This is a genomic window from Haloferax marisrubri (assembly GCF_001469875.2).
GTDB lineage: Archaea > Halobacteriota > Halobacteria > Halobacteriales > Haloferacaceae > Haloferax > Haloferax marisrubri.
In genome coordinates this window covers 1-216,684 of the sequence record NZ_LOPW02000004.1, presented here as the reverse complement: position 1 = coordinate 216,684, position 216,684 = coordinate 1, and the positions used below count along the sequence as shown (strand labels likewise).

General features: G+C 67.2%; 244 protein-coding genes and 5 tRNA genes (1 of these 249 only partly in view). 151 read left to right on the top strand and 98 right to left on the bottom strand.

Features of this window, described 5'->3' with window-relative positions:
• Both AUR65_RS03325 and AUR65_RS03320 read right to left on the bottom strand, forming a co-directional pair.
• Window positions 1-236, bottom strand: partial view of an alpha/beta hydrolase gene (locus AUR65_RS03325; protein ID WP_058568366.1) — the start only. It extends 577 nt beyond the left edge of the window; 236 of the gene's 813 nt are visible here — the first part of the coding sequence; the start codon lies at window positions 234-236; the stop codon falls past the left edge of the window.
• A 72-nt stretch (window positions 237-308) separates the two neighbouring features.
• Complete coding sequence (locus AUR65_RS03320) at window positions 309-1,295, bottom strand: tyrosine--tRNA ligase (protein ID WP_058568365.1); 987 nt, start codon at window positions 1,293-1,295, stop codon at window positions 309-311.
• A gap of 162 nt (window positions 1,296-1,457) precedes the next feature.
• Here AUR65_RS03320 and AUR65_RS03315 point away from each other — a divergent pair, with 162 nt between their 5' ends.
• On the top strand, window positions 1,458-1,766 hold the full coding sequence (locus AUR65_RS03315; protein WP_058568364.1) for a PLDc N-terminal domain-containing protein: 309 nt from the start codon (window positions 1,458-1,460) through the stop codon (window positions 1,764-1,766).
• Between the two features lie 15 nt (window positions 1,767-1,781).
• On the opposite strand, the gene AUR65_RS03310 is transcribed toward AUR65_RS03315, so the two are convergent.
• Complete coding sequence (locus tag AUR65_RS03310) at window positions 1,782-3,782, bottom strand: DUF460 domain-containing protein (protein ID WP_058568418.1); 2,001 nt, start codon at window positions 3,780-3,782, stop codon at window positions 1,782-1,784.
• Window positions 3,783-3,957: 175 nt separating this feature from the next.
• Between AUR65_RS03310 and AUR65_RS03305 the strand changes: the two genes are divergently transcribed.
• Both AUR65_RS03305 and AUR65_RS03300 read left to right on the top strand, forming a co-directional pair.
• Window positions 3,958-4,947 carry a prohibitin family protein gene (locus AUR65_RS03305; protein WP_058568363.1) on the top strand — a complete coding sequence of 330 codons (990 nt, stop codon included), beginning with the start codon at window positions 3,958-3,960 and terminating at the stop codon, window positions 4,945-4,947.
• Window positions 4,948-4,955: 8 nt separating this feature from the next.
• A complete protein-coding gene (locus AUR65_RS03300; protein WP_058568362.1) occupies window positions 4,956-5,300 on the top strand; it encodes a hypothetical protein in 345 nt (114 codons plus the stop codon).
• A gap of 30 nt (window positions 5,301-5,330) precedes the next feature.
• Here the strand turns inward: AUR65_RS03300 and rnz are convergent, their stop codons facing one another.
• Window positions 5,331-6,278: a ribonuclease Z gene (rnz, locus tag AUR65_RS03295; protein WP_199180560.1), complete on the bottom strand. Its 948-nt coding sequence runs from the start codon at window positions 6,276-6,278 to the stop codon at window positions 5,331-5,333.
• Window positions 6,279-6,414: 136 nt separating this feature from the next.
• Between rnz and AUR65_RS03290 the strand changes: the two genes are divergently transcribed.
• The 3 genes from AUR65_RS03290 (at window position 6,415) to AUR65_RS03280 (ending at window position 8,555) form a co-directional block, all read left to right on the top strand.
• A complete protein-coding gene (locus tag AUR65_RS03290; protein WP_058568360.1) occupies window positions 6,415-7,440 on the top strand; it encodes an AAA family ATPase in 1,026 nt (341 codons plus the stop codon).
• Window positions 7,441-8,043 carry a protein sorting system archaetidylserine decarboxylase gene (locus AUR65_RS03285; protein WP_058568359.1) on the top strand — a complete coding sequence of 201 codons (603 nt, stop codon included), beginning with the start codon at window positions 7,441-7,443 and terminating at the stop codon, window positions 8,041-8,043. It abuts the gene before it with no gap.
• Window positions 8,044-8,108: 65 nt separating this feature from the next.
• Window positions 8,109-8,555, top strand: coding sequence for a hypothetical protein (locus AUR65_RS03280; protein ID WP_058568358.1), 447 nt, complete (start codon window positions 8,109-8,111; stop codon window positions 8,553-8,555).
• An 18-nt stretch (window positions 8,556-8,573) separates the two neighbouring features.
• Here the strand turns inward: AUR65_RS03280 and AUR65_RS03275 are convergent, their stop codons facing one another.
• Together AUR65_RS03275 and AUR65_RS03270 are read right to left on the bottom strand one after the other, a co-directional pair.
• Window positions 8,574-8,783 (bottom strand): hypothetical protein, encoded by a 210-nt coding sequence (locus AUR65_RS03275; protein ID WP_058568357.1) that lies wholly within the window; start codon window positions 8,781-8,783, stop codon window positions 8,574-8,576.
• A gap of 89 nt (window positions 8,784-8,872) precedes the next feature.
• Complete coding sequence (locus tag AUR65_RS03270) at window positions 8,873-9,829, bottom strand: methyltransferase domain-containing protein (RefSeq protein WP_084816527.1); 957 nt, start codon at window positions 9,827-9,829, stop codon at window positions 8,873-8,875.
• 189 nt (window positions 9,830-10,018) lie between these two features.
• On the opposite strand from AUR65_RS03270, the gene AUR65_RS03265 reads away from it, so the two are divergent.
• The 4 genes from AUR65_RS03265 (at window position 10,019) to AUR65_RS03250 (ending at window position 12,406) form a co-directional block, all read left to right on the top strand.
• A complete protein-coding gene (locus AUR65_RS03265; RefSeq protein WP_058568355.1) occupies window positions 10,019-10,330 on the top strand; it encodes a DUF5658 family protein in 312 nt (103 codons plus the stop codon).
• A gap of 58 nt (window positions 10,331-10,388) precedes the next feature.
• Window positions 10,389-10,958, top strand: a complete 570-nt coding sequence (locus tag AUR65_RS03260) for a TATA-box-binding protein (protein ID WP_058568354.1) — start codon at window positions 10,389-10,391, stop codon at window positions 10,956-10,958.
• A gap of 80 nt (window positions 10,959-11,038) precedes the next feature.
• Window positions 11,039-11,416 (top strand): DUF7473 family protein, encoded by a 378-nt coding sequence (locus tag AUR65_RS03255; RefSeq protein WP_058568353.1) that lies wholly within the window; start codon window positions 11,039-11,041, stop codon window positions 11,414-11,416.
• Window positions 11,417-11,437: 21 nt separating this feature from the next.
• On the top strand, window positions 11,438-12,406 hold the full coding sequence (locus tag AUR65_RS03250; RefSeq protein WP_058568352.1) for a CPBP family intramembrane glutamic endopeptidase: 969 nt from the start codon (window positions 11,438-11,440) through the stop codon (window positions 12,404-12,406).
• A 29-nt stretch (window positions 12,407-12,435) separates the two neighbouring features.
• Here AUR65_RS03250 and hisG read toward each other — a convergent pair whose 3' ends face one another.
• A complete protein-coding gene (gene hisG / locus AUR65_RS03245; protein WP_058568351.1) occupies window positions 12,436-13,281 on the bottom strand; it encodes an ATP phosphoribosyltransferase in 846 nt (281 codons plus the stop codon).
• A gap of 77 nt (window positions 13,282-13,358) precedes the next feature.
• On the opposite strand from hisG, the gene AUR65_RS03240 reads away from it, so the two are divergent.
• Window positions 13,359-14,459, top strand: a complete 1,101-nt coding sequence (locus AUR65_RS03240; protein ID WP_058568350.1) for a M48 family metalloprotease — start codon at window positions 13,359-13,361, stop codon at window positions 14,457-14,459.
• A gap of 21 nt (window positions 14,460-14,480) precedes the next feature.
• Here the strand turns inward: AUR65_RS03240 and AUR65_RS03235 are convergent, their stop codons facing one another.
• Window positions 14,481-14,993 (bottom strand): winged helix-turn-helix transcriptional regulator, encoded by a 513-nt coding sequence (locus AUR65_RS03235; RefSeq protein WP_004045277.1) that lies wholly within the window; start codon window positions 14,991-14,993, stop codon window positions 14,481-14,483.
• A complete protein-coding gene (locus AUR65_RS03230) occupies window positions 14,990-15,334 on the bottom strand; it encodes a DUF7471 family protein (RefSeq protein WP_058568349.1) in 345 nt (114 codons plus the stop codon). The genes AUR65_RS03235 and AUR65_RS03230 overlap by 4 nt, the downstream gene beginning before the upstream one ends.
• A gap of 163 nt (window positions 15,335-15,497) precedes the next feature.
• On the opposite strand from AUR65_RS03230, the gene AUR65_RS03225 reads away from it, so the two are divergent.
• Entirely contained in the window at window positions 15,498-16,790 is a 1,293-nt protein-coding gene (locus AUR65_RS03225; RefSeq protein ID WP_058568348.1) for an amidohydrolase, read from the top strand.
• Window positions 16,791-16,875: 85 nt separating this feature from the next.
• Here the strand turns inward: AUR65_RS03225 and AUR65_RS03220 are convergent, their stop codons facing one another.
• Entirely contained in the window at window positions 16,876-17,187 is a 312-nt protein-coding gene (locus AUR65_RS03220) for a helix-turn-helix domain-containing protein (RefSeq protein WP_004045280.1), read from the bottom strand.
• A gap of 98 nt (window positions 17,188-17,285) precedes the next feature.
• Here AUR65_RS03220 and AUR65_RS03215 point away from each other — a divergent pair, with 98 nt between their 5' ends.
• Window positions 17,286-18,572: an adenosylhomocysteinase gene (locus AUR65_RS03215; protein ID WP_058568347.1), complete on the top strand. Its 1,287-nt coding sequence runs from the start codon at window positions 17,286-17,288 to the stop codon at window positions 18,570-18,572.
• A 41-nt stretch (window positions 18,573-18,613) separates the two neighbouring features.
• Here AUR65_RS03215 and AUR65_RS03210 read toward each other — a convergent pair whose 3' ends face one another.
• Complete coding sequence (locus tag AUR65_RS03210) at window positions 18,614-19,297, bottom strand: hypothetical protein (RefSeq protein ID WP_058568346.1); 684 nt, start codon at window positions 19,295-19,297, stop codon at window positions 18,614-18,616.
• An 87-nt stretch (window positions 19,298-19,384) separates the two neighbouring features.
• Here AUR65_RS03210 and hjc point away from each other — a divergent pair, with 87 nt between their 5' ends.
• Window positions 19,385-19,807 carry a Holliday junction resolvase Hjc gene (gene hjc, locus AUR65_RS03205; protein WP_007275553.1) on the top strand — a complete coding sequence of 141 codons (423 nt, stop codon included), beginning with the start codon at window positions 19,385-19,387 and terminating at the stop codon, window positions 19,805-19,807.
• 36 nt (window positions 19,808-19,843) lie between these two features.
• Here hjc and AUR65_RS03200 read toward each other — a convergent pair whose 3' ends face one another.
• Window positions 19,844-20,491, bottom strand: a complete 648-nt coding sequence (locus AUR65_RS03200) for an SWIM zinc finger family protein (protein ID WP_058568417.1) — start codon at window positions 20,489-20,491, stop codon at window positions 19,844-19,846.
• Window positions 20,492-20,710: 219 nt separating this feature from the next.
• Between AUR65_RS03200 and AUR65_RS03195 the strand changes: the two genes are divergently transcribed.
• Complete coding sequence (locus tag AUR65_RS03195) at window positions 20,711-20,914, top strand: DUF7472 family protein (RefSeq protein WP_004973872.1); 204 nt, start codon at window positions 20,711-20,713, stop codon at window positions 20,912-20,914.
• 122 nt (window positions 20,915-21,036) lie between these two features.
• Here the strand turns inward: AUR65_RS03195 and AUR65_RS03190 are convergent, their stop codons facing one another.
• The gene (locus AUR65_RS03190; protein ID WP_058568416.1) at window positions 21,037-22,137 is read right to left on the bottom strand and encodes a DNA primase; all 1,101 of its coding nucleotides are present in this window, start codon (window positions 22,135-22,137) and stop codon (window positions 21,037-21,039) included.
• 144 nt (window positions 22,138-22,281) lie between these two features.
• On the opposite strand from AUR65_RS03190, the gene AUR65_RS03185 reads away from it, so the two are divergent.
• From AUR65_RS03185 to AUR65_RS03175, 3 genes are all read left to right on the top strand, one after another.
• Complete coding sequence (locus tag AUR65_RS03185) at window positions 22,282-22,875, top strand: DUF7474 family protein (RefSeq protein ID WP_058568345.1); 594 nt, start codon at window positions 22,282-22,284, stop codon at window positions 22,873-22,875.
• Window positions 22,876-22,970: 95 nt separating this feature from the next.
• Window positions 22,971-24,335, top strand: a complete 1,365-nt coding sequence (locus AUR65_RS03180; RefSeq protein ID WP_058568344.1) for an MFS transporter — start codon at window positions 22,971-22,973, stop codon at window positions 24,333-24,335.
• A 113-nt stretch (window positions 24,336-24,448) separates the two neighbouring features.
• Window positions 24,449-26,209, top strand: a complete 1,761-nt coding sequence (locus AUR65_RS03175; protein ID WP_058568343.1) for a histidine kinase N-terminal 7TM domain-containing protein — start codon at window positions 24,449-24,451, stop codon at window positions 26,207-26,209.
• Between the two features lie 65 nt (window positions 26,210-26,274).
• Here the strand turns inward: AUR65_RS03175 and AUR65_RS03170 are convergent, their stop codons facing one another.
• On the bottom strand, window positions 26,275-27,018 hold the full coding sequence (locus tag AUR65_RS03170; RefSeq protein ID WP_058568342.1) for a DNA polymerase sliding clamp: 744 nt from the start codon (window positions 27,016-27,018) through the stop codon (window positions 26,275-26,277).
• 273 nt (window positions 27,019-27,291) lie between these two features.
• Between AUR65_RS03170 and AUR65_RS03165 the strand changes: the two genes are divergently transcribed.
• The 3 genes from AUR65_RS03165 (at window position 27,292) to AUR65_RS03155 (ending at window position 29,145) form a co-directional block, all read left to right on the top strand.
• Window positions 27,292-27,741 (top strand): arsenate-mycothiol transferase ArsC, encoded by a 450-nt coding sequence (locus AUR65_RS03165; protein WP_058568341.1) that lies wholly within the window; start codon window positions 27,292-27,294, stop codon window positions 27,739-27,741.
• Between the two features lie 109 nt (window positions 27,742-27,850).
• Window positions 27,851-28,624, top strand: coding sequence for a 23S rRNA (uridine(2552)-2'-O)-methyltransferase (locus tag AUR65_RS03160; protein ID WP_058568340.1), 774 nt, complete (start codon window positions 27,851-27,853; stop codon window positions 28,622-28,624).
• 119 nt (window positions 28,625-28,743) lie between these two features.
• Window positions 28,744-29,145 (top strand): DUF7475 family protein, encoded by a 402-nt coding sequence (locus AUR65_RS03155; RefSeq protein ID WP_058568339.1) that lies wholly within the window; start codon window positions 28,744-28,746, stop codon window positions 29,143-29,145.
• Between the two features lie 32 nt (window positions 29,146-29,177).
• Here AUR65_RS03155 and AUR65_RS19855 read toward each other — a convergent pair whose 3' ends face one another.
• From AUR65_RS19855 to AUR65_RS03140, 4 genes are all read right to left on the bottom strand, one after another.
• Window positions 29,178-29,354, bottom strand: coding sequence for a hypothetical protein (locus AUR65_RS19855; protein WP_199180555.1), 177 nt, complete (start codon window positions 29,352-29,354; stop codon window positions 29,178-29,180).
• Between the two features lie 56 nt (window positions 29,355-29,410).
• A complete protein-coding gene (locus AUR65_RS03150) occupies window positions 29,411-30,127 on the bottom strand; it encodes a queuosine precursor transporter (protein ID WP_058568338.1) in 717 nt (238 codons plus the stop codon).
• Complete coding sequence (locus tag AUR65_RS03145; RefSeq protein WP_004045298.1) at window positions 30,120-30,296, bottom strand: ribbon-helix-helix domain-containing protein; 177 nt, start codon at window positions 30,294-30,296, stop codon at window positions 30,120-30,122. The genes AUR65_RS03150 and AUR65_RS03145 overlap by 8 nt, the downstream gene beginning before the upstream one ends.
• A gap of 109 nt (window positions 30,297-30,405) precedes the next feature.
• Entirely contained in the window at window positions 30,406-32,562 is a 2,157-nt protein-coding gene (locus AUR65_RS03140) for a twin-arginine translocase subunit TatC (RefSeq protein WP_058568337.1), read from the bottom strand.
• Between the two features lie 130 nt (window positions 32,563-32,692).
• Between AUR65_RS03140 and tatC the strand changes: the two genes are divergently transcribed.
• Both tatC and AUR65_RS03130 read left to right on the top strand, forming a co-directional pair.
• A complete protein-coding gene (gene tatC / locus AUR65_RS03135) occupies window positions 32,693-34,042 on the top strand; it encodes a twin-arginine translocase subunit TatC (RefSeq protein WP_058568336.1) in 1,350 nt (449 codons plus the stop codon).
• A gap of 111 nt (window positions 34,043-34,153) precedes the next feature.
• On the top strand, window positions 34,154-34,474 hold the full coding sequence (locus AUR65_RS03130; RefSeq protein ID WP_058568335.1) for a hypothetical protein: 321 nt from the start codon (window positions 34,154-34,156) through the stop codon (window positions 34,472-34,474).
• Between the two features lie 30 nt (window positions 34,475-34,504).
• Here AUR65_RS03130 and AUR65_RS03125 read toward each other — a convergent pair whose 3' ends face one another.
• Entirely contained in the window at window positions 34,505-34,984 is a 480-nt protein-coding gene (locus AUR65_RS03125) for an SRPBCC domain-containing protein (RefSeq protein ID WP_058568334.1), read from the bottom strand.
• 74 nt (window positions 34,985-35,058) lie between these two features.
• Here AUR65_RS03125 and AUR65_RS03120 point away from each other — a divergent pair, with 74 nt between their 5' ends.
• Window positions 35,059-35,697 carry a histidine phosphatase family protein gene (locus tag AUR65_RS03120; RefSeq protein WP_058568333.1) on the top strand — a complete coding sequence of 213 codons (639 nt, stop codon included), beginning with the start codon at window positions 35,059-35,061 and terminating at the stop codon, window positions 35,695-35,697.
• 44 nt (window positions 35,698-35,741) lie between these two features.
• Here the strand turns inward: AUR65_RS03120 and larE are convergent, their stop codons facing one another.
• Window positions 35,742-36,632 carry an ATP-dependent sacrificial sulfur transferase LarE gene (larE, locus tag AUR65_RS03115; protein ID WP_058568332.1) on the bottom strand — a complete coding sequence of 297 codons (891 nt, stop codon included), beginning with the start codon at window positions 36,630-36,632 and terminating at the stop codon, window positions 35,742-35,744.
• Between the two features lie 177 nt (window positions 36,633-36,809).
• Here larE and AUR65_RS03110 point away from each other — a divergent pair, with 177 nt between their 5' ends.
• Window positions 36,810-38,804, top strand: coding sequence for a MutS-related protein (locus AUR65_RS03110; RefSeq protein WP_058568331.1), 1,995 nt, complete (start codon window positions 36,810-36,812; stop codon window positions 38,802-38,804).
• Window positions 38,805-38,858: 54 nt separating this feature from the next.
• Window positions 38,859-39,128 carry a hypothetical protein gene (locus AUR65_RS03105; RefSeq protein WP_058568330.1) on the top strand — a complete coding sequence of 90 codons (270 nt, stop codon included), beginning with the start codon at window positions 38,859-38,861 and terminating at the stop codon, window positions 39,126-39,128.
• Here AUR65_RS03105 and AUR65_RS03100 read toward each other — a convergent pair.
• Window positions 39,122-39,529, bottom strand: coding sequence for a hypothetical protein (locus tag AUR65_RS03100; protein ID WP_058568329.1), 408 nt, complete (start codon window positions 39,527-39,529; stop codon window positions 39,122-39,124). The genes AUR65_RS03105 and AUR65_RS03100 overlap by 7 nt on opposite strands.
• 156 nt (window positions 39,530-39,685) lie before the next feature.
• On the opposite strand from AUR65_RS03100, the gene AUR65_RS03095 reads away from it, so the two are divergent.
• Together AUR65_RS03095 and rpiA are read left to right on the top strand one after the other, a co-directional pair.
• On the top strand, window positions 39,686-40,810 hold the full coding sequence (locus tag AUR65_RS03095) for an ORC1-type DNA replication protein (RefSeq protein WP_004973842.1): 1,125 nt from the start codon (window positions 39,686-39,688) through the stop codon (window positions 40,808-40,810).
• A gap of 50 nt (window positions 40,811-40,860) precedes the next feature.
• Window positions 40,861-41,553 carry a ribose-5-phosphate isomerase RpiA gene (rpiA, locus tag AUR65_RS03090; RefSeq protein ID WP_058568328.1) on the top strand — a complete coding sequence of 231 codons (693 nt, stop codon included), beginning with the start codon at window positions 40,861-40,863 and terminating at the stop codon, window positions 41,551-41,553.
• Window positions 41,554-41,681: 128 nt separating this feature from the next.
• Here rpiA and AUR65_RS03085 read toward each other — a convergent pair whose 3' ends face one another.
• Entirely contained in the window at window positions 41,682-41,849 is a 168-nt protein-coding gene (locus AUR65_RS03085) for a DUF1931 family protein (protein ID WP_004045310.1), read from the bottom strand.
• Window positions 41,850-42,033: 184 nt separating this feature from the next.
• Between AUR65_RS03085 and larB the strand changes: the two genes are divergently transcribed.
• The 4 genes from larB to AUR65_RS03070 all read left to right on the top strand — a co-directional run bounded on the left by larB (window position 42,034) and on the right by AUR65_RS03070 (window position 44,899).
• Window positions 42,034-42,795 (top strand): nickel pincer cofactor biosynthesis protein LarB, encoded by a 762-nt coding sequence (gene larB / locus AUR65_RS03080; RefSeq protein ID WP_058568327.1) that lies wholly within the window; start codon window positions 42,034-42,036, stop codon window positions 42,793-42,795.
• Between the two features lie 124 nt (window positions 42,796-42,919).
• Window positions 42,920-43,069: a DUF7563 family protein gene (locus AUR65_RS20575; RefSeq protein WP_187367346.1), complete on the top strand. Its 150-nt coding sequence runs from the start codon at window positions 42,920-42,922 to the stop codon at window positions 43,067-43,069.
• A gap of 94 nt (window positions 43,070-43,163) precedes the next feature.
• Window positions 43,164-43,403, top strand: coding sequence for a GIY-YIG nuclease family protein (locus AUR65_RS03075; protein WP_004973837.1), 240 nt, complete (start codon window positions 43,164-43,166; stop codon window positions 43,401-43,403).
• A gap of 122 nt (window positions 43,404-43,525) precedes the next feature.
• Complete coding sequence (locus AUR65_RS03070) at window positions 43,526-44,899, top strand: phosphoglucomutase/phosphomannomutase family protein (protein WP_058568326.1); 1,374 nt, start codon at window positions 43,526-43,528, stop codon at window positions 44,897-44,899.
• Between the two features lie 11 nt (window positions 44,900-44,910).
• Here the strand turns inward: AUR65_RS03070 and AUR65_RS03065 are convergent, their stop codons facing one another.
• The 3 genes from AUR65_RS03065 to samp2 form a co-directional block, all read right to left on the bottom strand.
• Window positions 44,911-45,291, bottom strand: a complete 381-nt coding sequence (locus tag AUR65_RS03065; protein WP_058568325.1) for a DUF7344 domain-containing protein — start codon at window positions 45,289-45,291, stop codon at window positions 44,911-44,913.
• Window positions 45,292-45,369: 78 nt separating this feature from the next.
• Window positions 45,370-45,840 (bottom strand): GNAT family N-acetyltransferase, encoded by a 471-nt coding sequence (locus tag AUR65_RS03060; RefSeq protein ID WP_058568324.1) that lies wholly within the window; start codon window positions 45,838-45,840, stop codon window positions 45,370-45,372.
• An 8-nt stretch (window positions 45,841-45,848) separates the two neighbouring features.
• On the bottom strand, window positions 45,849-46,049 hold the full coding sequence (gene samp2, locus AUR65_RS03055) for a ubiquitin-like small modifier protein SAMP2 (RefSeq protein ID WP_004973827.1): 201 nt from the start codon (window positions 46,047-46,049) through the stop codon (window positions 45,849-45,851).
• Window positions 46,050-46,199: 150 nt separating this feature from the next.
• Here samp2 and AUR65_RS03050 point away from each other — a divergent pair, with 150 nt between their 5' ends.
• Window positions 46,200-47,183, top strand: a complete 984-nt coding sequence (locus AUR65_RS03050) for a replication factor C small subunit (protein ID WP_058568323.1) — start codon at window positions 46,200-46,202, stop codon at window positions 47,181-47,183.
• A gap of 60 nt (window positions 47,184-47,243) precedes the next feature.
• Here the strand turns inward: AUR65_RS03050 and AUR65_RS03045 are convergent, their stop codons facing one another.
• Window positions 47,244-49,493: a GAF domain-containing protein gene (locus tag AUR65_RS03045; RefSeq protein ID WP_199180554.1), complete on the bottom strand. Its 2,250-nt coding sequence runs from the start codon at window positions 49,491-49,493 to the stop codon at window positions 47,244-47,246.
• A 147-nt stretch (window positions 49,494-49,640) separates the two neighbouring features.
• Window positions 49,641-50,126: a TspO/MBR family protein gene (locus AUR65_RS03040; protein ID WP_058568321.1), complete on the bottom strand. Its 486-nt coding sequence runs from the start codon at window positions 50,124-50,126 to the stop codon at window positions 49,641-49,643.
• Between the two features lie 122 nt (window positions 50,127-50,248).
• Between AUR65_RS03040 and alaS the strand changes: the two genes are divergently transcribed.
• The 10 genes from alaS to AUR65_RS02990 all read left to right on the top strand — a co-directional run bounded on the left by alaS (window position 50,249) and on the right by AUR65_RS02990 (window position 59,903).
• Entirely contained in the window at window positions 50,249-53,017 is a 2,769-nt protein-coding gene (alaS, locus tag AUR65_RS03035; RefSeq protein WP_058568320.1) for an alanine--tRNA ligase, read from the top strand.
• A gap of 102 nt (window positions 53,018-53,119) precedes the next feature.
• Entirely contained in the window at window positions 53,120-53,896 is a 777-nt protein-coding gene (locus AUR65_RS03030) for an alpha/beta fold hydrolase (RefSeq protein WP_058568319.1), read from the top strand.
• A gap of 114 nt (window positions 53,897-54,010) precedes the next feature.
• Window positions 54,011-54,724, top strand: coding sequence for a type 1 glutamine amidotransferase (locus tag AUR65_RS03025; protein WP_058568318.1), 714 nt, complete (start codon window positions 54,011-54,013; stop codon window positions 54,722-54,724).
• Between the two features lie 153 nt (window positions 54,725-54,877).
• Complete coding sequence (locus AUR65_RS03020; protein WP_058568317.1) at window positions 54,878-56,041, top strand: acyl-CoA dehydrogenase family protein; 1,164 nt, start codon at window positions 54,878-54,880, stop codon at window positions 56,039-56,041.
• 108 nt (window positions 56,042-56,149) lie between these two features.
• On the top strand, window positions 56,150-56,440 hold the full coding sequence (locus AUR65_RS03015; RefSeq protein WP_058568316.1) for a DUF7853 family protein: 291 nt from the start codon (window positions 56,150-56,152) through the stop codon (window positions 56,438-56,440).
• A gap of 158 nt (window positions 56,441-56,598) precedes the next feature.
• Window positions 56,599-57,300: a DUF7827 domain-containing protein gene (locus tag AUR65_RS03010; protein ID WP_058568315.1), complete on the top strand. Its 702-nt coding sequence runs from the start codon at window positions 56,599-56,601 to the stop codon at window positions 57,298-57,300.
• A 141-nt stretch (window positions 57,301-57,441) separates the two neighbouring features.
• Window positions 57,442-57,765 (top strand): 4Fe-4S dicluster domain-containing protein, encoded by a 324-nt coding sequence (locus tag AUR65_RS03005; protein ID WP_058568314.1) that lies wholly within the window; start codon window positions 57,442-57,444, stop codon window positions 57,763-57,765.
• Between the two features lie 44 nt (window positions 57,766-57,809).
• Entirely contained in the window at window positions 57,810-58,184 is a 375-nt protein-coding gene (locus AUR65_RS03000; RefSeq protein ID WP_058568313.1) for a VOC family protein, read from the top strand.
• A 119-nt stretch (window positions 58,185-58,303) separates the two neighbouring features.
• Window positions 58,304-58,756: a ferritin-like domain-containing protein gene (locus AUR65_RS02995; protein WP_004045327.1), complete on the top strand. Its 453-nt coding sequence runs from the start codon at window positions 58,304-58,306 to the stop codon at window positions 58,754-58,756.
• 184 nt (window positions 58,757-58,940) lie between these two features.
• Entirely contained in the window at window positions 58,941-59,903 is a 963-nt protein-coding gene (locus AUR65_RS02990; protein ID WP_058568312.1) for an L-lactate dehydrogenase, read from the top strand.
• 58 nt (window positions 59,904-59,961) lie between these two features.
• Here the strand turns inward: AUR65_RS02990 and AUR65_RS02985 are convergent, their stop codons facing one another.
• The 4 genes from AUR65_RS02985 to AUR65_RS02970 all read right to left on the bottom strand — a co-directional run bounded on the left by AUR65_RS02985 (window position 59,962) and on the right by AUR65_RS02970 (window position 64,139).
• A complete protein-coding gene (locus tag AUR65_RS02985) occupies window positions 59,962-62,079 on the bottom strand; it encodes a (Fe-S)-binding protein (RefSeq protein WP_058568311.1) in 2,118 nt (705 codons plus the stop codon).
• Window positions 62,080-62,160: 81 nt separating this feature from the next.
• Window positions 62,161-62,865 (bottom strand): energy-coupling factor transporter transmembrane component T family protein, encoded by a 705-nt coding sequence (locus AUR65_RS02980; protein ID WP_058568310.1) that lies wholly within the window; start codon window positions 62,863-62,865, stop codon window positions 62,161-62,163.
• Window positions 62,859-63,560 carry an energy-coupling factor ABC transporter ATP-binding protein gene (locus AUR65_RS02975; protein WP_058568309.1) on the bottom strand — a complete coding sequence of 234 codons (702 nt, stop codon included), beginning with the start codon at window positions 63,558-63,560 and terminating at the stop codon, window positions 62,859-62,861. Before AUR65_RS02975 ends, AUR65_RS02980 begins: the two co-directional genes overlap by 7 nt.
• Window positions 63,561-64,139, bottom strand: a complete 579-nt coding sequence (locus AUR65_RS02970; RefSeq protein WP_058568308.1) for a biotin transporter BioY — start codon at window positions 64,137-64,139, stop codon at window positions 63,561-63,563.
• Window positions 64,140-64,299: 160 nt separating this feature from the next.
• On the opposite strand from AUR65_RS02970, the gene AUR65_RS02965 reads away from it, so the two are divergent.
• The 8 genes from AUR65_RS02965 (at window position 64,300) to AUR65_RS02930 (ending at window position 73,235) form a co-directional block, all read left to right on the top strand.
• Window positions 64,300-64,905, top strand: a complete 606-nt coding sequence (locus AUR65_RS02965) for a hypothetical protein (protein WP_058568307.1) — start codon at window positions 64,300-64,302, stop codon at window positions 64,903-64,905.
• A gap of 121 nt (window positions 64,906-65,026) precedes the next feature.
• Complete coding sequence (locus tag AUR65_RS02960; RefSeq protein ID WP_058568306.1) at window positions 65,027-68,548, top strand: LAGLIDADG family homing endonuclease; 3,522 nt, start codon at window positions 65,027-65,029, stop codon at window positions 68,546-68,548.
• 139 nt (window positions 68,549-68,687) lie between these two features.
• The gene (locus tag AUR65_RS02955; RefSeq protein ID WP_084816526.1) at window positions 68,688-69,797 is read left to right on the top strand and encodes a hypothetical protein; all 1,110 of its coding nucleotides are present in this window, start codon (window positions 68,688-68,690) and stop codon (window positions 69,795-69,797) included.
• A 90-nt stretch (window positions 69,798-69,887) separates the two neighbouring features.
• A complete protein-coding gene (locus tag AUR65_RS02950; RefSeq protein WP_058568305.1) occupies window positions 69,888-70,190 on the top strand; it encodes a DUF7854 family protein in 303 nt (100 codons plus the stop codon).
• A 137-nt stretch (window positions 70,191-70,327) separates the two neighbouring features.
• Entirely contained in the window at window positions 70,328-70,666 is a 339-nt protein-coding gene (locus AUR65_RS02945) for a DUF7855 family protein (protein ID WP_058568304.1), read from the top strand.
• Window positions 70,663-71,637, top strand: coding sequence for a DUF7856 family protein (locus tag AUR65_RS02940; RefSeq protein ID WP_058568303.1), 975 nt, complete (start codon window positions 70,663-70,665; stop codon window positions 71,635-71,637). Before AUR65_RS02945 ends, AUR65_RS02940 begins: the two co-directional genes overlap by 4 nt.
• Window positions 71,638-71,667: 30 nt before the next feature.
• On the top strand, window positions 71,668-72,576 hold the full coding sequence (locus tag AUR65_RS02935; RefSeq protein ID WP_058568302.1) for a DUF7857 domain-containing protein: 909 nt from the start codon (window positions 71,668-71,670) through the stop codon (window positions 72,574-72,576).
• The gene (locus tag AUR65_RS02930; protein ID WP_058568301.1) at window positions 72,573-73,235 is read left to right on the top strand and encodes a P-loop NTPase; all 663 of its coding nucleotides are present in this window, start codon (window positions 72,573-72,575) and stop codon (window positions 73,233-73,235) included. The genes AUR65_RS02935 and AUR65_RS02930 overlap by 4 nt, the downstream gene beginning before the upstream one ends.
• Before the next feature lie 114 nt (window positions 73,236-73,349).
• Here the strand turns inward: AUR65_RS02930 and AUR65_RS02925 are convergent, their stop codons facing one another.
• Entirely contained in the window at window positions 73,350-74,216 is an 867-nt protein-coding gene (locus AUR65_RS02925; protein ID WP_058568300.1) for a transcription initiation factor IIB, read from the bottom strand.
• 162 nt (window positions 74,217-74,378) lie between these two features.
• Here AUR65_RS02925 and AUR65_RS02920 point away from each other — a divergent pair, with 162 nt between their 5' ends.
• Complete coding sequence (locus AUR65_RS02920; protein WP_058568299.1) at window positions 74,379-74,900, top strand: DUF7858 family protein; 522 nt, start codon at window positions 74,379-74,381, stop codon at window positions 74,898-74,900.
• A 102-nt stretch (window positions 74,901-75,002) separates the two neighbouring features.
• Here AUR65_RS02920 and AUR65_RS02915 read toward each other — a convergent pair whose 3' ends face one another.
• The 3 genes from AUR65_RS02915 to AUR65_RS02905 all read right to left on the bottom strand — a co-directional run bounded on the left by AUR65_RS02915 (window position 75,003) and on the right by AUR65_RS02905 (window position 77,177).
• The gene (locus AUR65_RS02915; protein ID WP_058568298.1) at window positions 75,003-75,746 is read right to left on the bottom strand and encodes a P-loop NTPase family protein; all 744 of its coding nucleotides are present in this window, start codon (window positions 75,744-75,746) and stop codon (window positions 75,003-75,005) included.
• Window positions 75,747-75,859: 113 nt separating this feature from the next.
• A complete protein-coding gene (locus tag AUR65_RS02910; protein ID WP_058568297.1) occupies window positions 75,860-76,672 on the bottom strand; it encodes a DUF7847 domain-containing protein in 813 nt (270 codons plus the stop codon).
• Between the two features lie 88 nt (window positions 76,673-76,760).
• Complete coding sequence (locus tag AUR65_RS02905; protein ID WP_058568296.1) at window positions 76,761-77,177, bottom strand: HIT family protein; 417 nt, start codon at window positions 77,175-77,177, stop codon at window positions 76,761-76,763.
• 330 nt (window positions 77,178-77,507) lie between these two features.
• Between AUR65_RS02905 and AUR65_RS02900 the strand changes: the two genes are divergently transcribed.
• Window positions 77,508-77,747 (top strand): helix-turn-helix domain-containing protein, encoded by a 240-nt coding sequence (locus AUR65_RS02900; RefSeq protein WP_058568295.1) that lies wholly within the window; start codon window positions 77,508-77,510, stop codon window positions 77,745-77,747.
• A 174-nt stretch (window positions 77,748-77,921) separates the two neighbouring features.
• Here the strand turns inward: AUR65_RS02900 and AUR65_RS02895 are convergent, their stop codons facing one another.
• The 5 genes from AUR65_RS02895 to AUR65_RS02875 all read right to left on the bottom strand — a co-directional run bounded on the left by AUR65_RS02895 (window position 77,922) and on the right by AUR65_RS02875 (window position 81,023).
• The gene (locus AUR65_RS02895) at window positions 77,922-78,557 is read right to left on the bottom strand and encodes a uracil-DNA glycosylase (protein WP_058568294.1); all 636 of its coding nucleotides are present in this window, start codon (window positions 78,555-78,557) and stop codon (window positions 77,922-77,924) included.
• The gene (locus AUR65_RS02890) at window positions 78,558-78,788 is read right to left on the bottom strand and encodes a DUF7860 family protein (RefSeq protein ID WP_058568293.1); all 231 of its coding nucleotides are present in this window, start codon (window positions 78,786-78,788) and stop codon (window positions 78,558-78,560) included.
• 54 nt (window positions 78,789-78,842) lie between these two features.
• Window positions 78,843-79,694, bottom strand: a complete 852-nt coding sequence (locus AUR65_RS02885; RefSeq protein ID WP_058568292.1) for a ribose-phosphate diphosphokinase — start codon at window positions 79,692-79,694, stop codon at window positions 78,843-78,845.
• Window positions 79,695-79,754: 60 nt separating this feature from the next.
• Window positions 79,755-80,582 carry an HVO_0234 family beta-propeller protein gene (locus tag AUR65_RS02880; RefSeq protein WP_058568291.1) on the bottom strand — a complete coding sequence of 276 codons (828 nt, stop codon included), beginning with the start codon at window positions 80,580-80,582 and terminating at the stop codon, window positions 79,755-79,757.
• A gap of 96 nt (window positions 80,583-80,678) precedes the next feature.
• Window positions 80,679-81,023 (bottom strand): SWIM zinc finger family protein, encoded by a 345-nt coding sequence (locus AUR65_RS02875; protein ID WP_058568414.1) that lies wholly within the window; start codon window positions 81,021-81,023, stop codon window positions 80,679-80,681.
• Window positions 81,024-81,180: 157 nt separating this feature from the next.
• Here AUR65_RS02875 and AUR65_RS02870 point away from each other — a divergent pair, with 157 nt between their 5' ends.
• The 3 genes from AUR65_RS02870 to AUR65_RS02860 all read left to right on the top strand — a co-directional run bounded on the left by AUR65_RS02870 (window position 81,181) and on the right by AUR65_RS02860 (window position 84,715).
• The gene (locus tag AUR65_RS02870) at window positions 81,181-82,311 is read left to right on the top strand and encodes a tRNA (guanine(26)-N(2))-dimethyltransferase (RefSeq protein ID WP_058568290.1); all 1,131 of its coding nucleotides are present in this window, start codon (window positions 81,181-81,183) and stop codon (window positions 82,309-82,311) included.
• A 112-nt stretch (window positions 82,312-82,423) separates the two neighbouring features.
• A complete protein-coding gene (locus tag AUR65_RS02865) occupies window positions 82,424-83,761 on the top strand; it encodes a YihY/virulence factor BrkB family protein (protein ID WP_058568289.1) in 1,338 nt (445 codons plus the stop codon).
• 3 nt (window positions 83,762-83,764) lie between these two features.
• Complete coding sequence (locus tag AUR65_RS02860; RefSeq protein ID WP_058568288.1) at window positions 83,765-84,715, top strand: phosphatase PAP2 family protein; 951 nt, start codon at window positions 83,765-83,767, stop codon at window positions 84,713-84,715.
• 85 nt (window positions 84,716-84,800) lie between these two features.
• Here AUR65_RS02860 and AUR65_RS02855 read toward each other — a convergent pair whose 3' ends face one another.
• Window positions 84,801-84,995, bottom strand: a complete 195-nt coding sequence (locus AUR65_RS02855; RefSeq protein WP_058568287.1) for a hypothetical protein — start codon at window positions 84,993-84,995, stop codon at window positions 84,801-84,803.
• Between the two features lie 175 nt (window positions 84,996-85,170).
• The gene (glnA, locus tag AUR65_RS02850; RefSeq protein ID WP_058568286.1) at window positions 85,171-86,541 is read right to left on the bottom strand and encodes a type I glutamate--ammonia ligase; all 1,371 of its coding nucleotides are present in this window, start codon (window positions 86,539-86,541) and stop codon (window positions 85,171-85,173) included.
• Window positions 86,542-86,667: 126 nt separating this feature from the next.
• Here glnA and lrp point away from each other — a divergent pair, with 126 nt between their 5' ends.
• Complete coding sequence (gene lrp, locus AUR65_RS02845; protein WP_004973746.1) at window positions 86,668-87,126, top strand: HTH-type transcriptional regulator Lrp; 459 nt, start codon at window positions 86,668-86,670, stop codon at window positions 87,124-87,126.
• 5 nt (window positions 87,127-87,131) lie between these two features.
• Here the strand turns inward: lrp and AUR65_RS19850 are convergent, their stop codons facing one another.
• Together AUR65_RS19850 and AUR65_RS02840 are read right to left on the bottom strand one after the other, a co-directional pair.
• On the bottom strand, window positions 87,132-87,284 hold the full coding sequence (locus tag AUR65_RS19850) for a hypothetical protein (RefSeq protein ID WP_004045356.1): 153 nt from the start codon (window positions 87,282-87,284) through the stop codon (window positions 87,132-87,134).
• A 283-nt stretch (window positions 87,285-87,567) separates the two neighbouring features.
• Window positions 87,568-88,650 carry an aminopeptidase gene (locus tag AUR65_RS02840; RefSeq protein WP_058568285.1) on the bottom strand — a complete coding sequence of 361 codons (1,083 nt, stop codon included), beginning with the start codon at window positions 88,648-88,650 and terminating at the stop codon, window positions 87,568-87,570.
• Between the two features lie 116 nt (window positions 88,651-88,766).
• Here AUR65_RS02840 and AUR65_RS02835 point away from each other — a divergent pair, with 116 nt between their 5' ends.
• Window positions 88,767-89,792, top strand: coding sequence for a threonine aldolase family protein (locus AUR65_RS02835; RefSeq protein WP_058568284.1), 1,026 nt, complete (start codon window positions 88,767-88,769; stop codon window positions 89,790-89,792).
• A gap of 40 nt (window positions 89,793-89,832) precedes the next feature.
• Here AUR65_RS02835 and AUR65_RS02830 read toward each other — a convergent pair whose 3' ends face one another.
• Window positions 89,833-90,777, bottom strand: a complete 945-nt coding sequence (locus AUR65_RS02830; protein ID WP_058568283.1) for a cation diffusion facilitator family transporter — start codon at window positions 90,775-90,777, stop codon at window positions 89,833-89,835.
• 132 nt (window positions 90,778-90,909) lie between these two features.
• On the opposite strand from AUR65_RS02830, the gene AUR65_RS02825 reads away from it, so the two are divergent.
• The gene (locus AUR65_RS02825; RefSeq protein ID WP_058568282.1) at window positions 90,910-91,428 is read left to right on the top strand and encodes a metallophosphoesterase; all 519 of its coding nucleotides are present in this window, start codon (window positions 90,910-90,912) and stop codon (window positions 91,426-91,428) included.
• 206 nt (window positions 91,429-91,634) lie between these two features.
• Here AUR65_RS02825 and AUR65_RS02820 read toward each other — a convergent pair whose 3' ends face one another.
• The gene (locus AUR65_RS02820) at window positions 91,635-92,597 is read right to left on the bottom strand and encodes an ArsR/SmtB family transcription factor (RefSeq protein ID WP_058568281.1); all 963 of its coding nucleotides are present in this window, start codon (window positions 92,595-92,597) and stop codon (window positions 91,635-91,637) included.
• A gap of 96 nt (window positions 92,598-92,693) precedes the next feature.
• Between AUR65_RS02820 and AUR65_RS19845 the strand changes: the two genes are divergently transcribed.
• The 3 genes from AUR65_RS19845 to AUR65_RS02805 are packed head-to-tail and all read left to right on the top strand — an operon-like array spanning window position 92,694 to window position 94,375.
• Window positions 92,694-92,861, top strand: coding sequence for a DUF7859 family protein (locus AUR65_RS19845; RefSeq protein ID WP_006600765.1), 168 nt, complete (start codon window positions 92,694-92,696; stop codon window positions 92,859-92,861).
• A gap of 42 nt (window positions 92,862-92,903) precedes the next feature.
• Window positions 92,904-94,103 (top strand): inorganic phosphate transporter, encoded by a 1,200-nt coding sequence (locus AUR65_RS02810; RefSeq protein WP_058568279.1) that lies wholly within the window; start codon window positions 92,904-92,906, stop codon window positions 94,101-94,103.
• Complete coding sequence (locus tag AUR65_RS02805; protein WP_058568278.1) at window positions 94,100-94,375, top strand: hypothetical protein; 276 nt, start codon at window positions 94,100-94,102, stop codon at window positions 94,373-94,375. The genes AUR65_RS02810 and AUR65_RS02805 overlap by 4 nt, the downstream gene beginning before the upstream one ends.
• Window positions 94,376-94,472: 97 nt before the next feature.
• Here AUR65_RS02805 and AUR65_RS02800 read toward each other — a convergent pair whose 3' ends face one another.
• On the bottom strand, window positions 94,473-95,882 hold the full coding sequence (locus AUR65_RS02800) for a hemolysin family protein (RefSeq protein WP_058568277.1): 1,410 nt from the start codon (window positions 95,880-95,882) through the stop codon (window positions 94,473-94,475).
• Between the two features lie 237 nt (window positions 95,883-96,119).
• Between AUR65_RS02800 and AUR65_RS02795 the strand changes: the two genes are divergently transcribed.
• The 3 genes from AUR65_RS02795 to AUR65_RS02785 all read left to right on the top strand — a co-directional run bounded on the left by AUR65_RS02795 (window position 96,120) and on the right by AUR65_RS02785 (window position 97,598).
• Entirely contained in the window at window positions 96,120-96,383 is a 264-nt protein-coding gene (locus AUR65_RS02795; protein WP_004968989.1) for a glutaredoxin family protein, read from the top strand.
• Window positions 96,383-96,889, top strand: a complete 507-nt coding sequence (locus AUR65_RS02790) for a redoxin domain-containing protein (protein ID WP_058568276.1) — start codon at window positions 96,383-96,385, stop codon at window positions 96,887-96,889. Before AUR65_RS02795 ends, AUR65_RS02790 begins: the two co-directional genes overlap by 1 nt.
• A 106-nt stretch (window positions 96,890-96,995) precedes the next feature.
• Window positions 96,996-97,598 (top strand): L-threonylcarbamoyladenylate synthase, encoded by a 603-nt coding sequence (locus AUR65_RS02785; RefSeq protein ID WP_058568275.1) that lies wholly within the window; start codon window positions 96,996-96,998, stop codon window positions 97,596-97,598.
• 50 nt (window positions 97,599-97,648) lie between these two features.
• Here AUR65_RS02785 and AUR65_RS02780 read toward each other — a convergent pair whose 3' ends face one another.
• Complete coding sequence (locus tag AUR65_RS02780; protein WP_058568274.1) at window positions 97,649-98,338, bottom strand: CRISPR-associated protein Cas4; 690 nt, start codon at window positions 98,336-98,338, stop codon at window positions 97,649-97,651.
• A gap of 144 nt (window positions 98,339-98,482) precedes the next feature.
• Here AUR65_RS02780 and AUR65_RS02775 point away from each other — a divergent pair, with 144 nt between their 5' ends.
• The 5 genes from AUR65_RS02775 (at window position 98,483) to AUR65_RS02755 (ending at window position 104,200) form a co-directional block, all read left to right on the top strand.
• Entirely contained in the window at window positions 98,483-100,093 is a 1,611-nt protein-coding gene (locus AUR65_RS02775; RefSeq protein ID WP_058568273.1) for a spermidine synthase, read from the top strand.
• 2 nt (window positions 100,094-100,095) lie between these two features.
• Window positions 100,096-100,380 (top strand): DUF7861 family protein, encoded by a 285-nt coding sequence (locus AUR65_RS02770; RefSeq protein ID WP_058568272.1) that lies wholly within the window; start codon window positions 100,096-100,098, stop codon window positions 100,378-100,380.
• Window positions 100,381-100,518: 138 nt separating this feature from the next.
• Window positions 100,519-102,378: a DNA cytosine methyltransferase gene (gene dcm, locus AUR65_RS02765; RefSeq protein ID WP_058568271.1), complete on the top strand. Its 1,860-nt coding sequence runs from the start codon at window positions 100,519-100,521 to the stop codon at window positions 102,376-102,378.
• Window positions 102,379-102,540: 162 nt separating this feature from the next.
• Entirely contained in the window at window positions 102,541-103,515 is a 975-nt protein-coding gene (locus AUR65_RS02760; RefSeq protein WP_058568270.1) for a hypothetical protein, read from the top strand.
• Window positions 103,516-103,672: 157 nt separating this feature from the next.
• Window positions 103,673-104,200: a hypothetical protein gene (locus AUR65_RS02755; protein ID WP_058568269.1), complete on the top strand. Its 528-nt coding sequence runs from the start codon at window positions 103,673-103,675 to the stop codon at window positions 104,198-104,200.
• A gap of 27 nt (window positions 104,201-104,227) precedes the next feature.
• Here the strand turns inward: AUR65_RS02755 and AUR65_RS02750 are convergent, their stop codons facing one another.
• The 5 genes from AUR65_RS02750 to AUR65_RS02730 form a co-directional block, all read right to left on the bottom strand.
• Entirely contained in the window at window positions 104,228-104,419 is a 192-nt protein-coding gene (locus AUR65_RS02750; RefSeq protein WP_058568268.1) for a hypothetical protein, read from the bottom strand.
• A gap of 130 nt (window positions 104,420-104,549) precedes the next feature.
• A tRNA-Pro gene (locus AUR65_RS02745) sits at window positions 104,550-104,622 on the bottom strand.
• A 49-nt stretch (window positions 104,623-104,671) separates the two neighbouring features.
• A complete protein-coding gene (locus AUR65_RS02740) occupies window positions 104,672-106,420 on the bottom strand; it encodes an SLC13 family permease (RefSeq protein ID WP_394337333.1) in 1,749 nt (582 codons plus the stop codon).
• A 182-nt stretch (window positions 106,421-106,602) separates the two neighbouring features.
• Window positions 106,603-108,657, bottom strand: coding sequence for a DEAD/DEAH box helicase (locus AUR65_RS02735; RefSeq protein ID WP_058568266.1), 2,055 nt, complete (start codon window positions 108,655-108,657; stop codon window positions 106,603-106,605).
• 117 nt (window positions 108,658-108,774) lie between these two features.
• Complete coding sequence (locus tag AUR65_RS02730; RefSeq protein WP_058568265.1) at window positions 108,775-109,164, bottom strand: cupin domain-containing protein; 390 nt, start codon at window positions 109,162-109,164, stop codon at window positions 108,775-108,777.
• A gap of 87 nt (window positions 109,165-109,251) precedes the next feature.
• Here AUR65_RS02730 and AUR65_RS02725 point away from each other — a divergent pair, with 87 nt between their 5' ends.
• The gene (locus tag AUR65_RS02725; RefSeq protein WP_058568264.1) at window positions 109,252-110,424 is read left to right on the top strand and encodes a M50 family metallopeptidase; all 1,173 of its coding nucleotides are present in this window, start codon (window positions 109,252-109,254) and stop codon (window positions 110,422-110,424) included.
• A 63-nt stretch (window positions 110,425-110,487) separates the two neighbouring features.
• On the opposite strand, the gene AUR65_RS02720 is transcribed toward AUR65_RS02725, so the two are convergent.
• Window positions 110,488-111,306, bottom strand: a complete 819-nt coding sequence (locus tag AUR65_RS02720; protein ID WP_058568263.1) for a competence/damage-inducible protein A — start codon at window positions 111,304-111,306, stop codon at window positions 110,488-110,490.
• 546 nt (window positions 111,307-111,852) lie between these two features.
• Window positions 111,853-111,925, bottom strand: a tRNA-His gene (locus AUR65_RS02715).
• A gap of 150 nt (window positions 111,926-112,075) precedes the next feature.
• Here AUR65_RS02715 and AUR65_RS02710 point away from each other — a divergent pair.
• On the top strand, window positions 112,076-112,537 hold the full coding sequence (locus AUR65_RS02710) for a DUF5814 domain-containing protein (protein ID WP_058568262.1): 462 nt from the start codon (window positions 112,076-112,078) through the stop codon (window positions 112,535-112,537).
• A 39-nt stretch (window positions 112,538-112,576) separates the two neighbouring features.
• Here the strand turns inward: AUR65_RS02710 and AUR65_RS02705 are convergent, their stop codons facing one another.
• From AUR65_RS02705 to AUR65_RS02695, 3 genes are all read right to left on the bottom strand, one after another.
• Window positions 112,577-112,990, bottom strand: coding sequence for a ribbon-helix-helix protein, CopG family (locus AUR65_RS02705; RefSeq protein ID WP_058568261.1), 414 nt, complete (start codon window positions 112,988-112,990; stop codon window positions 112,577-112,579).
• Window positions 112,991-113,180: 190 nt separating this feature from the next.
• The gene (locus AUR65_RS02700; protein WP_004973682.1) at window positions 113,181-113,771 is read right to left on the bottom strand and encodes an RPA family protein; all 591 of its coding nucleotides are present in this window, start codon (window positions 113,769-113,771) and stop codon (window positions 113,181-113,183) included.
• Window positions 113,772-114,707, bottom strand: a complete 936-nt coding sequence (locus AUR65_RS02695; protein WP_058568260.1) for a replication factor A — start codon at window positions 114,705-114,707, stop codon at window positions 113,772-113,774.
• 170 nt (window positions 114,708-114,877) lie between these two features.
• Between AUR65_RS02695 and AUR65_RS02690 the strand changes: the two genes are divergently transcribed.
• A complete protein-coding gene (locus tag AUR65_RS02690; RefSeq protein WP_058568259.1) occupies window positions 114,878-115,159 on the top strand; it encodes a DUF7091 family protein in 282 nt (93 codons plus the stop codon).
• A 103-nt stretch (window positions 115,160-115,262) separates the two neighbouring features.
• Window positions 115,263-116,267, top strand: coding sequence for a mannose-1-phosphate guanylyltransferase (locus AUR65_RS02685; protein ID WP_058568258.1), 1,005 nt, complete (start codon window positions 115,263-115,265; stop codon window positions 116,265-116,267).
• A gap of 6 nt (window positions 116,268-116,273) precedes the next feature.
• On the opposite strand, the gene AUR65_RS02680 is transcribed toward AUR65_RS02685, so the two are convergent.
• From AUR65_RS02680 to AUR65_RS02670, 3 genes are all read right to left on the bottom strand, one after another.
• Window positions 116,274-117,059 carry an SDR family oxidoreductase gene (locus AUR65_RS02680; RefSeq protein ID WP_058568257.1) on the bottom strand — a complete coding sequence of 262 codons (786 nt, stop codon included), beginning with the start codon at window positions 117,057-117,059 and terminating at the stop codon, window positions 116,274-116,276.
• A gap of 120 nt (window positions 117,060-117,179) precedes the next feature.
• On the bottom strand, window positions 117,180-117,674 hold the full coding sequence (locus AUR65_RS02675) for a Tfx family DNA-binding protein (protein WP_058568256.1): 495 nt from the start codon (window positions 117,672-117,674) through the stop codon (window positions 117,180-117,182).
• Between the two features lie 76 nt (window positions 117,675-117,750).
• On the bottom strand, window positions 117,751-118,221 hold the full coding sequence (locus AUR65_RS02670) for a TRAM domain-containing protein (RefSeq protein WP_058568255.1): 471 nt from the start codon (window positions 118,219-118,221) through the stop codon (window positions 117,751-117,753).
• A gap of 90 nt (window positions 118,222-118,311) precedes the next feature.
• Here AUR65_RS02670 and AUR65_RS02665 point away from each other — a divergent pair, with 90 nt between their 5' ends.
• Complete coding sequence (locus tag AUR65_RS02665; protein WP_058568254.1) at window positions 118,312-118,998, top strand: hypothetical protein; 687 nt, start codon at window positions 118,312-118,314, stop codon at window positions 118,996-118,998.
• 155 nt (window positions 118,999-119,153) lie between these two features.
• Here the strand turns inward: AUR65_RS02665 and AUR65_RS02660 are convergent, their stop codons facing one another.
• The gene (locus AUR65_RS02660) at window positions 119,154-120,149 is read right to left on the bottom strand and encodes a radical SAM protein (protein WP_058568253.1); all 996 of its coding nucleotides are present in this window, start codon (window positions 120,147-120,149) and stop codon (window positions 119,154-119,156) included.
• A 108-nt stretch (window positions 120,150-120,257) separates the two neighbouring features.
• On the opposite strand from AUR65_RS02660, the gene AUR65_RS02655 reads away from it, so the two are divergent.
• Both AUR65_RS02655 and AUR65_RS02650 read left to right on the top strand, forming a co-directional pair.
• Entirely contained in the window at window positions 120,258-122,186 is a 1,929-nt protein-coding gene (locus AUR65_RS02655) for a PAS domain S-box protein (protein ID WP_058568252.1), read from the top strand.
• Between the two features lie 128 nt (window positions 122,187-122,314).
• Window positions 122,315-123,448, top strand: coding sequence for a DUF373 family protein (locus AUR65_RS02650; protein ID WP_058568251.1), 1,134 nt, complete (start codon window positions 122,315-122,317; stop codon window positions 123,446-123,448).
• A 78-nt stretch (window positions 123,449-123,526) separates the two neighbouring features.
• On the opposite strand, the gene AUR65_RS02645 is transcribed toward AUR65_RS02650, so the two are convergent.
• From AUR65_RS02645 to AUR65_RS02630, 4 genes are all read right to left on the bottom strand, one after another.
• A complete protein-coding gene (locus AUR65_RS02645) occupies window positions 123,527-124,369 on the bottom strand; it encodes a polyprenyl synthetase family protein (RefSeq protein WP_058568250.1) in 843 nt (280 codons plus the stop codon).
• Between the two features lie 150 nt (window positions 124,370-124,519).
• The gene (locus AUR65_RS02640) at window positions 124,520-125,473 is read right to left on the bottom strand and encodes an electron transfer flavoprotein subunit alpha/FixB family protein (RefSeq protein WP_058568249.1); all 954 of its coding nucleotides are present in this window, start codon (window positions 125,471-125,473) and stop codon (window positions 124,520-124,522) included.
• Window positions 125,470-126,267 (bottom strand): electron transfer flavoprotein subunit beta/FixA family protein, encoded by a 798-nt coding sequence (locus AUR65_RS02635; RefSeq protein ID WP_058568248.1) that lies wholly within the window; start codon window positions 126,265-126,267, stop codon window positions 125,470-125,472. The genes AUR65_RS02640 and AUR65_RS02635 overlap by 4 nt, the downstream gene beginning before the upstream one ends.
• A 69-nt stretch (window positions 126,268-126,336) precedes the next feature.
• The gene (locus AUR65_RS02630) at window positions 126,337-127,494 is read right to left on the bottom strand and encodes a helix-turn-helix transcriptional regulator (protein WP_058568247.1); all 1,158 of its coding nucleotides are present in this window, start codon (window positions 127,492-127,494) and stop codon (window positions 126,337-126,339) included.
• A gap of 145 nt (window positions 127,495-127,639) precedes the next feature.
• On the opposite strand from AUR65_RS02630, the gene AUR65_RS02625 reads away from it, so the two are divergent.
• On the top strand, window positions 127,640-129,004 hold the full coding sequence (locus tag AUR65_RS02625; RefSeq protein WP_058568246.1) for a DUF7094 domain-containing protein: 1,365 nt from the start codon (window positions 127,640-127,642) through the stop codon (window positions 129,002-129,004).
• 39 nt (window positions 129,005-129,043) lie between these two features.
• Window positions 129,044-129,526, top strand: a complete 483-nt coding sequence (locus AUR65_RS02620; RefSeq protein WP_058568245.1) for a type IV pilin — start codon at window positions 129,044-129,046, stop codon at window positions 129,524-129,526.
• Between the two features lie 69 nt (window positions 129,527-129,595).
• On the opposite strand, the gene AUR65_RS02615 is transcribed toward AUR65_RS02620, so the two are convergent.
• Window positions 129,596-130,219, bottom strand: a complete 624-nt coding sequence (locus AUR65_RS02615) for a methyltransferase domain-containing protein (RefSeq protein WP_004973651.1) — start codon at window positions 130,217-130,219, stop codon at window positions 129,596-129,598.
• A 155-nt stretch (window positions 130,220-130,374) separates the two neighbouring features.
• Between AUR65_RS02615 and ahaH the strand changes: the two genes are divergently transcribed.
• The 11 genes from ahaH to AUR65_RS02560 all read left to right on the top strand — a co-directional run bounded on the left by ahaH (window position 130,375) and on the right by AUR65_RS02560 (window position 141,946).
• On the top strand, window positions 130,375-130,707 hold the full coding sequence (gene ahaH / locus AUR65_RS02610; RefSeq protein WP_058568244.1) for an ATP synthase archaeal subunit H: 333 nt from the start codon (window positions 130,375-130,377) through the stop codon (window positions 130,705-130,707).
• Window positions 130,694-132,904, top strand: a complete 2,211-nt coding sequence (locus AUR65_RS02605; RefSeq protein WP_058568243.1) for a V-type ATP synthase subunit I — start codon at window positions 130,694-130,696, stop codon at window positions 132,902-132,904. The genes ahaH and AUR65_RS02605 overlap by 14 nt, the downstream gene beginning before the upstream one ends.
• A 174-nt stretch (window positions 132,905-133,078) precedes the next feature.
• Entirely contained in the window at window positions 133,079-133,336 is a 258-nt protein-coding gene (locus AUR65_RS02600; RefSeq protein ID WP_007275011.1) for a F0F1 ATP synthase subunit C, read from the top strand.
• Window positions 133,337-133,357: 21 nt separating this feature from the next.
• Window positions 133,358-133,942: a V-type ATP synthase subunit E gene (locus AUR65_RS02595; protein WP_058568242.1), complete on the top strand. Its 585-nt coding sequence runs from the start codon at window positions 133,358-133,360 to the stop codon at window positions 133,940-133,942.
• Window positions 133,939-134,985, top strand: coding sequence for a V-type ATP synthase subunit C (locus tag AUR65_RS02590; RefSeq protein ID WP_058568241.1), 1,047 nt, complete (start codon window positions 133,939-133,941; stop codon window positions 134,983-134,985). Before AUR65_RS02595 ends, AUR65_RS02590 begins: the two co-directional genes overlap by 4 nt.
• Window positions 134,982-135,302, top strand: coding sequence for a V-type ATP synthase subunit F (locus tag AUR65_RS02585; protein WP_004044608.1), 321 nt, complete (start codon window positions 134,982-134,984; stop codon window positions 135,300-135,302). Before AUR65_RS02590 ends, AUR65_RS02585 begins: the two co-directional genes overlap by 4 nt.
• Window positions 135,303-135,308: 6 nt before the next feature.
• Complete coding sequence (locus AUR65_RS02580) at window positions 135,309-137,069, top strand: ATP synthase subunit A (RefSeq protein WP_058568240.1); 1,761 nt, start codon at window positions 135,309-135,311, stop codon at window positions 137,067-137,069.
• Between the two features lie 4 nt (window positions 137,070-137,073).
• Window positions 137,074-138,480: an ATP synthase subunit B gene (locus tag AUR65_RS02575; protein ID WP_042663443.1), complete on the top strand. Its 1,407-nt coding sequence runs from the start codon at window positions 137,074-137,076 to the stop codon at window positions 138,478-138,480.
• A 129-nt stretch (window positions 138,481-138,609) separates the two neighbouring features.
• Window positions 138,610-140,586, top strand: a complete 1,977-nt coding sequence (locus AUR65_RS02570; RefSeq protein ID WP_058568239.1) for a bacterio-opsin activator domain-containing protein — start codon at window positions 138,610-138,612, stop codon at window positions 140,584-140,586.
• Between the two features lie 199 nt (window positions 140,587-140,785).
• Window positions 140,786-141,475 carry a V-type ATP synthase subunit D gene (locus tag AUR65_RS02565; RefSeq protein ID WP_004969029.1) on the top strand — a complete coding sequence of 230 codons (690 nt, stop codon included), beginning with the start codon at window positions 140,786-140,788 and terminating at the stop codon, window positions 141,473-141,475.
• Window positions 141,476-141,562: 87 nt separating this feature from the next.
• On the top strand, window positions 141,563-141,946 hold the full coding sequence (locus AUR65_RS02560; RefSeq protein WP_058568238.1) for a DUF6276 family protein: 384 nt from the start codon (window positions 141,563-141,565) through the stop codon (window positions 141,944-141,946).
• Between the two features lie 124 nt (window positions 141,947-142,070).
• Here AUR65_RS02560 and prf1 read toward each other — a convergent pair whose 3' ends face one another.
• Window positions 142,071-143,315 (bottom strand): peptide chain release factor aRF-1, encoded by a 1,245-nt coding sequence (prf1, locus tag AUR65_RS02555; RefSeq protein WP_058568237.1) that lies wholly within the window; start codon window positions 143,313-143,315, stop codon window positions 142,071-142,073.
• A gap of 154 nt (window positions 143,316-143,469) precedes the next feature.
• On the opposite strand from prf1, the gene minD reads away from it, so the two are divergent.
• Together minD and AUR65_RS19840 are read left to right on the top strand one after the other, a co-directional pair.
• Entirely contained in the window at window positions 143,470-145,350 is a 1,881-nt protein-coding gene (gene minD / locus AUR65_RS02550; protein ID WP_058568236.1) for a cell division ATPase MinD, read from the top strand.
• Window positions 145,351-145,389: 39 nt separating this feature from the next.
• Window positions 145,390-145,527 (top strand): hypothetical protein, encoded by a 138-nt coding sequence (locus AUR65_RS19840; RefSeq protein WP_199180553.1) that lies wholly within the window; start codon window positions 145,390-145,392, stop codon window positions 145,525-145,527.
• 45 nt (window positions 145,528-145,572) lie between these two features.
• Here the strand turns inward: AUR65_RS19840 and argS are convergent, their stop codons facing one another.
• Window positions 145,573-147,336: an arginine--tRNA ligase gene (gene argS / locus AUR65_RS02545; RefSeq protein ID WP_058568235.1), complete on the bottom strand. Its 1,764-nt coding sequence runs from the start codon at window positions 147,334-147,336 to the stop codon at window positions 145,573-145,575.
• Window positions 147,337-147,549: 213 nt separating this feature from the next.
• Here argS and AUR65_RS19835 point away from each other — a divergent pair, with 213 nt between their 5' ends.
• From AUR65_RS19835 to ribB, 3 genes are all read left to right on the top strand, one after another.
• Entirely contained in the window at window positions 147,550-147,702 is a 153-nt protein-coding gene (locus tag AUR65_RS19835) for a DUF7563 family protein (protein WP_198526076.1), read from the top strand.
• A 441-nt stretch (window positions 147,703-148,143) separates the two neighbouring features.
• Complete coding sequence (locus AUR65_RS02540) at window positions 148,144-148,884, top strand: DUF120 domain-containing protein (protein ID WP_199180552.1); 741 nt, start codon at window positions 148,144-148,146, stop codon at window positions 148,882-148,884.
• On the top strand, window positions 148,881-149,570 hold the full coding sequence (gene ribB, locus AUR65_RS02535; RefSeq protein WP_058568234.1) for a 3,4-dihydroxy-2-butanone-4-phosphate synthase: 690 nt from the start codon (window positions 148,881-148,883) through the stop codon (window positions 149,568-149,570). The genes AUR65_RS02540 and ribB overlap by 4 nt, the downstream gene beginning before the upstream one ends.
• Before the next feature lie 31 nt (window positions 149,571-149,601).
• Here the strand turns inward: ribB and AUR65_RS02530 are convergent, their stop codons facing one another.
• A complete protein-coding gene (locus tag AUR65_RS02530) occupies window positions 149,602-150,492 on the bottom strand; it encodes an NAD-dependent epimerase/dehydratase family protein (RefSeq protein ID WP_058568233.1) in 891 nt (296 codons plus the stop codon).
• A gap of 90 nt (window positions 150,493-150,582) precedes the next feature.
• Between AUR65_RS02530 and AUR65_RS02525 the strand changes: the two genes are divergently transcribed.
• Window positions 150,583-151,521 (top strand): branched-chain amino acid transaminase, encoded by a 939-nt coding sequence (locus AUR65_RS02525; RefSeq protein WP_058568232.1) that lies wholly within the window; start codon window positions 150,583-150,585, stop codon window positions 151,519-151,521.
• 93 nt (window positions 151,522-151,614) lie between these two features.
• Here AUR65_RS02525 and AUR65_RS02520 read toward each other — a convergent pair whose 3' ends face one another.
• Together AUR65_RS02520 and AUR65_RS02515 are read right to left on the bottom strand one after the other, a co-directional pair.
• The gene (locus AUR65_RS02520) at window positions 151,615-152,259 is read right to left on the bottom strand and encodes a DUF502 domain-containing protein (protein WP_058568231.1); all 645 of its coding nucleotides are present in this window, start codon (window positions 152,257-152,259) and stop codon (window positions 151,615-151,617) included.
• Between the two features lie 81 nt (window positions 152,260-152,340).
• Complete coding sequence (locus tag AUR65_RS02515; protein ID WP_058568230.1) at window positions 152,341-153,180, bottom strand: proline dehydrogenase family protein; 840 nt, start codon at window positions 153,178-153,180, stop codon at window positions 152,341-152,343.
• A 126-nt stretch (window positions 153,181-153,306) separates the two neighbouring features.
• Between AUR65_RS02515 and AUR65_RS02510 the strand changes: the two genes are divergently transcribed.
• Window positions 153,307-153,849, top strand: a complete 543-nt coding sequence (locus AUR65_RS02510) for a CDP-2,3-bis-(O-geranylgeranyl)-sn-glycerol synthase (protein ID WP_058568229.1) — start codon at window positions 153,307-153,309, stop codon at window positions 153,847-153,849.
• 147 nt (window positions 153,850-153,996) lie between these two features.
• Here AUR65_RS02510 and AUR65_RS20145 read toward each other — a convergent pair whose 3' ends face one another.
• Window positions 153,997-154,380, bottom strand: coding sequence for a hypothetical protein (locus tag AUR65_RS20145; protein WP_158250819.1), 384 nt, complete (start codon window positions 154,378-154,380; stop codon window positions 153,997-153,999).
• Between the two features lie 51 nt (window positions 154,381-154,431).
• Between AUR65_RS20145 and pyrE the strand changes: the two genes are divergently transcribed.
• From pyrE to AUR65_RS02485, 5 genes are all read left to right on the top strand, one after another.
• Complete coding sequence (gene pyrE / locus AUR65_RS02505) at window positions 154,432-154,962, top strand: orotate phosphoribosyltransferase (RefSeq protein ID WP_058568228.1); 531 nt, start codon at window positions 154,432-154,434, stop codon at window positions 154,960-154,962.
• 74 nt (window positions 154,963-155,036) lie between these two features.
• Entirely contained in the window at window positions 155,037-155,750 is a 714-nt protein-coding gene (locus tag AUR65_RS02500; protein WP_058568227.1) for a phosphoribosyltransferase family protein, read from the top strand.
• Between the two features lie 186 nt (window positions 155,751-155,936).
• Window positions 155,937-157,349, top strand: a complete 1,413-nt coding sequence (locus AUR65_RS02495; RefSeq protein ID WP_058568226.1) for an NCS2 family permease — start codon at window positions 155,937-155,939, stop codon at window positions 157,347-157,349.
• Between the two features lie 93 nt (window positions 157,350-157,442).
• A complete protein-coding gene (locus AUR65_RS02490; RefSeq protein WP_058568225.1) occupies window positions 157,443-158,831 on the top strand; it encodes an aryl-sulfate sulfotransferase in 1,389 nt (462 codons plus the stop codon).
• 88 nt (window positions 158,832-158,919) lie between these two features.
• Window positions 158,920-159,174 (top strand): glutathione S-transferase N-terminal domain-containing protein, encoded by a 255-nt coding sequence (locus AUR65_RS02485; protein WP_058568224.1) that lies wholly within the window; start codon window positions 158,920-158,922, stop codon window positions 159,172-159,174.
• Window positions 159,175-159,223: 49 nt separating this feature from the next.
• On the opposite strand, the gene AUR65_RS02480 is transcribed toward AUR65_RS02485, so the two are convergent.
• Both AUR65_RS02480 and AUR65_RS02475 read right to left on the bottom strand, forming a co-directional pair.
• On the bottom strand, window positions 159,224-159,607 hold the full coding sequence (locus AUR65_RS02480; RefSeq protein ID WP_058568223.1) for an MmcQ/YjbR family DNA-binding protein: 384 nt from the start codon (window positions 159,605-159,607) through the stop codon (window positions 159,224-159,226).
• Between the two features lie 71 nt (window positions 159,608-159,678).
• A complete protein-coding gene (locus tag AUR65_RS02475; protein ID WP_058568222.1) occupies window positions 159,679-160,653 on the bottom strand; it encodes a transcriptional regulator in 975 nt (324 codons plus the stop codon).
• 142 nt (window positions 160,654-160,795) lie between these two features.
• Between AUR65_RS02475 and AUR65_RS02470 the strand changes: the two genes are divergently transcribed.
• Window positions 160,796-162,064, top strand: a complete 1,269-nt coding sequence (locus AUR65_RS02470) for a tRNA(Ile)(2)-agmatinylcytidine synthase (RefSeq protein ID WP_058568221.1) — start codon at window positions 160,796-160,798, stop codon at window positions 162,062-162,064.
• 45 nt (window positions 162,065-162,109) lie between these two features.
• On the opposite strand, the gene AUR65_RS02465 is transcribed toward AUR65_RS02470, so the two are convergent.
• Window positions 162,110-162,553 (bottom strand): DUF7382 domain-containing protein, encoded by a 444-nt coding sequence (locus AUR65_RS02465; protein WP_058568220.1) that lies wholly within the window; start codon window positions 162,551-162,553, stop codon window positions 162,110-162,112.
• Window positions 162,554-162,628: 75 nt separating this feature from the next.
• Between AUR65_RS02465 and AUR65_RS02460 the strand changes: the two genes are divergently transcribed.
• From AUR65_RS02460 to AUR65_RS02450, 3 genes are read left to right on the top strand one after another with little or no spacing between them, the layout of a single operon-like run.
• Window positions 162,629-163,678 carry an ATP-binding protein gene (locus tag AUR65_RS02460; RefSeq protein WP_058568219.1) on the top strand — a complete coding sequence of 350 codons (1,050 nt, stop codon included), beginning with the start codon at window positions 162,629-162,631 and terminating at the stop codon, window positions 163,676-163,678.
• A 20-nt stretch (window positions 163,679-163,698) separates the two neighbouring features.
• Window positions 163,699-164,034 carry a CrcB family protein gene (locus AUR65_RS02455; protein ID WP_058568218.1) on the top strand — a complete coding sequence of 112 codons (336 nt, stop codon included), beginning with the start codon at window positions 163,699-163,701 and terminating at the stop codon, window positions 164,032-164,034.
• Complete coding sequence (locus tag AUR65_RS02450; protein WP_058568217.1) at window positions 164,031-164,387, top strand: fluoride efflux transporter FluC; 357 nt, start codon at window positions 164,031-164,033, stop codon at window positions 164,385-164,387. The genes AUR65_RS02455 and AUR65_RS02450 overlap by 4 nt, the downstream gene beginning before the upstream one ends.
• Window positions 164,388-164,405: 18 nt before the next feature.
• Here the strand turns inward: AUR65_RS02450 and AUR65_RS02445 are convergent, their stop codons facing one another.
• From AUR65_RS02445 to AUR65_RS02435, 3 genes are all read right to left on the bottom strand, one after another.
• Window positions 164,406-165,194: an SDR family NAD(P)-dependent oxidoreductase gene (locus tag AUR65_RS02445; RefSeq protein WP_084816525.1), complete on the bottom strand. Its 789-nt coding sequence runs from the start codon at window positions 165,192-165,194 to the stop codon at window positions 164,406-164,408.
• Window positions 165,195-165,693: 499 nt separating this feature from the next.
• A tRNA-Asp gene (locus AUR65_RS02440) sits at window positions 165,694-165,766 on the bottom strand.
• 29 nt (window positions 165,767-165,795) lie between these two features.
• A tRNA-Asp gene (locus AUR65_RS02435) sits at window positions 165,796-165,868 on the bottom strand.
• A gap of 267 nt (window positions 165,869-166,135) precedes the next feature.
• On the opposite strand from AUR65_RS02435, the gene AUR65_RS02430 reads away from it, so the two are divergent.
• The 9 genes from AUR65_RS02430 (at window position 166,136) to AUR65_RS02390 (ending at window position 176,587) form a co-directional block, all read left to right on the top strand.
• Window positions 166,136-166,363, top strand: coding sequence for a DNA-directed RNA polymerase subunit H (locus AUR65_RS02430; protein ID WP_004044577.1), 228 nt, complete (start codon window positions 166,136-166,138; stop codon window positions 166,361-166,363).
• Window positions 166,360-167,925 (top strand): DNA-directed RNA polymerase subunit B'', encoded by a 1,566-nt coding sequence (locus AUR65_RS02425; RefSeq protein WP_004969057.1) that lies wholly within the window; start codon window positions 166,360-166,362, stop codon window positions 167,923-167,925. The genes AUR65_RS02430 and AUR65_RS02425 overlap by 4 nt, the downstream gene beginning before the upstream one ends.
• Before the next feature lies 1 nt (window position 167,926).
• Window positions 167,927-169,756, top strand: coding sequence for a DNA-directed RNA polymerase subunit B (gene rpoB / locus AUR65_RS02420; RefSeq protein WP_058568216.1), 1,830 nt, complete (start codon window positions 167,927-167,929; stop codon window positions 169,754-169,756).
• 12 nt (window positions 169,757-169,768) lie between these two features.
• Window positions 169,769-172,693 (top strand): DNA-directed RNA polymerase subunit A', encoded by a 2,925-nt coding sequence (locus tag AUR65_RS02415; protein WP_058568215.1) that lies wholly within the window; start codon window positions 169,769-169,771, stop codon window positions 172,691-172,693.
• Window positions 172,686-173,945, top strand: coding sequence for a DNA-directed RNA polymerase subunit A'' (rpoA2, locus tag AUR65_RS02410; RefSeq protein WP_058568214.1), 1,260 nt, complete (start codon window positions 172,686-172,688; stop codon window positions 173,943-173,945). Before AUR65_RS02415 ends, rpoA2 begins: the two co-directional genes overlap by 8 nt.
• A gap of 2 nt (window positions 173,946-173,947) precedes the next feature.
• Entirely contained in the window at window positions 173,948-174,367 is a 420-nt protein-coding gene (locus AUR65_RS02405) for a NusA-like transcription termination signal-binding factor (RefSeq protein ID WP_058568213.1), read from the top strand.
• Window positions 174,368-174,421: 54 nt separating this feature from the next.
• Window positions 174,422-175,315 (top strand): mechanosensitive ion channel family protein, encoded by an 894-nt coding sequence (locus AUR65_RS02400; RefSeq protein WP_058568212.1) that lies wholly within the window; start codon window positions 174,422-174,424, stop codon window positions 175,313-175,315.
• A 226-nt stretch (window positions 175,316-175,541) separates the two neighbouring features.
• On the top strand, window positions 175,542-175,970 hold the full coding sequence (locus tag AUR65_RS02395; protein ID WP_004044570.1) for a 30S ribosomal protein S12: 429 nt from the start codon (window positions 175,542-175,544) through the stop codon (window positions 175,968-175,970).
• Between the two features lie 2 nt (window positions 175,971-175,972).
• A complete protein-coding gene (locus tag AUR65_RS02390; RefSeq protein WP_004044569.1) occupies window positions 175,973-176,587 on the top strand; it encodes a 30S ribosomal protein S7 in 615 nt (204 codons plus the stop codon).
• A 99-nt stretch (window positions 176,588-176,686) separates the two neighbouring features.
• On the opposite strand, the gene AUR65_RS02385 is transcribed toward AUR65_RS02390, so the two are convergent.
• Window positions 176,687-177,442 (bottom strand): DUF5781 family protein, encoded by a 756-nt coding sequence (locus tag AUR65_RS02385; protein WP_058568211.1) that lies wholly within the window; start codon window positions 177,440-177,442, stop codon window positions 176,687-176,689.
• Between the two features lie 190 nt (window positions 177,443-177,632).
• On the opposite strand from AUR65_RS02385, the gene AUR65_RS02380 reads away from it, so the two are divergent.
• From AUR65_RS02380 to AUR65_RS19445, 9 genes are all read left to right on the top strand, one after another.
• Window positions 177,633-179,816 carry an elongation factor EF-2 gene (locus tag AUR65_RS02380; RefSeq protein WP_058568210.1) on the top strand — a complete coding sequence of 728 codons (2,184 nt, stop codon included), beginning with the start codon at window positions 177,633-177,635 and terminating at the stop codon, window positions 179,814-179,816.
• A gap of 364 nt (window positions 179,817-180,180) precedes the next feature.
• Window positions 180,181-180,750 (top strand): hypothetical protein, encoded by a 570-nt coding sequence (locus AUR65_RS02375; protein WP_058568209.1) that lies wholly within the window; start codon window positions 180,181-180,183, stop codon window positions 180,748-180,750.
• Entirely contained in the window at window positions 180,747-181,700 is a 954-nt protein-coding gene (locus AUR65_RS02370) for a homoserine dehydrogenase (protein ID WP_058568208.1), read from the top strand. The genes AUR65_RS02375 and AUR65_RS02370 overlap by 4 nt, the downstream gene beginning before the upstream one ends.
• A 191-nt stretch (window positions 181,701-181,891) precedes the next feature.
• Window positions 181,892-183,157 carry a translation elongation factor EF-1 subunit alpha gene (gene tuf, locus AUR65_RS02365; protein WP_058568207.1) on the top strand — a complete coding sequence of 422 codons (1,266 nt, stop codon included), beginning with the start codon at window positions 181,892-181,894 and terminating at the stop codon, window positions 183,155-183,157.
• A gap of 2 nt (window positions 183,158-183,159) precedes the next feature.
• The gene (rpsJ, locus tag AUR65_RS02360; protein ID WP_004044563.1) at window positions 183,160-183,468 is read left to right on the top strand and encodes a 30S ribosomal protein S10; all 309 of its coding nucleotides are present in this window, start codon (window positions 183,160-183,162) and stop codon (window positions 183,466-183,468) included.
• A gap of 234 nt (window positions 183,469-183,702) precedes the next feature.
• A tRNA-Ala gene (locus tag AUR65_RS02355) sits at window positions 183,703-183,774 on the top strand.
• Between the two features lie 277 nt (window positions 183,775-184,051).
• Entirely contained in the window at window positions 184,052-184,654 is a 603-nt protein-coding gene (locus tag AUR65_RS02350) for a hypothetical protein (protein ID WP_058568206.1), read from the top strand.
• 184 nt (window positions 184,655-184,838) lie between these two features.
• Window positions 184,839-185,249: a helix-turn-helix domain-containing protein gene (locus AUR65_RS02345; protein ID WP_233194311.1), complete on the top strand. Its 411-nt coding sequence runs from the start codon at window positions 184,839-184,841 to the stop codon at window positions 185,247-185,249.
• A 91-nt stretch (window positions 185,250-185,340) separates the two neighbouring features.
• Complete coding sequence (locus tag AUR65_RS19445) at window positions 185,341-185,748, top strand: hypothetical protein (protein WP_146047382.1); 408 nt, start codon at window positions 185,341-185,343, stop codon at window positions 185,746-185,748.
• 105 nt (window positions 185,749-185,853) lie between these two features.
• Here AUR65_RS19445 and AUR65_RS19665 read toward each other — a convergent pair whose 3' ends face one another.
• From AUR65_RS19665 to AUR65_RS02300, 10 genes are all read right to left on the bottom strand, one after another.
• Window positions 185,854-185,994, bottom strand: a complete 141-nt coding sequence (locus AUR65_RS19665; RefSeq protein ID WP_158250818.1) for a hypothetical protein — start codon at window positions 185,992-185,994, stop codon at window positions 185,854-185,856.
• Window positions 185,984-186,247 carry a hypothetical protein gene (locus AUR65_RS02340; RefSeq protein WP_058568205.1) on the bottom strand — a complete coding sequence of 88 codons (264 nt, stop codon included), beginning with the start codon at window positions 186,245-186,247 and terminating at the stop codon, window positions 185,984-185,986. Before AUR65_RS02340 ends, AUR65_RS19665 begins: the two co-directional genes overlap by 11 nt.
• Window positions 186,240-186,635 carry a hypothetical protein gene (locus tag AUR65_RS02335; protein WP_233194310.1) on the bottom strand — a complete coding sequence of 132 codons (396 nt, stop codon included), beginning with the start codon at window positions 186,633-186,635 and terminating at the stop codon, window positions 186,240-186,242. The genes AUR65_RS02340 and AUR65_RS02335 overlap by 8 nt, the downstream gene beginning before the upstream one ends.
• Window positions 186,628-186,972 (bottom strand): hypothetical protein, encoded by a 345-nt coding sequence (locus tag AUR65_RS02330; protein WP_058568204.1) that lies wholly within the window; start codon window positions 186,970-186,972, stop codon window positions 186,628-186,630. Before AUR65_RS02330 ends, AUR65_RS02335 begins: the two co-directional genes overlap by 8 nt.
• Window positions 186,972-187,160 carry a hypothetical protein gene (locus tag AUR65_RS02325; protein WP_058568203.1) on the bottom strand — a complete coding sequence of 63 codons (189 nt, stop codon included), beginning with the start codon at window positions 187,158-187,160 and terminating at the stop codon, window positions 186,972-186,974. Before AUR65_RS02325 ends, AUR65_RS02330 begins: the two co-directional genes overlap by 1 nt.
• Window positions 187,157-187,777, bottom strand: a complete 621-nt coding sequence (locus tag AUR65_RS02320) for a hypothetical protein (protein WP_058568202.1) — start codon at window positions 187,775-187,777, stop codon at window positions 187,157-187,159. The genes AUR65_RS02325 and AUR65_RS02320 overlap by 4 nt, the downstream gene beginning before the upstream one ends.
• Before the next feature lie 157 nt (window positions 187,778-187,934).
• Window positions 187,935-188,426, bottom strand: coding sequence for a hypothetical protein (locus AUR65_RS02315; protein ID WP_058568201.1), 492 nt, complete (start codon window positions 188,424-188,426; stop codon window positions 187,935-187,937).
• Window positions 188,427-188,870, bottom strand: a complete 444-nt coding sequence (locus AUR65_RS02310; RefSeq protein WP_058568200.1) for a hypothetical protein — start codon at window positions 188,868-188,870, stop codon at window positions 188,427-188,429.
• Between the two features lie 10 nt (window positions 188,871-188,880).
• Window positions 188,881-189,387 carry a hypothetical protein gene (locus tag AUR65_RS02305; protein WP_058568199.1) on the bottom strand — a complete coding sequence of 169 codons (507 nt, stop codon included), beginning with the start codon at window positions 189,385-189,387 and terminating at the stop codon, window positions 188,881-188,883.
• A 3-nt stretch (window positions 189,388-189,390) separates the two neighbouring features.
• A complete protein-coding gene (locus AUR65_RS02300; protein WP_004044551.1) occupies window positions 189,391-189,588 on the bottom strand; it encodes a hypothetical protein in 198 nt (65 codons plus the stop codon).
• A 129-nt stretch (window positions 189,589-189,717) separates the two neighbouring features.
• On the opposite strand from AUR65_RS02300, the gene AUR65_RS02295 reads away from it, so the two are divergent.
• From AUR65_RS02295 to AUR65_RS02265, 8 genes are all read left to right on the top strand, one after another.
• Entirely contained in the window at window positions 189,718-189,900 is a 183-nt protein-coding gene (locus AUR65_RS02295) for a hypothetical protein (protein ID WP_004044550.1), read from the top strand.
• Window positions 189,897-190,358: a hypothetical protein gene (locus AUR65_RS02290; protein WP_233194309.1), complete on the top strand. Its 462-nt coding sequence runs from the start codon at window positions 189,897-189,899 to the stop codon at window positions 190,356-190,358. Before AUR65_RS02295 ends, AUR65_RS02290 begins: the two co-directional genes overlap by 4 nt.
• Window positions 190,351-190,803: a hypothetical protein gene (locus AUR65_RS02285; protein ID WP_058568197.1), complete on the top strand. Its 453-nt coding sequence runs from the start codon at window positions 190,351-190,353 to the stop codon at window positions 190,801-190,803. Before AUR65_RS02290 ends, AUR65_RS02285 begins: the two co-directional genes overlap by 8 nt.
• A 2-nt stretch (window positions 190,804-190,805) precedes the next feature.
• Entirely contained in the window at window positions 190,806-191,420 is a 615-nt protein-coding gene (locus AUR65_RS02280; protein ID WP_058568196.1) for an ATP-binding protein, read from the top strand.
• Window positions 191,417-191,653 carry a hypothetical protein gene (locus AUR65_RS02275; protein ID WP_058568195.1) on the top strand — a complete coding sequence of 79 codons (237 nt, stop codon included), beginning with the start codon at window positions 191,417-191,419 and terminating at the stop codon, window positions 191,651-191,653. The genes AUR65_RS02280 and AUR65_RS02275 overlap by 4 nt, the downstream gene beginning before the upstream one ends.
• Complete coding sequence (locus AUR65_RS19660) at window positions 191,650-191,793, top strand: hypothetical protein (protein WP_158250817.1); 144 nt, start codon at window positions 191,650-191,652, stop codon at window positions 191,791-191,793. The genes AUR65_RS02275 and AUR65_RS19660 overlap by 4 nt, the downstream gene beginning before the upstream one ends.
• A gap of 73 nt (window positions 191,794-191,866) precedes the next feature.
• Window positions 191,867-192,334: a hypothetical protein gene (locus AUR65_RS02270; protein WP_146047381.1), complete on the top strand. Its 468-nt coding sequence runs from the start codon at window positions 191,867-191,869 to the stop codon at window positions 192,332-192,334.
• A 110-nt stretch (window positions 192,335-192,444) separates the two neighbouring features.
• The gene (locus tag AUR65_RS02265; protein WP_058568193.1) at window positions 192,445-193,029 is read left to right on the top strand and encodes a tyrosine-type recombinase/integrase; all 585 of its coding nucleotides are present in this window, start codon (window positions 192,445-192,447) and stop codon (window positions 193,027-193,029) included.
• Here AUR65_RS02265 and AUR65_RS02260 read toward each other — a convergent pair whose 3' ends face one another.
• Together AUR65_RS02260 and AUR65_RS02255 are read right to left on the bottom strand one after the other, a co-directional pair.
• The gene (locus AUR65_RS02260; RefSeq protein WP_058568192.1) at window positions 193,030-193,536 is read right to left on the bottom strand and encodes a hypothetical protein; all 507 of its coding nucleotides are present in this window, start codon (window positions 193,534-193,536) and stop codon (window positions 193,030-193,032) included.
• A gap of 363 nt (window positions 193,537-193,899) precedes the next feature.
• On the bottom strand, window positions 193,900-194,115 hold the full coding sequence (locus AUR65_RS02255; protein ID WP_058568191.1) for a ribbon-helix-helix domain-containing protein: 216 nt from the start codon (window positions 194,113-194,115) through the stop codon (window positions 193,900-193,902).
• Between the two features lie 110 nt (window positions 194,116-194,225).
• Between AUR65_RS02255 and AUR65_RS02250 the strand changes: the two genes are divergently transcribed.
• The 6 genes from AUR65_RS02250 (at window position 194,226) to AUR65_RS02225 (ending at window position 197,067) form a co-directional block, all read left to right on the top strand.
• Window positions 194,226-194,411 (top strand): ribbon-helix-helix domain-containing protein, encoded by a 186-nt coding sequence (locus AUR65_RS02250; protein ID WP_058568190.1) that lies wholly within the window; start codon window positions 194,226-194,228, stop codon window positions 194,409-194,411.
• A gap of 106 nt (window positions 194,412-194,517) precedes the next feature.
• The gene (locus AUR65_RS02245) at window positions 194,518-194,751 is read left to right on the top strand and encodes a DUF7389 domain-containing protein (RefSeq protein WP_004044541.1); all 234 of its coding nucleotides are present in this window, start codon (window positions 194,518-194,520) and stop codon (window positions 194,749-194,751) included.
• Window positions 194,748-195,749 (top strand): tyrosine-type recombinase/integrase, encoded by a 1,002-nt coding sequence (locus AUR65_RS02240; RefSeq protein ID WP_058568189.1) that lies wholly within the window; start codon window positions 194,748-194,750, stop codon window positions 195,747-195,749. The genes AUR65_RS02245 and AUR65_RS02240 overlap by 4 nt, the downstream gene beginning before the upstream one ends.
• Window positions 195,750-196,074: 325 nt before the next feature.
• Window positions 196,075-196,275: a hypothetical protein gene (locus tag AUR65_RS02235; RefSeq protein ID WP_058568188.1), complete on the top strand. Its 201-nt coding sequence runs from the start codon at window positions 196,075-196,077 to the stop codon at window positions 196,273-196,275.
• Window positions 196,276-196,370: 95 nt separating this feature from the next.
• A complete protein-coding gene (locus AUR65_RS02230; RefSeq protein ID WP_058568187.1) occupies window positions 196,371-196,745 on the top strand; it encodes a hypothetical protein in 375 nt (124 codons plus the stop codon).
• 82 nt (window positions 196,746-196,827) lie between these two features.
• Window positions 196,828-197,067, top strand: coding sequence for a DUF7385 family protein (locus tag AUR65_RS02225; protein WP_004065334.1), 240 nt, complete (start codon window positions 196,828-196,830; stop codon window positions 197,065-197,067).
• Window positions 197,068-197,247: 180 nt separating this feature from the next.
• Here the strand turns inward: AUR65_RS02225 and AUR65_RS02220 are convergent, their stop codons facing one another.
• Together AUR65_RS02220 and AUR65_RS02215 are read right to left on the bottom strand one after the other, a co-directional pair.
• Window positions 197,248-198,567 (bottom strand): RNB domain-containing ribonuclease, encoded by a 1,320-nt coding sequence (locus tag AUR65_RS02220; protein WP_042661929.1) that lies wholly within the window; start codon window positions 198,565-198,567, stop codon window positions 197,248-197,250.
• A 120-nt stretch (window positions 198,568-198,687) separates the two neighbouring features.
• Window positions 198,688-198,990, bottom strand: coding sequence for a DUF7562 family protein (locus AUR65_RS02215; protein WP_004969072.1), 303 nt, complete (start codon window positions 198,988-198,990; stop codon window positions 198,688-198,690).
• Between the two features lie 169 nt (window positions 198,991-199,159).
• Here AUR65_RS02215 and AUR65_RS02210 point away from each other — a divergent pair, with 169 nt between their 5' ends.
• A complete protein-coding gene (locus AUR65_RS02210; RefSeq protein ID WP_004969073.1) occupies window positions 199,160-199,639 on the top strand; it encodes an RNA-binding protein in 480 nt (159 codons plus the stop codon).
• Between the two features lie 42 nt (window positions 199,640-199,681).
• On the opposite strand, the gene AUR65_RS02205 is transcribed toward AUR65_RS02210, so the two are convergent.
• Window positions 199,682-200,362 (bottom strand): DUF1028 domain-containing protein, encoded by a 681-nt coding sequence (locus AUR65_RS02205; RefSeq protein WP_058568186.1) that lies wholly within the window; start codon window positions 200,360-200,362, stop codon window positions 199,682-199,684.
• A 219-nt stretch (window positions 200,363-200,581) separates the two neighbouring features.
• Between AUR65_RS02205 and AUR65_RS02200 the strand changes: the two genes are divergently transcribed.
• The 3 genes from AUR65_RS02200 (at window position 200,582) to AUR65_RS02190 (ending at window position 204,557) form a co-directional block, all read left to right on the top strand.
• A complete protein-coding gene (locus AUR65_RS02200; protein WP_004969075.1) occupies window positions 200,582-200,938 on the top strand; it encodes a cell division protein SepF in 357 nt (118 codons plus the stop codon).
• Between the two features lie 120 nt (window positions 200,939-201,058).
• Window positions 201,059-204,007, top strand: coding sequence for an excinuclease ABC subunit UvrA (gene uvrA / locus AUR65_RS02195; RefSeq protein WP_058568185.1), 2,949 nt, complete (start codon window positions 201,059-201,061; stop codon window positions 204,005-204,007).
• Window positions 204,008-204,134: 127 nt separating this feature from the next.
• Window positions 204,135-204,557 carry a hypothetical protein gene (locus AUR65_RS02190; protein ID WP_084816524.1) on the top strand — a complete coding sequence of 141 codons (423 nt, stop codon included), beginning with the start codon at window positions 204,135-204,137 and terminating at the stop codon, window positions 204,555-204,557.
• 19 nt (window positions 204,558-204,576) lie between these two features.
• Here AUR65_RS02190 and AUR65_RS02185 read toward each other — a convergent pair whose 3' ends face one another.
• Window positions 204,577-206,529 carry a COG1361 S-layer family protein gene (locus tag AUR65_RS02185; RefSeq protein ID WP_058568183.1) on the bottom strand — a complete coding sequence of 651 codons (1,953 nt, stop codon included), beginning with the start codon at window positions 206,527-206,529 and terminating at the stop codon, window positions 204,577-204,579.
• A 133-nt stretch (window positions 206,530-206,662) separates the two neighbouring features.
• On the opposite strand from AUR65_RS02185, the gene AUR65_RS02180 reads away from it, so the two are divergent.
• The 4 genes from AUR65_RS02180 to AUR65_RS02165 all read left to right on the top strand — a co-directional run bounded on the left by AUR65_RS02180 (window position 206,663) and on the right by AUR65_RS02165 (window position 210,750).
• Window positions 206,663-207,679 carry an ABC transporter ATP-binding protein gene (locus AUR65_RS02180; protein ID WP_058568182.1) on the top strand — a complete coding sequence of 339 codons (1,017 nt, stop codon included), beginning with the start codon at window positions 206,663-206,665 and terminating at the stop codon, window positions 207,677-207,679.
• Window positions 207,672-208,475 carry an ABC transporter permease subunit gene (locus tag AUR65_RS02175; protein ID WP_058568181.1) on the top strand — a complete coding sequence of 268 codons (804 nt, stop codon included), beginning with the start codon at window positions 207,672-207,674 and terminating at the stop codon, window positions 208,473-208,475. The genes AUR65_RS02180 and AUR65_RS02175 overlap by 8 nt, the downstream gene beginning before the upstream one ends.
• Before the next feature lie 109 nt (window positions 208,476-208,584).
• Entirely contained in the window at window positions 208,585-209,592 is a 1,008-nt protein-coding gene (locus AUR65_RS02170; protein ID WP_058568180.1) for a beta propeller repeat protein, read from the top strand.
• A 75-nt stretch (window positions 209,593-209,667) separates the two neighbouring features.
• Window positions 209,668-210,750: a geranylgeranyl reductase family protein gene (locus AUR65_RS02165; RefSeq protein ID WP_058568179.1), complete on the top strand. Its 1,083-nt coding sequence runs from the start codon at window positions 209,668-209,670 to the stop codon at window positions 210,748-210,750.
• A 22-nt stretch (window positions 210,751-210,772) separates the two neighbouring features.
• On the opposite strand, the gene ygfZ is transcribed toward AUR65_RS02165, so the two are convergent.
• Window positions 210,773-211,870: a CAF17-like 4Fe-4S cluster assembly/insertion protein YgfZ gene (ygfZ, locus tag AUR65_RS02160; RefSeq protein ID WP_058568178.1), complete on the bottom strand. Its 1,098-nt coding sequence runs from the start codon at window positions 211,868-211,870 to the stop codon at window positions 210,773-210,775.
• Window positions 211,871-212,010: 140 nt separating this feature from the next.
• Window positions 212,011-212,310, bottom strand: coding sequence for a DUF6432 family protein (locus AUR65_RS02155; RefSeq protein WP_004044525.1), 300 nt, complete (start codon window positions 212,308-212,310; stop codon window positions 212,011-212,013).
• Window positions 212,311-212,414: 104 nt separating this feature from the next.
• On the opposite strand from AUR65_RS02155, the gene AUR65_RS02150 reads away from it, so the two are divergent.
• From AUR65_RS02150 to AUR65_RS02130, 5 genes are all read left to right on the top strand, one after another.
• Entirely contained in the window at window positions 212,415-213,443 is a 1,029-nt protein-coding gene (locus AUR65_RS02150; RefSeq protein ID WP_058568177.1) for a DUF7093 family protein, read from the top strand.
• 70 nt (window positions 213,444-213,513) lie between these two features.
• Window positions 213,514-213,894 (top strand): DUF5611 family protein, encoded by a 381-nt coding sequence (locus AUR65_RS02145; RefSeq protein WP_004969086.1) that lies wholly within the window; start codon window positions 213,514-213,516, stop codon window positions 213,892-213,894.
• 192 nt (window positions 213,895-214,086) lie between these two features.
• Complete coding sequence (locus tag AUR65_RS02140; RefSeq protein WP_050458558.1) at window positions 214,087-214,545, top strand: universal stress protein; 459 nt, start codon at window positions 214,087-214,089, stop codon at window positions 214,543-214,545.
• 89 nt (window positions 214,546-214,634) lie between these two features.
• Entirely contained in the window at window positions 214,635-215,312 is a 678-nt protein-coding gene (locus AUR65_RS02135) for a TIGR00266 family protein (protein WP_050458559.1), read from the top strand.
• Between the two features lie 84 nt (window positions 215,313-215,396).
• Window positions 215,397-216,365, top strand: coding sequence for an ROK family protein (locus AUR65_RS02130; RefSeq protein WP_058568176.1), 969 nt, complete (start codon window positions 215,397-215,399; stop codon window positions 216,363-216,365).
• Window positions 216,366-216,684 lie beyond the last annotated feature (319 nt).

Here is a 216,684-nt window from a genome sequence, read left to right as displayed (position 1 = left end):
AATCCCTCCTCGACGGCGTCGAGCGCCCAGCGGGCGAACTGGCCGGTCGAACCGGTCTCCCACGCACCGCCGTAGACGAAGACGACGAGGGGGCGGGCCACTTCGCTCGTCCCGGCCGAGTCGCCCGTCCCGGTCGGCGGGGAGTCGGGGCAGTACACGTCAGCGGTCAGCGTGCGCTCCTCGCGGTCGGCGATAGTGCGGCTTCGATGAACGAGAACGTCGGAAGAGCGGGGCATACCGACTCGTCGGTTCGGCGGGCCCCTATTGGTTTGGGCGGCGGCGAGCGACGGGTCGATGCAGCGCGGCCGTTACTCCGCTATCTTCGCGCGACCCGGTGCGATGAGTTCGTCGAGGTAGTCCGCGAGCGCGCCCTTCGCGTCGGCCGGGTGGAGTTCGCCGGATTCGAGGTCGGCCTCCAGCGTCTCGTAGTCGTCGTAGTCGAGGTTCCCGCCGTACTGTTCGGGGCGCTCGACGACGACCCGCTCGAAGCGCGGGAAGACGTGGTACTCGAAGATTTGGAGGACGGGGTTCTCGCGCTCGTCGCCCTCCTCGGTCGGGTCGGGGTCGGCCGTCGGCGGGCAGAACGCGCCGTTGACCTTGTCTTCAATGTCCTCGGTGGTGTCCTCCATCGAGATGGTGACGCCCTCGGAGGAGGACATCTTGCCGATGCCCGTCCCGAGGTCCGCGATGAGCGGCGTGTGCATGCAGGTCGGCGACTCCTCGCCGATGCTCGGGAGCGTGTCGCGGGCGAGCATGTGGACCTTGCGCTGTTCCATCCCGCCGATGGCGAGGTCCACGTCGAGGTAGACGATGTCGAGCGCCTGCATAATCGGGTAGACCGCCTGCGCGACGGTGACGCCGTCGCCGCTCTTGATTTCGGCCATGGCGCGCTCGGCGCGCGAGAGCGTCGTCTCCAGTTCGAGCGCGTGCAGGTCGAGGACGTAGCTCTCGTCGAGCTGGTACTCCGAGCCGAGGATGAACTCCGTCTGGCTCTCGTCGAGACCGTAGGCGATGAACTGCGCTTTCATCCGCTCGGCCGTCTCGCGAATCTCCTCGAAGGTGCCCTTGCCGTTGAGGTAGGCGTGTACGTCGGCCAGAAGCACGACTACCTCGAAGCCCGCCTCTTGGAGGTCGATGAGCTTGTTGGCGGTGAGCATGTGACCGATGTGGAGGACGCCGGAGGGCTCGTAGCCCACGTACGCTCGCTTGCCCTCGGGGTCGTCGGCCAGCGCGCGCACTTCGTCCTCCGTGACCACTTCGGAGGCGTTCCGAGTGATCAGGTCGTATGCGTCCATACGTGTCCGGTGTCGGGGACGTGGCATATGACTTCTGATAGGGATTATCGTGAACCGCCTCGGGGTCAAGCCCCGAGGCACTCGCCGTGCCTATCTGTAGACGCTTGCGTCCCACCGCGCGCGGGCGAAACGGACAACACGCACCGGTCCTAACTCCGGGTGATGTCCGACTCAGGAAACACGACGCGTGCGCCAGTTATCATCTTCGCCGCGCTCATCCTCGTCGTCTTCGGCCTGCTCGCGGTCATGTGGGCGTCGGTCCGCGGCGGCGACCTCCTCCCGTACATCCTCGGCTTCGCCGTCTACTTCCTCGGGGCCCACGTCTACCTCCCCTATCGAGTCCACAAGGACGCGACGTTCAAGGGCCGAAACGCGACGTTCTGGGCCGTCCTCGCCTTCTTCCTGCCGCTCGTCGGCGCGGCGCTGTACTTCGTTGCGGTCGTCGTCGTCGGCCACGACGCGACCGACTGAAAACCCGACTCGACGCTATCCGCGCCGGTTCTCGGCGCGGTGTTCGGAGATAATCTGGTCCACCATCTCCTTTTGCTGTTCCTTCTGTCGCTCCTCGGCGCGGTCCTCCCAGTCGCCGATGGCGGCTTCGACTTCGGACTCCTTCGCCACGGCGAGTTCGTCTATCTCCTGAATCGTCACGCCGTCGGCGGGCGCGACCGGAATCTCGGCTTCGAACAGCACCTCGTCGGCGACTTCCGAGAGGTTGCCCGATCGGAGGACGACCCGCGGGTCGAACTCGGCGAGTCGTTCGGCGGTCGTCCGCCCGGCCCCGCTGGCGTCGCGGAGGTAGACCACGTCGCCCGCGGCGATACCGTACTCCTCGACGGTGTGGTCGAGCGCGCCGTTGGTGAACTGCTCGACGATTTTGACGGGCACGAGACTCCCGTCGGTGTTCACGTCCGCGAAGTTCGAGTGGTCGAGCTTCCACAGCGACTTCAGTTGGTCGAGCTTGTCTGCGAGTTCCGCCTTGTCGGATTCGAGCGATTCGACTTTCCGCTCTAACCGGCCGTTCTCGCGTTCCAGCCGGGTGACCTCGCGGCGCTCGCGGGCCTCGCGGCGCTCCTCGCGGCGGGCGTCGGACAGTTCCTCTTTGTACTCCTCGATGGTCTCGTCTTTCTCCTCGATGGTCGATTTCAGGTCTTCGACGTGCGATTCGAGGCGCTCGACCCGCGACCGCAACTCCCGAATCTCGCGTTCTTCGGGCGTGAGTTCGGGCTCCTCGTGGGGTTCCTCGTCGGGGTCGTCGCCGCCGTCGTCGGGGTCGTCGTCCATCTCGCGGAGGACGGCCTCGACCGACTCCTCGCTGGCGAGGACGCGGGCGATGACCTCCTCTCTGTCCACGTCGGCGGGCACCTTCCGGGAGATGCGCTCGAACTGGTCTTCGTGGGCGTCGAAGGCGAACAGCGCCGCGGCGAGAGCGTCGCGCTCGTGGTCGTTGTCGTAGTCGATGTCGCGGGTCCGGTGGAGCTTCTCGTCCACGGGGATGTCGCTCGGCGGGGCCCACCCGGCGGCGTCGAAGCTCCGGCGGAACTTCTCGACCGTCTCGGGCATCGGCTGGACGTCGGCGGCGACGAGACTGGGTCGCCCGCGCTCGATGAGCCACTCGATGACCGCGGCGGTGTCGGCGGTGCGCGTCGAGTGCACGTCGAGGACGCGCCCGTCGAGGCCGACGACGGCGACGGCGGTGGTCGTGCCGGGGTCGATGCCGACGATGACGCGGTCGCGGCGCTTCACGAGCGGTTCGAACTCGATGCCGTCGCGGCGCTCGCGCTCGATTTCGACGCGGGTGTCGCCCGAGCGATGGGTGGACACGGGGATGTCCTCGGGCCGCGCTTCGACGGTAAACAGCGCCTGCGAGTAGCCGCCGTACTTCTCGGTCACGTCCCGCTCGTAGTCGAGGTTGGCCTCCTTCAGCGCGGATTCGACCTCGCGGGACTGCTGTTTGACCGACCCGTGGATGCGGCGCGTGTAGCGGTCCTGACTCCACCCGCCCTTGCCGGTCGAGCGGCCGCGAGAGACCTTCACGGTCGTCGTGTTCTCGAAGGCGGCGACCTTGTAGCCGACGTTGGCGAGGGCGAGCCGGGCCGCGGCCTCGGCCTCCTTCATCGGGTCTTTGCCGTAGGGGACGCCGTGACGCGAGGCGACCCGCGAGAGCGGTTCCGGCCGCTCCGCACCGGTCACTTGCACCAACTGCGTCCCGTGGGGGAGCCACCGCAGGAAGCGGACTAAATCGTCCTTGTCGGTCGCCAACTCGTACATGTTGTCCGTGGCGACGACGCGCGGTTCGTCGCGCTCGATGAGTCGGCGTAACTTTCGGAAGGAGACCACGTCTCGTTCGATTCGGACCTCGTCTGACTCGGTGTCTCGGGTGTCCAACACGACCAGCGCGTACGACGGCGAATCGCCGCGGATATCGCCGCTCTGGATGTCGACGCCGAAGACGACCGAGTCGAGCGCACTCGTCCGGTCGTTCACGACGGCGACTAGGGTCGCGCCGGATATATACTCCACGCCGGTCGCGGGTGCCGACTCGGTCGGGTGTCGCGTTTGCGCGACTCGGTCGCCGAGTCGGTGCTCGCCGGCGACAGTCGCCGCCACGACCCACGTTTGACACGAAACAAACAAGTCTCGGCTATTTGAAATCAGAGTGATGAGTTCTGATATCCCCGACCCGCCGTCGGTGACCTCCCGGTCGCTGACGCGCATCGCCCTCATCGGTGTCGTCGCCCTCCTCCTTATCGCCGCCCCCATCGCCGGGCTCCTCGCGTGGGAACCCGTCGAAGAGGGGAACGTCAAGGTCGTCAAGAAGTGGGGCGCGACCACCGGCACCGTCTTCGAACCCGGCGCGCACTTCGTCAATCCCGTCTCGCAGTCGACCTCGTCGCTGTCTGTGCGACCGCAGTCGTACACGATGTCGTCGTCGACGAGCGAAGGCGACAGGCGCGGCGACGACGCAATCACCGTCCTGACCGAAGACGGCCTCCGGACGGACATCGACGTGACCGTCCGCTACCGCATCGACGCCGCGCAGGCGGTCGAGTTCTACCGCAACTACCGGACGCTCGACACCGCCGAAGAGCGCCTGATTCGCCCGTCGATTCGCTCCGTGCTCCGGACCGAGGCCGGTCGGCTCCCCGTCACCGTCATCTACACCGGCGAGGGCCAGACCCAGTTGAAGGCCGCCGCCGAGCGTGAACTCGCCGAGGAGTTCGCCGACGACGGCCTCATCCTCGAAGCGGTGCAGGTCCGCAACGTCGAACTCCCCGCCGAGTACGCGCAGGCGGTCGAACAGAAGGAAATCACCGAACAGCGCCGCCAGCAGAAGCAGGACGAACTCGCCGTCGAGGAGCTGGAGGCCGAGCGCAAGCGCATCGAGGCACAGGGGCAGGCCGACGCCAACCGCATCATCGCCGAGTCGCTGTCCGACGAGGTGCTGGCCCAGAAGTACATCGAGAAACTCGACGAGACGGACACCGTCTACATCCCGGTCGGCGACGGCGGCTACCCGCAGTTCGTCCGGTCGCTCGATAGCGACAGTTCGTCCTCGTCGAGTTCGTCCGCCGGTTCGTCGTCGGACACTACCTCGGCGTCGTCGAGGTCGTCGTCCTCGTCCGGCTCCGAAAACGAGACGAGCAACTGACGCCGTCGATGCGTCTCCTCCGTGAACTGGCCGTCGCGGTCGTGTTACTCGTCATCGTCGGCGTCCTCGCGCGCTCCGGCGTCGGCCGGTTCGTCCTGCCGGTCGTCGGCCTCGCGGTCGCCGCGGCGCTCGTGGTGCTCCTCTCAAAACAGCCGGCGTACGCACGGACGACCGTCGGTCCGCGGACGAGAATCATCGAGTCGGCCGTCGAATCGGCCGACGCCGTCTGCGTCGAGTGCGGGTCGCCCGCGACGACGCGCCGGCGCTACGTCAGCGAGTGGGTCGTCCTCGGGGTCCCCGTCGTCCTTCTCGATGACGGTGAAAACCCGGTCTGCGACGACCACTGCGACTGAATCTCTTTTTTCGCGCGTTTCGCCGTCCGGCTACTCGCCGGTCTCGGCCCCGCCGCCGTCGCTGTCGGCGTACGGGACCTCCAGTTTCTGGCCGTCTTCGGCGACGAACGCCTCGCCGTCGTAGACCTCGCGGGCCTGTTCGAGAAGCGGGCTCGGGTCGGCGGCGTACCGGGCGGAGATGTGCGTCAGCGCGAACCGCCGAACGTCGGCGTCGCGGGCGATTCGGGCGGCCTCGCGGGCGGTCGAGTGCGCGGTCTGTTTCGCTCGCTCCGCCTCCTCGTCGGTGAACGTCGCGTCGTGGACGAGCAGGTCGGCGTCGCGGGCGACCTCGACGGTCGATTCGAGCGGGCGGGTGTCGCCGGTGTAGACGACGGTTCGCCCGGGTCGGGGGTCGCCGACGACCTGCTCGGAGCGCACGACGGTTCCGTCGTCGAGTTCCACGTCCTCGCCGGCGTGGAGGCGGCCGAACGCCGGGCCGACGGGGACGCCGAGTTCCTCGGCTTTCTCGCGGTCGAACCGGCCGGGGCGGTCGTCCTCGACGAGGGCGTAGCCGACCGAGGCGGTCCGGTGTTCGGTGTCGAACGCGCGGACCTCGTAGTCGTCGGCGCGGTAGGCGACGTTCCCGGGGCGGACCTCGTGGACGGAGACGTGGAAGCCGGGCTGGTAGCCGCCCGCGTGGACGAGCTTTTCGAGGTGACGCTTGCTCCCCGGCGGGCCGTGGATGGCCAGCGAGGCGTCGCGGTCGTTGAAGTCGAGCGTCTGAATCAGGCCGGGGATGCCGAGGATGTGGTCGCCGTGGAGGTGGGTGACGAACAGGTGGCTGACGCCGAACCCGGTCCCGTAGCGCATCATCTGGCGTTGGGTGCCCTCCCCGCAATCGAACAACAGGCGCTCGCCGTCGCGGTTCACGAGGAACGCGCTCGGCGCACGCGCCGTGGTGGGGACGGCCCCGCCGGTCCCGAGGAAGGTCGCGCGCATGGACATGCACCACAATGATAGCGGCGGGACTAAACGTGCGTCGAATCAGTCGCGGCCGCTCGCCGCCCCAGACGGTGCGGCCGCCCGACGCCCCGGACCGACCGATTCTTACCCGACCGTCTGCTACCGGAGTCCAATGGACGCGCCGCTGTGGACCGAGACGCACGCGCCGGGGCTCGAAGACCTCCCACAGCCGGAGGTCCGCGAACGCCTCCGACGCGCCGTGGACGAACCGATGAACCTCGTCGTGCAGGGGCCGCCGGGCGTCGGCAAGACCGCCGCCGTCCGGGCGCTGGCTCACGAGGCGCACGCGGACCCCGAAAACGACCTCATCGAACTCAACGTCGCGGACTTCTTCAACCGGACGAAAAAGCAGATTCGCGCCGACCCGCGGTTCGAGCAGTTCCTCGACGGCCGCAGTCGCATGGCGAAACGCGACATGATAAACCGCGTGCTCAAGGAGTCGGCCAGCTACGCCCCGATGTCCGGCGAGTACAAGACCATCGTCCTCGACAACGCCGAATCCATCCGCGAGGACTTCCAGCAGGCGCTTCGCCGCGTGATGGAACAGCACCACCGGACCACGCAGTTCGTCATCACCACGCGCCAGCCCTCGAAGCTCATCCCGCCGATTCGCTCGCGGTGCTTCCCGGTTCCCATGCCCGCGCCCGACGACGACACCCTCGAAGCCCTCCTCGCCGACATCCTCGACGCCGAGGGCGTCGACTACGACGACGGCGGCCTCCAGTTCCTCACCGACGCCTCCAACGGGAACGTCCGCAAGGCCATCCTTTCGGCCCAGCGGACGGCCACCGAGGCCGACGAAGTCACCATGTCCACGGTCCACGCCGCCCTCGGCGACGTGGGCTTCGACGACGAACTGAAGACGCTCCTCATCAACGCCCGCGAGGGCGACATCAAGGACGCCCGTAAGACCCTCACGACGCTCCTCGACGACGAGGGCTACGAGGGCCAGGAACTCCTCCGCGATATCCTCCGCGTCGCCGACTCGACCCCCGAGCGCTTCGCCGACGGCGAACTCGCCCGCCTTCACGAACTCGCGGGGCAGGTCGACCTCGACATCTCGACGGGCATCGACGACCGCCTGCACATCACCCACCTCCTCACGAGTTGGGGAGCCGAAGTCCGCGGCGAGGCATAGATGCAGTTCGCACCCGGCTACCGCCGATTCGCGCTCCCCGCCTTCGTCGGCGCGGCGGTCGCGGCGTTCGTCTTCCCGCCCCTCGGGGCCGTGCTCCTCGCCGCGGGCGCGTTCGTCCTCTGGTTCTTCCGGGACCCCGAGCGCTCGCCGCCCGACGAACCGGGGGTCGTCTCCCCCGCCGACGGGCACGTCTCCGTGATTCGCGTCGAGGACGGCCGCGTCCGCGTGGGCGTGTTCATGAACGTCACCGACGTGCACGTCAACCGCGCGCCGGTCTCCGGCGCGGTCCGAACCGTCACCCACCGCCCCGGCGCGCACAAACCGGCGTTCTCGAAGGACTCAGACCGCAACGAGCGCGTCGATATCGAACTCGACACCGACGAGGGCGACCACGAGGTGTCGCTCATCGCCGGCGCGTTCGCCCGCCGGATTCACTCGTACGTCGCGCCCGGCGACGAACTCGTTCGCGGGCAGAAACTCGGCCACATCGACTTCGGCTCCCGGGCCGACGTGCTGTTACCCCCGGAATACGGCTCCGAGGACGTTGTCGTCGAGAAGGGCGAGTCGGTGCGGGCGGGCGAGACGGTTCTGGCGCGGCGATAGGCCGGACAAGCGGCCCGGGCTCCCGCCGACACAAGACATTTGTTCTGACTGCGAAACTACATTTCATGCAGCGCAGACGGGTCCTCGCGTCGCTCGGTTCGCTCGCCCTCCTCTCCGGGTGTCTCGGTAGCCCTTCCGCATCCTCGTCTGAGACGACGACCGAGACGACAACCGCTCCCGACCCCAACACCACCGAATCCGGACAGACCGCGACCACCACGGACGAGTGTGGCTGGCCGCAGTTCTGCGAGGGGTCAGAGATGGTCGAAGTCACGGTCAGCGGCGGCTTCTCCGGCGAGGTCGTGTTGAAACCCGCGTGCCGCGAGAGTGATATCGAACTCTCGCCGGGCGAGACGGAGACGCTCACCCGGCAGGTCGACGCCGAGACCTGCGCCGTGGAACTCCTCGTCGACGGCGAGGTGGCCTACGACGAGCGGATTCAGGACTACGAGTTCGTGACGTTGCGCGTCGGCTCGGATGGCGAGGTCACCGTCGAAGGAGTCGAGTTGTAGCGGTCTCGTCCACCCCGACTACCGGAGCGTCTCGACGGCGAGCATCGCAACCGAGGCGACGAGCGAGAGGACCGCCACCACGAGACCGAACAGGTAGTACGGGTTCGACCCGGCCGGGTACGACAGGAGCGAAAACAGCAGAAACGACGACCCCATCGCGACGATGACCATCGCTCGTGGGTCGGGGTCGTACGCCTCCGCGAGAACCTTTCGAACCGTGCGCGACATGCCCTCGCTTCGACGCGCTGGAGGATAGTCCTATCGGGCGACTGAATGGTCGTTGTTGACTGCGACGACTCGTCGGCCGGCGATTCCGACTACCGATGCAGCAGATGCACGTACCGCACCAGCGACCGATGGACTCGGCGCTCGAACACCCGTTCGACCTCCCAACCGGCGTCCTCGGCCTCCTCTGTCCACGACCGGTCGGCGACCATCACGCACTCCGGGGCGACCCGGCGGACCTCTGCCAGCGCGCCGCCGACGAGGTCCGAAAGCGAGTGCCGGGCGATTTTCGACTGCCGGCCGTAGGGGGCGTCGAACACCGCGCCGTCCATCGAGTCGTCGCCGAGGGGGAGCGCGGTGGCGTCGCCGCGGATTACGTCGCCTGCGCCGACGTAGTGACGCAGGTTCTCCCGCGCGCCGCCGACCATCTTCGCTTGGGCGTCGACGCCGACCACGTCGGCACCGACGAGACCGGCTTCGAGGAGGACGCCGCCGGTGCCGCACATCGGGTCCAAAATTCGGGCACCGGGCTCCGCGCCGGCCATGTTGACGAAGGCGCGGGCGTCCACGGGGGCCATGCTCCCCGGCTGGAAGAACGGCCTGTCGGTCGGTTTCCGGTCGGCGAAGTCGCGGACGGCTTCGACGGCGGTCCAGCCGACGAGACAGGCGTCCTCGGAGAAGTAGACCCGAAGCTCGTGGTCGGGGTCGTCTAAATCGACGCCGAAGCCGCGCTCGACGAGCGCCGACCCGAGTTCGCGCTCGGCGTCGGTCGTGCTGACACCCGTGAGCCCTCGCACGTCGCGGGCGCGGACGGCGACGGTTCCCTCGCGGTCGAGGTTCGCGGCCGCGACGACGGCGCGGGCGGCCTCGATGTCGGGGTCGCAGCGCCCGACCAGTTCGACGACGCGACGGGTGTAAGCGAGTCGCCTCGCGCGCTCCGGGTCGACGCCGCGGGCGGTGGCGAGGCCGGGAGCGACGACCGTCACGCCCGTCGCGGCCGACTCGGCCTCGCGGGCGGCGAAGGCGTCTTCCTCGCCGGCGAGTTCCAATCCGTACACGCTCGGACCTGACGGGCCGCGGAAATGAGGGTATCGGTCGTCGTCGCTCCCGGGGGTGCTGGTCGGTCCGCTCCGGTCTAGTCTGGCCCGGTCCAACCCACTCGGCTCCGACCGTGACCCCGCCGAACGTGACAATCCGGCGACGGCGAGACTTATAGTGGCCGCTCCGAATCCACCCGCATGGCCTCTCTCGACGCCATCCTCTGGGGCTCGGCGGCGCTCGCCTACGGACTCGGCGACTACGTCACGACCGTCCTCGGGGTCAGGATGGCCGGCGTGCAGGAAGGAAACCCCATCGTGCGACTCGTCTCCGGCGGCGACCCCGGCCCCGGCTCGTTCGCGGTGTTGAAACTCGTCTCAGTCGCCCTGTTCTTCGCCGCCTACTGGATGCTCAGGCCGGCGTCCGCTCGGCTCGCAGTTCCAATTTCTCTGACATTACTCGGCGCGGTCGTCACCGCCCGGAACGTCCGGATTATCCGCCGTCGCGCGTAAGCTGTCAACCCCTTGCACCAATCTTTTTAACCCTTAAATACGTGACTTAAATCGTTGTATGACCGACCCCAAGGACACAATCAACATCGAAAACGTCGTCGCCTCCACGGGAATCGGCCAAGAGCTCGACCTCCAGAGCGTGGCGATGGACCTCGAGGGCGCCGACTACGACCCCGAACAGTTCCCGGGACTCGTCTACCGCACCCAGGACCCGAAATCCGCGGCACTCATCTTTCGGTCCGGGAAGATCGTCTGCACCGGCGCGAAGTCGACCGACGACGTACACGAGAGCCTCGAAATCGTCTTCGAGAAGCTTCGAGAGCTTCAGATTCCGGTCGACGACGACCCCGAAATTACCGTTCAGAACATCGTCACGAGCGCGGACCTCGGCGAGAATCTGAACCTCAACGCTATCGCCATCGGGCTCGGTCTCGAGAACATCGAGTACGAACCGGAGCAGTTCCCCGGTCTCGTCTACCGCCTCGACGAACCGAGCGTCGTCGCGCTCCTCTTCGGGTCGGGTAAGCTCGTCATCACGGGCGGCAAACAGCCGAAAGACGCCGAGGCGGCGGTCGACGTCATCATCTCGCGCCTCTCCGAACTGGGTCTCCTGAACGGGTCGTTCTAACGCCGTCGAGTCCCCGACCGCGCCGCGTAACCGGGACTCGAATCGGCCGAACCTAAGTCAGTCGCGTCCCTCGGGCCGGTATGGACGCGCTCACTTTGCAGACGGCCGCCGGTGCGCCGGTCACGGCCGTCGCCGGAACGTTCGCGCTGTTCGCGCTGTTCCTTTCTCTCACCGCCCACATCGCCGCGCGGAACGTCCTCGGCGACGTGGAACTCAAGAAGGCGTTCGCCGTCGGTCCGGTGCCCGCGGCTATCGCCGTCGTGTTCACCACCTTCGGCTGGAACTCCTTCGTCGCGCTCGCGCTCGCACTCGGCCTCGACTTCGGCTTCGTCAAGTACCTCTACGGCCGGTCGAACCGCCTGTCGGCGTACGTGGTGACAATCCACTTCGTCGTCTCGGTGCTCCTCGGCACCGTCCTGTTCGGCCTCGCCGTCATCCTGACGACAGCACCCTTCTGAGGTCGCGCTCGCCGTACCTTCTTGACCGAGGCCGCTGAACCCACCGTCGTGTCTCCCCGTCGCCTCCTCTGGAACGACATGGAACGCCGGCCCCGCGCTCCCGTTCGACTGCTCGCGACGCCCGTCGTCTTCGTGGTCGTCTCGCTCGTGGTCGCCGTCTCGCTCTCGGCCGCCCTCGGCGGTCTCGCCGAATCCAGTCGCCTCGCCGCACTCGTCGTCTCCCTCGTCTCAGTCGGGGCGAGCGGCCTCGCCGCACTCGTCGTCGCGCGGTACATCGACCGGCGGACTATCGCGGACCTCGGCCTCCGGTTCGACCGCGAGTGGGCGGTCGACCTCGGGTTCGGACTCGCGCTCGGAACGGGGCTGATGACCGTCGTCTTCGTCGTCGGCGTCGTCGCCGACTGGATTGCGGTCTCCCCCGCCCCGCTCGGCGTCGACCGACTGCTCGGCGTCGGCTCGCTCCTGGCGTTCTTCGTCGTCGTCGGCATCGCGGAGGAGCTCCTGCTCCGGGGAATCGTCCTCACCGACGTCGCCGAGGGACTTCGCTGGCGGTTCGGGCCGGACGCGGCGGTCGCCGGCGGCCTCGCCGTCTCGTCGGCGGTGTTCGGCGTCGCCCACTACGCCAACCCGAACGCGGGCCTGACGAGCACGGTCAGCATCACGCTCGCGGGCGTCATGCTCGGCCTCGGCTACGCGCTCACCGGCGACCTCGCCATCCCGACGGGAATCCACATCTCGTGGAACTTCGTGCAGGGCGGCGTCTTCGGCTTCGCGGTCAGCGGTCTCGACTTCGGCACGTCGCTCGTCGAGACGACGGAACGGGGGCCGGACCTCGTCACCGGCGGCGCGTTCGGCCCCGAGGCCGGTCTGCTCGGTCTCGGCGCGATAGTGCTCGGCGCGGTCTGCATCGCGGCCTACGTCCGGGCGCGTCGCGGCGACCTCGGGTTCGACCCGTCGGTCACGGTGCCGGACCTGCGCTGGAAGAAATAACACGCACGACGGGCACGCTGCCGCGCCGCTTACTCGACTAACCGCTCGATTTCGGTGACGAGAATGCCGCTCGCGCCGACGTTCTTCAGGTCGCTGACGACCTCGAACACGTCGCGCTCGTTCACGACGGCGTGGACGGCGACCGTCGAGTCGCCGGCGACGTCCATCACGGTCGGCCCGCCGAGGCCGGGGATGACCTCTTTCACCTCGTCGAGTTTCTCGCGCGGCGCGTTCATCATCAGGTAGCGCTTGCCCTCCGCGGAGCGGACGGATTCGAGCGCCATGAGCAACTGCTGGACCTTCGGGTCGTCGACCACGTCGGGTCGGGCGAACAGTCGGACCGACGACGACAGCACCTCGTCGACGACCGCGAGGCGGTTCACCCGCAGGGTCGTCCCGGTCGAGGTGATGTCGATGATGGCGTCGGCCATCTCGACGTGGGGCGTCAGTTCGGTCGCGCCCGTGACCTCGACGACTTCGGCGTCGATGCCCTCCTCTTCGAAGTAGGTCCGCGCGATGTGCGGGAACTCGGTGGCGACGACCTTGCCCGACACGTCCTCGACGGTCTCGATGTCGCCGTCTTCGGGCGCGGCGAGGACGAGCCGACACTTGCCGTACTCCAAATCGAGCAGGTCTTCGAGTTCGTGGCCCGACTCGCGGACCTGGTCGAGGCCCGTGATGCCGACCTCGGCGGCCCCGTCGCGGACGTACTCGGGGATGTCGGCGGCGCGGGCGAACAGCACGGTCACGTCGGGGTCGACGGTCCCGGCGTAGAGTTTGCGTTCGGCACCGTTGTCGAGGTGCAGTCCCGCACGCTCCAGGAGTTCTATCGTCGGTTCGTGCAGGCGGCCCTTGTTGGGCACGGCGATTCGCATACCTCTCCGTCACGTCCCGGAGGTAATTGACTTTCGCAAGCCGGAACGGTTTTTGACACATCTACGAAGTGTCATCTATGGCCCCCGTCACGTTCGCCGGCGCGCTCGTCGGCGTCTCCCTCCTCGGTGCCGGCTGGTCCCGGCTCAGCGCCGGCCGTCTCGAACGCCGAGACGCGTCGGTCCAGCGGTTCAGACAGCGAGTGCGAAGCAACTGGCTCTACGCCGCCATCCTGTTCGTCGGCATCGTCTGGTGGACGAACGCGGACCGGGCGCTCCTCGCGGCCGTCGGTCTCCCGACCGACTGGCCGTGGGCGGCTCTCGGCTGGGCGCTCATCGGCGTCGGTGCCGCGGTCGTGGCGACCGTCTCGTACATGGGCGCGTTCCCGGTGGCGAGGCGCGTGCGAGACGCCGATATGGGCGCGGGAGCGGCGGCCGCGAAGATGTTCCGCTATCAACTCTTCATCGCGGCGCTCGTCTTCTGCGTGGTGACCGTGTTACAAGTCGAATTCCGGGTCTTGGAGACCAGCGGCCTGCTCACCCTGCTCGCGTTCGCAGCCGCCGCATACGTCTTTTCGGCACCGCTCGTGGGCGTCTCGCAGACGACGACGGTCCCCGACGACGCGACGCGCGAGCGCCTCGACCGCCTGTGCGACCGCGCCGGTCTCTCGGTCGCTCGGGTTCGCCTCCTCGACGGCGGCGGTCACCGCTCGGACCACCTCGTCCGCGGCCCAATCGGTCGAAAAACGCTCTTTCTCACCGACTCGCTGCTCGACCGCTACGACGACGAGACGGTCTCGGCGCTCCTCGCGGTCGACGCCGGGCGAGTCGCTCGGTTCGTCTACGGGCTTCGGCTGTTCACCGTGACCGCGGTCGGCGCGTTCGTCTTCTGGGGCGTCGCGTGGCCGCCGTTCGGGTTCGCGCTGTCGTTCTTGACCTTCGCCGGAGTCGGCGTGGTACTGCTCGTGACTGGCGAGTACGCGAGCAAGCGGCTCATCTATCGGGCCGACGAGGCGGCGGCAGAACGGGTCGGACGCGCGGCCGTCGCCGACGCGCTCGACGCGACCGCCGACGAGGTCGACACCGGCCGCGCGGGGTCGCGTCTCTCGTTCGAGCCGTCGCTGGCGTCGCGCATCGAACGGCTCCGAGACGGCTCCGGGGCGGGCGAAACGGACGCGTAGGACTGCTCCGCGGACCCGCGACTAGCCTTCGACGAGGTGGTCGAGCAGGCGGTCGAACCGGTCGACGAACCGCTCGGGGAGTGACGGCGACACGTCGTCTAACAGTCGGGTCGTCCGCTCGGGGTGGGTGAGGACGAGCGTCACGCGGTTGTGCAGGTCGCGTTCCTTGCGGACCACGTCGCGCTCGACGAGGTGGTCGAGGTGCCACTCCAGCGTGCTGCGGGCGACGCCGATGTCGTCGGCCACGTCGTCGGGGCGGGCGTCGCCGTGTTCGAGGAGGTGGCCGAGGATGTCGCGGGCGGTCTCCCGGCGGACGAGCGCGAGCGCGCCGCGCTCCCACGCGTCGAACTCCGGGGGGAAGTAGTGCGTCCGCCCGTAGAACTCGGATCGGCGGACCGTCTCGTCGGAGAGCAGTCTGCGGACGTGGTGTTGTACCTGGCCGGGGGCGAGGTCGAGCGCGCGAACGAGCTCGTTGAAATGGACTCCCGGGTTGTGCTTGATGTGGTCGGCGACGCGGGTTCGTGTCTCACTCATGGGTCGTTGACCCCCGCCTCGCGCTCGATGCTCCGGGCGTAGTAGATGGCCGCGAGGACGAGGCCGGCCATCACGAGGTCCAAGAGGTGTTCGACGACGTGGTGGTCGAACTCGGAGAGGACGCCGCCGAGCGTCAGCGCCGCGACGGCCGCCCGCGACGCGAACGCCAAGAGCGCCAGCGCGACGAGCAGGTGCGACCGCGTCCGCCGCCGGAGGAAGACGGCGACGCCGAGCGCGGCCAGCGTGACCGACGAGACGCCCGCGAGGACGACGACCGCGGTCATCCACGGACTGCCTTGGACGTGCCCCGGAACGAGCGCGAGGTTCGACGGGGGCTCCATATCCCCCCATACTGGGGGTCCGACCCTAAGAGGGCGTGCTCGTTCTCGATTTTCGGGAATCGGACTACCGCCGGTATTCGGCCCGCTCAGCGCCGAAACGGGCGGTCGTCCCTCGCGGCCGCGAGACGGTGGATTCACCACCCCGCCGACCCGAACGAGCGACATGAACACGCTCCGAATCGCCGGCGGACAGGTACTCCGCCCCGACGCGACGGTCGAGGACGCGGACGTACTCGTGGACCGAGACGAGGGGACCATCCTCGACATCGGCGCGGACCTCGACGCCGAGGCCGACGAGACGCTCGACGCCGAGGGCTGTCTCGTCACGCCCGGACTGGTGAACGCCCACTGTCACGTGGCGATGACGCTCCTGCGCGGCTACGCCGACGACAAGCCGCTCGACGCGTGGCTCCGCGAGGACATCTGGCCCGCGGAGGGCGCGCTCACGCCCGAGGACGTGCGGGTCGGCGCGGAACTCGGCCTCGTGGAGATGATTAAGTCGGGGACCACCGCGTTCGCGGACATGTACTTCCACGTCCCCGAGGTCGCCGACGCGGTCGCGGAGGCCGGCCTCCGCGCCCGCCTCGGCCACGGCGTCGTCACGCTCGGGAAAGACGACGAGGACGCGCGGGCCGACATCGACGAGAGCCTCGACGTGGCCCGCGAGTTCGACGGCGCGGCCGACGGTCGGATTCGGACCGCCGCGATGCCGCACTCGCTGACGACGGTCGCGGAGGAGTACCTCCGCGAGTTCGTCGCCGACGCCCACGACGAGGGCATCCCGGTCCACTACCACGCCAACGAGACGACGGACGAGGTCGACCCCATCGTCGACGAGCGCGGCGAGCGCCCGCTGTCGTACGCGAAGGACCTCGGCATGCTCACCGACGACGACTTCCTCGCCCACGGCGTCCACGTCGACGACGCGGAAATCGACCTGCTCGCCGAGGCGGGCACCGGCGTCGTCCACTGCCCGGCGTCGAACATGAAACTCGCCTCCGGCATGGCTCCCGTCCAGAAACTGCTCGACGCGGGCGTCACGGTCGGCCTCGGCACCGACGGCGCGGCCTCGAACAACGACCTCGACATGTTCGACGAGATGCGCGACGCCGCGATGCTCGGCAAACTCGCCGCGGACGACGCCAGCGCCGTCGCCGCCCCCGACGTGGTGCGGATGGCGACCGCCGGCTCCGCCGACGCCATCGACCTCCCCGGCGGCGCGCTCGAAGTCGGCGGCGCGGCCGACCTCGCCGTCGTCGACCTCGACGCGCCGCACCTCACGCCCGCGAACGACCTCGTGAGCCACCTCGCGTACGCCGCCCGCGGCTCCGACGTTCGCCACACCGTCTGCGACGGGCGGGTGCTGATGCGGGACCGCGAGGTGCTGACGCTCGACGAGGACGCCGTGATGGCCCGCGCCCGCGAGGCGGTCGCGTCGCTCCGCGAGCGCGTCTGAATCGCCGTCTTCGACCCCGCCGCCTCCGACTCGCCGCGTTCGCCGCCACTACTGCCGCCGCTGCTGCCGCCACTTTCCGACCTCGCTACCCGGCCAGCTCGATGCGCAGTCCATCGTCGGTCACGCTGACCTCCATGCGCTCGAACGTCCGGTGGTACTGCGCGACGTGTCGCCCGTCGCTGTGGTCGACCATGATGGACTTCTCGAACAGCGACGCCTCGTGGAGCCGCTTGACCTCCCGGTAGGCCGTCGACAGCGGCACGTCGGCCCGGCAGCTCAGCTCCTTGACCGTCAGCGGCTCGTCGGCGACGCGGAGGAGGTCCGGAACCGCGGGGGCGCTCATCAGGGCGAACAACTCCTGCTCGGCGAGCGTCTTGCCGTTATCTATGACGAGCATCGGCCCTCGGCGGTACAATCTCTCCGTTGACACTTGTAGATTCGGGGGCGGCGACCGCCTTCGGTAGGGTTTTCGGACCCCTCTCCGAACCCACGGGTATGAGCGAACACTACGCTCCCGTCTCCGAGCACCTCGACGACGTCGAGGCCGCCCGGACGGAGGGACGACGCAAGATGGACTGGGCGCTCCAGCACATGCCCATCCTGCAGGAGCTCCGCGAGCAGTTCGCGGCCGAGAAGCCGCTCGACGGCGAGGTCGTCGGCATGGCGATGCACGTCGAGGCGAAGACGGCGAACCTCGTCGAACTGCTGGCGCTCGGCGGCGCGGAAGTCGCCATCACCGGCTGTAACCCGCTTTCGACCCACGACGACGTGTCGGCGGCGCTCGACGCCAACGACGACATCACCTCCTACGCCGTCCGCGGCGTCGACGACGAGGACTACTACGCGGCCATCGACGCCGTCATCGCCCACGAGCCGACCGTCACGGTCGACGACGGCATGGACATGGTGTTCACCATCCACGAGGAGTACCCGGAACTCATCGACACCATCGTCGGCGGGGCCGAAGAGACCACGACCGGCGTCCACCGCCTCCGCGCGATGGACGAAGACGGCGAACTGAACTACCCCGTCTTCGCCGTCAACGACACGCCGATGAAGCGCCTGTTCGACAACGTCCACGGCACGGGCGAGTCGTCGCTGGCCACTATCGCCATGACGACGAACCTCTCCTACGCCGGCAAGAACGTCGTCGTCGGCGGCTACGGCTACTGCGGCAAGGGCGTCGCCAAGAAGGCCGCCGGCCAGAACGCCGACGTCATCGTCACCGAGGTCGACCCCCGCCGCGCGCTCGAAGCCCACATGGAGGGCTACGACGTGATGCCGATGGAGGAGGCCGCGAAGGTCGGCGACGTGTTCATCACGACCACCGGCAACCGCGACGTCATCACCCGCGAGGACTTCGAGAACATGAAAGACGGCGTCTTGCTGGCCAACGCCGGCCACTTCGACATCGAAATCGACCTCGACGCGCTGTCGGACCTCGCCGTCGACGAGTACGAGGCCCGCGACGGCGTCGACGCCTACGAACTCGAAGACGGCCGCCGCCTGAACGTCCTCGCCGAGGGCCGCCTCGTCAACCTCGCGTCGCCCATCGCGCTCGGCCACCCGGTCGAGGTCATGGACCAGTCGTTCGGCGTGCAGGCCGTCGTCGTCCGCGAACTCGTCGAGAACGGCGACGACTACGACGCCGGCGTCCACGACGTGCCCGACGAACTGGACCGCGAGGTCGCCGAAATCAAACTCGAAGCCGAGGGCATCGAGTTCGACTCGATGACCGACGAACAGCGCGAGTACATGGGTAGCTGGGCCCACGGGACGTAAGCCGACCCGCGCTCTCTCTCGTTTCTCACAGCCGCCGCGCGTCAGCGACCGCGTTCGGTCCACTCGCCCGCTCGCCAGACGCACGCGACGCCGCCTATCCACGCCGCGAGTCGCATCACCTCGATGGCCGAGTCGGACGGCGCTTTCCACCCCCAACCGGTTGGGACGCGCTCGCTTTCGACCGGTTCGACGACGTAGTACCGACCCTCGAACGCGACGTAGTACGTCTCCGGTTCGTACAGTTCCGACTCGGTCACGGTGCTGCTGCCGTTTCGGACGGCCGCGCGGACGTACTGCGGTGACTCGTCGAGGCTCTCCGAGAGGTCGCGCTTGACCGTCTCGGTCGAAACCGGGCGGAGCGAGAGCGTGAGGGTGCGCCCGTCGAGGGTCGCGTTCGGTTCGAAGTAGCGGCCGTCGGTTCTGACGTAGTCGAACGACCAGAACTCGGGGTCGACGTCGCGCTCCGGGTCTAACTCGAGTTCGACCGGGTCGCCGCGGGCCATGTCGATGATGCCGGCGCACTCCGCCGACTGGAGGGGGTTCCAGCCGCACGATTTGACCCGGTAGAACGCGTCCGAAGTGTGCGGGAGGTAGTCAATCGCCGACGCCTCGTAGGTGTACGTCCGCTCGTAGGAGACGTCGTCGGGATAGAGGAAAAGTGGGTTCGCGAGGAGGGCGACCCCGAGAACGAGGAGGACGACGGCGCGCCAGTTCTCGCGGTTCATACGAGCAGTATCCGTCAGCCGATGGATAGCTCTGGTGGCGCGCTCCCGGTCGCCCCATTTATCACCGCCCGCGGCCGACTCCAGACCATGTCTTCGAACAGAAAGGGAGACCGACGCGAGCGCGAACTCGTCAACGCTCTCGACGAGGCCGGGTTCGCGGTCATGCGCGCGCCCGCCTCCGGGAGCGCGACGACGCGCGAACTCCCCGACGTGCTCGCGGGCAACGGCGAGGTGTTCTACGCTATCGAGGCGAAGTCCTCCAGCGGTCGCCCCATCTACCTGAGTGGCGAGGAGGTCGAAGCGCTCGTCTACTTCTCGCGGAACTTCGGCGCGAAGGCCCGCATCGCCGTCCGATTCGACCGCGAGGACTGGTACTTCTTCCACCCCGGCGACCTCTACGTGACCGACGGCGGGAACTACCGCGTGAAAAAGGAGACGGCGCTGGCGGAGGGCGAGGACTTCGAGTCGTTCACCGGCGGCCCGACCCAGACCAAACTCGGCGGCGACTGAGGCCGCGACGCGAGTTCCTTAATCCTCCGCGTTCGCTCACGCCCGAGCGAGTCGCTCGCCGAGCGTGCGAGCGCCGACGAACCCGCGCTCGACGCGGCTGAGCCGCGAAGCGGGGAACCGGTAGGCGTGCAGTTCGCCGAGGTCGGCGAGGCCGGCGTTCACCGGCAGCGAGTCCAGATACACGGCCTCGAAGGCCGGTTCGTGGTCACCGTAGTCGCGGTTGCTCTCGTACTCCGAGACGAGGCGTCCCGTCTCGGTCGGCGTCTCGTCGGCGCGGGTGCCGAGCGCCCGCGTGACGACGAGGAGGCTCCCGCTCTCGCGGTCGTGGACGAGGTCGCCGGCGCGGTGTTCGTGGTCGGGACAGAGCTGTGGCCCCGTCGCGTCCATCGGGACGAACGTCTCGTCGCCGCAGACGGCGCAGGTGGCGCTCCGGCGGCCCGGCGGCGGGACCTCGCCGCGGGTGATTTCGATGGCGACCCGGCGGAGGTGCTTACAGCGGGCGTGCCGGATGGCGTTGTCGGGGCAGGTGCAGGTGCGAGCCTCCACGTCGACGACGTAGGTGCCGCCGTCGGTTTCGACGACGTAGCGACCGTCGCGGAGCGGCCGGACGGCCATCGGTTCGACGCGGGCGCGGCGGGCGCGACCGGCCAGTCCGTCGGACGGGAGCGTCGTCTTGCGGCGCACCGGGCGGCGAGTCGACGCGGGTGTGTGTGCGATGTGCGTCATGGTGGTGCGGGATTCCGACCTTACCGGCGGCTGTTCGTGGTCGGTTTCCGTCACCTGAGAGTAGGTTCTCGAACGACCTAAACCCTCGTTTCGCGTGGAAAATCGGGCGTGTGAGTGGCTCTCGTCGGGCATCCGCCCATCGAAGACCTTTTAGAACGGCCGCGGATACGTCGTCGCATGGCTATCGAAGCGGAGATGCGGCGGAAGATTGCCGTCTCCATCGTCGCGGTCGGGGTGTTTATCGCCCTCATCGTCGGCATCGGTGCGACCTACAACCAGAGTGGACTCATCTCCACCGGCGGGTTCGCACTCGTCGGCGCTATCACGGCGTTCGTCCTCGTGATGGCTGGTATCGGCGTTTGGCTGTCGCGTTCTTCCTAATCCGGTCGGTCGGTTTCGGCGACTCGGTCGCCGTCACGCGGACGCTCGACGCGTAGCGGCGGCGCTCGACGGTCGGCTGACGGCCCGTAGACGGCTCGCAGAAACGTTCTTCGTGCCTCTCGTTAGTCGGCGACTTCGTCCGCGGCGGTCGCGTCCGCGTCGTTCGTCGCCGTCTCGAAGTACTTCATCGGGTGCTTGATGGTGTCACAGCGGTCGTCGCGGTTCACACAGAGGTCGTACGCCTGCATCGTCTCGCAGGTCGGCGGCGCGTACTGCGACCCGCTGGAGTCTGCGAGGACCGTCGCCCGCTTCTGCAACTCCTCGGCGTTCGCGTCGCCGACGACGCCCCCGACCGCCTCGGGTTCGAGGCCGACGCCGACGAGGAACGCCGCGAGCGCGAACGCCGCCTCGTTCGGGAGGGTCTCGCCGTCCTGCGCCCGCGCCAACAGTGCCTCGACGCAGGGCGGGAAGTGGTCGGGGTCCACCGAGTCGACGTAGACGACGTTGACCGCGCCGCGGTCCGAAAGCAGGTTCCGCAGGCGCTCGACGTGGGGTTTGAGCGCGTCGGCGAGTCGGTCGCCGGCGTCGCTCCCGCGGACGGCGAAGGGAAGCCCCTCGGCGACCCGGCGGCGGACCGCCTCGCGGAGCAGTTCCGAGAGCTCCTCGCGGGTGACGCGGACCGCGCCGTCGGCCAGCGAGCGGTTGACGAGCCGCCAGTCCGCGCCCCAGTCGGTGTCGGAGTAGGTGAGGTACGGTCCCACGTCGACCCAGTAGTGGTCGGGCGCGCGGCGGCTGTTCCGGTTCCGGTTCGATTCGGCCCGCACCGCGCCGTCGAGGTCGAACTCGCGGAGGAAGTCGTCGAGGTTCGCGCGGGCCTCGCCGTGGACGTCGTCGTCGCCGGCGTCGAAGTCGGCGAGCATGCGCTCGTAGGCCGTGTCGGCCTCGGCGCGGGCGTACTTGTCCACCGCCGCGGGCGTCTCGACGAGCGAGACGATGATGCGCGAGATGGGGTACGAGAGCAGTTCCGTCTGGGTGTCCCACCCGTAGGCCTCGTCGGGGTCGGGTTCGACCGTGCCCTCCATGAGGGCGCGTTCGACGCGCTCGACGCCACGCTCGACGGCCGGGGCGTCCTCGGCGACGAGCGTCGCAATGGCGACGTCGGCCGATTCGACCGCCTCTCTGGCCGCGGCGAAGAACGGGTATCGGGCGTGGAGCGGGCGCATCCGCATACCGCCACGTTCCGGGTGCCCACCGATAAACGCGACGGATTCGGCGGTGGTGCACGGGTCGCGTGAGCCCGTCACAGCCCCCGTCGCGACGACGGCGCATCACACAACCTATTACCGACCACTTCCTCAGGCTCTCACGTGCCGCACTTCGACTACCCGTGTCCGGACTGCCGCGCCACGACCAGTCTCCACGACGCCGACTGCCGCTTCGAGGGGACCCCGTGGGTCGAAGTCGAGCGCGCCTACGTCGATATCGTCTCCGTCCTCGCCGGCGGGCCGTGCGACGAGGAGACGCTCCGCCGCGAAGCGCCGGGCGAGTGGGGACCGCTCCAGCAGGCCGCGCTCCGCCGGCTCAAGCGCGACGAGCGGGTGTCGGAAGCGAACTCGGGCGTCCTCCGACTCCTCACCGCCGAGGAGTTCAGAGAGGAGGTCTCGGAGCCGACCCGGGAGCCGATGCGGACGCTCAACCAGTACGGGAGCGTCCCCGGCTGTCACGACAACGCCGTCTTCGCCATGATAGCGTGGTACGAGATGGTCGGCCTGTCGTGGCCCGAGACGCGCGAGAACGTCGTCAACTGGCTCCGCGACACCGGCGCGTGGGACCGCGGCGGGTTCGAGGAGGCGACGCCCGCCGAACTCGTCGAGAAGAAGCGCCACGTCTACGACGCGGGCTACGGCTGGAAGGAAAAGGCCGTCTCGGCCAAGCGCGTCATCGACCGCTACCGTTCCTGAGCGCCGACCCGGTTTACGCTTCGACCCGACGTTCCCTTCGATTCTCCCGCTAACTCGGCGCAACCGTTAGGCGCTTCTCGAACCTGTGTAGTGTCGTGAGTGCCCCCGAGTCCGCCGTCTCTTCCGACGCCGAGGTCCCCGAGGAGTCGCGGGGAACGCGACGCGCCCTCGCGGTCGTCATCGCCGTCGTCTTCATCGACCTCCTCGGGTTCGGGGTCGTCATCCCCATCCTACCGTTCTACGTCCGGAGCTTCGGCGTCAGCGACGTGTACATCGGTCTCTTGGCGGCGTCGTACTCGCTCATGCAGTTCCTCTTCGCGCCCGTCCTCGGTCGCATCTCCGACCAGCGTGGCCGTCGGCCGGTCATCATGCTGTCGCTCGTCGGGAGCGTCCTCGCGTGGACCGTCTTCGGCGTCGCCGGCGAAATCGACCTGCTGTTCGGCACGACGCTCGCGGTGGCGACGCTGTTCGCCTCGCGGATGCTCGCGGGCGCGATGGGCGGCAACATCGCCACGGCGCAGGCGTACATCGCCGACATCACGCCGCCGGCGCGCCGGGCCGGGGCGCTCGGCCTCGTCGGCGCGTCGTTCAGTCTCGGGTTCATCTTCGGCCCGGCAATCGGCGGGCTGATGGCGTCCGACCCGGTGGTCGCGCTCGCCCGCGACCTGCTCCCGTCGTTCGTGCCCGCGACGCGCTTTTCCCTGCCGAGTTTCACCGCGGCGGCGTTGAGCCTCGTGAGCCTCGGCTTCGCGTTCGTCTTCCTGCGCGAACCCGAGCGGACTCGCGCGCCGGCCGGCACGCCCGCGACGACGCTCGTCTCGCAGTTCCGCACCGCCCTCGCCGACGACGACCTCCGGGGACTCGTCGTCTCCTTTTTCGTCGTCTCGGTCGCCTTCTCGGGGATTCAGGTCATGTTCATCCCCTTCGCGGCCGACGTGTACGGCTACGGCGAGACGGAGACGGCGCTGTTTCTGACCTACATCGGCCTGCTCGGCACGCTGAATCAGGGGGTCGTCGTCGGCCGACTCGCCCGGCGGTACTCGGAGGCGAAACTGGCTGTCGTCGGCGCGGTCGGACTTCTGCTCTCGCTCGCGTTGCTCCCCTTTTCGCCCGACATCGGGGCGGTGCTTCCCGCGGTCGGCGGGCCGCCGTGGCTCACCCGCGAACTCGTGGCACTCCTCCTCGTCGGGGCGCTGCTGTCGTTCGGCAACGGGATGTTGAACGTCTCGCTGTCGACGCTCGTCTCCACGTCGGCGTCGGCCGACCAGCAGGGCAACGCCTTCGGCGTCACGCAGGGCGCGGGGAGCCTCGGCCGGACGCTCGGCCCGCCGTCGATGGCGGCGCTGTACGTCCTCGCGTACTGGTCGCCGTTCGTCGTCGGGGCCGCGCTCATCGTGCCCGTGGTCTACGTCCTCGCGTCCGTGGCGCGCCGGCCGCGGGCGGAAGCGGACGCGCCCTGAGTGCCCTGCGTGTCGCGGCCGCGACACGTCGCCCGCGACCGGGACGCGGAACCCCGCCTTCGAATTTCGCCGCGGCCCGCAAGTGTTACGACCGCCGAGTCTGAGGTCTACCCGTGCCTTCGGTCGTCGCCGTCTCGCCGTTGGTCGTCCTCTGCCTCGTCGCGGCGCTCGTCTCCGTCTCCATCGCGGTCGTCGCCTGGCGCGAGGGCACCGAACCCGGCTCGAAAGCGCTGTCGGTCCTCCTGTTTTCGGCGGCGCTGTGGGCCGGTTCCTACGGCGTCGCGCTCACGGTGTTCGACCCCGCGCTCCGGTTTTGGTTCCAAATCCCCATCGACGTCGCGCAGGCCGTCATCGCGCCCACGTGGTTCGCGTTCTCGCTTTCGTACACCGGGCGCGGCGAACTCCTCTCGCGGCGGCTCATCGCCGGACTCCTCGTGTTCCCGGCTATCACCGTCGTCGCGCTGGCGACGAACCCCAGCCACGGCTTGCTGTGGACGAACTACCACATCGACCCGGTGTTCGGCGCGGCCACGGTGCGGTTCGACCCGAACCTGTGGTACTACCTCCACGCGGTGTACGGCTACGTCATCATCGGCACCGGGCTCGTCCTCGTCATCGAGATGCTGGTCGAGCGGCTCTCGCACTACCGCGAGCAGGCGGTGACGCTCGCCATCGGCTCGACCGCACCGACGGTCGCCCACATCGCCCACACCTTCGGCGTCGGCCCGCTTCAGATGGTGAACTTCACGCCAATCGCGCTCGCCGTGACGGGCGCGACGTTCGGCCACGCGCTCTATCGATTCCAGCTGTTCGGTCTCTCGCCGGCGACGGGGCGACTCGGCCGCCGCGCCGCCATCGACGACGTGGCCGTCGGCGTTCTCGTCGTCGACCGCGAGCACCGCGTCGTCGACGCCAACGAGACCGCCTCGTCGCTCCTCGACATCGACCCGACCGCGGCGTTCGACCCGCTGTCGTCGGTACTTCCGGGCGTCGACCTCGACGAGGACCGACAGTTCGTGGACGTGACGGTCGACCGCCGCCGCCGGACCTACGAGGTGACGCTCTCGCCGGTCACGGACCAGCACGGCCGTCGCCTCGGCCGGACCGTCACCGTCTCCGACGTGACGGGACGCGTCCGCCGCCGCCAGCGCCTCGAAGTCCTCAACCGCGTCCTCCGGCACAACCTCCGGAACGACATGACGGTCGTCATCGGCTACGCCGACATGCTCGCAGACCGGCTTCCGCCGGACCAGCGCGGCCCGACGGACACGATACGCACCCGGTCGAACAAGCTCCTCTCGCTCGGCGAGAAGGCCCGGTCCGTCGAGCGCGTCATGGCCGGTATCGACGGCGGCAGGCGCTTCGACGTCGCCGCGACCGTCCGCGACTGCGTCGCCGAGGTCAGCGCGGAGTTCGACGCCGGGTCGGTCGAGGTGGACGCCCCCGAGTCGCTGTCCGTCTCCGGGAGCGAGTCGGCGGCGAAGCTCCTCGTCCGCGAACTCGTCGAGAACGCGCTCGAACACGGCGGCGACGACCCGACGGTCGCCGTGTCGGTCCGCGCGGTCGACGCCGACCTCGTCGTCGTCGTCGAAGACGACGGGCCGGGCGTCCCCGACTACGAGCGCTCCGTGGTCGAGACCGGGGGCGAGTCGCCGCTCCAACACGGGAGCGGCCTCGGCCTCTGGGCGGTCCGGTGGACGGTCGACGCGCTCGGCGGCCACCTCAACTTCGACGTGCGAGGCGAGCGGGACGAGGTCGGTGGGAGTGACGCGACCGCCGACTCAGCGGCCTCCGAGACCGGCACGACGGCGACGGTTCGACTGCCGTACTGGTGTCGGGAGGAGTCGTCGGACGACGCCGTCGCTGGCGAGTGAGAATCGAGAGAAGCGAGTGGGACGGCTCGGTGGTCGGTGAACGACGCGGTGGCCGAAACGTCCGCTCAGTCGCTCTGGATGCGCGGGGCGAGCATGTACGTGATGGTGCCCATCCCTTCTGCGATCTGGTAGTGAAGCTTGACCGGGAACTCCTCGCCGAGTTCGACGGTGACTTCGGCGTCGGTCGGAATCGCCTTGTTCATGTCCTTCAGGTAGTCGAGCGAGAACAGCGAGTCGGCCGCGCCGGGCGCGATGCTGATGAGGTCGGTCGGGGGAAGCGACAGGTCCACGTCGTCGGTGTCGCCTTCGGCTTCGATGTGGAACGTCTCTTCGGCGGCGTCGACGCGGAGGCGGATGTGGTCGGAGACCATGTCGGCCGCCTTGATACCGCGGTCGAGGTGCGTGCCTTCGAGGACGATGTCAGCGGCGAGGTCGAGGTCCGGGATGTCGGGTTCCTGGCGAATCGAGTCGGGGTCGATGAGCGCGAGCGTGTACGACAGCCCGTCGATGCGGATGTTGAGCTTGCGCGTCTCCTCGTCGAGCGTGAGGTGGATGAGGTCGCCCGAGCCCGCCATACCGGCGACCTCTTCGAGGCGCGAGAGGTTGACGCCGATGACGCCGCCGTCGGCTTCGTAGGACTCGAACGCCGCCGCGTCGAGCGTGAGGTCCACCATGCCGACGTTCGCGGGGTCGACGGCGCGGATGGAGAGACTCTCCTCGTTGAGTCGAATCTTACACTCGTCGACGAGGACGCTCACGGAGTCGAGCGCGTCCCGGAGCGTCGCGGCGCTCACGATGGCCTTGAACATATGTGCCGTCGTACGACAGCGGTCTTAAAAATACTCCTGATTTGGACTCACCGCAATATGATGTTCGCACGCTCTCCCGCGTGCGCGCTCCCGCGAGCACCCCACCGCTCCCGTCGGCTCCCCATGCGTGTTGTTGTCACTATCTTCGTACATAGCTAATCCACCGATTTCGGGCGTTTCGGGCTTCAAAGCACTCAAATAGCTGATTGTGTAACTCCTGGTCATGGGAAACGACGAGACGAAGCCAGCCGCCCGCCGACGAGGTGCCGAGAGATGAGCGACGCCGCCGACGCCGACGCGACTCCGACCCGCGTCGCCTTCGTCTGCGTCCAGAACGCCGGCCGGAGCCAGATGGCGACGGCCTTCGCCCGCCGGGAGCGCGACGAGCGCGGCGTCGGCGACCGAATCGAGGTCGTCACCGGCGGCACCGACCCCGCCGACCACGTCCACGACGAGGTCGTCGAGGTCATGGGTGAGGAGGGGTTCGACCTCGCCGACGAGACGCCCCGCGCAATCGGCCAAGACGAGATTATGGGCGTGGACATCGTCGTCACGATGGGGTGTTCGGCCGAGGGTATCTGCCCGATGACGTGGCGGGGCGACGCCCGCGACTGGGACCTCGACGACCCAGACGGACAGGACCTCGATGCGGTTCGGTCGATTCGCGACGACATCGAGGGACGGGTCTCGGCGCTGTTCGACGAACTCGTCGGCGACGACTGAGTTCGGCCGTCTTGACGCCCGTGGCTCCCGTGACGTGGCACGGTTCCGCACGATTCACGGCGCAAGCCGAAGCCGGTATACGGCCTGATACGCTACTGATGCCAAGACCATGGCGCGCAAGGACCACTACTACAACAAGGCCAAACAGGAGGGCTACCGCGCCCGCTCGGCCTACAAGCTGAAACAACTCGACGGGGACGCGGGCCTGTTCGGCCCCGGCAACACCGTCGTCGACCTCGGTGCCGCCCCCGGCGGGTGGCTGCAGGTCGCCTCCGAGGCGGTCGGCGACCACGGCAAGGTCGTCGGCGTCGACCTCCAGCGAATCCGCGGTATCGACCGCGACAACGTCCAGACGATTCGCGGCGACATGACCGAAGACGAGACGAAAGAAGAGCTAACGGCCGTCATCGGCGAGCGCGGGGCCGACGCCGTCGTCTCCGACATGGCGCCGAACATGACCGGCGAGTACTCGCTGGACCACGCCCGCTCTGTCTACCTCGCCCGACAGGCGTTCGAGGTCGCACAGGAACTGTTGGCGACCGGCGGCGACTTCGCCGTGAAGGTGTTCGACGGCCCGGACGTCGCGGACCTCCGCGCCGACATGGAACGGGAGTTCCAGTACGTCCGGTCGATGCGCCCCGACGCCTCGCGCGACAGCTCCTCCGAGCAGTACCTCGTCGGGAAGCACTTCCTCACCGCGCCGGTTCGGAAGGGCGACGAACTCGACGTGGAAATCGTCGACGTCGGAAGCGAGGGCGACGGCATCGCCAAGGTCGAGGACTTCACGCTGTTCGTCTCCGGTACTGAGGCGGGCGACACCCCGACGGTCCGCGTCACCGACGTGAAACCGCGGTTCGCCTTCGCCGAGCCAATCGACGACTGAGCGCGCCGGGTTCCCGCAGTTTCGACTCCCGCGTCACCGTGCCTCGTTCTCCGCGGAATTTGTGCCTAACTTCGGGCAAGCATTATTATCAGTTGACACGATGTTGTTGCTGAGTCCCCATGTCAGCAGACACCACGACCGCCGAGTCGCGACCGTTGTTCACCGGCCTTCCCTCGGGAATCGCTCCGTACGTCGCCATCGTCGGGGCGCTGGCCTCGACGTACGTCCACCTGTCGATGGCCCCGATGTTGCTCCAGTTCGACCAGACGCAGGCGATACTGTTCGTCCTCGCGGGCGTCGGTTTCCTCGCGGGCATCGCCGTCTACCTGAGCAGGTTCTGGCGGCGCGAGTTCTACCTCGTCGCCATCGCGTTCGCGCTCGCTCAAATCGTGGCGTGGGTCGTCATGAGCGGGCGGGTCAGCGAGATGGCGATGCTCTCGAAGGGCGGCGAGGCCGTCTTCGCCGTCGCGGCGGCGTACCTCTACCTGAACGACTCGTCGGACGCCGACGCGGTCGTCTGAGCCGCGTTGCCCGTCCGACCCGCCGTCTGTTCTCAGTCGTACACCACGAGGTCGAGTCGAAGCCCCGTCCGACACCCCTTCCACCCGCCGCGGCAGGCCCCGGTGGCGAGGATGTCGCCGAACGACGTGTAGGTCCCGCAGTTGGGACAGCGAACCCCCATCTCCATCGCGTCTCGCTCAGTGAGCCTGTGGCGGTGCTCGTCAGCCATACATCGTGTGGTATGCTACCAAAAGAGATAAGCCGTCCGTCGGTCCGGGCGGCGTTTCAGTCCGCGACCCAGCCGTCGGTCGAGGACTCGTCGTCGCGCAGGAGCGCGACGACCCCGTAGACGAACGGGGTGTCCACGACTGCGATGAGGAGTTTCAGGAGGTACTGGCCGATGGCGAGGCCGACGAGGACGTTCCACGGGAGCACGTCTCCGATGCCGAGGACCGTCGGCGCGACGTAGAACGCGACGCCGACGAAGATGACCGTGTCGATGGCCTGACTCGTCGCCGTCGAGACGATGTTGCGGAGCCAGAGGAACGAGCCGTCCGTCATGTCGCGGATGCCGTGGAAGACGATGACGTCCCAGTTCTGACTCACGAGGTACGCCAGCAGGCTCCCGGCGACGATGTTCGTCCCCGACGAGAGCACCGTGGCGAACTGCGCGGCGAACTCGGGGTTCGCGGCCGGCGCGGCGATGGTACTCCAGACGAGGCCGAGGAGGACGAAGTTCATGGCGAAGCCGACGTTCACCATAATCTGCGCCGCCCGGCGGCCGTACAGTTCGGAGTAGCAGTCGGACGCGAAGAAGGTGAGCGCGTACGCCAGCGCCGCCCCCGGCATGAGGATGGCCGCACCGACGAACGGGAGTTCGCCTATCGCGGCCGGCAGGGGAATCGACAGGAGCTTCGACGCCGTCAACTGCGCCGTCGTCAGCGCGGTGACGAACAGGCCGACGAGGGCGACCTGCCCGACGGCCGACCGCCCCTCACTCATCTTCGACGAGGCGGTTGTGTCGGTCGTCTATCTCGTCGAGGATGTCGAGCGTCTTCCGGATGGACGCCCGAACCGCATCGCTCCGGTTCACGAACTTCTTGTCGTCGCCGACGTGCTCGTCTAAGTCAGCGAGCAGTTCGTCGGGAATCTCGACGCTTATCTTGGCCATACCCTGCGATTCTCATGAGAATACTTAACGCCTTTTCAACGGTCTCAGCGGCGATATTTGGCGCGTCTTCCCGTCGGCGAGCCGTCTCTCGGTCGCGGGCGACCCGCGCTCACTCCGCCGCGCCGCGGGCGGGCGAGAGGTCGCGCCGGCCGCCGACCGTCAGCACGAACAGGATGCCGAGACCGACGCCGTAGGCGGCCATCAGGGGGAGCGTCACCATGAACATCGTCGTGATGCTCGCGGGGGTGAACACCGCCGAGATGGCGAGGATGAACACCGTGACCTCGCGCCAGCGCTTCCGCATCATCCGGTAGCTGATGCCGGCGGTGTTGAGAAGCACCATCAGGATGGGGATGTCGGCGAGGAGGCCGATACCCGCGGTGGTGAAGAAGATGAGCCAGAAGAAGTTGGTGATGCGGTAGGAGATTATCATGTTCGCCGCGATGGCGTCCTCGACGAGGAACGTGATGACCGTCGGCGCGACGTAGCTGTAGCCGAGCGCGAAGCCGCCGAGGAGACCGCCGGCGAGCGCGCCGGTCCACAGGAAGACGGTCCGGCGGCGCTTGCGGATGATGTTGCGCTCGCGGAGCGCGGGCCACGCGAAGTACGCGACGAGCGGAAGCGTCGCCAGCACGGCCAGAATCGTCGAGAACTTCACCTCGAAGATGAGCGCTTCCATCGGGTGAAGCGCGACGACGTTGAGCACTTCTTCGGGCGTCACCGCGGCGGGGAGTCGTCCGAGGAAGTCCTCGTACACGTCCCTGATGCCGCCCGTGTAGAGCCAGCCGAACGTCGACGCGAGGACGAGCATGAACCAGCCGACGACCCAGAACGCCCGCGAGGTGACGGAATCGACGATGAACGCGATGTCGGTGTAGTAGCCGCCGACGTCGTCCTCGTCGGTCTCGCCCCCGGTCAGTTCGGAGAAGAACGCGCCGCCCGCGCGGGTCGTCCGGTCTTCGAGTTCGCCCGGCTCGTCTTCGGCGTCGGCCGCCTCGGCCTCGCGGTCCGCTTCGGCCTCGTCGAACCGGTCGATGAGGGCCTGCGCTTTGGCCTTGTCGCCGTCGTCGATTGCGGCGGACGCGAGGCTCATAATCTCGTCTTCGTCGCGGTTGGCGAAGACCTCGGGCGGCGCGGCGCGGACGCCCCCCACGTCGAGCGCGGAAAGGTCGAGCTTCGAGGGGTCGCCGACGCCGATTTCGGTCCGTTCGAGCCGCTGGATGTCGCGGTAGACGAGGTAGGCGAGCCCGAGCGCGAGACCGACGACACCGCCGGCGACGACGAACGCGCCCAACACGAGTCCCGTGCCGGGGTCGAGGAACACGTAGTCGCTTCCGACCGCCGCGAGTCCGTCGTTGACGAGGTCGACGCCGCCGTACTCGTAGAAGGCGTAGACGAGGAGGCCGCCGACGACGGCGACGCCAGCGAGGAGGTTCCAGTGGTGAGTCGCCGTCGCCTTGATGTCCATCTTCTCGCTGCCGCGTTTGGCCGTGACGACCACGCGGGCGAGATAGAGGCTGAAGGCGTACAGCGTGATGACGGGCACCGCCCACATGATTTGGGTGAACGGGTCCGGCGGGGTGAACAGCGCGCCGAACGCGAAGATGCCGACGACGGCGTGGCGCCACTTGTCGCGGAACAGTTCGTAGGGGACGATTTCGGCGTAGGAGAGCGCGGTCATCGCGAGCGGAAGTTGGCTCGCGAGACCGAACGAGAGCGTGAGCAGGAAGATGAACTGCGCCCACTTCACGATGGAGTAACTCGGCGTGAAGCCGGCCGACAGCGCGTTCTGCGCGAGGAACGCGAACGTGAACGGGAAGAAGACGAAGTAGCCGTAGGCGACGCCCGCGGCGAACAGCACGACCATCGTCAGTCCGATGAGCGCGAGTTTCCACGGCGCGACGGGCGATTTCGGCCACGCGCCCCGGGCTTTCAGCGCGTCCCGCGAGACGTAGATGAACGGCGGGAGCGCGAAGAGAATCCCCACGACGAGACCGATTTTCGCCTGCAAGAGGATGACGTCGAACGGCGTCTGCGCGATGATGCTGACGTCGCCGGCGATGCTGGCGTCCATCTGTGCCTTGGTCACGCCCCGGAAGAACTCCCAGACGTAGAGTCGGAGCGCGTAGAACGTACCGAGGAACCCGACGAGGAAGACGATAAAGACCTTCTGGAGGTCTTTTTGCGCCGCTCGGAGCATCGCACCGGCGGTCTCGCGGCCTGCCGCGATGGTCTGTTGGGTGTCCTCGTCGAGGGCGCTGGACATACGTACGTGGCGAAAGCAGTCTGGCGGTTATCAATCTTTTTCACCGCGGGCGTGATTTCGGCCACTTCGGCGCGCCTCCTCGGCGCGATGCGAAAAGACCTATAACTGGCCGGAAGCGTAGGACACCTGAATGGCGGACGAGGAGCGCGACACAGGGCTCTCTGCGGTCGACGACGAGACGGACGCCTCGGACGACGCCGACCAGCGCTCGTCCGACGAGTCTGACGACGACGGGGCTTCGTCGTCCGACGGTCCGGTTTACGGTCGAGTCACTCCGCGAGACGAGACCGTTACCGACGGGTCTGCCGACGACGCTTCTGACGACGCTCCCGACGAGACGGGCGACGACAGCGACGACGCCGATACCGACGCGGCTCCCGACGACGCGGACGATTCGGATTCGGATTCCGACGACGATGCCGACAACTCCGACGACGAACCGCGCCTCATCGCCGACGACGAACACACGTCGCACGTTCCCGAGGGGACGTACGACGATTCGAGCGACGAGTCGGCCGACGACGCCGGACCGGACGCGGCGGCCGACGGCGCGAGCCCGGCGCTGACCGGCGAGGACGAGGTGGGCGGCGTGGCCCCGTCGTCCGTCTCCGTCGAGGACGCCGACTTCGACGACCCCGAGTTCGAGGGCGACGACTTCGACGACGAGGACGTCGGCGGACTCGTCGGCGAGGCACCCGAGAGCGACCAGGAGATGCCGCTGACCGCGCACATCGAGGAGATGATTCGCCGGTTGGCGGTCGTCCTCGGCGTCGCCGGCGCGATTACGCTCGTGCTCTTCCCCGGCGCGGACATCCTCAACGCGCTCGTGGACACGCAGGCCGCCTTCGGTATCCACATCCCGAGCGCGACCGACGTCATCAACTTCCTCTGGAACTCCCACATCCCCGGCGCGGACACCATCGTGGACCGCCGGCCGCGGCTCTACGGTCCGCTCGAACTCATCCTCACCAAACTGAAGGTCGCCGGTCTCGCCGGCACCGTCATCGGTCTTCCCGTGTTCGTCTACGAGACGTACCTGTTCATGCGCCCCGGCCTCTACCCGAAAGAGCGCAAGTACTACCTCGCGGCCGTGCCGACGAGCCTTATCCTCGCGCTCGTCGGCGTCCTCTTTGCGCACTTCGTGGTGCTCCCGGCCATCTTCGCGTACTTCACCTCCTACACCGAGGGGACCGCCGTCGTCGCGTTCGGCCTCAAAGAGACGTTCAACCTCATCCTCATCCTGATGGGCTACATGGCGGTCGTCTTCCAGATTCCGCTGTTCGTGGAACTGGCCATCATGATGAACCTCGTCACCCGGCAGTGGCTCGAAGACCGCCGCCTGCTGTTCTGGGGCGCGTTCCTCGGCCTCGCGTTCCTCGTCAGCCCCGACCCGACCGGGATGGCCCCCATCATCATCGGCGCGACGATGATTGTCCTGTTCGAGGGGACGCTCGCGGCCTTACGCTGGACCGGGAACTGACCGGATTCTCGCTTTTTCTCGTTTCTCCCTCGGCCGGGTCCCTCTCCCTCGTTTCCGCCGAGCGCGGACCGTTCAGAAGATCTATTTCAGAATAGTTAGAATATCTACACGATGGCCGACATCGTCGCCCTGTCGGTGGTCGCCCTCCCGCTCTGGTTCGCCGTGAGCGTCTGGGCCGGCATCGACGCGACCAGACACAGTTCGCACAACGCCTTCCTCTGGGGCCTCTCGGTGTTCGTCGGCGGGATTCTCGGATTGGCGCTGTACCTCAACCTCGGGCGCGACGAACCCGGAGTGAGTCGCCGCGCGGGTCAGTCGCGGTCGCCGAACGGCATTCCTTCGGCTCGTACCGAGACCGTCTCCTGTCCGAACTGCCACTCGCTGGAGGAAGCCGACCGGGACACCTGCCGTTTCTGCGGCGAGTCGCTGTAGCACGCCGAATCTCTCAGAGACCGCGAGGAATCACGCCGCGTCCGACGACTCCGCCGCCTCCCGCTTCTCGGCCGCGACCGCTCCCTCGACGCGCGTTTTCAGCCCCTCGTTCATGGCGACGAACCCCGCCCGGGTCTGCTCGCCGACGAACCGCAACAGGAGTCCGGCGAGGACGCCCGAGAACGTCTCGGCGTGCTCGAATCGGGTTCGTTCGCCGTCGAGCGGTTCGAGGCGGAACCGGTGTTCGCCGTCGAACAGCCCCGGGAAGACGAGGTGGCCGAGCCAGCGCAGTTCGCGGTGCTTCTCGCAGTGGACTACGTCGGGTTCGAACTCCGACTCGCGGCCGCCCGGCGGTCGCAGGTGGACGGTGAGCGTCGCGCCCTCGTTCGGTCGCCCGGCGATTCGCATGAAGGGATTCCACTCGGGATACCGGTCGAAATCGACGAGGGTCTCCCACACCCGCTCGGGCGGGGCGTCTATCTCGATGCTCGTGACGAGTTCGTGTGCCATACCTAACAGTTGGCGCGCTGAGACCGTGAATCTCGCGCGGAACGTTCATTGCCGGTGGGGAATGAGACGGACGTATGGCAACCCTCCTTCTCGCCAGACACGGCGAGACGACGTGGAACCGCGCCGGGCGCGTACAGGGGTGGGCCCCTGTGTCGCTCACCGAGCGCGGCCGCGAGCAGGCCGACGCCCTCGCACGCCACGTCGCGGACACGTACGAGATCGACCGCCTCGTCTCCTCTGACATCGAACGCGCCCAAGAAACCGCCCGTCCCGTCGCCCGTGAACTCGGCCTCGAACCGGTCCTCGACTCGGCGTGGCGCGAGCGCGACGTGGGCTCGCTGCAGGGACTGGAGTTCGACGAACTCACCGACCGGTATCCGCAGTACGCCCTCTCGGCGGTCGGCGCGCCCGCCGCCCGCGAGCGCCCCCCGAGCGGCGAGAGCCTCGTCGAGGTCCGCCGCCGCGTCCTCAACGCCCACGAGGGGCTGGCCGACTCGCTCGACGCCGACGAGACGGTGCTCGTCGTCAGCCACGGCGCGCCGATTCGGCTGTCGCTCGGCGAGGTGAAAGGTCTCGACATCGTCGAGACGATGCTGTCGCAACCGCTCGACAACGGCGGGCTGTGCGAGTTCGAAGTCGAACTGAGCGACGACGGCGACGAACCGTTACTCCACGTCGTCGCCGAGAACGAGACGCGATTTCTGACGACGTAGGCCGTTCTGCGGTCTGGTCCGAGTTTCTAACTGCGGTCTCTCAGTCACTTCCGCATCGGGTAGTCCTGCGCGAACACGTCGTCCACGAGGAGGTCGTCGTCGCCCGCGTCGGCGTCCGCCTCGGCCGCGGGGCTGACGCTCCCGGTCCGGTAGCCGTGGAGGTCGAGCGTGACGTGGTCGAAGCCGGCGTCCTTCAGGTGGTCGCGGGCGGCGCGGACGAAGTCTGGGTCGAGGGCGCGGTCGAGTTCCTCCGGCGCGACCTCGATGCGAGCGAGGCCGTCGTGGTCGCGGACGCGGAACTGCTCGAAGCCCCACGTCCGGAGAATCGTCTCCGCGCGTTCGACCCGCGAGAGCCGTTCCTCGGTGACTTCGAGGCCGGTCGGAATCCGCGAGGAGAGACAGGCCATGGAGGGCTTGTCGGCGACCGACAGGTCGTAGTCGTCGGCGATGGCGCGGACCTCCTCTTTCGTGATGTCGTGGGCGAGAAGCGGCGACAGCACCTCCAACTCCTCGACGGCGCGGAGGCCGGGGCGGTGGCCCTCGCCGGGGTCCGAGGCGTTGGTCCCGTCGCAGACGGCCTCGATGCCGCGGTTACGGGCTGCCTCGTACATCCGGCCGAGGCGCATCGTCCGACAGTGGTAACACCGGTCGTCGTCGTTGGCGACGAAGTCGGGGTTGTCCAACTCGGAGAACTCGACGGTCAGGTGTTCGATGCCGATCTCCTCGGCGACGCGCTTCGCGTCGTCTAACTCGGCGTCCGGGAGAGTCTCGCTTTTCGCGGTGCAGGCGACCGCGTTCTCGCCGAGCGCCTCGTAGGCGAGTGCGGCGACCACGCTGGAGTCCACGCCGCCCGAAAAGGCGATGAGGACGCTCTCGCGCTCCGCGAGCGCCTCACGTACTGCGTCGGCCTTCGCCGCGACGTCTCGCTCGCTCATGGACTCCCTTCCCGGCCGACGGTCAAAAGCCCCTCGCCCCCGGCGCGAACGACCGCGAAGGGCGCACGCGCCGCAAAACCGGCCGCGACAGACGCTCCCGCGTCGGCGCGACCCGCCCGTCGTCCCGGAGTCACCACCCCGCGACTTTTTGTCCTATGCCGCGATAGGTCCGGCCGAATGGACTTCGAGACCATCCCGGGCGTCGGCGAGAAGACCGCCGCCGCGCTCGCGGAACTCGACGACGCCGAGCGAGCGCTCACCGACGGCGACGTGGCGGCGCTCGCGCGGGCACCGGGGCTCACGGAGGGCAGGGCGGCGGCCATCGCCCGCGGGGCGATTCGCCGCGACCACGACGACCCCGGCGGCTTCCTCGCCACCGACCGCGCCTCGGAAATCTACCGCGACGCGCTGGGTCTCCTGCAGGCGCGGACGGTCACGACGTACGCCGAGAAGCGACTGGAGACGCTGTTTCCCACCGGGTCGGCCTCGCGCATCGAGGAGGTCCGGGCGTTCGCCGCGGACGCAACGGACCTCGACCCCGACCCGGACGTACTCGCGGCGCTGTCGGGCGTCGAACCCCTCGCGGACCCGAAGCCGCGTCGCGTCCGCGAGCGCTGTATCGCCACCGCCGACGCGGAGCGCTACGCCGCCGCCAAGGAGGCGTTTCCCGAACTCTCCATCGAGGTCGTCGAGGACGGCCGCGACATCGCCGAACTCGCGCGGTCGTACTCGACGGTGGTCGTCCTCGACGAGTCGTTCGCCGGCATCGACGTGGACGGTGACGTGCGCGTCCTCCCCGACGCCGCCGAGCGGACCGACGAGGTCGTCCCCGAGCGACTGCTCGCCTTCTTCGCCGCGAACCGCGAGGCCTTGGAGGCGGCCGCCGCGGTCCACGAAGCGGCCGAACTCGACCCGCCGTGTGACCTCGCCGCCCTCCGCGACGCCCTCTCTCGGCTGGCCGACGACGGGACCGTCCTCGGCGACGACGAACTCGAACGCCTCTCGAACGCGGTGGACGACCTCGACACCGCCGTCTCGACCGCCGAATCGGTCGCCAACGACCGCCTCCGCGACGTGATTCGCGAGCGCGACGTGACCATCGAGGGGACCGACTTCCTGTCGCTCGTCGAGCAGGGCGCGCGCGTCGATTCCCTGCTGTCGCGCGAACTCGAAGACGAGTTCGACGAGGCGCTTTCGGTCGCCCGCGACCACCTCGTGGAGTCGCTGTCACTCCGCCCCGGCGAGGCCGACCTGACGGAGCGCGTCTTCCCAGAGGACCCGTCGTTCCCGCTCGGTCACGACGAGGAGGCGGTCGGCCGCCTCCGAACCGAACTGAAGGCCGCCCGCGACCGCCGCGCCGCGAAGTTGAAAGCCGGTCTCGCCGCCGACCTCGGCGACCTGCGCGACCCCGTGGAGACGCTGGTCCGCGACGCGCTCGAACTCGACGTGCGCCTCGCCGTCTCTCGGTTCGCCCGCGACTTCGACTGCGTCTTCCCCGAGTTCACCGGCGCGGCCGGAGACGACGGTGCCGGCTCGTTCGCCATCGAGGCCGGCCGCTCGCCCCTCCTCGACGTGGACTTCGCGGACGTCGACCCCGTGGACTACGAGGTATCGGGCGTCACGCTCCTCTCGGGGGTCAACAGCGGGGGCAAGACCTCGACGCTCGACCTCGTGGGCCTCGTCGTCGTCCTCGCGCACATGGGGCTTCCCGTCCCCGCCGAGTCGGTTCGCCTCTCGCGGTTTTCCGAACTCCACTACTACGCCAAGTCGCAGGGCACTCTCGACGCCGGGGCCTTCGAGAGCACGCTCCGCGACTTCGCCGCGCTCACCGACGGCGCGGCCGACCGCCTCGTCCTCGTGGACGAACTGGAGAGCATCACCGAACCCGGCGCGTCGGCCAAAATCATCGCCGGCATCCTCGAAGAACTCGCCGAACAGGGCGCGGCGGCCGTGTTCGTCTCCCACCTCGCCGGCGGCATCCGCGAGGCGGCGGACGTGTCGGTCGCGGTCGACGGCATCGAGGCCGTCGGACTGGAAGACGGCGAACTCGTCGTCAACCGCTCGCCCGTGAAGGACCACCTCGCGCGGTCGACCCCGGAACTCATCGTGGAGAAACTGGCCGGCGAGAACGAGACCAGTTTCTACGGGCGACTGCTGGAGAAGTTCGACTGACGCCCTCGCCCGCGGCGACACACGATTTATTTAGCCTCTCCGACAACTTCGCCCGTGCCCTCCGACTCGCTCTCCCCCGAGGAACGACAGCAGTACGACCTCGTCTACCACGCCACGAAGAACGCCATCTGGGACGTGCTCGGGACCGCGGTGTACCTGGTGTTTCTGGTGTTCGGTGGGCTCCTCGTGCTGTCCGTCTTCGTGCTTCCGGCGCTGGCCGCGCTCTCGCGGACCGGCGGGACGCCGGTCGCCCTCGGTATCGGCGCGGTCGGACTGATTTTGATTGTCGCCATCGGCTACCGAATCGTTCGGCTCCTTCAGTAGGTGACGTATCGGCTCGCGACTTCCCACCGGACCGTGACGACGACGCCGACCGCGCCGAACAGTACGGCAACGAGCGAGCCGACCGTTGTCGGAGCGGTATAGTCGGTGCTCGCGTCGAACTCGAACGCGTGGTAGTTCCCGTCGCGCTCGACGAGTTCCGGGAGGTTTCCGGGGTCGTCTTCGAACCGAAGGACCTCGCCGGCGAGGGCGCGGTCAACGGCCCGTTGCTCCGACTGCGAGAGTTCGCTGTACAGCGGGGGAACCGTCTCCGGCGTTTCCGACAGTTGCTGCTCGTAGCGATAGCTGTAGTCCTCGTCGGCGGCGAAGCCGAACCCGAGCACGCCGCCCCCGACGAGTGCGAGCGAGACGAGCAGCGTGGCGAGCTGTGTGCGAGTTGCCATGACTCCGCATTTATTGTTGGGAAATTAACTATTGTGGCTCGGCTCCCGGAGGTTGGCGGTCGAGCGCGTCCGGGACGTGTCGAGACAACGCGTCCGCCCCCCGTCGGACGCCGCCGCGGTAAACGATTAAGTCCCCCGCGCGTGGTACTTCACTCGATGAGGGAGGACCCCGAAGAGGGGATGCTGTCGTGGGACGAGACCGTGTTCCGCGACGAACACGTCTTCGAAATCGACCACGTTCCGGAGACGTTCAACCACCGCGAGAGCCAACTGCGGAGCCTGAAGTACGCGCTTCGGCCCGCGGTCCGCGGCTCTCGCCCCCTGAACACGATGGTGCGTGGTCCGCCGGGGACGGGCAAGACCACCGCGGTCCAGAAACTGTTCGGCGAGTTGGGCACGCAGTCGGGCGTCCGGACTGTCCGGGTGAACTGCCAGGTCGATTCGACGCGATACGCGGTGTTCTCGCGCGTCTTCGAGCACATCTTCGAGTACGAACCCCCGTCGTCGGGCATCTCGTTCAAGAAACTGTTCGGCCAGATAACCGACCGCCTCGTCGAGGACGACGAGGTGCTCGTCGTCGCGCTCGACGACGTGAACTACCTGTTCTACGAGAACGAGGCCTCCGACACGCTCTACTCGCTGTTGCGCGCCCACGAGGCGCACTCCGGCGCGCGCATCGGCGTCATCATCATCTCGTCGGACCTCTCGCTCGACGTCATCGACGAACTCGACGGGCGCGTCCAGAGCGTCTTCCGGCCCGAGGAGGTGTTTTTCCCCCGCTACGACGTGGACGAAATCGTCGATATCCTCCGCGGGCGGTCGAAGCGCGGCTTCCACGAGGACGTCATCGGCGCGCCCGAACTCGACCAGGTCGCGGAGTTCACCGCCGACAGCGGCGACCTCCGGGTCGGCATCGACCTGCTCCGTCGCGCCGGTCTCCACGCCGAGATGCGCGCCTCCCGCACGGTCGACATGGAGGACGTGGAGGCGGCCTACGACAAGTCGAAGTACGTCCACCTCTCGCGGTGTCTGCAGGGGCTTTCGGACCCCGAGCGCGAACTCGTCCGGGTCGTCGCCGAGTACGACGGCGAGCGCGCCGGCGCGGTGTACGACGCGTTCAACGAGGAGACCGGCCTCGGCTACACGCGCTACTCCGAACTCGTGAACAAACTGGACCAACTGGGCGTCATCGAGGCCCGATACACCGAAATCGAGGGACGCGGCCGCACCCGCGCCATCTCGCTCGCCTACGACGCGGACGCGGTCTTAGACCGCCTCTGACGCCGCCGGTTTCGGGACCATTTTTACTCGCCGGCCGAGTCGGCTGAGCCATGAAGACTACCGGCGGAACCGACGCGCAGAAGCGCCGCGCCGCGGAGGCGGCGGTCGAAGCGGTCGAAGACGGAACCGTCGTCGGCCTCGGCACCGGCAGCACCACCGCCTTCGCCATCCGCGCCATCGGCGACCGCGTCGCCGACGGCCTCGACGTTCGGGGCGTCCCGACTTCCTTCGCGTCCCGCGAACTCGCCCGCGAGTGCGGCATCCCCGTCGCCGACCTCGACGAAGTGGACGCCATCGACCTCGCCATCGACGGGGCCGACCAGGTGGCGACGACCGACGGGGCGCTCGTCAAGGGCGGCGGCGCGGCCCACGCCCGCGAGAAAGTAGTTGACGCCTTCGCCGACCGATTTCTCGTCGTCGCCGACCCCTCGAAAACCGCAGAAACGCTCTCGAACGCCGTCCCCGTCGAGGTGCTCCCGTCGGCGCGGACGACCGTCGCGGCCGGCGTCGCCGACCTCGGGGGCGAGGCGACACTCCGCCGCGCCGAGCGCAAGGACGGCCCCGTCGTCACCGACAATGGGAACCTCGTCCTCGACTGCGAGTTCGGCGCGATTCTGAACCCCGAGTCGCTCGCGGCCGACCTCGCGTCGCTCCCCGGTGCAGTCGAACACGGCATCTTCGCCGGTCTCGCGGACGCGGTCTACGTCGGCACCGACGACGGCGTGGAAGTCACCGAATACTGAGTCGTTGGTCCGGCGCTCGAACGGACACCTTCGACCGCCTCGGCTCACGGAGAGACGACTTCCTTCGCGGGGATACAACCGGCGCTCTTCGGCCGGCGATAAAAGAACGAGAGGTCTAAAGACCGAATTTACAGGTCGCGGGGCTGGACCGTCTTACGGTCGTTCTGCTCAGCGCGGCGAGCAGCGTCTTCGAGAAGCTCCTTGACTTCCTCGTCGAGAGCGTCGTAGAAGTCCGAGGCCACGTTCTTGTCCTTGAGCGCTTCCTTGACGGCTGCCTTGACAATGAGGTCTGCCATACAGAATGTCCTACCGATTCTCCTTTAATAAACTTTCCTATATTGGACGTTAATACCGCCGGATTTGGGGGTTATGGCGCTTCTATGAGGACGGATTTACCGGGAACAATCTCCACTTATATATGCTTTGCCCCCGCGAGGGCGGAACGACGGGTATGAGTACGTCACAGGCCAACGTGCGGCCATGCGCGACATTTTGGAGGCGGTCGCGGACGGTTCGCTCTCGCCCGCCGAGGCCGAGGTACGACTCTCCGGGTACGCGACGACCGACGCCGGACGGTTCGACGCCGCCAGAGAGACGCGGCGCGGCGTCCCCGAAGCGATTCTCGCTGAGGGGAAAACGCCCGACGAGACGGCGACGCTGGCCGTCGCGGCGGTCGAAACGAGCGGTCGGGCGCTCGTCACTCGGGCCGATACCGCCCACGCGGAGGCCGTCGCCGACGCCCTCCCGGACGCCGACATCGACCGCGACGCTCGGGCGAAGACCATCGTCGCGGCCGCGCCGGACTTCGAGCGCCCCGACCTCGACGCGACCGTCGCTATCGCCACCGGCGGCACCTCCGACGCCGAGGCCGCGGGCGAGGCGGCCGCGGTCCTCCGCGAGATGGGCGTGGACGTCGAACGCATCGAGGACGTAGGGGTCGCCCACCTCGGTCGCGTGCTCGACAACCTCGACACGCTCCGCGAGGCCGACGTGGTCGTCGTCGCCGCCGGCCGCGAGGGGGCGCTGCCGACCGTCGTCGCCGGACTCGTCGACACGCCGGTAATCGGTCTGCCCGTCTCGACGGGGTACGGCCACGGCGGCGACGGCGAGGCGGCCGTTCTCGGGATGCTTCAGTCGTGTACCGTCCTCTCCGCGGTGAACGTCGATGCCGGCTACATCGCCGGCGCGCAGGCGGGACTCATCGCCCGCGCGGTCGCCGACGCCCGCGACGACGACGCCTGACCGGGCGTTAGTCTGTACCTCGTGGTCGTGCGCGATTTCGCGTGCGTACGCACACGCGCGAAGCCCTCATATGGGTGGGGTACTGTGTATCACACACCGGCTTGGTGGCTGCCGGACCGCAACAATGCCAGTCTGTGACCACTGCGGGTCACACGTCTCCGAGCGCTTCGCACGCGTGTTCGCCGACAAGGACGGTCAGGTTCTCGCCTGTCCCAACTGCTCGGCGAACGCGGGTATCGCGGAGGTCGCTCGACAGCGTGCCCGCACCGCATGACCACTGAAGCGACAAAAGACCACCACGCGAAGCCAACTCATCGTGCGCGAGGTCGGGCGTAGGGTTCATACCCGCGCCCCTGAACCATTCTCTCGTGCACTTCGTCTACGTCATCGAGTGTAGCGACGGCTCGCTGTACACCGGGTACACGACCGACGTGGAGCGACGCGTCGCCGAACACGACGCGGGCGAGGGCGCGAAGTACACCCGCGGCCGGACGCCGGTCGAACTCGTCCACGTCGAGGAGTTCGACTCGAAATCGGCCGCGATGTCGCGCGAGTACGAGATAAAACAGCTCCGTCGCCGGGAGAAACAGCGGCTCGTCGAGTCGTGAGCGAGTCGGGGTCCCGTTGGGGTTGCGCCGTAGCCAGCCGTGTCCCCGCCGGTCGCCGCGGCGCGCCCCGAACCCGTCGGCTCGTAACGTAGTTTTTTGCCCCGCCGCGGAGTGGTGCGCGTATGGACGAAATCTCATTCGGGACCGACGGGTGGCGCGCCACGCTGGACACGTTCACCGACGACCGCGTCCGCGTCGTCGGGCAGGCCGTCGCCGACTACCTCGCCGATGAAGGCTTCACCGCGCCGGTACTCGTTGGCTACGACGCCCGCGAGACCTCCCCCGGCTTCGCGGAGTCGCTCGCGGAGGTCGTCGCCGGAAACGGCTTCGACGTATTGCTCCCAGAGCGGGACTGCCCGACCCCCCTCGTCGCCTACGCCATCGCCGACCGCGGCCTCTCGGGGGCGCTCATGGTCACGGCCTCGCACAACCCGCCGGAGTACAACGGCGTGAAGTTCATCCCCTCGGACGGCGCGCCGGCGCTCCCCGACGTGACCGACGCGGTCGCCGAGCGCCTCGCCGAACCGGACCTCCTGCCCGAGTCCGAGCGCGGCACCATCGAGCGCGTGGACGTGGTCTCGCCGCACGCCGACCACGCGATGGACCTCGTCGGCGACGACCTCTCGGACCTCACGGTCGTCTACGACGCCATGCACGGCAGCGGCCGCGGCGTCACCGACGCGCTCCTCGAAGCCGCCGGCGCGGAGGTCGTTCGCCTGCGCTGTGAGCGCGACGCCGACTTCGGCGGTATCTCACCTGAGCCCTCGGCCGAGAACCTCGGCGGCCTCGCCGAGGCGATGGCCGAACACGACGCGGACCTCGGGGTCGCCAACGACGGCGACGCCGACCGCATCGGCATCGCCACGCCCGACCGCGGCGTCCTCGACGAGAACCTCTTTTTCGCCGCCGTCTACGACTACCTGCTCGAATCCGACTCCGGGCCGGCCATCCGGACCGTCTCGACCACGTTCCTCATCGACCGCATCGCCGAGGCCCACGGCGAAGAGGTGTTCGAGACCGCGGTCGGCTTCAAGTGGGTCGCCGACGGCATGCGCGAACACGACGCGCTCATGGGCGGCGAGGAGTCCGGCGGCTTCTCCGTCCGCGGGCACGTCCGCGAGAAGGACGGCGTCCTCATGGGCCTGCTCGCGGCCGCCGCGACCGCCGAGGAGGACTTCGACGCCCGCCTCGACCGCATCGAGGCCGAACACGGCGAAATCGTCGCCGACAAGATAAGCGTCGCCTGCCCCGATTCCGAGAAGGCGCGCGTCATCGACGAGTTGGAGGACGTGCTCCCCGAGACGGTCGCCGGCCGCGACATCGCCAAGGTCGTCACGCTCGACGGCTTCAAACTCCTCTTAGAAGACGGCTCGTGGCTCCTCGTCCGTCCCTCGGGGACGGAGCCGAAGATGCGCGTCTACGCGGAAGCCGGGAGCGAAGACGCGGTCTCGGCGCTCCTCGAAGCAGGCCACGAACTCGTCGAACCGCTCGTCTGAGCGGGCCGATATCAGGGCTCTCGCGGCTCTTCTTCGTCGCCGACCGGTCTGACGACCCCGCGGTACGACGGCGTGAAAAGCGGGAGCGTCTCCGCGTGCTCGGTCAGCGAGACGCCCTCTCCCGCGGCCTCGACGAGGTCCGCGGCCTGAAGCTTCGGCAGGTGGACGTGGACGATACCGACCTCGGCCTGCTCGACGACCTGCAGGTCCACCTCGTCGGGCGGGAGGTCGGTTGTCCGCACTGCGAGAGCGACCGCGAGGTCCCAGACCGACGCCGGCTCCGTCCGGTCGTGGAGATACTCCAACACGTAGCGGCGCGACGGGTCGGAGAGCGCGTCGAAAACGCGGTCCCAGTCGGTCAAGATACGGTCGCTCCGGTCTCGCTTTGCCATGGGCTTGACTCCCTAGCGCTTGACGACCAGCGGCTAAATCTGTGTCGGTTGGTAACATCCAACAATCACGGGAGGCCGCTACTCGTCCCGCAGGACGCCGCGAAATCGGTCGTCGCCCGCGCCGGTGTCTGCGACTGCTCCCGCGCCCTCATTCCTACTCCCACTCCGGTTCCGCTCCTCGATGTCGAATCCGAGCGACTCGTAGAACGGTCGGACGCCCCCGTCGAAGTCGGCGACGAGTCGCCCCCGACGGTCGAGCGCCGCCCGGACGAGCGCGGTTCCGACGCCCCGCCCGCGGCGACTCGGGGAGGCGGCCACGGCGTCGATGTAGTCGCCGTCGAGCACCAGCGCGCCGACGACCCGGCCGGACGCCTCGGCGACGAGGCAGTCGCCGGCGGCCAGTCGGTCGCGGACCTCGCCCGCGTCGGCTTCGAGCAGTCCGGCGTCGAGGACGCGCATCACGGCTACCAGTTCGTCGGGGTCGCCCTCGCGGACTGTGGTGGCGTCGCCGGCTCCGTCGGCCTCACGGTCGCTCTCGGCGTCTTCCATCCCGGCGATTACCCGCCCTTGATGAGGCGGAGCACCTTCACGCGGTCGACTTCGACGGGCTGGTCTTCGGGGACGGGGCGGCCGTCGACGAGGACGGTCACCTCGTGGGGGCTGAGGTCCACCGCCCGCACGAGGTCCGCGTAGGTCCCGCCGTCGCCGACGGCGACCTCGCTGGTCTCCTCGCCGACGACCTCGACGGTCACGTTCATGGTCGCTCGTGGGTCGGGCGCGGGTTTCAGTCCGTCGGCTTCGGCCGCCCCGACGGCCCCGCGACCCGGCGTTCGGCCCGCCGACGGGTCGGTGTCACGCCGGCTCTCCGTCTCGGACGGTTTATGTGCGGGGCGGCCAGTAGAACGGATATGAGCGAGGCCGCGGAGTCGGGCGACGCCCCGGCGGGTCGTGAAATCTGGATCGAGAAGTATCGACCGCAGACCTTCGACGACGTCTACGGACAGGACGACATCGTCGAGCGCCTGCGGAGCTACATCGAGCGCGACGACCTGCCGCACCTCCTGTTCGCGGGGCCGGCGGGCGTCGGCAAGACCACCTCCGCGACCGCCATCGCCCGCGCCATCTACGGCGACGACTGGCGCGGCAACTTCCTCGAACTCAACGCCTCCGACGAGCGCGGCATCGACGTGGTCCGCGACCGCATCAAGAACTTCGCGCGCTCGTCGTTCGGCGGCCACGACTACCGCGTCATCTTCCTCGACGAGGCCGACTCGCTGACGAACGACGCGCAGTCGGCGCTCCGCCGGACGATGGAGCAGTTCTCCGACAACACGCGCTTCATTCTCTCGTGTAACTACTCCTCGAAGATTATCGACCCCATCCAGTCGCGCTGCGCGGTGTTCCGCTTCTCCCCGCTCGGCGACGACGCCGTCGCGGAACAGGTCCGCGACATCGCCGCGGCCGAGGATATCGAGGTCACCGAGGACGGCCTCGACGCGCTGGTCTACGCCGCCGGCGGCGACATGCGCCGCGCCATCAACTCCCTGCAGGCCGCCGCGACGACCGGCGAAGTCGTCGACGAGGAGGCCGTCTACATGATTACCTCGACGGCCCGCCCCGAGGACATCGAGGAGATGGTCCGGGCCGCCATCGACGGCGAGTTCACGGCCGCGCGAAAGCAGTTAGAGACGCTCATCGTCGACACCGGCATGGCCGGCGGCGACATCATCGACCAACTTCACCGCTCCGTCTGGGAGTTCGACCTCGGCGAGCGCGAGGCCGTCCGCCTCATGGAGCGCATCGGCGAGGCCGACTACCGCATCTCCGAGGGCGCGAACGAGCAGGTCCAACTCGAAGCGCTCCTCGCGTCGCTCGCGCTCTCGCAGAACTGAACTGAACCGAGTCGAATCGGCCGCGCTGTCCCGGTTTCCGGCCTCTCTACTCACCTTCTCTTACGCCCGGAACTCGAAGCGCGCGCCGCCCGCCGTCCCCGAAGTCACGATGGCCGACCAGCCGTGGGCCTCGGCGATGGACTCGACGATTGCGAGGCCGTAGCCGATGCCGTCGTCGCCGGTCGTCTCGCCGGGTTCGAACACCTCGTCGCGGCGCTCGGCGTCGATGCCGGGGCCGTCGTCTTCGACGTAGAAGCCGCCGTCGACGCCGCCGACCTCGACGCACACGTCGGGTCCGGCGTGTTCGACCGCGTTCCGAAACAGGTTGGCGAGCAGTTCGGCGAGGCGGTCCTCGTCGGCGTCGACGACGACCGACTGGCAGGTGGCTAACTCGGCGTCGGCGGTGTCGGTGGTCGCCCACGCCTGCCGGGCGACCGCCGGGAGGTCGACCCGTTCGGTCTCGTCGACCAGTTGACCGCGGCGGGCGAGCGACAGCAGGTCGTCGATGAGTTCCTCCATCTGTTCGAGCGCCCGCTCGGCGGTGTCGAACCGCGTCTCGTCGCCGGTCTCGCGGGCGAGGTCGAGGTTCCCGCGGGCGACCGAAAGTGGGTTGCGAAGGTCGTGGCTCACGATGTTCGCGAACTCCTCCAACCGCTCGTTCTGTCGCTCTAACTCGCTTTCGCGGGTCTTCCGCTCCGTGATGTCGGTGTAGATGGCGTAGCCCGACCCGCGCTCCTCGCCGGGCGACAGCGGGACGACGTTCAGGATGAACTCGCGGACGCCGCCTTCGGTCCGGCGGCGGACCTCTCCGCGGTAGCTCTCGCCGGCGGCGACGAGGAGTTCGGGGATGGTCTCGTCGGCACCCGGTTCGGGCACCGGGTTCGGGTCGGGTTCCGGCGGGACGATTCGCCCGAGGAGGTCGCTTCCGACCACGTCGTCGGCGTCGTAGCCGAAGGCCGACTGGAACGCCCGGTTCACGTCGCGCACCGTGAGCGCGCCGGCTTCCACGTCGTAGGCGACGGCGGCGTCGGAGACGTGTTCGAACAGCGCCGTCGAGCGGTCGCGCTCCTCCCTGAGCCGCGACTCGGCGCGGATGCGCTCGGCCGTGACCGCGACGTGCGCCATGAGGAGTTCGGTCAGTTCGGCGTCTCGCTCGCCGAACGCGCCGGGGGTGAAGGTGGTCGCCTGAAAGACGCCGAGGTCCCCGATGGGGACGCTCAGGACCGCGCGGTACATCCGCTTGACCGGTCTGGCCTCGGGGTGGTCGCGCACGTCGTCGGTGATGTCGGTGTTCCCAGATAGGAACACTTCGGCCGCGATGCCGCCGTCGTCGAGGGGGACGCGCTCCGCGCCGTCGGCCGGCGCGTCCGACGAGATGGCCGCCGGAACGATGTAGCCGTCCTCGACGACGCCCACGTAGCTGATGTCGAACTCGAGGATGTCGTCGGTGATTTCGACGGTCTGTTCGAACAGTTCGTCGAGACTCGTCGCCGCGGCCAGTTCCGTGGCCCCTCGGTGGAGTCGCTCTATCTGCTCGCGGCTCTGTCGAAGGGCGGCTTCGGACTCGATGCGACTCCGCGTCTCGGAGACGTAGGACACGAGGAGTTCTGCCAGCGTGAGGTCGGTCTCGTCGTACGCGCCGACCTCGTTGGAGATGGCTTGGAACACGCCGTCGTCGCCCGCGGGGACGCTCACCGCCGAGCGATAGGCGGGGTCGTTGGGGTCGGCTTCCGGGTGGTCGCGCACGTCGTCCACGAGAAACGAGCGCTTGGCTCGGTGTGTCTCCCCGAGCAGGCCCATGTCGGTCGGTATCGGGCCCATTCCGGCCATGTCGTCGTTGTTGGCGACGACGTAGAAACTGTCGCCGTCGTGGAGGAAAAACGAGGTGTTGTCGAACTCGAGGATGTGCTCCGTGAGGCCGATAGCGCGCTCGTAGAGTTCCTCGACCGTCTCGGCCGCGATGAGGTCCGTCGTCCCCTCGTAGAGCCGTTTGAGCCGGTCCCACTCGGCGTCGTTTCGGGCTGTCGCCACCTCGCTTGCGTCCCGGTCGGCGGTCGATGCGAGCACCCAGCGGACCTGCGATTCGAGCGCGGAGCGGTCGCCGCGGCTGACGTAGGCGTCGAACCGGTCGGGTCGCTCGACGGCCTCGGGCGGCGCGTCGGTGTACAGAATCGTCGGCACGTCGTCGGGGACCGCCGCGTCGGGGTCCGTGACGACGGCGCACGCGGCGTCGGTCGGGTCGTTCTCGTCACTCGCTGACGCCACCGTGACCCCGTCGCCGAGGTCGATATCGTCGAAGTCGTCGTCCACGAAAACCGTTGGGTCCGTCGCGTGCACGGCAGTCTTCCTATCGAACGATAACGAGAACTATAATCGTTGCGGCATGTTTTCAATACCCAAGAACGCGCCGAGGTTGGCAGTACACGGCGTCGAGGCGGGAGTCGCCCGGTCGACTGCTCAGTTTAGCGACCAGAAGCCGTAGTTGAGCGCGGTGGCGAAGCACGTCCACAGGAGGTACGGGACGAGGAGGCCGGCCGCGCGCCGGTCGACGGCGGCGAACTCGCGCATCGTCGCCAGAATCGCCGCGAGGAGGACGACGATGACGGCGAGGCCGAGCGCGGGCGACTGCAGTCCGAAGAACGCCGCGGACCACGCGACGTTGACGACGAGGTGGCCGACGAAGACGGCGAGCGCCCGTTCGCGGCGGGGGTTGTCGCGCCGGGAGACGAGCCACGCGGCGACGCCCATCAGGGCGAACAGCGTCACCCAGACCGGGCCGAACACCCAGTTCGGCGGGGCGAACCACGGGCGGGTGAGCGTCGCGTACCACGACCCGATTGCGGTCACGGTGAAGACGCTCCCGAGCACGCCCGCGAGTTGCGCGAGGACGACCCACGCGAGCAGTTCGACCGCCGGCCGCCGTCGGAGCGAGGCGAGTTCCATACTCCTCGTTCGTTCGGGAGGGAAAAGAACGACGCGGCCCGTGCGGGCGAAATTGAGGGGAATCGGGCGTCTGCGTCCATTTCCCGGAACTGTTTTACCCGACGGTAGACCAGAGTTTGGCAATGAGCGAACTCGAAGCGGAGTACCGCCTCGACTACTTCGAGGAGGAGGGCTTCTACCGGAAGCAATGCCCCGTGACGGGCGTCCACTTCTGGACACGAGACCCCGACCGCGAGACCTGCGGTGAACCGCCCGCCGACGACTACACCTTCATCGACAACCCCGGCTTCGACGAGGAGTACACCCTCGAAGAGATGCGCGAGAAGTTCCTCTCTTTCTTCGAGGACCACGACCACGAGCGCATCGACCCCTACCCGGTCGCCGCGAACCGCTGGCGCGACGACGTGCTCTTGACGCAGGCATCTATCTATGACTTCCAGCCGCTCGTCACGTCCGGCGAGACGCCGCCGCCGGCCAACCCGCTGACCGTCTCTCAGCCCTGCATTCGGATGCAGGACATCGACAACGTGGGCAAGACCGGCCGCCACACGATGGCGTTCGAGATGATGGCCCACCACGCGTTCAACGCCCGCGAGGAGGCCGGCGACAAGTACGCCTACGAGGGCGAGGTCTACTGGAAGGACGAGACGGTCCGCCTCTGCGACGAGTTCTTCGAGTCGCTCGGCGCGGACATCTCCGAAATCACCTACATCGAGGACCCGTGGGTCGGCGGCGGCAACGCCGGTCCGGCTTTCGAAGTCCTCTACCGCGGTGCCGAACTCGCCACCCTCGTCTTCATGTCGATGAAGCAGGACCCGGAGGGCGACTACGAACTCAAGGACGGCAACACCTACTCGCCGATGGACACCTACATCGTCGACACCGGCTACGGACTCGAACGGTGGACGTGGGTGTCGCAGGGGACGCCGACGGTGTACGAGGCCGTCTACCCCGACATGATAGAGTTCCTGAAGGACAACGTCGGCATCGAGCACACCGACGAGGAGGAGGAACTCATCCACCGCGCGGCGAAGCTCTCTGGCCACCTCGACATCGACGAAATCGACGACCTCGCAACCGCGCGCGCCGAAGTCGCGGGCGAACTCGGCGTCGACGAGGCCGAACTCACCGCGCTGCTCCGCCCGCTCGAGGACATCTACGCCATCGCGGACCACTGCCGCACCCTCGCGTACATGTTCGGCGACGGCATCGTCCCCTCGAACGTCGGGACGGGCTACCTCGCCCGCATGGTCCTCCGGCGCACCAAGCGCCTCGTGGACAACCTCGGCGTGGACGCCCCGCTCGACGAGCTCGTGGACATGCAGGCCGAGCGCCTCGACTACCAGAACCGCGACACCATCCGCGACATCGTCCGCAGCGAGGAGCGCAAGTACAGAAAGACGCTCGAACGCGGCTCCCGCAAGGTCCAGCAGCTCGCCGACGAGTACGCCGGCAAGGACGAGCCCATCCCGCTCGACGAACTCATCGAGCTGTACGACTCCCACGGCATCCAGCCCGACATGGTGCAGGAAATCGCCGAGGAGCGCGGCGCGACCGTCGACATCCCCGACGACTTCTACTCGCTCGTCGCCGACCGTCACGAGCAGGTCGACGGCGAGGGCGAGGCCGCGGAGCGCGACGACCGTCTCGGCGACCTGCCGGCGACGGACAAGCTCTACTACGACGACCAGGAGCGCACCGAGTTCGAGGCCGTCGTCCTCGACGTGTTCGAACGCGAGGAGGGCTACGACGTGGTCCTCGACCAGACGATGTTCTACCCCGAAGGCGGCGGCCAGCCCGCCGACCACGGCTCGCTCGCCACCGACGACACGACGGTCGAGGTGACCGACGTGCAAATCGTGGGCGACGTGGTGCTCCACCGCACCGACGAGGACCCCGGTAAGGGCGAGTTCGTCCGCGGCCAACTCGACGCCGAGCGCCGCCGTCGGCTCATGCGCCACCACACGGCGACCCACGTCATCGGTCACGCCATCCGGACGGTCCTCGGTGACCACATCCGGCAGGCCGGCGCGTCGAAGGGCGTCGACCGCTCGCGGCTCGACGTGACCCACTACGAGCGCATCACCCGCGAGGAGGTCAAGCAGATAGAGCGCGTCGCCAACGAAATCGTGATGCGGAACATCCCGGTCAAACAGGAGTGGCCGGACCGCCGCGACGCCGAGAAGAAACACGGCTTCGACCTCTATCAGGGCGGCATCCCGCCGGGCGAGCAGATTCGCCTCATCCACGTCGGCACCGACGTGCAGGCCTGCGGCGGCACCCACGTCAAGCGCACCGGCGACATCGGGGCCATCAAGGTGCTGACCACGGAGCCCGTGCAGGACGGCGTCGAGCGCGTCGTCTTCGCGGCGGGCGACGCGGCCATCGAGGCCACCCAGCGCACCGAGGACGCGCTGTACGGCGCGGCCGACGTGCTCGACGTGAACCCCGCGGACGTGCCCGAGACGGCCGAGCGCTTCTTCACCGAGTGGAAGGAGCGCGGCAAGACCATCGACCGCCTGAAGACGGAACTCGCCGAGGCGCGCGCCGCGGCCGGGGCGGACGAAATCGACATCGACGGCACGCCCGCCGTCGTCCAGCACCTCGACGGCGACGCGGACGAACTCCGCGCGACCGCGAACGCGCTGGTCGAGGAGGGGAAGGTGGCCGTCCTCGGCTCCGCAGCGGGCGGGAGCGCCCAGTTCGTCGTCGGCGTCCCCGACGGCGTGGGCATCAACGCCGGGCAGGTCGTCGGCCAACTCGCCGGGAAGGTCGGCGGCGGCGGCGGCGGCCCCGCGGACTTCGCGCAGGGCGGCGGTCCCGACGTGGACGCGCTCGACGACGCGCTCGACGAGGCTCCCGACGTGCTTCGCGCGGTTCTGAACGCCTGACCCGGTCGCGCGACCGACCCGAGTTCGCGTTCGCGTTCCTTTTCGCTCGTTTCGCGTCCGCGAGACGGACGCCCTAAGTCGCTCGCCCGCCGAGCCTCCGGTATGCCCACGGCAGTCGCAGACGGGGTCGAACTGTACTACGACAGCGAGGGCGACGGCGAGACGGTCGCCTTCGTCGGCGACGCGGGCTACGGCGCGTGGCAGTGGGGCTGGCAGCACGCCGCCGTCGCCGGTCCCTACGAGAGCCTCGTGACCGACCTCCGCGGGGCCGGCCGCTCCGACGCGCCCGCGGGGCCGTACTCGGTCGAGACGCTCGTCTCCGACCTCGTGGCCGTCCTCGCGGACGCGAACGTTAGGAAGGCTCATCTCGTCGGGTTCGGCCTCGGCGGACTGGTCGCGCTGGAGGCCGCGCGGACGACGAACCGCGTTCGGAGCCTCGTCCTCGTCGGCACCGCCGCCTCGGGAGCGGAAATCGACCCCGAACCGCTCTCCGCCGCGCCCGACGACCCGGCCGCGCTCCGCGAGTCGCTCGCGCCGGCGCTCTCCGAGGAGTTCCGCGCGGAACAGCCGGACGTGGTCGAGCAACTCGTCTCGTGGCGCGGGCGCGAAGACGCCGACCCCGAGGCGTGGGCCGCACAGGCCGCCGCCGTCGCCGACTACGACGCCGGCCCGCTCTACGAGGTGACGGTCCCGACGCTCGTCCTCCACGGCGGCGACGACCCGGTCTGGCCGGTCGAAGGCGGCCGCGCGCTGGCCGAGGGACTCCCGCGCGGCGAGTTCGAGTCGTTCGCGGGCGCGCGCCACCTCGTCACCGTCGAGCGGTCGCGCCTCGTCAACGACGCGCTCGTCTCCTTCCTCGAATCGCTCGACGACGACTGAGCGGCGCTCGGGGGCGTTCTCCCCGCTGTCGCCGCCGACGCGCCCCGTCCCAGGAGCCGGCAGAGAGCGTTCCGGGCGCAACTTCTTTAGAGCCACACCGACTGTCTCTCCACGATGACTCGCCCGCGACTCGCGTTCTTGGACGCCTCCCACGGCGATTCGAGCACGTCACGAAACTTCAGGCGCGAACTCGACGCCGACCTCGTCGAGTTCGACGTCACCGACGGCCGTCTTCCCGACCACTTCGACTACGACGGCGTCGTCATTACCGGGTCGTCGTCGTCGGTCTACTGGGACGAGGCGTGGATTCGGAGCCTCGTGTCGTGGGTCGCCGACGCCGACGAGCGCGGTCTTCCCCTCTTGGGCGTCTGTTTCGGCCACCAGGTCGTCGCGGCGGCCCTCGGCGGTACCGTCGAGGACATGGGCGAGTTCGAACTCGGCTACAACGAAATCGAGCGGACCCGCCCGGACGACGGGAACGACATCCTCGCCGGCATCGGCGAGCGCTTCACCGTCTTCACCTCCCACGGCGACCGAGTGACCGAACTCCCGCCGGGCGCGGAACTCCTCGCGGAAAACGAGTTCGGCGTCCACGCGTTCCGCCGGAGCCACGCCTTCGGCGTCCAGTTCCACCCCGAGTACGACACCGACACCGCCGAGGCCATCGCGAGGCAGAAGGACTTCCTCCCCGACGAGCGGATTCGCTCGGTCATCGACGGCATCACGCCGGAGAACTACGCCGCCGCCTGCGAGGCCAAGCGCCTGTTCGACAACTTCATCACCTACGTGAACCGGACGAACGCGGGCTCGGTCGAATCGGCGGCCTGAGCGGTTCGACGGTCACGAGCCGTTTTCGAGTCGTAATCGAGCCGCTGCCGAGTCGCGTCTACCCCGCTTTCGTCTCCGACTTTTCGGGCTCCAATCCCCCGCGAATCTCGACCGAGCGAATCGCTTTTCACCGCGCCGGGCGCAGAGTCTATCATGCTCGATTATCTGGAATTGGAGGGCGACCTGACCGGCGAAGAGAAACTCGTCCGCGACGAGGCCCGCCGCTTCGTCGACGAGCAGGTCAAACCCGACATCGGCGAGCACTACGAGGCCGGGACGTTCCCGACCGAACTCATCCCGCAGATGGGCGAACTCGGTTTCTACGCGCCTAACCTCGACGGCTACGGTCTCCCCGGCCTCGGCGAGCGCGCCTACGGCCTCCTGATGCAGGAACTCGAAGCCGGCGACTCCGGCCTCCGGTCGATGGCGAGCGTGCAGGGGTCGCTCGTCATCTACCCCATCCACGCCTACGGCTCCGACGAGCAGAAGGAGCGATGGCTCCCGAAGCTCGGGTCGGGCGAGGCGGTCGGCTGTTTCGGCCTGACCGAACCGCAACACGGCTCCGACCCGTCGGGGATGGAGACCCGCGCCGAGCGCGACGCCGACGGCTACGTCCTCAACGGCTCGAAGACGTGGATTACGAACTCGCCCATCGCCGACGTGGCGGTCGTCTGGGCGCGCGACGTGTCGGCGGAGGGGTCGCCAGTTCGCGGCTTCCTCGTCGAGACCGACCGCGACGGGGTGACGACGAACAAAATCGAGGGGAAACTCTCGATGCGCGCGTCGGTCACGGGCGAAATCGGCCTCGACGACGTGCGAGTCCCCGAGGCGGACGTGCTCCCCGGCGTCGAGGGGATGAAGGGGCCGCTTTCGTGTCTCACGCAGGCGCGGTTCGGCATCGCGTGGGGCGTCGTCGGCGCGGCCCGCGACGCCTTCGAGGACGCCCGTCAGTACGCGAAGGACCGCGACCAGTTCGGCGGCCCCATCGCGCGGTTCCAACTCCAGCAGGGGAAACTCGCGGAGATGGCGACCCAAATCACGAACGCGCAGTTGATGGCCCACCGCCTCGCCGACCTCAAAGAGCGCGGCGACCTGCGACACCAGCAGGTGTCGATGGCGAAGCGGCACAACGTCCGCGTCGCCCGCGAGGTGACCCGAACCGCCCGCGAGATGCTCGGCGGCAACGGCATCACGACGGACTACTCGCCGATGCGCCACATGGAGAACATCGAGACCGTCTACACGTACGAGGGGACCGACGACATCCACACGCTCGTTCTTGGCGCTGACCTGACGGGAATCGAAGCATTCGAATAGACCTCGGGAGCGAACGCCCCGGCGGCTTTCGCTGTTGTGCGTGACGCATGACAACAGTACACATACATTTATATCTCCCCGCCCATAGGATACGATAGAGGCCCCACAATGACCACATCGGCCCAGGACCGTCCGACGGCGCTCGACCTCTCTCGCGAAGAGACGTGGGTCGTCCACGCCGCCTTGCTCGACGCCATCGAGCGGGCGGTCGATGCAGACGAAGAGCCGACACCGGCCCCCGGCCTGCTCGCGCGGGTCGAGGCCGGCGACGAAGATTTCGACAGCGCCGAACTCGACTATCTCGTAGACGCCCTCCGAACCTATCGGAAGCAGGCGCCCGCCCGGGACGACCACCACATCTCTCGCGTCCTCGAACACATCGAGGCCGCGCGGGTATAGTCGCCCGACCGACGCTCAGTTCGCTGATTTCCTTTCGATTCCGAGGCCCCGAGCGACTGGTTCGTGGCTCTCTCCCCTTCCGGACTGCGCGATATTGATTATCGTTTAACATTACGATATAGAAAATAACTTATTCGGGCTCTGAAAACTGGCGGGCGATGCGACCCTCCAATCGAAGCACACTCCTGACGACGACCTTCCTCGTCGCCGCCGTCCTCGCGGCGGCGGTGATGCCCGCGGCCGCCGCCTCGGGCCACTACGAGTTCACAGACGACGCGTACACGGCCGAACAGGGCGAAGTGGTCTCCATCACGCTCTCCGGCGCGTCGGATGCGAACAACACGTCCGCGGCGCTGGCCGGCGACAACAACACGGTCCCGCTCCGCATCGGCGGCGAGGACGTGAACTTCGCCGTCAACGCGACGGTGGTCGACGAGGACCGCGACGGCAACGTCACCCTCGAACTGAACACCTCGACGGCGGGACAGGCGAACGCCTCGTCGTACCTCGCCGCCGCCGGCAACGACTCGGTGAACGCGACGCAGACGACCGAGACCCTCCCGGCGACGCTCGACGCGGGCGACTACTCGCTCGCGCTCGGCCCGACGAACAACTCGACCGACACGGCGACGCTCTCGCTCCAGGCGGCGGAGACGACGACCGAACCGGCCGAGACGACCGAATCGACCGACACCGAGACGACCACGACGGCGGACGAGACGACTGAGACGACGACGAACGCGTCGGCCTCGGCGACGACCGAGACGACCGGTACTAGTGACACCGTCGTCCCCGGTTTCAGCGCCGTGCTCGCGGTCATCGCGCTCCTCGCGGCCGCCTTCCTCGCGGTTCGTCGCTGACGCCTCCGGTATCGGTCGGGATACCGACTCCGATTCCGACCTCGACCCGACTCCAAAACAACTCTCGACCCCGACACCGTCCCCGATTTTTGACGTCGCAGATGCGGACGTTTTAGTACGCGGTACGGCCAACGCCCGGCAATGGCTATCGACTCGAACTTCGACCAGAATCGGGAGCGAGCGGGCGAGGAAAACGGCGTCGCCGTCTGGGGGCCCGTCGAACCGCCGGAGAAACTCGGCATCCACGGCACCCACGTCGCCGTCGACTACGACATCTGTCTCGCGGACGGCGCGTGCCTCGAAAACTGCCCCGTGGACGTGTTCACGTGGGTCGACACGCCCGACCACCCGGTGAGCGAGCAGAAGGTCGAACCGACCAACGAAGACCAGTGTATCGACTGCATGCTCTGTGTCGATATCTGTCCCGTCGAGGCCATCGACGTGGACGCCTCGCGGCAGGCCTGACACGAAGACCAGACGTTATCTCTCCCCGCCGCGTCGCGTCGGCCATGGGTCTCATCCACACCGCCCTCGTCGTCTCGGACATCGACGCCACGCTCGACTTCTACGCCGACCTCGGCCTCGAACAGACCAACGAGTTCGAACTCGACGGCGTCCGGAACGTCTACGTCGGCAGCGACGACACCGACATGGAACTGCAGTTCAAGTACGACCCCACCTCGGCGGCGCGCGTCGAACCCGCCGGCATCGACCACGTCGCCGTCGAGGTCGCCGACGCCGACCGCGCCTTCGAGGACATCGTCGAGGCGCAGTCGCCCGAGGTCGTGAAGCCGCCGGTGGACATCGACCCGGTGAACGCCCGCGCGGCGTTCGTGAAGGACCCCGACGGCTACGTCGTCGAACTCGTCGCGCTCGAAGACTGAACTTCGCGCCGCCGACCCGTCTCGCACGCTGATTTTCGCCGACGCCGACGCCTCGGCCGGCCGCCCGCCTCGCCGCGGCGAACAGCTATTTGTTGCCAGAGCGTCAATACGAAGTCGCTATGTCTGAGGACGTAACCGCGCTGTTGAAGCGCGCCTATCAGGACGAGATCGAGACCGTGATGAACTACATGACGAACTCCATCGTCCTCGACGGCGTCCGGGCGGAGGAGATAAAAGAGTCCCTCCAGACTGACATTCAGGAGGAACTCACCCACGCCGAGCAGCTGGGCAACCGGCTGAAACAACTCGACGAGCAGCCGCCGGGCTCGGCGTCCTTCGAGGCGCGCCAGCACGACCTCCAGCCCCCGGAGGACAGCACGGACGTGCTCGCGGTCATCAACGGCGTCCTCACGGCCGAGGAGGACGCCATCGAGACCTACCGCGCGCTCATCGACGCCGCGGAGGAGGCCAACGACCCCGTCACCGAGGACCTCGCCGTGACCATCCTCGCCGACGAGGAGGCCCACCGGACCGAGTTCCGCGGCTTCAAGAAAGAGTACGACCGCGAATAGGCTCACCAGCCGCCGACCGACGAGCCACCGCACGCGGGGTCGACCGCTCTCCGTATTCACTATTTTCGAAAAATGTGTCATCATCGACCCGTATCTAACAAATTATAATCTGGTACAAAAGTAGTATTCCCAGTTCTCCGAAACGGAGCTCTGTTTTTATCAACCGCTCGGCCGAACGACGGGTATGAGCACTGAGCGCGGCAAAGGTACGGTCGCGGTGGTCGGCGGCGCCGGCGCAGTCGGGTCGAGCACGGCGTTCGCGCTGATGGAGAGCAGTCTCGTCGGCGAGATAATCCTCGTCGATATCGCCGAAGAGCGCGTCGAGGGCGAGGCGATGGACCTCAACCACGGCGCGTACTTCACGTCGCCGGTCCGCGTCCGGACGGGCGACTACGAGGACTGCTGGGACGCCGACGTGGTCATCGTCACCGCCGGAGCCAGCCAGAAGCCCGACGAGACGCGCCTCGACCTGATGGAGCGGAACGCCGACATCTTCGCCGACATGATTCCGCAGATTACCGAGGGGCTGAACGACGACGCCGTGATGCTCATCGTCACCAACCCCGTGGACGTGCTGTCGTACGTCACGTGGAAGGTGTCGGACCTGCCGGCCGAGCGCGTCATCGGCTCCGGCACCGTCCTCGACACGTCGCGGTTCCGCCACTCGCTCAGCCGCGAGTTCGACCTCGACCCGGCGAACGTCCACGCCTACGTCGTCGGCGAGCACGGCGACAGCGAGGTCCTCGTCTGGAGTTCGGCGAACCTCGGCGGCATCCCGTTCGAGTCGTACGCCACCAGCCACGGCGTCGACGACGTCGACGCGCTCAAAGCCCGCGTCGAAGAGGAGGTCCGCGAGGCCGCTTACGAAATCATCGAGCGCAAGGAGCGGACGAACTACGGCGTCGCGCGCTCCGTGGCCGCGACCACCGAGCGCATCCTCGGCGGCGACAACTCCATCCTCACCGTCTCGACGCTCGTCTCGGGCGAACACGGCGTCGACGACGTCTACATGAGCCTCCCGTGTACCGTCAACCAACGCGGCGTCCGCGACGTCCACGAGTTCGACCTCTCGGAGGCCGAGACGGCGGCGCTCCGGGAGTCGGCGGGCGTCATCCGCGAGTCCATCGACCGCTTGGACTTAGAATAGAATAGAATAGGATAGAACAGAACAGAACAGAACAGAACAGAACAGCCGCGCCGCCGACTCAGTCGGCCGACGCGGGCGTCGTGTCCGTCCCCGTCTCGGTCGTCGCGGCGGCCTTCGCGTCGAGCGCCTCCACGACGAGTTCGGAGATGTCCACGATGTCGATGTCTTCCTCGTAGTCGCCGGTCTTGCGGCCGTCTTCGTACATCGTCGCGCACATCGGGCAGGCGACGACGAACCGCTCGACGCCGCCGGTCGTGTCGTCGAGCGCCTCGCGCAGGCGCTCTTCGGACGGCTTCGACTCCTCTTCGTGGTCCATCCAGAGGCCGCCGCCGCCGCCGCCGCAACAGAACGACTGGTCGCGGTTGCGCGGCATCTCGGCGAGTTCGACGCCGGTCGCGCGGATGACCTCGCGGGGCGCTTCGTACTCGCCGTTGTACCGGCCGAGGTGACACGGGTCGTGGTACGTCACCGTCTGGGCGGCGAGTTCGTCGCCCGCGAGACCGAGGCGGTCGTCGCCGACGAGGCGCTCGACCAGTTGGGTGTAGTGGTACACCGGGTAGTCGAACGAGTCGTCCATCTCCGGGTACTCGTTTTTGAACGTGTTGTACGAGTGGGGGTCTGTGCAGACGATTTTGTCGAACTCGCAGTCGGCCATGGCGGCGACGTTGTCCTCGACGAGCATCTCGTAGAGACCCTCCTCGCCGACGCGGCGCACGTCGTTGCCGTCGTGCTGTTCGTCCTCGTAGAGGATGCCGTAGGAGACGCCCGCTTCCTCGAAGATACGGGCCATCGAGCGGGCGACGGCGCGATTGCGCTCGTCGTAGGAGGGGTAGTCGCCGACGTACCAGAGGAACTCGACCGACTCGTCGCGGGCGTCGGGCACCTCGAAGTCGAGGTCGTCGGTCCAGTCGGGCCGCTTGCGCTGTGGGTCGCCGAAGGCGTTGCCGTTCTGGAAGATGTTCATCATCGCCTCCTGGACCGGCTCTTGCTGTTGGCCCGTCTCGGTGAGCCGGCGGTTCATCTCGGTGAAGTGCGTCAGGTGCTCGATATCGACCGGGCAGGCGTCCATGCAGGCCATGCAGGCCATGCAGGACTCCATCGATTCGGCGTCGACGACGGAGGTGCCGCCGTCCGCGACGATGTCGATGGAGTCGCCGCCGGCGTCGACCGACTCGCGGTAGGTCTTCAGGTCGAGAATCACGTCCCGCGGGTCGAGGTTGCGGCCGGAGGCCTTCGCCGGGCAGGCGTCGGTACAGCGGCCGCACTTCGTGCAGGCGTCCATGTCGAGCATCGCCTTCCACGAGAAGTCGTCTTCGGAGACGTAGCCGATTTCGTCCGGCGGCGTGTCCGCGGGCACTTTCGGCAGGCGCGTGCCCGCCTTCTCGTCTGCGGTGACGATGTTGGCGAAGGAGGTGAGCATGTGCAGGGGCTTGGCGTAGGGGACGGCCGCGACGAACGCCAAGGCGAGGAGCGCGTGGGACCACCAGCCGAACCAGTAGAGCGTCTGCGCGAGGCCCTGGCTCATGCCTCCGGCGTCGAACACGAGGGCGACGAAGTAGCCGACGAAGCTCACCGTCTCGAACTCGGGGAACTCGGTGCCGACGATGCGGATACCTTCGAGGACGTAGCCGCCGACGCCGAGGAAAAAGAGCGTCCAGACGAACGCGGCGTCCTCGAAGCCGGTGTGTTTGCCCCACAGCCGCGGGTGTCGGACCCCGTAGCGCCGCCACAGCGCCATCCCGACGCCGACGACGAACAACAGCCCCATCAGGTCCATGACGAACGAGTACGAGAGGTAGAAGTCGCCGACGAAGAAGGAACTGCCCGTCACTCGCCGCCACACGTCGATGTCGATGGCGAGGATGGTCGTCCCGATGAGGAGCGTCAGGAAGCCCCACATGATGAACGCGTGCATCACGCCGGCGAACCGGTCGCGCTTGAACTGCTTTTCGTTGGAGAACACCACTTTCGCCGCCCGAACCGTCCGCCCCGGCAGGTCCGACAGCCGGTCGAACGGGTCCTCGCCGCCGCGCGCGTATCGCGCGAACCGCTCGTACACCCCGTAGAGGAACACGAGCGACGCGATGGCGGCGAGGCCGTAGAAGAGCGCCTCGCCGACCGGACTAATCGTCCAGAACGTCTCCCGGGTAACATCCGCCTGTGCCGCAAAGTCCATAATCAATCACCGGAGAACGGAGGGTTAAATCTTGCCACCCGAGGCGTGTCGGTCGGCGGATTACGAGCGCCCCGGGCGACCTCAGAACGCGAGGCTGGCGAGGAGCACGGCGGCGAGGACGAGTCCGGGCGCGTCGCGCCGGCCGAACCGAATCTCGGGGAGCGTCGGGTTCCACGCGAAACACCGCGCGCGGAGGGCGAGCGCGAGCGCGTCGGCCCGCGCGAACGACCGCCGGAGGCCGCCGGCGGCGACGAGTGAGAGCCGTTCGTCCAGTCGTCTTTCGCTCCCGAGGCGGGCCGCCTGCGCCTCGCGGACGCGGCGCAGGTCGCGGCGGACCAAGGGGAGAAACCGGAAGACGAGGGCGATACTGACGCCGAGCGCGACGCCGACGCGGCCCGGAACGAGCCGCTGAATCGCCGCGCGAGACTCGCGCACGGGCGTCGTCCTGACGTACGCCGCCGCGACGAAGAAGACGAGTAGCACGCGGACGCTGGCGAGCGCCGGTTCGACGGCCGCTTCGGGGTCGAACCACGGCGCGCCGAGGCGGGCAGCCTCGACCAGCGGGCCGAGCGCGAGGAACGGAATCGCGTACTTGAGGTCGCGGAGGGCCGCCACCGGCGACGCGTCGGCGGCGCGGAGACAGCCCGCGGCGACGACGCCGAGGGCGACGAGCCCGGTGGGCGTGGTATGCGCGAACCCGGCCGCCGCGAAGGCGACCTGCACCGCGAGTTTGGTCCGCGGGTCGAGTCGATGGGCGAGGCTGTCGCCCGGTTCGTAGGTCAACACGGCGGGCGAACGTCGAGGTCGGGGAGGCGGTCTGCGGCCTCGTCGGGCGCGGCGTCGAGGGCGACGTCGCCGTCGGCGAGGACGACCACGCGGTCCGCCAGTTCGGCCACGTCGCGCAGGTCGTGCGTGACGACGACGAGGCTCGTCCCCTCGGCGCGGAGGTCGCGGAGGCGCGCGAGCACGGAGCGACGGGCGGGTTCGTCGAGGCCGGTGAACGGTTCGTCCAAGACGAGGTGGTCGGGTCGCATCGCCAGCGCGCCGGCGATGGCGAGGCGTTCGACCTCGCCGCCGGAGAGGGAATCGACGCGCTCGTCTTCCCGGCCGTCGAGGTTGACCGCGGCGAGCGACTCGCGGACGCGGCGGTCGATTTCGTCGCGGTCGAGGCCGAGGTTCTCCGGGCCGAACGCCACGTCAGCGCCGACGGTCGCCGCGACCAGTTGGTCTTCGGGGTGCTGGAACACCATCGCCACCGCGGTCCGGGCGGCGACGAGGTGGTCGGTGACGGACCGGTCGTTGACGGAGACCGAGCCCTCGTCGGGGTCGAGCAGGCCGTTGAAGTGGCGAACGAGCGTGGTCTTGCCGGAGCCGTTCGCGCCCGCGACGATGACGCACTCGCCGTCGTCGATGGCGAGGTCCACGTCATCGACCGCGACCGTGTCGCCGTAGCGGTGGACGAGGCCGTCGACGCGAATCATCTACTGGGCGGCGATGGCGTCGGAGCGGACGATGCCGACCGCGGCGGCGATTTTGAACGCCTCGGCGGGGATGAACGCGGCGGAGGCCGTCCAGAAGGCGGACTCGAGGCCGACGCTCTGGACGTACGCGAAGCCGAGCGTCCCGAAGGCGTAGACGACGACGGTGCCGGCGACCATCGCGCCGACGAGTCGGGCGGTGCTTACGCGGTAGTCGCCGATGTCGACGCCGCCGTGAACGACGAGGCCGACGACGGCGGCCGCGACGGGGTACGACCAGAGGTAGCCGGCGGTCGGACCGACGAGCGGCGCAAGCCCGGCGGAGCCGCCGGCGAACACCGGCGCACCGAGGCCGCCAGCGGCGAGGTAGAGCGCGATGGAGCCGCCGCCCCAGACGGGACCGAGGAAGATGCCCGCGAGGAAGACGACGAGCACCTGCATCGTCACCGGAATCGGCGAGATGGGGTTCGGGAACGAGACGTAACTGCCCGCGCCCATGAGCGCCGCGAACAGGGCGGCGCGGGCGATGTTGCCGACGAGTTCGTCGCCGACGAGTTCGACTGACTCGTGTTCGGTTGCCATGCCCATCGCTGTCTCGTAAACCATGTTTAACTTATCGGTTTACAGAGTGTGTGTGCGGGGTCTGTCCTCGGTCTCGTCGGCCGATTCGAGTCGTCTCTCCGGTGCTCGGCGGCTCTCGGGTCAGCATCATTAAAGACGCTGGACGTGCCATTCTTCGGGTATGGACGAGAAGACCGCCGAACTCCGCGACATCTTCATCGAGGCGACCGGGTCGGACACCGTGACCGAACAGCAGTCCGAGTCGCGCGGGTCGCTCGCCGACGTGGACGACCCCGAAGCGGTCCGCGAGCGCGTCCGCGACACGGTGGTGACGATGCGCGAGCGCTACGCGTTCGACACCGAGTTCGACGACGACACGCTCGTCACGCTCGTCGTCGGCTACTTCGACGGCGACACGGACGCCGACCTCGCGGTCGAACTCGACGCGTCGCCCGAGGCGGTTCGCACCGCTCGGTTCGACCTCCACCTCGTCCGCGACGCCGACCGCGAGTTCCCGTTCGACGCCGACCGCTTCGACAACCTGCTCGTCGACGGCGCGGACGACGAGACCATCGCCGAGACGCTCGACGTGCCCGTCGAAGTCGTCGCCGAGTGCCGCCCCGTCGCCGAGGCGGACATCCGTTCGAGCCGGGCTAACTACCGCTTCCGCGACGAGTTCGCGGAGCTGTTGACCGACGACGACCTCTCGAACCGGATGGCCGAGGACGCCCGCCGCGACGGCCTCCGCGAGGCGACCGAGGACATCGAGACCGACGTGTCGCTGTAGCGGGCGGCCGCTGTGGTCCGTCGGGCCGCGCGAGTCCCGGCGCGCGACCGACCCGTCGGGACGACGGAGGGTCGGCCGAACGACGAAGGTTCTTAACCGATTGGGGACATACCCTTGTGCGATGGCGCAGGCCCCCCAGAACCGAGACCTGACGGAGCGGTTCATCGAGTTCTACCGCAACTACTATCGAGAGGAAATCGGAAAACTCGCACAGCAGTACCCGAAGGAAAAGCGGTCGCTGTACATCGATTACGACGACCTCTATCGGTTCGACGCGGAACTCGCAGACGACTATATCACGAAGCCCGGCCAGTTCCAGGAGTACGCGGAGGAGGCGCTGCGCCTGTTCGACCTCCCCGCGGACGTGAAACTCGGGCAGGCGCACGTCCGGATGCGCAACCTCCCCGAGACGGTCGACATTCGGAACATCCGGGTCAACGACGACCACATCGGGACGCTCATCTCCGTGCAGGGAATCGTCCGGAAGGCGACCGACGTGCGCCCGAAAATCACGGAGGCCGCCTTCGAGTGCCAGCGCTGCGGGACGATGAGCTACATCCCGCAGGGTGACGGCGGCTTCCAAGAGCCCCACGAGTGTCAGGGATGCGAGCGTCAGGGGCCGTTCCGCATCGACTTCGACCAGTCGAACTTCGTCGACTCCCAGAAACTGCGCGTCCAGGAGTCCCCCGAGGGCCTGCGCGGGGGCGAGACGCCGCAGAGCATCGACATCAACCTCTCGGACGACGTGACCGGTAAAGTCACCGCCGGCGACCACGTCACCGCCGTCGGCGTCCTCCACATCGAACAGCAGACCTCGGGCAACGAGAAGACGCCCGTCTTCGACTACTACATGGAGGGCATCTCGCTCACCATCGAGGACGAGGAGTTCGAGGACATGGAGATATCCGACGAGGACGTGGCCGAAATCGTCGAACTCTCGAACGACCCGGCCATCTACGAGAAGATGGTGGAGTCCGTCGCGCCCGCCATCTACGGCTACGAACAAGAGAAGATGGCCATGATTCTCCAACTGTTCTCGGGCGTCACGAAGCACCTGCCCGATGGGTCGCGGATTCGCGGCGACCTGCATATGCTGTTGATAGGGGACCCCGGTACCGGGAAGTGTGTCGACGGTGACACGCGAGTTACGCTCGCCGACGGGCGCGATGTGCCGATTCGAGAGTTGGTCGAATCGAACCTCGACGACCCGAAACCCATCGACGACGGCGTCTGGGACACCGCGGACTTCACCGTCCCGTCGCTCGGCCCCGACGGAACGCTCACGCCGCGTCAGGCGACGAAAGTCTGGAAGCGAGAGGCCCCGGACCGAATGCTCCGTATCCAGACGAACACCGGCCGCGAAATCGAGGTCACTCCCTCCCATCCGCTGTTCACCCGGAGCGACGGGCTGACGACTGCGGTCAGGGCGGACGGCCTAACCGAAGGAGAGTTCCTCGCGGCACCGCACTCGCTTCCGGCGACGGGTCGGGACGAACTCGACGTCGACTTCCGCCGGTCGAAGTCGCACAACGCGATTCGACTCGAACTCCCAGACGAGTGGGAGCCCTGGCTCGCTCGGCTCGTCGGCTACATCGTCGCTGAGGGGTACGTCGAACAGCGCGACGATGCGACCGGGTACGTCTCCGTCACGAACAACGACCGCGAAGTGCTCGACGACGTGGCAGACGCATTCGACCGTCTCGGCGTCAACTACTTCGAGCGGTCCCCGCACGAAGGAAAGTGCGCACGTGAGGTCATCTGTGGGTCCGGCGAGCTCGTTAGCTTCCTCAAAAACCTCTCCCCGACGCTCTTGGCGGGCTCGGCCGAGCAACGAATCCCGGAACAGCTCATGTCGGCGAGTGCGAACACCGGCCGAGCGTTCCTCCGCGCGCTCATCGAAGGCGAAGGTCACGTCTCGGCGAGCCAACGAGAGATAACGGTCGCCTCGATGAGTCGCGGACTCCTCGAAGACGTTCGGACGCTCCTGCTCACCGCTGGTATCCGGTCGCAACTGCGCCCACGACACAACGGGAGCTACCGGCTCCGAATCAGCGGCGACGACTTCGAGACGTACGTCGACGAAATCGGATTCGTAACCGAACGGAAATCGCTCGCAACCGCCGAATTCGTGGGAACCAACGGGAACACGAACACCGACTTGATTCCCGCCGGCGGAGAGCTTCGGGAACTCCGCGAGGCGCTCGGGCTCACGCAGGCCGAGTGTGGCCTTCCGCGGTCGACGTACCAGCACTACGAGCGAGGCGACCGTAACCCGAGCCGCGGAAGCCTCTCCCGCGTCGTCTCGGCGTTCGAAGATGCACTACAGAGCCGAGACGGCGAAGAGGCACGAGCGGTCGCTGATGGGGGTCACTCGGTTGCAGACCGCGTCTCTGAGCTCCGGTCGCTCGTTGACGGCAACGTCGCTTGGGAGCGGATTCAGTCGATAGAGCGCGTCGAACCCGCCGAAGAGTGGGTGTACGACCTCGAAGTCGAAGGGACCCACAGCTACGTTTCCAACGGGCTCGTCTCGCACAACTCCCAGATGCTGTCGTACATCCGCCACATCGCGCCCCGCTCGGTCTACACGTCCGGTAAGGGTTCGTCCTCGGCGGGTCTCACCGCCGCCGCCGTCCGCGACGACTTCGGCGACGGCCAGCAGTGGACGCTCGAAGCCGGCGCGCTCGTCCTCGCGGACAAGGGTATCGCGGCGGTCGACGAGCTGGACAAGATGCGGCCCGAAGACCGCTCCGCGATGCACGAGGGGCTCGAACAACAGCAGATTTCGGTCTCCAAGGCCGGCATCAACGCGACGCTCAAGTCGCGGTGTTCGCTCCTCGGCGCGGCGAACCCGAAGTACGGCCGCTTCGACCAGTACGAGCCGATTGGCGAGCAGATAGACCTCGAACCCGCGCTCATCTCCCGGTTCGACCTCATCTTCACGGTCACGGACGACCCCGACCCCGACGAGGACTCCAAGCTCGCGGACCACATCCTCAAGACCAACTACGCGGGCGAGCTGAACACCCAGCGGACGAACGTCGCCAACTCCGAGTTCACGGAACAGCAGGTCGACGCCGTCACCGACGAGGTCGCGCCGACCATCGACGCGGACCTGTTGCGCAAGTACATCGCCTACTCGAAGCGCACCTGCTACCCGACGATGACCGACGAGGCGAAGCAGGTCATCCGCGACTTCTACGTGGACTTCCGCGCCCGCGGTGCCGACGAGGACGCGCCCGTCCCCGTCACCGCCCGGAAGCTCGAAGCGCTCGTCCGCCTCGGCGAGGCGTCCGCCCGCGTCCGCCTCTCGGACAAGGTGACCCGCGAGGACGCAGAGCGCGTCACGGGCATCGTCGAGTCCTGCCTGCGCGACATCGGTATGGACCCCGAGACCGGGGAGTTCGACGCCGACATCGTGGAGACGGGTCGCTCGAAGACCCAGCGCGACCGCATCAAGAACCTGCTCGAACTCATCCGCACCATGCAGGAGGAGTACGAGGAGGGCGCGCCCCACGACGAGGTCCTCGAACGCGCCAACAGCGAGCTGAACATGGACGAGAAGACGGTCAACGACCAGCTTGACAAGCTCAAGATGAAAGGCGACATCTACGAGCCCCGCGGCGACGTGTACCGCGCGACCTGAGCCGTCTCCCCGATTTTCCGACTGTCACGAACGCCGTACTGTCTCGAACTCTGTACTGTCACGACGAGCGGACGTTCTCGAACGCGTGTCGTTTATTTTCACCAACAGTCCTATGTAATCTGAGAGTCATGTAGTACGTATGAATCGTCGAGCGTATCTGGCGGCCGCGGGCGCACTCTTCGTCGCGGGGTGTTCGTCGGCGGACGGCGGGGAGACGACGACCGAGGAGCCGACGACCACGACCACGACGACTGCCACGCCGACGCCGACGGACACGCCGACCCCGACTGCAACCGAGGAGCCGACGACGACCGAACCCGCGACCGAGACGACGACGGAAGAGCCGGACAGAGTGGACCGCATCCTCGGACTCGCGGCGGAGGACCTCGACGCCGCGGTCGAGGAGTTCGCGTCCGCGGCGGGCGACGACGGCGGGTTCCACGACCTGAACGCCACGACGCAGTTCTCGTTCGAGGACGACGCGGCGTCGCTGTACCTCGCGCGCGGCCACTTCAACACGCTCGACCAACTCGACAAGACCGCCGCCCAGCGAGCGCGCCTCGGTCGTCTCCGACGGGCGTTCTGGTTCCTCTGGTGGACGGGCAAGACCCACGAGAACGCCAACCAGGCGTTCTACCGCACCAACAACGCGGTGTCCAGACTGTACGGTGAGGAGTTCAACCGCATCGACACGCAGGTCCAACAGATAGCGGAGGCGCTCGAACCCGTGCGAGACACGTTCGACAGTTTAACGAAGGAGTCCGACGCCGACTCGCTCGACGAACTCACCGCCCTCGAACCGGCGGACTACGGCCGGAAAGTGGATTTCTTCGAGCGGGAAATCGGGCAGTTCGACGCCTTCGCCGACGACATCGTCTCGTTCCGCGACGCCATCCGGCGGTTGCAGGACGGGTTCGACGAGTATCTCGGCGAGAGCTACGGCGACGCCACCGGGTCGTTCTTCCGGGCGATGAGCGCGTTCGAGGACGTGAACGCGCGGGTCTCGGAACGCGACCCCGTGGCGGCCATCGACGGCCACTCCGAGGAGTTCGCCTGCCTCACCGACGCGATGGCACGAGCCAGCGAGATTCTCGACGAGGCGGCGACGGCGGGCGACAACGACATCCCCGAAAAGCAGACCAGCCTCGAAAGCGAGGCCCGCGAGGCCTTCGCGGACTGCGACCTCGTGGCGGAACACTTCACCTTCGTCGCCGACTTCTTCGAGGAGTTACCGGACGAGCGGCCGTGAGACGGGTGCGTGACTCGTGATGCCGCTCGCGGTTCTCCCGCGCGGAACCGACGAACTTAGTGGAGCGTGCGGCGACGGAACAGACGACCGATGGACCGAATCTCCGCCATCCGTAACATCGAAGACGCCATCCGCGACCTCGAATCGGGCGACGCGGACCTCGCCAGCACCGAGCGGCGCGTCGTGACCGTCCTCCGGACGTTCGCGACGGAGTTCGAAGACGACGCCGGGGACGGGACGCTCGACGCGTGGACGGCCGTCGGCGACGACCGCGCGGAGGGACTCGTCGTCCTCGCCGCCGACGAGGCCGACGCGCAGAGTCGGGTCAGAGACCTGCTCGACGAGGCGACCGGTGACGCCGACGACGTGACGTTCTCGGTCGAGCGCGTCTGAACCGGACCGCGGGGAGATACGGATACGGATTCGGGCCGACGCCACGAACCCACCGTCGTCGCCCGCCGGTGACAGTCAGCTGACGCGAGAGCGCCGCTGTCGAACGATTTTTCTCCCGACTCCGTGACCGACCGTGCGTGCTGTTGGTCGTGACCTACTCGCAGGCGGCGCGGACGACGCTTCGGAACATCTGTCGGACCCACGACGAGGTCGTGGTCCGCCGACTGGGTCGCGCCGCGCTGTTCGACGAGACGGAGTTGGCCGCCTTCCTCGCGCTTCGGCTTCGGGAGAAACACGACGAGGCCGTGCAAATCGAGCGAACCGAACCGTTCAACGAGTTCGCGGCGGTCCCCGATGCGGTCCGCGAGGCCGCGGCCGCCTACGAGGACCGCGAGTCGCCGGCGACGCCGTACAGCAAGTTCGCTTCGGGAACCGACCACCCCTCGGCCGCGGAGATGAAGCGCCGCGAGCTATGAGGCTTCGACTCCCCGACGGTTCCGTCCACGAGGGGGCGGCTATCGACCTCGCCGGCGACTCGCTCGCGGTCGGCGTGGACGAGGTCGTCGCCGCGATACGGGCGGACGAGGAGGCCGACGCGACGGGCGCGCTCCGAATCGACTGCCCGCCGCCCGGCCCCGGCCACGACCGACTCAGTAGAGTTCCCGTCTCGAAGCCGACACCGTCCCGCGGCTGGCTTCTCGCGGCAGTCGGTCGGTCCCGCGGACTTCGCTCCCCCGTCGCCGACGACCTCGACCGACTCGAAGCGAGACTCGCCGAGCACCGCGACCGTGCGGCCGAGGAGTCGGCAGGAGACGAACGCGAGCGCGCCGACACGTCCGCGGCCGCGCTCCGCGAGGCCCGTCGCCGGGTCGCCGCCGCCGGGGCAGACGAATCCAGGCTCAGAGAGCGCGTCGCGACCCTCCGCGGACGGGTGAACGCCCACCGCGACGCCGGCGACGACGAGGCGACCGCGGCGGCGCGCGACGAACTCGTGGAGGTCGCGACCGAACTCTCCGAGGTCGAAACCGAACGCGTCGCGGCCGAACAGCGACTCTCGGCGCTCGAACGGGCGGCCCGAAGCGAGCGCGACAGCCGGGAGGCGCGACTCAAACTCGAAGACGCGGTCGAGAACCGCCGCCGCGAGGCGCGGGCGCAGTTCGCGGCCGAACTCGGCGCGGAGTTCGAGGCGGCGCTTCGGGACCTCGAATCGCTCCCGGCGGCGGCCGAATCGGCCGATTCTCCGGCCGGTTCCTCGTCGGAGTCGAGTGACCTCGAAGCCGACCCCGTCGCACGCGCGCTGGCCGCCGTCCGCCTCGCCGACTTGTCCGCGCCGGTCGTCCTCTCGTGCGGTTGGTTCTCGGACGCCGAGGCCGCGGCGAACTGGCTCGGCGTGCCGGTCGTTCGGTGCCGCCCGTCAGACGGTCGGGCGGACCACACCGGGCGTTGATTTATATACGAAGTGGCGGCCAACCCCGCCATGCACTCCGATATCGACGTGACCGCGGACGACGGCGTCGCCCTCGTCTCGGTCCGGGTCGACAACGACGCGCCGGTCGCCCGACGCGTCAGGCTTCGAAACCGCCTCGACGGGCCGGTGCTCCCACCGCGTCGCGCCGGCGTCCCCGAACCCGGGTGGGACGACGACGGGTTCGAAGGCGTCGTTCCCGCGGGTTCGACGGTCGCGCTCGGCTACGCCGTTCCCCTGTCGCCGCCGACCGTCGGGGACGCCGCGACGGACCGCGAGGATTCGACCGACTGCGACGGCGTGGCCGACGACTTCGACGCCCGCCCCGAACGCGCGGTCGACATCGACGTGCTCGGCCGCGCCCACGAGGCGGCGCAGTCAGCCAATTCGACGCCCGACGACGCGGTTCGGTCGCTCGGCTCGGCGCGGCCGCCGGCCGATGCGGTCCCCGTCTCTTCCGACTCGTCGCCGACGACAGTCGAGTCGGCGATGTCCGAGCCGATTTCCGACGCGACGAGCGACGCGTCCGATGAGGTGCGCCGCGCGCCGCACCCGGAGTCGGCACGCCCGACGCCCGCCGAACGCTCCGAACCGTCCAAACCGTCCGAACAGGCGACGGACGCCGACGTGTCCGCGGCGGTCAGAAGGCGCGAGGCGAGTGGTCACGAGACAGATGAGTCACTCGAAGCAGACCCGCTCGCGGCGTTCGAGCGTCGCATCGACCTCGCCGAGCGGTTGGACGGCGCGTCGGTCGCGGACGCCGCGGCGACGCTCTCGGAGGCCGCGGTCGGCGTCGAGGCGCTCGAATCGCTCGGTTCGGACCGGGCGCGGCTTCGCCGGCTGGCGGCGCGCGCGACGGCGCTCGCGGACCGCGCGGCCGACGCCGACCCCGACGCGGACGCGCTCCGGAGGCTCGCGTGATTCTCGCGGTCGTCTCCGGGAAAGGCGGCGTCGGGAAATCGACCCTGTCGTTCGAACTCGCGGCGGAACTGGGGGCGGTCGTCGTGGACGCCGACCTCGGGATGGCGAATCTCCCGTACGCGGCCGGTCCCGACCTCCACGACGTGCTCGCGGGGCGCGCCGACCCGCTCGAAGCCGTCCGCTCGGGCGGCCCGGTCTCTATTCTCCCGTGCGGGCGGACGCTCGCCGGTGCACGCGCGGCCGACGTGCGCCTCCTCGCCGACGCGCTTCACGCGGTCGAAGCGGCCTACGGCGACGTGGTCGTGGACTGCCCCGCAGGGATGCGCGCTGACGCCGGCGTCCCGCTCACCATCGCCGACGCCTGCGTCGTGGTCGCGTCGCCGAAGGGGTACGCGCTGGCCGACGCGGTTCGGACGCGGGAACTCGCGCGCGAACTCGGGTGCGGACTCGCCGCCGTCGCGGTCAACCGCGTCGTCGACGAGGTGCCGCTCGACGCCTTCGCCGACGTGCTCGGCGCACCGGCGACGGAGATTCCTGCGGACTCCCGACTGGCCGAGGCAGTCGAGCGGTTCGACCCGGTCGTCGCGTCGTCGCCTGAGAGCCTTCCCAGTACTCGGATTCGGGAACTCGCGGACGCGGTTCGCGTCTGCGGCCGGTAGAAACGTCGTCTCGTTTTCGGTCCGTTCGCGCGACAGCAGGTCAGTTCTCGCTTCGTCGCTTCGGCTTCGTTTTCGGTCAGCGAGCCGTCGCGGCCACAGTCTGCGGTGTCTGTCTCACTCGCGGAGCGCCACGTACGTCTTGCGGAGCGTCACGGGCGTCACGTCGGCCACGTCGGCGGCCTCGGCCTGCGTGCAGTCCTCGCCGCGGTCGCGAGCCGCGGTGTAGAGACACGCGGCGGCGACGCCGCAGGGGTTCTTGCCGCCCACGAGACCCTCGTCGCGGGCGTCGGCGACGTACTCGCGCGCCCGGCGCTCGGTGTCGCTGTCGAGGCCGAGTTTGGTCGCGAACCGCGGCAGGTACTCGGTCGGGTCGGCGGGCGCGACGGGCAGGCCGAGGTCGCGGTTGAGCGCGCCGTAGGCCGCTTGGTGCTCCGATTCCGTGGCCTTCGACACGTCGCAGACTTCCTCGACGCTCCGGGAGACGCCGGCGACGCGGCAGGCGGCGTAGACGCAGGCCGCGGCGAACCCTTCGAGCGAGCGACCGCGCAGGAGGTCCTCGTTCTGAGCGGACTCGAACAGCGAGCACGCCTGGTCGCGGATGTGGTTCGGGAGCGACAGCGCGCTCGTCACGCGGCGAATCTCGGTGAAGGCGTACACCTGATTGCGCTCGCGCTTGGTCGAGATGCGGGCGCGGTTGTGCTGGCGGCGCATGCGGGCGAACTGCCGGCGCTTGCGGCCCTTGATACGCGTCGAGCGGCCGATTTCGGTCGACAGGCCGCGGTCGTGGCGCGAGCGGGTGAGCGGCGCGCCGGTGCGGGCGGGGTTGCGGTCGTCGTCGGCGAAGGAGCGCCACTCGGGGCCGTGGTCGATGCGGTACTCCGAGACGACGAGGCCGCAGTCGGTACAGACCGTCTCGCCGGCTTCGAAACCGAGGTGTCCGTCGCATTCTGGGCAACCCTGGGGGGAACGTGCTTCACTCATCACAATTGAAAATTGGTCGCGAACGGGTATTTAAACACGGGACGAAACGGGGGTAAAACGCCGATTCCGACCGATAGAGCCTACCGGTAATCGGTAGGTTACAGACTCAAATTTGATATTGATTAGGAACGCTTTTACTCGATAGGTGCGGACCACCGAGCGATGGGGCTGTCGGATATCGCCGCCGCGTTAGAGACGACGACGACTGAACAGCGTTCGCGCTGTGTCCCGACTGTCGACGACACCGGTGTTTCCCTCCGCGAGCGCTTCGAGGCGCACGCAGACGCGCTCCCCTGTGCGCCTGCGGCCGCGGAGCGGGTTGTCGAAGCACACGGGTCGGGCACGTCAGTCGGCGAGAGCGCGCGCGACGCAGGCGTCGCTCCGGTCACGGCGGCGAAAGTCTTGCACCGTTGCGGCGAAGCGGGCGTGAATCCCCTCGCACCCGAGGCGCGACGCATCGTCCGCGATTGGATCGACGGACGAGTCTCGCGCGCCGACGCGCTCGCGCTCACCAGCGCCGAGCCGTCGGAGTTCGCACTCGCGACGTACGTCGAGACGCACGACCCCATCGACCCCCTCGTCGAAGCCGTCGAGGGCGCGCTGACCGACCGCACCGACGCGGCCGTCGCGAAGCGCGACTCGCTGGCCGAGACCATGAGCTCGGTCACCGACATGCAGTTCTGACACGGGACACGCCTCCCCACTTCCCGTTTTCACGCTCCCGAGCGGCGGCGCTCGCGAGCCGTCTGTCTCGCCGCTCGAAGCCCGGTCGGCTCCCGTCGCCGTTCAGCGACGGACGTACTCACCGACCGAGGTGAGCACCCCGCCCGCGGCCGTCACCGAGTCGAGTTCGACGTCGAGGAGAACCTCCGCGACCGCGGCGACGCTCGCCGCGAGGTCGGCGTCTTCGCGGCACGCCGGGGCGTCGGCGATGTCGCTCGCCTCGGTTTCGGGAACGACCACGTCCGCGTCGCCGAGCGCGCCGAACGTGGAGACGACCGCGTCGATGTCGGCACCGATGTCGGCGGCGCGCGCGCTGAGCCGACCGACGGCGTCGGCACCGCGGTCCGTGGCGGGCGCGACGAGCGCGACCTGGTCGCAGGCCGCCGCCGCGGCGACCGTCTGGTTCGACGCGAGGAGCGGCGCGTCGACGAGGACGTGGTCGAAGTTGTCGGCGGCCTCGGCGATGCGGCCCTCGAACGCCCGCGCGGCGTCGGGCGTCATCGCCCGCGCGAGTCGCTCGAAGGGGGCCGCGGCCGGGCAGACGGCGACGCGTCCCGCCGCGTCGGTCTCGAAGTCGACCAGTCCCGATTCGAGCGGCACGTCAGCGGCGTCGGTGACGAGCGCGGTCGCGTCGGGGTCGAGCGGCCCCGAGACGTAGTCGGAGAGGCCCTGCGTGGCGAACGCCGCGTCGAGGACGGCCACGTCGCGGCCGTCGGTCGCGAGCGCCGCCGCGAGTTCGAGGGTCAGTCGGGTCGTGCCCGCACCGCCGGTGGCACCGACGAGCGCGGTGGTGGTGGGAATCGACATACCGCGACTGGTCGGGTGCTCAGATTAATAGCTTCGGTCGCCCGGAGTTGGTGTCGCCGGAGGACACTATTCAGCTCGGAGAGATGATGTGAGCGCGGCGACCGACCTCGCGGCTACGCCGACCACTCGCCGTCCGTCTCCGGCCCCGCGCCCGGCGCGGCGTCCGTGCAGGCACGGTAGAAACAGACCTTGTACGTCCGGCTGACGAGCGTGGTGACCGTCGAGCCGACGGCCACGACGGCGATATCGACCGCGGACATCGGCGCTTGGACCGCCGTCACCGCGCCGGCGAGAGTGGTCGCCCCGTCGAGGGTGACGAGCCAGACGACCGGCAGGTCGACGACCGAGGTCACGGCGGTCGCCACGACCGCGTAGCCGACGACGTGCCGGAGATTGCCGAAGACGAAGTCGACGCTGCGGCTGAGCGACCCGCCCGCGGTCTTCCCGTCGAGGACGACGGCGGTGTCGAAGAAGGTGAAGACGTAGACGATGGCCATCAGGGCGACGCCGGCCACGCCGAGCGCACCGAGTTCGACGAGCGTGAGGCTCGCGGAGCCGTTCAGCACCGCGTTGAATCGGTCGAACCCGATGTAGCCGAGGACGCCGCCGCCGACGACCATCGCGACGACGACCACGACGAGCCCGGCGAGGAGCGTCGCACCGAGCAGGCTGACGTAGTAGCGCTGTGCCGCGGTCGTCGCGCGCAGGTCGGTGTCTGAACCGGGGCGCGCGCCGTCGGCGACGGTGTAGAACGCGCCGGTGAGCGCCGGCACGGCGAGGAGTTGAAGCAGCGAGCCGACGGCACCGGTCGGCCCGGAGGCGTTGTTCAACGCGCCGATGAGCCCGAACGCGAGGGCGAACGCGACGAGCACCGGCGTCTCGGTGACGATTCGGAGGGCCGTTCGAAACGATTGGAGGACTGTCACGACAGCTGGTACTCGCGGCGGCCCTATGTGTTTTTATATCGACACGTTTAGCGAAGAAGAAGGAGAGCCGGCTGGAGCGAGACCCGATTTAGCCCGAGATGGCCGCCTCGATATCGGCCAGTTCCTCGTCGGAGAGGTCGGGTCGCTCGCCCGCGACGGCGTGGATGGGACTGCCGCCGTCGCCCTCGAACCGCGGGACGATGTGGACGTGGACGTGGTCGACTTCCTGGCCGGCGGCGGGGCCGTTGTTGATGCCGACGTTCGTCGCGTCGGCGTCGACCGCCGCTTCGACGCGCGGGACGAGGTCGTTCACGGCGGCGAAGAGGTCGGCGGCCGCGTCGGCCGGGACTTCGTCGAGTCGGGCGTGGTGCTCCTTCGGAACGACGAGCGTGTGGCCGGGCGCGAGCGGGTTGGCGTCGAGGAACGCAAGCGTGTGCTCGGTCTCGTGGACGATTCGGCCGGGGATGTCGCCGTCGACGATGGCGCAGAAGATGCAGTCGGACATACGTGGCACGTCGATTGGCGAGGAAAAGAAAGTTCGGACCGGTCCGTGCGTACCGTCTCGTCTGCTAGTTGTCTCGTCTGTCTCGCTGTTGGCACAGGTGGAACGCGTCGCCCCAACGTCTCCCCGTCGATTGGCGGGGACTCGTCTGTGTGAGACACAATTGCACGCAATCGCAACTGCAATCGACTCTCGATTGCGCAATCGCCGGCGACTGTCCAGACAAATCACTTCAGATTGCGCGCAATTCCCTCCCGAATTGCGCAATATGTCTTCCGAATTGCGCAATAATATGTGTTTATATTCAACAAGCACGCCTATAAAATTGGACACATGAGCAACACAGACTCGCAACCGCGGAAAAAGGACGGCCAGTTTACCACCCGGATGAGTCTCGAAGACGTCCTCGCCGGAATGACTGTCTACGAACCGTATACTGCTAGTGAACTCGGGGACAAACTCGGCCTGCCACGTACGACGACGAATTACTATCTCAACCAACTCCACAACCAAGGCGAGGTCCAGAAAAAGAAGTTCCACGCGACTCGGGTCGTGTGGATGAAGACACCCTGACCAGACTACCGGTCGTCTCGCAGTAAACTATCGCTCGGTAAGTCCCGACGAAGCGTTCGATTAGGATGCCGACACTTGGTTGGCCTGATGCCTCTCGACTGACGTGCCAGTCTGACTCCGAGACGAGTTGCAACGCACTCCTAGTAGACGCCAACTACTGTCTGTCCCGGAGGGCTATCGCTCGGGCAACAGCGCCGCCAACGTTTCCAGATACTCGTCTAACTCGTAGCCGAGTCGGGAGAGCCACACGTCGCGGTAGGAAGGGTGCAAAAGCGGGACCACGGTGTAGCCGAACCGCTCGCTCTCGACGGGTTCGAGGACGGTATCGAGGAACCCGTCCAGCGAGGTGTCGTCGAGCGCGAGGACGCTTTCGGTCGCGTGGCGGCCGGTCGGGACCACCACGTCGGGGTCGACGGCTTCGAGTTCGGCGACGAGGTGGTCGCGGCAGTTCGCCTTCTCGGCGGCCGTGGGCGCGCGGTTCGACCCCTCGCCGTCCGAGGGGAAGCACTTGACCGCGTTCGTGTAGAAGACGCCCGACTCGTAGCCGACGGCGGCCATCGTCTCGCGGATGCGGCGGCCCGAGTGCCGGGCCGTGTAGGACATTCCGGTCCAGTTGCCGCCCCGCCAGCGGTCGGCGTCGGGGTTGCCCGCGCCCGGCGCTTCGCCGACGACCATCACGGTCGCGTCGTCGGGGCCGACGCCCCACGAGATTCGGTTTCGGCACTCGACGAGCGCCGGACAGCGCGCGCAGTCGGGTTCGAGGACGAGCGTCTCGTCGTCGTCGGGGAACCGCGGGTCGGCGTCGGCCATCTACTCCGTGAGCGGGAGCACGATGCCGAAGATAATCGGCGAGAACAGAACCAGCGCGATGCCGATCCACTCGGCGTCGAAAAACAGCGTGCGCTCCCAACCGGGGATGGAACCGCCGCTCATGGCGAGGGCGACTTTCGCGCCGACAGCGCCGAACAGGAACAGCGCGAGCCCCAGTCCGAGGCCGGTCTTAGTCATCCGCGGGTAATCGATGTCTCCGTAGCGTCCCATGTTACTCCGAGATACGGGGACTGGGAAAACCGTTTCGAGAGACTGTGTGGTCTGTTACCGTTCGAGTTCGTCGGCGAGGGCGGGCGCGACGGACACCTCGCTCACGTCGCGTTCGATGGTGTCGGTGCCGACGACGCGCTCGATACCGGCGCGTACGAGTTTCGTGCGGGCGTTGCGAGCGAGCAGCGGGTGGACGGTCGCACAGAAGACGCGCTTCGCGCCGCCGTCGGCGAGGACCCCGACCGCCTCGCTCATGGTCGACCCGGTGGCGATGATGTCGTCGGTGATGACCACGTCGCGGCCCGCGAAATCGGCGTCGCTCGGCGTGATTTCCACGTCGGTCCCGGAGTGGCGCACCTTCTCGAAGTAGTCGGTCTCGCCCTCGCCGTAGGCGTCGCGGACGGTCTCGGCGATGTCGATGGCCCCCGAGTCGGGTGACAGAAACAGCGGGTCGTCGAGTTCCGGGAGCGGTTCGGCGAGTCGCCCGGCGGCGTCGACGATATCGACGGGCACGTCGAAGAAGTCGGCGACGGCATCCTCGTGGGGGTTGACGAGCACGACGCGGTCGGTCGTCGTGCTGACGGCGCGGGCGACCGCGCGGGCCGAAATCGGGTGGCCGGCCTCGAACGCCTTGTCCTGTCGCGCGTAGCCCATGTACGGGATGACCGTCGTGACCGCGGACGCGCCGGCCTCGCGGACGGCGTCCTGCAGTTGGAGCAGTTCGACGTAGGCGTCGTTGCTGGCGGTGCTGGCGACGATGGTGGCGGCGTCGGCGTCGAAACCGGGGACCGCGGCCAGCGTCTCGCCGTCGGGGAAGCGGTCGTACTCGACGGCCGCGAGCGACTCGCCGAGTTCGGCGGCGAGCGCGGCCGCGAGTGCCTGGGAGGATGCGCCGGGTACGAGCATACCCGTTCGTCTCTCGTGGGGGGTAAAACCGCTTTTCGTTGTGTTCAGCCCCGTCGTGTGTCAGCGAACCGCGACGCCGACCGTGTCTAACCCGAGCACCTGCGTCCGCCAGTCGCCCCCGGTCAGCCGAACGCAGAAGCTCCCCGCGTCGGTGACGGCGTAGGCGGCCCGAGCGTCGTGAGCGAGCGCGACGACCGTCTCGTCCAGCGGAATCGGTGCGTCGTCCCACGCGCCCGCTTCGTCGTCGCGCGCGACGACGCCGTCAGGCCCGACCGCGTGGGCGCGGCCGTCCGGCATCGACGCGACCGCCGAAAACGACCCGTCGAGCGCGTCCATCCAGCCGTTGCCGAGCGCGTACAGTCCCGAGTCGGTCGCGGCGAGCGGGGTCCCCGAGTCGCCGCCGAGGCGGCCCGCGGGGTCGGACACGTCGTTCACGTCGTCCAGGCCGACGTGCGAGAGACCGTCGTCGCCGACGCGGTAGACGCCGTCTTCGGCCGCGACGAGGCTCCCGTCGAGGGCGCGGACCGACTCGACCTCGCCGAGGTCGGTCCACCCGGACTCGTCGAAGCGGGCGACGCGCCCCGCATCGTCGGCGGCGACGACGCGATTGCGGTGGAAGCCGACGGCCGTCGCGGGGCCGAAGTCGAGTTCGTGGTAGTCGTCGCTCTGCACGAGTAGCACGTCCTCGTCGGTAGCGACGGCGACTTCTCCGGGCGACCCGGCGGCGTCACGCGCGGTACACCGGTGGTCGACGCGGAAGCCGCCGACGAGGTCGTCGGACACGTCGACGGTCACGACCCCGACGCCGGCGGCGACGTACGCCGTCTGCTTGCCGGACTTGTCCGCGTACACCCGCTTTTCGTCGATAGAGAGGTCGAAATCAGCCATCCGTTGGCCCGAGGTTCGCGGCGGGGTTCGGAAAGGATTGTGGTCGTTCCCGCGGCGCGGCGACGGACCGAACGGGGGCGCGGCCGAGACGTGTGATTACAGAAATTCCCGCACGTCGGAGTACCACATGTCGTGGTGGTCGAGTTCGTCGAGCGCCTCGGCCACGTCGACCGCGAGGACGTGCCAGCAGCGCTCGCCCTCGTCGGGGTCGAGGTTGTACTGGGAGTCCTTGCAGGTACAGCCGCGGTCTTCGACCACGTACTCGTCGTCGTAGCCGACGACCACGTCGAAGTCGCGGTAGCGCTTCACCCGTCGCTCGGAGACGGCCTCGATGGCCGTGACGCCCCGGTCGCCGTGGGCGTCGACGATGGCCTGCACGATTTTCGGCGAGAGCCGCCCGGTCTCCGCGAGCGCCGCTCGCCAGTCGTCGGCCGGGTCCACGCCCCCGAGTTCGTCGGTGGCGGTGAAAACGCATTCGATGCCGCAGGGTGGACCGACCGCCGCAACCGCGTCGCGCAATCGCGTCGCAATCGCGTCGTACAACCGCATCGCACAATCGCATCGCAACCGGTTTCCGCCCGCGCGGGCGACTGCGGGTATGCACGTGAGCGAGGGAGGCGTCGAAATCGAGGTTCCCGACGCCCGCGACGGGGCGTCAGCGGGGACCGGCGACGATGTCTTCTACAACCCCACACAGGAGTTGAACCGGGACATCACCGCGGCCGTCCTCCGCGCCTTCCGCGAGCGCGAACCCCGCGCCGAGAGCTACCTCGACGCGATGGCCGCCTCGGGCATCCGGGGCGTCCGCGCCGCCGCCGAGGGCTACGACGTGACCTGCGCCGACCTCGACACCGACGCCGTCGAACTCGCCCAGTCGAACCTCGACCGCGCCGGCAACGGCGGCGAGGCGGTCCACCGAAACGCCAACGCCCTCATGTACGACTCCGTCTTCGACGTGGTCGACCTCGACCCCTTCGGCACGCCGATGCCCTTCGCGGACCCCGCCTTCGCCAACACCCGCGACCTCGTCTGCGTCACCGCCACCGACACCGCCCCGCTGTGCGGCGCACACCAGAAAAGCGGCATCCGGAAGTACGGCTGTCTCCCGCAGAACACCGACTACCACCCCGAGATGGGCCTTCGGACCCTCCTCGGCGCGATGGTCCGCACCGCCGCCCGCTACGACAAGGCCGCCGTCCCGATTCTCTCGCACGCGACGCGCCACTACGCGCGGGCGTATCTCGAACTCGACGAGCGGGCGACGAAGGCCGACGAACTCCTCGAATCGACCGGCTTCGTCTACCACTGCGAGGACTGCCTCCACCGCGAGGCCGAGCACTCGCTCATCGCCCACCCGCCCGAGGCGTGCGCCAACTGCGACTCGACCCGGATTCTCGAAGCCGGCCCCATCTGGCTCGGTCCCGTCTCCGAACCGGCGTTCGCCGAGGCTGTCCGCGACGAGGTGACAGAGGACTTCGGCACCGCGAAACGCGCTCGCAAACTCCTCGACACGCTCGCGGTCGAACTCGACACGCCGACCCACTTCGACCAGCACCGCCTCTGTAAGCTCTGGGGACGCTCGGCCTCGAAGATGGAGACGTTCCTCGAAACGCTCCGCGACGCCGGCTACGACGCCACCCCCGCGCACTACCACGGCACCGCGTTCAAGACCGACGCGACGGTCGCGGAGATTCGCGAGGCGACCGCCGCGCTCGACCCTGAATCCTGAGAACGACCCCTTGGCCCGAGCGGCCCGAACCCGAGCAACCGCCCCCCGGAACCGCCTCATGCCACCGCATCGGCGGGTAGCTTCTTTGTCTCCCGTGTCGTTTCGGTGATACGTGAGCGCCAAGATTCGAACCGTCGTCCCTCTCGCGCGGGCCGTCGTCGACACGATTCGGGAGAAGGAAATCTCGTTTCTCGCGGCCAGCATCTCGTACTACGCGCTCGTCTCGCTGATTCCGCTTCTCGTCCTCGGCGTCGTCGTCGCCACCGCGGTCGGCGGCGCGGAGTTGCAGGCGCAACTCCAGACGCTCGTCGAGCAGTACCTCGTCCCGACCGGACAGGACCTCGTCGAGGAGGCCCTCACGGACCGGACCGGACAGGGAAGCGTCGGGGCGGTGAGCCTCGCGTTGACGGTCTGGGGCGCGCTGAAGCTCTTTCGCGGCCTCGATATCGCCTTCTCGCGCATCTACGGTTCGGAGGCGGGCGGCCTCCTCGACCAGCTCCGAGACGGTACCATCGCCCTCGCCAGCATCGGCGTCGGCACCATCGGCGTCGCGGTGCTGACCGCGCTCCTCGGCCTCCTCGACGTGCCGTTCCTCCAACTGCTCTCGCCGCTCCTGTTGCTGCTCACGCTCTGTGCGGCGTTCTTCCCGCTGTACTACGTCTTCCCCGACGCCGACCTCTCGCCGCGGCAGGTCGTTCCGGGAACCATCTTCGCGGCCGTCGGTTGGACCGTCCTCGGTGTCGGCTTCGGTATCTACGCGTCTGTGGCCGGCGCGTCAGTCGCGGGCGCGCTCGGGACGCTCCTGTTGCTCGTGACGTGGTTCTACTTCTCGGGGCTCATCCTGCTTTCCGGCGCGGTCGTCAACGCGGTCCTCGCGGGGGTCGGCGGCGACGCGTCGCCCGGAGAACCGCGTGACCCGCCGGGGGGACCGCCCGGAGTGGACCGGCAGGTACAACATACGGGAGGCCGACATGACGCTCGTACGGATATGAGCGACGACCGAGGTGACACCGATGGGCCGCGGACGGAGGACACCGGCGACGCGGAGACCGGCGCGTCCGTCTCCCCGCGCGGCGCTCCCGACATCGAGGAGCTGGAATCGCAGGTCGAGGAACTCCGAGCCGACCTCGACGCGTTCGAGGACGACGTGACGGACCGGACGGTCGAAAAGCCCAAGCTCGAAGCCGAGCTGAAGCGCTACGTCCGCCGCCGGATGCGCCGCGGCAAGGCCCGCGGTTGGGGTCCCTACCTCGTGCTCGGCTACGGCGTCGTCCTCACGCTCGGCGCGTTCTACTACCTCCAGTCGGACCTCATCGCGGTCGTCGCCATGCTCATCATCTTCCTGTCGACGCTCGGGCTCTACGTCCTGTTCGTCATCTTCGGCATCGGCCTGAACGCGCTCGGCCTCCCCGGCCGCGCCGTCGACGCGGTCCGCGAACGTCGAAGCTAACCGATGTACCTGCAGACCCGTGGCGTCGGTGAGACGGTGCTCGCGGACGCGCCCGACGCGCTCGTCTTCCTGTTCGGCCTCGTCACCCAACTCGGCGACCAGTGGTTTTTCTTCGTCGCGTTCACGTCGCTGTACTGGCTCTGTCGGCCTCGAATCACGGCGCGCCCGCGGCGGACCGCGGCCTCTTTCGTCGGCCTCGCGCTCGGGTCGCTGGCGCTCGTCACCGCGCTGAAAGTCGGCTTCGCCCTGCCGCGACCGCCGACCGCGGCCGTGGCCGACGCCCCTGCGTGGCCGTCGCCGCTTTCGGACCTGTTCGTCTCGTTCACGACCGACGACGGCTTCGGCTTCCCGAGCGGCCACGCCCTCGGGACGACCGTCGTCTACGGGGCCGCGGTCTCGCTTCTCGACCTGTGGGACCGTCGCCGCCGACTCGTCGCCGCGGCGGTCGTCGTCGGCACCGTCTCGCTCTCGCGGGTCGTCCTCGGCGTCCACTACGGCGTCGATATCGTCGTCGGCGTCCTCCTCGGCCTCGGCTTCCTGAAGGCGGTCTTTTCTGTCGCCGCCGCGGACGACCCCGACGCCGCCGGTCACCTCGACCCGGCGCGCCTGTTCGCCATCGCGGCCGGTCTGAGCGTTATCGCGCTCGCGGTGGTGACCATCACGGGTGTCCCCGGACACACAGAAAACGCCGCGGCGGCCCTCGGCGGGTCGGTCGGCGGTCTCGTCGGCTGGACGCGACTCGCCGACCACGAGTCGCTCTCGACGCTGTCGCCGCCGGTCGCGCTCGTCGCGTTCCTCGGTGCGGGCGGCCTCTGGGTCGGCGTCGACGTAATCGACGCCTCGGTCCCGGTGACGGTGCTCGCCACCGCGGCGGTGGTCGCGTTCATCCTCGTCGCGCCGAAGTTACAGGGCCGACTTGGGCTCGGAAACGGAGCAACCCAGCGCGCCGACTGATTGACTGACTGACTGACTGACTCGTTGGCCGTCACCGACGGCGCGACTGACACCTCTCTGTTCCGACTGCGACGATTCTGCCCGCTCACAACCCGGCGAGCTTTGCGAGTCCGACGGCGACGAAAATACCGCCGAGAAATCTGAAGGCGACGCCGCCGGTCTCGGACGACCGCGCCCCGTCCGTCACCGGGCCGAACCGCCGGGCGAACCGCATGTCCTCAGAGAAAACGAACAGGACGAGCCCGAACGCGACGAACGCGAGGTCAGAGACGAGCGACATTCGCGCGTCGCTACGGGACGGGGGCACGTAGACCCTCGGCCGCGAGTCGGTCGCGGTTCGGCTACTGCCGGAGGCGGATGACTCTCGTTTGGTCTCTGTGTGGCGCTGTCGTCGTCGCCGTTGCTCTCCGGCGAGCGAGCGCGAAAGAAAAATCGGTGTTAGGCGTGCGCGACGGTTAGAACGTCTCGAGGTACCGGTCGAGTTCCCACTGGGAGACGTCGACGAGGTAGTCCTTGAACTCGGAGCGCTTGGCTTCGACGAACTTCTCGAAGACGTGGTCGCCCAGGGCGTCCTGGATGACTTCGTCCTCTTCGAGGGCGTCGACTGCGCCGCCGAGGTCCTTCGGGAGCGTCTCGATGCCGTACTCTTCGCGCTTCTCCTCGTCGAACTCGTAGATGTTCTCGCGGACCGGGTCGGGGCAGTCGAGGTCCTTCTCGACGCCGTCGAGACCGGCGTGGATGAGCGCGGCGAACGCGAGGTACGGGTTACAGGACGGGTCGGGGAAGCGGGCCTCGATACGCGAGGCGGCCGGCGTGCGGGCGGCCGGCTTGCGGATGAGCGCCGAGCGGTTGCGGTCGGACCACGCGATGTAGACCGGCGCTTCGTAGCCGGGGACGAGGCGCTTGTAGGAGTTGACTGTCGGGTCGGCGACGGCCGTGATTGCGGGCGCGTGGTCGAGGATGCCCGCGACGAAGCTCTTGGCCGTGTCGCTCAGGTCGAACTCGTCGTCGCCGTCGTGGAACGCGTTCTCGCCGTCCTGGAACAGCGAGATGTGGGTGTGCATGCCGGAGCCGTTGATACGCGGGATGGGCTTGGGCATGAACGTCGCGTGGAGGTCGTGTTCGGCCGCGATGGCGCGGACGACGGACCGGAAGGTGGCGACGTTGTCGGCCGTCGAGAGGGCGTCGTCGTACGTGAAGTTAATCTCGTGCTGGCCCTCGGCGACCTCGTGGTGCGAGGCTTCGATGTCGAAGCCCATGCTTTCGAGACCGTAGATGATGTCGCGGCGCACGTCGGACGCGAGGTCCTTCGGGGCGAGGTCGAAGTAGCCGCCGGCGTCGTTCGTGACGGTCGTCGCGCGGCCGTCCTCGTCTTCTTCGAACAGGAAGAACTCCGGTTCGGGGGCGACGTTCACGTCATAGCCCATCTCCTCTGCGCGCTCGATGGCGCGCTTGAGGACGCCACGCGGGTCGCCGCTGAAGGGCTCGCCGGTGGACGTGTTGAACACGTCACAGATGAGGCGGCCTGCGGCGCTGTTTTCCTTCTTCCGCCACGGGAGGACGGCGAACGTCGACGGGTCGGGCTCGAGGCGCATGTCGGACTCCTGAATGCGCACGAAGCCGTCGATGGAGGAACCGTCGAAGTAGATACCCTCGGTGAACGCCTTCTCGGCCTGCGAGGCCGGGATGGAGACGTTTTTGACCGTTCCAAGAATGTCGGTGAACTGGAGTCGGAGGAAGTCGACATTCTTCTCTTCGATCTCGTCGATGACTGCCTGTGCCTCGTCGCTCAGGCCGCCGTCGGTGAGTGCGTTGTCTTCCGTCATTTTCCTGAACACGCGATTCGAACACCCGCACTATAAAGACCTTTCCGCTTAATGCAATTCCCCGCGGCTTGCCACAGAATTGGATATTCGTAAAATTCTAATGCCCCGGGACGGTGTGTAGATGTAATGACGTACGAAAACCTCGACGCGAAGCTCATCAACGCACTCCTCGGCGACGGTCGAGCGAGTCTGCGAAGCCTCGCCGAAGAACTCGACGTGTCGGTGACGACCGTCTCCAATCACCTCCGAGATCTCGAAGACGAAGGCGTCATCGAGGGCTACACACCCCGCGTCAACTACGACGCGCTCGGCTACGACGTAACCGCCGTCATTCAACTCAAAGTCGAGGGCTCTGCGCTCCCCGACATCACCGAGCGCCTCCGCGCCGAAAAGCAGATGATTTCGGTGTACGAGGTCACCGGCGACTACGACATCATCGCCATCGGCAAGTTCCGCGACACCGACGGCATGAACACGCAGATCAAGAAACTGCTCACCGACGCGGACATCCGCGAGTCCAACACCTCGGTCGTGCTCAACTCCGTCACCGAAAACGAGCAGTTCGAACTCGACCTCGACCAGTAACGCCGTCAGACGATTCGCGTTTTCACGTCTCGCATCTCCGACTTGCAGTAGGGGCACCGATACCTCGTGTCGAACCCGTCGGGTGTCGTCTTGGTGGTGGTCTCTATCTCGTGGACCGCCACGTCGCGTCCACACTCCCGGCACTGAACCGCTGGCATCGGTTCGTGTTCATCGACTATTCGAAATAAACCTACTGGGATGTGTGTATTGTTGTCACATGCCTGTCTATAGCTGGGAGGGCACCGCTTCGACTGGAGAATCTACGGTTTTCGGTCGATACGCTCCGTCCGAACCCCGCGTTTCCGTGTCGATTTCGGCGGCTGTTCGAAGGCTACTGTTTCGACTGGAAAACCCGATGACGTGGCGCGATTCCTCGATGGATAAACTGGAGACGAAATGTTGCGGGTTGTTCGCGAACGGGAGGGCGCGTCGCCGACCCGGTCAGAACCCGTCTTCGAAGACGAACGTGCCGTCCCGCTGGACGACCTCGCCGTCGACCTCGATGACCGAGTCCTCGGACATGTCGACGATCATGTCGACGTGCTCGGCGCTCTCGTTGATTTCGTTGTCCGCGCCGACCGTCTCGGGGTACGCCGAGCCGACGGCCATGTGGACGGTGTCGCCCATCTTCTCGTCGAACAGCATGTTGTAGGTGAACTGGTCGATGCTGCGGTTCATGCCGATGCCGAGTTCGCCGAGGTAGCGCGCGCCCTCGTCGGTGTCGAACACGCCGTCTAAGACCTCCTCGTTGCCCTCGGCGGAGTAGTCGACGACCTCGCCGTCCTCGAAGCGGACGCGGACGCCGGAGACCTCGCGGCCCTGCCGGTACAGCGGCAGGTCGAAGTAGACCTCGCCGTTCACGGAGTCCTTCACGGGCGCGGTGAACACTTCCCCGCCGGGGAGGTTGTGCTCGGCCGTGTCGTTGATGGCGGTGTTGCCGGCGATGCTCATCGTCACGTCGGTCTCGTCGCCCGATTTGATGCGGACCTCGTCGCCGTCGTTGAGGATGTCGACCAACTGCTGTTGGAGTTCGCCCTGCGCCTCCCAGTCGAGAGTGACGGCGTCGTAGACGAAGTTCTCGTAGGCCTCGGTGCTCATGCCCGCCAGTTGGGCGCTCCCCTTCGCGGGGTACTGGGTGAGACACCAGCGCTTCGAGAGCATCTCGCCCTGCACGGGTTTGTACGCGCGCTTGTACGCGGCGTTCGTCTCGGGCGGCACGTCGCTCTGTTCGGTGGCGTTCGTCTCGCCGCGGACGCGGATGATGACGTCCGTCTCCTCGTAGAGCGCCAGCACGTGCTCGGGCGTCTCGTAGTCGTCGTCGCCGGCGCGGAGGAACGCGCGGGTGAACCGCGGGTTCGCGTCCATCGCGACGACGTTCGCGCCGCGGTCGCCGAGCAGTTCGTGGATGGCCGTGACGAGGTCTTCGGCCACCGAGGGCGCGGAGACGACCACGTTGTCGCCGGCCTCGACGCTCGTGGAGTGGTCGACGATGGTCTGTGCGTGCTCGCGGATGCGCGGGTCCATACCGCGTCGTGTGTGTCCCCGGGGCAAACACCTTTCGAAGCGCAAATATTGCGACGCCCGACGGGAACGCCCCGCGGACCACCGTTTATTTCTCCGTCGGCGCGGTCTCTCCGCGCATGATCGACCTCCGAAGCGACACCGTCACGCTCCCGTCCGACGAGATGCGCGAGGCCGCCCGCGACGCCGCCGTCGGCGACGACGTGTACGGCGACGACCCGACCGTGAACGAACTCGAAGCGCGCGCCGCCGAACTGGTCGGCAAGGAGGCCGCGCTGTTCGTGCCGTCGGGGACGATGGGCAACCAAATCGCCGCCCGCGTTCACGCCGACCCCGGGCAGGAGGCGCTCGTGGATGCAAAGGCGCACGTCTACAAGTGGGAGGTCGGCGGCTTCGCCCAACTCTCGGGCCTGCAGGTCCGCGCGTACGACGCCGGCGAGCGCGCCGCGCCGACCCCCGAGCAGGTCCGCGACCACGCCCGCGAGGAGTCGCTTCACGTCGCCGGCACGGGCGTGCTGTGCCTCGAAAACACTCACAACGCCCGCGGCGGCGTCGCGATTCCGAAAGCCGATATCGACGCCGCGGCCGACGCCGCCAGCGACCTCGGGATTCCGGTCCACCTCGACGGCGCGCGCCTGTTCAACGCCTGCGTCGCCCTCGACGAGGACCCCGCCGCGATGGTCGAACACGTGGACACGGTGATGTTCTGTCTCTCGAAGGGACTCGGCGCGCCCGTCGGCTCGATGCTCGCCGGTCCCGAAGCGTTCATCGAGGAGGCCGTCCGCGTCAGAAAGCAGTTCGGCGGCGGTATGCGACAGGCCGGTCTCATCGCCGCGCCGGGACTCGTCGCGCTCGACAACGTCGACCGCCTCGCCGACGACCACGAGAACGCCCGCGTCCTCGCCGAGGGGCTCGACGCCGTCTCCGGCCTGTCGGTGCCGACGCCCGACACGAACATCGTCGTCGTCGATTCCGAGGGCGCTGGGCTGACGGCCGAGGAGTTCGTGAGTCTGTGCGACGACGCGGGCGTCCTCGGTGGCACGTTCGGCGAGTACCATACTCGCTTTACGACGAACCTGAACGTCTCGCGGGAGGACGTAGAGAACGCGGTCGAACTCGTCGCCGACGCGGTGGAATCGCGGTAATCGGAGAAATATTCAGTCGGCCGCTGGCGGCCCGCTCGGCTTACAGTTCGGGTTCGATATAGACGAAGTGGACCCGTTCGTCGGCCGCCTTGAGTTCGGCCTCGATTTCGCTGATGTGGTCGTCGAGTTCCTCGGTGTCGAGTTCGGGGTCGAAGCTCACATCGAGGGCGACGAGCAGTTTCTCGGGGCCGACGTAACTCGCGCGGAAGTGGTCGATGTGGACGACCCGCGGGTCGTTTTTGACGATGTTGCGGAGGGCCTGTTCTTCGTCCATGGGGACGCTCTCGCCGATGAGCAGGCGCTTGTTCTCCCACGCGAGCGCGATGGCGAAGCCCATGAGCAGTATCCCGATGAGGAGCGCCGCGCCGGCGTCGAACAGCTCGTTGCCCGTGAGTTCGGTGAGACCGATGCCGACGAGCGCGAGCATCGCGCCGACGAGGGCGACGGTGTCCTCTGTGAACGCCGTGAGCGTCGTCACGTCGCTCGTCTCCCGGAACGCCTCCACGAGACCGCTCCACTCGTACTCCTCCATCTGCCGGCGGAGTTCGGCGTTCGCCTTCAGGAAGGCGTAACTCTCGAAGGCGATTGCGCCGAGGAGGATGGCGACGTTGACCAACACGGGTTCGATTTCGAAGCCGAGCAGGAAGAGCGCCTCACCGCCCCCGCCGTGTCCGGGGTGCATCAGGGCGTCGTAGCCGTGTTTGGCCGACTCCCACCCGGCGATACCGAACAGCATCACGGAGACGAGAAACGAGTAGAAGAACTGTGATTTCCCGTAGCCGAAGGGGTGCGACTGCGTCTCGTCGCGCTTGCTGTCGCGGATGCCGATGAGGAGGAACACCTGGTTGCCGGTGTCGGAGATGGAGTGATACGTTTCGGAGAGCATGGAGGGGCTCCCGGTCGCGAGATAGCCGAGGAACTTGAGAATCGCAATCGCGCCGTTCGCGAAGAGCGCGGCGACGACGACGGACGTACTGCCTGCCATGTCGTGGGCCACTCCCCCCGCCGGGATAGAGCTACCGACGAAGAACCGGGACACCGCTCTTCGACCGAGGCGGGCCGACCGACCCACCGCGCAGTCGGTAGGTTTCAATCCCTCCGGGCCATAGCCCCGCGCATGCTCGTCGTCGTCTCAGACACCCACAGCACGGACGGTCATCGACTGACTAACCGAACTCTCGACGCGGTCCGCGAGGCCGACCTCGTCGTCCACGCGGGCGACTTCATGCGCGAGTCCGTCCTCGACGCGTTCATCGACGAGGCCGACACCTTCCTCGCGGTGTACGGCAACAACGACGGCTCCGAGATTCGCGACCGGATTCCCGCGGCGCGGAACGTCACCTACGGCGGCGTCGAGTTCGCGGTGACCCACACCCGCCGCGGCGGGAACACCGCGCTTTCGATGTTCGGCCGCGAACGCGGGGCCGACGCGGTCATCTTCGGGCACAGCCACCGGCCGGGCTTCGACGGTACCGGACCGATTCCGCTCCTCAACCCGGGGAGCCACGCCCAACCGCGGGGCAACCGCAAGGCGCACGCGGAACTGGAGGAACTGCCGGACGGCGGCCTCCGCGGGCGACTCGTCACGGTCGACGGCGAGACGTTCGAGACGTTCCGTATCACTCCCGAGCGGTAGCGTCGGAGTCCGGTGGAGGGCCGGAAGAATCAGCGGGAACAGGCCGGGGAAGCCTGTTGGGGACAGTCCGAGGCCGCGCGAGACGACGGGGTGAGGGGCAGGGGCACGGATGGCAGTCCCGTCGCCGTTGGGGGGCCACGCGCAACCTCGTACTCATCCCTACGGGTGACGGTATCAAATACGCACCGTAAGCTCAAACAGCCGTTTTAGTCACGCAGTACGCCCACCGCGACCCACGCCAGAAGCACGGTCAACCCGCCGAGGAAAAACAGCGTCCCCGGCGAGAGCGACCCGATGGTCCCGGCGAGTCCGCCCGACCCGCTCGTGAGTTGCGCCGCGGTCTCCGTGGCCGTCTGTGCGGCCGTCGTGTCCGGAACCGGCGTCGGTGTCGGCGTCGCGGTCGCGGTCTCCGTCACGGTTCGTGCGGCTTCCGTCACCGTTTGCGTCGATTCGGCCGCGGTCCGTGTCGCCTCGGCGGTCTGCGTCGTCGAGTCCGCCGTCGTGGTCGCCTCGGCGATGCTGAACCCGCCGCCGCCGTCGGTCGTCGTCGTCGCGGTTTCGGTCGCCGTCCGCGTCGCGGTCGGCGTCGTCTCGGCCGCGGTCGTGGTGGCTGAATCGCCCTGATAGGTCGCGTTGAGGTCGCCTCCCGACCCGCCGCTTTGGCCGGCTTCCGAACCGCCCGTACTACCGCCCGATGTGCTGAAACCGAACGGGAGCACCGACCCGGTTCGAGCGAGCCGGTTTACCACGGCCGCGCCGATACCGAGGACGCCGACCCCGCCGATGAGGCGCGTGAGCGCGCCCTTCAGTCCCTTCGTCTCGTCCTCGCGCCCGGCGACGACGACGAGCGCCCGGTCCGCGGGCGTGTACACCTTCATCTCGCGGCCCTTCTCGGAGTACCTCGTGTCCGCGACTTCGATGAGGCCCGCTTCCGAGAGGTTCCCGAGGTGGTACTGGACGTTCTGGAGGGACGTGTCGACCTCGGTGGCGAGGTCGGAGGGCGTCGCCGGCGACTCGTGGAGCGACGCGAGGACCGACCGGGCGGTCGACGAGGAGATGGCGCCGAGCAGGTCGTCCGCCTCGTCGCTGTCGAGGCCGACGACTCGCGGGTCTCGGTCGTCCCGGTCGTCGTCCGGGTCGCCCGGGCTGGAGGGGATGAGGTCGGCCATCGAATCGGCGTTACTCGCGTTTTCCCATGAGTGTTCGTATTCTTTCACGACGTGTCGCCGAAATTGCTATACCTCGTGCCCGCCGAACCCACCCACATGACCGACCCTTTGGTCGTAGACGGCCTCGTCGACTTTCTCGCGGGGAATCCCGTGTTCGTCGGGTTGCTCGCCGCGTTGTTACTCTTCGTCTTCTTCGGCTATCTCCTCGTCCGTCGGACGCTTCTCGGACTGAGCGAGGGATACGACGAGGCGCGCCGACGCTGACATGGACCGGACCTCAGCCGCCGACCGTCGAGGTGTGAGCCCGTGGTAGCCACCGCGACGCTCGTCACGTTCGTCGTCGCCGCCCTCGCCAGCCTGTTCATGGCGTGGGCCATCGGCGCGGGGTCGTCGGGGTCGACGCCCTTCGCGCCCGCCGTCGGAGCCAACGCCATCTCGGTGATGCGCGCGGGCTTCATCGTCGGCCTGCTCGGCTTCTCCGGGGCGTTCCTGCAGGGCGCGAACGTCACCAACGCGGTCGGGACGGAACTCATCGGCGGCGTCACGCTGACCGCGGGAGCCGCAGTCGTCGCGCTCCTCACCGCGGCGGTGCTCGTCGCGCTCGGCGTCTTCGCCGGCTATCCCATCGCCACCGCCTTCACCGTCACCGGCGCGGTCGTCGGCGTCGGCCTCGCCATGGGCGGCGACCCCGCGTGGGCGAAGTACCAACAAATCGTCTCGCTGTGGGTGCTCACCCCGTTCGTCGGCGGCGGCGCGTCGTACGCGACCGCCAGACTCCTCCGCGCCGACGGCGTCTCCGAGCAGTTGACCGTCCCCGCGCTCGCCGGCATCGTCGGCCTGCTCGTCGCCAACATGGAGTTCGCGGGGCTCGGCGGCGCGTCGGGTTCAGCCTCGATTGCTCGGGCCGCCGCGGTCGAACTGACCGGCGTCGGCGGCCTCGGCGAGACGGTCTGGTTCGTCGCCGCCTCCCTCCTCGTCGCCCTCGCCGCGGCCGCGGTGGTCGGCCGCTGGGTCACGACCGACGAGACCCGCGGCCAGCGGTGGTTTCTGCTCGTCCTCGGCGGCCTCGTCGCCTTCTCGGCCGGCGGCAGTCAGGTCGGCCTCGCCATCGGGCCGCTCGTCCCCCTCCTCGACGTGGTCGCGGTCCCGCTTCCGGCGCTCCTCGTCGGCGGCGGACTGGGCCTCCTCGCGGGGTCGTGGACCGGCGCGCCGCGCATGATTAAGGCGCTCGCGCAGGACTACTCCTCGCTCGGGCCGCGGCGCTCTATCGCGGCGATGATTCCCTCGTTCGCCATCGCCCAGACCGCCGTCGCCCTCGGCGTCCCCGTCTCGTTCAACGAGATTATCGTCAGCGCCATCATCGGCTCGGGTTACGCCGCCGGCGGGTCGGGCGTCTCCGGGCGGAAGATGCTGTACACCGTCCTCGCGTGGATCGGCTCGCTCGCCCTCGCGTTCGGACTGGGCTACGGCGTCTTTACGCTCGTGTCGAGCGTACCCGGTCTGTGAACGTTCGTGGCCTCCGCGTCGCGCTCGCCACTCTCGTCGCCGCGCTCTGGGCCGCCTTCGGCGTCTACCACGTCGCGATGGCGGTCGTGACCGGCATCTCGCTCCGCGGGTTCGCCTTCGGGACCGTCGGCCTCGGCGCGTTCGCGCTGGCGATTCGCTTCCGCGGGCGGGCGCGCCGCCTCGGCGACGGCACCGCCGACGCGAGCGGACTGGTGTTTCTGGCGCTGGCGTCGCTGGTGCTCGTGGTTCTCTCCTTTACGCTCCTCGGCTGAATCGCGGCGCACGACGGGTGGAAAACGAGTTCAGTCGGGTGTCGGGACGAATCGGGTTCGGACGTCGAGAGGAACGGGTTCGGTCGGGCCGGACCGGTCAGGTGTCGGGTTCGACTTCCGCTTCCTCGTCGTCGCCGTTCTCCTCGTCGTCGCCGTTGCCGTCGGCGGCTTCGATGCCCGCGTTGGTCCGGATGCGCGCTTTCATGATGCGCGTGTTGTCGACCTGCTCGATGCGGATGACGATGTCGTTGTAGCTGATCTCCTCGCCCTCCTCGACGAGGCGGCCGGCGCGGTTGAAGATGAAGCCGGCGAGCGTCTCGAACTCCTCGCCCTCGGGGAGTTCGATGTCGAGCATCTCGTTGACCTCGTCGATGTTGACCTCGCCGCGGACGAGGTAGGTGTTCTCGTCGACCGCCTCGAACGGCTCTTCCTCGTCGCCTTCGAGGATGTCGCCGACGATTTCCTCGACCATGTCTTCGAGGGTGATGAGCCCCTCCGTGGTCCCGAACTCGTCGATGACGACGACCATCTGCATCCGCGTGTCCTGCATCTCGGCCATGAGTTCGTCGACGTTCTTCGACTCGGGGACGTGGAGCGTCGGCGAGACGATGTCGGCGATGCCGACGCCGCGCTCGCCGTAGTACTGCTCGCGGACGAGGTTCCGGATGTTGACGATGCCGATGATGTTGTCGAGGTTGCCGTCGTACACGGGGACCCGCTCGTGGTCGGCCTGCACGCACGTCTCGATGGCCTCGTCGATGGTCGCGTCCTTCGGGACGGCGGTCATGTCGAGGCGGGGGGTCATGACCTCCTTGGCGATGGTCGAGTTAAACCGGAAGATGCGGTCGAGCATCTCGCGTTCTTCCTCCTCGATGACGCCCTCGCGCTCGCCCGTCTCGATGAGGTTCTGAATCTCGTCGCGGGTGACGTAGGTCGTTTCGATGGCGGTCTGACCGCCGGTGACCTTGTTGATGACGCGGGTCAGGTAGTCGAAGAAGACGACGAGCGGGAGCAACAGCAGCTCGGCGTACTTGAGGGGCCGCGCGATGCGGAGCGCCCAGGATTCGGTGTTTTCGACCGCGTAGGATTTCGGCGCGCTCTCGCCGAACAGCAGGACGACTGCCGTAATCCCGAACGTCGCGATTGCGACCGCCTCTCCCTGTTGGAAGCCGACGAAGACGAGCAGCCCGGTCGATATCGAGGACATCGCGATGTTCGCGATGTTGTTTCCGACCAGAATGGTCACGAGAAGCCGGTGCGGGTCGTCCTTGAGCGCTTTCACCCGCTCCGCGCCCGGCACACCGTCTTCGACCATCGAGTCGACGCGGTGTTTTGCGAGCGAGAACATTGCGATCTCTGACGAGGAGAAGAACGCCGAGAGACCGATCAGGACGATGATTCCGATTACGCCGAGGACCGTTATCGTCGTATCGTCCAGCGGAATGTTCGAGACCTGTGCGGCCGCGAGTGTCGTGGCTGGTGGTAACTGTAGCGGCGGCAAACCCATGTAACTACACAGTCTTGCGCGGGACCGGAATTAAGAGTTGCCCTCGAACCCGTCTCGGACGGCGTCTCGTCCGCCCTTACTGAGCCGGTCGACGAACCCGGAGGCCGACGATTTCGCGCGACGCCAGTCCGCCAGTTCCCCTGCTTCCTCGACCGACGCGCCCCTCGCCGAACCGATATTGCGGCGCGGATGCCCGCGAGCGAAGGGCTTAGGCGACGCTCTTCCTAACAGCCGCCCATGTCCGACGAGCAACCGGCGATTACGCTGTACCGACTGCAGGCGTGCCCGTACTGCGAGCGGGTCGTCCGCACGCTCGACGAGCAGGGTCTCGCCTACCAGTCGCGGTTCGTCGAGCCGATGCACTCCGACCGAAACGTCGTCAAGCGCGTCTCGGGTAAGCGCTCGGTTCCGGCCATCGTCGACGACAACACCGGCGTCACGATGTCCGAGTCGGCGAACATCGTCGAGTACCTCGAAAACACCTACGGGGAGGGAGCCTGATGCCCGACTTCGACGTCGTCTCCCTGCCCGACCACGACGCGCCGGCGGAGGGCGACACCGCCCCGGACTTCACTCGCCCGCTCGTCAACGCGGAGTTCTGGGAGGACGCCGCCCTCTCGGACCTCACCGACGACGGCCCCGTCCTCCTCGTGTTCCACACGATGGCGGGCGCGTTCCCCGCGACGTACGTCTGGAACGAACTCCGCGACCGCGGCGTCCCGGAGGACGTACAGACGGTCGGCGTCTCCATCTCGTCGCCCTACGAGCACAAGTCGTTCCTCGAAGAACGCGACGTGGACGCCCGCCTGTTTTCGGACCCCGCGGCCGACGTCGCGGCCGACTACGACCTCGAACACGACCTCGACGGGATGGCCGGCGTCACCGAACACCGTCCCGCCGTGTTCCTCCTCGACGAGGACCGGACGGTCCAGTACCGCTGGATCGCCGACGAGTGGCCGGACTTCCCGGACTACGAGGGCATCGCGGACGCCCTCGACGACCTGTAGGCCGCGCGCTCGATTCCCGCCGCGCCGTCCTGCGCCGCCCCGCGCGTCGGTCGCGCGGAATCGCCGTTTCGTCACGCTTTTTCGCCCGTTGCGCGTCAGTTCGCACATGAGCGACGACGACGTACAGCGTGCCGCCGCCGCCATCCGCCGCGGCGAGGCGGTCGTCTATCCGACCGAGACGGTCTACGGCATGGGCGCGGACGCGACGAACGCCGACGCGGTCGAACGCGTCTTCGACATCAAGGGCCGCGACCGAGACAAACCGCTCTCCGCCGGCTTCCCCGACGTGGACGCCGCGCTGGCGCACGTCGTCGCCGACGACCGCGAGGAGGCGTTCATGCGCCGGTTCCTCCCCGGTCCGGTGACGGTCGTCGTGGAGCGACGCGACAGCCTCCCGGACGCGCTCGTCGCCGGGAAGGACCGCGTCGGCGTCCGCGTTCCCGACCACGAACTCGCCTTGGACCTCTTCCGCGCGGCCGGGACGCCCGTCACGGCGACCAGTGCCAACCGCTCCGGCACCGGGAGCATCACCCATCCCTCACAGCTCTCCGACGAGATTCGTGACGCGGTCGCCGTCGTCCTCGACGGCGGGACGACCCCCGGCACCGAGAGCACCGTCGTCGACCCCGGTCGCGGCGTCGTCCACCGTCGCGGCGCGATGGCCGACGACATCGAGGCGTGGTTAGACGAACACGCCGCCGACGCGTAGCTCGACGGGCGCGCCGACTCGCCGACGCGGAATCACCGCGGCCGTCTCTCTCACCGACCGAGTAGCGACGACAGCGACCACGTTTTCACGCCGCAGCGCTCCCGGTAGGCGCACGACTCGCACTTCGCGGAGTCGCGGAGCCGCGACGGGACGAAATCGAGGTCGCGGGCGACGCGGAGCGCCCGCCGGTACGCCGCCTTGTTCCCGGTCGTGAGCCCCACCGTCCGGACGACGCCGACCGCCGGGTACTCGACTAGTGCCCGCGGTATCGGCGTTTCGCGCTCCCACGCGAGCGCCTTCGCCAGCGCGACGGCCCTGACGCGCTGGGGTTCCCAGACGCCGCGGTCGGGCGGTTCGCCCGGCGAGACGAGTGATGGAACCGGCGGTCGGTCGTCCTCGTCGCCGTCGGCGGGCGACCGCACGAGTTTGTGCGCGACGCCGCGGCAGTCTTTCCCCGCGAGGAGTACGTCACGGGCGACTGGGTCGGTGAGCGCGTCCCAGTCGCCGCGCTCGCGGAGTCGAGCGAGGTTCTCGCGGTACGCCGTCGGCGACACCGAAATCGGCTGGGCCGCGAGCGCGTCGTCAGCCCCGTCGAGCAGGGCGGGATACTCGAAGGCGAGCGCGCGAATCTCGCGGACCGCGGGCGGCGGCGCTCGGTCGTCGTCGCGGCGGGCGTAGTAGAGTTGTCGCGGGCAGTAGGCGGCGCGGGCGAGGTCGGACGCGGCGACGAGGGAGGACATGGGACGGGTTGGCTCCGTCATCAGATAAGAAGGTTCGCGCGAGCGGGTCGCGGAGGCGGCGGGTTCCGCACCGCGACCGCGTTCGCGTCGTCTGGTTCGCCGCCGTGCGTGAATTAATACGGCCGCGTCCCTTGGCTTACTGACATGGCATCGACGGCCTCCGGCTCGTGGCTTCGGATGACGCGGCCCGAACTCGCCGTGTTCGTCTCCGGAATCACGAGCATGGGCTTGGAGATTCTGGCCGGTCGCATGGTCGCCCCCGAGTTTGGCAGCAGCATCTACACGTGGGGGAGCATCATCGGCGTCTTCCTCGCGGCGCTGAGTCTCGGCTACCACCACGGCGGCCAGCGGGCCACGGAGGCGTCGAACAGCGCGCTCGTCCGCGTCTTCGTCGGCACGGCCGCCTACATCGCCGGCGTCATCCTCGTCGGGGATTTGTTCATCCAGTCGACCGCCGGGCTCCCCCTCCCGAGCCGGTTCGCATCGCTTCCGGCGATTACGCTCCTGTTCGGCCCGCCGACCTACTTCCTCGGCTTCATCAGCCCCTACGCGGCCGAACTCTCCGGCCGGTCCGACGTGGGCGCGGCCTCGGGCCACGTCTACGCCGTCGGAACCGTCGGCAGTATCATCGGCGCGTTCGCCACCACGTACTTCCTCATCCCCTCGCTGAGCGTCACCAACATCGGACTCGTCTTCGGCCTCATCTCGGTGGCGACCGCGCTCGCGCTCGCCCGGCCGAACATCGGCCGCGACGAGGCGGTCTGGAGCGTCGGCATCGCCGCCGTCCTCGTCCTCGCGTCGCTGACCGGCGGCGTCGGTCTCGACTCCCGCGGCACCACGGTGTACCACACGCAGACCGCCTATCAGGAGCTTCGCGTCGCCGACGCGGGCGGGACGCGGACGCTCTACCTCGACGGCCAACCCCACAGCGCGATGGACCTCGACGACCCGACGCGCCACGTCTTCGACTACACCTCGTACTTCCACGTCCCCTTCCTCCTGTCCGACGACATCGACCGGGTGCTGTTCGTCGGCGGCGGCGGATTCACCGGCCCGCGCGTGTTCTTGGAGCAGTATCCGAACGTGACCGTCGACGTGGTCGAACTCGACCCCGAGGTCGTCTCCGTCGCCGAGGAGTACTTCGGCGTCGAGGAGTCGCCCCGGCTCAACGTCCACACGATGGACGGCCGGCAGTACCTCAGGGAGACGAACCAAACGTACGACCTCATCGTCCTCGACGCCTACCGGAAGGACAAGGTCCCGTTCCAACTGACGACACAGGAGTTCATGCAGCTCACCTCGGACCGCCTCGACGAGGACGGAATCTTGTTCGCCAACGTCATCTCCGCGCCGAGCGGCCCGGCCTCGCAGTTCTACCGCGCGGAGTACAAAACGATGCGGTCGGTCTACCCGCAGGTGTATAGCTTCCCCACCGCGGGGAGCGTCGTCGTCCAGAACATCGAGGTCGTGGCGACGAAAGACGACACGCTCGTGACGGCCGAGGAGCTACAGGCGCGCAATCAGCGCCGCGACATCGGCATCGACCTCGCGGCCGAACTCACGTCCTACCGGAACGACGAACCCACCGATGACGTGCCGCTTCTCACCGACGACCGCGCCCCAGTCGACAGCCTCCTGGACCCGATGGTCGGCCAGCGCTACGTCATCCAGCGGACGAACGAGACCGAACAGAGCGAGGCCGACAGAAACGCAACCGCCCGAATCGCGGTCACCGAGGCCGAATTCGCGGCGTAGCGATGGTCCACGACAGAATCCACGCGAGGGAGCCGACTCACGACCGCGACCGCTGGACTGAGGGCGTCGTCGAGTCGGTCGCCGAACGCGACGGCCATTGGGTGGTCCGTGCCCGCCCGACCGGGGTCGACCAGACGGACGGCGAGACGGTCGAGCGCGGGGGCGACGACCCGGTCGAACTGGTCGTCACGTTCGCGGTCCGCGACCTGTTTCTCCGCCGGCTCGACATCGACGCCGGCGAATCCCCCGTCGGCTGTCGGTTCTGGTACCGGCGGAAACGACGGTAGCCCCCCGCTGTCGCCGACGGCGATGCTCACCTCTCGGCGGGGAGCGAAAGCCACAAGCGACCGCGACGACCTTCATTCGAACAATGCAACACAGCCCGGTGGCCGTCCGCCCGCGGCTCTCTCTCCGGAGGACAGCCGATGTCTGACGCGTGGGACACCGACTCCGACATCGAGGAGAACCGGCACAACTGGGCCGGTGAGCCGGAACACCGCCCGCCCCAGTCGGAGCGCGCACCCGACGACGACGCTCCGACGGTCATCGACCTGTTCTGCGGCCCCGGCGGCATCTCGCAGGGCCTCGAACAGGCGGGCTTCCGAACGGTCCTCGGCGTCGACATCCACGAGCCGTCGGTCGAGACGTTCCAGCGCAACCACCGCCACGCCCACGCGATTCTGGGCGACATCCGCCGCGTCAACAAGCGCGACGGCGACTCGCGGGACATCTTCGACGTCATCGACGACGACGATGTCGTCGAGGGGACGCTCCTCGAATCGGTCGCCGACGAGGCGCTCGGTGACGAGGGACTGTCGGTCCTGACCGGCGGCATCCCCTGTCAGGGCTTTTCCATCGCCAACCGGAAACAGCACGACGAAGACGAGCGCAACTACCTGTTCGAGGAGTTCATCAGGGCGGCGAAGATTCTCGACCCGACGTTCGTCCTCATCGAGAACGTCTCGACGATGAAGGCCGCCAAGGACGGCGAGTTCGTCGACGCAGTCGTCGAGTGTCTGGAGCGACTCGGCTACCGCGTCGACTACCGCGTGCTGAATGCCGCCGACTTCGGCGTCCCGCAGAAGCGCCAGCGGCTGTTCTTCGTCGGCGCGAAGGACGACCACCCGGTCGTCTGGCCGAAGCCGACCCACGAGGAGAACCACGTCTCCGTCTCCGAGGCGCTGTCCGACCTCCCGCCGCTCGGTCCCGGCGAGTCGGCGACCGAGTACCCCGCCGACGCCTCGCTTTCGGACTACGAGCGACTGATGCGCGAGACGGCGGTCGACGGGGAATCGAACGGGTGCCTGCCGAACCACGACGCGCCGAACCACCGGCAGACGACCGTCGACCGCGTCGAGGGGACCGAACCGGGCGAGCCGATGTACGACCGGTTCCGTCAGCGTATTCGCCTCCACCCTGACGACCCCGGGCCGACGATTATCGCCGGCGGCATCCGCCCGCAGTTCCAGTACGGCCACTACGAGCAGGGTCGGGGACTGACCGTCCGCGAGCGGGCGCGGATTCAGTCGTTCCCCGACGATTACGTCTTCGAGGGCGGAACCGTCCAAGGTCGCGTTCAGACCGGGATGGCGGTGCCACCGATACTGGGTCAGCACCTCGGCGAGGCACTCAAACGGAGCATGCGGACGAAAGCCCTCGTCGAGCGCGTCCGCGACTGGGAACCGTCCGCGTCCGGGTCGTCGACGGCCGCGGACGCGCCCCCGTGGCGCGCACCGGACGTCTCGCCCTACGAGGCGTTCGTCGGCCACCTGCTTCACCGGGGGAGCGACGCCGAGACGGTGGCCCCCGTCTATCGGGCGTTCGTCGAGCGGTATCCCGACCTGAGCGCGCTGAGTTCGGCGGGGAAGGCGGAGGTGGCGGACCTGCTTTCGCCCCTCGGCGACGCGGACGAGCGCGCCAAGGAACTCCGCGATATCACGAGCCAACTCGTGTTCTCCGGCGTCCCCGACACCGAGGCCGACCTGCTCGACCTCCCGCACGTCGACCGAGCGGTGGCGAACGCGACGCTCTGTTTCGGCTACGGCCGGCGTCGCCCGTTCGTCGACGACGCGGTCGCTCGACTGCTCGCGCGCGTGTTCGACCTCGAAGTCGGCGACGACCCGGCCGCGGACGACTACCTCTGGGACCTCGCCGAGTCGCTCCTGCCGGTCGAGGACCACACGGCGTTCACGCGCTCGCTCTTCGACTTCGCCGCGTCGGGGTGCGACGCCGACCCTGCCTGCGGCACCTGCCCGGTGTGTGAACTCACCGCGGCGCTGGACTGACCGGGCAATACTGGACTGGTAGCCCCGACTGCGTTGGTGGCGTGCCCGGTCTCAGAATCGAAACTCACGCGATATACGAGTCTCTCATCGCGAACAGCGGCCGTTCTCGGAGTCACCGGACTATCACAAACTATACCAGACTGTCGGACAACGGTATCGTAGATGGATTCGACGCTGGAAATCTTCTCCGACGAGGAAGTCGAGGCGCTCTGGTTCAAGGGGTTGGACGACCGCCTGCTCGAAGTCGACCACCGAATTATGAGCGGGTCGCTTCCGGACTACATCGAGGAACTCCTCGCGTACGACCGCCCGGACATCATCGTCGCCGTCGACGAGGAGCCGGTACTCGTCGTCGAAAAGAGCGGTGAGGTCCCGTCGGGACACAACATGGGCCAGCGGTTCGGTCGGATGGTCCGCGCGGCCGAACACGACGTGCCCTCTATCATGTTCTTCCCGTACCTGGCGATGAAACACGGCACCCACGCGGGGCTCTGCTACGCCAACGCCCGGTACTTCACGGCGATGTGGGAGGTCTCTCGCATCCACGACGCGCCGTTCTGGAGCGTCAACTGGCCCTGTGACGACGACGGCGAACTCGTCAACGACGGCACCGAGGACGAACTGCTCTCGCGGTTCGTGACGGAGTTCATCGACAACGGCTTCGAGGTCGAGGGCATGTCGGTCGCCGAGGAGGTCAAATCGGAGATGCAGTGGGGCTACGACCGGAGCGTCGACGGCCACCCGAAGTACGAGTCGCTCCCGCGGAGCGTGAAGATACGCGACACCGAGGCCGTCGTCGCCGAGTGGGAGGACGAACGCGGGTCGGTCGACCTCCCCGAGAAGTTCTTCGACCGCGACGAGACGCTGGTCTACAAGGTCGGGATGTCGCCCGAGAACTGCCGCCGCGAGGACCCCTACGCCGGGATGCAGTTCGTCTACGACTACGGCTGGTGCCGCGAGGGTCCCGACCCCTCCGAGAAGCACCGCAACCTCGTCATCAACGTCCCGAAAGTCACCCGCGAGACGTGGACCGAGAAGAACCCCAACGACCCCTCGCGGAAGAGTTCGCAGTGGTACGCCACCGCCGAGGCGTTCGCGCTCAAAGACGGCGTCATCTCCGACTTCTCCGCGCTGTAACCCCGCCGTTGTGCTCGCCCTCGGGCCCATCCGTCCGCGGCACCTGCCGCACTCGGCGCACCTGTGAACCCGCTGCCCCCGCTGAACCCGCCGAACCCGCCGCACCCGCCGCACCGAAACGGTAGACGTAAGGTGAATCTCCCGCGACTCCGACGACATGCCCGACCGACTCTCCGAGCCGGAGATTTACGTGTACAGCAAGCGGTTCCTCCGCGGTCGCGGGTGGACGCTCGTCGGCGGCGAGCCGCCCGGCGGGTCCGACGGCCTGCCGCGCATCGAGGCCAAACACCCCGACAAGGTCAAAAAGGGGAGTAAGGGCTCGAAGAAGGTCGATATCATCGCCTACCGCGACGGTCACCTGCTCCTCCTCGAACTCAAATCGCGGTTCGACGGCGACGACGTGGCCAAACTCGACGAACTCGCGGGCGACCCGCGCTGGCGGCGCTCCTTTCTCGACGCTTGCGAGGAGCGGAACGCCTTCTCGCGCGCCGGCCTCGTCGATTCGACCCTGCCAGCGCGCATCCGCTCCGGTGAGGCACTCGTCAAAGCCATCGGCGTCGGCCACGAGGCTCGGGTGCCGAGCGAGTACGCGCTGTTGACGCTCCGCTCGCCCACCGACATCGACGCGACCGTCGGCGGCGACTGCCCGCTCGACCCGACGGCGTTCGAGGCGAAGGCAGATTGAGGGTAGGGAAGGGGAGAGAAACTGCGGTTAGCTCGTCGTTTCGAGGGCTTTTTGATATACTCGTGGGCCGGCGACGGCGGCGGTTCCGAGCACCATGAGCAGGGCACCGATGCCGAGACGCTGGCCCGCGGCGACCGCGGCCGCGACCACGCCGGTCACGACCGCGAGGCCGGCGAGGAACATGACCCCGCCGAGGATATCGAGCGGCTGGATTGACATTTCAGTCGAGAGGTTTCCCGCTCGTCGCAAAAGTCTTCTCGCCGCCGTCTCGTGGTTCTCGTTTCAGGGGTTTCAACGGCTCCCGCCCGCACACGGCATGCAGTACTCACGTGTCAGGTCAGAGTCAAAATGGGACCGCCCGGATTTGAACCGGGGTCACGGGCACCCAAGGCCCGAAGTATACCAGGCTAACCCACGGTCCCGCACATACGTCTCTCCCCGTCGCGGAGTAAAGGGTTTCGTTCCGCCCCGTCAGGTCAGGGGGAAGAAGTACGCGACGCCGACGGTCGTCACCACGCCCAGAAGCAGTTGTAGCGGGCCGCCGACGCGGATGTAGTCCGTGAACTTGTAGCCGCCGGGACCGTAGACGAACAGGTTCGTCTGGTAGCCGACGGGAGTCATGAACGCCGTCGACGCCGCGAACATGACCGCGAGGACGAACGAGAACGGGTCGGCGCCGAGCGTCGTCGCGGCCTCGATGGCGACCGGAATCATGAGCACGACGCTCGCGTTGTTCGAGATGACGTTCGTCAGGAGCGCCGTCACGAAGTAGAACACCCCGAGGACGGCGATGAGAGGGAGGTAGTCGCCGGTCATCACGACCAGTTCGGCGAGGAGTTCGGCGGCCCCGGAGTTCTCCATCGCGATGCCGAGCGGGATGACGCCGGCGAGGAGGAAGATGACGTCCCACTGGACGGCGTCGTACAGTTCCGTCGGGCGGAGACACTTCGTGGCGACCATGGCGAGCGCGCCGAGGAGCGCGGCGACGACGATGGGCAGGAAGTTGAGTGCGGCGAGTGCGACGACGCCGGCGACGATGCCGACGGCGACGGGAATCTTCGACTCGCGGTAGTCGTGGCGCTCGATTTCCTGGGCCACGATGAAGTTGCGGTTGTTGTCGAGGCGCTCGATGCTCTCGACGGTCGCCTGTACGAGGAGCGTGTCGCCGACGCGGAGCGGGAGGTTGTCCATCCGGCGGCGGATGAGTTCGCCGCCACGGCGGAGCGCGAGCACGGTCGCGTCGTACCGCTGTCTGAAACTCGCCGAGGCGAGCGACTCGCCGACCAGCGCCGACCCCGGCGCGACGACGACTTCGACGAGGTTCTGGCCGCGGTCGGCGAGTTCGAGTTCGTCCTCGGTGACCGTCGCCGGCACGAGGTCGAGCCCCTCCACGTCGAGCAGTTCGACGAGCGTGTTGCGGTCGGTTCGGAGGGTAAACACGTCGCCCGGCTGAATCTCCTTCGGACCGAGCGGTTCGAGGAAGACGCTCTCGCCGCGGATGAGTTGGAGGAGGTCCACGTCGAACTCCGTCTCGACGAGCGCCCGCTGGACCTGCTGGCCGACGAGCGGGGAGTCCTCACGGACGACGACCTCGGTCAGGTACTCCGCCATCTCGAACTCCTCGGTGAGGTCGCGCCGGGGCTCGATTCGCGCCGGCGTGAGCCGCCGGCCGACGGTCATGAGGTAGACGACGCCGACGGCCATGACCACCGCGCCGAGCGCGGTGAACTCGAACATCGTAAAGGGCGCTTCGCCCGTGATGCGCGAGTAGACGTCGCTGGCGAGGATGTTGGTCGAGGTCCCAATGAGCGTCAGCATGCCGCCGAACATCGACGCGTACGACAGCGGCAAGAGGAGCTTCGAGGGCGACGTTCGCCCACGCTCGGCGAGGTCGGTCACCATCGGCAATAGGATGGCGACCGCGGCGGTGTTGTTGATGAACCCGGAGATGGGGCCGACGACGCCGACGGTCGCGCCGAGTTGCCGGAGTTCGCTGTCGCCGGTGAACGTCGATATCTTCGCGCCCAGAAGCTGGATGATACCGGTCCGCTGGACGCCCTCGCTGAGGATGAACATCGCGAGGACGGTCAGCGTCGCCGTGTTGGCGAACCCGGAGAGCGCGTCGCCGGGGTAAGAGTCGAAGAGAACGATGGGCGCGCCGAGCATCCCCGCCGAGGCGAGCGCCTCAGAGGCGGGCTGAATCGACATCAGCGAAACCATCACGCCGATGGCCGTCACGTCGACCGGGACGGGCTCGGTCGCGAAGAACGCCAACGCGACGAGGATGACGGCAAAGACGACGAGGATGGCCGGCGTTATCGCTACCACGCGGGCATCGACGCGTCGGCGGCCAAAAAGCGTGCGGGATTCGGAATGTCAGCCTCGGCCGAGCGCGTCGGTCGCTACCGACCTTCCTCGTCGAGTTCGAGGTCGGCGACGATTTCGTACGGCGACGACCCCTTTCGGATGCCGTCGAGGATGGCGAACGCCTCTCTCGGCGAGAGGAACTGCCGGGTCACGGCGAGGCCGAGCGGCGTCGGGTCGAGACCGTCGATGAAGCCCCACTCCAGGAGTTTCCCCACCGCGTGGGTCGTCGGCACCTCGCCGAGCATCCGGCTGTTGAGCGCCTTCGCCTTCTTGCCGGCGACGACGATGTTCGCCAGCGTCTCCTCGACCGCCGAGGACTGGTCGTACACCGTGCGAACCTCCTCCATCTCGCCTTTGAGGAGCTTGAACGCGACCTCGTCTTCGGTCATCTCCATCGTGTTGTGATAGCTGGCGTCGGGTTCGACGAGCAGATAGACGACGCCCTTGTCGTGGTAGTCGGGGCGGCCGGCGCGGCCGAGCATCTGGCTGAACTCCTGGACTGAGAGCCACTCGATGCCCATCGCCAGCGTGTCGAAGATGACCTGCGACGCCGGGAAGTCGACGCCGGCGGCGAGCGCGGCGGTCGTCACGACGGCCGCGAGGTCCTGATTGGCGAACTGTCGCTCCACGCGCTTTCGCTGGCCGTAGTCCAGTCCGGCGTGGTACGCCGCGGCGTTGTAGTCCATCTTCCGGGCGATTTCGTGACACCGTCGCCGGGAGTTGGTGAAGATGATGGTCTGGCCGCGGTAGCCCTTCGAGGACTTCGAGTCGAATGCCTGCCGAACGAGGCGGTTCTCGATGCGCGGCTTTTCTTGACCGTCGGCGAAGGTGACGTGGCGCTCGATGGGGACCGGGCGGTCTTCGTACTCGACGAGGTTCGCCCGGAGGTTCTGGGCGAGCCACTTCGGGTTGCCGACGGTCGCAGAGAGGTAAATCCACTGCGCGCCGCCGTAGCCCTCGCGGGATTCGGCGCGGGCCTCGCAGTAGTGTTTGAGGCGGGCTATCATCCCGTCGAGGCGGTGGCCGCGTTCCTCCTCTTTCAGGGTGTGAACCTCGTCGATGACGACCGTGCCGATGTCGCCGAGGTCTTTCCCCGTGCGGAGGGCGTGGTCGATGCCCTCGTAGGTGCCGACGATGACGTCGGCGTTCGGGTCGAAGCGGTTGCCGTCGTCGTTGATTCGGCTCGCGCCGACGCGGATAGTCACCTTGCCGAGGTGGCCGTAGCGCTCCTTGAAGTCCTCGTGCTTCTGGTTGGCGAGCGCGACCAGCGGGACGAGAAACAGCATCTTCCCGTCGTCGTTCAGCATCCGGTTGATGCCGGCGAGTTCGCCGACGAGCGTCTTCCCGGTCGCCGTCGCGCTCACGACGAGTTGGTCGTCGCCGTCGAGCAGTCCGTTGTCGATGGCGAGGCTCTGGACGGGGAGCAGGGTGTCGAAGCGCTCGGTCAGCATCGACTTCAGGTTCGGGTGGAGGTCGAGCGTGCTCGTCTCGACCAACTCCACGTCCTCCGTCGTCGCGCTGATGGTGTCGAACTTCGTCAGGTCGGGGTCTAACTCGCCCTGCAGTAAGTTCGTGATGCGGGTCAGGTCGCCCGTCTCGTAGAGCAGTTCCTCCAAGCGCTCTTGGGCCGCCTGCGTGAGCCCGCCCGCGAAGGAGAGTTCGCCCTCCAGTTCTTGGACGGCGCAGTCGCGACAGATGTGCTCGTGTTCGGCCTTGATGGCCGTATCGTCGGTGATTGGCGAGTACCGGCCGTTGACTGCACAGCGGCGGCAGGTCCGCACCGTCAGCGCCTCGAGCTGGTAGCCGTCGAGCATCTCTTTCAGCTCGTCGCGGCCGTCTTTCGGCGTCTGCTGAGAGATGCGGATGCGGGCGGCCGACCGGGCGAGTTCGACGAACTGGCTCGGGTCGCGCGGGGAGTCCTCGCCCTTCCGAGTCACCAGAAAGCGCAGGGGTCGTGGCCCCGCGTTCGTCTCTTTGAGTTCGAGCTTGCCGCGGAGCACCCGCTTTCCGTCCCGGCGGGCGACGACGAGGTAGTCGTCTCCCGTCTGGTGGAGAAAGAGCGTGTCGACGCGGGTGACCTGTTTAGACACGGTGCCTGCTACGGCGACGTGGTATTTCAGCGATTCGCCTGCGAACGCTCAGGTACGATAGCGACCCGCATACGGCTTCGTGGCTTGGTTCCGACGGTCACCGACGCCCAGCCTCGCTCAGGCGTCGGCGTCGTCGGCGAGTTCGATAGCGTCGTCGCCGTTGGGGACCGCACAGAGGAACGCCCCCTCGTCGTCGGACTCGTTTCGGTACCAGTGGACGACGCCGGCGGGAATCAAAAGCGAGTCGCCGGCTTCGACCTCGTACTCCTCGTCGCCGATGCCGACGACGTACCGGCCCGAGAGGACGTACTGCTCGTGTTCGACCTCGTTTGTGTGTTTCGGCACCGTCGCGCCGGGGTCGAGGACGAACCGCCGGATGGCGAAGTTCGGCGCGCCGTCGGCCTCGGAGACGAGGACGCCCTTCGACATTCCGTCGGCCGCGCCGACCGCCTCGTACTCGATGTCCGCGCTCCGCTTGACCACCGGCTCCGGTCGGGAATCGCTCATGTCTCCCCGTCGATTGCCCGCCCGCGTAAGCATTTCCCCGTCTCTTGGCCCTGACTGCTTAAGGCCCCTCCACGGCTACTACGGGGTATGCGAGGAATCCGCATCGGTAGCGCCTTCGGCATCCCGATAAAGTTGGACCTCACGTTCCTCATCGTTCTCCCGCTTTTCGCGTGGCTCATCGGCTCGGACGTGACGAATCTCGCGCTCGTCGTCAACGACCTCTTCGGCGCGAACATCGACGGCGCGGCCATCTCCGCGGGGTCGATGCAGTGGGTGCTCGGGAGCGCGGCCGCCATCGGCCTGTTCGCCGGCGTCCTGCTCCACGAGTTCGGCCACTCGCTGGTCGCCATGCGCTACGGCTACGAAATCGAGTCTATCACGCTTTGGCTCTTCGGCGGCGTCGCCCGGTTCAAGGAGATTCCCGAGGACTGGAAACAGGAGTTCACCATCGCCGTCGCCGGCCCGCTCGTCTCGGTCGCCATCGGCGTCGTCTCCTACGTCGGCTTCCTCTTGCTCCCCGAGTCGCAGGCTCCCGCGCAGTTCGTCCTCGGCTACCTCGCGCTGGTGAACGTCTCGCTCGCCGTGTTCAACATGCTCCCCGGCTTCCCGATGGACGGCGGGCGCGTCCTCCGGGCGCTCCTCGCGCGGAACCGCCCGCACGCGAAAGCGACGCAGATGGCCGCCGAGGTCGGCAAGGTGTTCGCGTTCCTGCTCGGCCTGTTCGGCCTCTTTTTCAACCTGTTTCTCGTCGCCCTCGCCTTCTTCATCTACATGGGCGCGTCCGGCGAGGCCCAACAGACCGTCCTCAAGGCGACGTTCCAAGACGTGGTCGTCCGCGACATCATGACCGGCCGCGAGAACCTCGACGTGGTCGACGAGAAGACCTCCGTCGCGGAGCTTCTCGAACGCATGTTCGTCGAGCGCCACACGGGCTACCCGGTTCTCAGGAACGGTGACCTCATCGGTATGGTCACCCTCGACGACGCCCGCGGCGTCAAAGAGGTCGAACGCGACGCCTTCCGCGTGGACGACATCATGAGCGACGAACTGGCGACCATCACCCCCGACGCCGACGCGATGGACGCCATCGCGCTCATGCAGGAGCGAAGCGTCGGTCGGCTCCCCGTCGTCGACGAGACGGGCGAACTGGTCGGTCTCGTCTCCCGCTCGGACCTCGTCACCGCCTTCAACATCATCCGCAGTCGCGGGTCGCTCGACGCCATGCCCCGCTCCGACGCCGGCCTCGCACAGCTCCGCTGACCGGCAGCTGACCAGCTACCGGCCGCCGGCAACCCGCCGCTCGCGGGCCGCTCGCCGGCCCGGTTACTCGCCGTCGCCCAACCGTCCGTCGTCGCGACCGATTTTATCCTCGCTTTCGCCGCCCGTCTTCTCCTCGCGCGCCGCCTCGACAGCCGCTTCGCTCTCGTAGAGGTCGACCGTCGCGTTCGCCCGGAACCACGCCATCGCTTCGTCGAGGACCGCCGGGTCGCCGCCGCTGAGTTTGATTCGCGTCGGCCCGCCGCTGTTGGGGTAGCTCCCGACGCCCACGCCGAACCGCTCGGCGACGACGCCGAGTTCGCGGGCGACGGCCCCCTCCGGCGCGTCGGCGTAACACTCTCGCGACTGCGCGTCGCCCGCGAACCGCTCGGCGATGGACTCGAACATCGGCTTCATCTCCGTGGGGATGCCCGGCAGGACGTAGACGTTCCCCGCCCGACAGCCGGGCGCGAGGCCCTCCTCGTTCGGGAGTACTTCGGCGTCGGCGGGCATCGACGCGTACCACTCCGGTTCGAGGTCGAAGTCGATGTCTGGCCGGCGTTCGAGAATCGCCGCGATGGTCGCTTCGACCTGCGTTTCGGCCTCGCCGTTGACGACGAACGCCCTGTCGAGACCGGCGGCAACGGCCTCCATGGTGATGTCGTCCGGCGTCCCGCCGAGGCCGCCGGTGACGAGGACCGCGTCGAAGGCGGCCGCCCAGTCGGCGACCGTCTCGGCGATGACCCCGTGGTCGTCGGGGACCGTCTGAATCCGCGCCACCGTCGCCCCGCCCTCGGTGAGCCGTCTGGCCAACCACGTCGCGTTCGTGTTCTCGATGTCCCCCGCGAGCAGTTCGTTGCCGACGGTGAGGATGGCGACCTGCATGGCCGGGTCGTAGGACCCCCGATAGAAAGACGTGCTCGTTTCCGGCGTTCCCATCGGGTTGTCGGCGACGGCCCCGCTATCGACGGGCCGAGACGGCTCTCGCTCGGTGGTTCGAGCGCGGAAAAGCGAGGTGGACCGACGGCGACGCTGCGGAGCGACCGGTTACCCCGTCGGAACTGTTGGGCCGACGGGTGCTTCGTTGTCCTCCGGGTCGCCGCGGTTGAGTATCGCGTCGCGGATGCGGTCGAACACCGAGTTGTCCGCGCGGAATTGGGTACTCATCCCACGTTGGATGTTAGTCCATGACATACTTGGTTCTGGTGGGAGTCTGAACCGGGCGTGTTGTCGGGCAGGTGTGAGAATTGAACGCCGTGAGGCTCCGCCTCGCGTACTCACGCTCGTTTCACTCGCGTGAACCTCGGTCGCTCTGCTCACTTCGTTCGCATCGCTCCCTGGTTCAATTCCCGCAGCCACACCTCACAGTACATTTCGAGAATGGGTTCGCGCACGCTACGCGGCGCTCACCGGTCGAAATGTAAAGAAGAGGTCCAGGTGCGAGAATTGAACCCGCGTCTCAGCCTCCACAAGGCTGAAGGATAGTCCACTACCCCAACCCGGACACGTTGCAACCCTTCCTAATCCGCTACGACTAAAATACGTTACGCTACGGTCCCGGAATGACAGTACGTAACAGAGCTCACCCGCGTCGACGACGATGCGCCGGCGAGCGGGACGCTTTTGCCGTGGTGGCCCGAAGTCGTGGGTAGCAGTGGCTATCACCGACAAGATTTCTCTCAAAAACCACCGCCAAATCGTCTCGCAACTGGATACGAACATCCCCAAGCGCGTCTTCAGCGGTGCGACCCTCGAAATCCTCTACTCCGGCGAGGGGCTCGCCAAGGTGGACGACGCCACCCGCGACCGCCTGCTCGACTTCGCGCAGGACTTCCTCGACTGCGAAAATTCGGACGACATCTACACCGGCTACCCCGAACGCCAGTTCATCGAGTATCTGCTCGAACTCCGCGCGCAGGGGCTCGGCCCCGACGCCATCGTGGACGTGATGAGCGACGACTACATGGTGTACGCCTACCCCGGCGACGTGCTCTCGTTTCTCGACGACGCGGTCCGGACGCTCGAATCGGTCGAGGCGCTCGCGGACGTGGAGGGCGACCGGGAGATGCAGGACGACGCGCGGCGGGCGAAGCAGGACCTCGTCGGTCCTCGCTGAAATCGGTGAGAGCGGACGACACAGAAGGCAGTACAGCGCTTAGCCGAGGCGGAACGACGGCTCGTCGCCCGTGTCGAGGTCCTCCAGTTGGATGACCTCTTCGACGTCGTCGTGGTCGCTTTCGACCTGCTCGCGCAGATAGTTCACGTAGCCTTTGTGCTCTTCGAGCTGCTCGCGGAGGTGTTCGGCCTCCAGTTCGAGGCGCTCGTGTTCGCGGATGAAGCTCTTTGGGACCTCCACGGTCGGGGGGAACGACTCGTCTTCGCCCTCGCGCAGCTTTTCGAGTTCGTGTTTGGGGACGACCTGCACCTGACCGTCGTGGGCAACTAACGTGTCCACGTAGTCGCGGAAGACGGCGGACAGGGAGATGTCCCGCTCCTCGGCTATCTCCCGAAGGGTCTCGAACGCGTCTTCGTTGACGCGAAACGAGATGGTCTTGTTCTTGTTGCCCATGATATTCGTCGGTCCGTGGTGAGGGCACTTAATGGTTCGTCAGACGAGGGGTCGGGGGCGTCGTGATTCGTCCGAAAAAGGGGCGTGTGACGGTGGAAATCGGCCGTCAGTCGGTGTTCGAGGGCGTTCGGTGGGTGCGGCGACCGGTTCGAACTCCACCGATGCGCCGGGTCGCGGGCGAGACGCTCGCTTACGCGCTCAGTTCGTCGGCCTGTTCGAGGCTTTCGAGCGCGGCGATGGCGGCGCGCTTGTACTCCTCGGGGTCGAGGTCGTAGTGCTCGCGGGCCATCCGCGCGTACTCGTTGCCCTCGTCGTCGAACGCCGCGATGCGGTCGAGCGTCTTGTCGGCGGTCTCGGTCACCCAGCGGTCGCGCGTGGCCGCGTCGACCTCGGTGATGGACTCGGGGCGGACGGAGACGTTGATGCTGCCGTCGTCGGTCTCGTAGGTCCGCGGCTTGCCGACGACCGCGACGTAGGCGGGCGCGTCGAGGTCGCGCAGCGCGCTGGCGGCCTCGGGCTGGTACTGGCCGGCGTAGACGAAGAACGTCCCCGTCGGGTCGACGATGCGACCGCGCCAGTACTCGTTGTCCTCGCCGACGTCTTCCTTCTCGGTCAGCGTGCCGACGAGGAAGACGCGGTTCGCGCTCTCTCCCGTCGGGAGCAGTAGGTAGACGGGCGCGCGCTCGTCGTCGGACTCTTTGAACGTGTAACCGGCGTCGTTGAACTCCTGTGCGAAGACGCGCCGGGCGACCTCTCGGGTGGGGATTTCGTTGGAACTCATTTACATCGACCTCGCTTTGATGAGCAGTTCTTCTGCGTCCGCCGGCTCGCTCAGCCGCTCGACTTCGTTGGCGAGCACGTACCGACCCAGCGTCGGGCCGGTGACGCGGTAGTAGAACCCCACGAGGTCACCGCGCATCTCCTCTTCGACGATGGTGGTGTCGAGGGCGTCCATGGCCATCTGCTTCGCTTCGTCCAGTTCGATACCGGTCAGCTCCTCCGTCATCTCGCGGTTGAAGATGACTTCGTGAACCTCGTCGCCGTCGTCGACGACGGCCTTGATGCGGAGGTCGAACTCGCCTTCGACGCTGCCGTGTTCGGAACAGCGCCCGTTCTGGAGGACGCGCGTACAGCCCTCCTCGGGACAGCGCTTGATGAGGCCGCTTCCGGACTGGATGTCCACGAGCGCGCCCTCGACGCTGGTCGAGTCGTCGCCGACTTCGATTTCTTCGTCGAGTTCGGTGATGCTCGTCGTCCGGTTGAGCTTCACGGAGAAGTTGCCCTGGTACTCGTCGGTGACGACGTTGCCGAGCGCGTACGACTTCCCCTCTTCGAGTTCGGGGAGTTCGGACGTGGTGAACGAGACGAACTTCATCCGCCCCGAGTCGTCGCCGAGCAGGCCGACCTGCGCGATGGACTCGCTCCGGGGTTCCCAGAGTTCGACGACCTTCGCGCGGACGTCGACCCACTGCTCGTCTTGGTCGATGTCGTTGAGCAGGGTCTGTTCGTTCCCGCCGGAGCCGCCGGCGAGCTCGTCGCGCTCGATGCCGGCCTCGTCGAGGTAACTGTTGACGACGCTCCGCCGCGCTTCGTCGACGGGGACGCGGTACTCGCTGACGAGGCTCTCTAATCGTTCTTCGACTTCGTCCGCGGACACGTCTAGGTGGTCCGAGAACTGGTCGGCTATCTCAGCCGCGTGGGTTCGCAAATCAGTCATGGTCTACCTCGCCTCCACCTTGGTTTCCATTGGGAGGCATACTGAGCTTGGATGCGTACTCATATAAAAAGTTGCAAACGGCATAGTGAAAGTGAACGTCAGCTCCGTGAGCGCGTCAGAACCGTCGCACCGAGCGAGGAATTGATAGCCTCGGAGACGCATTCGACAGCATGGACGACCGCCTCGAAAGCATCATCCGTAGTGCCGCTCGAAACGCCGGCAAGCGCTACGAGGAGGCCAAACGCGCCTATCGAGACGGTCGCGACTCCTCTCCGGCGCACTCGCTCCCGCGGGACGGCGAGGGCCGCGCCAAAATCGTCTGTCGCCGCCACGCCGAGCGCCGCGCCGTCGCCGTCGACGGGAAGGGCCGTCCCGCCTGCTTCGACCCCGACCACCCCGACTGCCAGGGCTGTGTCGAGGACATCCGCGAGGGGATGGTCGAGACGTGGTAGGCGAAATGGTCGGCGACGTGGAGTAGCGATATGGTTGGCGATGTGGTCGGTGACGTAGGTAGCGACGTGGTACGGTTTTGAGGCTGTAGCGCCACCGACCCGTATGGACCGCCCACTCGTCGCGCTCGTCCTCGCCGGCGGCACCGGCACCCGGCTGTACCCCGCGAGTCGGAGCGACCGGCCCAAACAGTTCCTCCCGCTCGGCGGCGACCGCTCCCTCCTCGCCGAGACCGTCGCCCGCGCCGACTTCGCCGACCACGTCGTCGTCTCGACGCGACCCGGGTTCGCGGACGACGTCGCCGACCACGCGCCCGACGCCGAGGTCGTAGTCGAACCTGCGGCCAAGGACACCGGCCCGGCGCTCGTCTACGCGACCCACCGCATCGCCGAGTCGTACGACGACCCGGTCGTCGTCGTCCTCCCGAGCGACCACCACGTCGGCGACGGCTTCGCCGAAGCGATGACCCGCGGCGCACGCGTCGCCGCCGACACCGACTCCCTCGTCGCGTTCGGCGTCGAACCGACCCGCCCGGACACCGGCTACGGCTACATCGAACCCGGCGCGGACCGCGGCGACTACCGCGACCTCGCCGCGTTCCACGAGAAGCCGGACGCCGAGACGGCCGCCCGCTACGTCGAGCAGGGCTATCTCTGGAACGCCGGGATGTTCGCGTGGACGCCCGACGCGCTGTTTTCCGCCGCGCGCGACTCGTCGCTCGCGCCCCTCCTCGACGCCCTCGACGACGGCGACACGGACGCCGGCTTCGAGGCGGTCGATGACGTCAGCATCGACTACGCGGTGATGGAGCGCGCCGCCGACGCGGCGGTCGTCCCGGTCCACTTCGAGTGGGACGACCTCGGCTCGTGGGACGCCCTCGAACGAATCATCGCCGCCGACGAGGACGGCAACGTCGCGCTCGGGGACGACCCGGTGTTCGTCGACGCCGCGGACAACGTGGTCGCCACCGACGGCGCGAACGTCTCGCTCGTCGGCGTCTCCGACCTCGCCGTCGTCGCGTGGGACGACCGCGTGCTCGTCGTCCCGAAAGAAAAGGCACAGCGGGTCCGCGACGTGGTCTCGCGGCTCAGAGAACGCGGCCAGTTTTAACGCGGCTCAGGCGCTCCGCAGTCGGCCGCCATCCACCGGCACACAGGCCCCGGTGACGAAGCTCGCGCGGTCGCTGGCGAGGAACGCGACCACGTCGCCGAGTTCGCGCGGGTCGCCGACGCGGCCCAGCGGAATCCCGTCGGACCACGAGTCGAGGCCCTCCTCGTAGGTGTCGTGGTCGCCGCGCTCGACGGCCGCCTCGACCAGTTCCTCGATGCGACTCGTCTCGTGTGCGCCCGGCAGCACCGCGTTCACCCGCACGCTCGGTGCGAGTTCGCGCGACAGCGACTTCACGAGGCCGATGACGCCGCGGCGGACCGCGTTCGAGAGGATGAGGTCGTCGATGACCTCCCTGACAGAGGTGGAGGTGATGCAGGTAATCGTACCCGCGTCGCTCGCTTCGAGGTGCGGCCGCGCCGCCCGGACGGTCCAGACGGCGCTCATGACGAGCATGTCGAACGCGCCGTACCACTCCTGTTCGGTCAGGTCGGCGAAGCCGCCCGGCGGCACGCCGCCGGCCGAGGTGACGACGTGGTCGACGCCGCCGAACTCCTCGACGGCCGCCTCGACCAGCGACTCGACGTCGCGCTTGCTCGTGATGTCGGTCTCGACGCCGAGCACGTCGCCGTCGAGGTCTCCCAGTTCCGATTCGGTCGCCGCGAGGCGCTCCGGGTCGCGCCCGCAGACGACGACGTTCGCTCCTTCGTCGGCCAGCGCCGCGGCGCTCGCGCGCCCGAGGCCGGCCGAACTCGCCGTGACGACGACCGTGTCGCCGTCGAGTCCGAGGTCCATGCGCGGGCCGACGAGCGCCGCGAGCAAAAGCGTGGGCCTCGCGGCACGACGTGGGGTGAACCGGGGGCGTCGGATACGAGGGCGGCACCGACACCGACGCCGTCCGACGCGGGCGCGGGCTCAGACCCCGTCGGCGTGCCGGCGGACCCGAACCCGGCCATCGCTCGTGACGCCGACGAAGAGCTGTTCTTTGATTTCTCGTCCCTCCACCGCGTCGCCGGCGGCGTCGGAGACGATTTTCATCAGGTCCGGCGCGGTCTGGTTCACTTTCACGCCCGCCTCGTCGCAGGCGTCGTACACCTGCTTGGGCACGTCGTAGAGGTCGCTTCCGGCGGGGACCTCGACGCGGACCGGCGCGGTGAGCGCGTCCACGAACGTCACCGTCTCGCGGGCCTTCTCGACGTTGGCGCGGGCGCTGGCTTCGATACTGGAGACGTTCGCCCGCGAGGTGCCGAGGGAGTCGGCGATAGTCGACTGGCGGACGTCCCGCTCGCGCAGCGCGAGCACCTCCGCCTGCCTCCGGGTGAGGACGCTCGTCTCCGGGTCGAACCCCGCCCTGTCGAGGAGTTGGTCTACGTCGGGGACCGTCTCGTCGTCGCGTCCGGCGTCGCTCATACCTCGGGGTAGGTCTCGGGGGTGAAAAAAGATACAGCAGGCTGACTGTCCACGGGACGCCGCCGACGACTCGGCGCTACTCGCCCCAGAAGTTGTCTCGGCTCCCGAGCGCCTCGGGGCGCTTCGGGCCGTCGCGACCGCTCTGCGTCTGCTCGGAGTCGGCTCCGGTCTTCTCGCCCGCGTCCGACTCGACGTCTTCGGCCTCGGGGTCGAGCGGCAGGCGCTCGACGATTTTCTTCGCGCGGGCGTGGCTCCCCTTCACCCGGTCGATGCGGACGACGGCGCGCGCGTCCGGCAGGAGCCCGTCCACGAAGACGATGAAGCCGTCTTCGGTCCGGCCGACTCCGGCACCGCTCTCGTGGATGTCCTCGACGGTGACGATGACCTCCTCGCCCGGCTTCACGGGCTGCTGTTTGAGCTCGTAGATGGGGCGCTCGTAGTGGTCGCACCACTCCGCGCCGCCGCGGTCGCCGTAGTACTGGCACCCCATGCCCGCGATTCGTTCTGAGAAGCTCGGGCAGTCGTCCGCGAGTGGACAGTCGGACATGCGGGGAGGTACACTAGGGGCACTCTAAACGCTTGCGGGTAGCCCGTCCGCCGCCGAAACGCTTTCCGTCGCTCGCTCGAACCCCGCGGTATGGCAGAACGCGTCCCTGAGTTCGCACTCCTCATCGGCGTCTTCCTCGGCCTGTCGGCGACCGTCTCCGCGGCGGTTCTCTCGGGGGCGCTGTTTCGCCCGCTCCTCTTCGGTGCCGTCGTCTGTTACCCCTTCGCCGCCTTCGGCGTCCTCCGGTCGGCCGACCCCTCGGAGGCGCTCCCGCCGCGGGTCGTCCTCGGCCTCGGCGCGGCAATCGGCCTGCTGACCGCGGCGACCGCCGTCCTCGAACGCGCGACGGTCGAACCGATCGACGGCCTGTTCGCCGCCGTGGTGGTGTCGCTTCCGCCCGTCGCCTACGCGGTCCGGTTCGGCGCGGACGTGAACCCGCTTTCTCCGGTCCAGTCACTCGTCTGTTGTGCGGTCGTCGGCGCGGCGTTCCTCGCGCTCGCGCCCCGACTCGGGACGGTGAGCGCGCTCCTCGGGTTCGTCCTCGGGCTGTCGGGGGCGCTCTACGCCGACGCCCGCGGGTTCCGGCCGACACATCGCCAACAGCGCGCCGGTATCGCCGCGGGCGTCCTCGTCGGCGTGTCGGTCGCGGTCATCGGCATCGCGATGCGGCTTCCGCTCGGGCCGACGACGGCCGCGGCCGTGGCGCTCGCGCTCACGCCGAGTCTGTTCGTCGCGCTCACGAGAAACCGGGCGCGTCACCACCACTTTCGGTCGTGACGCTCGCGCTCACGCTCACTCCGCAAAAATCTGGACCAAAAAGAACGTAGGACTCAGGCCAGCGGCGTCCGCTCGACGACCGTCCCAGTCCCACCTTTTTCCGGAGTTCGCTCACGCTCACTCCGCAAAAATCTGGACCAAAAAGAACGTAGAACTCAGGCCAGCGGCGTCCGCTCGACGACCGTCCCGTCGTAGGTCGGGTACTGCTCGACGATTTCGCCGTCGTCGACGTCGCCGTCTTCAATCATCTCTTCGAGGAGCCACCACGCGACCTCGACGTGGTTCGACTTGATGCTGTAGAACTCGTCGGGGACGCCGAGTTCGATGAAGCGCTCGGCGGGCGTGTAGGTCTTGCCGTAGACGAGCGTGCCGTCGTCCGTCACCTCGTCGAACGGGCGGCGGAGGTTGCGAGCCATGCGCTTCAGGCGGTTTCTGTGCTGGGCGGCGTCCTTGAACACGGAGGTACAGAAGTAGACGCGCTCGTGGTCGCCCATCTCGTCGAGGATGGCCTCCTTCGAGCCGTCGACCGCCGACATGTGGCCGTCCTGCAGTTCGTAGCCCTTCTCCTGCATCCGGCGGTAGTTGCCGTCGGACATCTCGAACTCGTTGATGTTGCAGAACTCCGCGGCCCCCTCGTCGAGGAAGTCGAGGAACTCCTGTTCCGCGCGGATGCCCGGAATCTCGAACGCCGGGGTGAGTCCCTCCTCGCGGGCGATGTAGAGGATGTCCTCCCACTCGGTGCCGTGCATGTCGCCCCAGAGTTCGAGCGGCGGATGGAAGCGAATCTCGTCGAGTCCGGCCTCGGCGAGGCGGCGCATGTTCTCGCGGCCGCCCGTGATACCGGTGTAGAGGTGGATGTGGTGGTCCTCGCCGAACTCGTCTTTGAGAAGCGAGATGTAGCGGCAGGTCTTGTCGAGCGCCTCCTGTGGCTCGCCGCCGGTGATGGACGACCCGAGTGCGTCCATGCGTTTCGCCTCCTCGATGACGTCGGCGTCGGACTCGACTTTCCGCTCGTTGGCGTACACGTCGGTGACGTTCTTGCGATTCTCGCCGAGCGGGCAGTAGAAACAATCGCGCTGGTCGCAGTACCCGTAGACGAACAGCACCATCTTCCCGCCCATGGCGCACTGTTCGCATCCCTTCGAGATCATTCGATTACGGAACTGTACTTGGCGCATCGTCAAAAGGCGTCCGACTTTGGTCGACGGACACCCCAATCTGCCGGTACGGTTATTGTTGTATGTGACTGACAGTACGGCATGTCTCTCGGACCAGTCGTCCACGCTGAGGGTCTGACTCGGGTCCTCCTCGTCGACGACGACCCCGAGACCTCCGCGGAGACGGTTTCGGCGCTCGACGGATGCGACAGCCTCGACGTCGCGGCGGTCGCCGACCCGCTCGCGGCGCTCGAAGCGCACGCCGAGTCGCCGTTCGACTGTATCGTCACCGAGTTGGAGTTCGACGGCACCGCCGGTTTCGACACGCTCCTCCGCGTCCGCGAGTCGCCGAACCCGCCGCCGGTGATTCTGTTCACTCGCCTCGACTCCGAGGACGTGGTCCGCGAGGCGTTCGCCGCCGGCGTCGCCGACGTGGTCGACAAGCGGCCGACCGACGTTCAGCTCACCGTGCTCGCCCACCGCATCTCGAACGCGGTCGTCGCGGCCCGCCAGTCGACCGAACTCGACGAACTGTACGCGTGGCTCCAGGTCATCGCCGAGCAGTCGCTCGTCGGCCTGTACGTGATACGCGACGGTCGAATCGAGTTCGTCAACGAGTACCTCTCGAATCTGCTCGGCTACGACACCGACGAGATTGTCGGTCGTCCCATCACCGACTTCATCGTCGAGGAGGACCGCGCTATCGTCGACGAGAGCCTGAGAAACAGGGACCACGGCAGCGTCGAATCGATGTCGTACACCGTCCGCGTCAGCGACCGCACCGGCGAGCTGACCACGCTGGAAATCACCGGCCAGCGGGCGGTTGTCGACGGCGAGCCGGTCGTCGTCGGCACCGCGATGGACGTCACGGCCCGGCTGGAGTCCGAACGGCTCCTCAGGCGCTCCGAGCGGCTCACCCGGCAGATAATCTCGTCGCTCCCGGACATGGTGTTCATCTCGGAGCCGACCGAGTTCGACGTCGTCTACATCAACGACCAGTTCGAGAACATCTGGAGACGGGACGTGTCGTACCTCTACGAGAACCCGCGGTCGTTCCTCGACCTCGTCCACGTCGACGACCGCGACCAACTGCGACGAGCCATCGACGAGATGTTCACCGACATCCGAGACGGTGTCGTCGACGAGCAGTACGAGTTCGAGTTCCGGTTCATCCCCGAGGGGAGCGAGAACATCCGCTGGGCGAACGCCCGCGCGGTCCCCCTCCTCGACGAGAACGGCGACGTGACGAACATCCTCGGCGTGATGTCCGACCTCACAGAACGTATCAGCCACGAGCGCGAACTCGCCCAGCAGAACGCCCGGCTCGACGCCTTCGCTCGCGTCCTCTCGCACGACATCCGCGGGCCGCTGGCGGTCGCACAGGGGCGGCTCGAACTCGCCCGTGAACTCGACGACGACAACCACCTCGACCACGTCGAGCGCGCCCACCGGCGCATCACCGACCTGGTCGAAGACGTGCTGTCTCTCGCCCGCGACGAGCGTTCCGTCCTCGACGCGGAGGAAGTTCCGCTGGCGGACGCCGCGGCCACCGCCTGGGAGATGTGCTCGTCGAACGCCGGCGACGTGTGCTGTGAAATCGGCGAGCTACCGGTGGTCGAAGCCGACGAGAGCCGGACGACGCGCCTCTTCGAGAACCTGTTTCGGAACGCGCTCCAGCACGCCCACCGTCCCCGAGGAGACGGCTCCGACGACGGCGGCGAGCCGAGGGACTCCCGAACACCGTCCGACCGCGAGGGCGACGGAGAACTCGTGATTCGGGTCGGAGCCCTCCCGTCGCACCGCGGCTTCTTCGTCGAGGACAACGGCCCCGGCATCCCGGCGTCGATTCGCGACCACATCTTCGACTCGGGATTCTCGACTAAGGACGGCGACGGAAACGGTCTCGGCCTCGGTATCGTCCGGCAGATTGTCGACTCTCACGGCTGGATTATCCGGGTCGCCGACAGCGCGTCCGGGGCGCGCTTCGAGGTGCTTTTCGACCCCGTCGGCGAAGCGGGCACGTCCGACTGACCGATGCGACTCGCGGGGGACCGATGCGACTCGCGGCGGCCGACCGCCCGCTCCGCGAGACCGACGGACTGCGCCACCGCGACCGCGCCCCCGAAAGCAGATATATCCCCGTGGCATAGGAGTCAACGATGCTCTTGGTCCTCTGTGTCGACCTCGACGACGACCTCGGCCGCAAGACGGGTCTCTCGACGCCCGTCGTCGGCCGACAGCGCGTCGAGGACGCCGCGGTGGCGCTGGCCACCGCGGACCCGGAGGACTCCGACGTGAACGTCCTCTTTCAGGGCATTCAGGTCCACGACGAACTCCTCGAATCGGAGGACGAGGAGGTCGAGGTCGCGGCGGTCACCGGGTTGGAGGGTAGCGACGTGAAGGCGAACCGAGCCATCGGCGACGAGATAGACACCGTCCTCGCGAGCCTCTCGACCGGCGAACCCGTCCACGCCATCGTCATCACCGACGGCGCGCAGGACGAGTCCGTTCTCCCGGTCATCCGCTCTCGCGTTCCCATCGACGGAGTCCGTCGCGTCGTCGTCCGGCAGGCCCAGAACCTCGAATCGATGTACTACACGATGAAGCAGGTGCTCGCCGACCCCGAGACTCGCGGGACCATCCTCGTCCCGCTGGGTATCCTGCTTCTCATCTACCCCTTCGTCACCATCGCCAGCTTCTTCGACGTGCCCGGTGCGGTCGTTCTCGGCCTCATCTCGGCGCTCCTCGGTCTGTACACGCTGTTCCGCGGGCTCGGCCTCGAATCGGCGGTCGACGAGGCGGCCAACCGCGCGCGGAACGTTCTCTACGCCGGTCGCGTCACCATCATCACCTACGTTGCCGCCGCGGCACTCCTCGTCGTCGGCGGCGTCCGCGGGGTCGAACTCCTCGAAACCGTCTCCGACAGCGTCGGCGGCGACCCCGCCGCGGGGCTCATCCTCGCGACGCTCGTCCACGGCGCAGTCGAGTGGTTCGCCGCCGCCGGCATCACGAGCAGTCTCGGACAGGTGACCGACGAGTACCTCCAAGACCGGTTCAAGTGGCGCTACCTCAACGCGCCGTTCTACGTGTTCGCCATCGCCATCGTGCTGTACGCGCTCTCCGGCTTCTTCCTCCCCGAGGGCGTCGCCGGGGTCCAGAAGTTCTACCTCCCCGGCCTCGCCGTCGCGCTCACGGTCGGCACGCTCCTCGGCGTGCTGAGCACACTCACGTTCGCGGTGGCGGAGTCGCGGTATCCGACCGGCTCGGACGGCGACGCCGAGCAACCGGCGTAATCAGTCGCCGGCGGTCGCTTCGCTCGGGGTGTTCTGTGGCGTCTTCCTCGCAGTCGGGACGACCCCGAACTCGCCTCGTCAGCTCTCGCGGACGATGACGAACTCCGCGAGGTCGCGGAGGTACTCAAGCGGCTCCGAGTCCTCGACGCCCGAGGAGTCGAGAGCCGAAAGCGCTTCGTTGGCCTGCTGGCGTGCCCGTCGATTCGCTTCCTCGGGGGTCAGGTCCGTCACCTGCACGAGCGACGGCCGTCCCATCTCGGCGTCCTGTCCAGTCGGCTTGCCGAGTTCCTCGGCGTCTGCCGTGGCGTCGAGCACGTCGTCGCGGATTTGGAAGGCGACGCCGACGCGGGCCGCGTAGTCGCCGAACGCCTCGACGACGTGGGCGTCGCCGCCGGCGGCGACCGCACCGAGTTCGGCGGCGGCGCGGAACAGCGCGCCCGTCTTGCGGTGGGCGAGCTGCATGTACTCCTCTTCGTTTGACGGGACCGCGACCAGTTCGGTCGCCTCTCCCTCGCCGAGTTCGACCATCGATTCGGCGACGATGCGGGTGGCGCGGTCGGACGACGAGAGGAGGGCGAACGCCTCGCCGAGCAGGCCGTCGGAGGCGATGATGGCCGGGCCGTAGCCGTACTCGGCCCACGCGCTCGGCGTGCCGCGGCGGATGTCGGACCGGTCGATGATGTCGTCGACGACGAGCGAGGCGTTGTGGACGAGTTCGACGCCGACCGCGAAGTCGACGGCGTCTTCGGGGGTGCCACCGACGGCCTCGCAGGCGAGGATGGTCACGGCGGGGCGGACGCGCTTGCCCCCCGCGAGAGCGACGTGGTCGAGTTGGTCGGCGAGTTCCGACGGCTCGACCGCCGAGACGACCTCCTCGAGGCGGTCGTTTACCATCGTGACCCGGCGCTCCAGGTATTCCATTGTCGGTTCGTAGGGTTGGGTAGGGAAGTACGTACCGGATTTGGAGAAACCGCGCGACTGGGGTGCGGCGGCGCTCGGAGAAACCGCGACCCGGGGACGTCGCTCACGAGTTCGCGTCCGCAAAAATCTGGACCAAAAACGGGTGGTCGCTTACTCGAACTGCTCGATGAGTTCCGGAACGACCTCGAAGAGGTCGCCGACGATACCGTAGTCGGCGATGTCGAAGATGGGCGCGTCGGGGTCGGTGTTGATGGCGACGATGTTCTCGGCACCCTTCATCCCGGCGACGTGCTGGACGGCCCCGGAGATGCCGATTGCGATGTAGAACTTCGGCGTGACGACCTTCCCGGACTGGCCGACCTGCCGGTCCTTCGGGAGCCAGCCGTTGTCGACGATGGGCCGCGACGACGACAGCGTCGCGCCGAGCGCGTCGGCGAGTTCCCGCACGAGTTCGATGTTCTCCTCTTCTTCGATGCCGCGGCCGACGGAGACGAGTACGTCGGCGTCGGCGATGTCCACGTCGCCGCTGCCGACTTCCTCGAAGCCGGTCACGCGCGAGCGCACGAGAGACTCGTTGAGGTCGAACGAGAAGGCCTCGACGGCGGGCTCGCCCGGCTCCTCGGCGGCGTCCCACTCGCCGGGACGGACGGTGACCGCGGCGCGGTCGGCGTCGACCTCGACGGTCGATTCGACCTTCGAGGCGTACATCTCGCGGGTGACGACGAGGCCGCCGTCGTTCTGGAGGCCGATGGCGTCGGTCACGAGCGGGAGGTCGAGGCGCTCTGCGACCGCGGGGGCGTAGTCGAGGCCGTTGACCGTGTTGCCCATGAGGACGTACGTGGGGTCGAGTTCCTCGGAGAGGGCCGCGACGGCCTGCACGGACACGTCGTGGTTGAACTCGTCGCCTTCGGCGACGGTGTGAATCGCGTCCACGCCGGCGAGCGAGAGTTCCTCGGCGAAGGCGTCCACGTCTCCGCCGATGACCGCGAGGTGGAGGTCGCCGCCGGTGTCGCCGACGAGGTCGGCACCGGCCGTCACGAGTTCGAACGACACGTCGCGGAGGCTTCCGCGGCGGTGCTCGACGACGGCGAGCACGTCGCTCATTGCGCGCCCACCCCCTTCTCGCGGAGGACGGTCGCAAGTTCGGCGGCCTGCTCCCCGGCGTCACCCTCGAAGTAGGTCGCGGCGGACTCGGTCTCCGGCTCGTACACGTCGGTCAGGACGAGGTCGGACTCGACCGCCGCGGCGTCGAGGCCGAGATCGGAGAGCGCGAGCGGCTTGATCTCCTTCGACTGGGCCTGCCGAATCCCGCGCAGGCTCGCGTAGCGGGGCTCGTTGATACCCGTCTGGATGGTGAGGACCGCGGGCAGGTCAACCTCGGTGAGTTCCTCCACGCCGCCTTCGAGTTCGCGGCGGACGTTCGCCACGCCGCCGTCGGCATCGAGGTCGAGCGCGTTCACGACCGCGGCCCACTCGAAGTCGATTGCCGAGGCGAGCGAGACGCCGGTCGCGCCGAAACTGTCGTCGTTCGCCTGCACGCCCGTCAGGACCAGGTCGGGGTCCTCGTCCTCGACGACCGCCGAGAGGAGGCGCGTCTTCGCGCCCACGTCGAGCAGGTCCACGCCGTCGAGCGCGTCGTCCCACACGCGGACCGCGCGGTCGACGCCCTTGGCGAGCGCCATGCGAATGGTCTCCTCGGACCGCTCGGGGCCGATGGTGACGGCGACGACCTCCACGTCGTCGTCGCTCTCCTCGGCGATTTGGACGGCTTCCTCGACCGCGTACTCGTCCCACTCGTTGAGGTCGTAGTCGAGGTACTGGTCCGCCACGCGGAGCCCGTCGAGCTCGAAGTCCTCTTCGACCTCGGCGACCTCCTTGACGGTTACGAGAACTTTCATCAACGTTCACTACCGACGGGGGAGAATAAACGTTTTCGCACCGCGGCCGTCGGCGACGCCGTCGCCCGATTACTCCTCGTCTTCGTCCTCGTCGGGGAGCGAGATGAGGTTCTCGCGGCCGAGACGCAGTTTCTCGACGCGTCCCTCGTCGGCCATCGCCGACAGCAGTTGCGAGACCTTGGCATCGGACCAGCCGGTCTCCTTGACGATGTTCGCCTGCTTCATCCGCCCGCCGCTCCGTTCCAACAGGAGTTCGACCCGCTCTTCGTCCGAGAGTAAGTCGAGGTCGATGTCGTCGTCGGAGTCCTCGTCGTCGCCGTCGTCCGGCGCTGGCTCGTCGGTCGGCTCCGGCGCGGGTTCCTGCCGCGGCTCGGAGGTCACCGACGCTCCGGTCGGTTCCGTCCCGCTCGGCCGACGCCGGGTGAACAGGACGACGCCCGCCACGAGCACCACGAGGACGACGGCACCGCCGCCGACGAGCGTCCACGGGATGGTCCCGTTCGGCCCCGTGGAGACGTAACTCACGCTCAACTGATCCGCCGACTCGAAGGTCCGCGGTCCCTCGGCGACGACGGCGTTGTTTTCGAGCGGGATGTCCGTGTCGCTGACGGCGTAGCCCGGCGGCGTCTGAATCGTGAGGTTCTGGTTCGACTGCAGGGAGGTGAACCACGTCTCGCCGTTGCCGGCCGAGAAGGCGTCACCGACGCGCAGTCCCTCGCTGGTCTGTTCCGCGAAGTCCGTCCACGTGAACGTCAACACGAGGACGCCGGTCTCGTTTTCGACGTACCCCGTCGTCGTCGCGTTCCGGACGGTCATCGACCGCCCGGTCTGGTCGGCGGCCGTCTGACTGACGCGCTGAAAGAAGGCGACGTCGGGGCCGACGTCGGTGGTCCCCTGTTCGTACTCCTGTGCGAACTCCTCGAACGCCGCGGTCTCGTTTCGCGTCTCGAGTTCGTAGCGCATCTCGATGCGCCAGTCCGCCGAGCGGTCGGCGCGTACGCGAATCGATATCTCCGTCTGCGGCGACCGTTCGAGACTCGACTGCTGGGCGACGAGCGGCGCGTGACCGAGGGCGGCGGTCGCGTCGGTAGGCGAGTCGAATCCGGAATCGCCGACTGTCGCGTCGACGCCGTGAGCGCTAACCGCAGTCATGTCTGTGGCCGCCGCCGGGACTGCGACGCCGGAGACGATGGTGAGGAGGGCAACGATGAGGGCGGCGCTCCGCATACGTAAATCCGTTTCATCGGGCGATGAAAACGCTTTCCATCGACTCAACAGCGTCATACGTCGCCGACGTGCGCTCTCGGCGCTTCCCCGCGCCGACGCCGCCAAGAGGGTCATTTTAGTACCGGCGACGTGTACCCTCACGGCGATGAAGGCCCTCCCGCTCGTCGTCGTCATGCTCCTCGTGGCGTCGCCGGTCCTCGGCGCGGTCGGTCCCGTCGACGGCTCGACCCAAGCGGCCGCGCTCGACCAGGCGGACCCCGCGCAGGTACAGTCGCCGTCCAACGGGACGATTCACGTCCTCGACATCCCGTCGTCGGAGCTGGTTCAGGCGACGGTCGAACCCCACCACGTCGACCTCGGCCCGTCTCTCGACTTCGCCGCCCTCCAGGCCGGCGGACAGATTCAGACGGGCGCGTCCATCGAGCGCATCGAGTCCGCCGCCGACGACAGCACCCGGCAACAGCTCATCCTCGACGAGATAAACAGCATCGAGCAGCGCGCGATTGCGCTCCAGAGCACGCAACGCACCGCCATCGAACAGTTCAACGCGGGCGAACTCACCGCACGCGAACTCCTCGTGAGACTCGCCCGCATCGACGCCGAGGCGCGGGGGCTCAACGAGCGTCGCGTCGCGCTCCACGAACTCGCGACGGAGACGCCGGACTTCTCGATTAACTCCGGTCGGCTCGCGGCGCTCGAACGCGAACTCGACACGTTCACCGGCCCCGTTCGGAGACACGTCGTCTCGGTCATGACCGGGCAGTCCGAGGCGGCCCGCTTTTCGGTGCGGACGAGCGAGTCCGGCGTCGTCCTCAGCGTCGTCGCCGACGGCGAGTACGTCCGCGAGTCGTTCCGCGCGGACCTGCGCGACCGCGACCAGAGCTCGGTCACCTACGAGGAGGCCCTCGACATCGTCGCGAACAACTACCCGATAATCTACTCGAGCCGCGCCGCGCAGAACGGCACCAACGTCATCAGCGCCGGCGACAGCCACCGCGTGCGAATCAACTACAACAACGGTCAGCTGACGGCCTACGTCGACGCCGGGAGCGGACAGGTGTTCAAGGAGTCCCAGTCGCGCCCGCTCGGGTCGATTTCGACCGGCACCGCGGCCACCGAAATCAAAGACGGTCTCAGGCTCACGGTCAACCGGACCTACCCCGGCGGACCGCTTCGAATCCAGCTGAACGAGACCGAGTCGGACGCGCCGGTGGACGCGAACGTCACCATCGGACTCGAAGCCAGCCAAGAGAGTACGCTCCTCGGTCACACCGGCGCTGACGGGACGCTCTGGACCGTCTCGCCGTCGTCGCCCTACACCATCACGGTCATCAGGGGCAACTCGGCGGTCGTGCTCACGACCTCGCCGACGCCGATACCCGACCTCGTGACGAACGCGACCGCGGAGAACGACACGTCCGCGATGGGAACGTCGACACCGACCGACTCGACTAGTTCCATCTCGGCGGTCGCGCAGGGCTCGCCCGCCGGCGCACCGGCAGTCGTCTGACCGGAGCTTCTTATCCGATGACGGGGCCACCCCGTCTCGATGCCTCGCCAGTTTCGCCGCGCGACCCGCGGCTCGTCCGTGCTCCTCGGGAGCGTGCTCCTCATCGGTCTCGTCGTCGTCGTCGCGGCCGCCGTCGGCGCGGCGGCGTTCGACGCGGCCGACTCCTCGCCGACGCCGACTCGGCCGACGGCCCTGTCGCTCGGGGTCTCGGGTGACACGCTGTCGCTGACTCACGAGGGCGGCGCGCCGCTCGACGTGGACTCGCTCGCGATTCGAATCTCCGTGGACGGGGAGCCGCTCGCGCACCAGCCGCCGGTCCCGTTCTTCTCGGCCAGCGGGTTCCGGCCGGGGCCGACCGGCCCGTTCAACGCCGCGGCCGACGCCCGCTGGACCGTCGGTGAGACGGCGACGCTCGAACTCGCGGGGACGAACGACCCCGACATCGAACCGGGCGCGACGGTGACCGTCCGCGTCTTCGACGGCGACACGCCGGTCGCGGCGCTCGAAGCGAAGGCGTCGTGAGTCGGCGGCGAAAACGAGCGTCCGAGTCGAACGCGCTGGTCGGGTGTGAGTCGAACGCGCCGGTTGAGTTTATTCCTCGGGTGCGCGCGCGATGGTCACGATGGCCCGCGGACTGCCGGGTTGGCGCTGGAGGATGTGGTGTTCGATGTCGACGAAGCCGGCGGCCTCGAACATCCGGTCGGCCTCCTCCTCGTCGTAGAACAGCATGATGGCGTCGGCCAGTTTCTGGAAAACGCCGGATTTCGGGTCGTCGGGGCCGACGACGAGCACCTTGCTCCCGGGCTTGACGACGCGGCGGAACTCCTCGAGCGCGGTGACCGGGTTCGGCCAGTACTCGATGGAGCCGGACGACCAGATGACGTCGAAGGAGTCGTCGGCGAAGGGGAGCCGCTCCGCGTCCCCGCGGTAGAACCGGACCTCGTCGTTCTTGCCGAACTTCTCCCACGCCTTCTGCATCTGGTGGATGCTCTGGTCGAGGCCGTGGACGTCGTCGGTGTAGCGGAGCAGTCCCTCGGTTCCGAAGCCGGTGCCACAGCCCACGTCGAGGACGCGGTCGCCCTGCTGGATGTCGAGCATCTCCAGCGCCTCGTCGCGCATCTCCTCGTTCCAGATGAACGGGTTCACCCGGTCGTACACCTTCGAGAGGTACTTGTAGAACAGGCGGGCCCGCGCTTTGTTTTCGAGGACTCCCATCGCGCCGGGATTAGGACTCACCGATGATAACGGTGCGGATTCGCCGCGCTGGTCGGCGTTCGAAGGGGGTTCGACCCCGTGTTTCGCGGGCGTCTGTCACAGACTTTCCGCAAACACCTTATACAGCGCTTGTGCAACGTTCCTGTGATACGAGTATGCCGAGACAAGAGGTTCTCGAACGAATCAAAACGGCCGAGCAGGAGGCCGACGACATCGTTGAAGAGGCCGAGGCCAAACGTGAGGAGCTCGTCGCGGAGGCGCGTCGCGAAGCCGATGAGATTCGCTCCGAGGCCGAAGAAGAGGCCGCAGAGCTCGAATCCGAGCGTCTACAGGAGGGACGCGCGGACATAGAGTCGGAGCGGGAACGCATCCTCGAAGAAGGCGAGGACGCCCGCGACGAATTGGTTGCCGAGGCGGAAGACCACATCGACGACGCGGTCGAATTCGCCATCGGCAAATTCGAGGAGGCGGTTGATGCTCAGACCTGAGCAGATGAGCAAGGTCTCGGTGACCGGTTCCAAGGGCGTCATGCCCGAGGTCATCGAGGCTGTCCACGACCTCCGACTGCTGCACGTCACCGAATACGACGGCTCGTGGCAGGAGGAGTTCGGATTCGAGACGGGGTCGCCCATCGAAGGCGCCGAGAGCGCGTCCGACAAGCTCGTCACCGTCCGCTCGCTCAAGAGCATCCTCGAGGTCGAAGACACCGACTCCGGCCGGCAGCGCATCGTCCCCGACGACGCGCTCGGCGAGCCCCTCGAAGAGATTCGAGCCGAAGTCAATGAACTGGACGACCGCCGCTCCGAGCTCGAAAACGAGCTCCGCGCGGTGGACGAAGAAATCGACGCGATGGAGCCGTTCGTCGACCTCGGACTCGACCTCGACCTGCTTTCGGGGTACGAGACCCTGCAGGTCGTCGTCGGACAGGGGAAGGTCGACCCCGTCGAGCGCGCTGTCGTCGACGCCGACGACATCAACGCCTACGAGATCTTCTCGGGCGAGCGCACGCACGCCATCTTCGGCCGGCCGGTCGACGGCGCGGACGAGATGGCGCTCGCCGACGCGCTGGTCGGTGTCGAGTTCGCCACGCTCGAAGTCCCGGACGCCTCGGGAAGCCCCGAAGAGCACATCCGCGACCTTGAACAGCAGAAGCGCGAAATCGAGTCGAAGCTCGATACCGTCGAGTCCGAGCTTCACGACATCGCCGTCGAGGAGGGCGAGTTCCTCCTCGCGGCCGAGGAGCGACTCGCAATCGACGTCCAGAAGACGGAAGCGCCGCTTTCGTTCGCGACGACGGAGAACGCCTTCGTCGCCGAGGGCTGGATTCCGACCGAGCGCTACAACACGTTCGCGAGCACGCTCAAAGACGAGGTCGGCGAGCACGTCGCCGTCGAAGAACTCGAACGCGCCGAGTTCTCGCGTGACGGGCACGACCACGCGCGCGAAGACGTCGCCGAGACCGGCGGCACGGCCGCCGCCACCGACGGCGGAACGGTCTCGATGTCCAGCGACGACCCGCCGGTCGTCCAGAAGAACAGCGGCGCAGTCAAGCCGTTCGAAATCCTCGTGCAGGCGGTCAACCGCCCGAGCTACTACGAGTTCGACCCGACCATCATCCTGTTCCTGACGTTCCCGACGTTCTTCGGGTTCATGATCGGTGACCTCGGGTACGGTGTCATCTACACCGCCATCGGCTTCTTCCTCTACTCGAAGTTCGACGACGGTGCGCTCAAGAGCATGGGTGGCGTCACCATCGCCGCGGGGCTGTTCACGACGTTGTTCGGCATCCTCTACGGCGAGATATTCGGCTTCCACCTCATCACCGAGTACTTCTGGGAAGGCGTGCTCGGGATGTCGCACCCGCCTATCGAGAAGGGACTGTCGCCGGCCACCTCTGAGTGGGCCCTCGGTTGGCTCACCGTGAGCGTCGCCGTCGGTATCTTCCACGTCAACGTGGGGTACATCCTCGACTTCTTCGAGAACTACGAACTCCACGGTGCGAAGGACGCAGTCCTCGAAAGCGGCTCGTGGATCCTCATGCTGAACGGCCTGTGGATCTGGATCTTCAGCGACGCGCTCGGTGGCGTGCCGCCGGAGTTCCTGTTCACCACGTTCGCGGCTGACGGACTCATCCCGCTCGGCTTCTCCGGCTTCTCGTTCACCGTCGGCTGGATCGGGTTCGGGATGTACATCCTCGGCGCGGTGCTCCTCGGGATGGCCGAACTGGCCGAACTCGTCGAGTTCGCCGCCCCGCTTTCGAACGTCCTGTCGTACACGCGTCTCGGCGCGGTCCTCATCGCGAAGGCGTCGATGGCGTTCGCCGTCAACCTGCTCGTCTTCGGCGTGTACGTCGACGACCACGGCGGCTGGCACTTCGGCCTCGGCGGGATGCCCGACGCCGCCGCCGTGTCGGCGCTCGGCGCGGGTGAAACGCTGAGCTACCACGGCTACGAAGTGACCGAAGTCCTGTTCGGCGGCATCTTCCACACGGGTGCCGCGGGCGTCGTGGGCGGACTGCTCGTCCTCGTCGTTGGTCACCTCGTCGTCCTCGCGCTCGGCGTCACGAGCGCCGGCCTGCAGGCCGTGCGTCTCGAGTACGTCGAGTTCTTCAACAAGTTCTTCGAGGGCGGCGGCCGCGAGTACAACCCGTTCGGGTACGACCGCGAGTTCACGACCGAAGACTAACCCTCACAATCGAATCTTTTTTGAGTTTTGTCCGCTGGGAGCGACTGCTTTTTGGAATGGCGACGATTCCGCCGTCGTAGATAGACCGCTCCAGACGTTTTGGGAACCTTTATGATACGGCTGACGCCACATGCAGACGTTCGGAGACGACAATCCGGTACTCAGGAACACACAATGATTGAAGCAATCGAACCCCTCATGACTGCACTGCAGAGTGAAGCCGCTTCCTCGCCCGCTATCACCGCCGACGCTGCGGCGGCCCTCTCCGTCGGTATCGCCGCCTTCGCCGCAGGCTACGCGGAGCGTGGCATCGGTTCCGCTGCGATGGGCGCCATCGCGGAAGACGAGGACCTCTTCGTTAACGGGCTGGTCCTTACGGTTCTCCCCGAGACCCTCGTTATCCTCGCACTGGTCGTTGTCTTCGCGGCCTAAGCACCCCCTCTCTTTCCCATTATGAGTTTGGACAACGTCGTTGAGGACATCCGAGACGAAGCCCGCGCACGCGCAGAGGACATCAGGCAGGACGGCCAGGAACAGGCAGACGAGATCGTCGCCGAGGCCGAGGCCGATGCCGAAGAGCTCCTCGAATCGCGGAAGGCGGACGTCGAGCAACAACTCGAACGAGAGCGCGAACAGGCGCTCTCCAGCGCGAAGCTCGAAGCCAAGCAGGCTCGACTCAGCGCCCGTCGTGACGTGCTCCAGCGCGTCCGCGAGCAGGTCGAAGGCGAACTCGCCGAGCTGGAAGGCGACCGTCGCGAAGAGCTCACCCGCTCGCTGCTCGACGCGGCGTCGGTCGAGTTCGAGGACGAAGACGAAGTCTCCGTCTACGGCCGCGCCGCCGACGAGGACCTGCTTTCGAGCATCCTCGAAGACTACGACGGCTACGAGTTCGCCGGCGAGCGCGACTGCCTCGGTGGCGTCGTGGTCGAGGGCTCGAACTCGCGCGTCCGGGTGAACAACACCTTCGACTCGGTCCTCGACACAGTCTGGGAGGACAACCTGAAGGAAGTGAGTGCGCGACTGTTCGACGACCAATGAGCACTACAGGCGGCTCGAATCCCGAATACGTCATCGCTCGCGTTCGAGCGCGACGTAGTGCCCTGTTCGGCGACGAGGAGTACCGCAAACTGGTCCGCATGGGACCGGCCGAAATCGCTCGGTTCATGGAGGAATCGGAGTACGAGACCGAGGTCAACGCGCTGGGCAGCCGTTTTTCCGGCGTCGACCTCATCGAGTACGCGCTGAACCAGAATCTGGCGAAGCAGTTCAACGATATCCTCGACTGGGCAGACGGCCGCCTCTACGACCTCATCGCGCGGTACCTCCGCAAGTTCGACGCGTGGAACGTGAAGACGATTATCCGCGGTATCTACTCCGGCGCATCCCGTGAGGAGGTCGAATCCGACCTCATCCGCGCCGGCGAGTTCGACGACCGACTCTTCTCGCGACTGCTCGACGCAGGCGAGATGGAAGAAGTCGTCAGTATCCTCTCCGGCACCATGTTCGGAGACGGCCTCGCGGCCGCCTACGAGGAGTACGAGGAAGTCGGTGTCCTCGTCCCGCTGGAGAACGCGGTCGACCGCGCCTTCTACGAGCAACTGCTCGAGGGCCTGGTCGTCGGCGAAGAGGCAAAGCAGTACCGCGAGTTCCTCGAAGCCGAAATCGACTTCCGAAACGCCCGCAACGCGCTCCGAATCGCACGGAGCGGCGCCGACCTCGACCCCGTCGACTACTTCATCGAGGGCGGCACGCTGTTCCGCGCGTCGGAACTCGCGTCGCTGGCGACCAGCCCGGACGAGCTGGTGTCGAAGATTCGTGACAGCCGGTACGGCGACCGCCTCTCGACGGCCCTTTCGGACCTCGAAGAGGCAGACAGCCTCATCGGCTTCGAGCGCGCCCTCGACGCGGCGCTCTTGGAGTACGCGGACACGCTCGGTTACGTGTTCCCGCTTTCTGTCACGCCAATCGTCTCGTACATCCTCGCCAAGGAGCGCGAGGTGGACAACATCCGGGCCATCGCCCGCGGCCGTGAAGCCGGGCTGGACCCCGATGCAATAGAAGAGGAGCTGGTCATCCTATGAGCCAGGAAATCGCAGTTATCGGCAGTCCGGACTTCACCACGGGCTTTCGACTTGCGGGTGTCCGCAAGTTCGAGAACGTCCCGGACGAAGCGAAGGACGACGAACTCGACGAGGCCGTGACGCGAACGCTGGAGGACGAGGACGTGGGCATCATCGTGATGCACGAAGACGACCTCGACCACCTCTCGCGTAACGCCCGGCAGTCGGTCGAGCGCAGCATCGAGCCGACGCTCGTGACGCTCGGCGGTTCCGGCGGCGCGAGTGGCCTCCGTGACCAGATCAAGAGAGCAATCGGTATCGATCTGATGGACGAATAACCAAACATGAGTCAGGCAACACAAGATTCCGTTCGCGAGGACGGTGTCATCGCAAGCGTGAGTGGTCCGGTCGTGACCGCCCGTGGCCTCGACGCCCGCATGAACGACGTCGTCTACGTCGGCGACGAAGGCCTAATGGGCGAGGTCATCGAAATCGAGGGCGACCTCACGACTATTCAGGTGTACGAAGAGACCTCCGGTGTCGGTCCCGGCGAACCCGTCGAGAGTACGGGCGAACCGCTGACCGTCGACCTCGGTCCGGGGATGATGGACGCCATCTACGACGGCGTTCAGCGTCCGCTGGACGTGCTGGAGTCGAAGATGGACTCGGCGTTCCTCGACCGCGGTGTCGACGCGCCGGGTATCGACCTCGACGAGAAGTGGGAGTTCGAACCCACCGTCTCCGAGGGCGACGAGGTCGCCCCCGGCGACGTCGTCGGGTCGGTTCCGGAGACCGTGACCATCGAACACAAGGTCATGGTCCCGCCGGACTTCGAGGGCGGCGAGGTCGTCGCCGTCGAGGAAGGCGAGTTCTCCGTCACCGAGACGGTCGTCGAACTCGACAACGGCGAGGAGATCACGATGCACCAGGAGTGGCCGGTGCGTCAGGCTCGCCCCGCCGCCGAGAAGAAGACCCCGCGCGAACCGCTCGTCTCTGGTCAGCGCATCCTCGACGGTCTGTTCCCCATCGCGAAGGGCGGAACGGCCGCGATTCCGGGTCCGTTCGGGTCCGGGAAGACGGTCACCCAGCACCAGCTCGCCAAGTGGGCTGACGCGGACATCGTCGTCTACGTCGGCTGTGGCGAGCGCGGTAACGAGATGACCGAGGTTATCGAGGACTTCCCGGAACTCGACGACCCGAAGACCGGGAACCCGCTCATGGCCCGGACGTGCCTCATCGCGAACACGTCCAACATGCCCGTGGCGGCCCGCGAGTCCTGTATCTACACCGGCATCACCATCGCGGAGTACTACCGCGACATGGGATACGACGTCGCGCTGATGGCCGACTCCACCTCCCGGTGGGCAGAGGCCATGCGCGAGATTTCCTCGCGTCTCGAAGAGATGCCCGGCGAAGAGGGGTACCCCGCGTACCTCGCCGCGCGTCTCTCCGAGTTCTACGAGCGCGCCGGCTACTTCACGACCGTCAACGGCGAGGAAGGTTCTGTCTCCGTCATCGGCGCGGTTTCGCCGCCGGGCGGCGACTTCTCCGAGCCGGTCACGCAGAACACCCTACGTATCGTGAAGACGTTCTGGGCGCTCGACGCGGACCTCGCAGAGCGCCGTCACTTCCCGGCGATTAACTGGAACGAGTCGTACTCGCTCTACCAAGAGCAGCTCGACCCGTGGTTCGTCGAGAACGTCGAGGACGACTGGGCAGATGAGCGCCAGTGGGCCGTCGACGTGCTCGACGAGGAGAACGAACTGCAGGAGATCGTTCAGCTCGTCGGTAAGGACGCCCTGCCGGAGGACCAGCAGCTGACCCTCGAAATCGCTCGCTACCTCCGCGAGGCGTACCTCCAGCAGAACGCGTTCCACCCGACGGACACGTACTGCTCCCCCGAGAAGACGTACGGTATCCTCACCGCCATCCACACGTTCAACGACGAGGCGTTCAAGGCGCTCGAAGCCGGCGTCCCCGTCGAAGAAATCCAGGCCATCGAGGCGGCTCCCCGGCTGAACCGCATCGGTGTCCAGGAGGACTGGGAGGCGTACATCGAGGACCTCAAGGCAGAGATCACCGAGCAACTCCGCGAGCTGTACTGAGACCATGAAGGAATACCAGACCATCACCGAAATCAGCGGCCCGCTGGTGTTCGCCGAGGTCGACGAGCCGATCGGTTACGACGAGATCGTCGAAATCGAGACGCCCCAAGGCGAAACCAAGCGCGGACAGGTTCTCGAATCCTCCGAGGGCCTCGTCGCGATTCAGGTGTTCGAAGGCACGACCGGTATCGACAGGAACGCGTCCGTCAGGTTCCTCGGCGAGACCCTCAAGATGCCCGTGACCGAGGATCTCCTCGGGCGCGTGCTCGACGGGTCCGGCCAGCCCATCGACGGCGGCCCCGAAATCGTCCCCGACGAGCGTCGGGACATCGTCGGCGCGGCAATCAACCCCTACTCCCGCGAGTACCCCGAGGAGTTCATCCAGACCGGCGTCTCCGCCATCGACGGAATGAACACCCTCGTCCGCGGCCAGAAGCTCCCCATCTTCTCCGCGTCGGGGCTTCCCCACAACAACCTCGCGCTCCAGATCGCCCGTCAGGCGACGGTGCCCGAGGACGAAGACAGCGGCGAAGAGTCCGAGTTCGCAGTTGTCTTCGGCGCGATGGGTATCACGCAGGAAGAGGCGAACGAGTTCATGGAGGACTTCGAGCGCACGGGCGCACTCGAGCGCTCCGTCGTCTTCACGAACCTCGCGGACGACCCCGCAGTCGAGCGGACGGTCACGCCGCGTCTCGCGCTGACGACCGCCGAGTACCTCGCGTTCGACAAGGACTACCACGTCCTCGTCATCCTGACCGACATGACCAACTACTGCGAGGCGCTCCGCGAAATCGGTGCGGCTCGTGAAGAGGTCCCCGGTCGCCGTGGCTACCCCGGTTACATGTACACCGACCTTGCACAGCTCTACGAGCGTGCGGGTCGCATCGAGGGCCGCGAAGGGTCTGTCACGCAGATTCCCATCCTCACGATGCCGGGTGACGACGACACGCACCCGATTCCGGACCTGACCGGCTACATCACCGAGGGTCAGATCTACATCGACCGCGACCTCAACTCGCAGGGCATCCGCCCGCCGATCAACCCGCTTCCGTCCCTGTCGCGTCTCATGGATGACGGTATCGGCGAGGGCCTCACCCGCGAGGACCACGCCGACGTGTCCGACCAGATGTACGCGGCGTACGCGGAGGGTGAAGACCTGCGCGACCTCGTGAACATCGTCGGTCGCGAGGCGCTGTCCGAGCGTGACAACAAGTACCTCGACTTCGCCGAGCGCTTCGAAGCCGAGTTCGTCAACCAGGGCTTCGACACGGACCGGTCCATCGAGGACACCCTCGACATCGGCTGGGACCTCCTGTCGATGCTCCCGAAGTCCGAGCTCAACCGTATCGACGAAGAGCTCATCGAGGACTACTACGAAGAAGACGCCGAGTCGGTCGAAGCGGAAGCCTAGACCGCGACGAACGCCGCGTTCGTCCCTCGGTTCGATTCTCCTCTTCTATTCGCGCCGCTCGTTCCCTGAGCCGCGCGGCCGCGCGCCGCCCGCGAGAACTTCCTTACGTCTCGCCCGCGACGACTCCACATGGACGCCACTTCGTCTCGCGCTCGCGTCCTCGCGGTCGTCGGTCCCGCCGTCGACCGGGAGCGACTGCTGGACGTACTCTCGCCGCTTTCGGTGTCGGTCGCCTCGTCGGTCGAGGCGGCGGGCCAGCGCGCCGAGGACGAACAGGTAGACTGCGTCGTGCTCGCGACCGACCGACTCGCGGACGTCGAAGCGGTCCACGGCGCGCTCTCGGTCCCGCTTGTCGCCGTCGTCCCGTCCGACGGCGACCTCTCGGCGGCGGCCGCCCGCGACGCCGGCGCGGCCGACGTGGTCCCGGTCGTCGATTCGAACCTCTTCGAGCGACTCCCCGAGCGCATCGAAAGCGTCGTCGCGTGGCGTCGCCGCGGTGCGGCGGCCGCGAGCAAGATAACGGAAGACCTGAAGGAACAGGCGATAGACGAGGCTCCGGTCGGTATCACCATCGCGGACTGCTCGTTGCCCGACCGGCCGCTCGTCTACGTCAACGAAGCGTTCGAGACGATGACCGGTTACTCGGCCGACGCGGCGCTGGGGCGGAACTGCCGGTACCTTCAGGGGCCGAACACCGACCCCGAGCGCGTCGCCGAACTCCGCCGCGCCATCGAGGCCGAGGAGGCGGCGTCGGTCGAACTGCTGAACTACCGCGCTGACGGCGAGACGTTCTGGAACCGGGTCGACGTTGCGCCGCTGAGCGGGCCGGACGGTGAGGTGACTCATTACGTCGGCTTCCAGACCGACATCACGGAGCGCGTGCGCGCCGAGGCGGCCGCCGAGCGGTACGCCGCCCGAGTCGACGAGGAGCGCGCGCGCCTCCAGACGCTCGTCGAGCACATCGAGGGGTTGTTGGAGGACGTGACGAGCGCGCTCGTCCGCGCGGAGAGCAGACAGGAACTCGAAGCCGCCGTCTGCGACCGAGTCACCGCCGCCGGCTCGTTCGACTGCGCGTGGGTCGGCCACTGCGACCTCTCGCCGGCGGTCATCGTCCCGAACGAGCGCGCGGGTACCGACACGGGATTCCTCGACGGCCTCGAAATCGACCGGTCGGACCCCGACGACCCCACGGCTCGCGCCGCGGAGACGCGGACCGTCCAGTCGGCGGACGTCGGCGACGGGAGCGTCTCCGCCGAGACGCTCGTCCCGTTCGGCTCCGTCATCGCGGTCCCGCTGGTCCACAGCGGGACGCTGTACGGCGTCCTGACGGTCTACACCGACGTCGCGGAACTCGACGACCAAGTCCGGGTGGTGTTCGGGACGCTCGGCAGGGCGGTCGGCGCGGCCATCGACGCCTTCGAGAGCCGGCGGTCCCTGCTGTCCGACGAGCGGCTCGAACTCGAACTCGAGGTGCGCGACGAGACCCTGCCGTTGGTCCGACTCGCCATCGCGGGCGACTGCGAACTCTCGTACCGCGGTTCGGCCCAACACGACGACGGGACCGTGAGTCTGTTCGTCTCGACGCGCCCCGCGACCGAGTTCGAGGAAGCCGACACCGACCTCGACGGTCTTCGGAGCGTCGACGTCCTCCCCCGCGGTGACGACGCCGAACTCTACGAACTCACCTTCGCCGACGGGTCGCTCTTCCACCTCGTCGCCGACGCGGGTGGACGGCTCGTCGACCTCGAAGTCGACCGCCTCGGCTGTCGGCTCACGGTCGTCGTCCCCGACCGCGTGGCGGGGCGGGCGCTCCTCGACGACCTGCAGGCGGCCGCGGCGAACGCCGAACTCCGCTCGGTCACGAACCGGTCGGAGCCGCCGGAAGCGCGCCGCGAGTTCGTCGCGAGCGTCAACGACGACTTCACCGACCGACAGCACTCGGCCCTCCAACTCGCGTACCTCGGCGGCTACTTCGAGTGGCCTCACGCCGTCACCGGCGAGGAACTCGCGGAGACGATGGGCGTCTCGCGGGCGACGTTCCACCAACATCTGCACGCGGCGGAGCGCAAACTCATCTCACGGTTTTTCGATAGAGACCCATACTAGTCGGGCATGTTCTGTTCTTTGACAGTTGTTCGATGTCTACCGGCCTCGGGACGCCGACATCAGCGCCCGTAGCGACCTGCGGACTGAATCTCGGCTCCGACCCACAGACGTGACATTCTCTAGCCACAACCGATTTCGGCCGGTCCGGCCGGCCAGACAGTAAAAGATTAACACCCCAGGCGAACAACCCCCGCCAACGATGGCCGAAGACGTCAAGCCGACCCGCAAGAACTTGATGGCGATCGAAGATCGCATCGAACTCTCCGAGCGGGGCCACGACACGCTCGAACAGAAGCGTGACGGGCTCATCATGGAGTTCATGGACATCCTCGACCAGGCCCAGGACGTGCGGGCCAACCTCAATCAGGATTACGAGCGCGCGCAGAACAAAATCAACATGGCCCGCGCCATGGAGGGCGACGTGGCGGTCCGCGGCGCGGCCGCCGCGCTGAAGGAGTACCCCGAAATCACGACGCAGTCGAAGAACATCATGGGCGTCGTCGTCCCTCAGATCGAGTCCTCGCGCGTGAAAAAGAGCCTCGACCAGCGTGGCTACGGGCTGCTCGGCTCCTCGGCCCGCATCGACGAGGCCGCGGACGCCTACGAGGAACTCCTCGAATCCATCATCCTCGCCGCGGAGGTCGAGACGGCGATGAAGAAGATGCTCGAAGAGATCGAGACGACGAAGCGCCGCGTCAACGCGCTCGAGTTCAAGCTCCTGCCCGAACTCTACGAGAACCAGGAGTACATCGAGCAGAAGCTCGAAGAACAGGAGCGCGAGGAGATTTTCCGCCTCAAGAAGATCAAGGCGAAGAAAGAAGAAGAAGAGAAAGAAGAGCGCGCCGCCGAGAAAGCGGCGGCCGAAGCGGAAGCGGCGACGGCCGACTGACCGGACTCACCCGTTCTCTCTCGATTCCGTTCTTCTCTCGGTCGACTCTCCGACCGTTTTTCATCGTATCGGCGCGTAGAGACCGCTATGTCCTGTCCCGACTGCGACGGCGAATTCGCCGTCTTCGCGGTGCCCGAACCGCTCGAACCACACGCGCCCGAGGCGGCGCTGACCGTCGGGTTGTGCGCCGACTGTCTCCGGCTTCATCCGACCGAGGAACCGCTCTCTGAGGGTGATTCGCGGCCGCTCGCGGACGCGCTCCCCGAGGGCGACGCGGGCGCGGCGGTCGCGCTTCTCGTCGGCATGCTCGACTCGCTCGCGCTCAACCGCGCCGGCATCGTCGACTGCGTCGAGTTCGCCGAGCAGTCGGGGACCGACGTGCATCTCACGCTCGACAGGCTCCAGCGGGCGGCGGCCGACCCGCACTTCGACGTTGCCCGTCGGCAGTCGCAGTTGGACGCGTTCCTCTGAGCGCGAGCGCCGCCGCTCGGGAGCCCGTCGGCCGGGTTCCGCTCGGAGCGCGGCGCGGCGTGTCGAGTTAGATGTCGTCGAAAACGCGGTCGAGAGACCGCAGAAACGCCGAGGAGGAGTCCGCTTAGACGCCGGTGGAGTACCGGAGGATGCCGGCGATGCCACCGAACGCGTCGTGGAGCTGTTCGCCTTTCTCGAAGTCGGTGCTGATGAACTTCGTCTCGGTGCCGCGCTGGTCGGCGAGGTCCATGAGCCACTCGATGACGTCCTCGCGCTCTTTCAGCTCGGCCTCCGAGCCGTCTTCGCACTCGTGGGTGGGCGTGTTGTGACGGTGGTCGACGAGTTCGTACTCCTCTTGCCCGTCGCAGTCGTAGACGGCGATGTCCTTCCGGAGGTCCTCGGAGATGAGGAGGCGGTCGACCGACCCCATCACGAGGTTCTTCCGGGTCGCTTCGAACCCGTAGGTGGACTCGTTGCCGCGGTGGAGCTTCTCGAAGAACTCCTCCATCTGCTTTTTGTCCTTGATGACCTCTTGGTCGGCCAGCGCGTCCTGTCCGGCGTCGACGAGGTCGTAGAGACCGGACTCGTCGGTGTAGGCCACGTCGAACTTCCCGACGACGAGGTCCTGCAGTTCGTGGTGGAGGTAGTCGCCGTCGAGGAACTCGTCTTTCGTCGGCGAGGGGCCGCCCACAAGGATGCCGTCCATATCGTGTCGCTTGGGGACGAACAGGTCGTTCGCCATGCCGGCGACCTCCTGGTAGAAGTTGTCGATGGCTTCGAGGCGGAGGCGGGCGAAACGCTGGGCGGACTGACCACCTTTGCGCTGCTTGCCGGGGACGAGCGACGAGGCGCTCTTGACAGGCTCGACGCGCTTGCCCTTGAGCCAGCCGACGTTGGCCTCGCGGCGGTCGAGGACGATGAGGCCGAACAGGCCCTTGTCCATGAGCATGTCCTCGAGCGGTCCGGTGAGGAAGTTCGAGTCGCAGTGGTACCGGAACGACTGAATCGGCTCCGGCGGGCTCTCCAGCACCTTCGTGACCATGTCCGTCTGGCCGCCGCCGGCGTCGACCGCGCCGGAGAACATCACGATGCCGTTGTCCGGCGGGAAGTTCCCGTAGTACCGGAGCCGGTCTTTGATGCTCGTCAGGGCGTCTTGGACGTTCGTGCGCGTCTGCTTCGATTTGATGTTAGACGCTTCGCTGTGCTCCGTGATGACGTGTTCAACCACGTCGGAAATCTGCTTGTCTTCGGGGATGTAGATGGTGACGAGCTGAGTTCCCGACCCTTCGAACTCTCGCAGGTCCTCGATGACCTTCTTGAATTCGTACTTTCGGCGGTCTTCGCTCGCCTCCTCGGCGTCGCTACTCATCACTCCACCTAGTCCGTCCAGCGGCTAAGTAACCTTTGACTGGGCACGTACCGCGGTATCCCGCCGCACGAGCGGCCCTACGCCCCGGCTTCGAGACGAGCGCGGTCGGAGAACATTTATGTGGCTGTCACGGGTGGACTTCGACGTTGGAATTATGGCCCGGGTGTACGCAGTTGCCAGCGCGAAAGGCGGGGTTGGAAAGACGACGACCACGGCCAACCTCGGGACGACGCTCGCGATGGCCGGTCACGACGTCGTCGTCGTCGACGGTGACCTCGGGATGCCGAACCTCGCCGGCGCGCTCGGCGTCGACCCGGACGGGGCGACGCTCCACGACGTGTTGACAGGCGAGGCGGCGGTCGAGGCGGCCGTCTACGAGGGACCGGCGGGACTCTCGGTGCTCCCCGGCTCGAACGCTCTCGAAGCGTTCGCGACGGCGAACGCCAAGGAACTCGAACCAGTCATCTCGGCGCTCGAAGCGAGCTACGACGTCGTCATCATCGACACCGGCGCGGGGCTGAGCGACGACACCTTCGTCCCGCTGAAGCTCGCCGACGAGGTCGTCTTGGTCTCGACGACCGAGCGCGAGGCGCTCGGCGACACCGAAAAGACCCGACAGCTCGGCGAGCGCATCGGTGCCGACGTGGTCGGCGTCGTCCTCACGCGCGTCAACCAGTCGAACCCGAACGCCGACGTGGTCGCCTCGCTCCTCGACGCGGGCGTCATCGCCGTGGTCCCCGAGGACCCGTCCATCCGCGAGGCGCTCAGCACGCAGGTCCCGGTCGTCGCCCGCTCGCCCGACAGCATCGCGGCCGCGGGCTACCGCGCGCTCGCCGAGGCGCTCACCGGCGAACCGGTCCCGATTCCGGACGGTGCGACCGAATCATCCGAGAGCGAAGCCGACGCGACGAACGAGGCGGACCAGACCGCCGACCCGACGGACGCCGCCGTCGCCGACTCCGACTCCGACCCCGATTTCGACGAGGACAGTAGTGACGACGCGACGGAGGTCGAAGCCGACACGCCGGAGACGGACGAACACACGTCGGTCGTCAACGTTGACGCCGCCCCCGCGGCGGCGTCCGAGTTGGACACGGAACCCGAACCGGCGTCGGAACCGGAAGCCGACCCCAGCGACGTCGCCGCCGCCGTCGCGGACGACGACGGAATCTCGGCAGACGCCGAATCGGAACCGGCATTCGAAGCCGAACCGGGGCCGGACGCTGACGCCACCGACGACGACCTCGCGTCGTCGATTCCGTTCTCCGGCGGTGCCGCCGAGGCGTCGGACGACCCCGTGGACCCCGACCCGGCCGCCGCCGAAGACGGAGACGACCCCGCAGTCGAAGCGGACGCGGTCGCCGACCCGATGGACGCCGACGCGCCCGTCGAACCCGACACCGAATCCGAGGCCGAAGACGCCGACGCGCCGGCCGACCCGCTGGCCGCCGACGCGCCCGACGACTCGGTGGTTGCCGACCCCGACTCGGTCGGCGACGAGGAACCCGACACCGACCCGCTGGCGGCGGACCTCGAAGCGGTCACCCGCGGGGCGTCGGCCGCCGACGAGGAGACGCTCGACGACGCCGACGACCCCGTCTCGGACGCCGCCGCCGGCGCGACGGGCGCGGACCCGCTGGCGGAAGACGCGGAAGACGATTCGCTCGCCGCCCCGGCTACCGAGTCGCCGCTGGAAGACTCCTCCGAGACGGTCGTCGAGGCGTCGCCTGACGACGCCGATTCGGGGTCTGACGTAGCCGAGGATTCCGAATCAGTAGACTCCGAACCGACAGACCTCGACCCCGCCGTCGAGGAGGTGGACGCGGCCGCGTCCGGCGCGGACGAACCACTCGTCGCCGAGGCCGAGCCGAGCGCTTCCGAGACTGATGCGGACGCCGACGCCGACGAGTCGCCCGAAGACGGCGGCGACGAGGAGGGTGTCTACACCACTTCGCTCGTCGAGGAGGTCGAGTCGTTCGACGACGACGAGCGCGACGAGAAGAAAAAGGGGTTCTTCAGTCGCTTCCTCGGCTAAACGGGAAGGTCTTTTACTCGCGTCTGCGGAATGCCCTCTATGGCAGACTCTGAGTCCGTTCCCTTCTGGTGGATAGTCCTGTTTCTCGTCCTCGCGCTCGGCAGCGGAGCCGCCGTCGTCTTCTCGGTCGGCGGGTCGCTCATCTCCGGGGCCGCGGCGCTCCCGCTTTTCTTCTGAACCGCTCGAAAAAAGCCGTCGCCGAAGAACTCGCTTAGCCCGCGGTCACATCGACTCGGGCGCTTCCACGCCCACGATTGAGAGCGCGTTCGCCACCGCGTTCCGCGAGGCCTCCACGAGCGCGAGGCGGGCCGCGCCGACCTCCTCGTCGGCGTCGAGCACGGGGCACTCGCGGTAGAAGGTGTTGAACACCTCGGCGAGTTCGCGGGCGAACGTCGCCACGGTGTGGGGTTCGAGGTCGTCGGCCGCGGTCTCGACGACCGCGGGGAACCGCGCGATGGTCGCCAGCAGGTCGCGCTCCGCGTCGGTCGTCAGCACGGCGGGGTCGACCTCGCTCGCGTCGAGGCCGGCGGCGGCCGCCTCGTCGGCGATGCCGCAACAGCGCGCGTGGACGTACTGGATGTACGGCGCGGACTGGGCCTCGAAGTTGAGCGCCTGGTCCCACTCGAAGGTGATGGTCTTCGTGGGCTGCTTGGAGACGATGTCGTAGCGGACCGCGCCGATGCCGACCTGCCGGGCGATGCGGTCGATGTCGGCGTCGTCGAGGTCGTCGTCGCGGGTGCGGCCTTCGAGGCGGGTCTCGACCTCGTCGCGGGCGCGGTCGATGGCCTCGTCGAGGAGGTCGTCGAGCATGACGCCCGTCCCCTTGCGGGTGGACATCGTCTCGCCGCCGGGGAGGTTGACCCACGAGTAGATGACGTTCTCCAGTTTGTCCACGTCGTTGCCGAGGATGTCGAGCGCGGCGCGGAGCTGGCCGGACTGGAGTTTGTGGTCCTCGCCGAGGACGGTCACGGCGCGGTCGTAGTTGTCGAACTTCCACTCGTGGTGGGCGAGGTCGCGCGTCGTGTACAGCGAGGTGTCGTCCGACCGGAGGAACACGAGGTTCTTCTCGAAGCCGTAGTCTTCGAGTTCGAGCTGCCACGCGTCTTCCTCGTAGACGGCGTGGTCGGTCTCCTTGAGACGCTCTGCGAGGTCGCGGGTGCTCCCGTCGAACATGAAGCGCGTCTCCTTGACGAACTCGTCGAACTCCGCGGGGAGGCGTTCGAGACACTCGCGCATGCCGCCGAGCACCTGGTCCACTACGGTCTCGACGCGGGCGTAGGTTTCCTCGTCGCCCTCCTCGATGCCCTGGAGAATCTCGGTGATTTCGGCTTCGGCCTGTTCGACGTCCTCGGGGTCGGCCTCTTCGAGGAAGGCGTTGCCCTTGCGGTAGTAGCGGACGAGGTCGTACTCGACGCGCTCCCGTGCGGGTTCGCTGTCGAGGTCATCCTCGTCGAACGTCTCGTAGGCCCACGTGAAGACGGCCATCTGGCGGCCGGCGTCGTTCACGTAGTAGTGGCGGTCGACGTCGTTGCCGGCGAAGTCGAGCAGGTTGGCGACGGCGTCGCCGATGACCGGGTTGCGGGTGCGGCCGACGTGGACCGGACCGGTCGGATTCGCGCTCGTGTGCTCGACGACGACGCTGTCGCCGGTCGCGGGCAGGCGACCGTACTCTTCGTCGGCCGCGGCGGATTCGAGGGTGTCGTCGTAGTAGGCGTCGGAGACGTGGAAGTTGACGTACGGCCCCTGCGTGTCGACCGCGGCGAGGTAGTCGTAGCCCTCGACGGAGAGTTCCTCGGCGATGTCGGCGGCGATTTTCGGCGGCGGCGCGCCGACGACCCCGGCGAGTCGGAAGGCGACGCTGGAGGCGAGCGTCGCGGGTACGTCCTCCGGCGGTTCCTCGACCCCGAGGTCGTCGGTGGGCAGGTCGAGCGACGAGAGCGCCGCAGAGAGCGCCGTCTCGACCTCCTCACGGAACTGTCTGAACATGTACGCGGATTCTCGATAGGCGGCTAAAGGCCTTTCCGAACCGCCCGAGCGACCCGCGGGTCCCGTCGGTTGAGGACCTTCGTTTCCCTCGGTTTTCGGGGTGGTCTTAGCGCCGCCCACGTCGGTACCTTACCAGTAAGGTAATAGTGGTATATCGTAAGGGGACGACATTCAAATCACGGGCGGCGACCCGCCGCTCTCACCACCCCACCCATGAGTCAATGCAACCACTGCGATGCGTTCGTGTCGAACAACTTCGTCCGCGTCTTCGGCGACGAGGACGGCAACGTCTACGCGTGTCCCAGTTGCTCGGCGAACGCGGGTATCTCACAGGTCAGCACCGAGCGGAGAGCGTCGTCTCTCTGAGGTCGCCGTTCGGTCGCCGGCCCCGACGGACCGAAACGCGCGGAATCGCACGTACGGTGTTACTCGTACGGTGTCACCCCGTCGCTCACCCCACAGCGGTCCCCCGGCGTACCCCTGCCGTCGCACGCGCCGCCGACCCGTTCCACTTTGCCCCAACTCGGCCCGACGTTCCCCGATTCGGTCCCGGTCTATCGCCCCCGACCGCGGACCGAATCCCCGGCCGTGAGACGCACCAGACCGATTTCAGCGGCTGACGCCCCGCTCGTCGAATCACGCGGTACGACCGCGCTCAACCCGGAATACCCTTCTCACCGCGGTAGACTGACCGACGGACTTACCCGTCCGTGATTGGAACTGTCGCGTATCCACGGCGGTCGCGTCCGTTCGACCGCTCCGTCACGCCATCTCATTTTTGGAACGTATCTCACTTACGATACGCTTATGGGGAGCGCGTTCGAAGCGGGAAGTATGTCAGAATCGGCAGTCGCCGCGGCGGTCGGGTACGACGAGTTGGCCACGCTCAAGCTCGTCGCGCTCGACGGCGGGCGCTCCGGCCCGGTCAAGCTCTCCTGTTCCGGCGTCGCGAATCGACTCGACGTGTCGAACCAGACGGCATCGCGCCGCCTCCAGCGCCTCGAAGAGGCCGACTTCATCGACCGCGAGGTCGTCGCCGACGGCCAGTGGATAACCATCACCGACGCGGGCGAGTCCGCGCTCAGAAAGGAGTACGCCGACTACCGGCGCATCTTCGAGACGCCCTCTATGGTCGTCCTCGACGGCGAGGTCACCGGGGGAATGGGCGAGGGCCGCCACTACATCTCGCTTTCGGGCTACATGGAGCAGTTCAAAGACCGACTCGGCTACGAGCCGTTCCCCGGCACGCTGAACGTCCGCCTCGACGACGACGCGGTCCGCGCCCGCGCCGGGATGACCGCCCTCGACGCGGTTCCCATCGACGGCTGGGAGGACGACGAGCGCACCTTCGGCCCGGCGACGTGTTACGCCGCCTCCGTCGCGGTCGGCGACGAATCCTACGAGCCGGTCCACATCATCGTCCCCGAGCGGACCCACCACGACGAGTCGCAACTGGAGATAATCGCGCCGGATAAGCTCCGCGACGAACTCGACCTCGACGACGGCGACGCGGTCACGGTCCGCGTCGAGGAGGCGGAGTACGAATGAGCCGAACTGCCGAGTCGGCCGGCGACTTCGACGCCGTCTCACGCGTTCTCGACGCCTTCCGCGCCGGCGAACCGGTGCTCATCCACGACTTCGACGACCGCGAGGGCGAGACCGACCTCGTCTACCCCGCGGGCGCGGTCGGCTCCGCCGACGTGGCCCGGATGCGCAACGACGCCGGCGGTCTCGTCTGCGTCGCCCTCCCGAACGACGTGTCCGAGTCCCTCGGCCTCCCGTTCATGGACGACGTGCTCGACCACCCGGCCGCGTCGTCTCACGACCTCGCGTACGACTCGCGGTCGTCGTTCTCTTTCACGGTGAACCACCGCGACTCCTTCACGGGCATCACCGACCGCGACCGCGCGATGACCATCTCTCGGCTCGCGCCCGTCGCCGAGGCCACCCGTGCCGGCGAGTACGACGCCGACGACTTCGGCGGCGAGTTCCGCGCGCCCGGCCACGTCCACCTGCTCCGCGGCGCGCCGGACCTGCTTTCGGACCGGCAGGGCCACACCGAACTCGGCCTCGCCTTGGCCGACGAGGCTGGTATCCCGCCCGCGGTCGTCGTCTGCGAGATGCTCGACGACGAGACCGGCGCGGCCCTCTCGAAGGACGCCGCCCGCGACTACGCCGACCGACACGGCTTCGCCTTCGTCGACGGCGACGGCCTCATCGACGAACTCGTCTGAGCGACCGAGTCGGTCGCCCCGATTTACCTTCTCACGCGCGCCCGTCGCGCCACGACCACGTCGGCTCCCACCCGAGCAGCCGCTCCGCCTTCTCGGTCGAGACGAGCGCTTCGTGGCCCGAAAGCGACCCTCTGGTCTCCGCGCCGGGGTAGACCTCGCGGGCGACTGTCGCTGACTCGACGGTCGTCGAGGTGTCGGCGGCCGCGGCCCAGAACACCTCGTGCCCCCCGAAGTCGGCTTCGAGCGCCCGGCGGACGAGCCTCGCGGCGTCCTCTCTGCCGAGGTACGAAAAGAGCGTGTTGCGCGCGGTGTGGAAGTGCCCGGCGTCCCGCAGTCCCGACAGCGAGCGGTCGGCCTCGGCGAACGTTTGTCTCGCCTCCTCCTCGCTCGGCATCCACGGGAACCGGAGGCTGGCGACCGTCTCCGGGGCGTCGTCGCGGCGGACGAACCCCGCGGCGGTCTGCTCGGCGACGTACTTCCCGAGGCCGTAGGGGTTCGAGGGCGTCGCGCGGTGGGTCTCGTCCACCGGGAGGAAGTCGATTCGAGCGGGGTCGGGTTCGAAGCTTCCGCCGATGGCGCTCATGCTGGAGGCGACGACCACGCGGTCGATGCCGAGCGCGGCGGCGACTTCGAGGACGACGTAGGTCGATTGGACGTTGCTCTCGAAGACGCGGTGGCCGGGGTCGTTCGTCGGCGTCGAGATGGTTCCGAGGTGGACGACTGCGTCGGCGTCGACATCGCTGAGCGCCGCGGTGAGGTCGCCCGGGTCGAGCGCGCTCACGCGGTAGTCGTGGTCCGCGAGCGACGACTCGCTGTGCCGCGAGAGATTCGTGACGGTGTAGCCGCTCGCGCGGAGGTGGGCGACGACGGTCGGGCCGAGGTTTCCGGTCCCGCCCGTGACCGCGACGGATTCGAGGCTCATACCCCGTCATGGCGGCCCGCGGACAAAACCGCCGGGGACGCGGTGGTCGGGTCGTCATGATTTTAGAGGGGGGCCGCCGAAGGCCACTACATGGGATTTGAAGAGATGGATGTCTCGACGATCTGGCAGAGTGGAGAGTACAAGGACTGGGAGGACGCGACGGTGCACGTCCTCACCCACGGTCTCCACTACGGGACGGGCGTCTTCGAGGGGGTTCGCGCCTACGACACCGACCGCGGCCCGGCTATCTTCCGCTGGGAGGAGCACCTCGAACGGCTCTATCAGTCCGCGAAGCCCTACGACATGGAGATTCCCTACACGCGCGAGGAACTCACCGAGGCGACGCTGGAAGTCATCCGGCGCAACGACCTCGACGGCGGCTACATCCGTCCCATCGCGTTCTACGGCTACGACTCGCTCGGCGTCAGCCCCAAGGACAACCCGACCGAGGTCGCTATCGCGGCGTGGCCGTGGGGAACCTACCTCGGCGAGGACGCCCTCGAAAACGGCGTCGACGTGATGGTCTCGTCGTGGCGCAAGCACGCCTCCAGCCAGATTCCGACGAACGCGAAGACGACCGGACTCTACGTGAACTCCATGCTCGCGGGCGAGGAAGCCCGCCGCAACGGCTACGTCGAAGCCATCGTCCTGAACAAGGAGGGCAACGTCGCCGAGGGTCCCGGCGAGAACATCTTCATGGTCCGCGACGGGAAGATTTACACCCCCGGTCTCTCCCAGAGCATCCTCGACGGCATCACCCGCGACACCGTCATCACGCTCGCCCGCGAGCGCGGCTACGAGGTCGACGACAGCGCGACCATCAGTCGCGGCGAACTCAACACGGCCGACGAGCTGTTCTTCACCGGCAGCGCCGCCGAAGTGACTCCCATCCGCAAGGTCGACAACGTCGTCATCGGCGAGGGCACCCGCGGCCCGGTCACGGAGGAACTCCAGTCCGCCTTCTTCGACCTCGTGGAGCGCCGCACCGACGACCACGAAGAGTGGTTCACCTACGTCGACGAGCAGTAACCCGAGACGCCCGCGAAAACGAGTTTTCTTTTTGTCGCGGTCCCGCCGCGAGTCGATAGCGACGCCCGCCGCTCGCCGGCGCGGGCGCGAGCCTTACTCGTCGGCGACGACTCGCCCGTCGCCGGACTCTTCGGTCACTTCGATGTCGAACTCGTCGACGTGGTCCTGCTCGGCGAACCCGGCCGAGAGAACGCGCGTGAGGGCCTCTTCGACCTTCTCGCCGGTCTCCTCGATATCTTCGGGGTCGACTTCCATCACGAACCCGGTGGTGATGTTCGGCGCGGTCGGCATGAAGATGATCTCCTTGCCGTCTTTGGTCGTCTTGCCCGTCTTGAACGCGGTCATGCGGATGCCCGGCCACGTCTCGAGACGGACCGGCTTCTGGAGGTCTTCGGTGCCAGTGAGCGCGGTTTCGACCGCGAGCTTAGAAGCGTTGTAGACGACGCGAACGAGCGGGACCTTGTTCATCGATGCGTCGAGGCCGGATTCGAGCAGGCGGCCGGCCGTCGTCCGCATCAGGTAGCCGACCGAGAGAATCAAAAGCAGGAAGATGACGATGGCGACGAAGAAGCCGAACACCTCCGAGAGGTAGGCGTACTGATCGGGGAACTCCAGGAGCGTCGCGACGTAGGGTATCCTGACGATAGCGTTGTAGAAGAGTGCGAGGATGTACAGAATGACGATGAGCGGGACGAGGACCACGAGGCCGCTGGCAAAATCGCGTCTCCACGAGGACATTGATATCGGGTACGTGAACCCGCGGGCATAAGGGGATTTCTAGTGTGGGACGAGAGACACGCGCCGCGTTCCAGCGCTCGCTCAGACGCCGACGACGGCCCGGAGCGCGAACAGGGCGTTTTCCTTGCGCTCGCGGACCCGGCGATAGAAGTACGAGAACCACTTGTCGCCGTAGGGCGCGTACTGCCACACCTCGACGCCGTCGGCGGCGAGTTCGCGCTGGGCGTCCTCGCGCACGCCCATGAGCATCTGCACCTCGTAGTCGCGGTCGTACTCCGCGCCGAGGTCCCGCGCGTAGGCTATCATCTCGGGGTCGTGGCTCCCGACGGCGATACCGCCGTCGTACTCCCGAAACAGGTACGCGAGGAGTTCCTTGTACGCCTCGTTGACCGCCGATTTCTGCTTGTGGGCGACCGCGGCGGGCTCGTCGTACGCGCCCTTGACGAGGCGAATCTTCCCCGGCACGTCGGCGAGGCGTTCGAGGTCCTCTGGCGTGCGCTTGAGGTTCGCCTGCACGCACAGCCCCATCCCGCCGTCGAACTCGCGGGCGAGTTCCTCGAAGGCGTCGAGGGTCACGTCGGTCGTCTCGTGGTCCTCCATGTCGCACCACAGGAAGACGCCGTGCTCGTCGGCCGCCTCGGCGATGCGCCGGTAGTTCTCCTCGAACACGTGGTCGCCCGCATCGAGGCCGATTTGTGAGGGTTTGACCGACACGCAGGCGTCGATGCCGGTCGAGGCGATGTCCTCGACGAGCCGGACGTAGGCCGCCGCGTCCTCGTCCGCGGGGGCGCGCTCGTCGTAGTGCTCCCCGAGGAGGTTGAGGATGACCGCCACGCCGTCGTCGTTCATCCGTCGGGCGTGGTCGAGCGCTCCCGCCGCGGACTCTCCCGCGACGAACCTGCTCGCGATGGGGGGAATCATAATAAACGATTGCGACCGTCAGCTATTGAGGGTTATCATCGATTCGGACACGAAATCGAACGACTCCGGCGACTCGCCCGGCGACGAACCGTCGGAACTTACATTCCTCGCCGCCGACGGGTCGGTATGGTCGTCTCTCTCGTCGCCACCGCCTTCTGGGCGATGTTGCCCGCGTACGTGCCGAACAACGCCGCCGTCCTCGCGGGCGGCGGTCGCCCCATCGACGGCGGGCGCACGTGGGGCGGCCGACGCGTCCTCGGGGACGGCAAGACGTGGCGCGGCACCGCCGCCGGGACGCTGGCCGGGACGCTCCTCGCCGTCGTCCTCAACGCCGTCGGGCCCGCGGTCTCGGGCGCGCTCGGCGTCTCGCTCCCGACGTTCCCCCTCGCCGCCGGGTTCGGCCTCGCGCTCGGCGCGATGCTCGGCGACATCGGCGCGTCGTTCCTCAAGCGCCGCTCGGGCCGCGAACGCGGTGCCGCCTTCCCCGGCCTCGACCAACTCGACTTCGTCGTCGGCGCGCTCGTCCTCGCGTTCGTCGCCGCGCCCGGTTGGTTCTCGGCGACGTTCACCCTGCCCGTGCTCGCGGTCGTGCTCGTGATGACGCCCGTGCTCCACGTCGTCACCAACGTCGGCGCGTACCTCCTCGGGCTGAAAAACGAGCCGTGGTGACCCACTTTTTTCTGCGTCGGGGTCGCCTCCGGCGACCCGCTCCTTGAAAAACCTGGAGGAAAAAAGGCGGCGAGACTCGGCCTTCGGCCTCGCTCGCAGTACAGTAACAGAACGATTGCTGAACCGGTTTAACCGGACCTCGCCACGTCAGTTCTCCACGAAATGTCGAATATCGTCGGCAACGTCACCTTCCTGTTTCTCAGGAACTCCTGCAAACCAGCTAAGCACCCGGTCTTCCTGTTTCTGTGTCTCCTCAATAACTACATCATCAGATACTGAAGCACGAAAGACCACGTTGTGCATCGTGGTGCGTCCGTCGTCCGCGTCCGCGGATTGAAACTCGATACAGCGGACGAACTCAACCTTCTCTAAGACGACTGAGGTATCGAGAAGTGACTCGGTTTTCTGTCGAGCCACAGCCAGCCAGTCTTTGCCGTGTTCCGCAGGTGGTCCGGATCGGAGAACGAGTTCACATATTCTCTCACAGGTTGGATGATATATCTCTCGGGTACAGCCGACTATTTGTGCCACCCACCCCGAACCAACCCGCTTAAGCGCCTCCCTGAACCCTCTCGAAACAAGATGGCGAACGCAGCACTCATCGAGGCGCTTCGAGCCGCTGACGCGGTCCAGTTCGGCGAGTTCGAACTCTCTCACGGCGGCACGTCGAGCTACTACGTGGACAAGTACCTCTTCGAGACCGATCCCCGGTGTCTGAAGCTCATCGCCGAAGCGTTCGCGGAGCGCGTCGCGGACGACGACAAGCTCGCGGGCGTCGCGCTCGGCGCGGTCCCGCTCGTGGCCGCGACCGCGGTCGAGACGAACAAGCCGTACGTCATCGCCCGGAAGAAAGCGAAGGAGTACGGGACGGCCAAGCGCATCGAGGGCGCGCTCGACGAGGGCGAGGAAGTCGTCGTCCTCGAAGACATCGCGACGACCGGCCAGAGCGCCGTCGACGCCGTGGAGGCGCTCCGCGAGGCCGGCGCGGTCGTCGACCGCGTCATCGTCGTCGTGGACCGACAGGAGGGCGCAGCGGAGCTGTTAGCCGAACACGACATCGAACTGGAGTCGCTTCTCACCGCCGAGGACCTGCTGGCTGACGCCGACGGCTAATACACGCTTGTGACTAATTCACTCGGAATCGGCAATCGAAGTATTCATTTTTGTGCAAGTGCGAAGGCGGAGGCATGAACAGAGCAGAGAAGGCCGCACTCCAGTTGCAGGCTGTCTCCGTGCTCCGGATGCTCAAAGAGACCCGGACGTACGACGAGTTGGCCGAACTCACGGGACTGCCGGCCGGCGACCTCAACCGCTACGTCAACGGGCACGTCCTGCCCGGGGTCGAACGCGCCCGCGAGGTCGTCGAGGGCGTCGGCCGCGACGCGCTCGCCGACGAACTCGAAGCCCGCGTCCGATTCGACGACGAGGGCTACGTCGACAACTCCGGCGTCGTCTTCGACCAGTCGTTCCTCGACCTCGTCGCGCCCGTCGCGGCGAACACGCTGAACCTCGAACGCCCCGACGTGATTCTGACCGCGGCGACCGACGGCATCACCCTCGGCGCGGCGATGGCGAGTTACTTCGGCGCGCGCCTCGCGTACGCGAAGAAGTCGAAAGAGACCGCCGTCGAGGATTTCATCGAGTCGCGCCAGCGCCTCGCGTCCGGCATCGAACTCACCTACTACCTCCCCGCCAGCGCCATCGACGACGGCGAGCGCGTCCTCGTCGTGGACGACCTCATCCGCTCGGGCGAGACGCAGGAACTCCTCTTGGATATCGCGCTGCAGGCCGACGCCAACATCGCCGGCGTCTTCGCGCTCATCGCCGTCGGCGACGAGGGGACGAACCGCGCCCGCGAACTCACCGACGCGCCGGTCGGCGCGCTGAGCAGTTTCGACTGACGCCTCACCACCGCGCCAATAAACGTCTCTAAACTAATTAGTTCAATTACATTTGGCGCGGAAATAGGCACTTCTGTGTCGTTAGTTCACGTCGAACGAGTCGTTTAATCCACGTTCGTGGGTAATTCTGCCCGCCCGGATGGTAATGCTTATGTGTGCAATCAGGGGTATGCTTAGTCGTGCATCATGGGGCTCTCTGAAACCCTCGCAAACTACTTCGACGTGCATAAACACGGGTCCACGGTCAGGACCGAGATTCTCGCGGGCATCACGACGTTCCTCACGATGTCGTACATCGTCGTCGTCAACCCGTCGCTTCTCACAGACCAACCGTACATCGAGGGCGTCGACGGCATCGCCATCGCTGGGTACACGCCGGGCGAGGTCCAGTCGATGCTCGCCGTCGTCACCATCCTCGCGGCCGCCATCGCGACCACGGTTATGGCGTTCTACGCCAATCGGCCCTTCGCGCAAGCGCCGGGCCTCGGCCTGAACGCCTTCTTCGCGTTCACCGTCGTCGGCGCGCTGGGCGTCCCGTGGCAGACGGCGCTCGCGGCCGTCTTCGTCGAGGGCATCATCTTCATCGCGCTCACCGCGGCCGGCGCGCGGGAAGCCATCATCAAGGTGTTCCCCGAACCGGTCAAAATGGCCGTCGGAACCGGTATCGGACTGTTCTTAGCGATTATCGGGTTACAAGCGATGGGCATCGTCGTCGACGACACCGCGACGCTCATCACGATGGGTGACCTCGCGTCGAACCCCGTCGCCATCATCTCCATCGTCGGCCTGTTCTTCACGTTCGCGCTCTACGCGGCGAACGTCCCCGGTTCCATCATCATCGGCATCGTCGGCACGTCGCTTCTCGGGTGGGGCCTCACCGTCTCGGGCGTCGTCTCGTCCGAGGCCGGTCTCGTCGCCGGTTCCTCGGCGGCCACCTACGACATCACGCCGCTGGCCGGCGCGTTCATCTCCGGCTTCGGCAACGTCGAGGCGTTCAGTTTCGCTCTCATCGTCATCACGTTCTTCTTCGTCGACTTCTTCGACACCGCCGGCACCCTCGTCGGCGTCGGTCAGGCCGGGGACTTCCTCGACGAGAACGGCGACCTCCCCGACATCGACAAGCCGCTCATGGCCGACGCGGTCGGCACCACCGCGGGCGCGATGCTCGGCACCTCGACGGTCACGACGTACATCGAGTCCGCCACCGGCGTCGAAGAGGGCGGCCGCACGGGCCTCACCGCGCTCGTCGTCGCCCTCTTGTTCCTCGGTTCGCTCGCCATCGTCCCGCTCGCGACGGCCATCCCGCAGTACGCCTCCCACATCGCGCTCGTCGTCATCGGCGTCGTGATGCTCCGCAACGTCGTCGACATCAAGTGGGACGACCTGACCTTTACCATCCCCGCCGGTATGACCATCCTCGTCATGCCCTTCACGTACTCCATCGCCTACGGCATCGCGGCGGGCATCGTCTCGTACCCGCTCGTGAAGGTCGCCGCCGGCGAGTACGACGACGTCAGCGCCGGTCAGTGGGCGCTCGCCGCCGCGTTCGTCCTCTACTTCGTCGTCCGCACCTCGGGCATGCTGCAGGCGCAGGTCTAATCCCGTTCGGACGACCCTCTCACCGCGCTGATTTTCTCACGGCCCGACGGGATTCATAAAGTATTGGGCAGTCACGGTTCTAACTCTCTCCGTATGAGTATCTCCAACGAGCGGCTCGCCCTCAGGGGAGTCGTGTTTCTCCTCATTATCGGCCTTCTCGCTCCCTCGGCGGTCTCCGCGTTGACGTACGACCCCTCCCAACAGACGAGTCTCGAACCAGGGACCGTCACCAGCCCCGCAAACGGCACGACGCTTGTGAGCGTCCAGGGATACACCTTCGACGGGAACACGAACCCCAAGAAGCCCGCGCGGGTCGTCTCGGTCGGCGAGCGCGGGACCCTCCAGTGGAAGTACAACGACTCCGTCAACGGGAGCGCGTGGTTCTTCGACGCCGACCCGCTTCCGAACGGGAACCTGCTCGTCTCGTCGCCGCGCGGGACCGACACCGTCGTGTTCGAACTCGACCCGGACACCCGCGAACGCGTCTGGGAACAGCGGTTCGACATGGAGGACACCCACGACGTGGACGCCTTCGGCGAGGACGAACTCCTCATCGCCAACATGCGCGAGTGGAACGACTCCGCCGGCGTCAGCGAGGACCGAATCGTCGTGTACAACCGAACGACCGACGAAATCACCTGGGAGTGGTACTTCAAGAACCACTTCCCCGCCGACACCGACGGCGGCTACAACGCCGACTGGAGCCACGTCAACGACGTTGACTACATCGGCGACGGTCGGCTCCTGCTGTCGCCGCGGAACTTCGACCAGGCAATCGTCGTCGACATGGAGTCGAAAGAAATCGTCGAACGGCTCGGCACCGACGACAACCACGACGTGCTCAACGAACAGCACAACCCGGACTGGCTGGTCAGCGAGAACGGCACGCCGACCATGCTCGTCGCCGACAGCGGGAACAACCGCATCGTCGAGTACGCGAAGGAAGACGGCGAGTGGGTCCGAACGTGGTCCGTCGGGTCGGACACGCTCAACTGGCCGCGCGACGCCGACCGCCTCCCCAACGGGAACACGCTCGTCGTCGACACGCTCAACCACCGCGTGATAGAAATCACGCCGACCGGCGAGGTCGTCTGGGAGTACTACGCGACGTGGGGCCCGTACGACGCAGAGCGCGTCGCCCACGGCGACGAGTCCTCTGGCCCGACGATTCGCGACCTGAACGCCAGCGGCTCCTACCGCATCACCGGGAGCGCGAACCTCACCGCGGGCGGCGACGGGAGCGTGGGCTTCGTCACGCGAGTCCAATCGACCTTCGCCGGGACACCGCTCGAAGAACCGATGAGCGGACTCTCGACGCGACTGTCGCACGTCCTGCCGTGGCTTCGCCCGGTGTGGATGACGCCGTGGGACCTGTTTTGGGCAGTGTGCGCCGTCGGCGTCGGCCTCACGGCGACCGGCGGGGAACTGTATCTGATGCGCGGGCGACTACTCGACGCGGTCCGCGGACTGTTCGAGAGATAGCCGACCCCGCGGCGCGCCTTTCGGGGTCGTGTGGTGCGGTTGCATAAGACCATGGCACTCATTAGCCGCGGCTCCATACGTCGGGTCGATGTCCGACCTCATCCTCTACGAACTGCAGGGCTGTCCGTACTGCGCGAAGGTGAAGAACAAGCTCGCCGAACTCGACCTCGAATACGAGTCGCAGATGGTTCCCAGCGCCCACGCCGAGCGCACGGAAGTCGAGGAGGTAAGCGGCCAGACCGGCGTCCCCGTCCTCGTCGACGAGGAACACGGCGTCGAGGGGATGTCCGAGAGCGACGATATCGTCGACTACCTCGAAGAGACCTACGGCTCGGCGGCGTAACTCCGTCCGCACCGTCCGGTCCGTCCCGCGGTGAGCGTCGTGCTCCCGCCTACTGTTCTCGCTTTCGACCGAGTGCCGCCTCGTAGCTCGCGCGGAGCGCGTCCGAGAGTTCCGGGACTCGACTGGGTTCGATGTCGACGGTCACCCACGACCCGACGACGCGACCGTTCGCCTCGAACGGCAGGACGCGGTGGCGCTCCGCAACCGCGGTTCTCGCCTCGGCCGGCAGCGACGTGAGCGACAGCCCCTGCGCGGAGACGACGGCGAAGAGCGTCCCGTTCGCCCGGAACGACGGACAGCCGAAAAGCACCGTCCGCTCGACTGCCGGCCACGAGGCGGCCTCGCGCCACACCGCGGCTGCGAGCGTTTCGACGGCGGCCCGCGACGCTTCGCTCACCCCGTCGTTCCCGTTCGGCCCTCGCACGTTCGACATAGCAGTCGCTACGCTGGCGACGACGATAACGATAGTACCAACCGCACGATAGCGTGCCGCGACCCCTGCGGTTAGCTCTCTGCGGGGTCGCGGGTCCGCTCGCGAATCAGGTCGCGAATCTCGTCGGGGTCGTCGATGGCGGCGAGTTCCTCACAGCTGACGATGCCGGTGCCGTCGACCGACTCGCGCTTCTGCTGTTCCTCGACGAAGTAGACGGAGCGCGTCCGCGTGATTTCGCCGAGCGAAGACATGATTTGGGCGCGCTTCTCAGCACTCCGAGTGAACGGCGAGTGACCCGTGAGGACGTTCGTCTCCTTCTTGCGCCCGGCGTCCTCGCTGACGGCCTTGAACGGTGCGCGGGCGGTCGGGTGGACGGTGAAGCCGGCGCGCGTCAACACCGACAGGACGTGTTCGTCGTCGGGGTCCACGTCGGGGTCGTCGGGCGTCGGCTCGGCGTCGCGCACGTCCTCCGCGCCCGTGAGCACGTCGACCGGGTTCGAGAACGGCCGGTCGAACAGCTCTTCGAGGTGAATCGCCACCTCGATGCTCGCGTTCATGCCGTTTTCGTACTTCGAGACGGTGCGCCGCGAGACGCCGAGTTCGGTCGCGAGCTGTCCGAGGCTCCACCCGCGTTCTTGCCGCTCTTCGGCGAGCACGTCGCCGTCGAGGCTCACGTACAGCCCGCCGGGGGCGGCGTAGATGAGCGGGGGAACCTCCTCGACGAACAGGTCCATGGCGGTGTCGGGGTTCAACACCGGCACGCCGTGGCGGAAGTAGACGACGCCGGGTTTGAGGTCCTCGTCTCGGGTCCGAAGCCCGACGACCAACGGCGTGGCGTCGAGGTACGAACCGAGGCGTCGCATCTCGGAGCCGGTGATGCCGTCGAACGCGTCGATGTTCCCCAGTATCTTGAGGAGCAACAGGTCCTCGCCCCTCCGAGCGGCGAGGTCGAAGCTCTTCGGCCGGATGGCGATGCGGTCGCTCACGACGAAGCCCGCGTCTTGGAGCATCGCGGCGACATTACCAACCAGCGCTGACCGGGACATAGGGGGCAATAAGCGATTCGGCCCATAAAGCGTTTTCCCCGATACCGCCGCCCTCGGCGTGGTATATCCGTTCTCGATGCCGCATTTATATAGTCGCGACAGACCCGAAAGGCGTTACTGCGCCCTCCGGCAATCTCCGCCGATGACCGTCATCGGCCTCGACGACACCGACTCCCGCACCCTCGGGATGTGTACGACCTATCTGGCGACGCTCGTCGCCGAGGCCGTCGAGGCCCGCGGGGGGACCGTCGAGCGACGACTCCTCGTCCGCCTGAACCCGGCGGTCGAACACAAGACCCGCGGGAACGCGGCGCTGGCGATTCACACCGACCTCCCCGCGGGCGCGGCGTTCGACCTGGCTCGCGAGGAACTCGACCGCTGGGCCGTCCTCGACGACGACCGAACCAGCCCGGGCATCGTCGTCGCGCCGGGGTCCGCCGACACGGTTTCGACCGCCGTCGCCGACTTCGCCCGCGACGCCGTCCGCGACTTCCACGACCTCGACGCCGCGGTCGACCTCGCCGAGCGCTCTGGCTTCCTGACCGAGGGTTGGCACGGCGGGCGGGGCCGCATCGGCGCGCTCGCGGCCGTCGGCGCGTGGGCCGCCTTCGACGAGTGGACCTACGAACACATCTCCTACCGCGAGTTCCACCGCTGCGGGACGCCCCGCGAGGTCGATTTCGACTCCGTCTTCGACGCCGCCGACGCGGCGTACCCCGACGCGTGGGACACCGTGGACCGCGAAGAGGGCGAGGCCGTCTGCGTGCCGAACGCCCCCGGCCCGATTCTCCACGGCATCCGCGGCGACGACGCCGACACCGTCCGCGAGGTCGCCGCCGCCATCGACTCAGAATCCGTCGACCGCTCGGCGACGTTTCTCACGAACCAGGGGACCGACGCGCACCTTCGAGACGGCGTCGTCTCGGACCTCCGCGACGGCCGCGCCTACCGCGTCGCCGGCACCGTCGCCTCCGACCCGGAGACGCGCGCCGGCGGCCACGTCTTTTTCGACCTCGAAGCCGACGGCTCGACGGTCCCCGTCGCCGCCTTCGAACCGACGAAGCGCTTCCGAAACCGGGTTCGGGCGCTCCGCGTCGGCGACGCGCTCACCGCCTGCGGCGAGGTCGGAGACGGGACGCTCAAACTGGAGAAGTTCGCGGTCCGCGACCTCGTGCGGACGGAACCCGCGACGCCCGTCTGCCCCGACTGCGGGCGGACGATGAAAAGCGCCGGGCGGAACCAGGGCTATCGGTGTCGCGACTGCGGGACCGATGCCCCCGGCAAAGTCGAGCGGGCGGTCGACCGCGACCTCGAATTCGGCTGGTACGAGGTGCCGCCCTGCGCCCGCCGACACATCGCCAAACCGCTCGTTCGCGGCGGGTTCGACGCGGCGACGCACCCCGAACGCTGAGGTTGCGACCCGCGGTTTCCGCGTTTCGGACTCCGGGAACCGCGCTCAGTCCTGAACGACGAGCACGTTCGTGTTCTCGCGGCGGTCGACGAACGAACTCCCCGCGGGCGGCTTCACGTCCACGACGAGCGTCCCGTCCTCGCGGTTCGCCCCGAGTTCGGCGTCGACGTGAACAGTCGCTGCCCCGCCGCCGCCGGTCTTTGCCGTCGCAACGCCGTCGATTTCCGCGGTACCGGATTTCACGATGACCGTCGCGCCCTCGACGGGGTCGCCCTCGTGGTCGACGACGGTGAAGTCGAGGTCCTGCGCGCCGGGGCCGACCACGTCGGGCGTCGGCTTCACGTCGAGTTCCGAGGTGGCGAGTCCCTGCACGCCGGAGAGCATGTTGAGCATGACGCTCATACTGGCGACGCCGACGACGAGAGCGACGACGAGACGGACGGGGAGCCCTTCGATGGCGCGCGTGTCTGACCGAAACGTATCGAGCATGGACCGTCTGGCCGCGGGTTCGCATATAAACCCTCGTCCCGGGGTTCAAGTCGCATCACGGGACCAACCCGTCCCATGCACACCATCGGTCGCGAGTCGGACGACGACGGCCCAGTCTGTCAGTTCGGGAACTACCGCGCCCGCGACGGGAGCGACGGGGCGGCCGTCGGACTCGACGTGAACCGTCCGCACGCGGCCGTCGTCGTCGGGAAGCGCGGAAGCGGGAAATCCCACACGCTCGGCGTCGTGGCCGAGGGGCTGGCACGCGCCGCGGGCGTCGCGCCAGTCGTCATCGACCCCATGGGCGTCTTCGATGGTCTGGAGGCGCCGCCGATAGCCGGGACGGTCCACGACTCGCCGAACGTCCGCGCCGACGCGCTCCCGCCGAGCGCGTGGCCGGACCTGCTCGGACTCGACCCGACCGCCCCCGCGGGGTCGCTCGTGTGGCGACTCGCGGCCGAGGAAGACTCGCTGTTGGCGATGCGCGGAGCGGTCGACGACGCCGACGCCGCGCCCGAGACGCGCAGAGCCGCGGCGAACCACCTCGCGCTCGCCGACTCGTGGGACGTGTTCCACCCCGACGGGCTCGACCCGCGGTCGCTCTGCGGTCCCGCACCCGACGTGCTCGACCTCTCGGGACTGGACGCGGTCCCCGCGAGCGCGGTCGTCCGCGTCGTCGCTCGCGGCCTCTACGACGCCCGCGTCGCCGACTCCGTCTCTCGCATTCCGTGGCTCCTTCTCGACGAGGCCCACGCGTTCGTCGGCGGGCTCGCGGACTCCGCGCTTCGAACGCTTCTCACGCGCGGGCGAGCCCCCGGCGTCGGCGTCGTCCTCGCGACCCAACGCCCCTCGGCGCTCCCCGAGGTCGCCGTCTCGCAGGCCGACCTCCGGGTCGTCCACCGACTCACCGCCGGCCCCGACGTGTCGGCGATGGCCGCCGCCGACCCGACGTACTTCGACGAGTCGCTTCGGTCCCGACTCCCGCGGGAACGCGGGTGCGCGCTCGTCGTCGACGACACCACGGAAACGGTCCACGACGTGCGGGTGCGTCCCCGAGAGACGCCCGACGGCGGCGCGACGCCGCGGGCGGTTCCCGAGCGTGACCGTTCCGAAACCATGGAGTAGTCTCCCCGGAGAACTGCCGTATGGACCGCTCGGAACTGGCGCTGGTCGCCCTCGGCGGCTTCGCAGGGGCGATACTGCGCTACGGCGTCTCCGTCGCGATTCCCGGCGCGGGCGGCACGCTCGCGGTGAACGTCCTCGGAAGCTTCGCCCTCGGGACGTTCATCACGTCGGTCTCCTCCCGCCGAGCGCAGTTGTTCTTCGGGACCGGGTTGCTCTCGTCGTTCACGACGTACAGCACGTTCGCCGTCCAGACCGCGTCGCTGTCGCCGATGGGCGGCGCGCTCAACGTCGGCGCGAACTACGCGCTCGGCTTCGCCGCCGCCGCGCTCGGCCTCGCGTTCGGAGGGCGGCGGTGACTCCTTCCCTTCTCTCGGCCGTCCTCGTCGGCGTCGGCGGGATGGCCGGCGCGGTCGCCCGGCACACCGTCGACCAGCGAGTCGTCGGCAAGTGGAGCACCGTCACCGTCAACGTCCTCGGAAGCGTCGCGTTGGGATTCATCGCCACCGCGCCCGTCGGCGACGCGGCCGCGGCGCTCGCCGGAACCGGGTTTTGCGGGGCCTTCACGACGTTCTCCTCGTTCGCGGTCGGCGTCGCGGAACTCGCGGACACGGGCGACTACGACACGGCGGCCCGCTACGCCTTCGGGACGCTCGTGGCGGCGTTGGTCGGCGTGGCGATTGGCGGGGCAGTCGGCGGCCTCGTCGGTTGAGTCCGGCGCTCGCGCCCGTTATCGTCCGACTGATTCGGCAGTCGCCTCGCGCCCGTCGAGGAACTGTTCGGTTCCCCGCTTGACGATGAACGGGAACCGGCGGGCGAGGTACAGCCCGATTCTGGTCGTCAAGTCAGCGGTGATGACGAGGCGGGTAGATTCGATTTTGTCGGCGAACTTCCGCCCCACGTCTTCTGGGTCGCTCATCATCGACGACGGGAGCCCGAGCCGGGCCGCCGACCGGGTGTTGGTGTACGGCGGGTGCATCACGGAACAGGAGACGTTCTCGTGTTGCAGTTCCATCCGAAGCGACCGGGTGAACGCCTCGATTGCGCCCTTCGTCGACGCGTACCCCGACAGTCCCGGCGTGCCGACGAGTCCGACGCCGGAGCTCACGTTGTGGATGTGTCCGGATTTCCGGGCCCGCATGTGCGGTAGAACGGCCCGTATCATCCGGAGGTAGCCGAAGTAGTTCACCTCGAACTCCTCGCGCGTGTCGTCGAGCGTTCGGTCGTCGAACAGGCCGAAGTTGAATATCGCCGCGTTGTTGAGGAGGATGTCGATGTGCCCCCACTCGTCGAGGATTTCAGCCACCGCCACCTCCACGTCGTCGTCGTTCGTCACGTCGCACTCGTAGACGCGGACGCGGTCGGGAGACGCCTCCTGAAGCGGCCGGAGATTGTCCACGTTGACGTCGAGCCCGGCGACTCGGTAGCCCTTCTTCAGGAGCGCCACCAGCGTGTGGTGACCGATTCCCTCGTTCGCGCCGGTCACCACGACGACTCGCTCGCCCGTTGTGCTGTTCATGATACTGTACAGACGTCACGCGAGAATATGGCGGTAGTGACGCTCCTCCGGTGATCGGCGAGTAATTCATCGAAAAGTACGCACGAGGCGGGAGTTCACCTCACGCTGTTCGGTGAACTCAGGAACTCCCGTGAGTGAACGACGTGAACGAACGGGTGTGACGGGATTTGAATCTCGGTCGCTTTGCTCACTCCGTTCGCGTCGCTCCCTGATTCAAATCCCTCTGTCTGGCGGTTACAGCACATAGGGGTCGCGACGCGACAAGACGCGTCGCTTGGCTTGTAACGTTCGGAAAAGCGCCCGAGGCGGGAGTCCCGTGAGCTGTGCCGAACGGGACTCAGGAACACCAGCTTGCTGGTGTGACGTGATTTGAACCTCAGTCGCTCTGCTCGCTGACGCTCGCATCGCTCCTTGGTTCAATCCCTTTTTGGGTATTCACGAGAATTACGGCCGCGCCGAGACGAGACTCGGCGCTCAGCGAGTAATTCATCGAAAAGTACGCCCGAGGCGGGATTTGAACCCGCGTCACGACCGTGACAGGGTCGTATGATGGGCCACTACACCACCCGGGCTTACTGAAGTGAGTTTGCGGTACGGAGAGCGCCCGAGGCGGGATTTGAACCCGCGTCACGACCGTGACAGGGTCGTATGATGGGCCACTACACCACCCGGGCCCTCCGTCTGCACTCATTCGTAGCCGAGGTTTATAGATAAGACTTACCATCTGGGTTGCCCTTGGCCCGCGGTACCGCGATTCTTGCCCCGAAGACATTTATATCGGGATACCCCATGCCAACGTGTGACGATTCGCGCATCTCCGGTGCGTGACCTCCGATAGCGTCGCCTTTCTTCGAGGCAGTTGGCAAGTGTTAAATGGGTGCGTCCCAAAATCAGCCGTAGTATCCCGTGACAGCTTCTTCCAGCACCCAGCAGCACCATACATGGTAGACGTAAGCCAACACAAACTGGTTCCGGAACACACGAAACTCGACGACGAGGCCGTCGAGGACGTGTTACAGGAGTACAACGTCGAGAAGACGAACCTCCCGAAGATCAAGCTGAAGGACCCGGCGCTCCCCGAGGACGCAGAGCCCGGCGACGTCATCAAGATCGTTCGGAACTCTCGAACGACAGACAAAGCAGTCGTATACCGACTGGTGATTGAATGAACCGACAAGCGCGACGCGAGGTCTCTCGCAAGTACTTCTCCGAAGAACGGCTCGCTGAACACCACTTCCGCTCGTTTAACGCGTTCCTCGAACGCGGCATGATGGACGTCGTCGAAGAGAAGGCGACCATCGAGACCGACATCGGCGACAAGGAGGGCGAGGAACCCGTCTACGTCGAACTCGGTGGCGTCCGCGTGGAGACGCCCCGCGTCCGCGAGGCCGACGGCTCCGAGGAACTGCTCTTCCCGCAGGAAGCGCGCCTGCGCAACATCACCTACTCCGCCCCCGTGTTCATGGAGATGTCCATCGTTCGCGGCGGCGAGGAAGAAGAGGAAGTCGTCGTCGACACCGCGGAGACGAAGGTCGGCCGGATGCCCATCATGGTCGGCTCCTCGAAGTGTAACATCGCGGAACTCTCCGACGAGGACCTCGTCGAAATCGGCGAGGACCCCGTCGACCCCGGCGGCTACTTCATCGTCAACGGCTCCGAGCGCGTGCTCATGACCTCGGAGGACCTTGCGCCGAACAAGATTCTCGCCGAGTACGACACGAAGTACGGCGACGAGATTCAGGTCGCGAAGACGTTCAGCCAGCGCCGCGGCTACCGCGCGCTCGTGCTCTGTGAGCGCAACCGCGAGGGACTCCTCGAAGTGTCGTTCCCGTCCGTCTCCGGGAGCGTCAACTTCGTCACGCTCGTCCGCGCGCTCGGTCTCGAATCGGACGAGGAAATCGTCCACCGCGTCTCCGACGACCCGGAGATTGTGAAGTTCATGCTCGAGAACCTCGAGGAGGCCGAGGTGCAGACCCAAGAGCAGGCCATCGAGGCGCTCGGAAAGCGCGTCGCCGGCGGTCAGGGTAAGAACTACCAGCTCAAGCGCGCCAACTACGTCATCGACCGCTACCTGCTCCCGCACCTCCACGAGGAGGGCGCGGAAGAAGAGGAAGTGCGCATGAACAAGGCGTACTACCTCTGTCGCATGGCCGAGGCGTGTTTCGAACTCGCGCTGCAGCGCCGCGACTCCGACGACAAGGACCACTACGCCAACAAGCGCCTGAAGGTCTCCGGCGACCTCATGAAGGACCTCTTCCGGACGGCGCTCAACAAGCTGGCACGCGACGTGAAGTACCAGCTCGAACGCGCCAACATGCGGAACCGGAACCTGACGGTCAACACCGTCGTCCGGTCCGACGTGCTCACGGAGCGGCTCGAACACCCCATCGCGACGGGCAACTGGGTCGGCGGCCGCTCCGGCGTCTCCCAGCTCGTCGACCGCACCGACTACATGGGTGTGCTGTCGCACCTTCGCCGCCTTCGCAGTCCGCTGTCGCGGTCGCAGCCGCACTTCGAGGCGCGCGACCTGCACGCGACCCAGTGGGGTCGCATCTGTCCCTCCGAGACCCCCGAGGGACCGAACTGCGGTCTGGTGAAGAACTTCGCACAGGCGATGGAGCTCTCCCAGAACGTCGAGGACGAACAGTCGCTGAAACGAGAACTCGCGTCGATGGGTGTCGAGGGTATCCCCGGCATCGACAGCGTCGACGCCACACCCGCGGACGACTAACATGGCTCAGGCACAGCGAGAAGCGAAAGTATACGTCAACGGTAGTCTCGTCGGGACCCACCCGGACCCCAACCAACTCGCGGCACAGATTCGAGAGGCGCGCCGCCGCGGCGACGTGAGCCAGATGGTGAACGTCTCCGTCAAAGAGCGCACCCGCGAAGTCATCATCAACGCCGACGCGGGCCGCGCCCGCCGTCCGCTCATCGTCGTCGAAGACGGTGAGCCGCTCCTCGACGACGACCACGTCGAGGCCCTCGACAACAACGAACTCGACTTCGACGACCTCGTCGAGCGCGGGCTCGTCGAGTTCATTGACGCCGAGGAGGAAGAGGACATCTACGTCGCGGTCGACGAGGACGAACTCAACGAGGACCACACGCACCTCGAAATCGACCCACAGCTCATCTTCGGTATCGGTGCCGGGATGATTCCGTACCCGGAACACAACGCCTCGCCCCGCATTACGATGGGTGCAGGGATGATGAAGCAGTCCCTCGGGCTCCCCGCGGCGAACTACCGCATCCGCCCGGACACCCGTCAGCACCTCATGCACTACCCGCAGCTCTCGATGGTCAAAACGCAGACCACGGAGCAGATCGGGTTCGACGAGCGACCCGCGGCCCAGAACTTCGTCGTGGCCGTCATGTCCTACGAGGGCTTCAACATCGAGGACGCGCTCGTCATGAACAAGGGCTCCGTCGAACGCGCCCTCGCCCGCTCGCACTTCTTCCGCACCTACGAGGGCGAAGAGCGCCGCTACCCCGGCGGTCAGGAAGACCGCTTCGAGATTCCGTCGCAGGACGTGCGCGGCGCGCGCGGTGAAGACGCGTACTCGCACCTCGACGAGGACGGCCTCGTCAACCCCGAGACGGTCGTCGACGAGAACTCCGTGCTGCTCGGCAAGACCTCGCCGCCGCGGTTCCTCGAGGAACCCGACGACATGGCGGGGCTCTCGCCGCAGAAGCGCCGCGAGACCTCCGTCACGATGCGCTCGGGCGAATCCGGCGTCGTGGACACGGTCACGCTCATGGAGGGCGAAGACGGCTCGAAACTCGCCAAGGTGTCCGTCCGCGACCAGCGCGTTCCGGAACTCGGCGACAAGTTCGCGTCCCGTCACGGACAGAAGGGTGTCGTGGGCCACCTGGCTCCCCAGGAGGACATGCCCTTCACCGCCGACGGCGTCGTTCCCGACCTCGTCCTCAACCCGCACGCCCTGCCGTCGCGCATGACGGTCGGCCACGTGCTGGAGATGCTCGGCGGCAAGGTCGGCGCGCTCGAAGGCCGCCGCGTCGACGGCACCGCCTTCCAGGGCGAAAACGAAGAGGAACTCCGCTCGGCGCTCGAAGAGCGCGGGTTCATGTCCTCCGGTAAGGAGGTCATGTACTCCGGCGTCACCGGCGAGAAGATCGAGGCCGAAATCTTCGTCGGCATCATCTTCTACCACAAGCTGTACCACATGGTGAGCAACAAGCTGCACGCCCGCTCGCGCGGTCCCGTGCAGGTTCTCACCCGCCAGCCGACGGAAGGTCGCGCCCGCGAGGGTGGCCTCCGTCTCGGGGAGATGGAGCGCGACACCGTCATCGGACACGGTGCCGCGATGGTGCTCCAGGAGCGCCTGCTCGACTCCTCCGACAAGGAGAAGGTCTACATCTCCGCCGACACCGGCATGGTCGCCGTCGAGGACCGCGACCAGCGCCGCATCTACGACCCGGTCACCGGCGACGAAGACAACATCCACGAGATCGAGATCAGCTACGCGTTCAAGCTGCTCCTCGACGAGATGGTCGCGCTCGGCGTCCGCCCGCGAATCGAACTGAAGGACGCGGTCTAACCACTCATGTCAATGCAGACACCCAAAGAAATCGGCAGCATCCAGTTCGGGTTGATGGACCCGGAGACGTACCGAGACATGTCCGCGACGAAGGTCATCACCGCGGACACCTACGACGACGACGGCTACCCAATCGACATGGGTCTCATGGACCCGCGGCTGGGCGTCATCGACCCCGGGCTGCAGTGCCGCACCTGCGGCCAGCACTCCGGGTCGTGTAACGGGCACTTCGGCCACATCGAACTGGCCGCGCCCGTCATCCACGTCGGCTTCACGAAGCTCATCCGCCGCCTGCTCCGCTCGACGTGTCGCGAGTGCGGTCGCCTCTCGCTCACCCAGGAGGAGGCAGACGAGTACCGCGACAAGCTCGGTCGCACGAAGGAACTCGGCGACGACTGGAGCGACGTGATGAAGTCGGCAGTCCGGCAGGCCCGCAAGGCCCACCGCTGTCCCCACTGCGGCTCGCCGCAGCACGACATCAAACACGAGAAGCCGACGACCTACTACGAGGTCCAGAACGTGCTCGCCGGGGACTACTCCGAGCGCATCGCCGAAGCGATGCAGCCCGACCCCGACGACGAGGACGACGAGGGCGTCGACCCCGTCACCCTCGCCAACGAGACCGGACTCGACGCCGAGCGCGTCAACCAGGTGCTCGCCGGCGAGTTCCGACCGGTCGGCGACGACCGCAAGGCGCTCGAAAAGGCGCTCGACCTCGACCTCACCGAAGAGGACATGAACAAGCTGATGCCCTCGGACATCCGCGACTGGTTCGAGGACATCCCGGACGAGGACCTCATCACGCTCGGCATCGACCCCGACCGGTCGCGCCCCGAGTGGATGATTCTGACCGTTCTCCCCGTCCCGCCGGTCACGGCGCGTCCCTCCATCACGCTGGACAACGGCCAGCGCTCCGAGGACGACCTGACCCACAAGCTCGTGGACATCATCCGCATCAACCAGCGGTTCATGGAGAACCGCGAGGCGGGTGCCCCGCAGCTGATTATCGAGGACCTGTGGGAACTGCTCCAGTACCACGTCACCACGTTCATCGACAACGAGATTTCGGGCACGCCGCCGGCGCGCCACCGCTCCGGCCGCCCGCTGAAGACGCTCAGCCAGCGCCTGAAGGGCAAGGAGGGTCGCTTCCGCGGCTCCCTGTCCGGGAAGCGCGTCAACTTCTCGGCGCGTACCGTCATCTCGCCGGACCCGACGCTCTCGCTCAACGAGGTCGGCGTCCCGGACCGCGTCGCGTCCGAGATGACCCAGACGATGAACGTCACCGAGCGCAACATCGACGAGGCTCGTCAGTACGTCCGTAACGGACCCGAGAGCCACCCCGGCGCGAACTACGTCCGTCGCCCGGACGGTCGTCGCCTGAAGGTGACAGAGAAGAACTGCGAGGAACTCGCAGAGAAGGTCGAACTCGGCTGGGAGGTCAACCGCCACCTCGTCGACGGCGACATCGTCATCTTCAACCGACAGCCGTCGCTGCACCGGATGTCCATCATGGCGCACGAAGTCGTCGTGATGCCGTACAAGACGTTCCGCCTGAACACCGTCGTCTGTCCGCCGTACAACGCCGACTTCGACGGCGACGAGATGAACATGCACGCCCTCCAGAACGAGGAGGCCCGTGCCGAGGCGCGCGTCCTCATGCGCGTCCAAGAGCAGATTCTCTCGCCGCGCTTCGGTGAGAACATCATCGGCGCGATTCAGGACCACATCTCGGGTACCTACCTGCTCACTCACGACAACCCCGAGTTCGTCGAGACGCAGGCGCTCGACCTGCTCCGCGCGACGCGCGTGGACACGCTCCCCGAACCCGCGGGCGAGAACGAGGACGGCCAGCCCTACTGGACCGGCCAGCAGATCTTCTCCGAACTCCTGCCGGACGACCTGAACATGGAGTTCACCTCGAAGGTCGGCGACACGGTCACCATCGAGGACGGCCAACTCACGCGGGGCACCATCGACGAGGACGCCGTCGGCGCGTTCGGCGGCGAAATCGTCGACGCCCTCGCGAAGGACTACTCGAAGACGCGCTCGCGCATCTTCATCAACGAGATTGCCTCGCTGGCGATGCGCGCCATCATGCACTTCGGGCTGTCTATCGGTATCGACGACGAGTCCATCCCGGACGAGGCGACGGCGCAGGTCGACGAGGCCATCGACGCCGCCTACGACAAGATTCAGGAACTCATCGAAATCTACGAGGCGGGCGAACTCGAATCGCTGCCGGGTCGCTCCGTCGACGAGACGCTGGAGATGAAGATCATGCAGCGCCTCGGCAAGGCGCGTGACTCCGCCGGTGAAATCGCGGAGGACCACTTCGAGGAGGACAACCCCGCGGTCGTGATGTCGAAGTCCGGCGCGCGTGCGTCCATGCTCAACCTGACCCAGATGGCCGGCTGTGTCGGTCAGCAGGCAGTTCGGGGCGAGCGCATCAACCGCGGCTACGAGGGCCGCACCCTGAGCCACTACCAGAAAGGCGACCTCTCGGCCGAGGCCCACGGCTTCGTCGAGAACTCCTACCGCGCCGGCCTCACGCCGCGTGAGTTCTTCTTCCACGCGATGGGTGGCCGCGAAGGGCTGGTCGACACGGCAGTCCGGACCTCGAAGTCCGGGTACCTGCAGCGTCGGCTCATCAACGCCCTCTCCGAGCTCGAAGCGCAGTACGACGGCTCCGTCCGCGACACGTCGGGGACCATCGTCCAGTTCGAGTTCGGCGAAGACGGCACGAGCCCGGTGAAGGTCTCGTCCGACGACGAGACGCCGATCGACGTCGAGAACATCGCCGACCGCATCCTCACCTCGGAGTTCAGCTCCGACGAGGAGAAGGAACGCTTCCTCGGCGAGCGCGCACCGCCGACCAACCTCTCCGAGCACGCCGAACCGCGTGTCGACGCCCGTGCGGGGGTCGAATCCGATGACTGAACACGACGCAACCGCCGACTACGAGTTCGTCGACGACGCCATCGTCGACGTCGTCGAGTCCAAAGAGCTGTCTCGACGCCTGAAGGACCGCATCTACCAGACCATCGAAGACCGCGAGGGCGTCTCTCTCGACCAGGCCGGCGAAATCGCGCAGGCCGTCGAGGCGCGCTACCTCGACACCCGCGTCGACCCGCTCGACCCCGTCGGGACGGTCTCGGCGCAGTCCATCGGTGAGCCGGGAACGCAGATGACGATGAACACGTTCCACTACGCGGGCGTCGCCGAAATCGACGTCACGCAGGGACTGCCGCGCCTCATCGAACTGGTGGACGCGCGGAAGACCCCCGACACGCCGATGATGACGGTGTACCTCGAAGACGAGTACGCGAACAACCGCGAACTCGCCCACCAGGTCGTCTGGAACATCGAGTCCACGAAGATTCTGGCGCTCGGTGACATCTCGACGAACGTCGCCGACATGGTCGTCCAGATCGACCTCAACGACGAGACGCTCCTCGAGCGCTGGCCGACGTACGACGACGAGGGCGTCGTCGCGAGCGAAATCGCCGAGACCATCGAGGACGCGCTCGGCATCAAGACCCGCCGCGAGGGGACGCTCATCGAGTTCGGCCCCGAGAGCCCGAGCTACCGCCGGCTCCTCCAACTCGTCGAGGAGCTTCGCGACATCGTGTTCAAGGGCATCGAGGAGGTCTCCCGCGTCGTCATCCGCAAGGAGAACAACGAGGACACCGACGAAGAGGAGTTCGTCCTCTACACCGAGGGTTCGGCGTTCGGCGACGCGCTCGCCATCGAGGGCGTCGACGCCTCCCGGACCACCTCGAACAACATCCACGAGGTGCACAAGCAACTCGGCATCGAGGCCGCCCGCGAGGCCATCATCGACGAGACGATGAACACGCTGCGCGAGCAGGGTCTCGACGACGTGAACATCCGCCACCTGATGCTCGTCGCGGACATCATGACGAACGACGGGACTATCGAGTCCATCGGTCGCCACGGCATCTCCGGGTCGAAGGACTCCGTCCTCGCCCGCGCCGCGTTCGAGGTCACGGTCAACCACCTGCTCGACGCCGCCATCCACGGCGAGGAAGACGACCTCGACGGCGTCATCGAGAACGTCATCGTCGGCAAGCCGATCGCGATCGGCACCGGCGACGTGGACCTCCGCATGGGTTCGCTCGACGTCGAAGACGCGGACGCCAACGCGGCACCCGAACCGTCTGACGACTGACGATGAAAGTTACGCTGTCGGATACGGCCCGCCGCTTCATCGCCCTCTTCGAGGAGGAGACGGAGGCGACCGCTCACGACTGCCTCGTGTTCGATGACCGGGTCGTCTTCCTCGTCGCCGCGGGCGACATGGCGACGGCCATCGGCCCCGGCGGGCGGACCGTCCAGTCGGTCGAGCGGCAACTCGGTCGCTCGGTCGAACTGGTCGAGGACGCCGACACGCCGGAGGCGTTCGTCGCGAGCGCGCTCGCGCCGGCGGCCGTCCGACACGTGACTCTCTCGCGGCAGAACGACACCGTCGCGTACGTCGAAGTCGCCGAAGCCGACCGCGGCGTCGCCATCGGCGCGAGCGGGAAGACCATCGACACCGCGCGCGAACTGGCGCGTCGTCACTACGACATCGACGACATCCAGTTGACGTAGGGCGGCGGTCGGCTCGACCACACGTTTTTGTCTCCACCGGCCCGCGAGCTACGCATGTCGCCGATACGACAGTCTGTCGGAGTCGCGGTCGGACAACTCGACCCGACGCAGTTTTCGGAGTACGAGGAACTCGCGAGCGCGACCGCGGGGTTCGCCGCCGCGGCGGTCGTGGTCTACCTCGTCGGTCGACTCCTGTTGGTGCCCGGCGTGACGAGGCTCGTCAGCGCCCGAAACCGGAACAACCCGACGCTGGAGTCGGCGACGGAGACTTACGCCCACGTCTTCGTCATCGCGCTCGCGACGCTCGCGGGCGTCGTCGGCGCGGGCTACGCGTCGGTGCTGACCGACACCGCGCTCATCGTCGCGGCGCTGACGCTCGTCGTCGGCGTCGCCGGACAGGAGGTCATCGGCGCGCTCATCAGCGGTCTCTTTCTCGTGGCCGACCCGGACTTCAACGTCGGCGACTGGATATCGTGGCCCGGCGGCGAGGGGGTCGTCGAGGCGGTCGACTTCCGGGTCACGCGCGTGCGGACGGTGAACAACGAGACCATCTCCGTGCCGAACACGGAACTCACGACGAACGCGCTCACCCGCCCGTACGGCCGAGAGCGGTACCGAATCACAGAGCGCGTCGATATCGCGTACGCCGACGACGCGGAGCTGGCGCTCCGCGAACTCGTCGAGACGGCGCGGGAGGACGACCGCGTGCTCGCCGACCCGGAGCCGACCGCGCGCATCGTCGAGTTCGCCGGGAGTTCGATCGGCCTGCAGGCGGAGTTCTGGGTCGCCTCGCCGATGGACGTGAGCCTCGTCGACGTTCGCTCGCAGTACCGGCGGCGCGTCAAGCGACGGTTCGACGAGGAGGGGCTGACGCTCGGTCCGGCGTCGGGCCGCGAAGTCAGCGGCCGCCTCGACGTGGACCTCGTCGGCGAGCGCGGCGGCGAGTGACCCGGGCAGACGGGCGCGTCACCCTCGCGTGCGTGTTGTTCGCACGGTTGGCCGAAACGACACCATCTCCGGGCGGTTTAGTCCCTCTTCGCCGCGGAGGGACCGTCGTTCGAATCGACGAAACGACCTCAGATACCTCCTTAGGGGTCGCTAATCGCTCCTGAAGCCGTCTCGCCGGATTCGAAAAGGGAGGCTTAAGTAGCTCCATCTGGAACTGTTGTTCACTATGGCGAACGGCAAATACGCCGCGCGCAAGCTCAAGCAGGACCGGCAGAAGCGCCGCTGGTCCGACTCTGAGTACGCGCGCCGTGAGCGCGGTCTCGGCAAGAAGTCCGACCCGCTCGAGGGTGCCCCGCAGGGTCGTGGCATCGTCCTCGAGAAGGTCGGTATCGAAGCAAAGCAGCCGAACTCGGCGATTCGGAAATGCGTCCGTGTTCAGCTCATCAAGAACGGAAAGCAGGTCACCGCCTTCTGTCCCGGTGACGGCGCGATTTCGTTCATCGACGAACACGACGAAGTCACCATCGCCGGTATCGGCGGCGCGAAGGGTCGCGCGATGGGTGACCTTTCGGGTGTCAACTACAAGGTCGAGAAGGTCAACGGCGTCTCGATGATCGAACTCGTCCGCGGGAACGCTGAAAAGCCGGTGCGCTAACCATGTCGGAAAGCGACGCACCCGAGCCCGAGTCCCCCGCGAGTAGTGAAGAAGCGAAAGAGAACGCGCTTCTGTTCGGCGTCTGGGACGTCTCCGAGATGGAGTACACCGACCCCAGCATGAGCCGGTACATCAAGGCGACGCCCATCGCCCACACGATGGGTCGTCACGCCTCGAAGCAGTTCCAGAAGTCCGAAATCAGCATCGTCGAGCGGCTCATCAACCGCCTGATGCAGACCGAGGACAACACGGGACACAAGCAGAAGACGAGCAAGATCGTCAAGGATGCGTTCGAAATCGTCAACGAGCGCACCGAGGAGAACCCCGTGCAGGTGCTCATCCGCGCGGTCGAGAACGCCGGTCCCCGCGAGGAGACCGTCCGCCTCAAGTACGGTGGCATCTCGGTCCCGCAGGCCGTCGACGTCGCCCCGCAGCGCCGCGTCGACGAGGCGCTGAAGTTCATCGCGCAGGGCACGCTCAGCGGCTCCTACAAGACGACGACCACCGCCGCCGAGGCGCTCGCACAGCAGCTCATCGGCGCGGCCGACTACGACGTGCAGACGTACGCTATCTCCCAGAAAGAGGAGAAAGAGCGCGTCGCCGAAGCCGCCCGGTAATCTCTCCACTCTCTTTCGTTTTTCACCGTCCCGAGTGGCGATGCCGCACGCCGGGCTCGCGGCCCGTTCGCCCGCGTGCTCCCGGTCGGCGCGCGGCGCTCAGTCGGCGGCCATTCCCGGGTTGACGACGTAGTGTTTCACCACGTCGACGAGCGTCCGGCGGTACTCGCTTTTCGAGGGGTCGGCGGCGAGCGTCCGGAACTGTTCTTTGAACGTGTCGAGCGACACCGACGGCGCGTCGTCGCCCGCGGCGTGCGCGAGGTCGTACAGCCGGTGGTCCGACTCGACGAGGTCGTGTCGCTCCACGAGCGCGAGGGCGAACGCGGCGTTCACGGCCGTGATTTCGGGGTCTGAGCCGGCGGTGACGAGTTGAGACCCCGGCCGCCCGGATGCAGGCGGCCGGTCGGCGAGTGCCGCGGCCAGTTGCGACTCGAGGAACTGGACGAGTTTGTCCGCGGGCGCGACAGACAGCGTCAGGTCGTCGGCGTAGATGTCCTTGCAGTGGTTGGCGATCTGGTAGCAGTGCGCGAGCTTCCGGCGCTCGACGGTTCGACCCGCGAGCGCGAGAAAGACCGCCTCGCGCGTGGACTGGTAGTGCGAGACGTGACCCTCCTCGTTTCGGGCCATGTGCGATAGCTCGTGGAGCGCGAGCTCGCGGGCCATCGCACTGGTGGCGGCCTGTCGGGAGATGTTGAGGACGTGGTGGTCCTGATAGTGACCGGCCCACGTGCGGGAGTCGGGGTCGTCGCGCACGTGCACGAACACGGGGTACGAAAGCTCGAACTCGGTTTCGAACAGGTCGGCGGCGCTCAAGAACGGGTCTGCCGGTGCGCCCCCGACGACTCGGAGGTCCATTCATCTTGAGGAATGTTATCAACCAACATGACTCTTGCGCCGAGGGCGGCGACGAGATTCGCGTCCGGCGGACAGTCTCGCCTATCGTGACAAAAATGCTCATACCCCGGCGGTAGGACGGCTGAAAATGGGAAATCCGCTCGGCAAAAACACTACTCTTTTGACCCTCCTGCCGGTAGACCCCTGTATAATGGGCCGACGAAAGAAGATCGTCCAGGAATGTGAGAAACTGATGGACAAGCCGGAGCAGATCCGGAACATTGCCATCGCTGCTCACGTCGACCACGGTAAGACGACCCTCTCCGACAACCTCCTCGCAGGTGCGGGCATGATCTCCGACGAGACTGCCGGCCAGCAGCTCGCGATGGACACGAAGGAAGACGAACAGGAACGCGGCATCACCATCGACGCCGCAAACGTCTCGATGACCCACGAATGGGAAGGCGAGAACCACCTCATCAACCTCATCGACACGCCGGGCCACGTCGACTTCGGTGGCGACGTGACGCGCGCGATGCGCGCCGTCGACGGTGCGCTCGTCGTCGTCGACGCCGTCGAGGGTGCCATGCCGCAGACCGAGACGGTCCTGCGTCAGGCGCTCCGCGAGGGCGTCAAGCCGGCGCTTTTCATCAACAAGGTCGACCGCCTCATCAACGAACTGCAGGAAGGTCCCGAGGAGATGCAGAAGCGCCTCGTCGACGTCATCTCCGACGTCAACGAACTCATCCGCGGGATGACCGAGGAGAAGGACTACGACTGGACGGTCTCCGTCGAAGACGGGACCGTCGCCTTCGGGTCCGCCCTCTACAAGTGGGGTGTCTCCATGCCGTCGATGGAGGAGACCGGTATCTCCTTCGGCGACATCATGGAACTCGAGCGCGGTGGCGACCGTCAGGAACTCCACGAGCGCACGCCGCTTTCGGACGTCGTCCTCGACATGGTTGCGGAGCACTTCCCCAACCCGCTCGACGCCCAGCCCCGTCGTATCCCGACGGTCTGGCGCGGTGACTCCGAGTCCGACCTCGCGCGCCAGATGCGCGAAGTCGACGACGACGGCGAAGTCGTCTTCATGGCGACCGACATCTCGATGGACCCCCACGCGGGCGAAATCGCGACGGGTCGCCTGTTCTCCGGTACCATCCGCAAGGGTCAGGAGCTCTACGTCTCCGGGACCGCGGGCAAGAACCGCGTCCAGTCTGTCGGTGTCTTCATGGGTGGCGAACGCGAGGAACTCGACCGCGGCGTCCCCGCAGGGAACATCGCGGCCGTCACGGGTCTCCGTGACGCCATCGCCGGTTCTACCGTCTCCTCCGTCGAGATGACGCCGTTCGAGTCCATCGAGCACATCTCCGAGCCTGTCATCACGAAGTCCGTCGAGGCAGAGCGCATGGACGACCTGCCGAAGCTCATCCAGACGCTCCAGCAGGTCGCGAAGGAAGACCCGACCATCCGCATCGAGATTAACGAGGACACGGGCGAGCACCTCATCTCCGGTCAGGGCGAGCTCCACCTCGAAGTCATCACCCAGCGTATCCGCGACAACCAGGGCATCCCGGTCCGCACCGGTGAGCCGATTGTCGTCTACCGCGAGCAGGTTCAGGGCGAGTCCCACGAGGTCGAAGGTGTCTCCCCGAACCGCCACAACAAGTTCTACATCACGGCGGAACCCCTCTCGCAGGACATCGTCGACTCCATCAAGCTCGGCGAAATCTCGATGGACATGCCCGAACTGGAGCGCCGCGAGGCGCTGCAGGAAGCCGGCATGGACAAGGACACGTCCCAGAACGTCGAACACATCCACGGGACGAACATCCTCATCGACGACACGAAGGGTATCCAGCACCTCAACGAGACGATGGAACTCGTCATCGAGGGTCTCGAAGAGGCGCTCGACGACGGTCCGCTCGCAGCAGAGCCCGTCCAGGGGACGCTCCTGCGCCTCCACGACGCGCGGCTCCACGAGGACACCATCCACCGCGGTCCCGCCCAGGTCATCCCTGCGACGCGTGACGCGGTCCACCGCTCGCTCATCGCGGGTCAGGTGAAGCTCCTCGAACCCATCCAGAACGTCCGCATCGACGTCGCCTCCGAATACATGGGCTCGGCCTCCGGCGAGATTCAGGGTCGCCGCGGCCGCGTCGACGACATGTACCAGGAAGGTGACCTCATGGTCATCGAGGGCATCGCGCCCGTCGAAGAGATGATCGGCTTCTCGTCGGACATCCGTTCGGCCACGGAAGGCCGCGCCTCCTGGAACACGGAGAACGCCGGCTTCCGCGTGCTCTCGGACAACCTCCAGCGCGAGAAGATCATGGAGATCCGCGAGCGCAAGGGCATGAAGCTCGAGCTCTCGCAGGCTATCGACTACATCTAAGCGCGAGCCGTCGCGCCTTCTTTCGTTTTTTCACCCGGGCAGCGGTAGCCCCGGTCCGTCGGCCCGTCTTCGCGTCGCCGCCGGCCGGCTCCCGTGTCGCCGCCGGCGTCTTTCCCGTCTCGTCGCTCTGCGACCGACTCGCCGCTCCCCGTCACGCTCGCGGTCGGCCGCCGTCCGTGACACATGCCAGCACGCTCTCGGCGTCGGCAAACCGTGTCGGCTGCGAAGGCTTATACCGCGTGGCCGAATCACGGGTAGATATGCGTAAGGGCACGTCTCTCGACTCCTGGCGCGACGACGCGAAACCACGACCGAACCGCGCGTCGCGGACAACAGCGTCGGGACGGCCCACGGAGGTGGGGCGATGAGTGCACAGGACCTCGACGGCGGGAGCGACGCCGAGGCCGACGGGAGCGGCGAGCAGCCGAAACCGCACACGATTCGGCTCGAACTCGTCGACGAGCCCGGACAGCTTCTGGCGGCGCTCAAGCCTATCTCCGACAACGGCGGCAATCTGCTTTCTATCTTCCACGAGCGCGGGAGCCTGACGCCGCGCGGGCACATCCCCGTGGAGGTCGACCTCGAATGCCCGCCCGACCGCTTCGAGCGAATCGTCGAGGCGCTCCGCGACGCCGGCGTCAACGTCATCCGCGCCGGCGCGGAGCACTTCGGCGAAGAGGTGATGGTCATCCTCGTCGGCGACATCGTCGACTCCGACCTCTCGGACACGCTCCACCGAATCGAGTCGTCCGCGGACGCGACGCTACAGGACCTGTCGCTGTCGGCCCGCGAGGGGACCGACGAGGCGTCGAGCGCCCGGCTCCGACTCGCGGTCCGCTCCGGCCGCGTCGACGAGACGCTGTCGGTCGTCCGCGACCTCGCGGCCGAGAAGGAACTACACGTCGTCGAGCCGCTCGCGGAGGGGTCCCAATGAGCCTCAGACTCGCCGTGCTCGGCGCGGGCGCGGTCGGCGGCTCGGTCCTCGACCTCGCGGGCGACTACGGTCACGACGTCGTCGCGTTCGCTGACTCGTCTTCCTCCGCGGTCGACCCTGCCGGGCTCGACCCGAGCGCGGTTCACGACCGCAAGGAACGCGAGGGCGTAGTCGGTGACGCGGACCCCGAGGCGGTGTTCGACGCCGACTACGACGTGCTGGTGGAGGCGACGCCGACGACGCTCGGCGACGCCGAACCCGGCTTCTCGCACGTCGAGCGCGCGCTGGGTGACGACCGTCACGTCGTGCTCGCGAACAAGGGCCCGGTCGCGGAACGGTACGCCGACCTGCGCGCGCTCGAAGCCGAGAGCGCCGGAACCGTCCAGTTCGAGGCGGCCGTCGGCGGCGCGATTCCCGTCCTCTCGACCATCTCCGACCTCGGCGCGCCGCACGTGACGGCCGCGCGTGGCGTGCTGAACGGGACGGCGAACTTCATCCTCTCGCGGATGGCCGCCGAGGGCCTCGACTACGAGCACGTCCTCGCGGAGGCGCAGGACCTCGGCGTCGCCGAGGCCGACCCCACTTTCGACGTGGACGGCATCGACGCCGCGCTGAAGTTCGTCATCCTCGCGAACGTCCTCTCCGACGGCAAGACCGAGTACGCGCTCGACGACGCCGAGGTCGAGGGCATCCGCAACGTTCCGGGGACGGCGCTCGACCTCGCCGCCGAGGACGGCCGGACGGTCCGACTCATCGGCGAGGCGACCGCCGACGGGGTTCGCGTGGCTCCGCGGTTGGTTCCGCAGGGCTCCGCGCTGTCGGTCACGGGCACCCAGAACATCGTCCAGTTGGAGACCAAACACGCGGGGCAACTGAACATCAGCGGCCGTGGAGCGGGCGGCCCCGAGACGGCGACGGCCGTCCTGTCTGACGTTTCTCGCCTCGAATAGCCACAGAGACCGCTTGTACCCCTCGATTTCTTCGACAGTCGATTTCGACCGAGTGTTCCGTTTCGGAGACCGTGGTATGGTTCCGCAAATCGCAGTACGGCGGTTAGACGGCCCGTAGCGCGTATCGAAATCGTTTTAGGGGTTTCAGCAAAAACATTCCCCACAGAGCGCCTTAGCGCGTGAACACACCAATGAGCGACAAACCCCACCAGAACCTGGCCATTATCGGCCACGTCGACCACGGTAAGAGTACGCTCGTCGGCCGACTCCTGTTCGAGACCGGCTCCGTCCCGGAGCACGTCATCGAGCAGCACCGAGAGGAAGCCGAGGAGAAGGGCAAGGGCGGATTCGAATTCGCCTACGTCATGGACAACCTCGCCGAAGAGCGCGAGCGCGGTGTCACCATCGACATCGCCCACCAGGAGTTCGACACGGACGAGTTCTACTTCACCATCGTCGACTGTCCTGGCCACCGCGACTTCGTCAAGAACATGATCACCGGTGCCTCGCAGGCTGACAACGCGGTCCTCGTCGTCGCCGCCGACGACGGTGTCGCGCCTCAGACCCGCGAGCACGTCTTCCTCGCCCGCACCCTGGGCATCGGCGAACTCATCATCGCGGTCAACAAGATGGACGTCGTCGACTACAGCGAAGACAAGTACAAGGACGTCAAGGAGCAGGTCAACAAGCTCCTCAAGCAGGTCCGCTTCAACTCCGACGACGCGACCTATGTCCCGATTTCGGCCTTCGAGGGCGACAACATCGCCGAGCGCTCCGACAACACGTCGTGGTACGACGGCGACATCCTCCTCGAAGCACTCAACAGCCTGCCGGCACCGCAGCCGCCGACGGACGCGCCGCTGCGCCTGCCCATCCAGGACGTCTACACCATCTCCGGCATCGGTACGGTCCCGGTTGGCCGTATCGAGACGGGTACCCTCAACCCCGGCGACAACGTGAGCTTCCAGCCCTCTGACGTCGGCGGCGAGGTCAAGACCGTCGAGATGCACCACGAGGAAGTCGACCAGGCCGGTCCTGGCGACAACGTTGGTTTCAACGTTCGTGGCGTCGGCAAGGACGACATCCGCCGCGGCGACGTCTGTGGCCCGGCTGACGACCCGCCGAAGGTCGCCGAGACCTTCAAGGCGCAGGTCGTCGTCATGCAGCACCCCTCGGTCATCACCGCTGGCTACACGCCGGTCTTCCACGCCCACACGGCGCAGGTCGCGTGTACCATCGAGTCGATCGACCAGAAGCTCGACCCCGCGTCGGGCGAGGTTGCTGAGGAGAACCCGGACTTCATCAAGTCCGGCGACGCCGCTATCGTGACCGTCCGTCCGCAGAAGCCGCTCAGCATCGAGCCGTCCTCCGAGATTCCGGAGCTCGGCAGCTTCGCTGTCCGTGACATGGGTCAGACCATCGCGGCCGGCAAAGTGCTCGAAGTCAACGAGCGATAACGATGCAACAGGCACGCGTTCGGCTCGCCGGCACGAGTCCGGAAGACCTCGACGATATCTGCGACGACGTCCGCGAGATCGCAAACAAGACGGGCGTCAACCTCAGCGGGCCGATCCCGCTGCCCACGAAGACGCTCGAAGTCCCCGCCCGCAAATCGCCTGACGGCGAGGGGACGGCCACGTGGGAGCACTGGGAGATGCGCGTCCACAAGCGTCTCATCGACCTCGACGCTGACGAACGCGCTCTGCGCCAGCTGATGCGCGTTCAGGTTCCGAACGACGTCAGCATCGAGATCGTCCTCGAAGACTAACGACGGCGCTGTCCGGACTCCCGGACCGACCGTCACACTCGCGGCTGTCGAGGCGCGCGTCCGGAGGACTCTGCCTCCGAGCTGACCTTCAGCGCTAAGGCGCGTGTCATCTCACTTCCGTTCGACGCGCGAGCAGACGCCCGCAGAATCGCCCGACGGAACGGGATGCTATCGCATGCCCGACCGCGGACAAAACATAGGGTATAAGTGTATCCCACGACTCCGTGGGAATGAGGGCTCGTAGATCAGTGGCAGATCGCTTCCTTCGCAAGGAAGAGGCCCGGGGTTCAAATCCCCGCGAGTCCATCAAATTTTAACTCGCTTTCGAAGGTTCCAAAAACCGGAGCGACAGCTTTCGTAGCTCCATTTCTCGCGTTCGGGAAGCCGGAAGAAAGACCCCGCCTATCGAGAGTTCACGAGATTCGGTTAGTCGGGTCTCCGCTGTCTGTCGATAAATCGAGTGATTTCGGGGGTCAGCGATGAGACGGTTCTGCCCGACCTGTGGGTCCCGTCTCGCAACGACGACGAGTCGCGGCGGACTCCCTCGCCGTATCTGCCCCGAGTGCAACGGGGGTGGTGCGTAGTGCAGTATCTCGACTTCAAGCGCGAGCGTGACGAGTCGACGACCTCGTGGGAGCGAGGCGACCCCGTCGCCGCGCTGGTCGAGCGCACCGGCCCGACGACCTACCTCGTTACCCTGCCGGGTGGCGAGACGCACGCCGTCGAGTACGGCAAGGAGCGCGGTGCTCGTGTCGGCGGGTGCGACTGCAAGGGCTTCGAGTTCCGCGACGACGAGGACTCGCCGTGCGCCCACCTGTGCGTCCTGCGGAAAGCCGAGTGGTCACACAACCACTTCGGAGACGCCGCCGGGCGCGATGTCACCGACGACCCCATCACCGCCCACGACACCGCCGAGCACGTCGCACCGAACGCAACCGAACCCGAGCCCGACCTCGTCGCCGACGGTGGTGAGGATTTCCCGCGCCAGAACTGCCGTCGCTGCGGTGCCGTCTCGCCCGACGGAGAGGCCCCCCCGCCCGCCGAGTGCTCCGAGGGAACGACCGACGACCCTGAGCACGAGTGGACTGACGCGCCCGACCTCGTCGCCGACGGTGGCGACATCGTCGAGGAACCGACCACCGGACACGACGGACGAGTCTTCGGCCGCCCGGAGGACCAGCTATGACCTGCACCACCCACTCCCGAGCACCAGCACCACGAGTCGACCAGCCCCGGCGCTCACGCGGGCGCGCACACCCCCGCGCGAATAGGCCTCCTCGTACGACCACGGGGGGGCGTACTGCCATACTCCGTATCCCCGCCCCGTCTGCGTATTACGACTGTGAAACGCTGCAGTACAGAGGTGCCCTATGAGCCGAATGAAGACCGAGCGGACCGAGAGCACGACGGTGACCGTCCGCGTCGACGAGAACCTGAAGGACGACTACACCAGCGCCCTCGACGGGTCGATAAGCGACGACCTGCGGACGCACATGGAAGAGGTCGCGCGAACCGTGCGCGACGAGCCCGACGACGACAACCTCCCAGACGACGAGGCGCTTCGAGACGGCTACATGGCGCTCCGGCGGACCGCCGAGGCCTACGACCCGAGCGGTCGTCGCCTCGACGTTGGGACCGCTATCTCGAAGGTCGCCGAGCGAGCGGGTATCCCGAAAGACGCCGTCCGTCGTCGCGTCCTGAAGCCGCTCGAACAAGAGGGGTACATCGCACCGAAGTGGGGCGACATCATCGTCTACCGTCCTGAGGAGACTACAGAGTGACCGTCTGAGAATCATTTCGCAATCTCAGGTGCAGTAGGCGGCACAACTTCGCTAACCTAGTTTTAAGTATATTACTGAAATATGCTAACTCATGTCTGGAATCGAACCAGTTCTGTCGGATATGGGCGTGGGTGTTGCCTCGAGTGCGGTGTGGTCAACAATTCAGAAAGCGATTGCGAACGGAAAAACAGACCCAGAAGAAGTCTCAAAAGAACTCGCCAACGAGATTCCAGAGATAGATATTGAGGGTGCTCAAGTAATCTCTCAAGAGGCGATTCGATTCATCGCTGAAAACGGCCCTATTCGGATTAATAACTCACATTTAGATAGTGAGTCAAAAATCATAATGACTTCTGAGAAAGGAGGTGAATTTAGTTTGGAGGACTCCACCTCAGAAAACCAAACGACTGCCATTGTTGTTGAGGGTGATGCCGCCGTTCGGGGTTCGAACGGTGGCGAAATTGTACAAGATGAGGATGGAATTGAGTTCAGAGTATAGCGTTTTTATGAGCTGACTGAAGATACTGGAACCGGCACAGAAAATACCTAACTGGTAACTGCGGGCAAACTTCGTTCGAAACTATTCTGGGAGTGGCCCGACGCGTCACGCTGAGTCATCGCGGTCGCGTCGCCGCGCCCGCGCGTTCGTGAGCATCGTGGTCACGCGCTGGTAGCCAGCGAGGGTGAGGATGGCCCACAGCGGCATGTCAACCTCCGCCGACAGCCAGCCGAGGTCAGCGACCATCGTCGTCCTCCCGCCCGCCGTCGGCCAGGACTGCTCGGACTGCGTCGTCATCGACGGAGAGTGCGAGGTCTCGTGCAACCTGATGCGCGTCGACGTGTGGGTCCGCCTTCGCCAGCGCGACTAGAGCAGCCTCGACGCGACGGTCACGAAGCTCGCGCCGGGCGAGTGCGACCGCGACCGCGATGAACGTTGCCACGTCGGTCACGCTCCCGAGCCAGCCGACGTCGACGAACATCGCGAGCGCGTCACTCACCGCCGACCACCCCCGCGATGATTGCGAGCAGCGGACGGAGCAGATACAGGAGCACAAGCCCAACGACGACCGCGACGACAATCCACACCTTCGCGGCGAGTCCTGTCCCGCGCGTCGGGTTCGACGCCTGCCCGTCCTGCGGGTCCTCTATCCACGGCGTCCCGCCCGGACCAGCGGTGTTCCCGGCTTCGTCGTCGAACAACGAGACGAGCCCACCGACGCCCTCGTCGAAGTTGAGCGCGGCGGCATCGGCCGTGCCAGCTACCGTGTCGTACGGGTCGCGGACTGCCTGACCGGGGTCGCTGACGAAGTCGCCGATGCCGCCGAGCCAGTTGTTGCTGCCGTCGCCGAAGGTGCCGGGACCGTTGAGGTCGACCACGTCAGCCACCCCCGAAGACGACCGCGGCGACACCGACGACCGCGGCGACCGCGGCGGCGACCATCCCGGCGGAGAGCCCGGACGGAACCGGACGCGCGTCGCGGAACTTGTCGAGGACCGACTCGGTCGTCGACTCCCACGTCGAGGCGTCGAGGTCGTCGGTGACCCGGACGCTCTCGCCGCCGGCGCTCAGGCTCACCCACCGGTTCTGGAGCGGGCCGCGCGGGTCGCCCGAGTCGACCGAGACCGACGACACGATGTCGTCGCCGTAGCCGAGTCGACGGAGCGCCGACTGGATGTCGTCGGCGCGAGGCGCGCGGTCGAGCGAGATGTCAGTCTCCGACATCACGACCCTCCGAGCACGAGGGCGAGGCCGACGACGACCGCCGCCGCCCACACCCGCTTGTCCATCACGACCGACCACCCCGAACCGGAGACCGACGGGTTCTCGTCGGCCGGGAGGTCGGAGTCAGAGTCGGAGCCCTGAGCGGTGACCGTCAGCTCTCCCTCGGACCCCCACTCGGAGCCAATCACGAGTCGTCACCTCCGACGACTGCGGCGAGGCCGACACCGACGACCGCGACCGCGGCCGCGCCGATGGCGAGCAGCCGGCTGTCCGACGACTCGCCGTCGGCGTCGAGGCCGTCGGTCAGCAGCGAGGGCATCGCCTCAGAGATGTTCATCTCTGAGAGCACGTCGGAGACGGCCTGCGAGAACTCCAGCGGGTTCCCGCCGCTCTCGGCAATCTGTTCGGTGGTCCCGTCGGGACTGCCGGTGAAGCGGTCGATAGCGTCCCACATCCCCGCGCCGCCCGCGGGCGAGGAGTCGCTGGGGTCCGACGAGTCGTCGACATCGACCTCGTTGGAGTCGCGAGGGTCGCCGGTCTGCGACGTGCCGTCGTCGGTCGAGAGGTCCGTCCCGAGCGACCCGGAGCCGAGCGTCTGGTCGTCGGGGTCGAACGAGTCGTTCGACGAGGGCGAGTCGCCGGCGATGGTCGGGTCAGTCGTTGTGAGGTCGTGGTTGTTTCCGCCGCCGGGCGAGTCGTCGTCATCGCCACCGCCGCCCAACTGGTCGGCGAGTTCTTCGGCAGGAGTGCGCGGGTCGACGCGCTCGCCGGCAGAGGGAGAGTCACGAGATGGTGCGATGACCATCAGTCGCTACCTCCGTAGATAAGTGAGACAGACACCGAACCGTCCTCGTCGATGGATTTCTCTGTGACGGTCGCCGTGACTGACTCTCCGTGAGGTGCGTCGTAGAGATACGTTTTGTTCTCTTCTGCCTCCTGAGGTCCGGGGTATTGGTCCGGCATCAGTAGCTCACTTCCTCGATGAGGAATTCGATGGTTCGCTCGTTCGTCTGGTCCACGTCCAAATTGTTGTAGTATTCAACTCTGACTGGTTCATCTGCAGTTGCCATCGACCCGTAGAATGACTGGATAGCGGCCGACTCTTCGGCTGGCTCCATCGTTTGGTTCGCTGTGAAGAAGTGGCCGTTGTTCCACTTGACTTGCGCAGTATAGTCCGAGCGCCCGAGCAAGACCGCGACCTTGCCGAGCGACTCGACTTGGAAGAAGTGAGTCCCACCTGTCGCGCCCGACGGCGGTTTGGCGATAAGTGCCGCTCCCTTTACGGTGTAGACCGACCCGCTCGGCGCGTACAGTTCGACGGTCTCTGACTCTCCTGCTGTAAGCGTCGAGGTTTGTGTGAGGTCTTTACGAAGTACCTTCGGACGGTTGTTCACGGCGAGAGTCTCTCCACTCTCTTTTGTCCCAGCTTGTCCCCACGGCGCGCGCCCGGGCATCTAGAACACCCCTCCGATGACGCGCCGAATCCCGCCGAGATAATCAACGGTCGGGAGCGCGCGGAACCTGTAGCTGAAGTCGGTACTCGCGTTGTCGGCGATGATGACGATTTGGTCTCCTTCGTTCATCTCTGCGTTCACATGGTAGACATCGCCGTCGGGCTCGCCGGTGATGAACGCCTCACCGTCGTCGCTGTAGGTCGGGATGTCGGTGTCTTCGTGCGATTCTGGGTTGTCCGGGTCACCACGGACGCGTCGAATCTTCGGGTACAACTTCAGCGCGTCCTCGGAACCGGGGACGGCCCAGATTCGGAGCTTCTCGACGGTACAGTCGGCCGACGCGGTCCAAGTCGTCTCGAAGCCGGTCGTGTCCGCTGGTACCGGGTCCTGCAGGTGCGGCGTCTCGCGGCGCTCGTCGGTCGTGAGCTTCGATAAAATTCCCATGGTGGGACCTCTACAGCGAACTCCGGTACAGCATCACGTCGCTGTTAGCCGGGTCGATTTCCTTGCCGTCCGATGCGCTGTCGGCGTCGATGCGGAACTCGATGTACCGACCCGCCGTCGCGTACGGAGCGAGCGAGTACATCAGCGGGCGCTCGGTGGGCGACTCGCTGGCGTACTCGGAGAGAAGTTCGAGGTCTCCGAGCTTGCGCGTGAACATCGCACGGCCTTCGGAGTCGGTGATTGCGGCGTAGAGCGTGCCGCCGATGGTGTCGCCCGCGGTGCCCGACCCGTTGCCCGTGGCGACGATGTCCGCGTGCATGGGCGAGGAGTCCGCGCTTTCGCGGTCCTTCCCGCCCGCACCGAACCATAGGTCCTTGTCCTGCGGGACCTTCTCGCGGTAGACCGTGACCTCCGAGCCGGACTTGAGCGTGTCTTGGTCGAGGTCGCTGCCGCGGATGGGTCGCACGTCGCCGTCAAGTTCGGCGAGGTCTTCGTTGTAGGCGAGGGTATCTGGCATCGATTAGACCCCCGGAATGTTCACGTCGTCGTCGGTGACGCCGGCCTTCTGCCGTGCGGTGTTGTACAGATACGCTCCTGCTCCGACGACGGCCATCGTGAGGGTGACGCCGATAACCCCGAGACCGAGGTTCTGTGCGGATTCACCGGGGTCGTCAGTATCGACCTCGATGCCGAGTAGTTCAAGTGGTACTTTCGTCATTCCATTTCCGACAACGGGCGATTGTGAAAAAGTTGGAAGTGTAGTAGAATACGCTCAACAATTCAATTATTGAGCGTCGTACAGCACTCGTTATTTTACATTCACGGTCGCCTGACTGTTCGACACAGTATGATTGGCTACCCGACACTAGTTCTCGGCACGCTCGTGGCCTATCTCCGGGCTTCGGACGAGACGAGACCATTCGTGAAAGGAGCGTTCGGAATCGGCATCCTCGGCGAGTGTGGCGCACTCAGCGGTGCAGTACACTTCACTCAGTCGGGCGTCTCGATGCTCGGAGGGCTCATCGCATGAACGGCAGTAAAGAGCCTCAGAACCCCACGGACCAGCAATGCGAGCATTGCGGACTGTTCTACGCGGCGCAGGGAATCCACAACCACCGGCCGGGGTGTCCGCTTCGAGACTGGGACACGATGATTCAGCCCCTCGACGGCGCTGGTGAGCCAGCCGGCGAGCGCGGTTCAGTCCCCGATAGTGACCCGGCGAACCCGGCCGAATCGGGGGACATCGAAGTGTCGGACACTCAGAAGGCGATGACCGACGGCGGAAACCCCATCCACGGTGCGCCTGAACCCATCACGGACGGTGGCAAGGACACCGAGGAGGTCGACGGGTGCCCCGACTGCGGGTCGGACGACTACGTCGACGCCGACGCTGTTCTGCGCGCTCGCAACCCGTCCGCGAAGAACACGGCGGTTCTGACCCAGTACGACCGCGTCTGCATCGAGTGCGGGGAGGCGTACGATGCCTGAGGACGGCGAGACACCGTCCCCACCGTCGCCGGGCGACACGTTCGTCCGCAACGCCGGCGTTCCGAACGTGGGCGGTGCGGCGAACCACGCGGCCGCTGAGGGTGCGGAGGCTGACGCCGGGAAGAACGACGGGGACTCCTCGGGAGGTGTCTTCGCGGCGCTCTTCGATGCGGACGCGACGGGTCCGGCGGTCAGCCAGGTTCGGTCAGAGTACCCGGACCTCCCGCGAGGGTCGCACTACCTCCTGCGGATGCTCATCCGCGTGAGTGGTGGCGACGGCACGCCGCCCGTGGTCGACGGAGCCGTCGGAACGACTCTCCTCGGGCTCCAGTACCTCCCGTCGGAGACGGCGCAGGACGGGAACGGAGACGAGAACGACAGCGGTCAGAACGACGAGGACCTCGACGACGACCTCGCTCCGCTCGCGGGTGTCGGAGGTGCGTGACGATGCAGGCGTACCACACGGTCGTTACCGGCGACTCCGGCGGTGGGAAGACGACCCTGCTGCGCGAGATGCAAGCCGAGTTCCCCGGCCTGAGCATCTGGGTCAACTTCACCAACACCGACGGCATCACCGGGCGCGACCTCGACGACGCCGCGACGGTCCGCTCGGTCGGCGAAGCTCGCGCGTCGGACGCGACGCGACTGAACTGGGTGACCGACTCCCCGCTCGAAACGGCGCGGCAGGCGCGGACGGTCGCCCACGAGTACCACGAGGCGACCGGCTTCCCGACGCAGGTCATCTTCGACGAGGCGCAGAACGTCCTCCCCGACGGCGAGGTCGAGTCGGACAACCCGGTGAAGCGGATGCTCCACGAGGACCGCGACAAGGGGCTGAAGGTCGTCATCGCCACGCAGGACCCGTCTGACCTCGAATACACGCCCATCAAGCAATGCAAGTTCTGGGTGTGGGTCGGTGAGTGGGCCGTGTTCCACGACGGCTTTCTGCGGTACTTCTCGATTCCGCGCGACGACCTCCCGACCGAGCCGTATCAGTACGTCGTCTTCGACAAGCGGATGAACGTGCTGCACCGCGCGGAGACTCAGGAGGCGTACGCATGACGCGAATCGTCGAGGACGAGGTCCCGGGCGACGACCACGACTGGCGCTACTACCGGAAGCGACCCGTCGTGATTCAGGCCGCTCGCGTCCGCCAGCGGGTCGAGGTCGAGACGCGAGAGGGCACGGTCGTCGCTGAACCGGGTGACTACCTGCTCGTCGGCGTCGAGGGCGAGGTGTACCCGTGCGACGCGGACATCTTCGAGAAGACGTACGACCGGGTGGTCGAGACATGAGCGACGAACTCCTACTCGGATACTCTGAGCCGTCGCCATCGAGTCGGTTGCTCGGCATCGTCGGGGAGTTGGTCGGCCTCGCGGCCGCGGTCTACGTCGCGGCGCGCGCGGCTCGTCGAGGATGGAGGGACGGCCGGTGACCGCATCCGAGAAGTACGTCCTCTGGACGTGGTTCGTGTACGCGGTCGGCGTCCTCTCGGGGTGGCACTACCTGTGACGTTTCCCGATGTGACCCGCCGCGAGATGCGGCGAATCGACGAGCGCGCAGGCGACGAGAACGGCGAGTTCGCCGAGCGTCTGGTCGCTGCTCACTACGGCATCACGCACGCGAACGACCGCGCGGACTGGTACGACTGCGTTCACGAGGAGCGCGGGACGAAGTACGAGGTAAAGGCCACGCAGGTCCGCATCGACGGCCTCGACCCCGACTCCCGTGTCGAGGTCGGCGGCCGGTTCCGGCTCTGGGAGGGACAGACGCGGTCGCTCCTGAACTCTGACGCGCAGAACACCGCGTGGTTCGTCTTCGTCCTACTCGACGAGAACGGGTCGCCGGTCGACCACCGCCGGATGCGGCCGTCGACGGTGTGGTCGTTGGTTCGCGACGAGTTCGGCGGGTGGGACGACTCGGGTCATCGAGAGATGGGGCGTCAGCAGAAGTTGCCTATCGAGGCGGTGTTTTGACTCTCCGAAAAGACCTGAGAGTCGGAAAGAATCGGCTCGATTTCAGTCCTCGACACGGGGAAAAGACTAGGATACTGGCGCTATTCTTCCGAGATGTGAGGTAACCGGAAATGAAGATGCAGGACTACGAGAGCAAGGACGGGAAGAAGGTGTGGCTCAGTCGGAGCGAAGTCGATACGCTCCTCGACGTCGCCGACGGGACTGAACAGCGAGTCGCATTCGCCCTCGGTGCGCGATGTGGGCTCCGTGTCGCGGAGGTCGTAGAAGTCACGCCCGACGACGTAGTCGACACGGAGGTCGGGAAGTTCCTCCGGGTGTGGGAGGGGAAGGGTTCGAAGTACCGAGAGACGCCCATCCCGACCGACCTCGCGGCGACGATCGCGGCGGTCGGCGACTACCGCGACGACTCGAGCGACACGCCAGTCGTCGACCGGACGACTCGAACCGTACGGAACTGGGTCACCAAGGCCGGCGACCAGCTGGTCGAGGAGACCGAGGACGTTGGTTGGTCGTTCCTCGGTCCGCACGACCTCCGGCGGACGTGGGGGACGCTGCTGGTCGGCGCGGAGGTAGAACCCGGACTGGTGATGGAGTGGGGCGGTTGGGAGGACTGGGAGACGTTCAGAGAACACTACCTCGGCGCGTACAGTCTCGAAGCGCAGGCGAGGGGTATGGAGAAAATCGAATGGCTGTAATCAAGCAGTACTTTTGGCGACGAACGGAACGAGTCCCCTGACGAAGTTATATACTGTGTCGGGTTCTGTTGACTCCAGTTTCAAATCGACTTGAGCGTCCATCTGTGGTTTCTGGGGTAGAGTCTCTTCGACCTGATATTCCGCATCGATTCCTTCTTGCTCACAGAAATCGGCGAAATCACTCTCACTCCACGGCTCTTCTGTCTCGATAGAGTTCCCGTAGAGTGCTACCTCCACGACGACGTCTCCACGCGGGTACTCTCGAAGCAGATCGATGATTTTCCGGATGCCCGTCGACTCCGCCTTTCGAACACGTACTGTCTGAACTTCGAGGGCAACATCTTCGAAATGATAGTTTGAACCCTCCATCCGCCCGTTCAGCATCATCTCGATTTCGGAGGGATTCATTCGTCTCGTACGTAGGTAGGTGAGGAGTATGAAGATTAGGCTGATAACTCCCAAACCGACGTTCAGGTTTGTGGGTGTCAGTAGAGCTTGGACGTCCATTTGACCGAGACTATTCAGTCATTCAATAAGTATGTCGGGTTGCCAAGTAAACGAACCCGTGGGCACCATACGTCCTCAATCTACCCTACCACGGAGGAGCAGGTCGATTCGCTTCTTCAATCACTTCCATCTGTTCAACGAACTCACTACTCCGCCAGTCCGACCTCGGTTCAGAATACTTCCCGATTTTGTAAATCGGACCAGATTCCTCAACAGAAAACGCCACATCGTCTATTTCCCACCGTATCCCGTTTCTGTCTTCCAGAGTATCTCCAACCCAGAATTTGCATGACCGAGATAGCTCCTTCTTCAGGCGGTTTGAGTGCTCCCAGTTAAATTGTCTCACGTATCCTACACCTACGTTTAATCCTCATCTTCCTCGCCGGCAAGCAGAGACGGGTCCTCAATCGCCATCTTCATCAAACGGCGAATTGCCTCGCTTCGAGACATGTCCATGGGTAGCTCCCCGTTTAATTGACCTCTCTTTATCGCGCGGTCGAAGTCTTCGACGAAGTCGTCGCCCACTTTGAGAGAAATGTTCCGGGAACCGCTTCCGTCCGTATCGTAGGCGGTGCTCATACAATCAATTATTGATTCAATGATTGAATACCTTGGGAAGATACTACCTCGTTGATGTGGTCGATTAGGGAGTAAGTAATAAGTAACTCACTACTATACTACCAAGCGCAATGGCACTATCAGTCAACATGACTATCTCTGTTCCACCAGAGACGGTCGAGAAACTGAACGACAGAGCCCGTGAACACGGGATGTCGCGGTCGGCGTACGTCCGTCACCTCATCAACCAAGCTCCGGACTCGCCGTTCGAGACGCCCGAAGTCCAACTGACCGACGAACCGCCCGCAGAAGCATGAGGGGACCAGCCAAAGAGCCTGCCAGCTACTCCGCGGTCCCCGGTTCGGAGCAGTCGCGCGCGGCACGTAAGTCCAGCGTTGCGTACTGCGTCGAGGTGTTCTGACCGTGAGTGACGATTCGTTCGACGTGAAGCTCGTCGTCACCCGCGGCACCGGGTCGCAGGACAAGGAGAAGATGCAGGTCGAGGTCTCGGCCGACTCCCTCGAAGAACTCGACGAGAAGGTGAACGGTGCCCGCGAGCGACTGCGCGAGTGGGCCGACGACATCCGCACCATCCAGCCGGACGGTCGCCGTCGACACGACGACGCCCAGACAGAACTCGGAGGTGCCAGCGCGTGACCGACCTCGAACCGCTCTCCCCCGAGGAGGGCGTCACGCGCTTCCTGCGTCACCGCGAGCCGAGCGTCCGCGACTCGACCCTGCAGAACTCGCGCACTCGGCTGAACCACTTCCTCGACTGGTGCGAGGAGGTCGGAATCGAGAACCTGAACGACCTGTCCGGCCGCGACCTCGCCGACTTCGTCGCGTGGCGCCGAGGCGACATCGCGCCCATCACGCTCCAGAAGCAACTGAGCACCGTACGGGCGGCGCTCGGTTTCTGGGCCGACATCGAGGGCGTCGAGGACGGCCTTCGCGAGCGCGTTCACGCGCCGGAGCTCCCCGACGGAGCCGAGTCGCGCGACATCCACCTGTCGGCGGACCGCGCCGAATCGATTCTCGACTACCTCGACCGCTACCAGTACGCGAGCCGCGAGCACGTCATCATGGCGTTGCTCTGGCGGACCGGAATGCGTCGGGGTGCGCTTCGGGCGCTCGATGTCGGCGACCTGCACGCCGACGACCACGCCGTCGAGTTGGTCCACCGGCCGGAGACCGATACCGCTCTGAAGAACGGCACGAAGGGCGAGCGGTGGGTCTACCTCGGACCGGAGTGGTTCGAGGTCGTCGACGAGTACGCCGCGACGAACCGGCACGATGTCGTCGACGACCACGGCCGCCGCCCGCTGATAACGTCGAAGTACGGGCGTCCGACCGGCGATACTATCTACAAGTGGGTCGGGAAGCTGACGCGCCCCTGCGAATACGGCGACTGTCCGCACGACCGCGAGCGAGCGACGTGCGACGCGGTCGGGTCAGACGGCTATCCGAGTCGATGCCCGTCGTCGCGGTCGCCCCACGCCGTTCGTCGAGGACACATCACGGCCTACCTCAACCGCGAGGTCTCGCCGGAGACGATTTCGGAGCGGTCGGACGTGTCGCTCGACATCCTGTACCAGCACTACGACGCGCGGACCCCGCGCGAGAAGATGAACGTTCGAATCCAGAACCTGCCATGAGTCACAACAGTACCTGCCAGCCGCACAGCCCCGTGCGATTCCCGACCGGGACCTTCCCCGCGAGTCCATTTCCTTCGGTCGTTTCACTCCCTCAGTCAATGGACTCGCTTGCCCCCACTCGCTTCGCTCGTGGGGACCCCGCGAGTCCACTACTATCTGACGACACCGTCCGGAGAGACGTGAGTCCGTAGGACTCCGTCTCGACACCTCAGTGTCATCGAAATCGTGACTGTCTGAGCGGGGATTTGAATCACCAAGGTACCGGAACCGACTCCCCGTCAGTTCTGACACAAGACTTTCACTAATCCCGCGTCGAGAGTAACCAATGTTCGAGACACCGGCGTCAACCCAGGGATACGGTCCGGTCGTCGCAGTCTTTTGGGTCTATGTCCTCCTCGCACTCGGGGTTACGCTGGGTCTTCGTCAGTTTGGGCTCCCGGATGAAGCGACGCTGTACGTCTTTCTCGGAGTCGGACTCGTCCTCCTCAAACCGTTCGTCCCGCTGTTCAAGCGGTACTCTCCGTAGCGGCATCGACTACCGAGCGTTCACTTCCGCCGAATCCTACACTTTCACCCCGCTCATGGCGGACCCTCTTACCGTCTCGCTCCGAGGCCGTCGGTATGGAAACACGACGAGGCGAACCCCCGTCGGACCCGACGGCCCTCTTTCGAGCCATCGTCTCGAAACTCCGCGAGACGCGCCGCGGGGTCCACCAACACCGGATGGCGCAGGCGCTCCTCCAGAAGGACGCCAACGGGTCGCGGCTGGTCGGACTCGACGCGGACACCGAGCGGGCGGTCTTCTTCAACCCCGCGTCGCGGACGCTCGAACTGATACCCTTCGACCGGGAGGGAACTCACGAGGAGCGCGCGGAGGTGCTGTCGCGTCGGCTGAGCGACCCGTCGTCGTGGGTCGAAGCCAACGCGGCGAGGTTGTCGTGGGTCCACCCGCACTTCCGTTGGGCCTGCGGGTTGGACGACGCCGGGCGGTCGTGAGTCGATAATCGGACGTCGTGGCCGACCGTGACCGATGTCCGACCGTGAAGAATTATACGCACGCCGCGCGCACAACACGTCCATGAACGACGAGGAACTCGACGAACTCCGGTCGTCGCTCACGCCATACGAGTCCAGCGGTGGCGTCACCACCTACCAGAACACCGTCTCTATCGCCTGTCCGGCGTGCGAGAAACCGTTCGACGACTTGGTCGTCTGCGAGAACGACTACAACAGCCTCGAACTGAGCATGATGCTCGACCTCTGTGTGACCCAGCACGACGGCGACGTGCTGCTGTTCACGCACAAACAAGAGGAGTAAGGGCCGCGGCGGTGGGGACCAGCCCACCGTCTCGACGCCTTCGGTCAGTCGAACCCGTAGCTCCGCGTTCGTCTCGCGAGTAACGGCTGGCGGTTCCTGTCGAACTGAGCCGACCGAACCCGTTGGAACCAGTCGGTCGAAAACGAGCGGCCGAGAGAGAGCGAAGCGCGCCCGTCTCGGTTATTCGCGCGGCGGGAGGCCGTTTTCGTCGATGACCTCGCCGTCGTCGTCGACGGTGACGATGCCGCGGTTGTTGACCGCGTAGGGGTCCAAGCCGACCTCTTGGAGGAACTGCTTGTAGAGCCGCTCGGCCGTCTCGGCGTCCTTCTGACGGTCCGAGGCGCGGTCGCAGAGTTCGACGAGGTCCTCGGGCACGTCGTTTTCGTGGACGATCCAGTGGTTGATGAGGTCCGACAGCCGCCGGATAGGCGAGGTGAAGTGGCCGTAGATGTCGAAGTTGAGCGCGTAGTGGCCGCCGAAGGGGTCGTTCATGTACTTCGCGCGGGGCATGACCTTCAGCACGGCGCGCTGAATCTTGTTCAGCGTGCGGGAGTTCGCGCTCTCCAAGGCGTCGTTGACGGCCTTCCGCGGTTCGTCCCACGACGTGGACTTGATGCTCACGCCGTCGAGTTCGGTGATTTCGCGGAGCGCCTTGTCCCACTGGTCGGGAGTCGGCTGCGGGTGGACGCGGTACATCGCCTCGACGCCGCGGTTCCACATGAGTTCGTGCGTGACGGCCTTATTCGCCTTCAGCATGCACTCCTCGATGATGGTGTGGGCGCGGTCCCGGCTCGGGTTGAGGACCAGCGAGCCGTCTTCCTTGCGCTGTTCGTGGAGCTGGTCCGCGAGGTCGAAGACGAGGGAGTTCTCCTCGTGGAGGGGGAGGTCGGGGTCTTCCAGCCGGTTTTCACACTGCGTGTAGGTGAGCCGTTCGTTGGAGTGGATGACGGACTTGTAGATGTCGATAGACTCGAACGAGAGCGTGTCCTTCTTGATCTCCATCTCGACGGTGTGGGCGAGGCGGTCCTCCTCGGGGACGAGAGAACAGACCGTCTCGGCCAGCGCCGGCGGAAGCATGTGGATGGTGTAGGCGGGGAGGTAGACGGTGTTCCCGCGCTTGACGGCCTCGGCCCACATCTCCGAGCCGGGGTGGACGTAGTGGGTCACGTCGGCGATGTGGACCCACAGCGTGTACGTCTCCTCGTTCTCGCGGATGCTCAGGGCGTCGTCGAAGTCCTGGGCGTCGACGGGGTCGGTCGTCCACGTCGTGAGGTCTCGGAGGTCTTTGCGGTGTTCGAGTTCGTCTTCGATCTCCTCGTGGACGCCGTCGGTGCGCGCACGCGCCTCCGAGAGGACTTCCGGCGGGAACTTGTCTCGAATCTCGAACTCCTCGAACAGGTCCTCGCGCTTGTTCTGGAGGTGTCGCGCGAGTTCGGCGTCTATCTCCACCGGTCCTTGCCCTTCGGCGGTCCCGGCGTACGCCTGCGCGTCGTCTGACATAGCCCCGACTAGACGGGGCAGGGAGAAATGAGTGTCGGGCACGACCCGCGACGAGAAAGCAACGACGTCGCTCGCGACCGCGCGTTTCCACGGTCCGGCGACGGATTGGCGGACGCGACCTCAGCGGCCGCGCTCGCCGGGCGATTCGTACCGCTCTTTGACCGCGTCGAAGTAGCGAAGCAGGAACTCCTCGTTGGAGATGCCGTGTTCTTCGATGTCGACGAGGAGGCCTTCGAGCTCCTCGCGGGGCTGGTGGCAGAGTCCCCGATAACAGGCCTTACAGAGGTGTTCGAACCGCTTACCGTGCCGTTCCCAGCGGTTCCCCTCTTTGTCGTACTCGCGCGCCGCCGACCGGAGGACCGCGTCACCGCATGCGATGCACACGACACGCTTCCGGTCCCGGTTCGTCCGGGAGCGCCACATATGGTTGGAGTGGACCCAATCGTACTTAGCAGTTTATCCCGTCACAGTCTGACGCGCGTCGGACATCGACGGGGCAGGTCGGGTCGCGCCTGTCCGACCACGGGGCGGCGTCACCGGCCAGTCGATGCGGAGCGGTCGATTTATCGGCCGTGAGCGTCCACGACCCGGTATGAAGGTCAAGTCCCGCCACCACCTCCGAAGCGACGAAATCGACGCGCTGTGCGACTCCATCGAATCGTCCCTCGGCGTCGCCCTCGACGGCGACGCGTTCGAGGCGGTCGAGTTCGCCGACGCCGACTACGAGGTCGTCCTCGTCGACGGCGAGCCGGCGGTCATGTACGTCGACGACCAGCCGTTCCTCACGGTCAAGGGCGCGAACCAGTTCCCGCCGACGACGAACGTCGTCACGGTCGACGCGGGCGCGGTCTCGTTCGTCTCCAGCGGGGCCGACGTGATGCGCCCCGGCATCACCGAGGCCGACGACACCATCGAGGCGGGCGACCTGGTCGTCATCGCCGAGGAGACCCACGGCAAGGTGCTCGCCGTGGGGCGCGCGCTCGAAGACGGGGCGGACCTCGTCGGCGACTCCGGCAAGGTCGTCGAGTCCATCCACCACGTCGGCGACGACCTCTTCGAGTTCTCGGTCTGAGCCGACCCGCGCGGTCTCCGGCCCCGGCGCTCAGAACTCTCGTTACTCTTCTGCGTACTTCTCCAGCGCCGCCTCGTACCCCTCACGCGCCATCGAGAACGTCTCTCGAAGGTCGCGCAGCGGCGTCTCCGTCGCGTCCACGCGGAGGTCGTTGTAGTACGGCTCCATCTCGCGGTCCTCGGTCGAGGTCACGACGACGGCCGCGCTCTGGATGTCGAGGTCGTCGCGCTTGTCGCCGCCCGCGGCGTGTCCCGCGCCGAGCGCGTCGATGAGGCGCTTCGCGAGCGGTTCGTCGCCGTCGGCGTTCCGCTCGTACGCGTCGGCGGTGGCTTCGACGACTTCCGCGCCCGTGAGCAGGTTGCCCGCGACGGTGTAGTCGTCGCCCTCGCGGTGGCCCGCCCAGCCGAGGCAGTCGTCGCCGGTGAAGGCGAACGTCGTCTCGGAGCCGACGCCGTGGAGCTGTCGCTCCGCCCGCCCGTCGTCGGCGTTCAACAGCGCCTGCAGGGCGTCGTCGGCGGCGAGACCGTCTTCGAGGTAGTCCAGGCCCTTCTCCCCGAGTTCGACGTTCGTCAGCGCCTGTGTCGCCACCGCGCCGTGTTCACTTGCAAACGGACAGAGTGCGCCGACCCCCGGGAGGCGGGTCGTCACGGCGACGCCGAAGCGGTGCTGGTCGTCGCCGTCGGCGTCGACGTACGGCTCGCGGACGCAGATGCTGAAGGTCATCGTGTTCGTCTGCTCCCGCGCGCCGCGGGGTAAAAACACCCGGCGAAACGCCGCGCCCGGCGCGCGCGTCGGCCGTCAACGGGAATCGACGCCCCTCGCGACACCGTCCTCGTGTGGCGGTACTGCCGTCGATTCGTCGGGTCGCCGGGGCGAGAAGTGTCTGAAAACCGATAGTCGTCTGACGTAAGAACTAACCCCGTTGTGGCCTCTCTACGTCCTATGGGTATCATGAGTAAGATTCTCGGTGGTGGTGGTTCCCGAACGACCGAGGACTACGTCGAACTCGACCTCGACGACTTCGACACCGCTCGCGGCGACGCCGGACTCTCGGTTCACATCGCCGAAATCGGCGGCCAGCAGGACGTTATCGCCATCAAGGACGCCGTCTACGACGGCAATCTGGTCATCGCGGACATCACCCGCCACACGACCTCCGACAACACGATGGAACACATCATCGACGACCTCCGGCAGGTCGCGCGCGAGGTCGACGGCGACATCGTCCAGAAGGGCGACGACCAAATCGTCATCACGCCCACGGGCATCTCTATCTCGCGGCAGAAGCTCAACGGCTGACGGCGGCGGACGACACCCCGCTTACGCACCGGTTTCTCCCCGACTCGCAGACGCGAGCGATGCGGTTCAAACGGCCCGAACCGATGCCTATTCGGTCCTCTCGTTCCTAGAGTCGTCCGAATGAGCAAGGACTACATCGAGGTTCGCGGTGCCGAAGAGCACAACCTCAAGAACCTCGACGTTCGCATCCCCCGCGAGACGTTCACCGTCGTCACCGGCCTGTCGGGGTCAGGCAAGTCCTCCCTCGCGTTCGACACCGTCTACGCGGAGGGCCAGCGGCGGTACATCGAGTCGCTTTCGGCCTACGCGCGGAACTTCCTCGGCCAGATGGACAAGCCGAAAGTCGAGGCCGTCGAGGGCCTCTCGCCCGCCATCTCCATCGACCAGAAGAACGGGGCCAACAACCCCCGGTCGACCGTCGGGACCGTCACCGAACTCCACGACTACCTCCGCCTCCTGTACGCCCGCGTCGGCACCCAGTACGACCCCATCACGGGCGAGGAGGTCGGCGAGCAGTCCGCACAGGACATGGTCGACCAGATTCTCGAACTCCCCGAGGGCACCCGCGCGAAGGTCGTCGCGCCGGTCGTCCGCGACCAGAAAGGCGAGTTCAAGGACCTGTTTTCGGACCTCGTCTCCGAGGGCTACGCCCGCGTCGAGGTCGACGGCGAGGAGTTCGACCTCTCGTTCGAGACGCCCGAACTCGACAAGAACTACGACCACACCATCGACGTGGTCGTCGACCGCGTGAAGGTCGCGCCCGAGGCGCGCTCCCGCATCGCCGACTCCGTCGAGACCGCCCTCGAAGAGGCCGGCGGCGTCCTCAAACTCATCGTCCCCGACCCGCCCGAGGACCTCCCCTTCGCCTCCAACACCCGGTCGACCGGGTCGCTCGCGGGCGAGGGCGACGACCGCCTCGTCGTCGAGTTCTCCGAGGAACTCGGCAACCCGAACTCGTCGTTCCGCTTTTCGGAAATCGAGACGCGGTCGTTCTCGTTCAACAGCCCCCACGGGGCCTGTCCGGAGTGCGAGGGCCTCGGTAAGGCCAAGGAGGTCGACCCCGACCTCGTCGTCACCGAGCCGTCGAAGCCGCTCAAGCACGTCTTCGAGCCGTGGAGCTACAACCGGACGTACTACCGCCGCCAGCTCGACAACGTCGCCGACCACTTCGGCGTCAGCGTGGACACGCCGTTCGAGGAGCTTTCCGACGAGGTGCAGGACGCCTTCCTGTTCGGCACCACCGAGGACGTGGTGTTCGAGTGGACGACGAAAAACGGCACGCGCCACAAGGAACACCCCTTCGAGGGCGTCGTCGGCAACCTCGAACGCCGCCACGTCGAGACCGACTCCGACCGGACGCGCGACCACATCGAGGAGTTCATGGCCGTCACGACCTGCCCCGACTGCAACGGGTCGCGGCTCAAAGAGCAGTCGCGCCACGTCCGCGTCGGCGGCACGACGCTCCCCGAGGTCAACCGCATGACCATCGCGGGCGCGCTCGAACACTTCGAGGGCCTCGAAGCCGACCTCTCGGAGCGCGACCGGACCATCGCACAGGAGATTCTCAAGGAGATTCGCGCCCGCCTCGGCTTCATGACCGAAGTCGGCCTCGAATACCTCACCTTGGACCGCGAGGCCGCCACGCTCTCGGGCGGCGAGTCCCAGCGCATCCGCCTCGCCACGCAGGTCGGCTCCGGCCTCGTGGGCGTCCTCTACGTCCTCGACGAGCCGTCTATCGGCCTCCACCAGCGCGACAACGACAAACTGCTCAACACGCTCGAAGGCCTCCGCGACCTCGGCAACACGCTCATCGTCGTCGAACACGACGAGGAGACGATGCGCCGGGCCGACGAAATCATCGACATGGGTCCCGGCCCGGGCAAGCGCGGCGGCGAGGTCGTCGCGCAGGGCGACTTCGACGACATCGTCGCGGCCGACGACTCCATCACGGCCGACTACCTCTCGGGTCGCAAGGACATCGACGTACCCGAGAGCCGCCGCGAGGGCGACGGCGAACTCGTCGTCCGCGGCGCGCGCCAGCACAACCTCGACGACCTCGACGTGCCGATTCCCCTCGGGACGTTCACGGCCGTCACCGGCGTCTCGGGGTCGGGCAAGTCCACCCTGATGCACGAGATTCTCTACAAGGGGCTCGCCCGCCGGATGAACGACAACACCTCCGTCGACCCCGGCGAGCACGACGCCATCGAGGGCTACGACGAAATCGAGACGGTGCGGCTCATCGACCAGTCGCCCATCGGTCGCACCCCGCGGTCGAACCCGGCGACGTACACCGGCGTCTTCGACTACGTCCGCGAACTGTTCGCCGAGACGAAGCTCTCGAAACAGCGCGGCTACGAGAAGGGCCGGTTCTCCTTCAACGTCAAGGGCGGCCGCTGTGAGGCTTGCAAGGGACAGGGCAACGTCAAAATCGAGATGAACTTCCTCTCGGACGTGTACGTGCCCTGCGAGGAGTGTAACGGCGCGCGCTACAACGCCGAGACGCTCGACGTGACGTACAAGGACAAGACCATCGCCGACGTGCTCGACATGGAAGTCGACGAGGCGCTCGACTTTTTCGAGGCGAACTCGCAGATTCGCCGCCGCCTCCAACTGCTCCACGACGTGGGCCTCGGCTACATGCAACTCGGTCAGCCGTCGACCACCCTCTCCGGGGGCGAGGCCCAGCGCGTCAAACTCGCCGAGGAACTCGGCAAGAAGCAGACCGGCGACACGCTGTATCTCCTCGACGAGCCGACGACCGGCCTCCACAAGGAAGACGAGCGAAAGCTCATTGAGGTGCTCCAGCGCCTCGTCGACAACGGCAACACCGTCCTCGTGGTCGAACACGAACTCGACCTCGTGAAGAACGCCGACCACATCGTCGACCTCGGCCCCGAGGGCGGCGCGGGCGGCGGAACCATCGTCGCCAGCGGCACGCCCGAAGAAATCGCTGAAAACCCCGACTCCCACACGGGACGGTACCTCCGCGACTACCTCCCCGACGTGGACGAGGAGGGCCCGCGCTCGGACCGCCGCAAGCCCGCGAAAGTGGCGAACGACGACTGAGCCGGCCGTCGCCGCGGAGTTCCGTTTTCGACGTCCGTTTCGCGCCGACGGTCGCTCGCAGGCGGCTGGCTTTCGACAATCGAACTACTCTGGGGAAAGACATTTCTTATCGTTTCACGTCAGAATCATGTGTATGTCACGCATACTCAAAACGTCGGGGTTCCTCGGGCTCGCGACGATGATGGTGGTTGGGTTGTACCAGTACACGCTGCTGGAATCGGGAGGCGTGCCGTCGTGGCTGGTGGGCGGGCACGCGCACTTGGGCGTGCTCTCGATTCTCGCGGTCGTGATGGGGTTCGCGGTTGACGCGTTCGCGCTGACGGGGCGGCTCCGGGCCGCGGTGAGCGGACTGTTCGTCGTCGGCCAGTGGCTGTTGCCGCTCACTATCTGGGTCGGCGTCGGGTTCGGACTCATGTTCCTGATTCCGACGACGTTCCTGTGGGGGGTCTGTCTCATCGTCTCCATGCTCATCATGGCGTGGCAGGCGTGGGTGAGCGAGCCGACGACGCCCGGCGGGATGCCCGGTCCCGCGTCGCCGGCCGACGACTGAGCGCGCGCCGACTGTTTTTTCAGCGCCGACGGTACCACCAGTAGCCGACGCCCGCGAGCGCGAGGACCACGACGAGCGCCGGGAAGAGGGGGAACGTCGTCGCCGGTTCGACCACCTCGACGGCGACCCGCTGGGTGCCCGTCGAGAGCTGTCTGCCGGCGTCGTCCTCGTAGCTCACCTCGACGCCGACGACCTGCGTCTTCGGGACGGCGTCGCCGCTCACTTCGAGGTCGAACACGACGAGGCGCGTCTCGCCGGCGTCGAGCCGCGGGACGAACGCGACGGCGTCCTCGCTCGAAAGCGGCTCCTCGGCGACGAGTCTGACCGTCACGTCGGTCTGCGGCGTCGCCTCGGTGTTCGTCACCGCGAGGACGAGCCGACCGGTCGAGTCCACCTCGAACGTCGCGTTCCGCGGTTCGACCGCGACGGCGGGGTCGCCGGTGCTCACCGCCGCGAGCACGTCGGTCCGGTCGGCCGCGCGCAGTTCGTCGCCCGGCGGCCGGTACTCGACCACGAACGGGAGCCGACGCGTCCCCGGCGTCGTGCCCGCGGCGAGGCCGATGGCGTACTCGAACTCGGCGGCCTCGCCGGGCGCGAGCGTGCCGACGGTCACGTCGAGGTCCGTCGGCGTCAGCGCCGGGTCGTCGGTTTCGAGGCGGAGCACCACGTCGCGGGCCTCGCCCCCGCCGACGTTCTCGACGGTGCCGACGACGCGCCCGACGCCGCCGACTCTGAGCGTGCTCTCTTCGACCGTCACGGCGAACGCCGGCCCAGCGCCGGGGTCGAGGCCGGCGACGAGCGACTGGGTCTTCCGGTCGCCGTTGGGGTTGCGGAACGAGACGGCCACGTCGAGCGAGTAGGGCCGGTCGAGGGCGTCGTCGGCGACGCGGGCCCGGAAGCTCACCCGCCTCGTCTCGCCGGGTTCCCACGCGCCGACGTAGGCCTCCGCGGCGGGCGCGCCGGCTCCGAAGGTCACCTCGGAGTCGGCGGACGTCACGCCGACGGTCGTCGCCGCGGCGGTCGCGTCGCCGACGTTTACGAGTTCGAGCGTCAGCGTGCCGGTGTCGCCGACGGCGACCGCGGCGTCCACGTCCGCGAGTTCGAAGTCGGCCCCGCGGGTCGGTCGCACCCCGGCGACGACCGTCCGCGAGGTTCGGTCTTGGCCGTCTTCGTCGCGGTAGCTCACGGTCAACTCGACCGAGTAGTTGCGGACGATGGCGTCGTCGGCGACGCGGGCGCGGAAGCTCGCGCGCTCTGTCGCGCCCGCCTCCCACTCGCCGACGAAGGTCTCGGCGGAGGCGACGCCGCTCCCGAACGTTATCTCCGGGTCGGTCGAGGTGACGGTCACGGTCGCGTCCGCGGCCCCGACGGGGCCGACGTTCTCGATATCGATTGCGAGGGTGCCGCTGTCGCCGACCGCGAGGGCGGCGTCGACCGCCCGGACCTCGAACGCGGGCCGGCGCTCCACGACGACTTCGAGGTCCCGCGTGATGGTCCTGCTCCGGTGGGTCGTCCGGACCGTCTCGCCGTCCACGTACACCGAGGCGGTGTAGTCGTAGGTGAACTCGACGGGAACCTCGTAGGTGTCGGGTCGCGCGCCCTCGGCGACGCGGAGGCGGAGCGACGCCGGCCCGGAGACGCCCTCGGGGACGGTTCCGACGGGGACCTCGCCGCTGACGACGGTGATGGGGCCGTTCGACTCGCCGCGGATGGTCAGCGCGCGCGCCGTCTGGACGAGCGCCTCGTACTCCTCGGGGCCGTCGTCGGTGACCGTCCCGCTGTTGACGACGAACACCTCGACCGCGGTCTCGGTGCCGGCGACGAGTCGGTTCTCCGGCGCGATAATCGAGAGGTCGGGGCTCCCGGTCACCCGACTGGCGGCCGCGGCGCTCCCGGTTGCGCCGACGAGGGCGGACAGGACCAACAGCGTGGCGAGGAGCACCGCACTCGCCCGCCGGGGACGACGAGTCATGGTGAAGGGACCGGCGGGTGGCCCCGCTTCAGTCGCTCTAGATACGCGGTATGTAAGCTTAACAACACGCTCGGCTCTCGGTCGGCGGTAACGTCACGCAAGGGATACGTCCGGCGCGCGCCTACGTGTGAGTATGTCCGTCCCCGCTATCGACATCGACGGTCTGACCAAGTTCTACGGGGACGTTCGCGGCGTCGAGGAGCTGTCGCTTTCGGTCTCGGAGGGCGAACTGTTCGGCTTCCTCGGCCCCAACGGCGCGGGGAAGTCCACGACGATTCGCCTCCTCCTCGGCCTGCTCAAACCGACCGACGGCACGGCGAGCGTCCTCGGCGTGCCGGTGGACGACCGCGCGGCCTTTCTCGACGTGCTCGCCCGCGTCGGCCACATCCCCGGTGACCCGCGGTTCTACGACGACGTGACCGGCCGGAAGACCCTCGACTACTTCGCCGGACTCTCCGGCGACGCCCGCCGCGACGAACTCCTCGACCGATTTCCGGTGCCCCTCGACCGGCCGGTGCGGGCCTACTCGCGCGGGAACCGCCAGAAACTCGCCCTCGTGCAGGCGTTCATGCACGACCCGCGGGTGGTCGTGATGGACGAACCGACCTCGGGGCTGGACCCGCTCGTCCAACAGGAGTTCTACGAGTTCCTCCGCGAGGAGCGCGACCGCGGGGTGACGGTGTTCTTCTCGACGCACATCCTCGGCGAGGTCCGCGAGGTCTGCGACCGCGTCGCCATCATCCGAGACGGTCGCCTCGTCGCCGTCGAGGACATCGACGACCTGCTCGCCCGAAGCGGGAAGGTCGTCACGGTCCAGTCGCCGGATTCTATCGACCTCGCCGACTTCGACTTCCCGGAGACCATCGACGCCCGCATCGAACCGGACGGCTCGATGCGACTCGTCACCTCGGGCAACTACGACGCCCTCGTGGACGCGCTCGAAGGCTACCGAATCGACGACCTCGAAGTCCGCGAGACGGCCATCGAGGACGTGTTCATGCACTTCTACGACGAGGACGACGGCGAGGGCGGCGGCGACGAGGGAAGCGACACAGACGGCGACAGCGCCGTCACCGACGACGAGTCGGGCGAGGCCGAGGACACCGCGGAGCCGTCGCCCGCGGACGCGGAGGAGTCCGCGAATGCGTGAACTCGATATCGCGGCCTTCGAGTTCGCCCGGCGTCGGCGCGGTCTCGTCATCGTCAGCGTGCTCCTCGTGGCGACCGCGGGGCTCACCATCGCCGTCTACCCGTCGTTCGGCGAGTCCGACATCGACTTCGCCGAACTGCTGGAGTCGTATCCCGAGGAGTTTCAGGCGGCCTTCGTCGGGAGCGTCACCGACATCTCCTCGCTCGAGGGCTACCTCGTGGTCGAACTCTACCAACTCGTCTGGCTCCTCATCGTCGGGAGCTACTTCGCTTACGCCGCGGGGTCGCTCGTCGCCGGCGAGGTCGACCGCCAGTCGGTCGAACTCGTCCTCGTCAGGCCCGTCTCGCGCACCCGGTTCGTCGTCGGCAAGTTCCTCGCGATGCTCCCCGCGGTCGCCGTCGTGGACCTCGCGCTCCTCGCGGCCGTCGTCGTCGGCGCGGGCCTCATCGACGAGGAGATTCACCTCACTCGTCTTCTCGCGGTCCACGCCGTCGGCGGTCTCTACCTCGTCGCCTGCGTCGCCGTCGGCCTCCTCGCGTCGGCGTTTTTCGGGCGCGTCCGCCGGGCGCAGGGCGCGGCCATCGGCGTCGTCTTCGGGACGTTCCTCCTCGACTCCCTGACGATCGACACCGACTACGAGTTCCTCGGGGCCCTGTCGCTCACGCGCTATCTCGACCCCGGCGAACTCCTCGTCGCCGGCGACGTTGACTGGGGCGGCATCGCCGTCCTCGTCGCCGTGACGTGCGTCCTCGTCGTCCTCGCGGCCGAGGTGTTCGAGCGGCGGGACCTGTCGTAGCCGCCGTCTCTCGTCGCCGTCGTTCTCGACGTGGGCGGGCCGCCCGCCCGCCCATTCGGTCCACCACCCGCGCGAGTCGCTTTTTCACCGCTGAGCGCCTACGTCTCCCATGCATCTTTACGCCGCCGCCAACGGCGCGGTTCTCGCGGTCTCGGGGTCACCGGACGACTCGACCGCACGACGGCGACTCGGCGAGCACCGAATCGAGTGCGTCGCGGCCGACCGGCGCGCGCCGGACCGGGCGTTCTGCGGGACCTTCGACGCCGGCGTCTTCCGAACGACCGACGGCGGGGCGTCGTGGCACGCGGTCGGCACCGACGCGCTCCCCGAATCGGTGACGAGCCTCGCCGTCTCCCCGGCCGACCCCGAGGTGGTCTACGCCGGCACCGAACCCTCGGCCGTCTTCCGCTCCCGCGACGGCGGCGACACGTGGGCCGAACTCGCGCCGCTTTCGGACCTCGATTCGGCGTCGTCGTGGGCGTTCCCGCCCCGCCCGCACACTCACCACGTCCGCTGGATAGAGCCGGACCCGACCGACGCCGACCGGCTGTTCGTCGCGGTCGAAGCCGGGGCGTTCGTCCGCTCGCTCGACGGCGGCGACACGTGGCAAGACCGCGTGCCGGCGAGCAAGCGAGACACGCACTCGATGGCGACGCACCCCGACCGACCGGGCCGCGTCTGGGTCGCCGCGGGCGACGGCTACGCCGAGACCGACGACGCGGGCGAGACGTGGATGACGCCGACCGAGGGGCTCGGCCACGGCTACTGTTGGAGCGTCGTCGTCGACCCCGCGGACCCGGACTTGGTGCTCCTGACGGCCGCCTCGGGGCCGATGCGCGCCCACCGAGTTGAGTCGGCGGCGGCGTACCTCTACCGCCGGCGGGGCTCGCCGGGCGACGGCGACGACTCGTGGGAACGCCTCGACGAGACCGGACTGCCGACCGGGCCGGGCGCGACGCGGGCGGTCTTGGCCGCCGGACGAACCGACGGCGAGTGCTACGCCGCGAACGACCGCGGCCTCTACCGAACGGCCGACTTCGGCGACTCGTGGGACCGAATCGAGGTCCCGTGGGACGGGACGCGGCGAACCGCGTCGGGGCTGGCGGTCGTCGCGTAGTCGGGCGGTTTTCGGTCGGTTCGCGCCGTCGCCCGAAGCGAGAAGATTCATGGGTCGGCGCGGCAACGCCCAACCATGTACGATTTCGCCGTCGTCGGCGTCGGTCCCGCCGGCGCGCGGTTCGCCCGCCGCGCGGCCGACGCGGGCTACGACGTGCTCGCGCTGGAGAAAGGCGAGGTCGGGACGCCCCTCGCGTGCTCCGGCCACGTCAGCACCGACATCTGGGAGTACGTCCCCGACGAGGCGCGCGACCGCCTGTTTCAGAACCGCATCTACGGGGCGAACTTCCGCGTCGGCGGCCCGAACTCGAAAGCCTACCCGTTCTACAAGCAAAGCGAGGTCTCGAACGTCATCGACCGCGTCGAACTCGACCGCACCCTCGCCGACTGCGCCCGCGACGCCGGTGCCGACGTGCGCGAGGGCCACACCGTCACCGCCGTCGAGGAACTCGACGACCGGGTCCGACTGACCGTGAGCGTGGCCGGCGAGGCCGGCACCGTCCAGTTCGAGTCGAAGATGGTCGCCGGATGCGACGGCCCGACTTCGCGGGTCCGCCGAGCGCTCGACCTCCCCGAACCGTCGGAGACGCTCCACGGCGTCCTCGCGTTCGACCCCGACCCGGACGACGGCGACTTCGTGGACGTGCACCTCACGGTCCCGCGGTTCTTCGCGTGGCGCATCCCCCGCGGCGACGCCGGAGTCGAGTACGGCCTCGCGGCCCCGCCGGGCGCTGAGGTCAACGACATGTTCGACGCGCTCACGAACACCTACGACGTGGAGACGGAGCACTTCTGTTCGGGAGCCATCCCCATCGGCCCGCCGGACCGGACGACGACCCGGCGGGCGTTCCTCATCGGCGACGCGGCCGCTCAGACTAAGCCCTTCACCGGCGGCGGCATCCTCTACGGGATGACCGCGGCCGACATCGCCGCCGCGACCATCGACCCCGACGACCCAGAGACGCTGTCGGCCTACGAGGACGCGTGGCGGGACGAACTCTCACGGGAGATTCGGCTGGGGCACCTCGTGCGCCGGTGTTACTCCTTCCCCGAGTGGCTCCAGCGGGTCGGCCTCCGGTCGCTGTCGGGCGAAATCGGCGTCCACATGGACAAACCGAGTTCGTTCTTCTCGCGCGAACACCTGAAGAAACTGTTCTGAGGACTGCCCCCGGACGCCCCGCTCAGTTCTCGCCCGGATACGTCGGAATCCGCGCCGACACCGCGCTCCCCTCGACGAACGGGAGCGACTCGCGGGTCGCGCCGACGCGGTCGCCGTCGACGACGACTTCGAGGGCGTCGGCGTCGAGACCGTAGTCCACGAGCGCGAAGCCGATGGGCGATTCGAGCATTGGGCTCTCGACGGCGCGGGTGACGGTTCCGACCGGCTCGCCGTCCGTCGAGACCTCGGCACCCGAGTCGGGGAGGTCGTCGGCGCGGAAGCCAACGAGCCGGCGCGAGGGCCGCCCGCGGTTTTCTATCTTCGAGACGAGTTCCTGGCCGACGAAACAGCCCTTGTCGAAGTCGAGCGCGTTGCGGACGCCGACGACGTTCGGGACGTTACCGCGGAGTTCCGACTCGAAGAGCGGCGTGCCGGCCTCGGCGGTGAGGCTGTCCCACGTCTGGTAGCCGACGGGGACCGAGGGGTTGCCGTAGAACAGGAGCGCGTCGAGCACGTCTTCTGCGTCCTTCGCGCGGCAGATGACGTCGTAGCCCTCCTCGCCGGTCGGGTTGTCGGAGGCGACGACCGTGACGCCGAGTTCGCCGCCGATGGAGCCGCGGACGAAGGAGAGTTCCGGCTCCGGCGCGCCTGCCCCCGAGAGGATGCTCGCCACCTTCTCGGTCGACTGCGGGCCGTGGACGCCGAAGACGCCGAACTCGTCGGAGGCGTCGCGGATTTTCACGCGCTGGAGGAACGTCTTCGAACGCCACTCCTCGACGAGCGGTTCGGCGCGGTCACGCGGAGTGAAAATCAGCAGTCGTTCGCCCGCGTTGTAGACGTACATCTCCGTCTCGATGCGGCCGTCGGGGTCTAACAGCAGGGCGTAGACGCCCTCGCCGTCCTCGTCGGGAACGGTGTTCGTCACCGCGTTATCGACGTAGTCGACCCGGTCTTCGCCCTCGACGACGACCACGCCGTAGCCGTGTTCGATGACGCCGACGCCGTTTCTGACGGCGCGGTGGGTCCGTTCGGGGCGGCCGTAGTGGCTCACGACCTCGATTCCGCCGCGCGTCTCGAACGTCGCACCGTGTGCCTCGTGGATGTCGGCGACGAGTGTCATTACACCCCGTTTCGCCTTCGGCGCGTAAAACCCTCCCACTCCCGGACGACTCGCCCGGCTTTCGGCGCGGGGCCGACCCGGCGTCGGTCACCGACCGATGGACAGGTAGTCAAAACAGCCTGTGCTCCGCGTCGCCGCGCTCAGAGTCCGAACCGCTCGCGGAGTCTCTCGAACAGCGACGCGTCCTCTTCGACGGCTTCGCTCGGGTCCGGAACGACGCGCTCGTCGGCGTGGATGAGTACCCCCGTGTCGGCCTCCTCGACCACGATGAGGCTCTCGTCCTTCAGCGCCGACAGCGCCTCCTCGATGGTGTCGATGTCGGCGTCCACGGCAGCACGGAGTTCGAACACCGTCATCCCCTCGTCGTGGCGGTCGACGAGCGCGTCGAGTACCGCGACCTCGATGTCGCGGCGGTTCCGAAACTCCCGCCTCGCTCTCATAGCGGGTACATCGTTCGCCTCCTGTTTACTTGTACCGCCCGTCTGACGGGCGTCCGACAGGCAGGGGGTACCTTTTTGTTTCCGAACCCCGGAATCCTCGCGTAATGGGACTTACTTGCCGTCTTCTCGGGCACTCCTACGGAGACCCCGAGACGGAACGGGAGCGCGAGGAACGCGGCGACGAGGTGGTCGTCTCGATTCGAGAGATACAGGTCTGCTCGCGGTGCGGACACGAACAGGTCATCAGCGAGAACAAGGAGGTCACGGCCATCCGAACGCCCGAGGAGGTCGGGATGACGGAGGGCGAAGTCGAGACCGCGGCCGCCGGCTTCGAGCCGGCGAACCCGAAACCGGGCGTCTCCGACGCCGAGGACCCCGCCATCGAGACGGCTCCGGACGCGGAGACGCGGGCCGAAGTCGACGCCGCCACCGCCGACGCCGCCAGCGACGCTGGTGCGGGCGCGGACGCGGACGCTGACCCTGCGGCGCAACAGCCGAACGAAGCCGCGGGCGCGGCCGACGCCCAAACCGCTGACGAGTCGGCCGACGGCGACGACGCCGGGAGCGCCGACGCGCCGCCGGTGACCGACGACGGCATCATCCTCGACGACGACGAAGAGCAGTCGTCGACCACCCGCGACCGGACGCAGTGGCCCGACGAGGTCGACGAAGTCGAGACCGACGACCCGACGCCGCCGGCCGACGGTGACGACGCGGAGTTCATCGACGCGGACGCAGAGGCCGGCGCAGACGCCGAGGCGGAGTCCGAACAGAGTCAGACCCGCGAACGCGGGGCGTGGCCCGACGCGCCGGGCGACGACGAGGGTTGGAACGCCCAACCCGACGACGGCGAGCCGGTTTCGGTCTCGTTCGGCGGCGGCCTGACGCCCGAGGGAAGCGCCCAGCAGGGCCAGCAGGGCCAGCAGTCCAACGGCCAGTACATCGAGGCGGAGGACGAAGACGAGTTCGTCCGCGCCGACGAGTCGAACGTCGGAAACGAGGCCCCAGACGACGCCGTCGAGTACTACTGTCCGAACTGCGGGCACGCCCGCGGCGCGTCCTCGTCGTCGATGCGGGCCGGCGACATCTGCCCCGAGTGTAAAAAGGGCTACATCGCCGAGCGGGAATCCTGACCGCGGCACGCCCTCGCAGGCGTCGCAGAGTCGCGAAACAGGTAAACCATCCCCTGTCGAAAAGGCGTCCATGAAGGAGTACAAGATGCGTCGTGGGGAGACGCTCGAAGAGCGAATTCCGGACATGAAAGCGACGGTCGAGGACTACTTCGGCCCCATCACCGGCACCGAGGAGTTCAAAGGAAGCGACCTCTACGTCGTCGGCGAACCCAAGAACCCCGTGTTCACCCGCATCGTCGCCGGCGCGGTCAAGTACAGCGGCAAGAAGGACAAGCTCGCGGTCAACTTCGAGGAGGCCGACCCGGCCGACCTCGCTCCCGAGGACCTCGAAGCCGCTGGCGAGGCCGTCAGCGCGAAGAACGACTTCCTCCTCGAGGCGACGGGCCGCGACGCGAAGTCCCGTCGCGACTCGATGAAGCGTGCGGTCGAAGACGACGCGCCCGACGTCTGAGCCGTCCGACGCGGTTCGATTTTCTCGCGCACCCATTCGTTGAGCGGCTGCGACGCCGGCGAAACGTACATAGTGTTAGCACGTGACGCTCCGGCTGACAGCGACTTCGCCAGCCATGAACACGAATTTTTATTTCGATTGTGAGTAAAAATTCCCGGCACGGTTAAGTGATACCGGGACGAACCGGTTGGTATGGCTATCGAAACTATCCTGCTCGCGGTCGGCGCGGGCGACGCCGAGCGCATCGACAGACTCGCCGAGGAGACTATCGACGTGGCCGGGCCGACCGGCGCGACGGTCGTCATCGGACACGTCTTCACGAGAGACGAGTACGACGAGGCGCTCGACAACCTCGACTTCGACATCACGGCCGAGGAGGTTTCGGCGGACGACGTGGCCCGACGACACGCCATCGTCCGCGAACTCACGCGACGCTTCGACGAGGCTGACGTCGAGTACGTCGTCCACGGCCGGGTCGGCCACCACGGTGAGAAACTCGTCACTCTCGCGGAGGAGGTCGACGCCGACCGCCTCGTCGTCGGCGGTCGAAAGCGCTCGCCGGCCGGGAAGGCCGTCTTCGGGAGCGTCGCACAGGAGGTCATGCTCGAATCGCCGTGCCCCGTGACGTTCGTCCGCGCGGACACCAAGTGACGGGCCGCGGGCGGCGCGCCCGCCGGAGCGACGGCCGGGCGACCGGCTTCGCAGGCAACTACATATCTTAGCGTGCCGTCATCTCCCGCATGGACCACTCCATCGATTACCGCCCGTCGTTCGCCCTCCTCACCGTCTCGCTCGACGAGGGCGAGTCGCTCCGGTCGGAGGCCGGCGCGATGGTCAGCTACTCCGACGGCATCGACATCGAGACGAACGCGAAAGGCGGCCTCTTCGGGTCGCTCAAGCGGAGCGTCCTCGGCGGCGAGTCGTTCTTCCAGAACACGTTCAGCGCGCGGCAGGCGGGCGAGGTCTCCTTCGCGCCCCCGCTCCCGGGCGACATCGTCCACCACGGCCTCGAAGACGAGACGCTCTACGTGCAGTCCGGGTCGTACATCGCCTCGGACCCCGCGCTCGACCTCGACACCTCCTTCGGCGGGGCGAAGACCTTCTTCGGGAGCGAAGGGCTGTTCCTGCTCAAACTGACCGGCACCGGCGACAGTTTCCTGTCGAGCTACGGGGCCATCCACGAGGTCGAACTCGGCGAGGGCGAGCGCTACACGGTCGACACCGGCCACATCGTCGCCTTCGACGAGACGACGAGTTTCTCGGTCGAGCGCGTCGGCGGCCTGAAGTCCACCCTGTTCAGCGGCGAGGGACTCGTCTGTACGTTCACCGGGCCGGGAACCGTCTGGATACAGTCGCGCAGCATGGACTCGTTCCTCTCGTGGCTCATCCCCAAACTCCCGACCAACAACTCCGCGTGACCCCGACCCGGGACTTACATCGCCGCGAGTAAATCTACCGAAAATCCCGCTTAGTTAAGTGGTGGGCGCATCCCTATGGGAACGATGGCGTACTACGTGGGCGTCGACTTGGGGGCGACAAACGTCCGTTCCGTGGTGGGCGACGACGATGGAACGATCCTCGGAGAGGCCCGTGACAGCACTCCGCGCGGTCCGACCGGAATCGCGGTCACCGAGGCGGTTCTCGGCGTCGTCCGCGAGGCGTGTGCCGAGGCGGGCATCGACCCGAGCGACGCGGTCGCGGCCGGCATCGGTGCTATCGGCCCGCTCGACTTGGCCGAAGGCGCGGTCGAGAACCCGGCGAACCTGCCGGACACCATCGACCGCATCCCGCTGACCGGTCCCCTCTCGGTGCTCTTGGACACGGACGAGGTGTACCTGCACAACGACACGAACGCCGGCGTCATCGGCGAGCGGTTCCACTCGGACCGCAACCCCGACGACATGGTGTATCTCACCATCTCCTCCGGTATCGGCGCGGGCGTCTGCGTCGACGGGCACGTCCTCGCCGGGTGGGACGGCAACGCCGGCGAGGTCGGCCACCTGACGCTCGACCCGCACGGATTCATGACGTGCGGGTGCGGCCACAACGGTCACTGGGAGGGCTACTGCTCGGGGAACAACATCCCGAAGTACGCCCGCGAACTCCACGAGGAAGACCCCGTGGAAACCGCGCTTCCCGTCTCAGACCCCGACTTCTCCGCGGTCGACGTGTTCGAACACGCCGGCGAGGACGAGTTCGCCGACCACATCATCAGCCAACTGGGCCACTGGAACGCGATGGGCGTCGCCAACATCGTCCACGCGTACGCGCCGCTCATCATCTACGTCGGCGGCGCGGTCGCGCTCAACAACCCGGACCTCGTGTTAGAGCCCATCCGCGAGCAGATGAGCGAGATGGTCATGTCGAACATCCCCGAGATTCAACTGACGACGCTCGGCGACGAGGTCGTGGTCGAGGGGGCGTTGGCGAGCGCGATGACCGGCGGCACCGGTGACCGCTCGCGGCTGTGAGGCCGCGAGGATTCGCGGGTTTCGGCGCTGGTGGCACCGGTGACCGGTCTCGACTGTAACGCGGCGCTTCGCCTCTCCGCCGTCGAATTATCCCGATTGATACTCGGTGGAGCAGTCTTATAACCCCTGTCGGGAAACACGGTGATGTGCACCCGACGACGCCGAATCATTCGGCGCGCCGGTCGGCGCCTTCCCGTTCTCGTCGAACCGCACGGTGCACGGGCGTTCCACCGGAAGCCTAGAACGGGACCGGTCGACACCCCCACCACCATCGTCGACCGACTGACGCCGGCGGGGTATCCCACACCCACCCACCCAC

Excerpts from the sequence above, each read along its gene's own strand:
- AUR65_RS03320 (WP_058568365.1), bottom strand. The coding sequence starts at position 1,295 with ATGGACGCATACGACCTGATCACTCGGAACGCCTCCGAAGTGGTCACG.
- AUR65_RS03315 (WP_058568364.1), top strand. The coding sequence starts at position 1,458 with ATGTCCGACTCAGGAAACACGACGCGTGCGCCAGTTATCATCTTCGCC.
- AUR65_RS03305 (WP_058568363.1), top strand. The coding sequence starts at position 3,958 with ATGAGTTCTGATATCCCCGACCCGCCGTCGGTGACCTCCCGGTCGCTG.
- AUR65_RS03300 (WP_058568362.1), top strand. The coding sequence starts at position 4,956 with ATGCGTCTCCTCCGTGAACTGGCCGTCGCGGTCGTGTTACTCGTCATC.
- rnz (WP_199180560.1), bottom strand. The coding sequence starts at position 6,278 with ATGCGCGCGACCTTCCTCGGGACCGGCGGGGCCGTCCCCACCACGGCG.
- AUR65_RS03290 (WP_058568360.1), top strand. The coding sequence starts at position 6,415 with ATGGACGCGCCGCTGTGGACCGAGACGCACGCGCCGGGGCTCGAAGAC.
- AUR65_RS03285 (WP_058568359.1), top strand. The coding sequence starts at position 7,441 with ATGCAGTTCGCACCCGGCTACCGCCGATTCGCGCTCCCCGCCTTCGTC.
- AUR65_RS03280 (WP_058568358.1), top strand. The coding sequence starts at position 8,109 with ATGCAGCGCAGACGGGTCCTCGCGTCGCTCGGTTCGCTCGCCCTCCTC.
- AUR65_RS03275 (WP_058568357.1), bottom strand. The coding sequence starts at position 8,783 with ATGTCGCGCACGGTTCGAAAGGTTCTCGCGGAGGCGTACGACCCCGAC.
- AUR65_RS03265 (WP_058568355.1), top strand. The coding sequence starts at position 10,019 with ATGGCCTCTCTCGACGCCATCCTCTGGGGCTCGGCGGCGCTCGCCTAC.
- AUR65_RS03260 (WP_058568354.1), top strand. The coding sequence starts at position 10,389 with ATGACCGACCCCAAGGACACAATCAACATCGAAAACGTCGTCGCCTCC.
- AUR65_RS03255 (WP_058568353.1), top strand. The coding sequence starts at position 11,039 with ATGGACGCGCTCACTTTGCAGACGGCCGCCGGTGCGCCGGTCACGGCC.
- hisG (WP_058568351.1), bottom strand. The coding sequence starts at position 13,281 with ATGCGAATCGCCGTGCCCAACAAGGGCCGCCTGCACGAACCGACGATA.
- AUR65_RS03240 (WP_058568350.1), top strand. The coding sequence starts at position 13,359 with ATGGCCCCCGTCACGTTCGCCGGCGCGCTCGTCGGCGTCTCCCTCCTC.
- AUR65_RS03235 (WP_004045277.1), bottom strand. The coding sequence starts at position 14,993 with ATGAGTGAGACACGAACCCGCGTCGCCGACCACATCAAGCACAACCCG.
- AUR65_RS03230 (WP_058568349.1), bottom strand. The coding sequence starts at position 15,334 with ATGGAGCCCCCGTCGAACCTCGCGCTCGTTCCGGGGCACGTCCAAGGC.
- AUR65_RS03225 (WP_058568348.1), top strand. The coding sequence starts at position 15,498 with ATGAACACGCTCCGAATCGCCGGCGGACAGGTACTCCGCCCCGACGCG.
- AUR65_RS03220 (WP_004045280.1), bottom strand. The coding sequence starts at position 17,187 with ATGCTCGTCATAGATAACGGCAAGACGCTCGCCGAGCAGGAGTTGTTC.
- AUR65_RS03215 (WP_058568347.1), top strand. The coding sequence starts at position 17,286 with ATGAGCGAACACTACGCTCCCGTCTCCGAGCACCTCGACGACGTCGAG.
- AUR65_RS03210 (WP_058568346.1), bottom strand. The coding sequence starts at position 19,297 with ATGAACCGCGAGAACTGGCGCGCCGTCGTCCTCCTCGTTCTCGGGGTC.
- hjc (WP_007275553.1), top strand. The coding sequence starts at position 19,385 with ATGTCTTCGAACAGAAAGGGAGACCGACGCGAGCGCGAACTCGTCAAC.
- AUR65_RS03195 (WP_004973872.1), top strand. The coding sequence starts at position 20,711 with ATGGCTATCGAAGCGGAGATGCGGCGGAAGATTGCCGTCTCCATCGTC.
- AUR65_RS03190 (WP_058568416.1), bottom strand. The coding sequence starts at position 22,137 with ATGCGCCCGCTCCACGCCCGATACCCGTTCTTCGCCGCGGCCAGAGAG.
- AUR65_RS03170 (WP_058568342.1), bottom strand. The coding sequence starts at position 27,018 with ATGTTCAAGGCCATCGTGAGCGCCGCGACGCTCCGGGACGCGCTCGAC.
- AUR65_RS03165 (WP_058568341.1), top strand. The coding sequence starts at position 27,292 with ATGAGCGACGCCGCCGACGCCGACGCGACTCCGACCCGCGTCGCCTTC.
- AUR65_RS03160 (WP_058568340.1), top strand. The coding sequence starts at position 27,851 with ATGGCGCGCAAGGACCACTACTACAACAAGGCCAAACAGGAGGGCTAC.
- AUR65_RS03155 (WP_058568339.1), top strand. The coding sequence starts at position 28,744 with ATGTCAGCAGACACCACGACCGCCGAGTCGCGACCGTTGTTCACCGGC.
- AUR65_RS19855 (WP_199180555.1), bottom strand. The coding sequence starts at position 29,354 with ATGGCTGACGAGCACCGCCACAGGCTCACTGAGCGAGACGCGATGGAG.
- AUR65_RS03150 (WP_058568338.1), bottom strand. The coding sequence starts at position 30,127 with ATGAGTGAGGGGCGGTCGGCCGTCGGGCAGGTCGCCCTCGTCGGCCTG.
- AUR65_RS03145 (WP_004045298.1), bottom strand. The coding sequence starts at position 30,296 with ATGGCCAAGATAAGCGTCGAGATTCCCGACGAACTGCTCGCTGACTTA.
- AUR65_RS03140 (WP_058568337.1), bottom strand. The coding sequence starts at position 32,562 with ATGTCCAGCGCCCTCGACGAGGACACCCAACAGACCATCGCGGCAGGC.
- tatC (WP_058568336.1), top strand. The coding sequence starts at position 32,693 with ATGGCGGACGAGGAGCGCGACACAGGGCTCTCTGCGGTCGACGACGAG.
- AUR65_RS03130 (WP_058568335.1), top strand. The coding sequence starts at position 34,154 with ATGGCCGACATCGTCGCCCTGTCGGTGGTCGCCCTCCCGCTCTGGTTC.
- AUR65_RS03125 (WP_058568334.1), bottom strand. The coding sequence starts at position 34,984 with ATGGCACACGAACTCGTCACGAGCATCGAGATAGACGCCCCGCCCGAG.
- AUR65_RS03120 (WP_058568333.1), top strand. The coding sequence starts at position 35,059 with ATGGCAACCCTCCTTCTCGCCAGACACGGCGAGACGACGTGGAACCGC.
- larE (WP_058568332.1), bottom strand. The coding sequence starts at position 36,632 with ATGAGCGAGCGAGACGTCGCGGCGAAGGCCGACGCAGTACGTGAGGCG.
- AUR65_RS03110 (WP_058568331.1), top strand. The coding sequence starts at position 36,810 with ATGGACTTCGAGACCATCCCGGGCGTCGGCGAGAAGACCGCCGCCGCG.
- AUR65_RS03100 (WP_058568329.1), bottom strand. The coding sequence starts at position 39,529 with ATGGCAACTCGCACACAGCTCGCCACGCTGCTCGTCTCGCTCGCACTC.
- AUR65_RS03095 (WP_004973842.1), top strand. The coding sequence starts at position 39,686 with ATGAGGGAGGACCCCGAAGAGGGGATGCTGTCGTGGGACGAGACCGTG.
- rpiA (WP_058568328.1), top strand. The coding sequence starts at position 40,861 with ATGAAGACTACCGGCGGAACCGACGCGCAGAAGCGCCGCGCCGCGGAG.
- AUR65_RS03085 (WP_004045310.1), bottom strand. The coding sequence starts at position 41,849 with ATGGCAGACCTCATTGTCAAGGCAGCCGTCAAGGAAGCGCTCAAGGAC.
- larB (WP_058568327.1), top strand. The coding sequence starts at position 42,034 with ATGCGCGACATTTTGGAGGCGGTCGCGGACGGTTCGCTCTCGCCCGCC.
- AUR65_RS20575 (WP_187367346.1), top strand. The coding sequence starts at position 42,920 with ATGCCAGTCTGTGACCACTGCGGGTCACACGTCTCCGAGCGCTTCGCA.
- AUR65_RS03070 (WP_058568326.1), top strand. The coding sequence starts at position 43,526 with ATGGACGAAATCTCATTCGGGACCGACGGGTGGCGCGCCACGCTGGAC.
- AUR65_RS03065 (WP_058568325.1), bottom strand. The coding sequence starts at position 45,291 with ATGGCAAAGCGAGACCGGAGCGACCGTATCTTGACCGACTGGGACCGC.
- AUR65_RS03060 (WP_058568324.1), bottom strand. The coding sequence starts at position 45,840 with ATGGAAGACGCCGAGAGCGACCGTGAGGCCGACGGAGCCGGCGACGCC.
- samp2 (WP_004973827.1), bottom strand. The coding sequence starts at position 46,049 with ATGAACGTGACCGTCGAGGTCGTCGGCGAGGAGACCAGCGAGGTCGCC.
- AUR65_RS03050 (WP_058568323.1), top strand. The coding sequence starts at position 46,200 with ATGAGCGAGGCCGCGGAGTCGGGCGACGCCCCGGCGGGTCGTGAAATC.
- AUR65_RS03040 (WP_058568321.1), bottom strand. The coding sequence starts at position 50,126 with ATGGAACTCGCCTCGCTCCGACGGCGGCCGGCGGTCGAACTGCTCGCG.
- alaS (WP_058568320.1), top strand. The coding sequence starts at position 50,249 with ATGAGCGAACTCGAAGCGGAGTACCGCCTCGACTACTTCGAGGAGGAG.
- AUR65_RS03030 (WP_058568319.1), top strand. The coding sequence starts at position 53,120 with ATGCCCACGGCAGTCGCAGACGGGGTCGAACTGTACTACGACAGCGAG.
- AUR65_RS03025 (WP_058568318.1), top strand. The coding sequence starts at position 54,011 with ATGACTCGCCCGCGACTCGCGTTCTTGGACGCCTCCCACGGCGATTCG.
- AUR65_RS03020 (WP_058568317.1), top strand. The coding sequence starts at position 54,878 with ATGCTCGATTATCTGGAATTGGAGGGCGACCTGACCGGCGAAGAGAAA.
- AUR65_RS03015 (WP_058568316.1), top strand. The coding sequence starts at position 56,150 with ATGACCACATCGGCCCAGGACCGTCCGACGGCGCTCGACCTCTCTCGC.
- AUR65_RS03010 (WP_058568315.1), top strand. The coding sequence starts at position 56,599 with ATGCGACCCTCCAATCGAAGCACACTCCTGACGACGACCTTCCTCGTC.
- AUR65_RS03005 (WP_058568314.1), top strand. The coding sequence starts at position 57,442 with ATGGCTATCGACTCGAACTTCGACCAGAATCGGGAGCGAGCGGGCGAG.
- AUR65_RS03000 (WP_058568313.1), top strand. The coding sequence starts at position 57,810 with ATGGGTCTCATCCACACCGCCCTCGTCGTCTCGGACATCGACGCCACG.
- AUR65_RS02995 (WP_004045327.1), top strand. The coding sequence starts at position 58,304 with ATGTCTGAGGACGTAACCGCGCTGTTGAAGCGCGCCTATCAGGACGAG.
- AUR65_RS02990 (WP_058568312.1), top strand. The coding sequence starts at position 58,941 with ATGAGCACTGAGCGCGGCAAAGGTACGGTCGCGGTGGTCGGCGGCGCC.
- AUR65_RS02985 (WP_058568311.1), bottom strand. The coding sequence starts at position 62,079 with ATGGACTTTGCGGCACAGGCGGATGTTACCCGGGAGACGTTCTGGACG.
- AUR65_RS02975 (WP_058568309.1), bottom strand. The coding sequence starts at position 63,560 with ATGATTCGCGTCGACGGCCTCGTCCACCGCTACGGCGACACGGTCGCG.
- AUR65_RS02970 (WP_058568308.1), bottom strand. The coding sequence starts at position 64,139 with ATGGCAACCGAACACGAGTCAGTCGAACTCGTCGGCGACGAACTCGTC.
- AUR65_RS02965 (WP_058568307.1), top strand. The coding sequence starts at position 64,300 with ATGGACGAGAAGACCGCCGAACTCCGCGACATCTTCATCGAGGCGACC.
- AUR65_RS02960 (WP_058568306.1), top strand. The coding sequence starts at position 65,027 with ATGGCGCAGGCCCCCCAGAACCGAGACCTGACGGAGCGGTTCATCGAG.
- AUR65_RS02955 (WP_084816526.1), top strand. The coding sequence starts at position 68,688 with ATGAATCGTCGAGCGTATCTGGCGGCCGCGGGCGCACTCTTCGTCGCG.
- AUR65_RS02950 (WP_058568305.1), top strand. The coding sequence starts at position 69,888 with ATGGACCGAATCTCCGCCATCCGTAACATCGAAGACGCCATCCGCGAC.
- AUR65_RS02940 (WP_058568303.1), top strand. The coding sequence starts at position 70,663 with ATGAGGCTTCGACTCCCCGACGGTTCCGTCCACGAGGGGGCGGCTATC.
- AUR65_RS02935 (WP_058568302.1), top strand. The coding sequence starts at position 71,668 with ATGCACTCCGATATCGACGTGACCGCGGACGACGGCGTCGCCCTCGTC.
- AUR65_RS02925 (WP_058568300.1), bottom strand. The coding sequence starts at position 74,216 with ATGAGTGAAGCACGTTCCCCCCAGGGTTGCCCAGAATGCGACGGACAC.
- AUR65_RS02920 (WP_058568299.1), top strand. The coding sequence starts at position 74,379 with ATGGGGCTGTCGGATATCGCCGCCGCGTTAGAGACGACGACGACTGAA.
- AUR65_RS02915 (WP_058568298.1), bottom strand. The coding sequence starts at position 75,746 with ATGTCGATTCCCACCACCACCGCGCTCGTCGGTGCCACCGGCGGTGCG.
- AUR65_RS02905 (WP_058568296.1), bottom strand. The coding sequence starts at position 77,177 with ATGTCCGACTGCATCTTCTGCGCCATCGTCGACGGCGACATCCCCGGC.
- AUR65_RS02900 (WP_058568295.1), top strand. The coding sequence starts at position 77,508 with ATGAGCAACACAGACTCGCAACCGCGGAAAAAGGACGGCCAGTTTACC.
- AUR65_RS02895 (WP_058568294.1), bottom strand. The coding sequence starts at position 78,557 with ATGGCCGACGCCGACCCGCGGTTCCCCGACGACGACGAGACGCTCGTC.
- AUR65_RS02890 (WP_058568293.1), bottom strand. The coding sequence starts at position 78,788 with ATGGGACGCTACGGAGACATCGATTACCCGCGGATGACTAAGACCGGC.
- AUR65_RS02885 (WP_058568292.1), bottom strand. The coding sequence starts at position 79,694 with ATGCTCGTACCCGGCGCATCCTCCCAGGCACTCGCGGCCGCGCTCGCC.
- AUR65_RS02880 (WP_058568291.1), bottom strand. The coding sequence starts at position 80,582 with ATGGCTGATTTCGACCTCTCTATCGACGAAAAGCGGGTGTACGCGGAC.
- AUR65_RS02870 (WP_058568290.1), top strand. The coding sequence starts at position 81,181 with ATGCACGTGAGCGAGGGAGGCGTCGAAATCGAGGTTCCCGACGCCCGC.
- AUR65_RS02860 (WP_058568288.1), top strand. The coding sequence starts at position 83,765 with ATGTACCTGCAGACCCGTGGCGTCGGTGAGACGGTGCTCGCGGACGCG.
- AUR65_RS02855 (WP_058568287.1), bottom strand. The coding sequence starts at position 84,995 with ATGTCGCTCGTCTCTGACCTCGCGTTCGTCGCGTTCGGGCTCGTCCTG.
- glnA (WP_058568286.1), bottom strand. The coding sequence starts at position 86,541 with ATGACGGAAGACAACGCACTCACCGACGGCGGCCTGAGCGACGAGGCA.
- lrp (WP_004973746.1), top strand. The coding sequence starts at position 86,668 with ATGACGTACGAAAACCTCGACGCGAAGCTCATCAACGCACTCCTCGGC.
- AUR65_RS19850 (WP_004045356.1), bottom strand. The coding sequence starts at position 87,284 with ATGCCAGCGGTTCAGTGCCGGGAGTGTGGACGCGACGTGGCGGTCCAC.
- AUR65_RS02840 (WP_058568285.1), bottom strand. The coding sequence starts at position 88,650 with ATGGACCCGCGCATCCGCGAGCACGCACAGACCATCGTCGACCACTCC.
- AUR65_RS02835 (WP_058568284.1), top strand. The coding sequence starts at position 88,767 with ATGATCGACCTCCGAAGCGACACCGTCACGCTCCCGTCCGACGAGATG.
- AUR65_RS02830 (WP_058568283.1), bottom strand. The coding sequence starts at position 90,777 with ATGGCAGGCAGTACGTCCGTCGTCGTCGCCGCGCTCTTCGCGAACGGC.
- AUR65_RS02825 (WP_058568282.1), top strand. The coding sequence starts at position 90,910 with ATGCTCGTCGTCGTCTCAGACACCCACAGCACGGACGGTCATCGACTG.
- AUR65_RS02820 (WP_058568281.1), bottom strand. The coding sequence starts at position 92,597 with ATGGCCGACCTCATCCCCTCCAGCCCGGGCGACCCGGACGACGACCGG.
- AUR65_RS19845 (WP_006600765.1), top strand. The coding sequence starts at position 92,694 with ATGACCGACCCTTTGGTCGTAGACGGCCTCGTCGACTTTCTCGCGGGG.
- AUR65_RS02800 (WP_058568277.1), bottom strand. The coding sequence starts at position 95,882 with ATGGGTTTGCCGCCGCTACAGTTACCACCAGCCACGACACTCGCGGCC.
- AUR65_RS02795 (WP_004968989.1), top strand. The coding sequence starts at position 96,120 with ATGTCCGACGAGCAACCGGCGATTACGCTGTACCGACTGCAGGCGTGC.
- AUR65_RS02790 (WP_058568276.1), top strand. The coding sequence starts at position 96,383 with ATGCCCGACTTCGACGTCGTCTCCCTGCCCGACCACGACGCGCCGGCG.
- AUR65_RS02785 (WP_058568275.1), top strand. The coding sequence starts at position 96,996 with ATGAGCGACGACGACGTACAGCGTGCCGCCGCCGCCATCCGCCGCGGC.
- AUR65_RS02780 (WP_058568274.1), bottom strand. The coding sequence starts at position 98,338 with ATGTCCTCCCTCGTCGCCGCGTCCGACCTCGCCCGCGCCGCCTACTGC.
- AUR65_RS02775 (WP_058568273.1), top strand. The coding sequence starts at position 98,483 with ATGGCATCGACGGCCTCCGGCTCGTGGCTTCGGATGACGCGGCCCGAA.
- AUR65_RS02770 (WP_058568272.1), top strand. The coding sequence starts at position 100,096 with ATGGTCCACGACAGAATCCACGCGAGGGAGCCGACTCACGACCGCGAC.
- dcm (WP_058568271.1), top strand. The coding sequence starts at position 100,519 with ATGTCTGACGCGTGGGACACCGACTCCGACATCGAGGAGAACCGGCAC.
- AUR65_RS02760 (WP_058568270.1), top strand. The coding sequence starts at position 102,541 with ATGGATTCGACGCTGGAAATCTTCTCCGACGAGGAAGTCGAGGCGCTC.
- AUR65_RS02755 (WP_058568269.1), top strand. The coding sequence starts at position 103,673 with ATGCCCGACCGACTCTCCGAGCCGGAGATTTACGTGTACAGCAAGCGG.
- AUR65_RS02750 (WP_058568268.1), bottom strand. The coding sequence starts at position 104,419 with ATGTCAATCCAGCCGCTCGATATCCTCGGCGGGGTCATGTTCCTCGCC.
- AUR65_RS02740 (WP_394337333.1), bottom strand. The coding sequence starts at position 106,420 with ATGGTTTCGCTGATGTCGATTCAGCCCGCCTCTGAGGCGCTCGCCTCG.
- AUR65_RS02730 (WP_058568265.1), bottom strand. The coding sequence starts at position 109,164 with ATGAGCGATTCCCGACCGGAGCCGGTGGTCAAGCGGAGCGCGGACATC.
- AUR65_RS02725 (WP_058568264.1), top strand. The coding sequence starts at position 109,252 with ATGCGAGGAATCCGCATCGGTAGCGCCTTCGGCATCCCGATAAAGTTG.
- AUR65_RS02720 (WP_058568263.1), bottom strand. The coding sequence starts at position 111,306 with ATGCAGGTCGCCATCCTCACCGTCGGCAACGAACTGCTCGCGGGGGAC.
- AUR65_RS02705 (WP_058568261.1), bottom strand. The coding sequence starts at position 112,990 with ATGGGCAACAAGAACAAGACCATCTCGTTTCGCGTCAACGAAGACGCG.
- AUR65_RS02700 (WP_004973682.1), bottom strand. The coding sequence starts at position 113,771 with ATGAGTTCCAACGAAATCCCCACCCGAGAGGTCGCCCGGCGCGTCTTC.
- AUR65_RS02695 (WP_058568260.1), bottom strand. The coding sequence starts at position 114,707 with ATGACTGATTTGCGAACCCACGCGGCTGAGATAGCCGACCAGTTCTCG.
- AUR65_RS02690 (WP_058568259.1), top strand. The coding sequence starts at position 114,878 with ATGGACGACCGCCTCGAAAGCATCATCCGTAGTGCCGCTCGAAACGCC.
- AUR65_RS02685 (WP_058568258.1), top strand. The coding sequence starts at position 115,263 with ATGGACCGCCCACTCGTCGCGCTCGTCCTCGCCGGCGGCACCGGCACC.
- AUR65_RS02680 (WP_058568257.1), bottom strand. The coding sequence starts at position 117,059 with ATGGACCTCGGACTCGACGGCGACACGGTCGTCGTCACGGCGAGTTCG.
- AUR65_RS02675 (WP_058568256.1), bottom strand. The coding sequence starts at position 117,674 with ATGAGCGACGCCGGACGCGACGACGAGACGGTCCCCGACGTAGACCAA.
- AUR65_RS02670 (WP_058568255.1), bottom strand. The coding sequence starts at position 118,221 with ATGTCCGACTGTCCACTCGCGGACGACTGCCCGAGCTTCTCAGAACGA.
- AUR65_RS02665 (WP_058568254.1), top strand. The coding sequence starts at position 118,312 with ATGGCAGAACGCGTCCCTGAGTTCGCACTCCTCATCGGCGTCTTCCTC.
- AUR65_RS02660 (WP_058568253.1), bottom strand. The coding sequence starts at position 120,149 with ATGATCTCGAAGGGATGCGAACAGTGCGCCATGGGCGGGAAGATGGTG.
- AUR65_RS02655 (WP_058568252.1), top strand. The coding sequence starts at position 120,258 with ATGTCTCTCGGACCAGTCGTCCACGCTGAGGGTCTGACTCGGGTCCTC.
- AUR65_RS02650 (WP_058568251.1), top strand. The coding sequence starts at position 122,315 with ATGCTCTTGGTCCTCTGTGTCGACCTCGACGACGACCTCGGCCGCAAG.
- AUR65_RS02645 (WP_058568250.1), bottom strand. The coding sequence starts at position 124,369 with ATGGAATACCTGGAGCGCCGGGTCACGATGGTAAACGACCGCCTCGAG.
- AUR65_RS02640 (WP_058568249.1), bottom strand. The coding sequence starts at position 125,473 with ATGAGCGACGTGCTCGCCGTCGTCGAGCACCGCCGCGGAAGCCTCCGC.
- AUR65_RS02635 (WP_058568248.1), bottom strand. The coding sequence starts at position 126,267 with ATGAAAGTTCTCGTAACCGTCAAGGAGGTCGCCGAGGTCGAAGAGGAC.
- AUR65_RS02630 (WP_058568247.1), bottom strand. The coding sequence starts at position 127,494 with ATGCGGAGCGCCGCCCTCATCGTTGCCCTCCTCACCATCGTCTCCGGC.
- AUR65_RS02625 (WP_058568246.1), top strand. The coding sequence starts at position 127,640 with ATGAAGGCCCTCCCGCTCGTCGTCGTCATGCTCCTCGTGGCGTCGCCG.
- AUR65_RS02620 (WP_058568245.1), top strand. The coding sequence starts at position 129,044 with ATGCCTCGCCAGTTTCGCCGCGCGACCCGCGGCTCGTCCGTGCTCCTC.
- AUR65_RS02615 (WP_004973651.1), bottom strand. The coding sequence starts at position 130,219 with ATGGGAGTCCTCGAAAACAAAGCGCGGGCCCGCCTGTTCTACAAGTAC.
- ahaH (WP_058568244.1), top strand. The coding sequence starts at position 130,375 with ATGCCGAGACAAGAGGTTCTCGAACGAATCAAAACGGCCGAGCAGGAG.
- AUR65_RS02605 (WP_058568243.1), top strand. The coding sequence starts at position 130,694 with ATGCTCAGACCTGAGCAGATGAGCAAGGTCTCGGTGACCGGTTCCAAG.
- AUR65_RS02600 (WP_007275011.1), top strand. The coding sequence starts at position 133,079 with ATGATTGAAGCAATCGAACCCCTCATGACTGCACTGCAGAGTGAAGCC.
- AUR65_RS02595 (WP_058568242.1), top strand. The coding sequence starts at position 133,358 with ATGAGTTTGGACAACGTCGTTGAGGACATCCGAGACGAAGCCCGCGCA.
- AUR65_RS02590 (WP_058568241.1), top strand. The coding sequence starts at position 133,939 with ATGAGCACTACAGGCGGCTCGAATCCCGAATACGTCATCGCTCGCGTT.
- AUR65_RS02585 (WP_004044608.1), top strand. The coding sequence starts at position 134,982 with ATGAGCCAGGAAATCGCAGTTATCGGCAGTCCGGACTTCACCACGGGC.
- AUR65_RS02580 (WP_058568240.1), top strand. The coding sequence starts at position 135,309 with ATGAGTCAGGCAACACAAGATTCCGTTCGCGAGGACGGTGTCATCGCA.
- AUR65_RS02575 (WP_042663443.1), top strand. The coding sequence starts at position 137,074 with ATGAAGGAATACCAGACCATCACCGAAATCAGCGGCCCGCTGGTGTTC.
- AUR65_RS02570 (WP_058568239.1), top strand. The coding sequence starts at position 138,610 with ATGGACGCCACTTCGTCTCGCGCTCGCGTCCTCGCGGTCGTCGGTCCC.
- AUR65_RS02565 (WP_004969029.1), top strand. The coding sequence starts at position 140,786 with ATGGCCGAAGACGTCAAGCCGACCCGCAAGAACTTGATGGCGATCGAA.
- AUR65_RS02560 (WP_058568238.1), top strand. The coding sequence starts at position 141,563 with ATGTCCTGTCCCGACTGCGACGGCGAATTCGCCGTCTTCGCGGTGCCC.
- prf1 (WP_058568237.1), bottom strand. The coding sequence starts at position 143,315 with ATGAGTAGCGACGCCGAGGAGGCGAGCGAAGACCGCCGAAAGTACGAA.
- minD (WP_058568236.1), top strand. The coding sequence starts at position 143,470 with ATGGCCCGGGTGTACGCAGTTGCCAGCGCGAAAGGCGGGGTTGGAAAG.
- AUR65_RS19840 (WP_199180553.1), top strand. The coding sequence starts at position 145,390 with ATGGCAGACTCTGAGTCCGTTCCCTTCTGGTGGATAGTCCTGTTTCTC.
- argS (WP_058568235.1), bottom strand. The coding sequence starts at position 147,336 with ATGTTCAGACAGTTCCGTGAGGAGGTCGAGACGGCGCTCTCTGCGGCG.
- AUR65_RS19835 (WP_198526076.1), top strand. The coding sequence starts at position 147,550 with ATGAGTCAATGCAACCACTGCGATGCGTTCGTGTCGAACAACTTCGTC.
- AUR65_RS02540 (WP_199180552.1), top strand. The coding sequence starts at position 148,144 with ATGGGGAGCGCGTTCGAAGCGGGAAGTATGTCAGAATCGGCAGTCGCC.
- ribB (WP_058568234.1), top strand. The coding sequence starts at position 148,881 with ATGAGCCGAACTGCCGAGTCGGCCGGCGACTTCGACGCCGTCTCACGC.
- AUR65_RS02530 (WP_058568233.1), bottom strand. The coding sequence starts at position 150,492 with ATGAGCCTCGAATCCGTCGCGGTCACGGGCGGGACCGGAAACCTCGGC.
- AUR65_RS02525 (WP_058568232.1), top strand. The coding sequence starts at position 150,583 with ATGGGATTTGAAGAGATGGATGTCTCGACGATCTGGCAGAGTGGAGAG.
- AUR65_RS02520 (WP_058568231.1), bottom strand. The coding sequence starts at position 152,259 with ATGTCCTCGTGGAGACGCGATTTTGCCAGCGGCCTCGTGGTCCTCGTC.
- AUR65_RS02515 (WP_058568230.1), bottom strand. The coding sequence starts at position 153,180 with ATGATTCCCCCCATCGCGAGCAGGTTCGTCGCGGGAGAGTCCGCGGCG.
- AUR65_RS02510 (WP_058568229.1), top strand. The coding sequence starts at position 153,307 with ATGGTCGTCTCTCTCGTCGCCACCGCCTTCTGGGCGATGTTGCCCGCG.
- pyrE (WP_058568228.1), top strand. The coding sequence starts at position 154,432 with ATGGCGAACGCAGCACTCATCGAGGCGCTTCGAGCCGCTGACGCGGTC.
- AUR65_RS02500 (WP_058568227.1), top strand. The coding sequence starts at position 155,037 with ATGAACAGAGCAGAGAAGGCCGCACTCCAGTTGCAGGCTGTCTCCGTG.
- AUR65_RS02495 (WP_058568226.1), top strand. The coding sequence starts at position 155,937 with ATGGGGCTCTCTGAAACCCTCGCAAACTACTTCGACGTGCATAAACAC.
- AUR65_RS02490 (WP_058568225.1), top strand. The coding sequence starts at position 157,443 with ATGAGTATCTCCAACGAGCGGCTCGCCCTCAGGGGAGTCGTGTTTCTC.
- AUR65_RS02485 (WP_058568224.1), top strand. The coding sequence starts at position 158,920 with ATGTCCGACCTCATCCTCTACGAACTGCAGGGCTGTCCGTACTGCGCG.
- AUR65_RS02480 (WP_058568223.1), bottom strand. The coding sequence starts at position 159,607 with ATGTCGAACGTGCGAGGGCCGAACGGGAACGACGGGGTGAGCGAAGCG.
- AUR65_RS02475 (WP_058568222.1), bottom strand. The coding sequence starts at position 160,653 with ATGTCCCGGTCAGCGCTGGTTGGTAATGTCGCCGCGATGCTCCAAGAC.
- AUR65_RS02470 (WP_058568221.1), top strand. The coding sequence starts at position 160,796 with ATGACCGTCATCGGCCTCGACGACACCGACTCCCGCACCCTCGGGATG.
- AUR65_RS02465 (WP_058568220.1), bottom strand. The coding sequence starts at position 162,553 with ATGCTCGATACGTTTCGGTCAGACACGCGCGCCATCGAAGGGCTCCCC.
- AUR65_RS02460 (WP_058568219.1), top strand. The coding sequence starts at position 162,629 with ATGCACACCATCGGTCGCGAGTCGGACGACGACGGCCCAGTCTGTCAG.
- AUR65_RS02455 (WP_058568218.1), top strand. The coding sequence starts at position 163,699 with ATGGACCGCTCGGAACTGGCGCTGGTCGCCCTCGGCGGCTTCGCAGGG.
- AUR65_RS02445 (WP_084816525.1), bottom strand. The coding sequence starts at position 165,194 with ATGAACAGCACAACGGGCGAGCGAGTCGTCGTGGTGACCGGCGCGAAC.
- AUR65_RS02430 (WP_004044577.1), top strand. The coding sequence starts at position 166,136 with ATGGTAGACGTAAGCCAACACAAACTGGTTCCGGAACACACGAAACTC.
- AUR65_RS02425 (WP_004969057.1), top strand. The coding sequence starts at position 166,360 with ATGAACCGACAAGCGCGACGCGAGGTCTCTCGCAAGTACTTCTCCGAA.
- rpoB (WP_058568216.1), top strand. The coding sequence starts at position 167,927 with ATGGCTCAGGCACAGCGAGAAGCGAAAGTATACGTCAACGGTAGTCTC.
- AUR65_RS02415 (WP_058568215.1), top strand. The coding sequence starts at position 169,769 with ATGCAGACACCCAAAGAAATCGGCAGCATCCAGTTCGGGTTGATGGAC.
- rpoA2 (WP_058568214.1), top strand. The coding sequence starts at position 172,686 with ATGACTGAACACGACGCAACCGCCGACTACGAGTTCGTCGACGACGCC.
- AUR65_RS02405 (WP_058568213.1), top strand. The coding sequence starts at position 173,948 with ATGAAAGTTACGCTGTCGGATACGGCCCGCCGCTTCATCGCCCTCTTC.
- AUR65_RS02400 (WP_058568212.1), top strand. The coding sequence starts at position 174,422 with ATGTCGCCGATACGACAGTCTGTCGGAGTCGCGGTCGGACAACTCGAC.
- AUR65_RS02395 (WP_004044570.1), top strand. The coding sequence starts at position 175,542 with ATGGCGAACGGCAAATACGCCGCGCGCAAGCTCAAGCAGGACCGGCAG.
- AUR65_RS02390 (WP_004044569.1), top strand. The coding sequence starts at position 175,973 with ATGTCGGAAAGCGACGCACCCGAGCCCGAGTCCCCCGCGAGTAGTGAA.
- AUR65_RS02385 (WP_058568211.1), bottom strand. The coding sequence starts at position 177,442 with ATGGACCTCCGAGTCGTCGGGGGCGCACCGGCAGACCCGTTCTTGAGC.
- AUR65_RS02380 (WP_058568210.1), top strand. The coding sequence starts at position 177,633 with ATGGGCCGACGAAAGAAGATCGTCCAGGAATGTGAGAAACTGATGGAC.
- AUR65_RS02375 (WP_058568209.1), top strand. The coding sequence starts at position 180,181 with ATGAGTGCACAGGACCTCGACGGCGGGAGCGACGCCGAGGCCGACGGG.
- AUR65_RS02370 (WP_058568208.1), top strand. The coding sequence starts at position 180,747 with ATGAGCCTCAGACTCGCCGTGCTCGGCGCGGGCGCGGTCGGCGGCTCG.
- tuf (WP_058568207.1), top strand. The coding sequence starts at position 181,892 with ATGAGCGACAAACCCCACCAGAACCTGGCCATTATCGGCCACGTCGAC.
- rpsJ (WP_004044563.1), top strand. The coding sequence starts at position 183,160 with ATGCAACAGGCACGCGTTCGGCTCGCCGGCACGAGTCCGGAAGACCTC.
- AUR65_RS02345 (WP_233194311.1), top strand. The coding sequence starts at position 184,839 with ATGAGCCGAATGAAGACCGAGCGGACCGAGAGCACGACGGTGACCGTC.
- AUR65_RS19445 (WP_146047382.1), top strand. The coding sequence starts at position 185,341 with ATGTCTGGAATCGAACCAGTTCTGTCGGATATGGGCGTGGGTGTTGCC.
- AUR65_RS19665 (WP_158250818.1), bottom strand. The coding sequence starts at position 185,994 with ATGGTCGCTGACCTCGGCTGGCTGTCGGCGGAGGTTGACATGCCGCTG.
- AUR65_RS02330 (WP_058568204.1), bottom strand. The coding sequence starts at position 186,972 with ATGTCGGAGACTGACATCTCGCTCGACCGCGCGCCTCGCGCCGACGAC.
- AUR65_RS02320 (WP_058568202.1), bottom strand. The coding sequence starts at position 187,777 with ATGGTCATCGCACCATCTCGTGACTCTCCCTCTGCCGGCGAGCGCGTC.
- AUR65_RS02315 (WP_058568201.1), bottom strand. The coding sequence starts at position 188,426 with ATGCCCGGGCGCGCGCCGTGGGGACAAGCTGGGACAAAAGAGAGTGGA.
- AUR65_RS02310 (WP_058568200.1), bottom strand. The coding sequence starts at position 188,870 with ATGGGAATTTTATCGAAGCTCACGACCGACGAGCGCCGCGAGACGCCG.
- AUR65_RS02305 (WP_058568199.1), bottom strand. The coding sequence starts at position 189,387 with ATGCCAGATACCCTCGCCTACAACGAAGACCTCGCCGAACTTGACGGC.
- AUR65_RS02300 (WP_004044551.1), bottom strand. The coding sequence starts at position 189,588 with ATGACGAAAGTACCACTTGAACTACTCGGCATCGAGGTCGATACTGAC.
- AUR65_RS02295 (WP_004044550.1), top strand. The coding sequence starts at position 189,718 with ATGATTGGCTACCCGACACTAGTTCTCGGCACGCTCGTGGCCTATCTC.
- AUR65_RS02290 (WP_233194309.1), top strand. The coding sequence starts at position 189,897 with ATGAACGGCAGTAAAGAGCCTCAGAACCCCACGGACCAGCAATGCGAG.
- AUR65_RS02285 (WP_058568197.1), top strand. The coding sequence starts at position 190,351 with ATGCCTGAGGACGGCGAGACACCGTCCCCACCGTCGCCGGGCGACACG.
- AUR65_RS02280 (WP_058568196.1), top strand. The coding sequence starts at position 190,806 with ATGCAGGCGTACCACACGGTCGTTACCGGCGACTCCGGCGGTGGGAAG.
- AUR65_RS02275 (WP_058568195.1), top strand. The coding sequence starts at position 191,417 with ATGACGCGAATCGTCGAGGACGAGGTCCCGGGCGACGACCACGACTGG.
- AUR65_RS19660 (WP_158250817.1), top strand. The coding sequence starts at position 191,650 with ATGAGCGACGAACTCCTACTCGGATACTCTGAGCCGTCGCCATCGAGT.
- AUR65_RS02265 (WP_058568193.1), top strand. The coding sequence starts at position 192,445 with ATGAAGATGCAGGACTACGAGAGCAAGGACGGGAAGAAGGTGTGGCTC.
- AUR65_RS02260 (WP_058568192.1), bottom strand. The coding sequence starts at position 193,536 with ATGGACGTCCAAGCTCTACTGACACCCACAAACCTGAACGTCGGTTTG.
- AUR65_RS02255 (WP_058568191.1), bottom strand. The coding sequence starts at position 194,115 with ATGAGCACCGCCTACGATACGGACGGAAGCGGTTCCCGGAACATTTCT.
- AUR65_RS02250 (WP_058568190.1), top strand. The coding sequence starts at position 194,226 with ATGGCACTATCAGTCAACATGACTATCTCTGTTCCACCAGAGACGGTC.
- AUR65_RS02235 (WP_058568188.1), top strand. The coding sequence starts at position 196,075 with ATGTTCGAGACACCGGCGTCAACCCAGGGATACGGTCCGGTCGTCGCA.
- AUR65_RS02230 (WP_058568187.1), top strand. The coding sequence starts at position 196,371 with ATGGAAACACGACGAGGCGAACCCCCGTCGGACCCGACGGCCCTCTTT.
- AUR65_RS02225 (WP_004065334.1), top strand. The coding sequence starts at position 196,828 with ATGAACGACGAGGAACTCGACGAACTCCGGTCGTCGCTCACGCCATAC.
- AUR65_RS02220 (WP_042661929.1), bottom strand. The coding sequence starts at position 198,567 with ATGTCAGACGACGCGCAGGCGTACGCCGGGACCGCCGAAGGGCAAGGA.
- AUR65_RS02215 (WP_004969072.1), bottom strand. The coding sequence starts at position 198,990 with ATGTGGCGCTCCCGGACGAACCGGGACCGGAAGCGTGTCGTGTGCATC.
- AUR65_RS02210 (WP_004969073.1), top strand. The coding sequence starts at position 199,160 with ATGAAGGTCAAGTCCCGCCACCACCTCCGAAGCGACGAAATCGACGCG.
- AUR65_RS02205 (WP_058568186.1), bottom strand. The coding sequence starts at position 200,362 with ATGACCTTCAGCATCTGCGTCCGCGAGCCGTACGTCGACGCCGACGGC.
- AUR65_RS02200 (WP_004969075.1), top strand. The coding sequence starts at position 200,582 with ATGGGTATCATGAGTAAGATTCTCGGTGGTGGTGGTTCCCGAACGACC.
- uvrA (WP_058568185.1), top strand. The coding sequence starts at position 201,059 with ATGAGCAAGGACTACATCGAGGTTCGCGGTGCCGAAGAGCACAACCTC.
- AUR65_RS02190 (WP_084816524.1), top strand. The coding sequence starts at position 204,135 with ATGTGTATGTCACGCATACTCAAAACGTCGGGGTTCCTCGGGCTCGCG.
- AUR65_RS02185 (WP_058568183.1), bottom strand. The coding sequence starts at position 206,529 with ATGACTCGTCGTCCCCGGCGGGCGAGTGCGGTGCTCCTCGCCACGCTG.
- AUR65_RS02180 (WP_058568182.1), top strand. The coding sequence starts at position 206,663 with ATGTCCGTCCCCGCTATCGACATCGACGGTCTGACCAAGTTCTACGGG.
- AUR65_RS02175 (WP_058568181.1), top strand. The coding sequence starts at position 207,672 with ATGCGTGAACTCGATATCGCGGCCTTCGAGTTCGCCCGGCGTCGGCGC.
- AUR65_RS02170 (WP_058568180.1), top strand. The coding sequence starts at position 208,585 with ATGCATCTTTACGCCGCCGCCAACGGCGCGGTTCTCGCGGTCTCGGGG.
- AUR65_RS02165 (WP_058568179.1), top strand. The coding sequence starts at position 209,668 with ATGTACGATTTCGCCGTCGTCGGCGTCGGTCCCGCCGGCGCGCGGTTC.
- ygfZ (WP_058568178.1), bottom strand. The coding sequence starts at position 211,870 with ATGACACTCGTCGCCGACATCCACGAGGCACACGGTGCGACGTTCGAG.
- AUR65_RS02155 (WP_004044525.1), bottom strand. The coding sequence starts at position 212,310 with ATGAGAGCGAGGCGGGAGTTTCGGAACCGCCGCGACATCGAGGTCGCG.
- AUR65_RS02150 (WP_058568177.1), top strand. The coding sequence starts at position 212,415 with ATGGGACTTACTTGCCGTCTTCTCGGGCACTCCTACGGAGACCCCGAG.
- AUR65_RS02145 (WP_004969086.1), top strand. The coding sequence starts at position 213,514 with ATGAAGGAGTACAAGATGCGTCGTGGGGAGACGCTCGAAGAGCGAATT.
- AUR65_RS02140 (WP_050458558.1), top strand. The coding sequence starts at position 214,087 with ATGGCTATCGAAACTATCCTGCTCGCGGTCGGCGCGGGCGACGCCGAG.
- AUR65_RS02135 (WP_050458559.1), top strand. The coding sequence starts at position 214,635 with ATGGACCACTCCATCGATTACCGCCCGTCGTTCGCCCTCCTCACCGTC.
- AUR65_RS02130 (WP_058568176.1), top strand. The coding sequence starts at position 215,397 with ATGGCGTACTACGTGGGCGTCGACTTGGGGGCGACAAACGTCCGTTCC.